The organism is Burkholderia humptydooensis (genome assembly GCF_001513745.1).
GTDB classification, from domain to species: domain Bacteria; phylum Pseudomonadota; class Gammaproteobacteria; order Burkholderiales; family Burkholderiaceae; genus Burkholderia; species Burkholderia humptydooensis.
Genome location: NZ_CP013380.1, coordinates 1485463 through 1713960, shown reverse-complemented (window position 1 = coordinate 1713960; position 228498 = coordinate 1485463). Strand labels below are relative to the sequence as shown.

Here is a 228498-nt window from a genome sequence, read left to right as displayed (position 1 = left end):
CGTCTGCGTGACGCCGTCGAAATCGCGCCGGCGCAACGCAAGCGGCGGCCACGCGGCTTCGTCGAGCACGATCGCCGCCGGCACGTCGCGCAGCGCATCGATGTCCTGCCGGAATCCCGCCCTGCTCGCCACCACTGACCGCTCCCTTGCCCGCTCGCAGCCGGCCTTGCGCGCTTCGATCGCTTCGCTGAGCGCTTGATTATAGCCGCCGGCTTTTTTGAAAACCGCCCGTGCGCGAACGCGCGAATGTCCCATCCATTTGAACGGTGTCGGCGCGCTGCCGCACCGCGTCATCGACGCCGTCGCGCCGCAGCCGCCCGCGCGCGCCGCGGCATGACGGCATTCAGGATGCCTGGAGGGTTTCCCGCACCGTTCATCTGAACGGCTTTGCAGCGACTTTGCCGCTACCGACACTGCGCACGCCCCCTCAAGAAAAACGATCACCCGGTTTGGAGAAACGAAGCGATGAAGACGTTCAGGTTCAGGAATACACGCCGACGACGCGCGCTCGCCGCAACCGCGACGCTCGCCGCGCTGTCCGGCCCGACGCACGCGCAGTCGACGCTCACGCTCTACGGCGTGGCCGACGCGGGCGTGCAGTATCTGTCGAACGCAGACGGCCGGCATGCCGCCTGGCAGTTGCAAAACTACGGAATCCTGCCTTCCCAGGTCGGCATCAAGGGCGAAGAGGATCTCGGCGGCGGCTGGCGGGCGCTCTTCAAGCTCGAGCAAGGCATCAACCTGAACGACGGCACGGCGACCGTGCCCGGCCATGCGTTCTTTCGCGGCGCGTACGTCGGCATCGGCGGCCCCGCCGGCACCGTCACGCTCGGCCGCCAGTTCAGCACGCTGTTCGACAAGACGCTCTTCTACGACCCGCTCTGGTACGCGTCGTACAGCGGCCAGGGCGTGCTCGTGCCGCTGTCCGCGAACTTCATCGACCACTCGATCAAGTTCCAGTCAGCGACGTTCGCGGGCTTCGACGTCGAGGCGCTCGCCGCGACGGCGGGCATCGCGGGCAATACGCGCGCCGGCCGCGTGCTCGAGCTGGGCGGCCAGTTCACGAGCAACGGCCTGTCGGCGAGCGCCGTGCTGCATCGGTCGCACGGCACGGTCGACGGCGGCGTCGACCGCTCCGCGCAGCGGCGCGACATCGGCACGTTCGCCGCGCGCTATGCGTTCGCATCGCTGCCGCTCACCGTCCATGCCGGCGTCGAGCGCCTGACGGGCGATCTCGATCCCGCGCGCACGATCGTCTGGGGCGGCGCGCGCTACCAGACGAGCGGCCGCTTCGGCTTCGCGGGCGGCGTCTATCACACCGATTCGCCGACGCCGCGGATCGGCCATCCGACGCTCTTCATCGCGAGCGCGACCTGTTCGCTGTCGAAGCGCACCGTCGCATACCTGAACCTCGGCTACGCGAAAAACAGCGACCGCAGCTCGCAGACCGTCTACGAATACGACCCGACGCCGCTCGCCGGCGCATCGCAGTTCGGCGCGATGCTCGGCATGTACCACGTCTTCTGAATCGAGCCCGCGAGATCACGACCATGACCATCAAGACATTGCTGCAAGAGCCCGCGCTGCCGGGCGCGGCGCCGTCCGCCGACGCGCCCGATTTCACGAGCGGCACGCTCGCCGCGCTCGTCGCGTTCGCGGCGATCACGCCGCTCCTGCTGCTCGTCGCGCCGGCCGTGGCCGGCCAGCTCGGCGCGCAGCTCGGGTTGTCGGCGTCGCAGATCGGCACGTACTTCTTCGTCGAGCTGGGCGCGTTCAGCGCGGCGACGCTGCCGTCGTATCTATGGCTCGGCCGCATCGACGCGCGGCGCATCGCGTGGTGCGCGACCGCCGTGTTCTGCGCCGGCAATCTCGCGACCGCCGTGTGGATGCCGGGCTTCGCGCCGCTTCTCGCGCTGCGCGCGGCGACGGCGCTCGGCGGCGGCACGCTGATGGTGCTCTGCATGACGAGCGCCGCGGCGAGCGGCAACAGCGATCGCGTCTACGGGCTCTGGGTCGTCGGCCAGTTGGTCGCGGGCGCGGCCGGCCTGTTCCTGCTGCCGCACCTGTTCGGCGCGCTCGGATTGCGCGCGCTGTACGTCGTGCTCGCCACGCTCGCACTGTGCGCGGCGCCGCTCGCGAGCCGCTTTCCGGCCGTGCCGCGCGCGCGGGCGCGGCACGCGTCGCACGCGCATCCGGCCGCGGCGCGCACGGCGGCCGCGCTCGCGGTCGGTGGGGTGCTGACGTTCTACCTCGCGATCGGCGGTGTATGGACCTTCGCCAGCAAAGCGGCGGCGGCCGTCGGCTTCGACGCGCAGGCGAGCGGCAACGTGCTCGCGATCGCGAGCCTGATGGGCATCGCGGGCGCGGCGCTCGCGTCGTATCTGGGCGGCCGCGCCGCGCGGCGCGCGATGCTGCTCGCCGGTTACGGAATCCTCGCCGCGTCGCTCGTCGCGCTCGCCGCGGCGCCGAACGCAACCGGCTACACGATCGCGATCTTCGGCTTCAAGTTCGCGTGGACCTTCGTCCTGCCGTTCATCCTCGCGAGCGTCGCGGCCGTCGATGCGACCGGGCGCCTGATCGCGACGCTCAATCTCGTGATCGGCTCGGGGCTCGCCGCCGGGCCGCTCGCCGCCGGACTGCTGCTCGACGGCGGCGGCACGCTGCGCGCGCTGTTCTCGATCGCGGCCGCGGTCTCGGCCGCATCGCTCGCGACGATGCTGCGCGTCGAGCGCGACGCGCATTGACGCCTGATGCCGTTCCTTCCCCCTCCTTCATCGCTTCGGCTCATCGCCATGACAAAAACCGCTTTCTTCACCGACGAACGCACTTTCTGGCACACGGGTGGCGCGCATGCGCTGTTCTTTCCGGTCGGCGGATGGGTGCAGCCGCCGTCGAGCGCGGGCTATGCGGAATCGCCCGACTCGAAACGGCGCCTGCTGTCGCTCGTGCACGCGTCGGGGCTCGCCGCGAGGCTCGACATGTCGAGCGCGCCCGCCGCAACCGATGACGATCTGCTGCGCATTCATCCCGCGCATTACCTCGACGCGTTCAAGCGCGCGAGCGATGCGGGCGGCGGCGACCTCGGCGAGCTCGCGCCGTTCGGGCGGGGCAGCTACGAGATCGCGGCGCTGTCGGCGGGGCTCGCGCTCGCCGCCGTCGACGCGGTGCTCGCCGAGCGCGCGGCGAACGCGTTCTCGCTGTCGCGCCCGCCCGGCCATCACTGCCTGCGCGACAAGCCGATGGGTTTCTGCCTGCTCGCGAACATTCCGATCGCAATCGAGGCCGCGCGCGCGAAGCATCGCGTCGAGCGCGTCGCGGTGATCGACTGGGACGTGCATCACGGCAACGGCACGCAGGCGATCTACTACGACGATCCCAACACGCTGACGCTCTCGCTGCATCAGGACCGCTGCTTTCCGCCCGGCTACAGCGGCGCCGACGAGCGCGGCGCGGGCGCGGGTGCGGGCGCGAACGTCAACGTTCCGCTGCTCGCTGGAGCGGGCGACGATGCGTATCGCTACGCATTCGAGCGGATCGTGCTGCCCGCGCTCGACGCGTTCAGGCCCGATCTCGTCGTCGTCGCGAGCGGGCTCGACGCGAACGCGGTCGACCCGCTCGCGCGAATGCAGTTGCACAGCGACAGCTACCGGTTCATGACGCACGCGCTGAAGCAGGCCGCGCAGCGGCATTGCGCGGGGCGGCTCGTCGTCGTGCACGAAGGCGGTTATTCGGAGGCCTATGTACCGTTTTGCGGACAGGCGATCGTCGAGGCGCTGTCGGGCATGCGCACCGACGTCGCCGATCCGATGCTCGAACTTGCGATCGCGCAGCAGCCCGGCGAGCGCTTCAACGCGTTCCAGCGGCAACTGATCGACGAGATGGCGGCGCGCTTCGGTTATTGATCGAGCGGCCGAGGATCGGGCGGCGCGAAGCATGCCGATACGGCGTCGCGCGGCGCCGTTCGTCGATGGCGTGGATAGGCGTGGATGGGCGTCGACGATGCGCCGGTGCGCGTCGACAGAAACTTTCCGGCGCGTCGACGAAAACCGCGCCGATGCCGTTACACTCTCGTCCTCGTCAGTTTCGAACGCCCGACCCTCTCATGCAGTTGCCGAAGCGGCTCGCCGCCGCGTGTCTCGCCGCCGTTTTCCTGTCCGCCGCACCGCCCGCCGTCAGCAAGACGGCTTCCGAATCACTGATCGAGCGCCTCGTCGCGCTGATCGCCGACGCGCTGCCGTCGTCCGCGAAGGAAGCGCCGGCGGGACAGGTCGTCGAGGCCGCGTTCTCGCCGGACGGCGGCGCGGAAACGCTCGTGTTGAAGGTGATCGGCACCTCGCGCGCGTCGATCCGCCTCGCCGGCTATTCGTTCACGTCGCCGAAGGTCGTGCGCGCGCTCCTCGACGCGCGCCGCCGCGGTGTCGACGTCGCGATCGTCGTCGACAACGACGGCAATCGCTCAAGGGCGTCGAAGCAGGCGCTCAACCTGCTCGTCAACGCGAAAGTGCCGACGCGCACGATCGGCCGCTACGCGATCCATCACGACAAGTACATCGTCGTCGACGGCCGCCATGTCGAGACGGGGTCGTTCAATTTCAGCGCCGCCGCGGCCGCGCGCAACTCGGAAAACGTGCTCGTCGTCTGGAACAATCCGGCGCTCGCCGCGCAGTACCTGAAGCACTGGCAGAACCGGTACGATCAGGGGACCGATTATCGGTCGACTTATTGATCGGCTATCGGTCGGCGAAGGCTTGATGCTCGACCGCCGGCTCGCTCGCACGCGCCGTTCGCGCATCGGCCGGCCACCGCGACTCACGCGTCCGTCCACCGGCGATAGGTCGCGGCCTGCCCCCGATACGTGCCGTCGCGATCGATCAGATTCCAGACGGTGACGTCCTCAATCCAGAAACGCCGCCCCGATTTCGCCACCCGCAGGCCGCGATAGCCGGTCGCGAAGCCGCGCGTTCGCACCGATTCGAGCAGCCGCGCGCGCTCGTCGCGATTCGGCTCCTCGGCGGAGTACCGCGAATGCAACGCGGTCATCTCGTCCCAGTCGTACTCGAAGCAGCGCTGCACGGTCCTGTTCGCATAGACGTAGCGCGGGTCCTCGGCGGCGTCGTGGGCGAGCACGCAAAACGGCGCGTCCTCGTAGAGCCAGCGCGGGCCGTCGGCGCGCGGCACCGCAGGGTCGACGAGCGGCGTGCCGATCAGCCGCAGGTGGCTGACCGCAAGGAGATCGAAGAAATCCGGATCCAGCGCAAGCGAATGGGACATGGCTTCGTTCTGTTTCTGAAAATGAGTGGAGGAAATCGCGCGAGCACGGCGAAACGCGCCGCCGCACGCGTCAAGGTGAATCGACTGCAGATTGTGCGCCTGGTTCAACGCGTGCGGAGAAGCGTTCGACGAATCGAGGAATCATCGGCCGCTGACGAATGCCGTGCCCGAACGCCGCGCCTGGGTGCCGCGATTCGGATGCCGCGCCGCACGGCCTCGATCGCGCATCGACAACGCGCCACACGAACTGTCGCGCGGCGAAACCCGAAAATGACGGAATAACGGAAGATTTTTGCCTCCGGCCACGATACGCGCGACGGACGTTCGGCGCTGGCTAACGGAGAAGCGGAAGAATGACGGGAGCGCTTTCCGAAACGACGGATCGAAATGATTCAGACGATGCGTCGATCGAACCGATCTCGGCTTCGAGCCTGATCGAAGCGGAAAAGCGTGGATGGTGCGTGAGGCCGGACTCGAACCGGCACACCCTTGCGGGCGTCAGGACCTAAACCTGGTGCGTCTACCAATTTCGCCACTCACGCACGCGAGAAAATGCTGCAGCCAACGGGCTGCACGCCGGGGTCGCATACCGCTTTCGCGACCGCCCGGAAAGCGCGAGCGCGAGATTCTAACCGATCTCCCTACGCTTGTCTCTAGCGTCCGGCCTCTCTTTTGCCGCGATGCTAGAATTCGCCGTTGTCCCCGCAATGCGGCCGCGATGCCGTGCGGTCGAACGCCCGCCCCCGTCCGAGCCGATCTCGCCTCACTCGTTCCTGCCCCCGTGAATTTCGACGAATACTGCCAGCAGAAAGCCGCGCCGCCCGGCTCCAGCTTCTACTATGCGCTGCGCCAGGCGCCGCTCGCGCGCCAGCCGCTCGTCGCCGCGCTGTTCGCGCTGCGTCGCGAAATCGAGCAGACGGTGAAGGAGGTCAGCGATCCGACTGTCGGCCACGCGAAGCTCGCGTGGTGGCAAAAGGAACTCGCCGCGCTCGCGGCCGGCAATCCGTCGCATCCGGTGTCACAGGCGCTCGCCGCGCATCATCCGGACATCGCGCGCGAAGCCGGCGCGCTGCGCACGCTCGTGAGCGGATACGGCATGGATCTCGAGCAGGCGCGCTATCTGGACTTCGCGAATCTGCGCCGCTATGTCGACCATACGGGCGGCACGTTCGCCGCGCTCGTCGCGCGCGCGAGCGCGAGCCGGCCCGCCGCGGGCGACGCGCGCTGGGCGCAGCCGCTCGGCGAGGCGCTCACGCTCGCGCAATTCGTGCAGGATCTCGGGCAGGATGCGCGGCAGGGGCGCATCTACGTGCCGATCGACGAACTGCAACGCTATGGCGTGACGGCCGCCGATCTCCTCAATCGCCGCTACACCCCCGCGTATACCGAGCTGATGCGCTTCCAGACGTCGCGCGCGCGCGACGCGCTCAACGCGTCGCTATCCGGCATCCCCGCCGACGAGCGCCGCGCGCAGCGCACGCTGCGCGCGCTCGGCGCGCTCGCGCTCGCGGTGCTCGACGAGATCGAGCGCGACGGCTTCCAGGTGCTGCACCAGCGAATCGCGCTCACACCGATCCGCAAGCTGTGGATCGCGTGGCGCGCCGCGCGGCGCCGCTGACACGCGCCGGCCGACACACGCCGACACACGCCGACACATGCCGCCGCACGTCCCGCACATCAGGCGCGCAGCAGCGGCAGCGGCTCGAAGCGCTGCTTGAGCACGCTCGTCGCGTCGAGCCCCCACCACGGGCCGAGCACGGTCGCATAGAGCTGACGGAAATCGACCGCGACGGGCAGGTTGCCGTTGCCGTCGAGCGCAGCAAGCGCGGGCGGCGCGCCATACAGCCCGCCGCGCACACGCCCGCCCATCACGAAATGCGGCGCGGCCGTGCCGTGATCCGTCCCGTTGCTCTGGTTCTCTCGCGCGCGCCGGCCGAATTCCGCATACGTCATCACGAGCGTATCGTTCCAGCGCCCGAGCTCGATCAACGCCGAGCGCATCGCGACAAGCCCCTGCGCCAGTTGCCTGAGCAATCCCGCCTGCTGGCCGGGCTGGTTCTGGTGCGTGTCGAAGCCGTTCAGCGTGAGGCGCAGCACCGCAACGCCCTGCCCCGGCGCCGGCGTGCGCTGCGGCGTATCGCACGCGGCGAGCACCTGCATCGCGGTCTTCACCGACGCGCCGAACGGTCCGCCCGGAAACGCGGTCGCGAGCGCGGGCGTGCCCGCGTGCGGACGCAGCCGGTCGGCGGCCTTGACGATGTCGTTTTCGATGTCGATCACGTGCGCGAGCGCGGGATTCTGCTCGCGCAGCGACACGGGCTGCACGAGCCGCGCCGCGCGCGCGAACTGCGCGGGATTGACGAGTGCGATCGCGCGCGCGCCGTTCGCGAGCGGCCCCATTTCCGCGCTGCCGAGCACGATGCCGTCCGCGGCGAAGCCGGGCGGCACGCTGGCCTGCGCGAAGGCGCGCGTGAGCCACCCTTCGCGCAGATACTCGTCCGCGCGCGACGCGGTATCCCAGATCTCGATCGAGCGAAAGTGCGACAGATTCGGCTGCGGATAGCCGACGCCGTCGACGATCGCGAGCCGCCCCTCGCGCCAGAGAGGCACGATCGGCTCGAGCGCCGGATGCAGCGCGGCGCGCTCGTCGAGCTGCACGACCTGCTCGCGCTTGACGCCGATCGTCGGGCGCAGCGTGCGGTACAGCGGGTCCGCATAGGGAATCACCGTGTTGAGCCCGTCGTTGCCGCCCTTCAGCTCGACGAGGATCAGCAGGTTAGAGTAGCGCGCGGCGCCCGCCGCGCCGATCGCGCCGATCGCGCCGAATGCCCCCTTCTCGCCCGAAGCGGCCGGTGCCGCCGCGAACGCGCGCGGCAGCGACAGCGATACGCCCGCCGCGCCGGCAAGACTCGCCAAGGCCAGAAAATCGCGTCGTTTCATGCTGCTTTCCTCGTTTAGCATTCGACGCGGCCCGCGCGTTGCCGCATCGCGCGATATTCCGTCGTCGTCATGTTCATGTTCTTCACTTCAGTTGATACGCCGGATCCATCAACAGGGTCTGCAAATACGCGCTGCTCGTCGCGCCCGCCTCGATCGCCGCGACGGGCGAAATCGGCAGCACCGCGTGCTGCAGTTGCAGCTCCGTCGACAGATCCGGCTGCGCCTGCGGCTTCGTCCGGTACGCGGCGAGCCACGCGTCGAGATCGAAGCGCATCGCCGCGCGCCGCATCGACGCCGGCCGGCCGGCCATGTCATGGGAGACGGGCGCCGCGCGCATGCCGGGCGCCTCCGTCGCTCGCATCATCTGCTCGACGAACTGCTTGCGCGCAAGCAGCGTCGAGCTGTTGATCCAGGCCGCGCCGCCCGGCCAGCCCTTCACGTTCGGCGGATAGAACAGGTTCTGGCCGAGCGCGCGCAACGTGTTCGCGAACGGCGCGGTATCGCCGTAGTCGACGTCGAAAAGCCGCACCGTGCCGACCACGAACTCCGCCGGCGATTTGACGAGCACGCCGCGATTGCGGTCGGCCCAGAACGCATCGGACGAGAACAGCTCCGCGAGCGCCGCCTTGATGTCGTAGCCGCTCTGCCGGAATCGCGCGGCGATGCGCTCGAGCTCGCCGGCATCCGGCGCATCGGAGACGAACTCGCGCCACAGCTTCGCGACGACGAAGCGCGCGGTCTCGGGGCGGGCGAGCAGGATATCGAGCACCGCGTCGCCGTCGAAGCGGCCGGTTTCGCCGAGCACGGTCTTCACGCCGTCGTCGTGAACGTTCGGCCGGAACACATGCGCGAGCGTATCGGGATCGAGCCCCCAGCCGGTATAGGCGCGCGCGGCTTCGGACACGTCGCGCTGCGTATAGTGGCCCTCGCCGAGCGTGAAAAGTTCCATCGCCTCGCGCGCGAAGTTCTCGTTCGGGCGGCCCCGGCGATTGCTCGCGCCGTCGAGATACTGCAGCATCGCCGGGTCCTTCGCGACGCCGTGCAGCATCGCGCCGAAGTTGCCGAGCGCATCGGCGCGCAGCAGCGCATGTTGCGCCGCAATCGTTTGCGGAAACGGTACCTTGTCCTGGCCGGACGTGAAGTGGTTGTGCCAGAAGAGCGTCATCCGCTCGGTGAGCGGCGAAGGCGTCACGAGCATCTCGCGCACCCACCACGCGCGCAGCGCGTCGTAGCGGCGATTGCGCAGTTGCTGTTCCGCGCGTCGCTCGTCGGGCGAGAACGCGGCGCGCGCCGCGCGCGACGGCGGCGCCTCGCGCACCCAGTCGGGAGGCGGCGTCACGCTTTGCGTGCGCGCACCGTCGAGCAGTTCGGCGAGCGCCTGCGCGCGCGTCATGCCGACGAGGCGCACAACGTCGCGCGGCGGCGGCGAAAAGCCGGTGCGCGTCAGCAGGAAGCGCGCGTCGTCCGCGTCAAGCAGCGTCTGCATGGCAGCCGGAATCCGGTCCGGCTTCGCCGGGGGCCGCCCGGACGTTCTCGAATCGCTCATCGTCGACCGTTCTCCGAAAGAGACAAGCCACGTCGGCTCGCGAAGCGCGCGAGCCGTCCGTGATGGCGATTCAACGGTTCGCGGCGACGCGCAGTTGACGTTCGAATTGCTACGGAATTTTTCTGACGAAGGACGAAGGACAACGTCCGAGGGACGGCGCGCGGCGATACGCCGGATTTAACGATTCAACGTTTGTAAAGCTCGCGCACTGCGTCTTCGATGTGCTGGCGCAAGAGATGCCGCTCTTCCGGCGTCATGTGGCCGTCGCGGCGGCGCTGCTCGAGATCGGGCGGGACGGCGGCCGCGCGCGCGGGCGGCTCGCCGGGCGGCGCGGAACGCCCTGCCGCGCCGTTGCCGCGCGGCATCTTGTGCGACGTCGCGGCGCCGCGGTCCGGGCGCTGCGCGCGAGCGAAGTCCGAAGCGAGGAAACCGACGCATGCGAGCGCCAGCACGAGCGCCATCTTCGTCGGCCGCATCACTGGCCTCGCCTCTTTCGTCGTTTTGTTCCCTTCGTCACGCGGCAACCGGCTACCTTTGGCACACGAACAAACCCTGCGAGAATCGGGCGTGCAAACCATGTAAATGTTAAGTGGATGGAGTATCCACCGAATGTCGTCTTCGAGTAAAGGAGTCTGTCGTGACTGTCTTTACTCCGCACAATAGCGCGGGTAAATTTTGTAACTGACTGTAACCCGTCGAAAGCCGCTACCGCGCGTTTTTTCCTAATCGCGATAAGATGCCGCTCATGGAAACGAAAAACCCCTCCAAGATTCTCGTCGTCGACGACGACCCGCGCCTGCGCGACCTGCTGCGCCGCTACCTCGGCGAGCAGGGCTTCAACGTGTATGTCGCGGAGAACGCGACGGCAATGAACAAGCTCTGGGTGCGCGAGCGTTTCGATCTGCTCGTGCTCGACCTGATGCTGCCGGGCGAGGACGGCCTGTCGATCTGCCGCCGCCTGCGCGGCAGCAACGACCGCACGCCGATCATCATGCTCACCGCGAAGGGCGAGGACGTCGATCGCATCGTCGGCCTCGAGATGGGCGCCGACGACTACCTGCCGAAGCCGTTCAACCCGCGCGAGCTCGTCGCGCGCATCCACGCGGTGCTGCGCCGCCAGGCGCCCGCCGAGCTGCCGGGCGCGCCCTCCGAGACCACCGAGGTGTTCGAGTTCGGCGAGTTCTCGCTGAACCTCGCCACGCGCACGCTCACGAAATCCGGCCAGGAGATTCCGCTCACGACGGGCGAATTCTCGGTGCTGAAGGTGTTCGCGCGCCATCCGCGCCAGCCGCTGTCGCGCGAAAAGCTGATGGAGCTCGCGCGCGGCCGCGAATACGAAGTGTTCGACCGCAGCCTCGACGTGCAGATCTCGCGCCTGCGCAAGCTGATCGAACCCGATCCGGGCAGCCCGCGCTTCATCCAGACGGTGTGGGGTCTCGGCTATGTGTTCATCCCCGACGGCGCCGCCTGATTCCGCTTCGACGCAATACGTGGCGTCGACGCCATCTTCGACGCCACGCCTTTGACGCCAGTTAGACAGCCAGTCCCTATGCGTATCGACCGGCGCCTCTTGACGCTCGTGTTCGGCGGGCTGTTCTGGCGCACCTTCCTGCTGATTGCGCTGTTGATCGCCGTCAGCCTCGCCGCGTGGTTCCAGAGCTTCCGGGTGATCGAGCGCGAGCCGCGCGCGCAGCGCGTCGCGCTCCAGCTCGTCGCCATCGTGAAGCTCACGCGCACCGCGCTGCTCTATTCCGATCCCGACCTGCGCCGCGCGCTGCTGCAGGATCTCGAGAGCAACGAAGGCGTGCGCGTCTATCCGCGCGAGAAAACCGACAAGTTCAAGCTGCAGCCCGACGAGTCGCTGAACCGGCTGATCGAGCACGACATCCGCAGCCGCCTGGGCGACGACACGGTGATCGCGCAATCGGTCAACGACATTCCCGGCGTGTGGATCAGCTTCAAGATCGACGACGACGACTACTGGGTCGCGCTCGACCGCGATCAGCTCGACACCGTCACCGGCCTGCAATGGGCGGGATGGGGCCTCTTCGCGCTCGCGCTGTCGCTCTTCGGCTCGGCGTTCATCACGAGCCTCGTGAACCAGCCGTTCTCGCGGCTCGCGCTCGCCGCGCGCAAGGTCGGCTCCGGCCAAACGCCGGAACCGCTGCCCGAGCGCGGAATGGGCGTCGCCGCCGAGACGAACCGCAGCTTCAACCAGATGGTTCGCGATCTCGAGCAGCTCGAGGCCGATCGCGCGCTGATGCTCGCGGGCATCTCGCACGACCTGCGCACGCCCCTCGCGCGGCTGCGCCTCGAGACCGAGATGAGCCCGTCCGATCAGGCGACGAAGGACGCGATGGTCGACGACATCGAGCAGATGGACCGCATCATCGCCGCGTTCATCGATTACGCGCGCCCCGCGCAGCGCACACCGGAGCCCGTCGATCTGTCGCAGGTCGCACGCGAGGTCGCCGCGCGGATCGTCAGCGAAGACGGCGTGCAGCTCGACATCCGCCTCGCGCCCGCGGCCGTCATCGAAGCAGACGAAACGGACATGCGCCGCGTGATCGGCAACCTCGTCGAGAACGCGCGCAAGTACGGGCAGAGCAAGAAGGACGGCATCGCGCGCATCCTGCTCGAAACGCGGGTGACGCACGCGCGCGTCGAGCTCGTCGTCGCCGACGAGGGCCCCGGCATCCCCGATGATCAGTTGCCCCTCGTGATGCGCCCGTTCTATCGCGTCGACACCGCGCGCAGCAAGGCCGACGGCACCGGGCTCGGCATGGCGATCGTGCTGCGCCTCGTCAACCGCTACCGCGGCACGCTGCGGCTGCGCAACCGCACGCCCGACGCGGGTCTCGAAGTCACGCTGGAGTTTCCGAGCGCAAGAGCGCGTGCGGCCGCGTAACGCACGGCGCCTCCCTTCCCCCGATGGTCGACCCTATCGACGTCTTTGAAAATTTCTATGAGGATCGTTAGTTAAAATCTATTGATAGAAAAATATAATAGCGTTATGATGTTGCCTATGCTGTCACGGAAACGTTGCAGCGCATCGGTAGCTTGACCTAGGTAGCCGTTTTTTCCAACTCATACAGGAGCATCCGCATGAAGACCGTGGGCGATAAACTCGAAGCTTTCACCGTTGTGGCCGCGAAGCCGGGCTTCAACAATCACGAAGAAAACGGCCAGTCGGCATTCGAGACCGTCACCGAAGCGTCGTTCCCGGGCAAGTGGAAGGTCGTCTACTTCTACCCGAAGGACTTCACGTTCGTGTGCCCGACGGAAATCGTCGAATTCGCCAAGCTCGCGAAGCAGTTCGAAGAGCGCGACGCCGTGCTGCTCGGCGGCAGCTCGGACAACGAATTCGTCAAGCTCGCGTGGCGCCGTGAGCACAAGGATCTCGACAAGCTGAACCACTACTCGTTCGGCGACGTCAAGGGCGAGCTGATCGACCAGCTCGGCGTGCGCGACAAGGAAGCGGGCGTGGCCCTGCGCGCGACCTTCATCGTCGACCCGGACAACACGATCCAGCACGTGTCGGTGAACAACCTGAACGTCGGCCGCAGCCCGGAAGAAATCCTGCGCATTCTCGACGGCCTGCAAACGGACGAACTCTGCCCGTGCAACCGCGCGATCGGCGGCGCGACGCTGTAAGCGTCCGATGCACGAAAGCCCGCGGCGCTGCGTGTTGCCCGCGGGCTTTTTTAACGGCCCAATCATAGGAGATATCAATGGAATTCATCGATTCGATTAAGGCGCTAATTCCCGACTACGCGAAGGACATCCGCCTGAACCTCGACGGCACGATCTCGCGCTCGTCACTCGACGGCACGGACGCGGTCGGCGCGGCGCTCGCCGCGGCCTTCGCGGCGAAGAGCCCGGCGCTCGTGAAGGCGATTCGCGAAGCGGGCGTGCTGTCGCCCGAGGAATCCCAGGCGGCGCTGACGGCGGCCGCGCTGATGGGGATGAACAACGTCTGGTATCCGTATGTCGAGATGGCCGACGACGCCGACCTGAAGACCCAGCGCGCCGAGCTGCGGATGGGCGCGTACGCTTCGCACGGCGGCGTCGACAAGCGCAAGTTCGAGATGTACGCGCTCGCCGCGTCGATCGTCGGCAAGTGCCACTTCTGCGTGAAGTCGCACTACGCGCTGCTCAAGAACGAACAAGGGATGACGGTCACGCAGTTGCGCGACGTCGGCCGGATCGCGGCGGTGATCAACGCCGCCGCGCAAGTGATCGCGGCGGAAGGCAAGTAAGCGCGGCGGCCGCCGCCGCAGCCGCGCACGTTCGCGGCGCGGCCGTCGTTTCAACGAAAAACGCCACGCGGCGATTGCGCGTGGCGTTTTTCGTTTGTGCGCGGGCGGCGAGATGGCCGGCACGGCGGGCCGACGCGACGCCAGCATTCGAGCTCGCCGCAACGGCGATCGATCATGGCGAAAGCCGCCGCTCACGCGGCCGCTTCGCGCACGACGAGCGCCGCCGCCTGCGCCTCGATCCCCTCGCCGCGGCCAAGATAGCCGAGCTTCTCGTTCGTCTTCGCCTTCACGTTCACGCGCTCGAGCGGCAAGCCGAGATCGGCCGCGATGTTCGCGCGCATCGCGTCGATGTGCGGCGCGAGCTTCGGCGCCTGCGCGACGATCGTGCTGTCGACGTTGCGGATCGAAAAGCCCGCCTGCGCGACGCGCGCGGCGCATTCGCGCAGCAGCGCGCGGCTGTCGGCGCCCTTGAAGCGCGGATCGGTGTCGGAGAAATGGCGGCCGATGTCGCCAAGCGCCGCCGCGCCGAACAGCGCGTCGGTGATCGCGTGCAGCAGCACGTCCGCGTCCGAGTGGCCGAGGAGCCCCCGCTCGTAAGGGATCGTCACGCCGCCGATAATGAGCGGGCGTCCGGGAACGAGCTGGTGCACGTCGTAGCCTTGTCCGATTCTGAAATCCATGTGATTCGATCCGAGTGTGATGCGATGGTGAAGATGCGGTTCAGGAAGCGCGCGCCGGATGCGCGAGGATCGCCTCCGCGAGGTCGAAATCCTCCGGGTACGTGACCTTGAAGTTGCGCAGGCTGCCCTGCACGACGCGCGGCGTGCGGCCCACCCATTCGATCGCGCTCGCTTCGTCGGTCAGATCGTGGCCCTCGAACTGCGCGCGCTGGATCGCGTCGCGCAGCATCCCGATACGGAACATCTGCGGCGTCTGCGCCTGCCAGAGGCCGTTGCGCGACTCGGTGCGCTCGATCGCGTCGCTGCCCGCCGGCACGCGCTTGAGCGTATCGGCGACCGGCAGCGCGACGATGCCGCCGACGGGGTCGTCCTTCAGCGCGCCGATCAGCGTGCGGATCAGCGCGGGCGTGATGCCGGGGCGCGCGGCGTCGTGCACGAGCACCCAGTCGGCGTCCGTCGCGCCGAATTCGGCGAGCTGGATCAGCCCGTTCATCACCGACGCCTGCCGCGACGCGCCGCCGCAGCGCCGCACCGCGAAGCGCAGGCCGGAAAAGCGGCGCGCGTCGAAGTGGGCGTCGTCGGGCGAGATCACGACGAGCGTCTGCGCGAACTCGCTGCACGCGTCGAACGCGGCGAGCGTGTAGTGCAGGAGCGCGCGTCCGGCGAGCGTGCGGTATTGCTTCGGCAATGCCGAGCCGGAACGGCTGCCGGTGCCGGCGCACGGAATCAGGGCAAAAAGTCGGGAGGTCACGGAAAGGGAGCGCCGGGAAAGATGAAATCGAAAGACGGATTTTATAATACGTCTTTCGCCGCGATGAGCCGCGCCGAGCTCGTCCGCCATCCGGCGTCCGCCAACCAGCCGCTCGCTATGTCAGACAACGCCTCCCCTTCGCAGTCCCCCATCGCGCTCGTCAAGGCGGGCCAACGCTTCGCATTCGACGGTGCGCACGGCTCCGCCGACGCGCTCGTCATCGCCCGCTATCTCGCTGCGCACCGCGCGCAGGTGCCGCTTCTCGCCGTGATCTGCGCGAACGCGGTCGACGCGCAGCGGCTCGCGCAGGAACTGCGCTACTTCGCGCCCGACGCGCGCGTGCGCGTGCTGCCCGACTGGGAGACGCTGCCGTACGACACATTCTCGCCGCACCAGGATCTCGTGTCCGAGCGGCTCGCGACGCTGCACGACCTGGGCGAAGGCCGCTGCGACATCCTGCTCGTGCCAGCGACGACGGCGCTCTACCGAATGCCGCCCGCGTCGTTCCTCGCCGCGTACACATTCTCGTTCACACAGGGCGAGCGGCTCGACGAAGCGAAGCTGAAGGCGCAACTGACGCTCGCCGGCTACGAGCACGTGAGCCAGGTCGTGCGGCCCGGCGAATACTGCGTGCGCGGCTCGCTGATCGACCTGTTCCCGATGGGCTCTCCGCTGCCGTACCGGATCGATCTGTTCGACGACCAGGTCGACTCGATCCGCGCGTTCGATCCGGACACGCAGCGCAGCCTCTACCCGGTGCGCGACGTGCGCCTCCTGCCCGGCCGCGAGTTCCCGTTCGACGAGGCCGCGCGCACCGCGTTCAGAAGCCGCTGGCGCGAGACCTTCGAAGGCGACCCGAGCCGCTCGCCGATCTATAAGGACATCGGCAACGGCGTGCCGTCGGCCGGCATCGAATACTACCTGCCGCTCTTCTTCGACGAGACGGCGACGCTCTTCCACTATCTGCCCGAGCGCGCGCAGCTCGTGTTCGCGGGCGATCTCGACGCGGCGATCAAGCGCTTCACGGCCGACACGAAGCAGCGCTACGCGTTCCTGTCGCACGACCGCGAGCGGCCGATCCTCGAGCCGCAGCGCCTGTTCCTGTCCGACGACGACTTCTATCTGCTCGCGAAGCCGTTCGCGCGGCTCGTGCTGCCCGCGCAGCCGGCGGGCGGCTGGGCCGCGCCGCTGCCGAACCTCGCGCTCGACCGCCACGCGGACGCGCCGCTCGCCGCATTCGTCGCGTATCTGGAAACGACGAAGAACCGCGTGCTCTTCACCGTCGAATCCGCGGGCCGCCGCGAGACGATCGCGCAATTGTTCGCCGAGCACCATCTGCGCCCCGCGGGCAGCGACAGCTTCGCCGCGTGGCTCGAGAGCGACGAGCGCTTCGCGCTCGGCGTCGCGCCCCTCGCGAGCGGCTTCGCGGTGCCGGGCGAAGGTTACGCGATCGTCACCGAGACCGAGCTGTACGGCGCGCTCGGCCGCCGCGCGGGACGCCGCCGCCAGGAGCAGGCGAGCAACGTCGACGCGATGGTGCGTGACCTGTCCGAGCTGAAGGTGGGCGACCCGGTCGTTCACGCGCAGCACGGCATCGGCCGCTACATGGGGCTCGTGTCGATGGATCTCGGCGAAGGCGAGACCGAGTTCCTGCATCTCGAATACGCGAGCGACAGCAAGCTGTACGTGCCCGTCGCGCAACTGCACGTGATCTCGCGCTACAGCGGCGCGGACCCGGACAGCGCGCCGCTGCACGCGCTCGGCTCCGGCCAGTGGGAGCGCGCGAAGCGCCGCGCCGCGCAGCAGATCCGCGACACCGCGGCCGAGCTGCTGAACCTCTATGCGCGCCGCGCGGCGCGCGAGGGCCACGCGTTCGCGCTCGATCCGCGCGACTACGTGAAGTTCGCCGACAGCTTCGGCTTCGAGGAAACGCCCGACCAGGCCGCCGCGATCGCGGCCGTGATCGGCGACATGACGAGCGGCAAGCCGATGGACCGCCTCGTGTGCGGCGACGTCGGCTTCGGCAAGACCGAGGTCGCGCTGCGCGCGGCGTTCATCGCGGTGCTGGGCGGCAAGCAGGTCGCGCTGCTGTCGCCGACCACGCTGCTCGCCGAGCAGCACACGCAGACCTTCATCGACCGCTTCGCCGATTGGCCCGTGAAGATCGTCGAGCTGTCGCGCTTCAAGTCGACGAAGGAAGTGAACACGGCGATCCAGCAGATCAACGAAGGCAGCGTCGACATCGTGATCGGCACGCACAAGCTGCTGTCGTCGGACGTGCAGTTCAAGCGGCTCGGCCTCGTGATCATCGACGAGGAACACCGCTTCGGCGTGCGCCAGAAGGAAGCGCTGAAGGCGCTGCGCGCGGAAGTGGACGTGCTCACGCTGACCGCGACGCCGATCCCGCGCACGCTCGGCATGGCGCTCGAGGGCCTGCGCGACTTCTCGGTGATCGCGACCGCGCCGCAGAAGCGGCTCGCGATCAAGACCTTCGTGCGCAGCGAGGACGAGAGCGTGATCCGCGAGGCGATGCTGCGCGAGTTGAAGCGCGGCGGCCAGGTGTACTTCCTGCACAACGAGGTCGAGACGATCGAGAACCGCCGCGCGATGCTCGAGGCGCTGGTGCCCGAGGCGCGCATCGCGATCGCGCACGGCCAGATGCACGAGCGCGAGCTCGAGCGCGTGATGCGCGATTTCGTCGCGCAGCGCGCGAACGTGCTGCTGTGCACGACGATCATCGAGACCGGCATCGACGTGCCGAGCGCGAACACCATCATCATGCACCGCGCGGACAAGTTCGGCCTCGCGCAGTTGCACCAGTTGCGCGGGCGCGTCGGCCGCTCGCACCACCAGGCGTACGCATACCTGCTCGTGCACGATCCGCAGGCGCTCACGAAGCAGGCGCAGCGGCGGCTCGAGGCGATCCAGCAGATGGAGGAGCTCGGCTCGGGCTTCTACCTCGCGATGCACGACCTCGAGATCCGCGGCACGGGCGAGGTGCTCGGCGACAAGCAGTCGGGCGAGATCCACGAGATCGGCTTCCAGCTCTACACCGAGATGCTGAACGACGCGGTGAAGGCGCTGAAGAACGGCAAGGAGCCGGACCTCACCGCGCCGCTCGCCGCGACGACCGAGATCAACCTGCACGCGCCCGCGATCCTGCCCGCCGACTATTGCGGCGACGTGCAGGAGCGGCTGTCGCTGTACAAGCGGCTCGCGAACTGCGAGCACGGCGATTCGATCGACGGCATCCAGGAAGAGCTGATCGACCGCTTCGGCAAGCTGCCGCCGCAGGCGCACGCGCTCGTCGAGACGCACCGGCTGCGGCTCGCCGCGAAGCCGCTCGGCATCGTGAAGATCGACGCGAGCGAAGCGGCGATCGGGCTGCAGTTCGTGCCGAATCCGCCGATCGATCCGATGCGCATCATCGACATGGTGCAGAAGCACCGGCACATCAAGCTCGCGGGCCAGGACAAGCTGCGGATCGAGACGCGCACGCCGGACCTCGCGGTGCGCGTGTCGACGGTGAAGGAGACGCTGCGCGCGCTCGGCCAGCCTCAGCAGTCGCGCGCGCAGGCGGCGGCACGATAGTTGGCGGGGCATGGGGCGCGGGGCGCGGCTGGCGGCTTCGTCGCCGAGCGACGCAGCGCATCCTTCGCGCGCGAGTCGCCGGCACGCACGGACAGCCGTCGGACGACCGGCTGCCGGAAGCCCCCCGCCCTAACGCGAGAAATCGACGGCCACGCCGTCGATCCACGTGCCCAGTTCGTCGACGCCGATCTCCGCGCCGCGTTTGATGCCGCCGAGCAGGCGCTTCAGCTCACGCATCATCGCCATCGTGAGAAAGTTGACCGGCGGATTGTCGAAACTCACGGTCAGCACGCGCGCGCTGCGTTCGATGTGCAGATGCGTCATCGTCGTCTCCTTGTTCGGCTGTTCGGCGCTGCGGCCGCCAAAACAATTACATCGACAAATGCAATTGTCTCGATATTAAGTTCCCAAATAAAACTTAGTCGCGCGTCGACGAGCGCGTCGCACCGACGGTATCCGGCCACAGGCCCGCCGGGAGCGTCGTCACGGATTCGCAGGACAATGCGGATCGCTCCGCCGACACATGCCAGCACACACACCGCGCGAACGCGCCGGATGCTGCGCCGCAAAGCGTCGCGCGAAGACGGGCCGTATCGTTTTTGAGTATGATCTTTGCATTCATCTGCCCATCTGCCGGAGCCCCGCCATGTCCGTTCCCGACGCAACGGCACCGTCCGCGTCCTCGCCCACCTCGCTAGCCGAACCGATCAGCCTGTCGTGGGTCGAGCGGCTCGTATCGATCGACACGACGAGCCGCGTGCCGAATCTCGGCCTCATCGAAATGGTCCGCGACACGCTCGCCGCGGCGGGCGTCGAATCGACGCTCACGCACGACGCCCGCGACGGCTGGGCGAACCTGTTCGCGACGATCCCCGCGCACGACGGCGCGACGAACGGCGGCATCGTGCTGTCGGGCCACACCGACGTCGTGCCCGTCGACGGGCAGCAATGGGACAGCGATCCGTTCAGGCCCGAAGTGCGCGACGGCAAGCTCTACGGGCGCGGCACCTGCGACATGAAAGGCTTCATCGGCGCGGCGCTCGCGCTGCTGCCCGAGATGCAGGCGGCAAGGCTCGCGCAGCCGATCCACTTCGCGCTGTCGTTCGACGAGGAGATCGGCTGCGCCGGCGCACCGCTGATGCTCGCCGATCTGAAGGCGCGCGGCGTCGCGCCCGCCGGCTGCATCGTCGGCGAGCCGACCGGCATGCGCCCCGTGATCGCGCACAAGGGCATCAACGTCTACCGCTGCTGCGTGCGCGGCCACGCCGCGCATTCGTCGCTCACGCCGAAGGGCCTGAACGCGATCGAATACGCGGCGCGGCTCATCTGCCACATCCGCGATCTCGCCGACGAATTCCGCGCGCAAGGCCCGTTCGACGAACTGTACGACGTGCCGTTCACGACCGCGCAGACGAGCATCATCCAGGGCGGCAACGCGGTCAACACGGTGCCCGCCGAATGCCAGTTCTCGTTCGAGTTCCGCAATTTGCCGACGCTCGACCCCGATGCGATCTTCGCGCGCATCGACGCCTACGCGCGCGACACGCTGCTGCCGCGGATGCGCCGCGAGCATCCGAACGCGGCGATCGAGTTCACGAAGGTTGCCGCCGCGCCCGGCCTCGACGCAGTCGAACAGGCGGCGGTCACGGAACTCGTGCGCACGCTCACCGCCGATCGGGAAAAGCGCAAGGTCGCGTACGGCACCGAGGCGGGCCTGTTCCAGCGCGCGGGCATTCCGAGCGTCATCTGCGGGCCCGGCTACATCGAGCAGGCGCACAAGCCGAACGAGTTCGTCGAGCTCGACCAGCTCGCGTCGTGCGAACGCTTCCTGCGCAAGCTCGTGCAGGGCCTGACGCTCGCGTGAGTCCGCGCGCCGCGGCGAGCTTCGTCTTGGCCGGCCGATCGGCCACCTCATCGATACGCGCACGCACATGTCGACTTCACCCAACCGCCCCGCTCATTTGACGATCAACGGCGAGCCGATTCCGACGCTCGACGAAATTGCCGCGCAACACTTCGCGCTCACGCCGTGGGTCATGCGCACGCCGGTGTTCGAGCGCGCGGACCTGCCGTCGCTCGACAACACGCACGTGAACTTCAAGTTCGAGCTGCTGCAGGCGAGCGGCAGCTTCAAGGCGCGCGGCGCGTTCACGAACCTGCTCGCGCTCGGCGCGGACAGGAAGAGCGCGGGCGTCACCTGCGTGTCGGCGGGCAATCACGCGGCGGCCGTCGCCTATGCGGCGATGCGGCTCGGCATGAGCGCGAAGGTCGTGATGTTCGACACCGCGAGCCCGGCGCGCATCGCGCTCTGCCGCCAGTACCGCGCGGAGGTCGTGATGGCGTCGAGCCCCGCCGAGGCGTTCGAGATCGTCCGGCGAATCGAGGCCGAGGAAGGCCGTTTCTTCGTGCATCCGTTCAACGGCTATCACACGATTCTCGGCACCGCGACGCTCGGCTACGAATGGGCGACACAGACGCCCGACCTCGATGCGGTGATCGTGCCGATCGGCGGCGGCGGTCTCGCCGCGGGCACGTCGACCGCGCTGCGGCTCGCGAATCCGCGCGTGCACGTGTACGGCGTCGAGCCGGAGGGCGCGGATGCGATGAGCCGCAGCTTCGCCGCGAATCACCCGATCCGGATGGGTGCGATGCACACGATCGCCGATTCGCTGATGGCGCCGCACACCGAGGAGTACAGCTACGAGCTGTGCCGCCGCCATGTCGACCGGATCGTCACCGTCTCGGACGACGCGCTGCGCGCGGCGATGCTCTATCTGTTCGCGCATCTGAAAGTCGCGGTCGAGCCCGCCTGCGCGGCCGCGACAGCCGCCTTGCTCGGGCCGCTGCGCGAGCCGCTGCAGGGCAGGCGCGTCGGCGTGCTGCTGTCGGGCACCAATATCGATTCGACGGCGCTCGCCACGCATCTCGAGCACGCGCGGCTGCACCGGGCAGCGCGGCCGTGACGCCGGTTATCCCCAGTTCATGTTGAAGAGCATGTTGAAAAGCCGCGGACAAGCGCGCTAACGCGTTGATCGCGCGACGTTTTCGGGGAGCGCCGCGAAATGCGTCGATAGTGCGCGCAGCGGGCGTGCAAAGCGATGCGGTTATCCCCAGTTTTTGTTGAAAGGGCTGTTGATAAGCATGGGGCAGCGGCGCTAACTGCTTGATCCGATTCGATTCGCCTGCGCCGGCGCGGAGCGTTGCACGATCGAATCGCGTCGGCCGCGCGCCGGGCCGGGCGGCGCGTTTTCCACAGATTATGTTGACAGGCTTGTTGATAAGCGGCCGGACAACTGCGTAAGTGCCTGAGCGCGCAGCGCTTTGCAGTCGCGCTCCCGGATGCGGCGGCGCGCATTTGCACGGTCGCGTGGTCGCGTGGTCGCGTGGTCGCGTGGTCGATCAAACACGACATTCGACGAGGATCAACGATGCGAGTGACTCATTCGACATGGATCGGCGGCATCGCGCTGATCGCCGCCGTCGCCGCGCTGCCGGGCTGCGCGACGTCGCCGCAGCCGGCGTCAAGCGATGCGCGCTGCGCGCAAGCCGGCGGCACGCGCGAACTGCAGGCGGACCTGCTGTTCGGCCGCGACATCGCCGGCCGCGGCCCCGTCACCGACGCCGAGCGCGCGCGCTTCGTCGCCGACGCGGTCACGCCGCGCTTTCCCGACGGGATCACGACGTGGGACACGCGCGGCCAATGGCGCGATCGCGAAACGGGCGGCGTCGTGCACGAGAAAAGCTTCGTGATCCGTATCGTCGCGCCCGACTCGCCCGCGACGCTCGACAGCCTCGCCGCCATCCGCCGCGCGTACATCGAGCGGTTTCATCAGCAATCGGTCGGGCTCGTGCTGGCGCGCGTTTGCGCGTCGTTCTGATCGGCCCGTTCCGGAATGCATTGCATGGCGGCCGGTCATTCGCCCTCCAAGTCGAAGCAGACCGAATATTGCCGGCGAGCGCGTCGCCCGCCGGCGCAACGGCACCGCGCCGCCATCGGCAATCGCCGCCGCCAAATCCGCGCCGGCAAAAAAACGGGCGCCGCCAGCGCCCGTTTCTTCGCGATGCGATCAACGCATCGACATTCGATCAAGGCTTGTTGCCCTCGAACATGTCGATGATCTGCCGCTTCTCCTCCGGCGTCACAGGCGGCGGCGTCAGGCCCGCGGCGCCCGCCGAGCCGAGCGCGTCGTTCGCGCTCACGGTGGGGCTCGCGGCAGGGTTGAAGTCGACGTTCGCGACAAAGCCCGCGCCCGGCGTGCGATCCGCGTAATACAGCTCGCCGTCGATCGTCGTCAGCCCGTCCGGCATCGCCATCTGCTGCTCGGGCACGCCGGAAAGCGCGGTGCGCATGTAGTTCACCCAGATCGGCAGCGCGAGCTGCGCGCCGAATTCGCGGCTGCCGAGGCTCTTCGGCTGGTCGAAGCCCATCCACGCAACGGCGACGAGCGATTGCTGGTAGCCGGCGAACCAGCCGTCCTTCGCGTCGTTCGTCGTACCCGTCTTGCCCTGCAGGTCGCCGCGGCCGAGCGCGTTCGTGCCGGCGCCCGTGCCCGCCGTCGCGACGGTGTGCAGCAGGCTGTTCATCACGTATGCGTTGCGCGCGTCGATCGTGCGCGTCGCGCCCGTGCCCGCGACCACCGGCTGCGCCTTTTGCAGCGCCTGGCCGCGCGCGTCGTCGACTTCGGCGATCAGATACGGATCGACCTTGTAGCCGCCGTTCGCGAACACCGCATAGCCCGCCGCGAGCTGCAGCGGCGTGACGAGGCCCGCGCCGAGCGCCATCGGCAGATACGGCGGCGTCTTCGCGGGATCGAAGCCGAAGCGCTGCGTTACGTAGTCCTGCGCGTACGACGTGCCGATCGACGCGAGAATCCGGATCGACACGAGGTTCTTCGAGCGCTGCAGCGCGGTGCGCATCGGCATCGGGCCGTCCGGCTGATCGTCGTCCTTCGGCTCCCACGGCTGGCCGCCCGGCACGCTCGGCGGGAAATAGAGCGGCGCGTCGTTGATGATCGTCGCGGGCCCGAGGCCCTTTTCGAGCGACGCCGAATAGATGAACGGCTTGAACGACGAGCCCGGCTGCCGCCACGCCTGCGTCACGTGGTTGAACTTGCTCTTGTTGAAGTCGAAGCCGCCCACGAGCGAGCGGATCGCGCCGTCCTGCGGCGCGACCGCGACGAGCGCGCCTTCGACCTGCGGCAACTGCGCGATCTGCCATGCGCTCTTCGCGTCCTTCATCACGCGCACGATCGAGCCCGGCTTGATCTTCAGCGCGGCCGACGCGCGCGCGCTCAACGCGCCCGCCACGAAGCGCAGCCCGGCGCCGTTGATCGTCGCGGTCGCGCCGCCGACGAACTGCACGTCGACCGCCGCGGGCGACGCAGCGAGCACGACGGCCGACTGCAGATCGCCGTTGTCCGGATGATCGGCGAGCGCATCGTCGATCGCCTCGTCGCGCTCGTCGCCCGCGGGCGGCAGCGCGACGAAGCCTTCCGGCCCGCGGTAGCCGTGGCGGCGCTCGTAGTCCATGATCCCGCGGCGCACCGCCTGGTACGCGGCCTCCTGGTCGGCCGCGTTGATCGTCGTGGTGACGGTGAAGCCGCGCGTATAGGTCTCGTCCTTGTACTGCGCGTACATCATCTGCCGCACCATTTCGGCTACGTATTCGCCGTGCACCGCGTACTGGTTGCCCGGCGTGCGCACATGGATTTCCTCCTTCACCGCCTGGTCGTACTGCTGCTGCGTGATGTAGCCGATCTCGAGCATGCGCTTCAGGATGTACTCCTGGCGCACCTTCGCGCGCTTCGGATTGACGACCGGGTTATACGCGGACGGCGCCTTCGGCAGCCCCGCGAGCATCGCCGCCTCGGCGAGCGTGATGTCCTTCAGGTCCTTGCCGAAGTACACGCGCGCGGCGGCCGCGAAGCCGTAAGCACGCTGGCCCAGATAGATCTGGTTCATGTACAGCTCGAGGATCTGATCCTTCGTGAGCGCTCGCTCGATCTTGTATGCGAGCAGCATCTCGTAGATCTTGCGCGTGTACGTCTTCTCGCTCGACAGGAAGAAATTGCGCGCGACCTGCATCGTGATCGTGCTCGCGCCCTGCCGCGCGCCGCCGTGCAGCAGATCGGCCACGCCCGCGCGGAGAATGCCGACGAAGTCGACGCCGCCGTGCTCGTAGAAGCGGTAATCCTCGATCGCGAGCACCGCCTTCTTCATCACGTCCGGGATGTCCGCGAAGCGCACGAGGCTGCGGCGCTCCTCGCCGAATTCGCCGAGCAGCACGTGGTCCGCGCTGTACACGCGCAGCGGCACCTTCGGCTGGTAGTGCGTGAGCGCGTCGAGCGAAGGCAGTTGCGGCCCCATCACGACGAGCGCGTAGCCCACGATCAGCGCGCCGACGACGAGCAGCGTCGCGAAGAGCCCGACGAACCACAACGCGACGCGCGAGCCGAACGTGCGCGAGCCGCTGTCGCGGCTCGTGCGGCGCGACGCGCGGTCGCCGTCATCGTCGTCATCGGTGTAATAGGCGCCGGCAGGCGAGCGTCGTAGCGAATAATGGTGCTCGTTCGTGGCGCGGGAGGAAGGCGGTCGTTTGATAATAGGCATGTCGGATGGGCGGCGCACGAGGCGCGCCTCGTGCACGCGCTGAGCGCGTGCGTGGAATCGATGGACGTAGCGTCGTGGAGCGTATCACGTCGACGGATCCCGGCGCGCGTCGGTCCATACGGCTGTCCGGTCCGCAGCGTGACAGCGCATTTTAATGAAATCGATCGCCCCCCTTCAGGATTTTTTGTAAAAAATCCCCCAGTTCGTTGCGCCGCGCACCGTCGTGCGCCGCGAACGCTCCTATGATGAAGGCGAAACGCGGCGCGACGCCTCCTTTCGTTCTGAAAGGCGCGCACGCGCAAAAAAATGGCGCGCGGCGCACTGGAAATTGCCGTCGCCGGCCATATGTTCGGTCGCGGCGGCCGGCATGCGCGCCGCCCGCCCGGGCCTGCGTTTAAGCGGCGTTTAAGCGAACCGGTGGTGTAATATCCGCCGACGCGAGCCGCCTCGCACCGCGGCGAGGCATCGCCCGCGATGCGCGATGCGCGCATCGTTCATCACTTACGGAGGAATCCATGTCGCTTTTCGACTCTATTTCGCGCACGATCAAAGGTCTGCTGAACGACGCGGCGGACTCGGTGCAGGACCCGTCGCGCGACGCGCGGCAGATCGTGCGGGAGCTCGACGACAGCATCGGCCGCGCGGAAAACTCGCTGATCGAGATCGAGGCGCAGGTCGCGACGCAACGCAGCAAGCGCGACGCCGCCGACGAGCGCGCGAAGAAGTACGAGGACGGCGCGAAGCGCGCGCTGCAATCGGGCGACGAAGCCCTCGCGCGCGAAGCGCTCGCCGCGCAGGCGAACGCCGAGGCCGAGCGCGACGCGCTCGCCCGCGAGCTCGAGACGCTCGAGCCGTCGGTCGACAAGCTCAAAGGCCAGATCGCCGACATGCGCGCGCGCCGCAACGATCTGAACGCGCGCTCGAACATCCTGCAGGCGAAGCAGGAAATCGCGCAGGCGAAGGACGTCGCGGCCACCGCGCTCGGCGGGATCGGCGGCAAGAACCTGTCCGAGGACTTCCAGAAGCTCGAGGACAAGGTCGCGCTGTCGAACGCGCGTTCGGACGCGCGCCTGAACTCGGCCGATACGAACAGCGGCCGCGCGCTCGACGACAAGCTCGCGGCGCTGAACAAGGGGCCGTCCGTCGAGGACCGCCTCGAAGCGCTGAAAAAGCAACTGAACACGCCGGCGCAGTAACGGCGGCTCCGCCAGCCGGCGCTTCGCAGCCGCGGCGGCGGGCGCGTTCGCTTCGCTCCGCCGCCGCGCCGCGAACATCCGCAAGGAGACGGGCCGAGCGCCCGAACCGATCATGAAAAAGCTTCTCGCAGCCGTCGGATTGTCGCTACTCCTCGTGTCGGCCGCCGCGAACGCGGCAGTGCCGTCGCTGCAACAAATCCAGCAGTCGATCGCGCAAGGCAACTGGCAGCGCGCCGACGCGCAGCTCTCGCAGGTGATCGACGCATATCCGGACAACGCGCGCGCCCGCTATCTGTACGGCCAGGTGCTCGACCGCGAGGGCCGCCCTGCCGACGCGCTCGCGCAGATCGAGCGCGCGAAGTCGCTCGATCCGCAACTGCGCTTCACCGATCCGTCACGCTTCGCGCAGACGGAAGCGCGCGTGCGCGCCGATGCGCGCCGCGTGGCGGCCGCGCAGACGTCGCGCTCGGCGACCTCGGGCGGCATGCTCACCGCGCCGCAGGCCCAGGCCCAGGCCCAGGCCCAATCCCAATCGCAATCGCAATTCGCCGCGGCACCCGCCGCGCCCGTGCACCGCGGTCCGTCGGCGGGCATGTGGATCGGCCTCGCGGTGCTGATCGGCGCGATCGTGCTCGTGCTGCGCAGAACGCTGCGCCGCGCGCGCTCGGCCGACGATCAGCGCGCCGATGACGAACGTCGCGCGCAACTGAAGCGCGCAACCGACATCCTCAACGACGTGCGCCCGCTCAAGCTCGACGCGCGGCTGTCGACGGCGCCCGGCGCCGCCGCGCTCAACGGCGAGATCGAGGCGCTCGAAGCGCAGGCGCGCGAGCTCGTCGAAACGCTGTCGAACGGCAAGAACCCGGTGCCGCCGTACCGGCTCGACGAGCTGGAGAAGCAGTTCGCGAGCCTGAAGGCGCGCGTCGAGGGCCGCCCCGATCCGAACGCGGCCGCGGCCGCAGCAGGCGCCCCCGGCCAAACGGGCTCGGTATTTGCTCAGGAGGCCGATCGGTTGACGGGCGCGCAAGGCCAGCCGCCCTGCTCGCCGTATCCGCCGCAGCCGCAACAGCAGCCGCCCGTCGTGATCCAGCAAGGCGGCGGCTTCGGCGGCGGCATGGGCGGTTTGCTCACGGGCGTGCTGCTCGGTCAGGCGATGTCGCATGGCCGCGACCGCGTGATCGAGCGCGAAGTGATCGTCGACGACGAAGCGCGGCGCCGCGCAGGCGCCGATCCGGGCATCGACTTCGGCCAGGGCGACAGTTGGGACAGCGGCGGCTCGGACGGCGGCGGAAGCGTCGATCTCGGCAGCAGTGGCGACGATTGGAGCAGCAACGGTTGACGATGCGCCGCGGAAACGACGGAATGGGCCGGAAACGGCCCATTTTTTTTTGCGCGCCCCTTTGTCAAGATTTTTCAGATGAACTATCGATAAAGGATCGGGTTCGTTATGATGACGGCCATCAATGTGCCGTAACGAATCGTTGCGCCACGCGCCAATTCACTTTCGACAGGAGCAAGCCGCCCATGAGCATCATCAAGGAATTCAAGGAATTTGCCGTCAAGGGCAACGTCATGGATCTCGCCATCGGCGTGATCATCGGCGGAGCGTTTTCGAAGATCGTCGATTCGGTGGTGAAGGATCTCATCATGCCCGTCATCGGCGTGCTGACGGGGGGCCTGGATTTCTCGAACAAATTCGTGCTGCTCGGCCAGATTCCCGCGTCGTTCAAGGGCAATCCGGAATCGTTCAAGGATCTGCAGGCGGCGGGCGTCGCCACGTTCGGCTACGGCTCGTTCATCACCGTGCTGATCAACTTCATCATCCTCGCGTTCATCATCTTCCTGATGGTCAAGTTCATCAACAAGCTGCGCAAGCCGGAAGAAGCCGCGCCCGCCGCGACGCCCGAAGACGTGCTGCTGCTGCGCGAGATTCGCGATTCGCTGAAGCAGCGCTGAACGCACGCGCCGCACGATCGCCACGAAGCCCGCCGCGCGCGGGCTTTTTTTCGTCGTCCGGACGGTTTCCGGCGGTGCGGCGCGCGCAAGGCAGAGAATACCCGCATCATTTTTTGCGACGTTCTGACGCACGCGCGGCGCTACCGGGTCTATGATGGAGACTCAACGACAGTGCAGGCGCAGAAGCGCTGGCTTTGGCGATCGTAGGCTCTCCCCGGTTCGGTCGACGCACGGCAAAACGCATCGGCGAACTTCGTGAAGCCGGCATTTTCGTATGCTATAAAAGATCGACATGCGGCGCGCATAGCCGGGAGTGGGTCGCATGAGGATGCCGCATTTCTTGCAATTGTTTTTGAGGCGAGTGTTTATGTCCTTCCCGAAAAAACGCCGACGCGCGCAACCGGACGGCCAGGAATCGTTCCTCGCAGTGCTGCGCCATGCGAAGCCGTTCGCCCAGCTCGACACGAAGATCGCGCGCGCGCGCGCGCAGGACGAGCCCGTGCTCTACGCGCACGTGCTGCCCGGCCTCGACGTCCTGCTCTGCAGTGTTCGCGGCGCGCAGCCGCCGTATCCCGCGATCGCCGAGCTGCGCAAGCGTTGCATCGAATCGATTGCCAATGCGCTCGAGCAGCCGCTCGACGGGCTCGAAAACGGCGGCTACTGGTACGAGGCGAACGGATTCGGCTTCCTCGTGTTCGCGAGCCGCGCCCGCGCGCGCATCCTGCCCGAATTTGGTGCGGGCGTGAAAGCCGGGCTGCGCAGCGGAATCGGACAGCCGAACGCCGGCGATACCACGCCTCGCTCGCTGTAATTCTCGCCATCATGAAACGGGCCGTTTGAAACGGCCCGTTCTTCATTCACGCCGCCGTCGCGCGGCGGCATGCGCGTTTTTCGGCGTATCTTTCGGCGCGTTGCCGGAGAGATCTGCACGCGCCGCCGCGACGCCAGCGCATAAACATCCACCCGTCACTCGCCTCGCTTCGCCTGCGGCCGCACGATGTCGATGAACGCCGCGAAATCGGCTTGCGCAAGCCCCATCGCCGCGCCGAGCCGCAGCACCTGCTGCACGGCCGCCGCAACAGGCATCACCGCGCCCGTATCGCGCGCCGCATCGGCGATTGCGTCGACATCCTTCTGAAACGTCCTCAGCGCGCCGATCGACGGATGGCCCGTGCCCGTCATCCGCGGCACGAACGTCTGCAGCAGCACCGAATCCGCCCAGCCGCCCGCGAGCGCTTCGGCCAGGCGCGCCGCGTCGATGCCGCTCGCCTGCGCGAGCCCCACCGCTTCGGCGATCGCCGTGACGGTCGCCGTCACGATCGCCTGATTGCACAGCTTCGCCGTCTGCCCCGCTCCCGCATCGCCGAGATGCGTGACGCGCGATGCGTAAGCGCCGATCAGCGCGCGCACCGCATCGACATCCGCTTGCGGGCCGCCCGCCATCACCGCGAGCGTGCCCGCCTCCGCGCCCGGCACGCCGCCCGACACCGGCGCGTCGACCCAGCTCGCGCCGAGCGCCGCCGCGCGCGCCGCATACGCGCGCGTCGCCGCGGGCGGAATGCTCGAATGATCGACGATGCGCCGCGCGCGACGCGCGGCGGCATCGCCCGCGAGCACGCCGGATGCGCCGAACACGACGTCGCCGACCGCTTGCGCATCGAGCACGCACAGCATCACCGTCTCCGCGCGCGCGGCGAGTTCGGCCGGCGTGTCGACGACCTGCGCGCCGTGCACGGCGAGCGCGTCGGCTTTCGCGCGCGTGCGGTTCCATACGTGCACCCGATGGCCCGCCGACAGCAGATGCCGGATCATCGGCGCGCCCATCAACCCCGGCCCACAGAATCCTACGTCCACATCTTCCCCTTTCCTCTCGTTCGAATACCGATTGAAGTTGCCGCCCATCATACCTATCACTCAAGAAGGCATGCGCGGGAACGCCTGATGCGCGCGTCTTGCCCGCTGAACCGAACGTCGAACGACTCACCGGAGAACATCATGAACGACCACGTCTACAAGCTGCTCGAACTCACCGGCTCGTCGCGCCAGTCGAGCGACGACGCGATTCGCAACGCGATCGCCAAGGCGGCGAAGACCGTGCGCAATCTGCACTGGTTCGAAGTCACCGACACGCGCGGACACATCGAAGGCGATCAAGTGATTCACTGGCAAGTGACGCTGAAGGTCGGATTGCGGATCGAGGACTGAACGGGCCCGGCGGGACCGATCGGCTGCGCCGCGCGCGACGCGCGGGCATCAAACGAACGTTTGGAACGCTCGTTCGCGCGGGACGCGACGATCGCCCCGCGACGCGCGCGGAACGTGCGTCGGGCGGCGTATCGTCCGGTCCGCCTCTCAGGCGCGCGATGATACCTGACGCATCGCGCGACATCGGCTCGGCGCTACCGATGGGGCCGACCTGCCGTTACCGTTTCGGTCTCCTTTGCACGTCGACATGTCGTTCCTTTTTTCGTCACTCGCCCCGCCGCTCGTTTCACCGTCTTTCTTGCCGTCCCCTTTACCTCCTTTTCAGCCGCCTTCGCACGGTTGCACCGCAAGCTCGCCGCCGGCGTCCGCATCGCCCGCCCGTCGCGGATCATCCCCCGCCGCGCGCGGCGATTCGAATGCGTCACGCTTGACGCTCCTTTATGTCCATATTAAAAACCATATACCCCCAGCCCCCATCGATCAGCCCGGACATATAAACGGAGAGAGCATGAGCCAGCAACGCGAGGCGATCGACACGTATCTATTGCGCGTCCTGCACACTTTGCTGATGGAGCGCAGCGTGACGCGCGCGGCCGTCAAGCTGAACCAGTCGCAACCGGCGATCAGCGCCGCGCTGCGCCGCCTGCGCGACATCACGGGCGATCCGCTCCTCGTGCGCGGCAAGTCCGGGATGGTGCCGACCGAGTACGGCCTGCGCCTGCTCGAGCCCGTGCAGAACGCGCTGCGCGAAATCGAACGGATCAAGTTCCAGCAGCACAACTTCGATCCGGCGACGTCGATCCGCTGCTACCGGATCGGCTGCCCGGACTATCTGAACGTGCTGTTCGTGCCGACCGTCGTCGAGCGCTTCCGCCAGGCCGCGCCGAACGCGACGCTCGAGTTCCATTCGCTCGGCCCCGCGTTCGACTACGAGCTCGCGCTCGAGGACGGCAAGCTCGACATCGTCGTCGGCAACTGGCCGGAGCCGCCCGAGCAATTGCACCTGTCGAACCTGTTCGTCGACGAGATCGTCTGCCTGATGAGTAACACGCATCCGTTCGCCAAGCGCGGCGGCCTCACGCTCGACCAATACCTGAACGCGCCGCATCTCGCGCCGACGCCGTACTCGGTCGGGCAGCGCGGCGCGATCGACGTCCATCTCGCGCGCGAGCGCCTGAAGCGCCACGTCGTCGTCACGCTGCCGTACTTCAATCTCGCGCCTTACGTGCTCGTGAAGTCGGATCTGATCTTCACGACGACGCGGCTCTTCGCCGATCACTACGCGAAGTTCCTGCCGCTGTCGGTCGTGCCCGCGCCGCTCGATTTCCCGCCGATGCAGTATTACCAGCTCTGGCATGAGCGCTGCCACTACTCGGACGAGGTGCGCTGGCTGCGCGGTCTCGTCGCCGAGGCGACCCGCACGCTGATCGAGGTGTAAGAACGCGCGGCGCGGGTCACGGCGCTTGATGCGCGTCACGCCGTCGGCGGCGATGTCGGCGACGCGATCGGCCGACGCGCAAGCCGTGCCGCTCAGCGCGCCGCCTCGCCAAGCGCCCGCGCAAGCGCGTTGTGTCGCTCGACGAGCGGCTCGATCTCGAGCGTCGACAGCCGCCCTTCCCGCACGACGACGCGTCCGTTGACGACGCTGTACGCCGCCTGCGACGGCGCGCAGAACACGAGCGCCGCGACGGGATCGTGCAACGCGCCCGCGAACTGCGGTGTGCGCAAGTCGAACGCGACGAAATCCGCCGCCATGCCGGGCGCGAGCGCGCCGATGTCGTCGCGGTTCAGCACGCGCGCGCCGCCGAGCGTCGCGATCTCGAGCGCATCGCGCGCGGTCATCGCGTCGGGGCCGAATCCGACGCGCTGCAGCAGCAGCGCCTGCCGCATCTCGGCGACCATCTGCGCGCCGTCGTTCGACGCGGAGCCGTCGACGCCGAGTCCGACCGGCACGCCCGCAAGCCGCATCCGCCGCACGGGCGCGATCCCGGACGCGAGCCGCATGTTCGAGCACGGACAATGCGCAACGCCCGTGCCGGTGCGCGCGAAGCGCGCGATGCCCGGCTCGTCGAGCTGCACGCAGTGCGCATGCCACACGTCGCGCCCGAGCCAGCCGAGATCCTCCGCATATTCGGCGGGCGTCATCCCGAACTTCTCGCGGCTGTACACGACATCGTTCACATTCTCCGCAAGGTGCGTGTGCAGCGACACGCGGTACGCGCGCGCGAGCGCCGCCGCGTCGCGCATCAGGCCCCGGCTCACCGAGAACGGCGAGCACGGCGCGACGACGACCCGCAGCATCGCGTAGCGGCCTTCGTCATGGTAGGTCTCGATCACGCGCTGCGTATCGCGCAGGATGTCCGGCTCGCGCTCGACGACCGAGTCGGGCGGCAGCCCGCCGTCGCGCTGCCCGACGCTCATGCTGCCGCGGCTCGCGTGAAAGCGCATGCCGATGCGCTGCGCGGCCGCGATGCTGTCGTCGAGCCGGCTGCCGTTCGGATAGATGTACAGATGATCGCTCGACGTCGTGCAGCCGGACAGCAGCAGCTCGGCCATCGCGGTCAGCGCCGATACCTCGATCATCTCCGGCGTCAGATGCGCCCAGACCCGGTACAGGCTCGTGAGCCAGCCGAACAGCTCGGCGTTCTGCGCGGCGGGAATCGCGCGCGTGAGGCTCTGATACATATGATGATGCGTGTTGACGAGCCCCGGGATCACGAGATGGCCGCGCAGATCAAGCACTTCGTCCGCGTGCGCGGGCAGCTCGGCGCTCGGGCCGACCGCGACGATCCGGTTGTCCTCGACATAGAGGCCCGCATCGCGCAGCTCGCGGCGCGCGCCGTCCATCGTCACGAGCACGTCGGCGTGCCTGACGGCGAGCGTCCTCGGCCGATTTTGGGAAAGGGACTGCGCGCCGGCGCGCGCGCTCGGGTGTCGTTCCATCGTCGTTCGATCTCCGTGTCGTTGCGCCACCGAAGCGGCCTCGCTGCTCGAATGTCCGAACGCTCGAACGCGACGCTCGGCACGCACCGCGCCGCCGCGTCCGTTCGAACGCCCTGGCCCGGTTACCCGGCGTGCCCGCCGTCTTCGGGGTGCGCGAGCGCGATTCCGACGGATCGGCACGCTCGCCCGCACGGGCCAAGCATCGTCGAACGCGCGGCGCGGCGCAAGCTTCGTCGCGCGCATGATCGTCTTCACGCCGGCGATATGTTCGGCTACCGCTGGCGACGGCGGCGACGCGCATGGACGCGCGCTCATGCGGCGCGCATTATCTTCGTTATCGCTCACGGTTTGCCCTCCGAACCTTTTTACAATGGCTGCACGGCGCTCGCTTCGATCCGCCGACGGGTATGTAGCCACTGACGTGGAGCCTCGATCCGCCGCAGCATCAACGGATCGAGCCGCCGCCGATCCTCGCGACTACACAAGGACTCATGCGAATGGGAAAGCTCACTACCCACGTACTCGACACCGCGTACGGCCGCCCCGGCGCCGCGATCAAGATCGAGCTCCATGCGATCTCGGGCGACGGCAGCCGGCTGCTGAAGACCGCGCTCACCAATGACGACGGCCGCTGCGACGCGCCGCTCCTCGAAGGCGACGCGCTCGCGGCCGGCACCTACGAACTCGTGTTCCACGCGGGCGACTACTTCGCCGCGCAAGGCGTCGCGCTGCCGGAGCCGCGCTTCGTCGATCTCGTCGTGCTGCGCTTCGGCGTGGCCGATCCCGCCGCGCACTATCACGTGCCGCTTCTCGTGTCGCCGTGGTCGTACAGCACCTATCGCGGCAGTTGACCGCGCATCGCTGCCCGCACACGACAACGATCGACTCAGGAGGAGTTTCATGGAAGGCTTCATCACCGACTGGCTGAATCTCGCGATCCGCTGGCTGCACGTCGTCGCCGCGATCGCGTGGATCGGCGAGTCGTTCTATTTCGTCGCGCTCGACAACAGCCTGAAGCCGCCGAAGGACGCGCAGTTGAAATCGCGCGGCGTGTTCGGCGAGCTGTGGCACGTGCACGGCGGCGGCTTCTATAACATGCAGAAGTACCTCGTCGCGCCGCCCGAGATGCCCGAGGATCTGCACTGGTCGAAGTGGCCGTCGTACACGACGTGGATGTCCGGCTTCGGCCTCTTCTTCGTGCTGTACCTGCTCGCGCCGAACACGTACCTGATCGACCGGAACATGCTCGACATGGGGCCCATCGTCGCGGTCTCGTCCGCGCTCGGCTTTTTGCTCGCAGGCTGGATCGTCTACGACTGCGCGTGCCGCCTGCTCGGCAGCCGCGACAGGCTGCTCGGCGCGTTCGTCGGCCTGTATGTGATCGCGGCGGCGTACATCGCGTGCCACGTGTTCTCCGGCCGCGCCGCGTACCTGATCGTCGGCGCAATGCTCGCGACGATCATGACGGCCAACGTGTTCTTCGTGATCATCCCCGGCCAGCGCAAGATGGTCGACACGCTGCTCAAGGGCGAGACGCCCGACCCGATCTACGGCAAGCGCGGCAAGCAGCGCTCGGTGCACAACACGTACTTCACGCTGCCCGTCGTGTTCGCGATGCTGTCGAACCACTACGCGATGACGTATGCGAACCAGTACAACTGGATCGTGCTCGTCGTCATCATGCTCGCCGGCGCGCTGATCCGTCAGTTCTTCGTGATGCGGCATCGCGGCCAGCAGCTCTGGTATCTGCCGCTCGGCGGCGTCGCGCTGATGGTGCTCGCGCTCGTGACGACGATGCCCAAGCCGATCGCGCCCGAAGTGCAGGCGGCGAACGCCCCGAATGCGCCGAAGCCCGCAATCAGGGACATCGCGCCGATCCTGCAGCAGCGCTGCGTCGCGTGCCACTCGGCAAAACCGACGCTGATGGGCAGCGCGCCCGCCGGCGTGATGTTCGACACGCCCGACGAGATCGCGCGGAACGCGCCGCGGATCTATCAGCAGGCGGTGCAACTGAAAGCGATGCCGATCGGCAACGTCACGCACATGACGGATGACGAGCGAACGAAGATCGCCGCGTGGTTCGAGAGCGGTGCGGCGAAGTAAGCTGCCGCGTGCCGGTGCGCCGGCGCCATCCTCTCCGTTCGCGGGCCCGGAAACGGGCCCGTTTTTTTTGCGTGCGGCGGATGCGTGCGTCAGTCGCGCAAAGCGTCGCGCTGCAGCGCGACCAGTACGTCGAGCGCCCGCGCGCCGTCGACGAATGCAACGAAGATGTGGTCGTGAATGCGTACGCGCCCGGGTTCAGCTCGGGCTGCATCGTGCGCAACAGGATTGCGAGATCGCTTTCGGGCTGGCTCATCGGAAAGCGGGCGTCCGGGTCGGGCGCGAAGTGATGACGATCGACGCACGATACCACCCGCGATGAGCGCGGCTGCGGAACGCGGGCGATCTGCGACCGCGGCGAAGGTCTCGCCGCGGCCGGGTCAACCCGGGCGCTCAACCCGCCGAATAGCGCGGTGCGTAGCTCGCCTTGCGCGCGGCGAGCTGCGCTGCCCGCTCCGCCGGCGTGACGTAGCGCGTCGCCGCGGGCAGCACCGAGCGCAGCTCGGCCAGCTTCACGAGCGTCGCCCGCGCGGCCGGCGCAGCACCGCCCGACGTCGCTGGCAGCCGCTGCCAGCGCAGATTCAGGAAACCTTCGTGAATACCGACCGTATCGACCCAGTTATAGACGCCCGGATCGGTCGGCGACACGACGAACGTGAACGTGCCGTCCGGATTCGCGACCGCCTGGCTGTTGTTCAGCGACTGCGTGTGATTCACATAGTCGGTCGTGATCAGCCAGCGCCCGTATGCCGGTGCGATGAAGTATTTCGCGCCGCCGAGGTCGACCGTCACGACCAGCGCTTCGTCGTCGGCGATCCGGAATGCGCTGTACGTGGCCGCCTGCGTCGCCAGTCGTCCGGCCGTGCCGCCCAGCGACACGGCCGGAATCGTATTGACCGGCTGCGCATTCGCGAGTGCGTTGTAACTGGCGAACACGCTACCGCCGCTGGTCAGTTGCGCGGCCAGCGCGGCTACCATCGCGTCTCGGGTCGGCGCCGCCGCCGGCGATACGCCGGACACGCGCTCGACCGACAGGTCGTCGAATTGCTGCTCGCCCCATGCGGCGACGGTATCGCGAATGAAGAACGATGCGGCGGCCGGCTGCAACGAAACGTGATTGCCGGCGCCGTCTCCGGCGCCGCCATCGGCGGTGATCGCGAAGCGGCCGTCCGCGCTCACCTGCAGTTGATCGCCGGTCAGGTTCGCCAGCGTCGCGTGGCGGCTGTCCCACAGGCTGACGTTGGTATCGACCGGACCGTCGCGATGCACGGTGCCATGGATCACGTAACGCGCCGCCGGGTCGACGGGGAAGCTGCGATAGATCGTGTCCGGATTGTCGAACGTCGTGCGCGAGCCCGGCACGTCCATACCGAACCATGAGTGCGGCGCCGCGAGCCAGGAAATCACCTTCGGCGCGTTCAGATCCTGATTCGTGAGCGAGAGCGCGGTCGACATTGCCGATTCATCGACGGCGGTCTGCAGATACGCGAGCGATTCGTCCGGCACGCCGCCGACCGCCTGCGCCGCGGCCAGCCATTGCGCCTTCAGCGCGGCCTTCGCTTGCACGACCGCGGGTGCGGCCACCAGTTCGATCGCAAGCTTCTCCGCCGCGATCTGATCGGGCGTGGCGAGCGGGTTCGCGCCGCGCACCGCGCTCGTGCCGGTGTCGTTGCTGGCGACGATGCCGCCGTCGCCGCAGGCGGCGAGCACCAGCACGGCTGACGCCGCGGCTGCCGCGATCGTGATTCTTCGGTTCATGTTGGGATGTTCGTGGGACAGGATCGCGGGAAATTGACCTGCATCGATCGATAGATTGACGCGGCGGTCACGATACCGGATCCGTTCGTCGCGACGAACCAACAATACGGAATATGCAAAGTCCTTACGCAGTCGCCACGCCCCGATACGAAAAAAGCCCGCACATCGTTGCGCGGGCTTCCCGGGTCAAGCGGGGGGGTTTGCCGGATCAGGCCGTCAGCGCGTGCAGCGCCTCTTCGGTGAGCCACAGCGATTCCTGCAGATCCTGTTCATTGAGGTTCAACCCGTCGCCGCCGCGATCGACGACGATGAAGTCGCTCACCTCGCCGAACGCGATCAGCGGGTGGTGCCAGACGCCCTTCGCGTAGTTCACGCCCTGCCATCCGCTCGTCACGAACGCGCGAATCTTCGACGGATCGAGATCGCCCGCCGGCGCGACGACAACGATATAAGGCCGGTCCGTCAGCGGAATGAACGCCTGGCTGCCGAGCGGATGCCGCTCGAGCATCGTCACCTCGAACGGCAGCGCGCGCGGCTGTCCGCGAAACAGGTTCACGAGCGGCCGCCCGCCTTCGTCGGCGACGTCGATCTTCGCGAGATCGTGAAAGCGCATCGTCGTGCCGAGGTTGATCGGGATCTGCTTCGCGCCCGCCGTTTCGATGACGTCGCCGAACGGCGCGAACGCGGCGCGCGTCAACGGTTCGATCGCGAGCGTCTTCATTTGTCGAGCGTGCCCCATACGCGCAGACGCGACACGCCGCCGTCCGGAATGATGTTCAGCCGCACGTGCGTGACGGGCCCGAGCGCGGCGAGCTCGGCTTCGAAAGCGTGCTGCTTGTCCATCTGCAGCTTCTGCTCGCCGAGCAGCACCGGCCAGAACATCGCCTGCGTGACGAGCGAGCTGTCGGTGCCGCCCGTCACGCAGGCGGCCTGGACCGAGCAGCGGTCCGGATAGTTGCCCTTGAAATGCGCGGTATCGACTTCGATCCTGCGGATCACGCCCGGCCGCGCGAGCGCGATGATCGCCCAGTCGTTGCCCGGCTCGCGGCGGCGGCGCGTCTCCCAGCCGTCGCCCATGTTCACGCCGCGGCCCGGCAGCAGCACGTTCGACGCGAGGCCGAAGTGCTGGTTGTTCGCCGCGACGACGTAGCCGCCGTTCTCCATCGCCGCGAGATCGAACAGCTCGGATCGGCTCGCGCCCGCCCAATCGAGCTGCGGCTGGCCGTACACGCGCAGCCGCGCGATGCCGCCGTCCGGGTAGATGTTCACGCGCAGATGCGTGTACGCGTTCGCGTCATGCGCTTCGATGTAGTGATGGCTATTGCCCTGCAGCGTCGTCGACGGCACGATCTCGGCCCACTCCGTCACCTCGTTCAGCGCGCCTTCGGGCACGTGCGCGGCCTCGATCGACGCGGCCGGCGGGAAGTTGCCCGTGAAGTGGCTCGTATCGATGTCGAAGCCCTTGATCACGCCGGGCCGCGCGAGCTTCACGATGCACCAGTCGTAGCCCGTCGTGCGCTTGCGGCGCGTCTCCCAGCCGTCCATCCATTTGCCGTGATCGTCGTACTTGCCCGGGATGAACACGGCGGGCTCCGGATTCAGCATGCGCTCCTTCGGTGCGAAGAAATCGTCGCTCGCCTCAAGCGCCTGCGCGCCGAGACGCGGGTCGGCGAGATTCACGTAACGCCGCGTGAATTCGGGAGCATTCGGATCGAAAAGCGGAAGAGTCATCGTCTTGTCCTTGTCGTGGTGCGTGATACCTGATGCCTGATGAGTGGAAAACCGCCGCCGCGCGTCGTCGCGCGCGGACCTGGCGGGGGCCGCGCCGAACCGGACGAAGCGTTCAGCCGGCGCTCACGCGTCGATCAGATCGTCGAGCCGGAAACGCGCGATCCGATAGATCTGCCCGAGGCTCGCGCGCAGTTCCTCGTCGCGCGTATGGCCGACGCGCGCCTCGAAGTTCGCGATGATTCCGTGCCGGTCGTAGCCGCGCACCGCGAGGATGAACGGGAAGCCGAATTTCTCGCGATACGCGCGATTAAGCCGCTGCAGCTTGTCGAACTCCTCCTGCGTGCAGCGGTCGAGACCCGCGCCGCTCTGCTCGCGCGTCGATTCTGCGGTCAGCTCGCCGCGCACCGCCGCCTTGCCGGCAAGCTCCGGGTGCGCATTGACGAGCGCGAGCTGCCGCGCGTCGCCCGCGCCCTCGACCGCGTCCTTCATCGTCCTGTGCAATGCGCCGATGCTGGCGAAGGGCCGCGCGGCCGCCGCCGCCTCGGCGACCCACGGCGAATGCTCGAAGATCCCGGACAGCGCCGCGACGAACGCATCCGTCGACATCGCGTTCAACTGCGCGAGCGTGTAGTGCATCGCCTGCATCATGCGTTCCCCTCGCGCCGAGGTTGCGGCCGATACGGATGATGCTCGCGCCAGTGGCGCGCGATGTCGACGCGGCGCGCAACCCATACGCGATCGTGCCGCTCGACGTGATCGAGGAAGCGCTGCAGCGCGCGAAAGCGCCCCGGCCTGCCGAGCAGCCGGCAGTGCATGCCGATCGACATCATCTTCGGCGCCTCGTCGCCCTCCTCGTACAGCACGTCGAACGCGTCGCGCAGGTAGTGGAAGAAATGATCGGCTGTGTTGAAGCCCTGCGGCGTCGCGAAACGCATGTCGTTCGCATCGAGCGTGTACGGGACGATCAGTTGCGGCGCGCTCGCGCCGCCCGACACCTCGACGTCCATCCAGAACGGCAGGTCGTCGCCGTAATGATCGGAGTCGTACAAAAAGCCGCCGTACTCGGCGACGAGCCGATGCGTGTTCGGACTGTCGCGGCCCGTATACCAGCCGAGCGGGCGCACGCCCGTCACGCGCTCGATCGCTTCCATCCCGAGCTTCATGTGCTCGGCCTCGCGCTCGGGCGTCATGTCCTGATAGTGAATCCAGCGCCAGCCGTGACACGCGATCTCGTGGCCGAGCTCGACGAACGCGCGCGCGAGCTCCGGATGCCGCTCGATCGCCATGCCGACGCCGAACACCGTGAGCGGCAGCCCGCGCGTCTCGAACTCGCGCAGGATGCGCCACGCGCCCGCGCGCGAGCCGTATTCGTAGATCGATTCCATGCTCATGTGGCGCGCCGGATACGCGGCTGCGCCGACGATCTCGGACAGGAACTGCTCGGACGCGGGATCGCCGTGCAGCACGCAGTTTTCGCCGCCTTCCTCGTAATTGAGCACGAACTGCACCGCGACGCGCGCGCGGCCCGGCCAGTTCGCCTGCACCGGATATCGGCCGTAGCCGATCAGATCGCGTGGATAGTTGGGATCGAATGCCATGGTTGGGTGCGAAGTGATGCTCCGTCAGCGGGTTCGCCTCGGCCGCGCGATGCCCGGAAACCGGGGCTGCGCGGCCGATGCGACGGACGACCCAGTGTAGCGAAAACACCCCGGAGCGCCCATACGGGCACACGGATAATGCATGTCAGACGGAATGTATGTGCGGTTGCGGAAAAACGTCGGGAGACGGCGTGTCTTGCGTCGCCGCGACGGGCGCGAGCGCCCCGTCCGGGCTGAAGCGCGCGAACTCGCCGTCGTAGCGCTTCGCGAGCGGCCGCGCGAAATCGCCGCGCTTCGCGGTTGCGAGCTTCAGCGCGATCAGCGCCTCCGCCCATTTGACGGCGGCCGTCACGCCCTCGACGACGGGCGCGCCGATCGCCGCCTCGATCTCGTGCGCGAACTCGGCCATCCCCGCGCAGCCGAGCACGATCGCGTCCGCGCCATCCTCGTCGAGCGCGCGCCGGCATTCGTCGACGATCACGCGGCGCGCGGCCGAGCCGGGCCGGTCGAGATCGAGCACCGCGACATCGGTCGCGCGCACGTTGCGGCAGAACCGCTTCATCCCGTAACGCTCGGCGAGATGCCACGCCATCCCGCAAGTGCGCGCAAGCGTCGTCACGACCGAGAAGCCCGGCGCGAGCACGCTCGCCGCGTGCATCGCCGCCTCCGCGATGCCGATCACGGGCCCGCGCGCGAGCTCGCGCGCCGCGTACAGCCCCGGATCGCCGAAGCACGCGATCACGTAGCCGTCGAAGCCGTCGCGCTCGCCCGCCGCGACTTCGGCCAGAAGGCCGGGCGTCGCGAGCGCCTCGTCGTAATGGCCTTCGATCGAAGGCGGCCCCATCGCCGGGCTCACGGCGACGATCGCCGTGCCCGCCGACGCGACCTCGCGCGCGCAGCGGCCCATCGCGTCGGTCATCCGCTGCGTCGTGTTCGGATTGATCAGTTTTATTTTCATATGGACTCCGTCATGCTTTCGCAAGCGCGCGGTAGAACACACCGCCGAGCGCCGCGCCGATGAACCAAGAGAAGTTCGCGAGCCCGGACAGCGCGGGCGCCATCACGCACGCGACGGCGATCGCGGCCGCGGGCAGCAGCGCGGCGACCGCGCGCCGGTTCACGCCGTCGCGATACCAGTACGCGCCGTCGGTCGACGTCGTGTACAGATCGTCGCGCCGCAACGCGCCGCGCTTCACGAGATGGAAATCGACGATCAGCACGCCGTACAGCGGCCCGATGAAGCTGCCGAGCACGTCGAGCGTGTAATGGATCACCGCGGGATTGTTGAAGAGATTCCACGGCGTGATGAACACCGACGCGACCGCCGCGAGCATCCCGCCCGCGCGCCAGCTAATCAGGCGCGGCGCGACATTCGAGAAGTCGAACGCGGGCGACACGAAGTTCGCGACGATGTTGATGCCGATCGTCGCGATCGTGAAGGTCAGCGCGCCGAGAATCACCGCGGTCGGATGATCGATGCGGCCGACCGTCTCGACGGGATCGGTGATCAGTTGTCCGAACACCGGCAGCGTCGCGGCCGTCGTGATCACGGTGACGAGCGAGAACGCGAGGAAGTTGACGGGCAGCCCCCAGAAATTGCCGCGCTTCACGCTGCGATAGCTCCCGCAGTAGCGCGAAAAGTCGCCGAAGTTGAGCATCGGCCCGGAAAAATACGACACGACGAGCGAGATCGCCGTCACCATCACCGGGATCGCTGCGGCGCCGTGATACCTGACGCCGCCGAGATTGAGGCCGATATTGCGCCAGCCCGCGCGCCACACCATGTAGCCCGCGAGGACGAACATCACCACGTAGACCGCGGGACCGGCGAAATCGATGAACTTCTTGATCGTCTCCATGCCGTTCCAGAACACGAGCGCCTGCAGCACCCACAGCAGCATGAAGCCCGTCCAGCCGAGCGCCGACAGCCCGAGAAAGCCATAGCGATGCACGTCCGCATACGGCATCCATTGCGGAAAGAACTTGAGCACGACGATCACGAGCGCGCTCGACGCGAGATAAGTCTGGATGCCATACCATGCGATCGCGATGAGGCCGCGGATCACCGCGGGCACGTTCGCGCCGAGCACGCCGAACGTCGCGCGGCACGCAACCGGATACGGCACGCCGAGCTGCTGGCTCGGCTTCGCGATCAGGTTGCAGAGCACGTTGACGATCGAAATGCCGACGAGCAGCGCGACGAGCACCTGCCAGCTCGTCAGGCCGAGCGCGAACAGGCTGCCCGCGAACACGTAGCCGCCGACGCTGTGCACGTCGGACATCCAGAACGCGAAGATGTTGTATGCGCCCCAGCTCTGGTTCGCGAGCGGCGCGAGATCTTCGTTGTACAGACGTTTGCTGTAGCCGGCGGGCATCGCCGCGCCGTCGTCCGGATCGCCCGGGCGATCCTCGTTCGGCCGATACGACGCGCTTTGCTGCGCCACACTGAACTGAACCATGACATCTCCTTGCCTGCCGCGGACGAGCCGCGCGATCGTCATTGAAATCGCGGCTCGAACGTGGTCGCCCGATGCCGCCCTGGCGAGGCGTCCGCGTGCGCGGCCGCCCGGCATTTCGTCAGTTCAGTGAGCGCGTTCGGCGTGCGGCCGGGCCGTCAGCCCGGATGGCCGAACACCTCGCGCAGATCGACCGCGCCCTGCGCCGGCCGATCGAGCATCTTCAGTTCGACGTGCTGCAGGTGGCGCGCCATCAACTGCGCCGCGCGCTTCGCGTCGCCGGCTTCGAGCGCCGCGAGGATCTGCGCATGGTCGTCGAACGAGCACGGGCTGCGCCCGTGCGATTCATACAGCGCCGACATCAGCGTCGAGCGCGCGACGAGCCCGCCCAGGCAATCGCGCAGCACCGTGTTGCCGGTGAGCGCCGCAAGCTCGGTATGGAACTCGCCCGACAGCCGAATCCATGCCGGATAATCGCGCCGCTCGAATGCGTGGCGCTCCTTGTCGATCATCGCCGCGACGCCCTTCAGGCGCTTCGCGCCCGGTCCCGTCGCGAGCCGCTCCATCACCGCGAGCTCGACGATGCGCCGCATCTCGAACACTTCGTGCACGTCCTGCAGCGTCGGACTCGCGACAAACGCGCCGCGATTCGGCTCCAGATCGACGAGCCGATCGGTGGCGAGGAGCGCGAGCGCCTGCCGGATCGCGCCGCGCTTCACGCCGAACACTTCGCATAACTGCGCTTCCGTCAGCTTCGTGCCGGGCGCGAGCCGATGCTCGAGGATCGCGGTGCGGATCCGCTCGGCGATCGACTCGGGGCTCGCGCCCGTCAGCGCGGAATCTTTCTTCGTCATGTTTCGCATCTCGTTATGGACAGCATCGTAGGTTGGACATAAATATTGTCAACAATTTTGTTTTGCCATTTTGCACAATTCGAGTGATGCCGAGTGCTTCGCATCGGTGCCATCGCCCTGAATTGGTACATTCGACCAAGCTTCTGGCGCATTCGACCGCAGCCCTCGCCATCAAGCCTGTACTATTTTGTCGACAATTTTGCCTTTGTTTGGTGCCGCGCGACAGTTCGAGTGCTCGATGAGGGTTGATCGTTAGTTGCGCATATCGATGCAAAAAAAGGCGGTCTCCCGCCTTTTTCACTTCGCATCGGCTCGCGCTCCGCTCACGCCGCGAGATGTGGATAGTCGGACATCGTCAGCCTGAAGCCATGCTCGTTCGCGACGAGTTCCGTGCGCGCGCCGAACGGCAGCGTCAGCAGATCGGGCACATGGCCGAACTGCAACCCGGTGACGACAGGAATGCCGATCACGCCGCGCACCTGCTCGATCATCGTCTGCATGTCGTAGCCGTTGTCGTATTCGAACGGACGCGCGCCGGTGAACTGCCCGAGCACGAGCGCCTGCTGGCGCGCGAGAATGCCCGCGAAATGCAACTGATAGATCATCCGCTCGATCCGGAACGGCTGCTCGTTCACGTCCTCGACGAACAGGATTCCGCCTTCGATCTGCGGCATGTACGGCGTGCCGACGAGCGACGCGAGAATCGCGAGATTGCCGCCCCACAGCGTGCCCGACGCGTTGACGACCTGCGTCTGCGGCACGTCGGAGACGATCGTCGTCGTCGGCTGCGTGAGGGTCTGCCAGAAATGGGCGAGCGTGAACTCGCTCGGCGCCTGAGCGCCGAAATCGGCCGACAGCATCGGGCCGCCGAACGTCTGCACGCGCGCCTTCGCATAAAGCGCGAGCTGGATCGCGGTGAAATCGCTATGGCCGACCAGCGCGATCGGCTTGTCGCGCAGCCGCCTTTCGAGGCCCCGGTAGTCGAGCCCGTGCAGGATTCGCGCGGCGCCATAGCCGCCGCGCACCGCGAGGCCGATGTCGGGCAGCGGCAGCGACGGATCGGCGAGCCGGTTCAGGTCGCCTGCGCGCTCGCCGTCGGTGCCGGCGAAGCGCTGGTAGCGGCGTTGCGTCGCGTCGAGGTTCTCGATGCGATGCTGCTCGATGCTCAGGCGTTCGATCGCGCGATCGATCGCGGCCGGGTCGTGCGGATAACCGGAAGGGGCGAGCAGACGAATCGTGCGCGGCGTGCGGAACGTGGAAATCATGAATTCGCAGGAAGAGGATCGGACGTGTTTAGAGGCGTTCCGCGCCGCCCGGTTCATTCGTCGCGCGGCGGCGCGTCGGGCGTCTGTTGCGCGCGGCGGGCCTCGCGCATCGCCTGCCGCCGCTCCGCGAAGAACGACTTGAGCGCCGCGCCGCATTCGTCGGCGAGCACGCCGCCCTCGACCGTCGTGTGATGGTTCAGGCGCGCATCGGCGAACGCATCGACGACGCTGCCGCATGCGCCCGTCTTCGGGTCCGGCGCACCGAACACGACGCGCGCGATCCGCGCATGCATGATCGCGCCCGAGCACATCAGGCACGGCTCGAGCGTCACGTACAGCTCGCAGCCGGGCATCCGGTAATTGCGCAGCGCGCGCGCGGCGGCGCGCAGCGCGGCCATCTCGGCGTGGGCGGACGGATCGTGGCCGCCGATCGGATGGTTGAAGCCGCGTGCGATCACCTCGTCGCCGCGCACGATCACCGCGCCGACCGGCACTTCGCCCGCCGCGCGCGCCTCCTCGGCGGCGGCGAGCGCGATGCGCATGTAACGGCGGTCGCGCTCGGCGGCGGCGGACGGAAGCGGCGCTGGCGGTTCGTCGTCGAGTTCGTCGCCGGACGCGGGCGCGTCGGCGGGCCTCACATCACCCCCGCTTCGCCCTGCGCGTCGCCGAGCACGCGCTCGGACAGCCGCTCGGCGATGCGACGGCAGTATTCGCGCGGCACGACCATCGGGCCGCCGCGCAGCGATTCCAGTGCCATATCGAGCGCGAGCATCTTCGCTTGCAGACGGCAGCGGGTCGCGCGGTCGCTGACCGCGCGCAGCTCGTCCTGCAGATTGCGCAGCGCCCGCAGTTGCTCGACCGCGGGCGGCACGAAGCCCGCGTTCTTCAGGATCCGATTCGCGACGCGCACTTCTTCGGGGACGAGCAGATCGTCGTCCAGCTCCGTCGGCGCGCCGGCACCCGGCAAATCGTCGAACGCCCCCCGCGCGGCGGCGGCAGCGATACGTTGTTCGACTAGAGCGTCAAGCAGTTTCATCGGGGTTTCATGACAATGCGGCATGCGGATTTTAGCAGGCGGCGCGCCCAGGTCCAGCCCGCCCGAGTAAATGCTCGATATCCGGGCTCGGACGCGAGAAAAGGCGCTATTCTTGCTGCGATCCATCCAACCGCGCGGCGGCCTGCCGTTCCGCGCTCGCTCAGGGCAACGAAACAATGTCGGTCGTCACTCGGCGCAGTGTTCGCGCCCTCGTTTTTGCCGCTGCCCTCACCGTCGCCGGATTGGCGTCGGGCTGCGGCGTGATGTGCGGCGGCGCCGGCGGGACCGGCGGATTCGCGGGCGGATGCGCGACCGGGGTGAGATTTTAGATTCTAGCCGTAGCGGAAAGCCTCTCCGCGTGACGCGAGACGCAAGCGGAACCCGTCGGCAGACGTCGGCCGCGCGCGGCGGAATCGCGATCAATGGCGTCGGTCGACGGCGCTCCGCGCTATCTCCCCGTCGCCCTGTCGCGCCATCCCGGCATACGGCGCCGCGCCGCGCAGGCCTGCGATTGTTCTCGCGCCGCCTCCTTCGCCGGATTCCGGCTGCCGGCTCATCGACTCGCGCCGCATGGGCCGATCCGTCAAGTTCCCCCTTCCCGCATATGCACTCGTCGAAAATCCGCGTCGCTCCGCCCGTCTTTGTGTCGGCCGGCCACGTCGACTGCCGCGTTGGTCGTTGTCGTCCGAACGTGGCACGCTCGCGGACGCCGCCGGCAACGGCGGCGCGAGCCCCATTCACGTCAGCGCCCGCCGAGAAAGTCCATCTTGGCAAGCGGCACGCCCTTGTGCCGCAGGATGTCGTACGCGGTCGTCGTATGGAAATAGAAATTCGGCAACGCAAAGCCAAGCAGATACGACTTGCCGTCGAACGTCATCACGCCATCGCGCAACGGCAACTCGATCGTGCGCGTCTCGCTGCCGTCGAGTTGCGCGGGCTGGATCGTCTTCAGGAAATCGATCGTCTTGCCGATGCGCGCACGCAGCTCGGCGAACGTCGTCTCCGTATCGGCGAACGACGGCACCGCGATGCCCGCGAGCCGCGCGCCGCATCCCTTCGCGGTGTCGCTCGCCCGCTGGACCTGCGCGTCGAGCGCATGCATGTCGTCGCGAAGCCGCGCGCGAACGAGCTCGGCCGGATCGACGCCCTGCGCGCGTGCGTATGCGTCGCCCTTGTCGAGCACGGCCAACAGGTTGTTCAAGCCGCGAATGAGCACGGGAATGGAGACGTCGTACATCGAAAGTGCCATGGGTTCTCCTGACGGGTTCCTGGATCGTCTGCGGGATGGCCGGCTACGGTTGACGCCGGCTCCGTAGCATAGACCGGATCGGACGGCCACGCTCGCCGCCGACGATGCTCGGCGCGAAACGAGGCTTCCCCGCACTCGGCTTTTCATCGCACATCCGGCCGGATCGCGGCATCGAGGCTCGCCCAACGAGTTGCAATTTAAAACCGGCGCATTTATTCTTCTTTTGGTTTCAATTTGCAACCACAAAGAGAGATGTCGTCATGCCAGCTCCACAAGCGGCGCCCGCCGCCCCTTCGATTCACACGACCGGTTCGTCCACGGCATCGGCAGCGTTGCCGCGCGGCACGGTCGCGCTGTTCGCCTGTGCGAGCGGCCTGAGCGTCGCCAACGTCTACTATGCGCAGCCGCTTCTCGATGCGCTTGCCGCTGATTTCGCAATCGGGCGCGCGGCGATCGGCGGCGTCATGACCGCCACGCAGATCGGCTGCGCGCTCGCGCTGCTCTTGCTCGTGCCGCTCGGCGATCTCGTCGACCGGCGGCGGCTGATGCTCGTGCAATCGCTCGCGCTCGCGGCGACGTTGATCGTTGTCGGCTTCGCGACGACGACCGCCGTGCTGCTTGCCGGCATGCTCGGCGCAGGGCTGCTCGGCACGGCGATGACTCAGGGGCTCGTTTCGTACGCGGCGAGCGCCGCAGCCTCGCACGAGCGCGGACGCGTGGTCGGCGCCGCGCAAGGCGGCGTCGTCATCGGGCTGCTGCTCGCGCGCGTGCTGGCGGGCGCCGTCAGCGACATCGCGGGATGGCGCGGCGTCTACTTCGTGTCGGCGGCGACGATGCTCGTGCTCGCGGCGCTGCTCTCGCGCAAGCTGCCCGTCCTCGCGCCGGCGTCGCCGCGCATCGGCTATCCGCGGCTGATCGCGTCGCTGTTCGTCCTGCTGCGCGACGAGCGCGTATTGCAGATTCGCGGCACGATCGCCATGCTGATGTTCGCCGCGTTCAACGTCTTCTGGAATGCACTCGTGCTGCCGCTGAGCGCGCCGCCCTACTCGTTTTCGCACACCGCGATCGGTGCGTTCGGGCTCGTCGGCGCATTGGGCGCACTCGCCGCCGCGCGCGCCGGACATTGGGCCGATCGCGGCTTCGGACAGCCGACGAGCGCCGCGGCGCTCACACTGCTGCTCGCAGCATGGCTGCCGCTCGCGTTCATGCCGGCATCGCTGTGGGCGCTCGTGCTCGGCATCGTGCTGCTCGACGTCGGCGGGCAGGCGATTCACGTGACGAATCAGAGCATGATCTTCCGCGCGCGGCCCGACGCGCACAGCCGGCTCGTCGCCGTCTACATGCTGTTCTACTCGGTTGGCAGCGGGCTTGGCGCGCTCGCGTCGACGGCCGTCTACGCGAGCGCCGGATGGCGCGGCGTCTGCATGCTGGGCGCGGCTGTCAGCGCGGCGGCGCTCGTGTTCTGGGCGGCCACGGCGAGGTTGACGCCGTGCGAATCCGCGTCGGGAAATACCGCAAACGGGCAACCCCGGTAGCGAATATCGCGATGGTAGGATCGTCCCTGTACAGGGACGATTCTGCCAACCATGCCACTCATCCGGATTTGGGCCGTCGAGCATTGCCTCGCATCGGGCGTCGCCGCGCCGATCGACATCCTGACGGCCGCCAATCGCCTCGCCACGCAAGCCGATGGCGAGCGGCACGCGCGCCCGTTCACGTGGCGCGTCGAGTCGATCGACGGCAAGCCGGTCCGCGCCGCGTCGGGCCAGATCATTCAGGTGGACGGTCGAATCGACGGCAGAAGCGTCGCCGATGCGGTCTGGCTGACCGGACCGTTCGTATCCGACATCGATCGCATCCTGAGCCGCCCCGCGCGGCTAGCGCCGCTCGTCGACGCGCTGCGGCGGCAGCACGCGCGCGGCACGCTGCTCGCGACGTATTGCACGGGCGCGTTCCTGCTCGCCGAAGCGGGCCTGCTCGACGCTCGCGTAGCCACCACGCATTGGTCGAAAGCGGCGAGCTTCCGCATGCGGTACCCGGAGGTCGAGTTGCGCGCGGCTGACGTGCTGACCGAACAGGACGGCATTCTCTGCGGCGGCGCGGTCACGTCGTATCAGAATCTCGCGCTACGTGTGGTCGACAAGCTCGGGACGCCGAAGCTTGCCGCGGCGACGGCAAAGATCATGCTGATCGACTTGAATCGCGTGTCGCAGGATTCGTTCATCGACCTGCACCGCGCCGACGGCCTGGAGCACGACGATCCCGTGGTCGCACGGGCGCAGCGCTGGATGGAGCGACATCTGCGCGAGCCGTTCGATCTGCCCCGCTTGAGCCGCCATCTTGCGCTCAGCGAGCGGACGGTCAACCGGCGTTTCAAGCAAGCCGTCGGCACGCCGCCGCTCAAGTATCTACAAACGCTCAGAATCGAAGTCGCGAAGCGGCTGCTCGAACAGAAGAAGCTGGGTATCGATGCGGTCTGCGAGCGCGTCGGATATACCGACGTCAGCGGCTTCCGGCAGTTGTTCAAGCGCGTGACGGGCATATCGCCCGGCGAATATCGACGCCGGTTCGCGCGGTGATCGCCGGTGATCCGCTTCGTCGATGGGTGTGTCTGAAATGCCCTTGTCGAATGGCAGTTCAGACACTGTCGTTGCAGCGTATGCGCTCCTAAAGTGGAACCCTGTCGCGCCGCACTCGGCGCGACTCGCCCAAACACCATTCGAGGATACATACGATGCCGATGATCGATGCATTCATACCGGAGCGCGCGCTCGCGCCGCAAGCAGAGGCGCAGTTGATGCGCGAGCTGACCGATATTCTGATCCGTCACGAGCAGCTCGATCCGGACGATCCACGCGTGCGTGACGTCACGTGGGTATTCGTGCATCGGCCCGCGGCGGTCTATCGGGCGGGTGCGCCCGCCGGCGCACCGATCTATCGGATCGTGCCGTCGGTGCCGGAAGGCCAGTACACGGATGCCGCGCGAGCCGGCCTCGTCAAGGAAGTCACTGCGGCCGTCGCGCGTGCGGAAGGCACGTCAGCGGACGAGATCGGGGCACGCGTGTGGATCTTTCCGACCGAGGTCGACGACGGCTGCTGGGGCAGCCGCGGCAGCGTGCGCCGCCTCCCCGACATCATGGAATACTTCGGCGGCGCGGCATTCAGGGCGCTCGGCGAAGCGCGCCTCGCGGTGAAGCGCCGCTCGGATGCGGCAGTCCTCGTCGAGACGATGCTACGGGTACTGAACGAGCATCCGGCCGGGCCGACGCGCGACGCCGGCTAGCGGCAGCGACGTCGCGTGTTGCCGCGCGGCCGTGGCAACACGAGTCCCGCGCCGCCGGAATTCCCGGTATCGACGACGCGCCTCGGGATTGCCTTCGAGATGAAGGGCCTGCCAGCAACCGTCGCCGTGACCGATCGGCGCGGTCCCGAAGGTTGCATGACGGATGAACAGGATCCTCACGACACCGCGCGCCAAGGCTGACTTCAAAGGACGAAAGCACGCATTTGCAGAGATCGCGTTCAATCGGATGCCAGTGCAGCAAACGCCGGCTGGTTCTTTACGCTGGGGCGTTCCAGCATTCTCGCGTACCAGCCTAGAAGGGCCCGGCACTCCGCAGGCACCGGCAATTCGACCATCGACGCGAAGAGCAAACCGCCGATCGCGGTGATGTCGGCCATCGAAAAAGCCTCTCCCGCGACATATGGCTGGCTCTTCAGAACGGCGTCGAAGTAGTGCATGCCTCTCAAGGCCTTGTCACGCTGACGGAACCCCCATTCGGGGTTCTGATACAGCTCGACCTCAGGCCCGAGCCCCGGCGTCCCGTGATGGAAATAGACGCTGACGGCGTCGAGCAGTTCCAGTTCGGCGCGCTTGCTCATCATGTGGATCACGCCCTTTTCACGCGGCGTCCTGCCGGTAAGCGTGGGCGCGCCGTCAAGCCCGTCGAGGTACTCGGTGATGGCCGTGCACTCGGCAATGCACGTCCCGTCGTCGAGTTCGAGCACCGGCAGCGTGCCCGAGTAGTTCTTGCTCGCGATGAATTCGGGCTTTTTGTGCTCCCCTTTACGCAGATCCACCATCACGAACTGCACGCGGGATTGCAGGTTCTTTTCTGCCAGGGCGATGCGCACGCGTGTCGGATAAGGCCCTCGGGGAAAGTCATAAATCTTCATCATCGGCAGTCGGGTCGGGTCAAAACTCGTCGCAGCGAAAGTCATTGCGTTTCCTCTCCACGGTTTGTACTGGAACAGATGGCACAAGGATCGTCACTTACCGCACATTCTACCTAACGATCGTTAGGGTAAACATAGAAGGTTATAATCCCTGTTGTCAAGAACCGATCCTTCGAAGCGGGGGCCGTAGCAGTGAGGAACGAAGCGAATTCAAGCTCCAGGGAGCGAATCCTGGCGGCGGCCACGAAGATGGAGCAGGCCCGCGGCTACAGCGGACTGAATTTTCGGGATCTTGCGGAGGACGTCGGCATCAGGGCCGCGAGCATCTACCATCATTTCACGAACAAGGCCGACCTCGGTGCGGCGGTGGCGCGGCGATATTGGGAGAACTCGGCGGCAGTTCTGGACGCGATGCTGGCGGAATCCGCAGATCCGGCGCGCTGCCTGCGCCGGTACCCCGAGACGTTTCGCAAGGCGCTCGTGGACGGCAATCGCATCTGCCTGTGCAGTTTCATGGCGGCCGAAAGCGACGGCCTGCCCGACGAGGTAATGAAAGAGGTTCGGACCTTTGCCGACGTGCATGTCGCGTGGCTCAGCAAGGTCTTGTCGGCCGCGAACGCGGTCAGGCCGGAGCAGAGTGAACAGCGGGCTCGCGCCATCTTCGCGGCGGTCGCCGGCGCCCAGCTCATCGCGCGGAGCCGGTCGGACATCTCCGTCTATGACGCATTGATCGAGGGCTACCGCGCTGCCGGTCTGTTGCCGGCATAGCGCTTCAAGGATTCCTGCCGGCACTTGACGGCCTTCGACCGACCGCCTCGGACGATCGATGCCGCTTTTTCTGCAGCATCGCCACAACGTGGCATGTCAATACGATCGTTGACACCTCCGACAGTATCAAGTGAGCCTCCTCTCGAACTGCCCCCGAATACCGTCTTCACTGTCTTGCAGTCGTGGCGAGCGCGGTTTCAACCCACTGAAAGCCGATACGCTCTTGCTCGAGCCGCAAATTTTTACGAATCCGGTTATCGCGCAGGTCGTTGAACAGCGCTTGCTCCCCATCGTCGAGCCGCGGCAAGTCGCGGAGCACCTGATCATGTTCCTTGCCCCATTGAGCTTCGTGGGCGATCAGCGTCGCCCGGTCCATCAGGAAAGACTTGACGTGGTCAAAGCGGCTGCGCAACTGGTCGAGGATGGCGAAGCCATGCGTGTCGATATCTCCCCAGTAGTGGATGCTGCAGCGGGAAAGCCATGCCGCTTTCGACAGCGCGTCCCATCCATAGCCTGCACCGAAGACAACGATCGCATCGGCTAGAGGCGGGAACGCGAGGAAGTTCGTCTCGTTCTCAGTGATGAAAACCCGGCGGATCGGCACGGCCAGCGCGGCAAAGCTGTCTGCATCGACTGTGATATCGGGAAGCGCAGGACCGGGCAACATGGGCAATTGCGCGTCGAGCACGCGAAACCGGATACGGTCAGGCTTTTCGAGGAAGCCGTAGCGGGCCGCGAAATGCGCACCGCCGTTTCTTTCTACCGCGACGGCCTCCAAGGGAAGTACGAGATCGAGCCATTCCGACAACACACCGCGCCACTTTTCGATGAACTTGCTGTGTACATCGGCAATGTCCACTTGTCTCAGGTAAATGCCGGGACGTGGATGCCGTACGATCCAACCGACCACTGCCAGTAAACGTTCACATTCGTCAGCCAGCTCAAGCGCCTGCAGCGGACGCCGGCGAAACCATACCAGCAGCGCCGGCTGCCGCGAGCCCACGAGGGTGAGCAAGCGGCCGAAGTGTGCCGCATCGCCACGCTTGCCGATCATCGCCAGCGCACTGTCAAGATCATCAATCCAGACTGCCTGCGGCACTCGCTGAACACCAAGGACGCGATGATTGAACTCGCGCCATTCGATCCGGATCTGCGCGACAGTGACAAGCTCAGCAATCCATTCACGCACAGCCTGGAAACGTTCGGTGAGTTCGGCCGAAGCCGGTCCCTTCAGGACGAGTCGCAGCGGAAACGCGCAGCCGGAGCGCAGGCCAGCCTTCAGTTCGCCGCGAGCGGCAAGCACGGTATTCGGCACCGCGTCGGCGTCGTCGCTAACCATGCTGCGCAACAGCTCACCTCGCTCCCACAAGCGGCGCACCTGCGCTTTCAGGTCACCGGCGGTTGTCCAGCTCACGTCGAGCCCTCCGCCTTGCGCGCGAGATGCTCCTCGATCGTCAGATTGCGCAGCTTCGAAGCACGCCCCTCATCGTTGTGCACGAAACCGACGCTGGAAACAAACGGCTCGATGATATGGATCTTCTGCAGCGGCGTAACGATCAGCAGTTGCAGATTGAGCTGCCTGAACAACTTGAGTCCGTATTGCGCGGATTCGTCCGAGCCGCGTCCGAACGCTTCGTCGATGACCACGAAGCGGAACGAGCGTGACCGTACCGCGCCCCATTCCAGACCAAATTGATACGCGAGGCTGGCCGCGAGAATCGTGTAGGCCAGCTTTTCCTTCTGCCCGCCCGACTTACCGCCCGAATCCGAATAGTGCTCGTACTCCGTATCATCTTCGCGCCAGCGCTCGCTAGCGGCAAACAGGAACCAGTTGCGCACGTCGGTGACCTTCGCCGTCCATCGGCGGTCCTGATCCGACAGGCCTTCGCGGCCGCGAAACCGGTCGATAATCGCCTTGACCTGCAGAAATTTGGCTTCGGAATACTGCGTGTCGTCCGAACCGGTCAGCGTCCCTTCCGTGCAAGCTCGCAGCTCCGCCTGGAAATCGCGGATGTCTGCGTCGGGGCTCGCCTGAGACTCCAGCACGATATAACGACCTGGGTCGTAGTCGATTTGAGCCAGCGATTCATTGATGCGGGCGATGCGCTCCTTGATCGTTTCGCGTTCCCGCGCGAGTTGCCCGTTGAAGTTGGCAATCTCGTTGATCGTGTTGATGTTCAATAGCTCCTTGAAGCGAGCCTCGAAGCGCGGAAGATCGTCGGTATTCAGGCGAGCCAGCAGCTCGCGATACTCGAACGTGGCTTCGAGGCTGGCGTCGAAGTCGGCCGTATCGAGCTTGTATGTTTCCTTGAACGTCGACATGCTCTTGATGATGCGCTCGGTGAGGCGATCCAGGCGCTTGGCCTCGGCGTCCATATGTGCCTGCAACGCGTCACGCAGCTCGCGTTCACGGTTGTCGCATGACTCGACCGAAAGCTGATGCTCGCCCAGAATCTGCGCGCGCAGCACGTCTAGCCGCTCGCGGGTATCGGGGGCGATCCCGGCCAGCCATGCCGCGGTTTGCTCCCGCAATGCTTCGGCCGCTTCGCGTCTCGCGTCGATCCCGCCTAACTCCCGGTTGACATCCGACAATGCCCTCTCGCTCTCCTTCAGCGCCGCCTGCACCGACTCGAGCTGCGCGGCCAGTTCCAGCAACGCATTGCAGGCCGCCTCCAGACGCGCTTTCTCATCCCGCAGGCGAGCGATCGTGGCCGAGCAGCTCTGCCAATCCAGTTCACGGAAATCGTTGAACTCATTGAGCGCCGCCAACACCTCCAGTTGCCGCCGCAGCGTCGTCTGATCGCCCTGCGCTTCGGCGATCTGGCTAGCGATGCCGCCAAGGCGCATCTCGAGCGCACGCAGTTGCCCTTCCAGCGCGGCGATCTTGGCGTCGTTACTCCAGCCGAGGACGTAACGGCTGCGGTCTTCGAGACGATGGCGGTCGTCTTTCTCGTGGCGTTCGCCGGGCGCCTTGACCTGACCTGTGCGAGTCAGCGCACGAGACTCGCGACGAAACTGCTCCTGCGTCGCGCAGCACGCGTAATCGAAGCGCTGTGCCAGCGCCCGCTCAAGCCAGCCGTAAAACGGCGAATCCGGTTTGATCGCGACGTTACGCACCAGCGAATCGCGATGCAGCTCGGCGATGTCCTGGTCGCGCGCGGCTCGCACGCGGAAATAGACGAGCCGTCCCGCGAGATGCGTGCGATCCACCCAGGCGGCGACATCGGAATAGTGCGCATCGGGCACGAGAAGCGAGAGGCCAAAGTTATGCAGCACCCGCTCGATCACGCCTTCCCATTCGCGCGCCTCTTCACGCACCTGGATCAGTTCGCCGGCGAACGGCATGCTGTCTTCGTCGAAACCGAGTGCCGCGCACAACGCCGCACGCATGGCGACCTGCTCCTTGGGAATATTGCTGCGCCGCGCCTTCAGGCTCGCGACTTCGTCGCCAAGCACGTCATGTTCGCGCTTGCCCTCGCGCAGCGACACGCCCCACTCGGTGATCTGGTTCTGCAGATCGGCTTCCCGCTGACTCACGCTCTCGCGCAGATCGGTCACCTGCTGCCGCTGCGCGATGAAATCAGGCTCGTTGGCAACAGCGGCCTCACCGATCGCAGCAAGCAATTGCGCGTGACGTTCGGCGCGCTGCTGGCGTCGATTGCGCTCGCGCTCCTCGTCGCGAATCGCGACAGCAAGCTGCTCCAGCCGGTCACCGCCCTGCTCGGCAATCGCACGCTTCAGGCGATCGGCCTGCGTTCGATCCTGGTCGCACTGCTCGATGCGCCGCTCCCTCTGCGTAGAAAGGCGTGCATGATCTTCCGCAAGCAACTGCAACCGTCGATCCAGCAGGCCCAGCTTCAATTCGGCGAAGTATGGCTTCAGCGCATCACGGCATACGCGCGAAGCCTCCAGTTCCACCGCCAGCGCGCCGTGCTGGTCGCAGTCCACCACCAGGGGCTTGAGCAGCTCCACCTGGCGCTTCGCCTTGAGCACTGCTTCGTGCGCGCGATTCAGATCGTCGAAGTGCGAGATCAGCGCGGCAATACGAGGCGCGACGTCGAACGGCTCGAGCATGTGGCTACGCACGAAGTCGGTCAGGTTACCGACCGACTTCATCGACACCGTCTGATGGAACAGCTCGAGCGCCTGCTCATTGTCGATGCCGAAGCGCCGGCGAAACCACGCGCCATATTTGGGAAAGGTGTCTTCGATTTGCGCACCCAGGCCGCGCAGCTTTTTGCGCAATTGCGCGATATCGGAGCCGAAGTGGACAAAGTCCGTCGCTATCGACAAATTCCGCTCGGTACCCACATAAAAACGCTCGGGTTGGCTCTGCGCCTCTTTCATCCAGAAGACCTGCGCCAGCGAGATCGTCTGGTCATACCCAGCGTTGTGGAACACGCCGAGGATCACCGAGTAGCTGTTGCGGTCCCGCAGGGAAACCGGCCTGGCTGCACCGGTCACCTCGTTGCGCTCGGACTTGTAATGCCCGAGTACGTACGAGCGCAGCGTCCGTTCCTTGCTGTCCGCGCCTGCCGCCTTGTTGTAGGCGATACGCTGGGAGGGAACCATTAGCGTCGTAATCGCGTCGACCAGCGTCGACTTGCCCGAACCGATGTCGCCCGTCAGCAGACCGTTCTTGCCGTCCAACTGCAGCGTCCATACGCGCCCGTCGAATGTGCCCCAGTTGAAAACTTCCAGGCGGGTCAGGCGAAAGCCTGAGAGCGTGTCGTCGGCGAGAAAATCCAGCTCCAGCAGTTGTGGAATCGCCTCGTTCGGCTCATTCATCGACATCACCTCCCGGCCCTGCCGTCGTGCCCGTCAGTTGCGCCTGGTACGCGGCGAGGCGGGTGTCGAAGTCCGACAGCCATTGCGCGTCGACGAACGCCTTCAGGATGCGCCGCACTTCGAAACTGGCGGCCGAGCCGCTCGCAACCTTCAACCGGCGCAGGAAGCCCAGCTCAACGATCTTGTTGATGTGTGTTTCGATCTGATCGATCAGCTTCGCTTCATTGCTGCTGTCCGGAAGGAAGACCCTGACGAGCTCGACGATGTCGTCGCGCGACAGCACCAGGCGCGTATCGCCGCCGCCGGCATCGAATTCGGCAAGCTTCTTGCGCAGCAATGCCAGCAGCAGGCTGACCGGAAACGAGACCGGCCGGCGTGCAATCAAACGCGGCAGCTTTGGCGCCGCGCCGTCTTCAGCCGGCTCGGGACGACTGCGCAGAAACGCGTAGCCTTCGGCCTCGTCCAGCACCAGTTCCAGGCCCAGTACCGACACGTAGTCCCGCACACGCGCCTGCAGGTCGAGCAACGCGCCCCACAGACGTTCATCACCCTCACGATAGATCACGCCTTTGAGCAGCGTGATCGCCAGTGTCGACAGATCGGCGTTCCCCGCCACCTCTTGTCGTTCGTCTTCCATCTTCACCTCACGAAGATCACGCGTGGCAGCCGGGCGCGTCGTGCCTTCGGCGTCTCGTCGCGACCGGTTGTTTGCCACGCGATGACTTCGTGCGTGTCTTCGTCCACGACCGTCTTGAACGCGGCGCTGCCCAGTTGCAGATACGCGACCAGTTCTGCAAGCCCCTGCTGCAGCGGGTACGATTCGATCAGCTCGCGCAGCGTCACTTGCGACCGATCCTGCAAGGCCTGGCGGATATGACCCGCGAGCTGCGCACGGTCAACCACCACTTGCGAATACAGCGCCGTATCGTCCAGATCGACGTCGCCCATTTCCAGCGCGACATCCGTGATAACCGGCTTCTGCACGGGCGTATGCAGCGGACGTTCCATCGGAAGCTCGACGTCGGATGACGACTCGGCAAGATTCATTATCTCGCCGACCGGTGGCGTGTCGCGTACCGCCAGCGCCCTGGCCTCGATGCCGCGCAGAATGTCCATGATGCGGCGGTTCTCCAGCCATGCCTGGTCATCGAGGAACCGGCGCAGTTGCTGCGACAACTGCGCGACCGTGCGCTGCGTGTGTTCGCCCGCTTCCAGCCAGTCGTAATGCACACGAGCGGTCCGGGCGTCGGGCTTCAGGTTGGCTACCACGGGCAATGCGAGCACTCGCGTGAGTCGTTCGGTAAGCTCTTCCTGGCGAGTGCTGGACATCAGGAAATCCCAGAATGCGCGGAAACTTTTGCCCTGGTCCGAGTCACCGATCGCGTCGCGCTCGCCCATGATCTCCTCCAGTAGCGCGCCCTTCGAACCCTCCCATAGCGCAATGCGCTCGCGCACGCGACGGTCGAGCATGCGGAAGTTCTGCTCCACCTCGCGAAAATCGGTCAGCAGGTCGCGCGCCAACTGCATGAATTGCTGGAAGCGATCTTTGAGGGCCGTGTCGTCCAATAGTGGAAGGTCCCCGGAATTCACTCGCGCGATCTCGGCATCGATCTCGTCTCGACGCCTATATAATTCGACCATGCGCTTTTGCGGATCGGATTCGCTGCCTTCGCTCATCTGCCGCAGCAACTCGAACAACGTCAACAGGCGCGATTCCGTGCCGACGAAGCTGCGTTCCGTTAGCGCGTCCAGCCATACGATCGCTTTTTCCGTCGCTGGCGTAAGGTCGAAGTGGGGTTCGTCCGAGCCTTGGCGGTAAAACTTGCGCAGCCAGCCTTTTTCCGGGCTTGCCCAGTCGTTGAGGTAGTCGAGCGCGCGTTTTGGATAGGCGTCCGTGCCCAGTCGATCACGCAATGCGTAAAGTTCGTCTTCGAGCACTTCGGCGAGGTCAGCGGCGGACATCACGCGCACGTTCGGAACCACGAAAACGCGATGCAGGAAGCTCGCCACCAGCGGGGCATGGTCGGAACGTAAGAGCCGCCATGCTGGATGGTGCGTGCGAAGGGTGTCGAGGGTTGAGTAGTCGAGGGGCAAGGCTCTGGTCTCGGGCCGGATCGTATCGTTTGACATGATCCGGCCGCGCGCTCATGTTGACTCGACGATTGTAACGATATGCGCATTGCACGCCCACTTCTGCATGCCTGGCGCAAGAGGAAACCCGTCGTCTCTCATCCTCAGCGGCTTCCGTCTTCGACACCGTTGCGCAGCAAAGCGTGTGAAATTTCCGACAGGGCATCTGCAAGCCGCCTTGCCGTATCCGGCGGTGGCAGGGGCAACTTAAGGCTGCGTACGCCTGTGGCAGGGTCTCGTTCGACCCATGGGTGGGCAGCATCCCCATCGTTCGACGCGCTCAGTGCGGATGCCAGTTCCACGCCGAACTGCAACAGCCCCGACCAGGGATCAGGGCGAGCGTCTTGTGGCACCGTTTCGGCAGCGATGGCTTTGGGTCGGGTCCAGGCACCGCAGGCGTGTGCTTCCGCAGTTGTCGCGTCTTCCTGCAATTCGCCGGATGCAGCGGCAGCATTCACGGCATCTTCCACCACGGCCATTGCCTCGCCCTCGCCCATGCGGCCCGTGACGTTTTCCACATCCTTCATGAAGCGGTTCAGACGTGAGCCACCGAGCGAAATTTCGCCCGTGCCGCCGTCGAGGATACCCGCTGACAGGGAGCGCTTGAAAGCCAGCACCGACAGCATGCCCTCCTCGATCGTTCCCTTGGCAACGTAGTTGATGATTCGTACAGGCTTGCGCTGCCCCATGCGATGTATACGCGCAATGCGCTGTTCAAGCACCGCCGGGTTCCATGGCAGATCCATGTTGACGAGCGTCGAAGCGTGTTGCAGGTTGAGCCCCGTGCTGCCCGCGTCCGTCGACAGGAAAACGCGGCAGTCCGGATCGTCCCGGAAACGCTCCAACAAAGCTGGCCGCCTCGCCGATGGCACGCCGCCGTGGAAGCTGACATAACCGATGCCGAGTTTCTTCAGCCGGCGAATGACGATCTCATGAGTGCGCGTCCATTGGCTGAACACCACCGCTTTCGCTTCCGGCTGGGCGAAGAGAGATTCGAACAGCGTCGCCAACTCGTCAGCCTTTACACCGTGGTCGGTTTCCTGATCCAGAAGATAGGTGCTGTTGCAGGACATGCGCATGTTTTGCAAGGCGCAGGTGAGCCGTCGCTGGTCCTGGTCCGACAGAAACTTCGTTTTGCGCCAGCGCTGGACAATTTTGGCCACGACATCCGCATTCTCCGCATGATGGGTCATCTGCATTTCGGTCATCGGCACCAGCAGGTTCTGATCGGTACGGTTCGGCAACTGACGCAACACCTCGGACTTGCGCCGGCGTATCATGATCGGCGCCAGGGTCCGGTTGATCTTTTCAAGCTTGGTGTAACCGGTCACACGTCCGGCTTCGTCCTTGACCTGATGCTCGTGCAGCAGCTTCCAGGTAGGTCCGAGGCGATGCTGATCGACGAACTGGACGATGGAAATGAGCTCTTCAACCTTATTTTCCAGTGGCGTGCCCGTCAGCACCACGGCATAGGGACTGCCGATACGCTTGAGCGCTTTCGCCGCGATGGTGTTCCAGTTCTTGATGCGCTGTGCTTCGTCCACGATCACAAGCTCCGGTTCCCATGCGGAGATCATGTCAAGGTCGGATTTCAGCTTCTCGTAGTTGGTGATCTTGCAAAAGTCTTCCTCGGCGTATTCGTTCTGCCTCTCGACGAGACTGCCTGCGACTACACGCGACGCCCGGCCGGAAAAGCGAAGAATCTCGCTCTGCCACTGATACTTGAGCGAAGTCGGGCAGACCACGAGTACCTTCGACACACCGAAATGCCGCGTCAGAATCTCCGCTGCCGCAATCGCCTGAACCGTCTTGCCCAAGCCCATTTCGTCGCAGATCAGGGCCCGCCCGGCGCGCACGGCAAACAACGCGCCTTCGGCCTGATAGGGGTAAAGCGGCACCTTGAGCAGCCTCTTCAGCAGCGGGTCGGCCGCCCCACGCGGGAACGCGGCAGTCAGCGCCGTGGCGCGACGCGACGCATCGTTGCGGCCTGCGACGAAATCGAGCGCGTCGTCGTAGGCGCGCAATTCGTGACCTGTCTTCGCCGCGTCGGCGAGAAACCGACCCAGATCGTCGAAACGAGCTTCCGGTAACCGCCACCCATCAGACACGTCGAACAACATCGCGGCAGCCTTCACCACCCTCGGCGGACAATCTGTGCCGGCGCGAAAACGGATCGTTCGCCCGCCATCGTTGCGCAGATACAGTTCCGAGAACGCCGGCTCGTAGCCGCGGGCAAACACCGCCTTGGCACCGCGTTTTCTTACCAGTCTGGACAGTGTGAATTCGATATGCTTGCAGGTACCCAATTCGTTGGTCGCATAGTCAGGACAGGCACAGAAGTTGTCGCCGGGCCGTGTCCCGCGGATTGCCACACGATAACTGGATTTCGACTCTGGATTACCGACACGAAACTCCGAGAAAAACGGCTCCGTTCCGAGATTCTCCAGGCTGAAAACCTGCTCGCGCCCGAACTGGCGACGCAAGGCGCGCTGCCAGTCAGCGGGGGGCATGTGATCCGGGGCGTGAGTACGAGAAAGCTTCAGGGCTTTAGCCGGCTTGGCAACAATGCGCTTGCTTTTCATAACTTCCGGGTGTTCATGGGTTGATAGACACCGGTCTTGACGCTTCATTCCGAACCCTGCGGCAATCCTGATTCCCTGCGATACCCGCAAGCCGACAAGCCAAGCGTCTGCTGTACCGCCCGGGTCGAAATACCGTCATCCGGCAATTTAGAATCGAGCGCCCGTAATTTATCAACCACCTCAACACATTGATTCAAAAGGGAACTTTTAAAATCCTCACTCCCACTCGATCGTCGCCGGCGGCTTGCCCGACACGTCATACACGACCCGGTTGATGCCGCGCACTTCGTTGATGATCCGGTTCGACGCGCGGCCGAGCAGCGCATACGGCAGATGCGCCCAGTGCGCGGTCATGAAGTCGGTCGTCTGCACGGCGCGCAGCGCGGCCACGTAGTCGTACGTGCGGCCGTCGCCCATCACGCCGACCGACTTCACCGGCAGGAACACCGCGAACGCCTGGCTCGTCAGGTCGTACCAGCTCCTGCCGACCTGCGAGGGCTCGCAAAGACCCGCCGCCGCATCCTGCTCGGTCGCCAACGTCCCGCGGAGCTCTTCGATGAAGATCGCGTCCGCGCGGCGCAGCAGGTCCGCGTAGTCGCGCTTCACTTCGCCGAGGATTCGCACGCCGAGGCCCGGGCCCGGGAACGGATGGCGATACACCATCTCTTCCGGCAGGCCAAGCGCAACGCCGAGTTCACGCACTTCGTCCTTGAACAGATCGCGCAGCGGCTCGAGCAGCTTCAGGCCGAGCGTTTCCGGCAGGCCGCCGACGTTGTGATGGCTCTTGATCGTCGTCGCCTTTTTCGTCTTCGCGCCGCCCGATTCGATCACGTCCGGATAGATCGTCCCTTGCGCAAGCCACTTCGCGTTCGTCAGCTTCTTCGCCTCGGCCTGGAACACTTCGACGAACTCGCGGCCGATGATCTTGCGCTTGCGCTCCGGATCGGTGACGCCCGCGAGATGGCCGAGGAATTGCTCGGACGCGTCGACGTGGACGACCTTCGCATGCAGCCGGCCCTCGAACATGTCGAGCACCATCTTGCCTTCGTTCAGGCGCAGCAGGCCATGGTCGACGAACACGCAAGTCAACTGATCGCCGATCGCACGGTGGATCAGCGCCGCCGCGACGCTCGAATCCACGCCGCCCGACAGACCGAGGATCACTTCCTCGTCGCCGACCTGCTCGCGAATTCGCGAGACCGCCTCTTCGATGTGGTCGCGCATGATCCAGTCGGGCGCAGCGCCCGCGATGTCGAGCACGAAGCGCTCGAGCAGCTTGCGGCCCTGCACCGTGTGCGTGACTTCCGGGTGGAACTGCACCGCGTAGTAACCGCGCGCCTCGTCGGCCATGCCGGCGATCGGGCAGTTCGGCGTCGACGCCATCAGCGCGAAGCCCGGCGGCATCTCGGCGACCTTGTCGCCGTGGCTCATCCACACCTTCAGCATTCCATGGCCTTCCGGCGTCGCGAAGTCCTGGATGCCGTCGAGCAGGCGCGTGTGGCCGTGCGCGCGCACTTCCGCATAGCCGAACTCGCGATGATCGCTCCACTCGACCTTGCCGCCCAGTTGCACGGCCATCGTCTGCATTCCGTAGCAAATGCCGAGCACGGGCACGCCGAGATCCCACACCGCCTGCGGCGCGCGCAGTTGATGGTCCTCATAGGTGCTCGCGTGGCTGCCGGACAGAATCACGCCCTTCGGTGCGAATTCGCGGACGAAGTCGTCGGAGACGTCGTTCGGATGGATCTCGCAGTAGACGTGCGCTTCGCGGACGCGCCGCGCGATCAGTTGGGTGACTTGCGAACCGAAGTCGAGAATCAGGATTTTGTCGTGCATGGCAGCGGACGGAGAAAAGAACAATGGAATAACAAAAGCAGCGCACGAGGCGCTGCATCGAACACGTATCCGGGCGATCGCGCCGCCGCGAAGCGCGGTGGCCTGACAGTCGGGAAAGCCGGGCCGGTCACGGTTGCGACGGCGGTCGCGCCGTGTCGCCGAACTCGCTCGCCGCGGCCGGCGCGGCGCTCGTTGCCGATGCGGCGCCCGACGATCCGGCCACTGCATCCGCGCGCGACACGTCCGGCTCGATCCGCGCGGCGGCGGGCGGCGTCACGGCCGGCTCCGAAGCGCGCTTCGACGCGACGCGCGCCTCGCCCGCCTGCGCCACCTGCGCCTTCTCGCGCCGCCGCACCGCGGCCGCGAGCCGCACGCCGCCGAGACCGACCACGAGCAGCACGGCCCCCGCGACGACCGACACGAATTGACCGAACGACGACAACTGCGGCGAGCGAATCGCGAGCAGCCACACGAACATCACGACGCCCGTGAGCCAGTTCACGTGCCCGACCGCGCGCGCGACGCCCGCAGTCAGATCGCCGTTGAAAGCCGCGTGCGCGGACAGCCATGCGAGCCCGAGGAGCGCGATGCCGAACGCCTGGCCGACCATCGCGGGATCGACGGTGACGAGTTGCAGCGCGTCATACAGCGCTTTCCACGGGGTCAGCACGAACAGCGCGCCGAAAGCGGCAAGCAGTACGGCATCGATCAGGAGAACGGCGCGCAGCAACGGTTTCATCGGCGATCAGTCCACGTGATAGTTGGGGGCTTCCTTCGTGATCTGCACGTCGTGCACGTGCGACTCGCGCATGCCGGCCGCGGTGATCTGGACGAACTCGGCCTTGTCGTGCAGCTCGGCGATCGTCTTGCAGCCGCAGTAGCCCATGCTCGCGCGCACGCCGCCGATCAACTGGAAGAGGATCGCGTTGACCGAGCCCTTGTACGCGACGCGGCCTTCGATGCCTTCCGGCACGAGCTTGTCGATGTTCGCGGAGTTGTCCTGGAAGTAGCGGTCCGCCGCGCCGTCCTTCATCGCGCCGACCGAGCCCATGCCGCGATACGACTTGTACTGGCGGCCCTGATACAGGAACACGTCGCCCGGCGCTTCTTCCGTGCCGGCGAACATGCTGCCCATCATCACCGCGTTCGCGCCGGCGGCAAGCGCCTTCGACACGTCGCCCGAGAAACGGATGCCGCCGTCGGCGATGCACGGCACGCCAGTGCCGCGCAGCGCGTCCGACACGTTCGCGATCGCGCTGATCTGCGGCACGCCGACGCCCGCGACGATCCGCGTCGTGCAGATCGAGCCCGGGCCGATGCCGACCTTCACCGCGTCCGCGCCGTATTCGACGAGCGCCTTCGCAGCGGCCGCGGTCGCGATGTTGCCGCCGATCACTTCGACCTTCGGGAAGTTCTGCTTGACCCAGCGCACGCGCTCGAGCACGCCCTTGCTGTGGCCGTGCGCGGTATCGACGACGATCACGTCGACGCCCGCCTGCACGAGCAGCTCGACACGCTCCTCGTTGTCCGGACCGACGCCGACCGCCGCGCCCGCGCGCAGCTTGCCGTGCTCGTCCTTGCACGCTTCCGGGTGCTCGGTCTGCTTCGTGATGTCCTTGACCGTCATCAGGCCGCGCAGCTCGAACGCCGCGTTGACGACGAGCACGCGTTCGAGGCGATGGCTGTGCATCAGCGCCTTCGCCTCGGCGAGCGGCGTGCCTTCGACAACCGTCACGAGACGCTCGCGCGGCGTCATGATCGACTTGACCGGCTCGTCGAGGCGGGTTTCGAAGCGCAGATCGCGGTTCGTCACGATGCCGACGAGCTTCGGACCTTCGACGACCGGGAAGCCCGAGATGCCGTGCTGGCGCGACAGCGCGATCACGTCGCGCACCTTCATGCTCGGCGGGACGGTGATCGGATCGCGCACGACGCCCGATTCGAAGCGCTTGACCTTCGCGACCTCGCGCGCCTGCTCGACGGGGGTGAGATTCTTGTGGACGATGCCGACGCCGCCTTGCTGCGCCATCGCGATCGCGAGACGGCCTTCGGTGACCGTGTCCATTGCGGCGGACACGAGCGGCATGTTCAGGGAGATGTGGCGAGTCAGTTGGGTCTTGAGGCTGGTGTCGCGCGGCAGAACGTCGGAGAACGCCGGGACGAGGAGCACGTCATCGAACGTGAGTGCTTTTTGGATCAGACGCATGGCAAATCCTATAGGCGCAAAAGCGAATTATACGCGATGCCCGGCTAATTTTCACAACACGAACAACGGCTTAGCCGTTTCTCCCGCTTGCTCGCCGTTTGCCCCCCGAATTGCTCGGATTCCAGTTCGAGTCGTTTTCGAGCCGGTTTCGTTTCGGCCGGCATCGCGCGGGTTCGCGCCGAATGGCAGAAATGTGCCGGATGCGTCGGACGCGCCGCGCCCATCGCACGCGACGTCAACCCAGGCCCGCCGCACGCGCGACCATGACCGCGCCCATCGCGGCGACGCCCCCGCCGATCATGCGCGCAGCGCGCTCGCCCGCCGGCGCGAGGCGCTCGACGGCGATCGCGGCGGTCACGGCGGCCATCGCGCGCCAATCCATGATCCCGGCGACGAGGAGGCTCGTGGTGAGGCCCGCGCTACAGCAACAGCAGCGAACGCCGAAGCGCACACCCTGTCGCCACGCCGCGCCAACGCTCGCCGGCGACGGACCGCCGCAACGCGCCGCATCGCGGCAGCACGCCAGATGGCGCGCCTTCCACGCGGTGAACTGAAGCGCGCCCGCGCCGAGCACGATCGCGCCGCCCGCGGCCGGAGCCGCGCGGGCGAGCGCCGGCATGCGCAACTCGAGCGCCGCCAGCGCCGCGCCGAGCGCATGGACAGCGAGGCCGGCCACGGCCCACACGAAACCGTACCCCGCGGCGACCGACGCGGCCCGCAGCCCGGCGCGCGCCCCGCCCGCGAGGCCCAGCCGCCGGACGGATCGCCCGCCGCGCCACAGCATCGGCGCGAACGACGGCAGCATCATCGCCGCCATCATCGTGATCCACATGCCGACGAACGACGCCGCCGAGCCGCCCCACGTCCGTCCGCACAGCCGCGTCCACATCGCCGACAACATCCAGCCGCCGGGCATCGGTGTCTCGCCCGTCGAGGGCGTCGGTGCAAGCCATCCGAGCGCCGCCTCCGCCGCAACCAACAGCGCAATCAACAGCGCCGCGGATACGCCCCGGCGCGCGCCGTCAGCGCCCGTCGTACTCGTCATGGCGACGCCACCACACGCCCGTTTCGTTGCGCCCCTTCGGCGCGCGGTCGAGCCACTGGTACATGCCCCAGAGTCCGTCCAGCCCGCGCGCGTACGTCGAATACGTGTGATAGACGGCGCCGTCCTCGAGCACGAACGCGCTCATCCCCGGCCGCTCGCGCGCGTACGTGCGCGCGTCGGTCCCGCAGGTGGCCGCGAATTCGGCAACGGGCGCAGGCGCGGGCGTCGCGTCCATCGCGTGGCCGCCGCGCCGGTAGTTGTATTCGACGCGCCCGTTGCGCTGCTGCGCGTCAGTAAACGACACGTTGAAGTCGTAGTTGAAGTCGCTGTCGCGCGACGACGCCCACGGAAACGTCCATCCCATGCGCTTCCGGTACGCCTGCAGCTTCGCGAGCGGCGCGCGCGACACCGCCGCGAGCGTGACGTCGTGATGCGCGAGGTGGACGACGAAGCCGTCGAAGCCGTCCGCGATCGCCGAGCACGACGGGCATCCCGCCGTGTAGTCGGGGCCGAACATGAAGTGGTAGACGAGCAGTTGCGAGCGGCCGCGGAAAAGCTCCGCGAGCGATGCGTCGCCCTCGTCGGTGTCGAATCGATACGCCTTGTCGACGCGCACCCACGGCAACGCCGCGCGCTGCCGCGCGAGCGCGTCGCCGCGCCGCGTGTGCGCCTTTTCCGCATCGAGCAGTTCGAGCCGCGCGGCGAGCCATTCGTCGCGCGTGCCGATCGTGTGTGTCGTCATCGTTCGTCCCTCCTTTTCGTCTGCGCCGCGCGCCGCTCGATCGGTCCGCGATCCGGCGCGCGGGTTGCTTGATCGCGTGGTGGTAGATTAGTCGCGTGCTTCGAACGGTGGGAGTGACAAGTGTGGCGGGATTCCGATGGACTCGCTGATCACGGCCGCGGCGCGCGCGCTCGCGGCGGGTGATCCGCTCGGCGCGCTGAACCGCGTCGCGCTGCGCGACGATGCGCCCGCGCTCGCGCTGCGCGGCGTCGCGATGGCGCAGCTCGGCGATTTCGTCCGGGCGAAGGCGCTCGTGCGGCGCGCGGCCCGCGCATTCGGCCCGAAGGAGGCGCTCGCCCGTGCGCGATGCGTCGTCGCCGAAGCCGAGATCGCGCTCGCATCGCGCGAGCTCGGCTGGCCCGAGAAGGCGCTCGACGCGGCGCGCGCGACGCTCGATGCGCATGGCGACCGCGTCAACGCCGCGCACGCGCGGTATCTCGCGGTCCGTCGCCTGTTGCTGATCGGCCGCGTCGGCGAGGCCGAGCGCATGCTCGCCACGCTCGATGCCGCCGCCTGCCCGCCCGCCTTGCAGGCCGCCCACGAGCTGATCGTCGCGGGCATCGCGCTGCGGCGCATCGAGACGAAACCCGCGCGCGCGGCGCTCGCCCGCGCCGAACGCGCGGCGCGCGTCGCCGGCATTCCCGCGCTCGCGGCCGAAGTCGAACATGCGTTTCGCGCCCTCGACACGCCCGCCGCGCGCCTCATCACGCGCGGCGAAACACGCGCGCTGCGGCTCGACGACGTCGAGGCATGGCGCACGTCGACGTCGCTCGTCGTCGACGCGTGCCGTCACGTCGTGCACGACGCGCGCACGACGGTCCCGCTCGCGAGACGCCCCGTCCTGTTCGCGCTCGCCCGCGCGCTCGGCGAAGCCTGGCCGGACGACGTGCCGCGCGAGGCGCTCGTCGCCCGCGCGTTCCGCGCGAAGCGCATCGACGAATCGCATCGCGCGCGCCTGCGCGTCGAGATCGGACGGCTGCGCGCGCTGCTCGGCGAACTGGCCGACATTCGCGCGACGAAGCGGGGATTCGCGCTGACGCCGTGCACGGCGCGCGACGTGGCCGTGCTCGCACGCCCGGTCGAAGACGCGCACGCGACGGTACTCGCCCTCCTCGCCGACGGCGAGTCGTGGTCGAGCTCCGCGCTTGCGCTCGCGCTCGGCGCGAGCCAGCGCACCGTGCAGCGCTCGCTCGACGCGCTCGCGACGGCCGGCAAGGCGCAGTCGTTCGGCCGCGGCCGCGCGCGCCGCTGGACGACTCCGCCCGTGCCGGGATTCGCGACGACCTTGTTACTCCCCGCGCCGCTGCCGGGCGATTAGGATGACGCCATCGAGCAACCGGGAGACGGACATGAAGCGATCGACCGCCGAAATCATTCGGGAATACGGCCCGTTTCCGGGCGTCGACGGCGTGCACGGCGTCACATACGACGGCCACCGGGTATGGTTCGCATCCGGCGACAGGCTGAACGCGCTCGACCCGGCGAGCGGAACGGCGCTGCACTCGATCGACGTCGCCGCGCACGCCGGCACCGCGTTCGACGGCCGGCATCTGTATCAGATCGCGGAGGACCGCATTCACAAGATCGACCCGGACACGGGCCGCGTGCTCGCGACGATTCCCGCGCCCGGCGGCGGCGACTCCGGGCTCGCGTGGGCCGAGGGCGCGCTCTGGGTCGGCCAGTATCGCGAACGCCGGATTCATCAGATCGATCCCGAAACGGGCGCGATTCTTCGGACGATCGAATCGAACCGCTTCGTCACCGGCGTCACGTGGGTCGACGGCGAGCTCTGGCATGGCACGTGGGAAAACGACGAGAGCGAGCTGCGCCGCGTCGATCCGCGAACGGGCGACGTGCTGGAGGCGCTCGGGATGCCGGCGGGCGTCGGCGTATCGGGGCTCGAATCCGACGGCGGCGACCGGTTCTACTGCGGCGGCGGAAACAGCGGAAAAGTGCGGGCCGTCCGCCGCCACGCGCGCGACGCCGCGACTCGCGGCGACACCGGGCGCGCCGCCGGCTCGGCCGACGCGTAGCCGCGGCAATGCGCGCCCCCGGCCGACGCGCCGCATCGGCCGAGTGCAGGAATGAACAAGACGAACACCGCCCCGCACCGCTATGATGCGCGCTCGTCAGTGGAATGGTCGGAGAATTCGATGCGGCGCGGTGTGGTATATGGCGTATTGGCAGGCGCCTTGTGGGGAATGGTGTTTCTCGTGCCGCGGCTCCTGACCGATTTCTCGCCGCTGTTGCTGAGCGTCGGCCGCTACGCGATGTACGGCCTCGTATCGCTCGCGGCCGCGCTGCCGGCCGCCCGCTCGCTCGCCGCGCGCCTCACGCGCGACGATCTCGTCGCGCTCGTGAAGCTCGCGCTCGTCGGCAACGTCGCGTACTACATGCTGCTGTCGAGCGCCGTGCACCTGATCGGCATCGCGCCCAGTTCGCTGATCGTCGGCGTGCTGCCCGTCACCGTCACGCTCGCGGGCCTGGGCGACTACGGCGCGGTGCCGCTCAAGCGGCTCGCGGGTCCGCTCGCGCTCGTCATCGCCGGCATCGTGTGCATCAACGTCGATCTGTTCACGTCCGAAGCCGCGCACGCGACGACGCTCGCGCAAAAGCTCGCCGGCATCGCATGCGCGGCGGGCGCGCTCGCGAGCTGGACGTGGTACGCGGTCGCGAACGCCCGCTATCTGCAACGCCATCACCATTTCGACGGCAACGAATGGTCGGTGCTGTGGGGCGTCGTCACGGGCCTGATCGGCGGGCTGTGCTGGATCGGCATCGCCGCGCTGCCGGCCGGCGCGCTGCAGCCCGCGCTGCCCGCATCGCGCTGGCAGTTGTTCTGGCTGCTGAATCTCGGCCTCGCGATCGGCGCATCGTGGCTCGGCAACGGGCTGTGGAACGCGGCGTCGAAGCGGCTGCCGCTCACGCTATCGGGCCAGTTGATCGTGTTCGAAACCGTTTTCGCGCTGCTGTACGGCTTCGTCTTCGATCACCGGTTGCCGCGCGCGCTCGAGATCGCGGCGCTCGTGCTGCTGCTCGCGGGCGTCTACGGGTCGGTGCGCCGGCACGGCGACAAGCGCGCGGCCGACGATCCGCTCAACGCGAACCTCGGCGCGCACTGAGCGCGGACGCCGCGCATTTCATCGGATGTTTGGCCGGACCGCTCGGCGAAACGCGTTGACGATAGCCTTGACGAATAGGCGGCGACGGATTTCGTCAGGCGAATCGCCCACGCTGCGCGCCGCTCAGCGCGAATCCTTCGGCAGCCACTTGCGGCCCTCGATTGATCCCTCGCGGCGGGTCTTGTCGACGCGGCGCTGCCGCGCAACCTTCGGATCGACGATGAGCGGCCGGTAGAGCTCGACGCGATCGCCGTCGGCGACGGGTGCGTCGAGCGGCGCGAGCTTGCCGAAAATGCCCGTCTTCAGCGTCGCGAGGTCGACGTCGGGATGCAGCGCGAGCACGCCGCTCGCGAGGATCGCGTCGCGCACGGTCGCGCCGGCCGGCACGTCGACGGCGACGAGCGTCTGCCGCTCGGGCAGCGCATAGCAGACCTGAACCTTCGGCATGTGCGTCACCCCTTGCCGTAGCGCTGATCGGCGCGCTTCACGAACGATTCGACGAACGTATTCGCGATGTGCGTGAACACGGGACCGATGATCTTCTCGAGGATGATGCTCGAGAACTCGTAGTGCAGCGCGAACTCGATCTTGCACGCGTCCGCGCGCAGCGGCGTGAAGCGCCAGTAGCCGGTGAACTTGCGAAACGGCCCGTCGGCGAACTCCATGTCGATCCGGGTCGGGCGCTGTTGCGTGTTGTGGGTCGCGAAATGCTGCTTGATGCCCTTGAAATTGATGTCGATCCGCGCCTCCATCCCGGTTTCGTCGCGGCGGCGAATCTCGACGCCGCCGCACCAGGGCAGGAAGTTCGGGTAATCGGCCACGTCGGTGACGAGGTCGAACATCTGTTCCGCCGAATGGCGGATCAATACGGTTTTCTGGACATCTGCCATAAATCGCGCGGCATCGCAAAGGTAAACGAGCAAGCCGGGCCAACGCCGCCCCGCTTTGCTAAAATCGTGATTTTAAACGAGTTGGCCATTTCCCTTCATGAGCATCATCGACAATAGAAAAGCGTTCTTCGATTACCACATCGAAGAACGCTATGAAGCGGGGCTCGTGCTCGAGGGGTGGGAGGTCAAGGCGCTGCGCGCCGGGCGCGGCCAGATCAAGGAAGGCTACGTCGTCGTGAAGAACGCGGAGATCTTCCTGATCGGCACGCACATCAGCCCGCTGCCCGAGGCCTCGACGCACATCAAGCCCGATCCCGTCCGCACCCGCAAGCTGCTGCTGCATCGCGACGAGATCAAAAAGCTGATCGGCAAGGTCGAGCAGCGCGGCTACACGCTCGTGCCGCTGAACTTCCACTACAAGGGCGGTCGCGTGAAATGCGAGATCGGCCTGGCGAAGGGCAAGAAGCTGCACGACAAGCGCGAAACCGAGAAGAAGCGCGATTGGGAACGCGAGAAGGCGCGAATCATGCGGTCGGCCACGTGACGCGCGACGTTTTGCCGCACGCGCCGCACGAACTGAACTGCACGAGCCGCGCCGAAATCGAAACGGCCTGCTTCGATCGATTCGAAGCGGGCCGTTTCTTCATTCGAGTCCTCACTCGATCCGCGCCGCGCTCAGCCCTTGCTCGCGCCCAGGCCGGCCGCGCCCGGCGCGCCGCGGTTCACGATCGTCAGCGCCGACGCGATCGCCGTGCTCAGATCCGACAGGTTCGACGGCACGATCAGCGTGTTGCCCGTCTTCGCGAGGTTGCCGAACGCGCCGACGTATTGCTCGGCGACCTTCAGGTTCACCGCGTCCATCCCGCCCTGCGACTGGATCGCCTGCGCAATCTTCTGAATCGCCTGCGCGTTCGCCTCGGCCACCGCGAGAATCGCGGCCGCCTCGCCCTGCGCCTGGTTGATCGCCGCCTGCCTCTCGCCTTCCGACTTCTGGATCGCCGCCTCGCGCGCGCCCGACGCGAGGTTGATCTGCTCCTGCTTGCGCCCTTCGGACGCGGCGATCAGCGCGCGCTTCTCGCGCTCCGCGGTGATCTGCGCCTGCATCGCGTGCAGGATCTCCTTGGGCGGCGTCAGATCCTTGATCTCGTAGCGCAGCACCTTCACGCCCCAGTTCGACGCCGCCTCGTCGAGCGCCGACACGATGCTGTGATTGATGAAATCGCGCTCCTCGAAGGTCTTGTCGAGCTCGAGCTTGCCGATCACCGAGCGCAGCGTGGTCTGCGCGAGCTGCGTGATCGCGAGCACGAAGTTGCTCGAACCGTACGACGCCTTCATCGGATCGGTGACCTGGAAGTACAGCACGCCGTCGACCTGCAACTGCGTGTTGTCGCGCGTGATGCAGATCTGGCTCGGCACGTCGAGCGGGATCTCCTTCAGCACGTGCCGGTACGCGATCCGGTCGACGAACGGCAGCACGATGTTCAGGCCCGGCGACAGCGTCGCGTGATAGCGGCCGAAGCGCTCGAGCACCCACGCGTGCTGCTGCGGCACGATCTTCACCGTCTGCGACACGATCACGAAAGCGATGACGAGCAGCACCGCCCAGACGATCAACGAATCCATGAAACAAGTCCTCCTGGTTGGAATGTGAAAGCCGAACGCGCGGATACGAGCGCAAATATAAGCGCAAAAACGCGCACGACAACGCGCACGGTTAAGCCGACGGCTTCGCGGCAACGATCAGGCAGTTGCCGCGCACCGCGCGCACCTCGTACAGATGCGCGTCCTCGCGCTCGCCGGCGGCGAGCTCGACGTCCCACTGCGCGCCCCGATACTGCGCACGCGCCCGGCGATCGTGCCAATGCCTGACCGCGATCGTCGCGCCGATATCGATGTTGACGTCGGGATTCGCGGAGGCGTCGCGCTTCTGCTTGCGGCCGAGCCCCGAGCGCCTCAACGCAATCACGGCGACGATCGCGACGAGCGCCGCTGCGGCGAACTGCCAGGCGGCGGGCGCGCCCGCGAGATGCACGAGGCCGCCCGCGAAAAAGCCGAGCGCGATCATCAGCAGGTAGAACGTTCCCGTCAGCAGTTCCGCGACGACGAACACACCGACGCCGATCCACCAGAAAAACTGCCCCGATACCATCGCGCCTCCCGTTGCGCAAAGAAAAACACCCCGGCGTTACCGGGGTGTTTATAGCATGAACCTTGCAAATTGCCTTCATCCGGACGGCAATTGGCCGATGGCCGCCCGGACCGGCGATTACCGCGAATTACTGCTTTGCGGCGAGCGCCTGCCACGTCTCGATGACCGTGTCCGGGTTCAGCGAGATCGACGCGATGCCTTCGTCGGCGAGCCACTTCGCGAAATCCGGGTGATCGGACGGGCCCTGACCGCAGATGCCGACGTACTTGTCGAGCTTGCGGCAGGTGTCGATCGCGCGCTTCAACATGAACTTCACGGCCGGATCGCGCTCGTCGAAGTCGACGGCGAGCAGTTCCATGCCCGAGTCGCGGTCGAGGCCGAGCGTGAGTTGCGTCAGGTCGTTCGAGCCGATCGAGAAGCCGTCGAAGTGTTGCAGGAACTCTTCGGCGAGAATCGCGTTCGACGGCACTTCGCACATCATGATGAGGCGCAGGCCGTTGTCGCCGCGCTTCAGGCCGAACTTCCCGAGCAGGCCGACGACGCGCTCCGCCTGCTTCACCGTGCGCACGAACGGCACCATGATCTCGACGTTGGTCAGGCCCATTTCGTCGCGAACGCGCTTGAGCGCGACGCACTCCATCTCGAACGCCTGCGCGAAGTCCTCCGCGATGTAGCGCGATGCGCCGCGGAAGCCCAGCATCGGGTTTTCCTCATCCGGCTCGTAGCGCGAGCCGCCGATCAGCTTCTTGTACTCGTTCGACTTGAAGTCGGACAGGCGCACGATCACGGGCTTCGGATAGAACGCCGCAGCGATCGTCGCGATGCCTTCCGTCAGCTTGTCCACGTAGAACGCGCGCGGCGACGCGTGGCCGCGCGCAACGCTCTCGACCGCCTTCTTCAGGTCCGCGTCGACGTTCGGGTACTCGAGGATCGCCTTCGGGTGCACGCCGATGTTGTTGTTGATGATGAACTCGAGGCGCGCGAGGCCGACGCCCGCGTTCGGCAATTGCGAGAAGTCGAACGCGAGCTGCGGATTGCCGACGTTCATCATGATCTTGACCGCAACGGGCGGCAGTTCGCCGCGCTGCACCTCGGACACCTCGGTCTCGAGCAGGCCGTCGTAGATCTTGCCTTCGTCGCCTTCCGCGCACGACACTGTAACGAGCGAGCCGTCCTTCAGCACGTTGGTCGCGTCGCCGCAGCCGACCACCGCCGGCACGCCCAGTTCGCGCGCGATGATCGCCGCGTGGCAGGTGCGGCCGCCGCGGTTCGTGACGATCGCGGACGCGCGCTTCATCACCGGCTCCCAGTTCGGGTCGGTCATGTCGGCGACGAGCACGTCGCCCGGCTGCACGCGCTCCATCTCCGACGGATCCTGGATCACGCGCACGGGACCCGCGCCGATCTTCTGGCCGATCGCGCGGCCCGTCGCGAGCACCTGCGACTGGCCCTTCAGCTTGAAGCGCTGCTCGATCTTGCCGTGCGCCTGGCTCTTCACCGTTTCAGGGCGCGCCTGCAGGATGAAGATCTTGCCGTCGCGGCCGTCCTTGCCCCACTCGATGTCCATCGGGCGCTGGTAGTGCTTCTCGATGATGACCGCGTACTTCGCGAGCTCGATCACGTCGTCGTCGGTGATCGAATAGCGGTTGCGCTGCTCGTGCGGCACGTCGACCGTCTTCACGCGGCCCGGCTCGCCCGGCTGCGTGAACTCCATCTTGATCAGCTTCGAGCCGATCGAGCGGCGGATGATCGGGTACTTGCCCTGCGCGAGCGTGGTCTTGAACACATAGAACTCGTCCGGGTTCACCGCGCCCTGCACGACGGTTTCGCCGAGGCCGTAGCTCGACGTGATGAACACGGCGTCCTTGAAGCCCGATTCGGTGTCGATCGTGAACATCACGCCGGCCGCGCCGACGTCCGAGCGCACCATCCGCTGCACGCCCGCCGACAGCGCAACCTCGGCATGCGTGAAGCCCTTGTGCACGCGATACGAGATCGCGCGGTCGTTGTACAGCGACGCGAACACGTGCTTCATCCGATCGAGCACGTCCTCGATGCCGACGACGTTCAGATACGACTCCTGCTGACCGGCGAACGATGCGTCGGGCAGGTCTTCCGCAGTGGCGGACGAGCGCACGGCAAACGACAGCTCGCCCGGCGAGCCGTTCTTCAGGATCTCGAACTGTGCGCGGATTTCCTGCTCGAGGCGCGGCTGCAGCGGCGCGTCGACGATCCACTTGCGGATCTCGGCGCCGGCTTCGGCGAGCGCCTTCACGTCGTCGATGTCGAGCGACTCGAGACGTTGCGCAATGCGTTCGGTGAGGTTGTTGTGCTGGAGAAAATTGCGGAACGCGAGCGCGGTCGTTGCGAAACCGGTGGGCACGCGCACGCCTGCCTCGGCCAGTTGGCTGATCATCTCGCCGAGCGACGCATTCTTGCCGCCGACGATTTCGACATCGGTCATTCGCAACTGCTCGAACGGAATTACATACGCCTGATCCTTTGCGACGTTTGCTGCGTTAGTCATACAAGCCCCTAAGTGTGAAAAAATGCTCGATCGTGCAATGGGCTCGGAGCGCGGCCGCCTGCAAAAAGCGGGACGCGCTTTGCACAACCTGTCGGATAAGCCTTCGCGGGGCGGGGACGATTCCGGCGCGCTTGCAAAAAATCCCGGCAGAAAGGCGAAAAAGCAGACAAATCGCCGAACTTGCCGGGAATCCGTAGCGCATCGCGACCCGAAACGCGGCCGCGCCGCGCATCAGCCGCAAGGGCTTATCCAACAGGTTGCCGCTATTCTACCGTGCCGGCCAACGGATGTGGCGCAACCCGCTCGCAATGGTGCTCTAGCGCGCGGTTTCGACGCGCGGCGCGCCGGCGCGCGTCGTCGGCGCGGGCGCGCTCGCCGAACCGCCGATTTCCGTGCTGCCTCAAGGAGGCCGGCGTTTGGCGGTGCGGTGAGGAGAGTGCTCGATGTGTCCGGTGTCAGCCGTCAGGTTCCGAGTTCCAGTCTGGCCCCGGATATCACCTCCCGCCTGCCGCCCCGTCGATCAGCACATAGCCGCGGCTGCGGCCGCCGCTGTCCGCATCGGGCGTGTTCATCGCCGCGTACAGGTCGGCCGTCGTCACCCAGACGGGCGGGTACTTGTAGCGGGACACGTCGAGGATCAGGAAGCGGTCGGCTGCGGCATCGTACGCGCCGAGCGGCGAGATGTGGCCGCCCGTCCGCTGGCCGAGGCGGCTTCTCAGGTAGTTGACGAGCACGTAGCGCCCCGGCCGGCCGAGATGCGCGACCGCGTCCGCGCGAAACGCGTCGACCGACACGTCGGATGCATGGCGCACGTCGCCGCTCGCGCCGAGCGCGTTCGCGAGCGCGCCGAGCTGATCGAGCGTCATGCCGTGCCGCTCGATCAGCTCGCGCGGACGAATCTTCTCGGTCGCATCGTTGAGCACGTTGTCCTGCGTGAAATAGTGGAACGGCGGATATTGCTCGGCGGCGGGCGCCGGCACGCGCAGCGCGTTCAGCACCATCACGAGCGACGCGACGCCGCAATAGCTCTGGGTCTTCTGCGTGACGAAGTGGCTGCCGAGCGACGCGTATGCGCTGCGTGCGCCGCTCTCGGCCAGCATCTGCTCGCCGGCGCGGCTGCCGAGGTCGATCAGGCCGCCGGGCAGCGGCAGGGTTTGCGCGGCCGCGCGGCCGGCCAGCGCGAGCGCGACGAGCACGGCGCCGACGAGTCTCTTGTTCACGGTCATGGCTCCTGGGTCGTTCGACGAGCGGAGCGCCGCTCGCGCGGCGCCGCACGAGCATAGCGCGAAGCCGGCGGCGATGCTGCGCGCCGCAAGCGAGGGCGCGCGGCGCAACGCGATGCGCCGCGCCAGGCCGCGCGCCCGCGCCTGCTAAAATGACCGCTTTCCGGCCGCGCGCGGCCGCCACGCACACGCTCGACGCATTCTTCGATTCATGCTTCCAACCGTATTCATCGTCTCCGACGGCACCGGGATCACCGCCGAAACCTTCGCGCATTCGATCCTGTCCCAGTTCGATCAGAAATTCCGGCTCGTGCGCGTGCCGTTCATCGATTCGATCGAGAAGGCGTACGGCACCATCCAGAAGATCAACGAGGCCGCGCAGCACGACGGCCGCCGGCCGATCGTGTTCACGACGCTCGTCGACGGCGAATCGAACGAGATCGTCAAGCGTTCGAACGCGCTCGTGCTCGACATGTTCCAGCGCTTCGTCGAACCGCTCGAGCAGGAACTGCAGTTGAAGTCGAGTCATGCGATGGGCCGCGTTCACCAGAACGCGGACACCGAGGAATACAAGACGAGGATCGAGGCGATCAACTTCTCGCTCGCGCACGACGACGGCCAGTCGAACCGCAACCTCGCCGACGCCGACGTGATCCTGATCGGCGTGTCGCGCAGCGGCAAGACGCCGACGAGCCTGTATCTCGCGATGCAGTATGGCGTGAAGGCGGCGAACTATCCGCTGATTCCGGAAGACTTCGAGCGCGGCAAGCTGCCCACGCCGCTCAATCCGCATCGCGACAAGCTGTTCGGGCTGTCGATCGATCCGATGCGCCTCTCGGAGATCCGCAACGAGCGCCGCCCCGGCAGCAAGTACGCGGCGCCCGAGAACTGCCGCTACGAAATCAACGAGGCGGAAGCGATGATGCGGCGCGAATGCGTCAAATGGCTGTCGTCGACGCACAAGTCGATCGAGGAAATCGCGACGACGATCCTGCAGGAAATCAAGCTCGAGCGGCAGTCGTATTGACGAAGGGCGTGCGTCACGCGCCGGGCGCGCGTTGCTGCCGGCACTGCTCGAAAAGACAAACCGCCGCCGCAGCCGCCACGTTCAGCGATTCCATCCCGCCCGGCTGCGGAATCGTCACGCGATGCGTCGCCGCGTCGCGCCACCGGGCGGACACGCCCGCCCCTTCGTTGCCGAACACCCACGCGAGCGGCCCGGCCAGATCGCAATCATAGATCGCGCGCGCGCCGTGCGAATCGGTCAGCGCGACCGGAATCGCGAGCCGCTCGATCAGCGTGCCGGCGTCGATGTCCTCGTGGATATCGAGCAGGAAATGCGCGCCCATCGCCGAGCGCAGCACCTTCGACGACCACGCGTACGCGGTGCCCGGCGCGCAGAACACTCGCTTCACGCCCGCCGCGGCCGCGCTGCGCAGGATCGAGCCGACGTTGCCCGCGTCCTGCACGCCGTCGAGCACGACCGATGTGTCCGCGACGCGCGCCGGCAACGCGGGCGCCGGACGCGCGACGAGCAGCAGCAACCCGACGCCGTTGACGACGTTCGACAACTGCCCGAACAATGCGTCGGGCAGCGTGACGACCCGCGCCGGCTCGATGCGCGCGACAATCTCGCGCGCCTCCGCGTGCGCGAGCGCGCCGTCGGTGACGACGCAGAGCTCCGGCTGCCCGGCCGCGTCGAGATAGGCGCTCGCGAGGTGCAGCCCCTCGAGGAGCGCCTGGCCGCCGCGGCGCTGCTGGTGGGTCGAGCCCGCGAGCGACTTCAGGCGCTTGTACAGCGGATTGTCGCGGGAAGTGATCGCTTTCATCGAATCAGATCGAATGCGGCGCGCACGGGCGCGAACGAGCGGCGGTGATGCTCGCACGGCCCATGCGCGCGCAAGGCGGCGAGATGCTGCGGCGTGCCGTAGCCCGCATGCGCATCGAATCCGTACATCGGGAATTGCTGATGCAGCTCGACGAGCATCCGGTCGCGCGTGACCTTCGCGAGAATCGACGCGGCCGAGATGCTCGGCACGAGCGCGTCGCCGCCGACGATCGCTTCGCTGCGGATCGCAAGCGCCGGGCAGCGGTTGCCGTCGATTTTCGCGAGCGTCGGCCGCACCGCGAGCCCTTCGACCGCGCGCTTCATCGCGAGCATCGTCGCGTGCAGGATGTTGAGGGTGTCGATTTCCTCGACGCTCGCCGATGCGATGCAGTACCCGAGCGCATGCGCGACGATTTCGTCGAAGAGCCGCTCGCGCTTCTTCGCGGACAGCGCCTTCGAATCGTCGAGGCCCACGATCGGCCGCGCCGGATCGAGCACGACGGCCGCCGCGACGACGGGCCCGGCGAGCGGGCCGCGTCCGGCTTCGTCGACGCCGCAGACGATCTCGCCCGGCGCGTCGAAATCGAGCGCGGGCTGGGCCGCGCCATCGGCGCCGCCGCGGAGTTTGCGAGTCGTCGCCATCAGCGCGGCTTCCTGCTGTCGATCACGCGCGCGACGGCCTCGGCCGCGCGCTGCGCGGTGTTCTGGCGCAACGCGAGATGCATGTCGGTGAAAATGTCGGTGAGGGTGCGGCGGTTCGCATCGTCGCGCAATTGCGTGAGCGTCGCGTCGGCGAGCGCGTCGGGCGTCGCGAAATGCTGCAGCAGCTCGGGCACGACGAAGCGGCCCGCGAGGATGTTCGGCAGTCCGACGTACGGCAGATAGCCCTGCCGGCGCATGATCTGCCCGGTAAGCCACGGCACCTTGTACGAGATCACCATCGGCTTCTTGAGGAGCGCCGCTTCGAGCGTCACGGTGCCGCTCTTCACGAGGATCGCGTCGGCCGCAGTCATCGCGACCTGCGCGCGGCCCTCGGTCAGCGTGACCGGCAGCAACGGGTGCGCGTCGACGAGCGGCCGCAGCAGCTCGCGCAGCGCGGGCGTCGCGGCCGGCACGACGAAGCGCACGCCGGGCTCGCGCTGCCGCATCAGTTCCATCGCGTCGAAGAACGTCGGGCCGATCAGCTCGATCTCCGAGCGGCGGCTGCCCGGCAGCACAGCGATCACGGGGCCGCTGTCCGGCAGACCGAGCGCGATCCGCGCGCCGTGCGTGTCGGGCTCGAGCGGGATCTCGTCGGCGAGCGGATGGCCGACGAACGTCGCCGCGACGCCTGCCTTCCCGAGCAGCTCGGGCTCGAACGGGAACAGGCACAGCATATGGTCGACGGCCTTGACGATCTTCTTGATCCGGCCGCCGCGCCACGCCCAGATCGACGGACAGACGAAGTGGATCGTCGGAATGCCGGCGCCGCGCAACGCCTGCTCGAGGCCGAAGTTGAAATCGGGCGCGTCGATGCCGACGAACGCGTCGGGCGGCTCGGCGAGCAACTGGCGCTTGAGTTCGCCGCGAATGCGCAGGATTTCGGGAATGTGCCTGAGCGCCTCGACGTAGCCGCGCACCGCGAGCTTTTCCATCGGCCAGTGCGCGTCGAAATCCACGGCGGTCATGCGCGGCCCGCCGATCCCGTAATAGCGGGACGATGCGGGCAACTGCGCGTGCAGCCCGCCGAGGAGCGACGCGCCGAGCAGGTCGCCCGACGGTTCGCCCGCGACGAGCGCGATGCGCAGCGGTGTGGGTTGGAACGCCATCGCGTCAGCGAATGATGCCGCGCTGCGACGACTCGACGAAGTCGACGAGCGCCTTCACCGCCGCGTCGCCGTCGCCGCCCGCCTGCGCGAGCTCGCTCAACTGGACCTTCGCCTCTTCGAGCGACAGGTTGTTCTTGTACAGGATCCGGTACGCGCTGCGCAGCGCGGAAATCGCATCCGGCGCGAAGCCGCGGCGGCGCAGCCCTTCGACGTTGATCCCGTGCGGCTCGGCCTTGTTGCCTGCCGCGATCACGAACGGCGGAATGTCCTGCACGAGCGCCGACGCGCCGCCCAGCATCGAATGTGCGCCGATCCGCACGAACTGGTGAACGCCCGACATCCCGCCGACGATCGCCCAGTCGCCGATCTCGACGTGCCCCGCCATCTGCGCGTTGCTCGACAGGACCACATGGCTGCCGACGCGGCAGTCGTGGCCGATGTGCACGTACGCCATGATCCAGTTGTCGTCGCCGAGCGTCGTGACGCCCTTGTCCTGCACGGTGCCCGTGTGGATCGTCGTGAATTCGCGGATCGTGTTGCGATCGCCGATCACGAGCCGCGTCGGCTCGTCCTTGTACTTCATGTCCTGCGGGCGGCCGCCCACCGACGCGTAATGGCCGATGCGATTGTCTTCGCCGATCGCCGTATGGCCTTCGATCACGCTGTGCGAGCCGACCGTCGTGCGCGCGCCGATCGTCACGTTCGGACCGACGATCGCGTACGGGCCGACCTCGACCGTCTCGTGGAGCTGCGCGCCCGGCTCGATGATCGCCGTGGGGTGAATCCTGCTCATGCGCCGTTGCCTCTCAATGTCTATGTCGCGTTGCGTAGCCGTTGCGTGCCGCGCGCACTCAGGGCGCCGCGTCGGCCGTCTTGACCGTGCACATCAGCTCGGCTTCCGCCGCGACCTTGCCGTCCACTTCCGCGACGGCCTTGAACTTCCAGATGCCGCGAATGTAGCGCTCGAACGTCACGTTCAGGATCAACTGGTCGCCCGGCTCGACGACGCGCTTGAAGCGCGCGTTGTCGATGCCGACGAAGTAGTACAGCGTGTTCTCCGGGTCCTTCGGCTCGGCCTCCGCGAACGTGAGGAGTGCGGCCGCCTGCGCGAGCGCCTCGATGATCAGCACGCCCGGCATCACCGGCCGCTTCGGGAAGTGGCCGGTGAAGAACGGCTCGTTGACCGTCACGTTCTTCAACGCTTTGATGGACTTGTGCGGTTCGAGTTCGAGCACGCGATCGACGAGCAGAATCGGATAGCGGTGCGGCAGCAGCGTGAGGATCTTGTGAATGTCGAAGTTGATTTTTTCAGTGCTCATGATGGTTCGTCTCACGCAATGGCTGCGCGGTGATGACTGCAAGTGCTGATGCGGGCCGCGTCGGGGAAGGCGGCGCGCGGGGTTCGGTCGACCGGCGCGGCGGGCAGCCTGCGAGTGCTGCGCCGCGCGTTTCCGGCCGACGTGGGTTCATGCGTCGCCGGCGTCGCCTTCCCGCGCGGCCAGCGCGGTTTCGAGCGCCTTGATCCGATCGCGCAGCTTGTCCAGGTTGCGCACGAGCGCCGCGCTCTTGTTCCAGTCGCCGTGCTCGACGGCCGGAAACGCGCTCGTATAGATGCCCGCCTTCGGCAGCGATTTTGACACGCCCGACTTCGCGGTGACGATCACGTAGTCGCCGAGCGTCACGTGCCCGGCGATGCCGACCGCGCCGCCGATCATGCAGTGCCTGCCGATCGTCGTGCTGCCCGCGATGCCCGCGCAGCCGGCGATCACGGTGTACGCGCCGATCCGGCAGTTGTGGCCGATCTGCACGAGGTTGTCGATCTTCACGCATTCGTCGATGACGGTGTCCGCCATCGCGCCGCGGTCGATCGTCGTGTTCGCGCCGATCTCGACGTCGGGGCCGACCTTCACGCCGCCGACCTGCGGAATCTTGACCCACGCGCCCGTGCGCGCGTCGCCTTCGCCGACGAAATCCGGCGCGAAGCCGAAGCCGTCGGAGCCGATCACGGCGCCCGAATGGACGATCGCGCGGGCTCCAAGCGTGCAGCCGTGATAGATCGTGACGTTCGGGTAAAGGTGCGAGTCGTCGCCGATCCGCGTGCCGCGGCCGACGAACACATTCGCGTCGAGCTGCACGCGCTCGCCGATCACGGCGCCCGCCTCGACGCTCACGTGCGGGCCGATCACGGCGCTCGCGGCGACCTGCGCGGCCGGGTCGATCGTCGCGCTCGGATGCACGCCCGCGGCGCGCTGCGGCGCGGCGAGATCGATGAACATCTGCGCGACGCGCGCGAAATACGCGTAGGGATTCGGCGTGACGATGAAATTGCGGCCGGTCGCGGCCGCGCCGAGCTTCTCCAGATCGCGCGGCGCGATCAGCACCGCGCCGGCGCCCGTCGTCTCGACCTGCGCCAGATACTTCGGATTCGCGAGGAACGCGAGCTGCCGCGGGCCCGCCTGATCGAGCGGCGCGAGAGCACCGACCTCGCACCGGCCGTCGCCGACGATCTCGCCGCCGAACCGCGCGACGAGCGCCTCAAGCGTCAATGCCATTCGACGTTCGCTCCGTTCAGTTCGACAGGCTCGAAGGCGATGCGAGCGCCTTCAGCACCTTGTCGGTGATGTCGATGCGCGGACTCACGTACACCGCTTCCTGCACGATCAGATCGTAGTTCTGCTGCTCGGCGATCTGCTTGATCACCTTGTTCGCCTTGTCGAGCACCGCCGCGAGCTCCTCGTTGCGGCGCTGGTTCAGATCCTCGCGGAACTCGCGCTGCTTGCGCTGGAAATCGGTGTCGAGCTGCGCGAGGTCGCGCTGCTTCTGCGCGCGGTCGTTGGCCGACATCGTCGGCCCGTTCCGGTCGAGCGCATCGGACATCGACTTCAGGCGCGCGGCCATGTCCTGCAGATCCTTGTCGCGCTTCGCGAACTCGGCTTCGAGCTTCGTCTGCGCGGCCTTCGCGGGCGCGGACTCGCGCAGGATCCGATCCGAATTGACGGCCGCGATGCGCGCGACGTCCTGCGCGTGCGCGGCCGTCGCGCCGAGCGCGGCCGCAAGCGCCAGCGCGCACATCACTCGTTTCGAAAACTTACCGGTTAGCAAGATTACCCTCTCGATGCTGTAGTCAGTGCCTGATCGATCAGAACGCCGTCCCGATCTGGAACTGGAATTTCTGATACTGATCGCCTTCGTGCTTCTGCAGCGGGAAGCCCAAGCTCAGCTTGAGCGGCCCGATCGGCGAGATCCACGCGAGACCGACACCGTAGCCGTAGCGCAGGCCGTTCGCGCCCGTGCTCGTGCCGCCCGGCGCGTTGCCCCACACGTTGCCGCCGTCGAGGAACGTGAACACGCGCAGCGTGCGGTCGTAGCCCGTGCCCGGCAGCGGGAACGTCAGCTCGATATTGCCGACGACCATCTTCGAGCCGCCGATCGGATCGTTCGTCTTCGTGTCGCGCGGGCCGAGCGAGCTCGGCTCGTAGCCGCGCACGGAGCCGATACCGCCCGCGTAGTAGTTCTTGAAGATCGGGTACGGGTTGCCGATGCCGTTGCCGTAGCCCGCCTGGAGGTTCAGGCCGAGGATGAAGCCGCGCGCGAACGAGTAGTAGTACTGGCCCTGCACGTCCATCTTGTAGTACTGGATCTTGCCGACCGGCACGCCGTATTCGGCGTTCGCCTGCGTGAAGTAGCCGCGGCTCGGAATCAGCGCGCTGTCGCGCGCGTCGCGCGACCAGCCGATCGTGAGCGGCACCGTGTTCGACACGCGGCCGAACTCGTTCACGTAATCCTGGTACGACTGCGGCGTGTTCGTATCGACGTCGAGGCGGTTCTGCTCGAAGCCCGCGCCGAAATAGACCGTGTCGGTTTCCGAGAACGGAATGCCGAACTTCAGGTTGCCGCCCGCCGTGATGATCCGGAAGCTCGAGTTCGTCGAGTAATAGAGCGGCTGGTACGTGCGGTAGAACACGTCGGTGATCCGCTTGATGCCGTCGACGGTGAAGTACGGGTCGACCTGCGTGACGGTCAGCGTGCGGTAGCTCTTCGCGGTGTTCACGTTCACCGCGAGGCTCGTGCCGGAGCCGAACACGTTGTCCTGCGAGATGCCGGCCGACAGCACGACCTTGTCCGTCGACGAGAAGCCCGCGCCGAGCGTGATCGCGCCCGTCGGCTTTTCGGCGACCTTCACGTTCACGTCGACCTGGTCGTTCGTGCCTTCGACGGGCACCGTCGTCACGTCGACGTCGGTGAAGTAGCCGAGACGGTTGACGCGGTCCTTCGACAGCGCGAGGCGGCTCGAATCGAACCACGAGCTCTCGAGCTGGCGCATCTCGCGCCGCACGACCTCGTCGCGCGTGCGCGTATTGCCGACGATGTTGATCCGCCGCACGTACACGCGGCGGCTCGGATCGACGACGAGCGTGAGGCCCACCTTGTGCGACGCCTGGTCGATCTCCGGCTGCGCGTTCACCGTCGCGAACGCATAGCCGTACTGGCCGAGCTTGTCGACGATCGCCTTCGTCGTCTGCTGCAGCTTCTCGGCCGAGAAGCGGTCGCCCGGCTTGATCTTGACGAGCTTCTCGAGCTCCGCCTGGCGATCCAGCAGATTGCCCGCGAGCTTCACGCTCGATACCGTGTACGGCTCGCCTTCGTGCAGCGCCACCGTCAGGTACATGTCCTTCTTGTCCGGCGAGATCGACACCTGCGTCGACTCGATGTTGAACTCCAGATACCCGCGGTTCAGGTAGTACGAGCGCACGTTCTCGAGGTCGCCCGTCAGCTTTTCCTTCGAGTACAGGTCGTTCTTCGTGTACCACGAGAACCAGTTCGGCGTCGACAACTGCATCTCGTCGCGCAGCGTGCTCGTCTTGAAAGCCTTGTTGCCGATGAAGTTGATCTGGCGGATCTTCGCGCTCGGGCCTTCGGCGACCGCGAACAGGATCGACACGCGGTTCGCGTCGACCGGCGTGACCGTCGTCGACACTTCCGCCGCGTAGAAGCCGCGCGTCAGGTACTGGCGCTTCAGCTCCTGCTCCGCCTTGTCGACGAGCGCCTTGTCGTAATAACGGCCCTGCGACAGGCCCACGGCCTTCAGCGCCTTGTTCAGGTTGTCCTTGTCGAATTCCTTGATGCCGGTGAAGTCGATCGACGCGATCGCCGGACGCTCCTGCACCTGGACGATCACGACGCTGCCCTGCGTCGCGATCCGCACGTCGTTGAAGAAGCCCGTCGCGTACAGCGCGCGAATCGCTTCGGATGCCTTGTCGTCGGTGAACGTGTCGCCCTGCTTGATCGGCAGGTAGGCGAACACGGAACCCGCTTCGACGCGCTGCAAGCCTTCGATCTTGATGTCCTGCACCACGAAGGGCGCCGTTGCGTGTGCCGCGAGGCCATGCGCGGCGAGCGCCGCGGCAGCAACCGTCTTAGGTACGAAGCGATGAGGTTTGAACAACATGCATCCCCAGTGTTTAAGCTTGCATCAGATCAGGCGGCCACCGTTGCGGCTGCCGCCCGACGCGTCAAAAATGGATTAACCGAGCCAGATCGTTGAACAGCGCGATCGCCGACAACGCGACGATGCAGATCAACCCCGCTCTTTGCAGAATCAGTTGCCAGCGCTCCGATACGGCCTTGCCGGTCGCGGCTTCAACCAGATAATATAACAGATGCCCCCCGTCCAAAACGGGAATCGGCAGCAAGTTCAGCACGCCGAGGCTAATGCTGACAAGGGCGAGAAACGATAGGAACGCCGACAAACCGAGCCTCGCGCTCTTGCCCGCATAGTCGGCGATCGTCACCGGGCCGGACAGGTTCTTCAGCGACGCCTCGCCCGTCACCATCCTGCCGAACATCTTCAGCGAATACACCGAGATGTCCCACGTGCGCCGCACGCCGAGCTCGACGCTCTCGAACGCGCCGTAGCGCACGTCGACGGTCGGCGTCTGCAGCGCGAGCGCCGCGCCGATGCGGCCCACCTGCTTGCCCGTCTCGTCGTCGCGCTGCGCCTGCGGCACGATCGACACCGTGCGCGCGACGCCCGCACGCTCGATCCGCAATGCGAGCGCGCGGCCCGCGTGGGCCTTCACGTCGTCGATGAAACGCGTCGAGCCACCGATGCGCGCGCCGTCGAGCGACACGAGCTTGTCGCCCGCCTGAAGCCCCGCCTGCTGCGCGGCGCCGCTCGGCAGCACCGACGTCACCGTCAGCGACCCGCCGCCCGGCTCGAAGCCGAGGCGCGACATGAAATCGTCGTCGATGTCGCGATTCGAGAGGCCGTGCAGATCGACGCGGAAATCGTAGGTGGCGCCGTCCGCGCGATTGCGCGCGCCGAGCACGACGTCCTTGCGGTCGAACGCCGCACCGAGCAGTTTCCAGCGCAGATCGGACCACGAGCGCACCGGCTCGGCGTCGCCGCCTTGTGCGTCGCCGGCGCCCGAGGCGCAGATCGACACGATCGTCTCGCCGCCGTCGAAACCCGCGACCGCGGCGGGCGTGCCGGCCGCGGGCGGCGCGACGATCGCCGCGGGCTCCGTCACGCCGGTCGCGAACACGGCCGAAAAGAGCGCGATCGCAAGCAGGAAATTCGCGATCGGGCCGGCCGCGACGATCGCGATCCGCTTGCCGACCGGTTGCCGGTTGAACGCGTGCGGCAGTTCGTTCGCGCGAATGCCGTCGCCGGGATCGCGCTCGTCGAGCATCTTCACGTAGCCGCCGAGCGGCAGCGCGGACAGCGTCCATTCGGTGCCCGTCCGCTTGCTGACCCAGCGCGCGACGGGCGCGCCGAAGCCGATCGAGAAGCGCAGCACCTTGACGCCGCACCAGCGCGCGACGCGGTAATGCCCGTACTCATGCACGACGACCAGCACGCCGATCGCCACCGCAAACGCGACCAGTTCGACCAGCACGTTCATGAGCGTATCGACTCCATTCAGGCGGCTCGCTCGACGCCGGGCGCGGGCAGCTTGTCGATGAACGTCGCCGCCGCGCGGCGCGCGGCGGCGTCGGCGTCGATCACGTCGTCGAGGCCGCCCGGCGTGCGATTGGACAGCCCGTTGAGCACCGCGTCGACCGTCTGCGCGATCGCGGTGAAGCGGATGCGGCGCGACAGGAACGCGTCGACCGCGATCTCGTTCGCCGCATTGAGCGCCGCGCTCGCGACGCCGCCCGCCTCGAGCGCCTCGATGGCAAGCGCGAGGCACGGGAAGCGCGCGTAATCGGGCTTCTCGAACGTGAGCGCCGCGATCTGCGCGAGATCGAGCTGCGCGACACCCGCGTCGACGCGCTCGGGGAACGCGAGCGCGTGCGCGATCGGCGTGCGCATGTCCGGATTGCCGAGCTGCGCGAGCACCGAGCCGTCGCGATACGACACGAGCGAGTGGATCACGCTCTGCGGATGGATCAGCACGTCGATGTGCTCGCTCGGCAGGCCGAACAGCCAGTGCGCCTCGATCACCTCGAGACCCTTGTTCATCATCGTCGCGGAATCGACGGAGATCTTGCGGCCCATCACCCAGTTCGGATGCTTGCACGCCTCGTCGGGCGTCACGCTCGCGAGCGTCGCGGGCTCGCGCGTGCGGAACGGGCCGCCCGACGCGGTCACGATGATCTTCGCGATGCCGCCGTGCTCGGCCGCGTCGCGCGGCATGCACTGGAAGATCGCGTTGTGCTCGCTGTCGACGGGCAGCAGGATCGCGCCATGGTCGCGCACCGCGTCCATGAAGATCGCGCCCGACATCACGAGCGCCTCCTTGTTCGCGAGCAGGATGCGCTTGCCCGCGCGCGCGGCGGCAAGGCTCGGCGCGAGCCCCGCCGCGCCGACGATCGCCGCGACGACGGTGTCGCAGCCGTCGCTCGTCGATACGTCGACGAGCGCCTGCCGGCCGTGCGCAACCTGGGTCTTGCAGCCCGCGGCGCGCAATTGCGCTTCGACCCGCGCGGCGGTTTCGGCGTCGCCGACCACCGCGACGTCGGGCGCGAAGCGCAGGCACTGGGCGACGAGCTTGTCGCCGTTGCGGTGGGCCGTGAGCGCGTGAACCGCGAAGCGCTCCGGATGACGCGCGACGACGTCGAGCGTGCTGTCTCCGATCGAGCCCGTCGAACCGAGCAATGTCAGACGTTTTTGCATAATAGGGTCTAGTTTTAACCGAGCAGCAGCATCGCGAGCGGCAGCACGGGCAGCAGCGCGTCGACGCGGTCGAGCACGCCGCCGTGGCCGGGCAGGAGGCCGCTCGAGTCTTTCACGCCGGCCTGGCGCTTGAGCAGCGACTCGAACAGGTCGCCGACCACGCTGAACGCGACGAGCGCCGTGAGCGCCGCGAATGCGCCCGCCGCGCCGTAATGCGCGACGAACGCCGAATAAAGGGTCGGTTCGAAAGCGTGCGCCGCGACGACCGCGCCGGCGACGATCGTCACGGCGAGCCAGCCGCCCGCCGCGCCCTCCCAGGTTTTGCCGGGGCTCACGGACGGCGCGAGCTTGTGCTTGCCGAACACCTTTCCGGCAAAGTATGCGCCGATATCGGCGAGCCATACCACCAGCAGCAGCGACAACACGAAGGGTACGCCTTGCGCGCGCGCGGCGACGAGCGCGTGCCAGCACGCGGAAAAGACGATGAGGCCCGCGACGAGCAGGAACGGCTTCCATGCGCGCTCGGCGAGCGCCGGCTTGCGCCAGAGCGCATACGGGCCCGCCAGTAGCCAGAACACGCCCGCCGCCGCGAAAAGCGGCCGCGCGGCGTCCGCGCTGATGCCGAGCCGCGTGCTTGCGCCGAGCGCGAGCGCCGCGACCACCGCGTACGCGACGGGACCGATCCCGCCCAGCTTCAGGAGCCGCCCCCACTCCCACGCGGCGAACACGAGCGCGAGCGCGATCAGCGCGCCGAACGCGGCAAGCGGCGCGAACAGCGTCACGGGCAGCAGCACTGCCAGCAGCACGACCGCCGTGATGACACGGGTCTTCAGCATGAAAGGGAATCGGCGTCCTGGGCCTGGGGTTCGAGTTGCGCGCTCGTGCGGCCGAAGCGGCGTTCGCGGTGCGTGTACGACGCGAGCGCCTCGGCGAGCGCGCCGGCGTCGAAGTCCGGCCAGAATGTATCGGTGAAGTAGAACTCGGTATACGCGAGCTGCCAGAGCAGGAAATTGCTGATCCGCTGCTCGCCGCCCGTGCGGATGAAGAGATCCGGCTCGGGCGCATAGGCCATCGCCAGATGGCGGGCGAACGCGTCCTCGTCGACCTCGGCCGCGCGCCCTTCGCGCGCCGCCTCGTCGATGAGCTTCTGCGTCGCCTGCAGGATATCCCAACGACCGCCGTAGTTCGCGGCGATCGTCAGCGTCAGGCGCGTGTTGCGCGCGGTCTTCGTCTCCGCGCGGCGGATCAGCGCCTGGATGCGCGGCTCGAACTTCGTCAGATCGCCGATGACGCGCAGCCGGATGCCGTTCGCATGCAGCTTGCCGACTTCGCGCTCGAGCGCGGTGATGAACAGGCGCATCAGGAACGACACTTCGTCGTTCGGCCGGCGCCAGTTCTCGGAGCTGAACGCGAAGAGCGTCAGATATTCGACGCCCGCGCGCGCGCATCCCTCGACGACCGAGCGCACCGCGTCGACGCCGCGCGTGTGTCCCGCGACGCGCGGCAGGCGGCGCTCGGTCGCCCAACGGCCGTTGCCGTCCATGATGATCGCGATGTGACGCGGCACGGCGGCGACGTCAGGCACGCGAACGGTAGAGCTGGTATAGGTCATGGCCGCTGAGACTGTAGCTGCAGGAAAAAGTGCGACGCAAGGCGGCTTCAGACCGTCATGATCTCCGCGTCCTTGGCCTGGACGAGCTTGTCGATCTCCGCGACGTGCTTGTCCGTCAGCTTCTGCACGTCGTCGCCCGCGCGGCGCTCGTCATCCTCGGAGATTTCCTTGTCCTTGACGAGCTTCTTGAGCTGCTCGTTCGCGTCGCGGCGCAGGTTGCGCACGGCGACCTTCGCCGTTTCGCCTTCGCCCTTGACGACCTTCGTCAGCTCGCGGCGGCGCTCTTCCGTGAGCGGCGGCATCGGCACGCGGATCAGATCGCCCGACGTCGCCGGATTCAGGCCCAGATCGGCCTCGCGGATCGCCTTCTCGACCTTCGCGACCATGTTCTTTTCCCACGGCTGCACGCCGATCGTGCGCGCGTCGACGAGCGTCAGGTTCGCGACCTGCGAGATCGGCACCATCGAACCGTAGTAGTCGACCTGCACGTGATCGAGCAGACCGGTATGCGCACGGCCCGTACGGATCTTCGCCAGATCGTTCTTGAACGCTTCGATCGAGCGCTGCATCTTCTGCTCGACGCCCTTCTTGATATCAGCGACACTCATTTCAACCTCCGAACCTTCCGAACTTCAAAACGATGCGGGCAATGGCCAAAGGCGGCGCTTCGCGCCGCCCGTGCGCATCGGCGAGAGTTTACACGTGGACGAGCGTGCCCTCGTCCTCACCTTGAACGATACGTTTGAGCGCACCCGGCTTGTTGATCGAAAACACGCGAATCGGCAGCTTCTGGTCGCGGCACAGCGCGAACGCCGTCGCGTCCATCACCTGCAGGTTGCGGCCGATCGCCTCGTCGAAGCTGATCGACGAATAGCGCGTCGCGGACGGGTCCTTCTTCGGATCGGCCGAATAGACGCCGTCGACCTTCGTCGCCTTCAGCACCACCTCGGCGCCGACTTCCGAGCCGCGCAGCGCGGCCGCCGTGTCCGTCGTGAAGAACGGGTTGCCCGTGCCCGCCGCGAAGATCACGACCTTGCCCTCCTCGAGCTGGCGGATCGCGCGCGGGCGGATGTACGGCTCGACCACCTGGTCCATGCGCAGCGCCGATTGCACGCGCGCCTCGATGCCCGCGTGGCGCATTGCGTCCTGCAGCGCGAGCGCGTTCATCATCGTCGCGAGCATCCCCATGTAGTCGGCCGTCGCGCGGTCCATGCCGGCCGCGCCGCCCGCGACGCCGCGGAAGATGTTGCCGCCGCCGATCACGACCGCGAGCTGCGTGCCGAGACGCACGACTTCCGCGATGTCGGCGACCATCCGCTCGATCGTCGCGCGATTGATGCCGAAGGCATCGTCGCCCATCAGCGCTTCGCCGGAAAGTTTGAGGAGGACGCGTTTATAGGCATTGGGCATAGGGACTTCCGAGCGACGAGAGGATGACAAGCACGAACTGTAGGGGCGAAATGCTGATTCGAGCAAGCGCCGCCGGGCCGGGCTGGCTGTAAGCCCCGTCAGGCGGCGCTGCCGGCCGCGGCGGAACGGTCGCCCGCCGCGGGTCAAGCGTACTGCTGGTTACTGCTTTTACGACTGGTTACTGCTGCTTGGCGGCGGCGACCTGCGCGGCCACTTCCGCCGCGAAGTCGTCCTGGCGCTTCTCGATGCCTTCGCCGACCACGAAGAGGGCAAACTTCTGCACCGCCGCATTCGCGGCCTTCAGCATCTGCTCGATCGTCTGCTTGTCGTTCTTCACGAACGGCTGGTTCAGCAGCGACACTTCCTTCAGGAACTTCTGGACGCTGCCGTCGACCATCTTCGCGACGATCTCGGCCGGCTTGCCCGATTCCGCCGCCTTCTGCTCGGCGACGCGGCGCTCCTTCTCGATCAGCTCGGCCGGCACGTCGCTCGACGACAGCGAGACCGGCTTCATCGCCGCGACGTGCATCGCGACGTCCTTGCCGACCTGCTCTTGCTCGCCCGTGTACTCGACGATCACGCCGATGCGGCTGCCGTGCAGGTACGTCGCGAGCTTGTTCGACGTTTCGAAGCGGACGAAGCGGCGGATCGAGATGTTCTCGCCGATCTTGCCGACGAGCGCGAGGCGCACTTCGTCGACCGTCTTGCCGTCGAGCGGCAGCGCCGACAGCGCGGCGACGTCGGCCGGGTTCTGCGTCGCGACGAGTTCCGCGACCGTCTTCGCGAACGCGTTGAAATCGTCGTTCTTCGCGACGAAGTCGGTTTCGCAGTTCAGCTCGACGAGCGCGCCGGCATTCGCGCCGACGAACGATGCGACGACGCCTTCGGCCGTCACGCGCGACGCGGCCTTGCTCGCCTTGTTGCCGAGCTTCACGCGCAGCAGCTCTTCGGCCTTGCCCATGTCGCCGTCGGCTTCCGTCAGCGCCTTCTTGCACTCCATCATCGGTGCGTCGGTCTTCGCGCGCAGTTCTGCCACCATGCTTGCGGTAATTGCCGCCATCATTCGCTCCTTGAGTCTGTATTCACAACGCCGCCCGCACTTCGACGCAGGCGGCAGGCATTCGTTTCCGGACATCCGCGCAATTTTTGCGCCGCGTCAGCCCGGATCGGCCGCACAAAAAAGCGGCTTAAAAAAAGGGGGCTTGTTGAGAGCCCCCTTTTTGCGCCGGCTCGGGGCCGGTTACGCGTTTTCCTCGACGTATTCGTCGTCGCCGCCGCGCACCGCCTGGACCACTTCGTTGACCGCGTTCGTGCGGCCTTCGAGGATCGCGTCGGCGACGCCTTCGGCGTACAGCGCAACGGCCTTGCTCGAGTCGTCATTACCCGGGATCACGTAATCCACGCCCTCCGGCGAGTGGTTCGTATCGACCACGGCGATGACGGGCACGCCCAGCTTGTTCGCTTCGGTGACGGCGATCTTGTGGTAGCCGACGTCGACGACGAAGATCGCGTCCGGAATGCCGCCCATGTCCTTCACGCCGCCGATCGACTTCTGCAGCTTCGCGATTTCACGTTCGAACAGGAGCGCTTCCTTCTTGCTCATCTTCTCGAGCTCGCCCGCCTCGACCGCCGCTTCCATGTCCTTCAGGCGCTTGATCGACACCTTCAGCGTCTTGAAGTTGGTCATCATGCCGCCGAGCCAGCGTGCGTTCACATACGGCATGCCCGCGCGCTGCGCTTCCTGGGCGATCGTGTCGCGCGACTGGCGCTTCGTGCCGACGAAAAGGATCGTGCCCCGATTCGCCGCGAGCTGACGCACGTACTTCTGTGCGTCGTTGAACATCGGCAGCGTCTTTTCGAGGTTGATGATGTGAATCTTGTTGCGGTGACCGAAGATGAAGGGAGCCATCTTCGGGTTCCAGAAACGCGTCTGGTGGCCGAAGTGAACACCGGCTTCCAGCATTTGGCGCATCGTGACTGCCATTTGTATTTCTCCACGAGGGTTTGGGTCTTAAGCCGGCTGCCGTATCATGGCGCGACGGCGGGCACTCGCCTCTTCCGTTCGCGCCGCGACACCCTGGGTGCGCCGGCTCGCGATTCGGCGCGCGCTCCGAAACCATCCGAAAGCTTCGCGCCGCCAGCCTTCGCCGCGACCGCCGCGCCCCGAGCGAAAACTCCAACGGCTCCCGCGCAAGACAAAAATAGCGATTTCAGCGTCGACTTAGCCAATAAGTATAGCACGCAGGCGTGACGCCCCTCAAGTCGCCCGCTGCTTTCGCCGGGCCGGGCGCGCGCCCTGCCGCCGCAGGACGGCTTACCCTCGGCCATCCGACTGCGCCGGAATTCACGCCAAAATTCGCGCTGCGCCGGTCCGCGAAGGGCTGCGACGGCAGGAATAAGGTGCGATAATTGCACAATTCACCGCATTTCAGGCATCGACTCATGGCTATTACGCTCAAAAACGAACACGACATCGCGCAGATGCGCATCGCCTGCCGTCTCGCGAGCGAAGTGCTCGACTACATCACGCCGTTCGTCGTCGCCGGCGTGACGACGGGCGAACTCGATCGCCTCTGCCACGAGTACATGGTCAACGTGCAGGGCACGGTGCCCGCGCCGCTCAACTACCAGCCGCCCGGCTACCCGCCGTTCCCGAAGGCGACCTGCACGTCGGTCAACGACGTGATCTGCCACGGCATTCCGGGCGACAAGACGCTCAAGAACGGCGACGCGCTGAACATCGACATCACCGTCATCAAGAACGGCTATTTCGGCGACACGAGCCGGATGTTCATCGTCGGCGAGGGCTCGATCCTCGCGAAGCGCCTCGTGCAAACCACCTACGAATGCATGTGGCTCGGCATCGACCAGGTGAAGCCCGGCGCGCATCTCGGCGACATCGGCCACGCGATCCAGAAGCACGCGGAGGCGCAAGGCTACAGCGTCGTGCGCGAATACTGCGGCCATGGCATCGGCACGGTGTTCCATGAGGACCCGCAGGTCGTCCACTACGGACGCCCGGGCACGGGCATCGAGCTCAAGCCCGGCATGATCTTCACGATCGAGCCGATGATCAACGCCGGCAAGCGCGACATCCGCACGATGCCCGACCAGTGGACCGTCAAGACCCGCGACCGCAGCCTGTCCGCGCAGTGGGAACACACGATCCTCGTCACGGAGACGGGCCACGAGGTGCTGACGGTGTCGGCCGGCACGCCGGCGCGCCCGACGTTCGCCTCGCCGGCGACGGCGGCTTGAGCGGCTTGAGCGGCTTGCCGCGCGCTTTGTGCGCGCCGCCGTCCGCTTCGCCCGCTTGACGCTTGTTCAGCTTGATTTAGCCAGGTAGCCGCCCGCGTCATCGCGCGCGGCCGTTCAACCGCCCAATTCGATCGCCGCCCATGAGCGCATCCGTCGCCGCGCCGCCTCACGCGCTGTCGCGCAAAGCCGAATTCAAGGCCGCGAAGGCCGGGTTGCTCGCGCGCTTCAAGACCGCGACCAACGTCACGCCGCTGATGCACGCGCTGTCGCGCGCGACCGACGACGCGCTGCGCCGTCTGTGGCAGGAATGCGGGCTGCCCGCGACGCTCGCGCTCGTCGCGGTCGGCGGCTTCGGGCGCGGCGAGCTGTCGCCGCATTCGGACGTCGACATCCTCGTGCTGCTGCCCGATGCGCACGCGAGCGAGCTCGACGAACGGATCGAGCGCTTCATCGGCATGGCGTGGGATCTCGGGCTCGAGATCGGCAGCAGCGTGCGCACAGTCGACCAGTGCATCGAGGAGGCGTCGCAGGACGTCACCGTGCAGACGTCGCTGCTCGAGGCGCGCCGCATCGTCGGCAGCACGACGCTCTTCGAGCGCTTCATGCTGCGCTACCGCGAGGCGCTCGACGCGCGCGCCTTCTTCCAGGCGAAGGTGCTCGAGATGCGCCAGCGCCATGCGAAGTTCCAGGACACGCCATACAGCCTCGAGCCGAACGTGAAGGAAAGCCCGGGCGGCCTGCGCGATCTGCAGACGATTCTCTGGATCGCGCGCGCGGCGGGCTTCGGCAGTAGCTGGCGCGAGCTCGACACGCGCGGGCTCATCACCGATCGCGAGGCGCGCGAGCTGCGCCGCAACGAAGGCTTCCTGAAGACGCTGCGGGCGCGGCTGCACGTGATCGCCGGGCGGCGCCAGGACATCCTCGTGTTCGACCTGCAGACTCAGGCGGCCGAGAGCTTCGGCTATCAGCCGACGCCCGCGAAGCGCGCGAGCGAGCAACTGATGCGACGCTACTACTGGGCCGCGAAGGCGGTCACGCAGCTCGCGACGATCCTGATCCAGAACATCGAGGCGCAACTCTTCCCGGCGACGAGCGGCGTCACGCGCGTGCTGTCGCCCGGGCGCTTCGTCGAGAAGCAGGGCATGCTCGAGATCGCCGCGGACGACGTGTTCGAGCGCCACCCGGACGCGATCCTCGAAGCGTTCCTGCTGTACGAGGCGACGCGCGGCGTGAAGGGCCTGTCCGCGCGCACGCTGCGCGCGCTCTACAACTCGCGCGACGTGATGAACAACGCGTGGCGGCGCGATCCGCGCAACCGCCGCACGTTCATGCAGATCCTGCAGCAGCCGGAAGGCATCACGCACGCATTCCGCCTGATGAACCAGACGAGCGTGCTCGGCCGCTATCTGCTGAACTTCCGGCGGATCGTCGGCCAGATGCAGCACGACCTGTACCACGTGTACACGGTCGATCAGCACATCCTGATGGTGCTGCGCAACATCCGGCGCTTCGCGGTGGCCGAGCACGCGCACGAATATCCGTTCTGCAGCCAGTTGATCGTGAACTTCGAGCGGCCGTGGGTGTTGTACGTCGCAGCCCTCTTCCACGACATCGCGAAAGGCCGCGGCGGCGACCACTCGGCGCTCGGGATGGCCGACGCGCGGCGTTTCTGCCGCGAGCACGGGATCGAGGGCGACGACGCGGCGCTCGTCGTCTGGCTCGTCCAGCATCACCTGACGATGAGCCAGGTCGCGCAAAAGCAGGACACGAGCGACCCGGAAGTGATCAAGCGCTTCGCGGACCTCGTCGGCAGCGAACGGCGGCTGACCGCGCTCTATCTGCTGACCGTCGCCGACATCCGCGGCACCAGCCCGAAGGTGTGGAACACCTGGAAGGGCAAGCTGCTCGAGGATCTGTATCGCGCGACGCTCGCCGTGCTGGGCGGCGCGCAGCCCGACGCGCATTCGGAGCTGAAGACGCGGCAGGAGGAGGCGCTCGCGCTGCTGCGCCTCGAAACCGTGCCGCCCGACGCGCACCGCGCGCTGTGGGACCAGCTCGACGTCGGCTACTTCCTGCGCCACGACGCGGCCGACATCGCGTGGCAGACCCGCGTGCTGTACCGGCACGTCGAGGCCGACACCGCGATCGTCCGCGCGCGGCCGTCGCCCGTCGGCGACGCGCTGCAGGTGCTCGTCTACGTGAAGGACCGCTCGGACCTGTTCGCGGGCATCTGCGCGTACTTCGACCGCAACGGGCTGTCGGTGCTCGACGCGCGCGTGAACACGACGCGCCACGGCTACGCGCTCGACAACTTCATCGTCACGCAGACCGAGCGCGACGTGCAATACCGCGACATCGCGAACCTCGTCGAGCAGCAGCTCGCCGCGCGCCTCGCCGAATCGGCGCCGCTGCCCGAGCCGTCGAAGGGGCGGCTCTCGCGGCTGTCGCGCACGTTCCCGATCACGCCGCGCGTCGACCTGCGGGCCGACGAGCGTGGCCAGTACTACATTCTGTCCGTGTCCGCGAACGACCGGCCAGGCCTTCTTTATTCGATCGCGCGCGTGCTGGCCGAGCACCGGGTCGGCGTCCATGCGGCGCGGATCAATACGCTCGGCGAACGCGTCGAGGACGTCTTCATGCTCGACGGCACCGGCTTGTCCGACAACCGTCTGCAGATCCAAGTCGAAACCGAGTTGCTGCGCGCGATCGCAGTGTGAGTGTTCCAGCGTTTATGCGCACAAAATTGACCGTCAAGAATCCGCGCCCGGCGACGCCCGGCCGCGCCCCCGTCCGTTCCGGCAGCCTTACCGCGCGCAAGGTCGCGCGGCCCGACCCGAAAGCGGCTGGCGCGAAGCCGGCCGCGGCGAAGCCTGGGGCGAAGTCCGCTGCATCAGCGTCCGCGGCAAAGCCATCGGCGCCGCGCGGCGCGGCGGCCGCCGCGCAAAAACGCGCGGGCGTGCCGGCTCGTCCGGCGGCATCCGAAGGCAAGCGCGTCGCGAAGCCGCGCGCCGCGCATGACGCCGGCCGCGCGGGCGACGAACGCGCGGGCGACGAACGCGCGGCGGCCAAGCGTGCCGGCGCGCCCGGCGCAGCGGCCGGCGAGCGCGTGCGCCGCACCGATGCGAAGCCGGAGCGTCGCACGGCCGACCGCGCAGCCGCGCGCGACGAGCGGCCGTCGCGCAGCCCGGGCATGCGCTCGTCCGATCCAGGCGCGCGCGGCAAGGCGCGCGCGGAGCGCGAAGGCGCAAGACCTGCCGGCGCACGCGGCGCGACGGGCGCGAAATTCGGCGGTGCGCCGCGCACCGAGGCGCGTCGCACGGACGGCCCGTCACCCCGCGCGGACGGCCGCGGCGCGCGCGGCGCGTCGTCGTCGTTCGCGGGCAAGAGCGCGACGACCGGCAAGCGTGCGCCGCAGCGCGCCGACGATCGCCACGGCGCATCCGCGAAGCGCGCGTCGCCGCGCACCGAGCGTACCGAACGCACGGCGCGCTTCGACAACCGCTCGGCAACCCGCGCGAGCGCGTCCGACGATCGCCGCCCCGCCGCCCGCGCGACGACAGGCGCGCGCCTGAAAGCCGCGCAACCGGTCAAGCGCCGCATCGGCGGGCCGGACGAAACCGCCGCCCAGGGCGACCGAGTCGACCGGGGCGATGAAACGGGCCTCGTGCGCCTGTCGAAGCGGATGTCCGAACTCGGCCTCTGCTCGCGCCGCGAAGCGGACGAATGGATCGAGAAAGGCTGGGTGCTCGTCGACGGCGAGCGCATCGACACGCTCGGCACGAAGGTGCGCGCCGACCAGCGCATCGAGATCGATTCGAACGCGCGCGCCGCGCAGGCCGCGCAAGTGACGATCCTGCTGCACAAGCCGGTCGGCTACGTGTCGGGCCAGGCGGAGGACGGCTACGCGCCCGCCGCGACGCTCGTCACGCGCGAGAACCACTGGAGCGGCGACCGCTCGCCGCTGCGCTTCTCGCCGCAGCACCTGCGCGCGCTCGCGCCCGCGGGCCGGCTCGACATCGATTCGACGGGCCTTCTCGTGCTGACGCAGAACGGCCGCGTCGCGAAACAACTGATCGGCGAGCAATCCGACATCGACAAGGAATATCTGGTGCGCGTGCGCTTCGGCGAGCGCACGGCCGACATCGAGCGACACTTCCCCGCCGAGTCGCTCGCGAAGCTGCGCCACGGCCTGGAGCTCGACGGCGCGCCGCTCAAGCCCGCGATGGTCAGTTGGCAGAACGGCGAGCAGTTGCGCTTCGTGCTGCGCGAAGGCAAGAAGCGCCAGATTCGCCGGATGTGCGAGCTCGTCGGTCTCGAGGTGATCGGCCTGAAGCGCGTGCGGATGGGCCGCGTGATGCTGGGCGCGCTGCCGCAAGGCCAGTGGCGCTATCTCGGGCTGGACGAGTCGTTCTGAGCGCGACGGCCGTGCGCCCGGGGGCCGCGCAATAGCGGCCGCGAGCGGCGCCGTCGCGCGCCGCTTCGCCGGTCAGTCGGCTTGCGCGTCGAGCCCCGGGAACAGCACGTCGGTGTAGCCGAACTTCGAGAAATCGGTGATCCGCATCGGATAGAGCTTGCCGATCAGATGATCGTACTCGTGCTGGACGACCCGCGCGTGGAACCCCTCCGCGATCCGCTCGAGCTTCGCGCCGTACTGGTCGAAGCCGCTGTAGCGCACGCGCCGGTAGCGGCTCACGACGCCGCGCAGCCCCGGCACCGACAGGCAGCCCTCCCAGCCCTCCTCCATGTCGGGCGGCAGATACTCGACGCCTGGATTGACGAGCACGGTCTCCGGCACGGGCGGCGCCTCCGGGTAGCGCTCGCTATTGCCGAAGCCGAAGATGATCACCTGCAGCCCGACGCCGATCTGCGGCGCGGCGAGCCCCGCGCCGTTCGCGTGATGCATCGTCTCGAACATGTCCGCGACGAGCGCGTGCAGCTCCGGCGTGTTGAACGTCTCGACCGGCCGGGCAACTTCCAGCAGACGCGGATCGCCCATCTTCAGAATCTCGCGAATCATCGCGCGTGGCCCTCCAGGAGTTTGTGCATGCCTGCTTCGTCCAGCACCGGAATGCCGAGTTCCTCGGCTTTCGCGAGCTTGCTGCCCGCGTCGGCGCCCGCGACGACGTAATCGGTTTTCTTCGACACCGAGCCCGCCACCTTCGCGCCCGCCGCCTCGAGCATCTCCTTCGCGGCGTCGCGCGTGAGCGTCGGCAGCGTGCCCGTGAGCACGACGGTCTTGCCCGCGAGCACGCCTTGCGGCGCGCGCGGCGCGGGCGGCCCTTCGGGCCACGTGACCTTGCCCTTCGCGCGCAGTTGCTCGATCACCGTGCGATTGTGCTCCTCGGCGAAGAACTGATGGATCGATTCGGCGACGATCGGCCCGACGTCGTTGACTTCGAGCAACTCGTCGATCGACGCGTCCATGACCGGATCGAGCGAGCCGAAGTGCTTCGCGAGATCCTTCGCCGTCGATTCGCCGACGTGCCGGATGCCGAGCGCGTAAATGAAGCGCGCGAGCGTCGTGTGCTTCGCCTTTTCGAGCGAGTCGATCAGGTTCTGCGCGGATTTCTCCGCGAAGCGATCGAGCTCGACGAGCGTCGAGAAGCCGAGATTGAACAGATCGGCCGGCGTGCGCACGAGATTCTGCTCGACGAGCTGATCGATGATCTTCTCGCCGAGCCCGTCGATATCGAGCGCGCGGCGCTGCGCGAAGTGCCAGAGCGCCTGCTTGCGCTGCGCGGGGCAGAACAGCCCGCCCGTGCAGCGCGCGATCGCCTCGTCGGGCAATCGCTCGATCCGCGATCCGCATTCCGGGCACTCGGTCGGCATCACGAACTCGCGCGCATCGGCGGGACGCCGGTCGAGCACGGCCGACACCACTTCGGGAATCACATCGCCCGCGCGGCGCACGATGACCGTGTCGCCGATCCGGATGTCCTTGCGGCGCACCTCGTCCTCGTTGTGCAGCGTCGCGTTCGTGACGGTCGCGCCGCCGACGAACACGGGCTCGAGCCTCGCGACCGGCGTGATCGCGCCCGTGCGGCCGACCTGCACGTCGATCGCGACGAGCTTCGTGAGCGCCTCCTGCGCAGGGAACTTGTGCGCGAGCGCAAAGCGCGGCGCACGCGACACGAAGCCGAGCCGATCCTGCTCGTCGCGGCGGTTCACCTTGTAGACGACGCCGTCGATGTCGTACGGCAGCGATTCGCGCCGCTCGCCCACCGAATGGAAGAATCCGAGCAGGCCCGCCGCGCCGCGCACGACCGCGCGCTCGCGGTTCACCGGCAGGCCGAGCGTCTCGTACCAGTCGAGCAGGCCGCTGTGCGTGCCGGGCATCTCGACGCCGTCGAGCACGCCGATCCCGTATGCGAAAAACGACAGCGGCCGAGACGCGGTGATCTTCGAATCGAGCTGCCGCAGGCTGCCCGCCGCCGCGTTGCGCGGATTCGCGAACTCGCGCTGGCCCGCCGCGCGCTGGCGCTCGTTCAGGCGCGCGAAATCGCGCTTGAACATCAGCACTTCGCCGCGCACGTCGAGCATGCGCGGCACGTGCCTGCCCTTGAGCGTCAGCGGAATCGAGCGGACCGTGCGGATGTTCTCGGTGACGTCTTCACCCGTCGTGCCGTCGCCGCGCGTCGATGCTTGCACGAAGCGGCCGCCCTCGTAGCGCAGCGAGATCGCCAGGCCGTCGAACTTCAGCTCGCACGCGTATTCGACGGGCTCGGTCACGGTGCCGGCGAGGTCGGTCGCCTTGTCGAGGCCGTCGGCGACGCGCTTGTCGAATGCGACGACGTCGTCGTCGGAAAAGCCATTGTTGAGCGACAGCATCGGCGTGTCGTGGACGACCGGCGTGAAGCCGCCCGCGACTTCGCCGCCGACGCGCTGCGTCGGCGAATCGGGCGTGACGAGATCGGGGTGCTCGGCCTCGATCTGCTGGAGTTCGACGAAGAGGCGATCGTACTCGGCGTCGGGCAGGTCCGGCTGATCGAGCACGTAATACGCGTAGTTCGCCCGCTCGAGCTCGGCGCGCAGCCACGCGGCGCGCTTCGCCGGCTGGCTGGCGGGCGGTTCAACAGGGGATCGGGCCATGCTGGCGGCACTTTCTCGTGAGGATAATCAGGCGACGATTATCTCAGTTCCGAGCCCGTTTCGGCATCGGTTGGATGGCCGAACGAGTGCGGAAATCGCCTGCGTCCGACGGTTCGGATGATGCGGTGCGGCAACGCAATCACCAGCCACGATCACCAAGCCACCATCGGCAGCCGCGACCGCCATCGCCCGCGCGAGGCGCGCCGGCCGCGCTGCGCCGCAGCGAAAACCGCAGCGCCGGCTTGTTCCTACTGACTGAACAGCCGCCGCGTGACGGGCGAGCCGGCCGGAATCCCCGCCTCCTCGAGCCGCGCGTACAGCTTCATCAGTTGCTGCTCGATCGCGAGCAGCGTCGATTCGGGCAGCGGCCGGCGCTGGTCGTCGACGACGCGCGCGCCGATCCGCTCGGACAGCGATTTCGCGTAGTCGCACATCAGCCGGAACGGCAGAATGTCCTCGTCGGCGACGGGCACGTCGAGCACGAGCGTGATCAGATTGCCGCCCTTGTACGTGAGATCGTCGCGCAGGAAATTCGTGTCGCCGAACTGCAGCATGAACACGGGATTCTGCTTCGCGTCGAGCTTCACGAAACGCGTGCCGTCGCGCGACAGCAAGAGCCCGTCCTGCGACGCAACCGCCTGCACGTAGTTCGCCGACCACGGCGCGCCGTCCGACATCACGTTGATCGACAGTTGCGCGTCGCATTGCGCGGCGAAACCGTCGAGTTCGCGCGCCATCGACACCGTTTCCATCATGTCCGGGAATTCCGGCGCGCCGTCGATCGCGTCCGCGAACTGCTGGACGCCCGTCACGAATTCGGAGAACTCGAGCTCGTTGAGCGGGCCGCTGCGGTTCGCGAGCTGCGCGGCCGCGCGCAGCTCTTCGTAGCGCACGCCGTTTTGCAGCAGCTCCCATGCGTCGCCGCCATCCGGCTTGCCCTCGATGTGCACCGGCTTGCTGCCCGCGCGGCGCAGCCGCTGCGCGGCGGGCAGGATCTTGTCGCCCGCAAGCGGGCTCGCGAGGCGGATCGGCACGATGCAGTCGATCCGGCGGTCGACGATCGCGGGCGGCGCCGCGGAAATCGTCGTCGCGGCGGGCAGCACCGGCTCGACCGGCTCGTCGCGCGCCGAATCGGGCGCGGCGGCCGCTTCGTCGCCATGCGCTGTTTCGACGGCGGGCTCGACCGCGCCGTTCGCGGCGGTCGCCTCGGCCTGCAGGTCGGCCGGCGTATCGGCGGGGGCCACGCCGCCGCCGAACGTCGGCTCGACGCGCGCTGCGTCGTCGCTTCGCGCGCCCGACGCGCTGCCCGCCGCGCCGCCCGCCACGGCCTCGCGACGCGCCGGCTGCCGCACCGGCTCGATGAAGGGCGCGTCGTCGTCGCGCTCGTGCCGCGCGGCGGCCTCGGCCGCCTCCGTCGGCATCGGGCGCGGCATCCTCCGGCGCACCTTCGCGCCCTGCCACGCGTTGTAGACCACGACGCCGCCCACCACGACGGCGCCCGCGCCGATCAACCCGAGTGTCAACTCGTCCATGCAAGCTCCATCCAATTCTTTTTCATCGGACTCGCGGGCGGGCGCCGATGCGCCGCGCGCCCGCGGGGCCATTCGTCAAACGTCAATTCTGGGCAAAACCCGCGGCCGTTTCCATGTCGACCGCGACGATCCGCGACACGCCCTGCTCCTGCATCGTCACGCCGATCAGTTGCTGCGCCATCTCCATCGCGATCTTGTTGTGCGAGATGAAGAGGAACTGCGTCTTGTCCGACATCGCGCGCACGAGATTCGCGAAGCGCTCGGTGTTCGCGTCGTCGAGCGGTGCGTCGACCTCGTCGAGCAGACAGAACGGCGCCGGATTCAACTGGAACATCGCGAACACGAGCGCGGTCGCCGTCAGCGCCTTCTCGCCGCCCGACAGCAGGTGGATCGTCGCGTTCTTCTTGCCGGGCGGCTGCGCCATCACCTGCACGCCGGCGTCGAGAATCTCGTCTCCCGTCATGATGAGCTTCGCCTGGCCGCCGCCGAACAGGCGCGGGAACAGATCGCTGAAATGGCGGTTCACTTCGTCGAAGGTCGCCTGCAAGAGCGCGCGCGTTTCCTGGTCGATCTTGCGTATCGCGTCCTCGAGCGTCTCGATCGCGTTCGTCAGGTCGGCCGATTGCGCGTCGAGGAACACCTTGCGCTCGCTCGCGGCCGCGAGCTCCTCCAGCGCCGCCATGTTGACGGGGCCGAGCGCGTTGATCGCATTATTGATCCGCGTGACCTCGCCCTGCAGGTACGACGGCTTCATGTCCGGCGCGAGCTTTTCCCTGAGCGCCGCCTCGTCGACCTCGGCCGCCGCGAGCTGCTCGGCGAACTGCTCGCCTGTCATGCGCGCCGCCTGCTCCTTCAGTTGCAGCTCGGTGATGCGCTCGCGCAGCGGCTGCAGCGAGCGCTCGGCCGCGAGCCGCGTCTCGTCGGCCGCGCGCAGCTTCGCGGTGAGATCGTCGAGCTCCGCGCGCGCGGCGCCGAGCGCCCGCTCCTTCTCCGCGCGCACTTCGAGCGCGCCCTGCAGGCCGGTGTGCGCGGTCTGCTCGTTGATCGTCTCGAGCTCCGCGCGCGCGTCCTCGAGCGACGCCGCGACGCGCTCCGCCTGCTCGTGCGCGACCTGGATCGAGCGCTTCAGCTCGTCGATCCGGTTCGCGGACTGACGCGCGGCGAAGCGCGCGTCGGTGGCCGCACGCTCGCGCTCGCGCGCTTCCTGGCGCGCGTTCGTCAGCGTCTCGTCGAGCGACTCGAACGCGAGCTGGTTGTCCTCGAAGCGCGCCTGCAGCTCGGCGAGCTCGGCGTCGTGGCGCTCGAAGTTCGCCTCCGATTCCGCGCGCAGCGCGCGCTGCTCCTCGATCTGCGCGCCGATCTCCTCGAGTTCCTCGCGGATCTGCGTGCTGCGCTGCGTGTAGCGCTCGTGCGCCTGCGCGAGCTTGAGCACGTCCATTTGCAGCGCGTGCACGCGCTGCGTCGCGCGCTCGGCCTGCGCGCGCACTTCGGTCAGCGCCTGCGACGCCTGCGTGTGCGCCGCTTCCGCTCGGACCGCCGCCGCCTTCGCTTCGTCGGACAGCAGCGCCTGCGCGCGCACCTGGCGCGCCAGGTTCTCGATTTCCTGCGCGCGCGCGAGCATCCCCGCCTGCTCGGAATCGGCCGCGTAGAGCTGCACGCCCGAGCGCGTGACGACGTGGCCCGCCTTCACGACGAACGCGCCGCCCTGCGGCAGTTGCGTGCGCGCGGCGAGCGCCTGCGCGAGGTCGTCGGCGACGAACACCGTGCCGAGCCAATCGTTGAGCACCGCGCGCAGGCCCGCGTCGTCGATCCGCACGAGCGGCAGCAGCGGGCGCAGCGCGCCCGGCGCGGCGAGCGGCTCGCCTGCGGCGGGCGGCGCGTAGAACGCGAGCTTCGCGGGCGGCGCGTCGGTCGCGAACGCCTTCACCCAGTCGAGATTCGACACTTCGAGCGCCGCGAGCCGCTCGCGCAGCACCGCTTCGAGCGCGGTTTCCCAGCCGGCCTCGACGTGCAGCTTCTTCCACAGACGCGGCAGCGCGCCGAGCTCGTGCTTGTCGAGCCACGGCTGGATCTTGCCTTCCGTCTGCACGTTTTCCTGCAGTTGCCTGAGCGCGGCGAGGCGCGCTTCGAGCTGATGAATCTGCGCGCTCTCGGCCTGCACGCGCTCGTGCGCCGCGCGACGCTCCGCGTCGAGGCGCGGCAGCGTCTCCTGCGCGTCGGCGAGGCGCGCCTGCGCTTCGGCCAGAATCTCCTCGTGCTCGGCGAGCTGCATCCGCAGCTCCTCGAGCTGCGCCTCGTCCGGCGCGTCGAGGCCGCCCGCCTCGGCCTTCAGGCGCTCGTGGCGCTGCTGAAGCTGTTGCAGTTGCTGATCGGCGTTGCGCTGGTGCGCGGCTTCGAGCTTGAGCGCCTGCTCGGTCTGCGCGATCCGGCCGCGCTCGTCGTTCAGGCCCGCCTGCGCATCGCGCCAGCGCGCCTCGAGCGCGGGCAGCGCGTCGTGCTTCGCGGCCGCGTCGTCCTCGGCGGTCGCCGCCTTTTCGTCGGCGACCGCGCGCGCCTCTTCGGCCTCTTCGAGGTCGCCCTGCGCCTTGTCCGCCTGCGCGCGCCACTGCTCCTGCTGCGCGACGAGCGCGGCGATCTGCGACTGCACGCGGTTGCGCGATTCGACGATGAACTTGATCTCCGCCTCGAGCCGGCTCACCTCGGCGTTCGCCTCGTAGAGCGCGCCCTGCGCGCCCTGCATCGCGTCGCTCGCCGAATAGTGCGCGACGCGCAGCGTCTCGAGCTGCGCCTCGACTTCGCGCAGCTTCGCGGTCTGCGCGTCGAGTTCGAGCTGCGCTTCGCCGATCGCGCGGCGCTGCCTGTCCTGCTCGGCGGCCGCCTCGTTCTTGCGCAGCAGCCACAGCAGGCGCTGCTTCTCGTCGCCGTCGGCGACGAGTTCCTTGTACTTCGTCGCGACGACGGCCTGCGCCTCGAGCTTCTCGAGATTCGAGCCGAGCTCGCGGACGATGTCCTCGACGCGCGTCAGGTTCTCGCGCGTGTCGTGCAGCCGGTTCTCGGTCTCGCGGCGGCGCTCCTTGTACTTCGACACGCCCGCCGCCTCTTCGAGGAACACGCGCAGCTCCTCGGGCTTCGCCTCGATGATCCGCGCGATCATCCCCTGCCCGATGATCGCGTACGCGCGCGGCCCGAGGCCCGTGCCGAGGAAGATGTCCTGGATGTCGCGGCGGCGCGCGGGCAGGTTGTTGATGTAGTAGCTCGACGTGCCGTCGCGCGTGAGCACGCGCTTCACGGCGATCTCGCCGTACTGGCCCCACTGGCCGGCCGCGCGGCCGTCGGAGTTGTCGAAGATCAGCTCGACGCTCGCCCGGCTGCCGGGCTTGCGGGCAGTCGAGCCGTTGAAGATCACGTCCTGCATCGACTCGCCGCGCAGCTCGGACGCGCGCGACTCGCCGAGCACCCAGCGCACGGCGTCGATGATGTTGGACTTGCCGCACCCGTTCGGGCCCACCACGCCGACCAGTTGACCTGGAACCTGGAAGTGCGTGGGATCGACGAAAGATTTGAAGCCAGCGAGTTTGATCGAGCTCAGACGCACGGCGGTATCGGTGGTAAAGAGTGTGAAACGGTTCGGAGCCTGCGTTGCGCGCCGCGATTCGGCCGAAAGGCCCGCGCGCGCGCCGCACGCCCAAGATTCGAAAAACGGGGCCGTGCTGTCAAGCAGCCGGCCCCGCGGATGGGGCCAATCATACCATCGCGCGCGCGCCGTCCCGCGGCTCGCACGGCTCGTCGCCCGCCGGGCGGGCCCGATGCACGCGGCTCGACAGCAGGGTCGCCACAACGATGCACAGGCCGCCCGCCCATTCGCGCGCGCTCGGCACTTCGTTGGCAAAAAGCCACGCCGACAACGCGGTGATAACGATCTCGAACAGCATAATGATCGACGCGCGGTTCGCCGGCACGCGCGCGAGGCCGTGCTGGACGAGCATGTTGTTCGCCGCGACCGTCACGCCGATCCCGACGACGAGAAGCGCTGCACGGCCGAGCTCGCCGCCCGCGGGCAACGGCGGCAGCCCCTCGACGAACGACGCGGCGACGCCCATCGCAGCCGCGCCGGCGAACAGCGTCGCCGTGCGCATCTCGGGCTTCATCTGCGGCAGCTCGCGGCTCGCCTTGACGACGAGCACGTTGCTCATCGCGAAGCTCATCCCGGCCGCGAGCCCCGCCCATTCGGCCGGGTTCGACGGCAGCGGCACGCCGAGCCGCGGCGACCACAGCATCAGCACCGCGCCGCCGAGCGACAGCGCGGCGAGCGCCGCGCCCGCCGCGGTCAGCCGCTCGCGCAGGATGACGTGCGCGTAGATCGCGGTCCACGCGGGCGTCAGATAGAAAAGCAGCATCACGCGCAGCACTTCGCCGTGAATCGTGCCCCAGACGAAGCCGAGATTCGTCACGCCCGCGGCGACGCCCAACGCGGGCAGCAGCCAATGCCGGCGCACGGTCGCGATCGACTTGCGCCGCACGATCAGCACGAACGCACACGCGACGACGCTCGTCGCCGCGCTCGCCGCCGTGCCCGTCACGCCGAGCGCCGCGAGCAGGCGCAACGGATACCAGATCAGGCCCCATACCGACGCCCCGACCAGAATCGCGAGCGTCGGCCAGCCGGCGCTCCGTCGTTCATTCGCTTGCAAACCGAACCTCTATTTTTTCCTTCTCCGGACGGCGTCGCGGCGCGCGCGCCGCGCGTTCCGCCGTCCGATGTCACGCTATAATCGAGCGCCGTCGCCGCGCCCACCAGGCCGGCACGCGCCGGCCCGCCGGCATCCCGCGCCGCGATCCGCCGCGCCCGTCTTCGCCCGCGCCCGGCGGCGCCAGCCGCGCCGCCGCTTCGCGCCCGTTTCGCTTAAACCGGCCCATCCGATCGGCCATCTACCGGCTCCGTGAGCCACACGCCCGTGAATCCTCGTCTCGACACGCTGCAGCCCTACCCGTTCGAAAAGCTCCGCGCGCTCCTTGCCGGCGTGACGCCGAGCGCGCATCTGTCGCCGATCAGCTTCGGCATCGGCGAGCCGAAGCACGCGACGCCCGCGCTGATCCGCGACGCCGCGGCCGCCGCGCTCGACGGCCTCGCGTCGTATCCGGCGACGGCGGGCACCGACGCGCTGCGCGAGGCGCTCGCGCGCTGGCTCGAGCGGCGCTACGGGCTGCCGGCGATCGACGCGGCGACGCAGGTGCTCGCCGCGTCGGGCTCGCGCGAGGCGCTCTTCTCGCTCGCGCAGGCAGTGATCGATTCGAGCCCGCGCGGGAACGGTGAAAGGCCAAGCGGTGAAAGCCAAAGCGGCGAAAGGCCGATCGTACTCTGTCCGAATCCTTTCTATCAAATCTACGAAGGCGCGGCGCTCCTCGCGGGCGCCGAGCCGTACTTCGTCAACAGCGACCCGGCGCGCAACTTCGCGCCCGACTATTCGGTCGTGCCGGCCGGCGTGTGGGCGCGCACGCAGCTCGTCTACGTGTGCTCGCCGGGCAACCCGACGGGCGCCGTGCTGACGCTCGACGACTGGCGCGAGCTCTTCGCGCTGTCGGACGAGCACGGCTTCGTGATCGCGTCGGACGAATGCTATTCAGAGATCTACTTCGACGAGGCGAAGCCGCCGTTGGGCGGCCTCGAGGCGGCGCACAAGCTGGGCCGCGGGTTCGAGCGCCTCGTGATGCTGTCGAGCCTGTCGAAGCGCTCGAACGTGCCGGGCATGCGCTCGGGCTTCGTCGCAGGCGACGCGGCGCTCCTCAAGCGCTTCCTGCTGTACCGCACCTATCACGGCGCGGCGCTGTCGCCCGTCTGGCAAAAGGCGAGCATCGCCGCGTGGGGCGACGAGGCGCACGTGCGCGAGAACCGCGCGCTCTACGCGCAGAAATTCGCCACCGTCACGCCGATGCTCGCCGGCGTCGTCGACGTGCGCCTGCCCGACGCCGCGTTCTACCTGTGGGCGAACGTCGCGCGAACCGGCCTGTCGGACACCGAGTTCGCCCGGCGCCTCTACGCCGACTATAATGTGACGGTCCTGCCCGGCTCGTATCTCGCCCGCGACGCGCACGGCGCGAATCCCGGCCGCGACTTCGTCCGGATCGCGCTCGTCGCCGGCACGGCCGAATGCGTCGAAGGCGCGCAGCGCATCGTCGACTTCTGCCGCGGCCTCGCCCGCTGAACGCGCGCCGCGTGCCAAAGCGCCCCCGATTCATCCATCATCCACGTCCAGCATAGCCACGAACATGTCGCAACAACTTCAGCAAATCATCGATAACGCCTGGGAAAACCGCGCCGAGCTGTCGCCGAAGGCCGCGTCCGCGGAAATCCGCGAAGCCGTCGCGCACGCGATCGAGCAGCTCGACCGCGGCGCGCTGCGCGTCGCCGAGAAGATCGACGGCGCATGGACCGTGCACCAGTGGCTGAAGAAGGCCGTGCTGCTGTCGTTCCGCCTGGAGGACAACGCGCCGATGCCGGCGGGAGGCTACACGCAGTTCTATGACAAGGTGCCGTCGAAGTTCGCGAACTACACCGCCGAAGATTTCGCCGCGGGCGGCTTTCGCGTCGTGCCGCCCGCGATCGCGCGCCGCGGCTCGTTCATCGCGAAGAACGTCGTGCTGATGCCGTCGTACACGAACATCGGCGCATACGTCGACGAAGGCACGATGGTCGACACCTGGGCGACGGTCGGCTCGTGCGCGCAGATCGGCAAGAACGTGCACCTGTCGGGCGGCGTCGGCATCGGCGGCGTGCTCGAGCCGCTGCAGGCGAACCCCGTCATCATCGAGGACAACTGCTTCATCGGCGCGCGCTCGGAAGTCGTCGAAGGCGTGATCGTCGAGGAGAACTCGGTGATCTCGATGGGCGTGTACCTCGGCCAGAGCACGAAGATCTACGATCGCGAGACGGGCGAAGTGACGTACGGCCGCATTCCGGCCGGCTCGGTCGTCGTCGCGGGCAACCTGCCGTCGAAGGACGGCGCGTACAGCCTGTACTGCGCGGTGATCGTGAAGAAGGTCGATGCGAAGACGCGCGCGAAGGTCGGCCTGAACGAACTGCTGCGGGGCGACTGATGGCGGGCGCGAAAGCCGCGGCCGGCACCGTCGTCTACGGGATACCGAACTGCGACACCGTGAAGAAGGCCCGCACATGGCTCGAATCGCACGGCGTCGAGTTCGCGTTCCACGATTTCAAGAAAGCGGGCGTGAGCGCGCCGCTCGTCGAGGGCTGGCTCGCGGACGTGCCGCTCGCGGCGCTCGTCAACCGGCGCGGCACCACGTGGCGCGCGCTCACCGACGAGCAGAAGGCCGCAGCCGAATCCGAGGCGGGCGCGATCGCGCTGATGATCGACAAGCCCTCGGTGATCAAGCGGCCCGTCGTCGTCGTCGACGGCCGCGTGAAGGCCCTCGGCTTCTCGGCCGACGAGTACGCGGGGCTTTTCGCCTGAGCCCCGGGCACCGCCGCCCCCAACATGCTGCCGGCCGTCGCGCCGGCATTTTTTATCGAAAGTGGTCCGAAACATGTCCGCCACCCTTGCCCTCACCGAACAGTTGATCGCGCGCGCGTCCGTCACGCCCGACGATCAGCACTGCCAGCAGTTGATGATCGAGCGCCTCGCCGCGCTCGGCTTCGAGTGCGAAACGATCGCGTCGCACGGCGTGACGAACTTCTGGGCCGTCAAGCGCGGCGCGGCCGGCCGCGAAGGCAAGCTGCTCGCGTTCGCGGGCCATACCGACGTCGTGCCGACCGGCCCGCTCGAGCAGTGGAGCTCGCCGCCCTTCGTGCCGACGCACCGCGACGGCAAGCTGTACGGACGCGGCGCGGCCGACATGAAGAGCTCGCTCGCGGGCTTCGTCGTCGCGGCCGAGGAGTTCGTCGCCGCGCATCCGCAGCATCGCGGCTCGATCGGCTTTCTGATCACGAGCGACGAGGAAGGCCCGGCGACCGACGGCACCGTGAAGGTCGTCGAAGCGCTCGCCGCGCGCGGCGAGCGGCTCGACTACTGCATCGTCGGCGAGCCGACGTCGACGGCGACGCTCGGCGACGTCGTGAAGAACGGCCGGCGCGGCTCGATGTCGGGCGAGCTCATCGTCAAGGGCGTGCAGGGCCACATCGCGTATCCGCATCTCGCGAAGAATCCGATCCACCTGCTCGCGCCGGCACTCGCCGAGCTCGCGGCCGAGCAATGGGACGAGGGCAACGAATACTTCCCGCCGACCACCTGGCAGGTGTCGAACCTGCGCGCGGGCACCGGCGCGACGAACGTGATTCCGGGCCACGCTGATCTGATGTTCAACTTCCGTTTCTCGACGGCGAGCACGGTCGAGAGCCTGCAGGCGCGCGTGCACGCGATCCTCGACAAGCACGGGCTCGACTACGAGCTGAACTGGTCGGTGAGCGGCCTGCCGTTCCTCACGCCGCGCGGCGAGCTGTCGAACGCGCTCGACGCGGCGATCCGCGCGGAAACCGGCCTCTCGCCCGAGCTGTCGACGACGGGCGGCACGTCGGACGGCCGCTTCATCGCGCGCATCTGCCCGCAGGTGATCGAGTTCGGCCCGCCGAACGCGAGCATCCACAAGATCGACGAGCACATCGAAGTGCGCTTCGTCGATCCGCTGAAGAACGTGTACCGCCGCGTGCTCGAACAACTGATCGCTTGACGAAGGCCGCCCGATGACGACATCCCCCTCCCCGTTCAAGACCGTCCGCGACCTCGTGCGCTACGCGGTGTCGCGCTTCTCGCAGGCGAAGCTCGCGTTCGGCCACGGCTCGGACAACGCGTTCGACGAAGCGGTCTATCTCGTGCTGCACACGCTGCATCTGCCGCTCGACACGCTCGAGCCGTTCCTCGACGCGCGCCTCGCGCCCGACGAGATCGACGCGGTGCTCGCCGTGATCGAGCGCCGCGCGACCGAGCGCGTGCCCGCCGCATATCTCACGCGCGAAGCGTGGATGCACGGCCATCGCTTTTACGTCGACGAGCGCGTGATCGTCCCGCGCTCGTTCATCGGCGAGCTGCTCGACGACGGCCTGCAGCCGTATGTCGAGGACCCCGAACTGGTCGGCTCGGTGCTCGAGCTGTGCACGGGCTCCGGCTGCCTCGCGATCCTCGCCGCGCTCGCATTCCCGAACGCGAGCGTCGACGCAGTCGACCTGTCGGCCGACGCGCTCGAAGTCGCGAAGATCAATCGCGACGACTACGGGCTCGACGAGCGGATCGCGCTGTACCGCGGCGACCTGTACGCGCCGCTGCCGCAGTTCAAGTGGATCGATCCCGCGCAGCGCTACGACGCGATCATCACGAACCCGCCGTACGTGAACTCGGATTCGATGGCCGAGCTGCCCGCCGAGTACCGGCACGAGCCGGAAATGGCGCTGGCGGGCGGCGCGGACGGAATGGACATCGTGCGCCGCATCATCGGCGAAGCGCGCCGCTGGCTGAAGGACGACGGCGTGCTCGTCGTCGAGATCGGCAACGAGCGCGCGAACGTCGAGGCGGCGTTCGGCGGCCTCGATCTCGTCTGGCTGCCGACGAGCGCGGGCGACGACAGCGTGTTCCTGATCCACGCGAGCGACCTGCCCGCCGTCGCCGGCTGAAGCGGACCGGCACGTCCGGCTCATACGGAGTGACCGCTTGCGCGCACGCTTCGGTAAGATGCGCGTAAGCGGCGCCCGGTCGGCACGCGCCGCGTGGCCTCCTTCTGGAATCCGACGCGCTCATGACCCTCGACTGGCTCCATCTCGGCACCCTCATCGGCCTCGCGCACATGCTCGGCGTGATCGCCGCCTGCCATGCGATCCTGAACACGCGCACGTCGCAAGGCGCGATCGCCTGGGCGGTGTCGTTGACGGCGATGCCCTACCTGACGCTGATCCCGTATCTGTTCCTCGGCCGCAGCAAGTTCTCCGGCTATGTCGACGCGCGCCGCCACGAGACCGCGGCGCTGCGCACCCGCACGCATCCCGCGCCGTGGGGCGCCGAAGGCTCGACGCTCGGCGCGCCGAAGGACGCGCTCGGCATCGCGCGCGTGCGCGCGCTCACGCGCCTGGTCGGCATGCCCTTCGTCGCGGGCAACGCGGTGCGCACGCTCGTCAACGGCGACGCGACGTTCTCCGCGATCCTCGCCGCGATCGACGCCGCGCGCAGCTACGTGATCGTCCAGTTCTTCATCGTCCGCGACGACGCGCTCGGCGCGATGCTGCGCGACACGCTGATCGCGCGCGCGAAGGCAGGCGTGCGCTGCTATCTGCTGTACGACAGCATCGGCAGCTTCGATCTGCCGTCGAGCTACGTGCACGCGCTGCGCGAAGGCGGCGTCGAAGTGCATCCGTTCGCGACCAACAAACAGTTCGTCAACCGCTTCCAGCTCAACTTCCGCAACCACCGGAAGATCGTCGTCGTCGACGGCGAGCGTGCGTTCGTCGGCGGCCACAATGTCGGCGTCGAATATCTCGGCGGCAACCCGCGCCTGTCGCCGTGGCGCGACACGCACATCGAAGTGCGCGGCCCCGCCGTCGCGAACATCCAGTACGTGTTCGCCGAGGACTGGCACTGGGCGACCCAGTCGCTGCCGCCGCAGGCGCCGCCGCCCGCGCCCGCGCCCGACGCCGACATGCACTGCCTCGTCGTGCCGATGGGCCCCGCCGACAAGCAGGAGACGGGCTCGCTCTTCTTCGCGGAGGCGATCAACGCCGCGCGCGAGCGTGTGTGGATCACGACGCCCTACCTCGTGCCCGACGAGGCGGTGATTTCCGCGCTGAAGCTCGCGGTGATGCGCGGCGTCGACGTGCGGGTGCTGATCCCGAGCCGGCGCGATCACTATGTCGTATTCGAAGCGTCGAAGCTCTATGCGCGCGATCTCGTCGACGCGGGCGTGCGGATCTTCCGCTACCGCCCCGGCTTCCTGCACCAGAAGGTCGTGCTGATCGACCGCGCTGCCGCCGCCATCGGCAGCGCGAACCTGGACAACCGGTCGTTCCGGCTGAATTTCGAGATCATGGTGCTGACCGTCGACGAAGGCTTCGCAACCGAAGTCGAGACAATGCTCGCGCGCGACTTCGGCGACGCGTTCGAGGTCGATCTGAGCGAATACCGGCGCTCGCCCGCGTGGCGGCGCGTCGCGATGCACGTCGCGCGGCTGTTCGCGCCGATTCTCTGACGGCGCGCGGCGCACCGCGCGCCGCCTGGCTTAGAGCAGCTTGTCGACGTCCGCAGCGATATCCTCGGGCTTCGTCGACGGCGCGTAGCGCTTCACGATCTCGCCTTCCCGGTTCACGAGGAACTTCGTGAAATTCCACTTGATCGCCTTGAGGCCGAGAATGCCGGGCGCCTCTTCGGTCAGATACCGGTACAGAGGGTGCGCGTTCGCGCCGTTCACGTCGATCTTCGCGAACATCGGAAACGTGACGCCGTAGTTCTTCTCGCAGAACGCGCCGATCTGCGACGCGTCGCCTGGCTCCTGCTTGCCGAACTGATTGCACGGAAAGCCGAGCACGACGAGCCCGCGTTCGCGAAAGCGGTCGTACAACTGCTGCAGCCCCGCGTACTGCGGCGTGAATCCGCATTCGCTCGCTGTGTTGACGATGAGGAGCACCTTGCCCCGGTACTGCTCGAGCGGCACCTCGCCGCCCGAAAGCGCCTGCGCGTTGAATGAATACAGTTTCGACATCGGCTCGTTCCTCCCTGTTTCGATAGGGGTGCGCCGTCCGCGAAAGTCTAGGCGAATTCGGCGCGGTGCGCACACTCCGCCGTCCGGACGATCCCCCGAAGGCGGCGCGCAGTCTAGAATAGCGGTTTTCCTCAGCATTTCCCGCCGTGATCCGTTTCAATCAGTTCAGTCTCGCCCGCGGCACGAAGCCGCTCTTCGACGCGGCCTCGTTCACGCTGAATCCCGGCGAGAAGGCGGGGCTCGTCGGCGCGAACGGCGCCGGCAAATCGACGCTCTTCGCGGTGCTGCGCGGCGAGCTGCACGCGGACGCGGGCGACTTCTCGATGCCGCCGGCGTGGCGCATCGCGCACGTGTCGCAGGAGACGCCCGCCGTCGAGCGCAGCGCGCTCGACTACACGCTCGACGGCGACGCCGCATTGCGCGCGATCGAGGCGCGCATCGCGCGGGCGTCCGCCGCGCACGACGGTGCGGCCGAGGCCGAAGCGCACGCGGCGTTCGCGGATGCCGACGGCTACACCGCGCCCGCGCGCGCCGAGGCGCTGCTGCTCGGGCTCGGCTTCACGCTCGCGCAGACGCGCGAGCCCGTCGCGAGCTTCTCGGGCGGCTGGCGGATGCGCCTCAATCTCGCGCAGGCGCTGATGTGCCGCTCGGATCTGCTGCTGCTCGACGAGCCGACGAACCACCTGGATCTCGACGCGATCGTCTGGCTCGAAGACTGGCTGCATCGCTATCCGGGCACGCTCGTCATCATCTCGCACGACCGCGAATTCCTCGACGCCGTCTGCAACGTGACGCTGCATCTCGAGAATCGCCAGGTGAAGCGCTACGGCGGCAACTACTCGCAATTCGAAGTGCTGCGCGCGCAGCAGCTCGAATTGCAGCAAAACGCGTACGAAAAGCAGCAAAAGACGATCGCGCATCTGCAGAGCTTCGTCGATCGCTTCAAGGCGAAGGCGTCGAAGGCGAAGCAGGCGCAGAGCCGGGTGAAGGCGCTCGAGAAGATGGAACTGATCGCGCCCGCACACGTCGCGTCGGCGTTCACGTTCGAATTCCGCACGCCCGATTCCGCGCCGAACCCGATGCTCGTGATGGAAGACGTGCGCTGCGGCTATCGCGCGGACGACGGCGACGAGATTCCGATCGTCGAGCGCGTCGCGCTGTCGATCCAGAACGGCCAGCGCATCGGCCTCCTCGGCGCGAACGGCCAGGGCAAGTCGACGCTCATCAAGACGCTCGCGGGCACGCTCGCGCCGCTTTCGGGCGACGTGCGCACCGGCCGCGGCCTGACGATCGGCTATTTCGCGCAGCATCAGCTCGAGACGCTGCGCGAGGACGATTCGGCGCTCGCGCATCTCGCGCGCCTCGCCCCCGACACGCGCGAGCAGGAACTGCGCGACTTCCTCGGCGGCTTCAACTTCTCGGGCGACATGGCGACCGCGCCGATCGCGCCGTTCTCGGGCGGCGAGAAAGCGCGGCTCGCGCTCGCGCTGATCATCTGGCAGAAGCCGAACCTGCTGCTGCTCGACGAGCCGACGAACCACCTCGATCTCGAAACGCGCCACGCGCTCACGATGGCGCTCGCGCAATTCGAGGGCACGCTGATCCTCGTGTCGCACGATCGACATCTGCTGCGCGCGACGACCGACCAGTTCATGCTTGTCGCAAAGCGCCGGCTGCAGCCGTTCGACGGCGATCTCGACGACTATCGCGACTGGCTGCTGCAGCACGCGGCGCAACAGCGCGCGGCGGCGAAGGCGGCATCCGGTTCGACGGGCGACGCCGACGGCGGCGTGCCTGCGGTGAACCGCAAGGATCAGAAACGGCAGGAAGCCGAAGCGCGCCAGCGGCTATCGCAGTTGAAGAAGCCGCTGCAGGCCCGCATCACGAAGATCGAGAAGGAAATGGAGCGACTCCACGCGGAGAAGGCGGAGCTCGACACGTTCGTCGCCGATCCGGCGAGCTACGCGGCCGACCTGAAGGCGCGGCTCACCGACGCGATCCGCAAGCTCGGCGACGTGAACGGCCGGCTCGAAACGCTCGAGGCGGACTGGCTCGGCGCGCAGGACGAACTGGAGAAAATCGGGTAACGCAAACGCGGCGAGCCGGCATCGGCTTGCCGCCGCGCGCCGCGCCCGGCAGTCAGCGCCGCGGCAGCGTGTCGCGCGGCATCTGCTCGTCGTCGCCCATCAGATAGCGACGACCTTCGACCGGCCGGCGGATCATCGCGTAGACCTCCGCCTCGGTCACGTTGATGGCGGCGACGCGGCGGGCGATCCGCCCGTCTCCGCCGATCCATTCGACGATCCGGCAACCGCCGCCCCACGGCTCGCCGATCGGCTCGGACACGCGGCAACCGCGCACGTTGTACGTGCGCGGTTGCGCACTGGCTTGATGAGATCGTTTCAACACGCTTCCCTTTTCCGCGTCATGCGGCAGACAACCTGGGCAAGCATAGAAAAAAACAGGCTGCAAAAGGGTTACATCAACGTACCAAAACGTTACATGGTTTTACGTCCCCGATCCGCGCATGACAGGCGGCGGACCGGGACGCGCCCGCTGGCCGCCGCGCTCATTCGAGCACGCGGATCTGGTCGATCGCCTGCTCGATCCGCTCGACCGCATGCACGCGAAGCCCGTCGATCGGCTGTTTCGGCGCATTCGCCTTCGGAATCAGCGCGGTCGTGAAGCCAAGCTTCGCCGCCTCGCGCAGGCGCTCCTGCCCGCGCGGCGACGGCCGGATCTCGCCCGCGAGCCCGACTTCGCCGAATACGATCAGACCCTTTGGCAACGGTTTGTTACGCATCGACGAGTGGATCGCGAGCAGCACCGCAAGATCGGCAGCCGGCTCGGTGATCTTTACGCCGCCGACGGCATTCAGGAACACGTCCTGATCGAAGCACGCGATGCCCGCGTGCCGGTGCAGCACGGCGAGCAGCATCGCGAGCCGGTTCTGTTCGAGGCCGACCGCGAGCCGGCGCGGGTTCGGCACGTTCGCGGTATCGACGAGCGCCTGCACCTCGACGAGCAGCGGCCGCGTGCCCTCCTGCGTGACGAGCACGCACGAGCCGGGCACGACCTCCGTGTGCTGCGACAGGAACAGCGCGGACGGATTCGCGACGCCGCGCAGGCCGCGCTCGGTCATCGCGAACACGCCGAGCTCGTTGACCGCGCCGAAGCGGTTCTTGAACGCGCGCACGAGCCGGAACGACGAATGCGTGTCGCCTTCGAAGTACAGCACGGTGTCGACGATGTGCTCGAGCACGCGCGGCCCCGCGAGGTTGCCCTCTTTCGTCACGTGGCCGACCATGATGATCGCCGTGCCCGATTGCTTCGCGATGCGCGTCAATTGCGCCGCGCATTCACGCACTTGCGCGACCGAGCCCGGCGCCGACGTCAACGCTTCCGAGTAGATCGTCTGGATCGAGTCGATGACCGCGATGTCGGGCCGCTCGGCGTCGAGCGTCGCCTGGATCTTCTCGAGCTGGATCTCGGCGAGGAGCTTCAGGTCGGCCGCGCTCGCGCCGCCTTCGAGGAGCGCGAGCCGCTGCGCGCGCAGCGCGATCTGCGCGCCCGATTCCTCGCCGCTGATATAGAGCGCCGGCCGCTCGCTCGCGATCTGCGCGAGCGACTGCAGCAGCAGCGTCGACTTGCCGATCCCCGGATCGCCGCCGATCAGCACGACGCCGCCCGCGACGAGCCCGCCTCCCAGCACCCGGTCGAACTCGCCGATCCCGGTCGAGAAGCGCGGCACGTCGGCCGCCTCGATGTCGGCGAGGCGCTGCACGGGCGCGCGCTTCGCGAGCGACTGGAAACGGTGCGCGGACGGCGCGCTCTCGACCGATTCGACGAGGGTGTTCCACGCGTGGCACGACGGGCATTGCCCCTGCCACTTCGGCGTCTGCCCGCCGCACTCGGTGCAGACGAATACCGTCTTCTGCTTCGCCATGCGCGCGCCCTTACTCGGCACGCACGGGCACGCGCGGCGCGACCGCGCACATCAGCTCGTAGCCGACCGTCATGCAGCACGCGGCGACGTCGTCTATCGGCAGCGTCTCGCCCCACAGCTCGACGCGCGCGCCAACGCCCGCCTGCGGCACGGGCGTGAGATCGACGGTCAGCATGTCCATCGACACGCGGCCGACGATCCGCGTGCGCACGCCGTCGACGACGACGGGCGTGCCCTCGGGCGCGATCCGCGGATAGCCGTCCGCATAGCCGCACGCGACCACGCCGATGCGCATCGTCTCCTCGGCGACGAACACGGAGCCGTAGCCCACCGCCTGCCCTTTCGCGAGCGTCTGCACGGCGATCAGCTCGGACGCGAGCGTCATCGCGGGCTTCAGGCCCTTGTCGGCGATGTCCGCCGAGTGCCCGGACGGCGACGCGCCATACAGCACGATGCCAGGCCGCACCCAGTCGAAGTGCGCCGACGGGTGCCAGAGCACGGCGGCCGAGTTCGCGAGGCTGCGCGCGCCGGCGATACCTTGCGCGCCGCGCTCGAACGTCGCCATCTGCTCGGCCACGCCGCGGCCGCCGTCGGCGTCCGAAAAATGGGTCATCAACGTGATCTGGCCGATGCCCGGGCACGCGCGCGCGCGCTCCCACGCGGCGCGGAACTTCTCCGGCGCATAGCCGAGCCGGTTCATTCCGCTGTTCATCTTCAGTTGGACGTTGACGGGCTTCGACAGCCGCGCGGTCTCGAGCATGCGCATCTGCTCGTCGTTGTGCACCGCGGTCGTCAGGCTGTAGCGGTCGATCACGTCGAGGTCGGTCGACCGGAAGAAGCCTTCGAGCAGCAGGATCGGCCCCGCCCAGCCGAGCTCGCGCAGCTTCACCGCCTCGTCGAGATCGAGCAGGCCGAAGCCGTCGGTGCCGCGCAGCCCGGGAAAGACCCGTGCGAGACCATGCCCGTACGCGTTCGCCTTGACGATCGCCCAGACTTTCGACTGGGCGGCGTGGCGGCGCACGACGGTGAGGTTGTTCGCGAGGGCAGCGGTGTGGATCGTGGCGGAAATCGGGCGCGGCATAGGAAATTTCAGTAAAGACGCTTGCGAATCATCAGCTTATCGCGCCTTTTGGGCGCGACGCGGGAAACGCGCGGAACGATCGGGGGATCATGCTAGTCCGAATTGACGTATTTTCATGATATAAAGCCGTGCGCACAACCCATTTCGAACGGAATAAGTCCGATTGCACGGCCCGCGCGGCCGAGCCGCGAGGAACGCATCGCTTCAGATGAAAAAAGGTTTTTACTCCATCATGGCCGCGCAGTTTTTCTCGTCGTTGGCCGACAGCGCTCTTCTCATCGCCGCGATCGCCCTGCTCAAAGACCTCCACGCGCCGAACTGGATGATACCGCTCCTGAAGCTGTTCTTCGTCCTGTCGTACGTGGTGCTCGCCGCCTTCGTCGGCGCATTCGCCGATTCGCGCCCGAAAGGGCACGTGATGTTCATCACCAACTCGATCAAGGTGGTCGGCTGCCTCATCATGCTGGTCGGCGCACATCCGCTCGTCGCTTACGGGATCGTCGGCTTCGGCGCGGCCGCATATTCGCCCGCGAAGTACGGCATCCTGACCGAACTGCTGCCTCCCGAGCGGCTCGTCGCCGCGAACGGCTGGATCGAGGGCACGACGGTGGGCTCGATCATCCTCGGCACAGTGCTCGGCGGCGCGCTCATCAGCCCGAAGATCGCGTCGCACGTGATCGCGTACACGCCGCCGTCGATCAACACGCCCGCCGAGGCCGCGATGCTCGTCATCATGGCGATCTACGTCACGGCCGCGCTCTTCAACCTGCGCATTCCCGACACGGGCGCGCGCTACCCGAAGCAGCAGCACGGCCCGCTCAAGCTCGTCACCGATTTCGCCAACTGTTTCGTGGCGCTCTGGCGCGACAAGCTCGGCCAGATCTCGCTCGCCGTCACGACGCTCTTCTGGGGCGCGGGCGCGACGCTGCAGTTCATCGTGCTCAAGTGGGCGGAAGTGTCGCTCGGCATGTCGCTGTCCGAAGGCGCGATCCTGCAGGCGGTGGTCGCGCTCGGCGTCGCGGCGGGCGCGATGATCGCCGCGAGCCGGATTCCGCTGCGCAAGTCGCTCACCGTGCTGCCCGTCGGCATCGTGATGGGCATCGCGGTGATGCTGATGGCGTTCTACTCGCGCGAGCTGTTCCCTGCGCACTGGGCGCTGCACATCGGGCGCCTGCACCTGCCCCTCTATCTGCTCGTCGCGTACGTGTTCCTGATGTTCGTCGGCGCGCTGTCCGGCTTCTTCGTCGTCCCGATGAATGCGCTGCTCCAGCATCGCGGCCACGTGCTGCTGTCGGCCGGTCATTCGATCGCCGTGCAGAACTTCAACGAAAACCTGTCGGTGCTCGTGATGCTCTGCGTGTACGCGGCGCTCGTGTGGCTCGACGTGCCGGTCGGCGTCGTGATCGTGCTGTTCGGCACGTTCGTGTGCCTGACGATGTGGCTCGTGATGCGGCTGCATGTCGCGAATCAGCGCCGCTTCGATTCGGTCGCGCTGATCGGCGAATCGAAGCACTGAGCCGCAGCGCGCGCCACCGTCGGCCAAGCGGCACATCGCCCCCTGCGCACCCTTGCCCTTGAGCCGCAACCTTTCCCGCCTCGCCGCCATGACCCGACCGATTCCCAACGCGCTGACGATCGCCGGCTCCGACTCCGGCGGCGGCGCCGGCATCCAGGCCGACCTGAAGACGTTCTCCGCGCTCGGCGCATACGGCGCGAGCGTGATCACCGCGCTCACCGCGCAGAACACGCGCGGCGTGACGGGCGTGCATGCGCCCGATGCGGGCTTCGTGACCGCGCAGCTCGATGCGGTGTTCGACGACATCCGCATCGACGCGGTGAAGATCGGCATGCTCGCGAACGCGTCGATCGTGCGCGCGGTCGGGGCGGCGCTCGCGCGCTACGCACCGCGCCACGTCGTGCTCGACACGGTGATGATCTCGAAAAGCACGCACGCGCTGCTCGCGCCCGACGCGGTCGACGCGCTGCGCAACGAATTGCTGCCGCTCGCCGATCTCGTCACGCCGAATCTGCCGGAGGCGGCCGAGTTGCTCGGCGTCGCGGCCGCGACGACCGAGGAGGACATGGTGCGCCAGGGCGAAGCGCTCGTCGCGCGCGGCGCGAAGGCGGTGCTGATGAAAGGCGGCCATCTCGGCGCCGAGCGCGAAAGCCCGGACTGGCTGATCGATGCGCGCGGCGCGCAGCGCTTCGCGGGCGCGCGGCTGCCGGTCGCGAACACGCACGGCACCGGGTGCACGCTGTCGTCGGCGATCGCCGCGCTGCTGCCGCAGCGGGCGACGCTCGCGGACGCGATCGCCGATGCGAAGATCTATCTGACGGGCGCGATCGGCGCGAGCGGGCGGCTCGACGTCGGACACGGCGTCGGGCCCGTGCATCACTTCTATCGATGGTGGTGAGCCGGCGGGCAGGCGCCGGCGCGGGTCGCCCGGCTTCGGCTTCTGTTTCTGCTTCGCCTTGACGTTCGCGTTCGCCGCCCGGACTCCTGGCGCCGTTTGACGCGCTTCGTGTCTCGCCGGCATCGTCACACGCTGCCGTCGGCGACAGCGTGCGCCGACGCCGCGGATATCGCGCGTGAATCGCTCGCTCGCGTAATGCGTCGACACGTCGCGCCACACGAGCCGCATCCGACTGCGCGAGCCGCGCATCGAACGCGGCGGCATCCGCGTCGAACAGGCGGCAAGCCCCGTCGGCCTCCAAGACACGTTTCTGGCGCGATATGTCGCGGCGCCCGCTTAGCAAGCAAACGAGGCGTACGCGAATGGAAGCCGCGCGAGTGCGCGCATCGGCGCGAACCGATGCGCATCGACACCGATCAGCGCGCGGCAAACGCGATCGCCCGCTGCGGCCAATCGTCGGGCACGATGAAGCCGCGCGCGGTTTCGCGCCACACCGCGTCGGCGTCGCGCGCGAGCGCGGCGACGAGCGACGGCCCCGGCAGTCGCGCGACCTCGTCGAGCACGGCCTGCGGCGCGAGCAGCGTGCAGCGCCCGCAGGCCACGTCCGCATCGCCGATCGCGCGCGGCGCGAGCCACGCGAGGCGCGGCAGCACGATCCACGCGGCGTCCTGCCGCGCGGCGGGCGCGAACGCCGGCCACGCTTCGCGCGTGATCCAGAAGCCGCGCGGATGATCGGCGTCGACTTCCGGCGGATCGGCGATCGCGCCGCCCGCATTCGCGTCGTCGCCCGCGCGATGAAACAGCCATCCCTTCACGAGCATCTGCGCGCGCCACGGCCCCGCGTGGCCGAGCGACGCGAACTCGTCGCGGGCCGTGAGCAGCAGTTGATGATCGACGAGCTTCGCGCGCTTGAGATCGAAGCGGTCGGCGAGATTCGGGCCGACGAAATCGGCGAGCGACGCGGCGCCCGACGTCGCGACGCACAGATAGCACTTGACCGCGAGTTCCCAGTGCAGGCGCTCGCCGCGCGCGGTTTCGATCAGGAAATCGCATTCGCCGAGCGTGCGACCGTTGAGCCTCAGCGGCAGATTCGCAGCGACGAGCCGCAGCGACGGCGCATGTTCGGCGAAAAACCCGAGCAAGCACTCGGCGTAGCGGCCGAGCCGAACCGGCCGCGCGTGCGCGAGCGCGTCGTGCAGCGGCGCGGGCTGCGCGTCGAGTGCGGCGAGCCAGGCGGCCGTTCGCGCCGCGTCGGCAACGCTCGCCCAGGGCTGAGCGAGCGGCGCGCCCGCCGACGGCGCGAGCAGGCTCGCGCTCGACAGCAGCCACGCGAGGTCGCGCACGGCCGCGTCGCGCAGCGCGCGAAGCGGCACGGGCGACGCCGCGGCACTCATTGCGGATCGGCGGCGGGCGCGGCGTTCCGGTAGGTATCGTTCGCGAGGCACAGATCGGACCAGGCCTTCGCCTTGTCCTGCAGGCTGCGCAACAGATACGCCGGATGGTACGTGACGATCACGGGCACGCCTTCGTACCGGTGCACGCGCCCGCGCATCGAAGCAATGCTCGCATCGGTCTTCAGGAGCGTCTGCGCGGCGAAGCGGCCGAGCGCGACGATCAGCTTCGGCTTCACGAGCGCGACCTGGCGCTGCAGATACGGCTCGCAACGCGCGACCTCGTCGGGTTCGGGATTGCGATTGCCGGGCGGCCGGCACTTGATCACGTTCGCGATGTAGACGTTCTCGCCGCGCTTGAGCGCGAGCGCGCGCAGCATGTTGTCGAGCAGCTTGCCCGCCTGGCCGACGAACGGCTCGCCCTGCTTGTCCTCGTTCTCGCCGGGCGCCTCGCCGACGAGCATCCAGTCGGCGCTCTCGTCGCCGACGCCGAACACCGTGTTCGTGCGCTTCTCGCAGAGGCGGCAGCGCTCGCAGTCGGCAACGCGCGCGCGCAGCGCGTCCCAGCCGAGTTCGGCGACGGACGGCTCGGCGCCGGCGGCGACGGCGGCGGGCTTCGCGGCGACATCCGGCAGCGCGGGCTCGCGCACCGGCTCGAGATCGAACCACGACATGTCTTCGTCGGGTTCCGCCGCGCCGGCGTCGCCGCCGGTTCGCGCGGCCGGCGCGGGCGCCGTCGACGCGCGCGCCGGGTCCGCCGCGTCGCGCGCGAATGCCGCGGAATCCGCGACGCCGCCACGCGCCCCGTCCTGCCCGCCGTCGCGCGAGCTTCGATGCGCCGGCTCGCGCGACGCATCCGACGCCACGGGCTGAGCCCCTTGCGCAACCGCCGCGGCGGCGGTTTCCCGCGCCGCGCCCGTTGCATCCTCGTTCACGTCCCCGGCGCGCGCGATGCCGCGCCGCACCCACACGGGCGCGAGCCCCAGCTCTTCGAGCGCCGCTTCAGCCAATGCCATGCGCGCCTCCCTCCTTCGTCAATGCGAGACGCATCACGATTGCGTCCTCCCGGCTCCGGTGCTTCGCCGGATAGTAGTTCCTGCGCCGCCCGACCGACACGAAGCCGAAGCGCTCGTACAGCCGGATCGCACGCGGATTCGACGGCCGCACTTCGAGCAGCACGCCGTCGAGCCGCTCGGCGCGCGCGATCCGCACCGCCTCTCGCAGCAGCGCGAGCCCGACGCCCGCGCGCTGCGCGGCGGGCGCGACGCACAGATTCAGCAGATGCATCTCGTCGACGACGGGCATCAGCACGCAATAGCCGACGAGCACGCCCGTCACGTGCCGCATGCAGACGCCGAAATAGCCGTTGCGCAGCGAATCCTCGAAATTGCCGCGCGACCACGGGAATTCGTACGCGGCGCGCTCGATCTCGACGACCTCGTCGAGATCGGCATCCGTCATCGGCGCCAGATAGCGGTCGGTCATCAGCACGCCGCTCATCGCCCGTCCCCGCCCGCGCGCGCAGCGAGCCGCTCGGCGGTGGTCTGCGCGACCTTGTCGCGCACGTACTCGGGCGCCGCGCGATCGGCCGGCACGACACGCCCCGCGCGATATGCGCGCAGCGCGACGTGCGCGACCGGCAGCGCGTGCGGCAGCGCGCCCGCATCGATCGCCTGCGCGCGCGCGCAGGCGGGCAAGCGAGCGCCGAACGCGGCAGCCGCGTTGCCGGCGAGCACGAACGGCGTATCGGGCACCTGCACGTCGGCGGGCGCCGCGAGCGACGCCGGCGCAAGCTCGCGCCAATCGCCCGCCGCGTCGTCCCACGCGTAATCGGCCCAGTAGACCTCGTCCATCCGCGCATCGAGCGCGGCGAGCACGCGCATTGCGCGGCCCGCGGCGGCGCCCGCGTTCAGGCGCGCGGCCTCCGCGCACGCGACGAGCGTGCCGACCGGCACGACGGGCAGCGCGCGGCCGAACGCGAGCCCTTGCGCGACGCCCGTCGCGGTGCGCAGCCCGGTGAACGAGCCGGGGCCCGCGCCGAACGCGACCGCGTCGCAGTCGGCGAACGCGAGGCCCGCTTCGTCGAGCACCTCGCGCACGGCGGGCAGCACGCGCGTGCTCGACACGGCGCCCGTGCGCTCGTGGCGGACCCAGGTTCGAATGGAAGCGGCGTCGGCGGTCGGGCCGGCCGCGACGAGAAGCGCGACCGAGCAGAACTCGGTCGACGTATCGATGGCGAGGAGCACTGTTTGCGTCATGGCCGACATTGTAATGCGGCGCCCCGCCCGCACGGGCGATCGGGCCCGATTCGCGCGCGCTTGTCATGCGCGAATCGGTTTGGAAGGAACGCTCGACCCGCCGTCCGCCCCCGCTTGCTAAGATCGTCGGCCTGGAAAAGCCAGCCTGGAAACCCTTACGGAGACACCCATGAGCGACATCACCGCCCAATTCGAGCAAGCGCAGGTCGACGTGAAACAGTTGACCGAGCGCCCCGGCAACCTGACGCTGCTGCGCCTCTACGCGCTCTTCAAGCAGGCGACCGACGGCGACGCGCACGGCGACAAGCCGGGCTTCACCGACATCGTCGGCAAGTACAAGTACGACGCGTGGGAAGCGCTGAAGGGCACGTCGCAGGACGATGCGAAGAAGCAATACGTCGAGCTCGTCGAATCGCTGAAGAACGGCACCGCGTCCTGAAGGCGCGCGCGTCGGCCGGCCTATCGCCCGCAACGCGCCCGCGGCGTGCGAAATCGACGGTGGCGCGGCGCAGCAAAAAACGGTATGATGCGGGCTGCGCATCGCGACGGGCGGCTCTGCCTGCCAAGGTCGGCAGCCCTCTTCGCCAGCGTTCCATAGCGTTTCGCTCCAATCCAGTTTAGAACCTGTCCCTTCCTGCGTGGCCCCTTGCGGGCTGTCAAGTCTCAGGCTGGCGGCATGCGCACCCGATGCGCGCCGCACCCAAAAACAGCTTCTAACGAAATTGTTGTCCGCACGTCGTCGACATGCGGACAATCGCCACGTTTCCCGATTTGCTCGATGAATCCGTCGACTTGGGTATGCGCGATTGGCGCGGCGTTCGACCCACTGTGTTTCAAGGATTGACATGACTTCGAGCAATTCCCTCAGCCCGCTCAACGCAATCGCCGACGAGGCGCTCGGCCTGCCCGCCGCCGCGCAGCCTGCCACGAGCGACCTCGGCGACGCCGCGCCGGACGAACCGACGTTCGCGTCGCTCGGCCTGTCGCCGGAGATCGTCTCCGCGCTGCAGGCGGCCGGCTACGTGAAGCCGACGCCCGTCCAGCAGCGCGCGATCCCGGCCGGCATCGCAGGCCGCGACCTGCTCGTGTCGAGCCCGACGGGCTCGGGCAAGACGGCCGCGTTCATGCTGCCCGCGATCGAGCGCTTCGCGCAGTTGCAAAAGACGCAGGCGCTGCAGCCGCGCGCGCCGCGCGAAGGACAGCCTGGCGAGCGCCGCGGCCGCCGCCCGCAACCCGTCGCGCGCCCGGGCCTGCTCGTCCTCACGCCGACGCGCGAGCTCGCGATGCAGGTGACGACGGCCGCGTCGACGTACGGCAAGCACCTGCGCCGTCTGCGCACGGTCAGCATCCTCGGCGGCGTCGCGTACGGCCAGCAACTGATGCTGCTCGCGAAGAACCCCGAGATCCTCGTCGCGACGCCGGGGCGCCTGCTCGACCACCTCGAGCGCGGCCGCATCGATTTGTCCGAACTGAAGATGCTCGTGCTCGACGAAGCCGACCGCATGCTCGACATGGGCTTCATCGACGACATCGACACGATCGTCGCCGCGACGCCCGCGTCGCGCCAGACGATGCTGTTCTCGGCGACGCTCGACGGCAAGATCGGCTCGCTCACGAACCGCCTGCTGAAGGATCCGGAGCGCATCGAGATCACGCAGAAGATCGAATCGCGCTCGAACATCGCGCAGACCGTGCACTACGTCGACGACCGCGATCACAAGGATCGCCTGCTCGACCACCTGCTGCGCGACGTCGCGCTCGACCAGGCGATCATCTTCACCGCGACGAAGATCGACGCCGACCAGCTCGCCGGCCGCCTCGCCGATGCCGGCTTCCAGTCGGCCGCGCTGCACGGCGATCTGCCGCAGGGCGCCCGCAACCGCACGATCCGCGCGCTGCGCGAGCGCCGCGTGCGCGTGCTCGTCGCGACCGACGTCGCCGCGCGCGGGATCGACATCCCCGGCATCACGCACGTGTTCAACTACGACCTGCCGAAGTTCGCCGAGGACTACGTGCACCGGATCGGCCGTACGGGCCGCGCGGGCCGCTCGGGCACCGCGGTGAGCCTCGTGCATCACGCGGAGCAAGGCGCGCTCAAGCGCATCGAGCGCTTCGTGCGCGCACCGCTGCCCGTGAACGTCGTCGAAGGCTTCGAGCCGCGCAAGGCGCCGCCGCCGCGCAACGATCGCGGCAACGGCCGCGGCCGTCCGGGCGGCAACGGCAATGGCGGCCGCCGGTTCGGCGGCAAGCCGGGCGGCGGCCGCTCGGGCGGCTGGAGCGGCAAGCCGAACGGCGGCAACCGCGAAGGCTACGGCGCGCGCCGCGGCGACGGCCAGCGCGGCGGCCCGCGACGCGGCAACTCGGCCGCGTAAGCGGCCATCGGCGGACACGTTCGCGGCGCGGACGTGTCCGCCTTCCCCCCTCGAAAACCGGCGCATTCGCGCCGGTTTTTGTTTGCGCCCGAGATTTCACGATACGAAAAAATCTTTTGCGTCGTAAAAAGTCATGCTGCGTGGCACAACCAAGACCGTTGCAGCATGGGAAACCACATTCCGCAATAAGAAATTAACGAAGCAAGCATTTGATTTTTATGGAATAATTTTTTTATATCTTTGTGAAAAAGCCCCTGTCTCGACGCAGTCGGTTTGCCTAGACTCTTATACAAGACTTAACGAAGGGAACCGCTTGATCCAAATCGCGCCGCCCGCTTCGCAAAGTCAAGGATTTCTTCTCTTCAGGCAACGACCACTCAAGGAGTACGCATCATGTCGCGTCAGCAACAGGTTCAGGAACTGCAAAAGCAATGGGAAACCAATCCGCGCTGGAAGGGCATCAAGCGCGCGTTCACGGCTGAAGACGTCGTGCGCCTGCGCGGCTCGGTCCAGCAAGAGCACACGCTCGCGAAGCGCGGCGCGGAAAAGCTCTGGACGCTCGTCAACAACGAGCCGTTCGTCAACGCGCTCGGCGCGCTGACGGGCAACCAGGCGATGCAGCAGGTGAAGGCCGGCCTCAAGGCGATCTATCTGTCGGGCTGGCAAGTCGCGGGCGACGCGAACGTCGCAGGCGAAATGTACCCGGATCAGTCGCTGTATCCGGCGAACTCGGTGCCGCTCGTCGTCAAGCGCATCAACAACACGCTGACGCGCGCCGACCAGATCCAGTGGTCGGAAGGCAAGAACCCGGGCGACGAAGGCTATGTCGACTTCTTCGCGCCGATCGTCGCTGACGCGGAAGCCGGCTTCGGCGGCGTGCTGAACGCATTCGAGCTGATGAAGGCGATGATCGAGGCGGGCGCGTCGGGCGTTCACTTCGAAGATCAGCTCGCATCGGTCAAGAAGTGCGGCCACATGGGCGGCAAGGTGCTCGTGCCGACCCGCGAGGCGGTCGCGAAGCTGACGGCCGCGCGTCTCGCGGCCGACGTAATGAGCACGCCGACCGTGCTCGTCGCCCGTACCGACGCCGAAGCGGCCGACCTGATCACGTCCGACATCGACGACAACGACAAGCCGTTCCTGACGGGCGAGCGCACGGTCGAAGGCTTCTTCCGCACGAAGCCGGGCCTCGAGCAGGCGATCTCGCGCGGCCTCGCCTATGCGCCGTACGCCGACCTGATCTGGTGCGAAACGGGCAAGCCGGATCTCGAGTACGCGAAGAATTTCGCGGAAGCGATCCACAAGCGGTTCCCGGGCAAGCTGCTGTCGTACAACTGCTCGCCGTCGTTCAACTGGAAGAAGAACCTCGACGACGCGACGATCGCGAAGTTCCAGAAGGAACTCGGCGCGATGGGCTACAAGTTCCAGTTCATCACGCTCGCCGGCTTCCACGCGCTGAACTACTCGATGTTCAACCTCGCGCACGGCTACGCCCGCACGCAGATGAGCGCGTTCGTCGAACTGCAGCAGGCCGAGTTCGCGGCGGCCGACAAGGGCTTCACCGCGGTCAAGCACCAGCGCGAAGTCGGCACGGGCTACTTCGACGCGGTGACGCAGACGGTCGAGCGCGAAGCGTCGACGACCGCGCTGCACGGCTCGACCGAAGACGAACAATTCTTCGACGGCCAGAAAGTCGCCTGAGCGCCGACAGGCGCAGGCACAGGCGCGCCGCGCGCGGCCACGAGCCGTCGCGGCGCGCGCCCCGGCAAAAGACAAGACCCTCTATCAGGGAGAACCCGCCCGCCGCGCGCATGGTTGCGCCATGCCTGCCCAGGGCGCGCAGCGTCTTTCGACGCCGCGGACATTCGAGCGCGCCGGCCCCTGCCCGGCGCGCCTATTTTTTTGCGCGACGCATTGCCGCCGATCGTCCGGCTGCGTGCGGCCCGCTATCGATAGACGATCACAGGAATCTTCGTATGGGTCAGCACGCGTTGCGTCTCGCTGCCGATCAACAGGCTGCCGAGCCCGCGCCTGCCGTGCGACGCCATGAAGATCACATCGCAGCCGCCCCGCTCCGCGGCCTCGATGATGCCGAGATACGGCGACGGGTGCACGCTCGTCGCCGACTCGCACGCCACGCCCGCGCGCCGCGCGGCCGCCTCGACCTCGTCCAGATGCGCGCGCGCCTCGCGCTCGCTGCGCTCGCGAAAATCGGCGGGCGGCTCGATCACGACCTCGGAAAACGGCGAGTACGGATATTGCGGCAGGCACGCGTAGGCCGTCACGCGCGCGCCCACCGCCTGCGCGAGATCGATCGCGCCGTCGATCGCTTTCTTCGACAGTTCGGACCCGTCGGTCGGAACCAGGATGTGCTTGAACATGGCGACCTCCGTCGGCAACTGCGGCGCGTCCGGACGCGGGCGTACCCGCGGCGGGCAGCCGATGCCGGGCAGCCCGCGCGGACGCTGGGTGATTCGATTGTAGTGCGCGAATCCGCGCCGCCGAACCCGCTAGAGGGTTCGCCCTCATATCGGAAACGCGCGCAATCGGGTGCGAATTCGGGTACGTATTCGGCGCAAGCACCGCGCGCCGAAACGATGCGCAAGGACGGCGCGCGCGCGCCGAAGGCGAGCGCCGCCGCCGTGCGGGCGTCATCCCCAGTAGCCTGGACGCTCGTATGTGTGCTTCAGAAAATCGAGAAAGAGCCGGACCCTGAGCGGCAGGTGTCGGCGCTGCGGAAACACCGCGTGAATGCCGATCGGCGGCGCGGCGAACGCGTCGAGCACGCTGACGAGCCGGCCCGCCGCAATGTCCGCGCCGACTTCCCACCACGAGCGCCACGCCAGGCCGTGGCCTTCGAGGCACCATTCATGCAGCACCGCGCCATCGGAGCATTCCATCGTGCCGGACACGCGGATCGACGCCACCTCGCCGTCGTCGACGAACGTCCAGCCGCGCTGCTGGTTCGCGTTCGCCGCGAGCGCGAGGCAGTGGTGGCGCGCGAGATCGGCGAGCGTCTCGGGCGTGCCCGCGCGCGCGAGATACGCAGGCGAAGCGACGCACACGCGCCGGTTCTCGCCGAGCTTCAGCGACACGAGCGACGAATCGGGCAGCTCGCCCAGCCGCACCGCGCAATCGAACCCCTCGTTGACGAGATCGACCATCCGGTCGGACAGATCGAGCGTGACCGACACGTCCGGATGCGCGCCCGTGAACGCGGGCACGAGCGGCGCGACGTGACGCCGGCCGAAGCCCGCGGGCGCCGACACCCGCAAGTGCCCGCTCGCCTTCACGCCGCCCGCGGACACGCTCGCTTCGGCGTTCTGCATGTCGTGGATGATCCGATGGCAGTCCTCGAGGAACGCCGAGCCTTCGAACGTCAACGTGAGCTTGCGTGTCGTGCGCACAAGCAGCTTCACGCCGAGCCGCTCCTCGAGCGCATCGAGCCGGCGGCCGATGATCGCGGGCGCGACCCCTTCCGCGTGCGCGGCCGCCGACAGGCTGCCCTTCGCCACGACCGCGGCGAACGTTTCGATCTGTTTGAAGCGATCCATCCCGTATGCGGGCGGCGCGAACCGGCCGCCCCGTCAAACCCGAAGTCGCTCCAGATTAGATATCAAAAAGTAAAAGATCAAGTGATGATTACTGTCTTTTTTAGTTCATGCCATCACTAATAGAATCGATTTCGACCTCTGATCGTGGAGCGCGACGTCATGCCCGGCACCCCGCCCGCCTTCCCGAAGGCGATTCTTTTCGACGCGTACGGCACGCTGTTCGACGTGCACGCGGTCGTCGCCGCGGCCGAGCAGATGTTTCCGGGGCGCGGCGAGGCGCTGTCGCAGCTCTGGCGGCGCAAACAGATCGAATACTCGCAACTGCGCACGCTCGCCGATCCGGCAGGCGCGCGCTATCGGCCGTTCTGGGACCTGACGCTCGACGGGCTGCGCTTTGCCGCGCGTGCGCTCGGCCTCGCGCTGCCCGCCGCGGCCGAGAAGCGGCTGATGGACGAATACGCGTGCCTGTCGACGTATCCGGACACGGTGCCGACGCTGCGCGCATTACGCGCGCGCAGCGCGCCGCCGAAGCTCGCGATCCTGTCGAACGGCAATCCGCAGATGCTCGACATCGCGGTCAAGAGCGCCGGGATGAGCGGCCTCTTCGATCGCGTGCTGTCCGTCGACGCGGCTCGCGCGTACAAACCGTCGCCCGCCGCGTATGCGCTCGGCACGGCGGCGTTCGATGCGGCCGCGACCGACATCGCGTTCGTGTCGTCGAACGGCTGGGACGTCGCGGGCGCCGGCTGGTTCGGCTACCGGACCTTCTGGCTGAACCGCACGGGCGCGCCGCTCGAGGAGCTCGGCGCAGCGCCCTCGGGCATGGGCGCCGGGATGGCCGAGCTGCTCGCCTTTCTCGACGCGCCGCCCGCCGCCGCGAAAGCGGCCGGCCGCACGCGCCCGGCGCCCGCCTGACGCGGCGCGGACCAGATTCACGCATTTGCATCACTCAGTCACTGACCGACCAAGGAGAAAACCGATGACCACGACGCTGAAGCTGCCGCAAGGCATGGCGATCACGGGCGAGATCAAGCCCGGTTACGAAGCGATCCTCACACCCGAGGCGCTCGAACTCGTCGCGAAGCTGCATCGCCAGTTCGAGCCGCGCCGCCGCGAATTGCTCGCGGCGCGCGCCGAGCGCACGAAGCGCCTCGACGCCGGCGAGCGCCCCGACTTCCTCGCCGAGACGAAATCGATTCGCGAAGGCGACTGGAAGGTTGCTCCGCTGCCCGCGGACCTGCAGTGCCGCCGCGTCGAGATCACGGGCCCCGTCGAGCGCAAGATGATCATCAACGCGCTGAACTCGGGCGCGGATTCGTACATGACGGACTTCGAGGATTCGAACGCGCCGAGCTGGGCCAACCAGATCGACGGCCAGATCAACCTGAAGGACGCCGTGCGCCGCACGATCTCGCTCGAGCAGAACGGCAAGTCGTACAAGCTCAACGACAAGATCGCGACGCTGATCGTGCGCCCGCGCGGCTGGCACCTCGACGAGAAGCACGTGACGGTCGACGGCCAGCGCGTGTCGGGCGGCGTCTTCGACTTCGCCCTCTTCCTGTTCCACAACGCGAAGGAGCTGATCGCGCGCGGCTCCGGCCCGTACTTCTACCTGCCGAAGATGGAGAGCCATCTCGAGGCGCGCCTCTGGAACGACATTTTCGTCGTCGCGCAGGAAGCGGTAGGCATCCCCCGCGGCACGATCCGCGCGACCGTGCTGATCGAGACGATCCTCGCCGCGTTCGAGATGGACGAGATTCTCCACGAGCTGCGCGAGCACAGCTCGGGCCTGAACGCGGGCCGCTGGGACTACATCTTCTCGGCGATCAAGAAGTTCAAGAACGACCGCGACTTCTGCCTCGCCGATCGCGCGAAGATCACGATGACGGTGCCGTTCATGCGCGCCTACGCGCTCCTGCTGCTGAAGACCTGCCACAAGCGCAACGCGCCGGCGATCGGCGGGATGAGCGCGCTGATTCCGATCAAGAACGATCCGGAGGCGAACGACCGCGCGATGGCGGGCGTGCGCGCGGACAAGGCGCGCGACGCCGGCGACGGCTACGACGGCGGCTGGGTCGCGCACCCGGGGCTCGTGCCGCTCGCGATGGAGGAGTTCGTCAAGGTGCTCGGCGACAAGCCGAACCAGATCGGCAAACAGCGCGACGACGTGCAGATCGAAGGCAAGAACCTGCTCGACTTCCAGCCGGAAGCGCCGATCACCGAAACCGGCCTGCGCAATAACATCAACGTCGGCATCCACTACCTCGGCTCGTGGCTCGCGGGCAACGGTTGCGTGCCGATCCACAACCTGATGGAAGACGCGGCGACGGCCGAGATCTCGCGCTCGCAGGTGTGGCAGTGGATCCGCTCGCCGAAGGGCACGCTCGACGACGGCCGCAAGGTCACGGCCGAGCTCGTGCGCGAGTACGCGAAGGTCGAGCTCGAGAACGTGAAGCAGGTCGTCGGTGGCGACACGGCGCCGTACGTTCGCGCCGCGGCGATCTTCGAGCAGATGTCGACGTCGGAGAACTTCACCGAGTTCCTGACGCTGCCGCTCTACGAGGAGATCTGAACGACGCGGGCGGCAGGCGGGGTCGATGCGCCCGCCGCCTGCCGCTCGCGGATCGGCCGGCTGAACGACGCGCCCTTGCACGCGGGCTCGGCTTCAGGCCGCCGTAGGCGATGACGGTATGGCGTTCCGCGTTCCGCCTCGGACACGGGTTTCCATTTTTGTTCCGCAGCCTTTGGACGCCCGAGCGTCAGCCTCTTGGCACCGTTCGTCAGGCTTCGAGCGCCGCCGCGAGGCGTCACGCGACGCGCGCGCGGCGATACTGCACCCAGTCGCCCGACTCGATCCGCGGCTTGCCCGCAACCGAATGCGCGCCGACCGGGTAATACAGGCAATCGTACCGGCGCCCGCCGAGCTCGACCGATGCCTGCTGCTGCAAGAACAGCCCCTCGATGCCCGGATAGACCTCCTCGATCTCGTCGAGCACCGGCACGAGCCGCTCGTCGATCGCGTAGACGTCGCCCCAGACGAGATCGCAGCCGCCGTCGGCGACCATCCCCGGATAGTTGCCGAAGTCGTACAGCCGCCCCGTCACCGCCACGGCGCCGACGAGCATCGGCGCGGCGATGCCGTGCGTCGCCGCCGCACGGCCGATGTCGTTGATCTCGCCCGCTCTCAGGGTCCCGTAGCAGAATACGTAGCGCATCGCATCTTCCTTCCTTGTTTCAGTCGCGCCATCGAACCGGCACGCCGCCGTGTCACTCGAGCAGCGCGTCGTCGCTGACGAGGACGCCGTCGGCGTCCGCGTAGATCCAGTCGCCCGGCACGATGCGCGTGCCGCGCACGTCGACGGGCACGTCGCTCACGCCGGCGCCGCGCTTGTCGCTCTTGCGCGGATGCGCGGCGAGCGCGAGCACGCCCGCGCGACATTCGGCGAGCTCGTCCAAGTCGCGTACGCAGCCGTTCACGACGATGCCGGCCCAGCCGTTCTTCTCGGCGAGCTTGCCGAGGTTGCCGCCGACGAGCGCGCAGCGCAGGCTGCCGCCGCCGTCGACGACGAGCACGCGCCCCGCGCCGCCCTGCTCGAGCGCCGCGCGCACGAGCGTGTTGTCCTCGAACAGCTTGAGCGTCGCGGCCGGCCCCGCGAAGCGCCGCACACCGCCGAACGAGCGGAACACGGGCGCGAGCACGCGCAGCGTGCCGGCCGCGAGGCGGTCTTCGTTCGCGTCGCAAAGGTCGGTGGTGGCGAACATCATGTCGAAGTCTCCTGGATAGTCGTAGGGTGTCGATCCGGCATTATCGGCGAAGAAAATTCCCGCTGCGGCGTGTGGAAGGCTCGCCCTACAATAGCCGGACGCACCATCCGCCCCGTCTTCGATCATCGATGAGCCCGTCCGTTCCCCTTTTGGCGCCGCCGCCCGCCGCCACGATCGACGTTCCGTCGGAATTCGCGCCGACGCGCTCGCATCCGATGCGCGTGCGCGCCCGCGCGATCGCGGCCGGCGTGCGCGTGCCGCAGCACACGCACGCGTGGGCGCAGCTCGCGTACGCGTCGCGTGGCGTGCTGCGGCTCGCGACGGCCGGTTCGACGTGGATGGTGCCGCCGTCGCGCGCGATCTGGGTGCCGCCGCGAATTCCGCACGAAGTCGTGATTGTCGAGGACGCGTATCTGCGCACGCTGTACGTCGACGAATCGGCGGTACCGGACGGGCTCGACGCGTGCCGGGTCGTCGAGGTGTCAGGACTGCTGCGCGAGCTGATCGTCGCGCTCGAGGCGCGCTCGCTCAACCGCTCGCGCGAGCGGCTGCTGGCCGAGCTCGTGCTCGACGAACTCACGCGCGCCGAGCCGTTGCCGCTCGCGGTGCCGATGCCGACCGAAAAGCGGCTGCGCGCGCTGTGCGAAGCGGTGCTCGCGCATCCGGCGCAGGGCGAGTCGCTCGAGCACTGGGCGGCGCGCGTCGGCGCGAGCACGCGGACGATCGCGCGGCTGTTCAAGCAGGAGCTCGGCGTGAGCTTTTCGCAATGGCGCCAGCAGGCGCTGCTCGCGCGCGCGATTCCGCTCCTGAATCAGGGGCGGCCGCTGTCGCACATCGCGCGCGAACTCGGCTACCAGAGCCAGAGCGCGTTCTCCGCGATGTTCCGGCGCGCGTTCGGCGCGAGCCCGCGCGCGTTCATTCAGCGCGGCGATACGCATGCGGCGACGGAGCTTGCATCGTTCGATGATGGGGATGCGGAACCGCTGCTGTGAGCTCGGTTGCGCAAGTCGCTGAAGTCTTCAGGATAGGGCACTTGCGGCCAGGCACGGCAGAACCGGATGACAACGGAAGGATCGAACGATGCCGTCCGCCGTCCCCGAGGAATGCAGCCCGAACGAAGTCCGCACGATGCGATCTCGTTCGTCCGGCGGACCGAGGCGGTTCCGCGCGCTCGTTCGGGCCACGATCAGGACACGGGCCGCGCCATATGACGGATCGATCCGAACTGCGCGAGACGCGGCCCCGCGAGCCGATACCCCATTCGCAGGTACAGCCGCGCGGCCGGATTGTCGACGAACACGCGCAGTTGCGTCTCGCGCAGCCCGCGCGCCTTCGCGAAACGGTGCGAGGATTCGAGCAGATACGTGCCGGCGCCGCGCTGCCGGTGCCCCGGCGCGATCTGCACGTCGCGGATGTGCAGCGAATCGCCTTCCTCCGTAATCCTCAACAGGCCGATCGGCACACCGTCGAGCTCGAGGATGAAGTTTTCCGAATCGCGCCAGCTCGCAAAAAAGAGATCCGCGCGCCACCTGAGACCGTGGCGCTGGTAGTACGCGTTCATGTTGCCGTGCGTGAGCGCTTCCGCGAACTCGAAATCGCCCTGCTCGGCGGGACGCAGCAGGTAAACGAGAGGAACGGCGGCGGAATCGGACATGGCATATTGGCAAAACCTGCGTCACCGCCACGATAGCGCAGCCGGCGCACGTTGCAATGCCGATTTGCACGCATGCGGCAACGGCGCGCCACATCGTTCGCCTCGAAAACGTGCGGGGCAAAAACAAAACCCGTTCAGGCATGCCTGAACGGGCTTCGATTTGGCGGAGCGGACGGGACTCGAACCCGCGACCCCCGGCGTGACAGGCCGGTATTCTAACCGACTGAACTACCGCTCCAGTCTTGCTGCTTGCCTGGCAGGCGTCGGTCGCTTCCTGCCGGCGCATCGTCTCGACACTCGGCCGAACGACGCTTTGTCTTGGCGTCCCCTAGGGGATTCGAACCCCTGTACTCACCGTGAAAGGGTGATGTCCTAGGCCTCTAGACGAAGGGGACAACGTACTGCTTACACCTTTAACGAAAAAGCCCGTTCACATGCAGCCTGAACGGGCTCTCGATCTGGCGGAGCGGACGGGACTCGAACCCGCGACCCCCGGCGTGACAGGCCGGTATTCTAACCGACTGAACTACCGCTCCACTTCCTGCACCTGATCGACAAGCGTCGGTTACGCTCTTGCCGACCCGCTTCGCTTCTGTCGAAGCGACGCCATGTCTGGCGTCCCCTAGGGGATTCGAACCCCTGTACTCACCGTGAAAGGGTGATGTCCTAGGCCTCTAGACGAAGGGGACAAAATCTTTTCAGATCTGTCTTGCCACTTTGTTCTCGCTGTTAATTTTCACCAACAGCAGAGAATGAAATTCTAACTTCTTTCATTCCGTTTGTGAAGCTTTTTTCTGTCACTCAATGCTTCGCAAACTTCATTCACTCTGCGTTCAACTGGTGGAGGTAAGCGGGATCGAACCGCTGACCTCTTGCATGCCATGCAAGCGCTCTCCCAGCTGAGCTATACCCCCGTGTCTCGTTGACTGCTGAACAACAGAGAAGCGAGATTGTAGAGACCGTTTTGAGGTTTGTAAATACCCTATTTGCGCCTCGAGCAAAATTTTTTGCGAACCCGCGTATTCGAATGGCTCCGAATGGCTCGTCACCTCGAACGACGCGGCGTCGCACACTTGCCGCGCGCTTACGCGAGCGCCGCCTCGAGACGCGACACGACGACATCGCGGCCGAACAGCAGCAGCACCGCATCGATCGACGGCGTGTGCGTCGTGCCCGCAACGAGCAGGCGCACCGGCATCGCGAGCTGCGGCATCTTCAGCTTGTGCGCGCCGAGCACGGCCTTCAGCGCGGCCGCGATCGCCTCCTTCGTCCACTCGGCCGTCTTCAGCGCCGCCGCGAATTCGGCAAGCGCCGGACGCACCGCGTCGGTCACGTGCTGCGCGAGCGCGTCCGCGTCAGGCGCCGGCGCGCGGTAGAACATCGCCGAATTCTCCGCGATCTCCTTCACCGTTGACGCGCGATCCTTCATCAGCGCCATCACGCCCGCGAGGCCCGGGCCCTGCGCGATCGCGCCGGCGTCGATGCCGAGCGCCGCGAAGAACGGCTTCGACAGCTCGGCAAGACGCGCGTCGTCCGCTTCCTTGATGTAGTGGTTGTTCAGCCAGTTCAGCTTGTCGTGGTCGTACTGCGCAGGCGACTTGCCGAGATGTTCGAGGTCGAACCATTCGACGAACTGCTCGCGCGAGAAGATCTCCGCGTCGCCGTGCGACCAGCCGAGGCGCGCGAGATAGTTGAGCACCGCCTCCGGCAGATAGCCGGCATCTCGGTAGCCCATCACGCTCATCGCGCCGTGGCGCTTGCTCATCTTCTCGCCCTGCTCGTTCAGCACGGTCGGCAGGTGGGCGTACACCGGCACTTCGCCGCCGAGCGCGCGCAGGATGTTGATCTGGCGCGGCGTATTGTTCACGTGGTCGTCGCCGCGGATCACGTGCGTGATGCCCATGTCGAGATCGTCGACGACGACGCAGAAGTTGTACATCGGCGTGCCGTCGGGACGCGCGACGACGAGATCGTCGAGCTCCTCGTTCGAGATCTCGACGTGGCCCTTCACCGCGTCGTCCCAGGCCACCGTGCCCGTCAGCGGATTGCGGAAGCGCAGCACGGGCTTCACGCCGGCGGGCGGCTCGGGCAGCACCTTGCCCGGCTCGGGGCGCCACGTGCCGTCGTAGCGCGGCTTCTCGCCCGCCGCGCGCTGGCGCTCACGCAACGCGTCGAGCTCTTCGGTCGACATGTAGCATGGATAGACGAGGCCCTTCTCGAGCATCTGCGCGAGCACTGCGCGATAGCGGTCCATTCGCTGCATCTGGTAGTACGGACCTTCGTCGTAATCGAGGCCGAGCCACGCCATCCCTTCGAGGATCGCATCGACCGCCTCCTGGCTCGAACGCTCGACGTCGGTGTCCTCGATCCGCAGCACGAACGTGCCCTTCATCTTGCGGGCGAACGCCCACGGATAAAGCGCGGATCGGATGTTGCCGAGGTGGATGAAGCCGGTGGGGCTCGGCGCAAAACGGGTGCGTACAGAACGGGTCATAAACGATAGCTCGAACGCCTCAAGCGGCGCATCAATTGAAACGACGCGGCCGCGCGCGCCGCACGGCATTGCCGGGTGCGCACGCGACCGGAACGGAAAGAGCACGAATTATACTCGGCGCGCCGCGGTTCCTCATCGCGCCGAGCAGGGCCGCGCCGGCGCCGAGGCAGCCCGCGAGCCGTTCGCGAACCCGGCACGCCACCATCTTCGCCGATGTCCGCCCGAATCGCCCGTCGTCCTTTCGGCCGACGATCGCGCCGCCGCGCGCGGCTTTCGTGCGCGCGCCGCCAGTTGCTTTATGATGTGCGCGCCGCGGCCGCCATACCGGCGCCGCGCACGGCCGCCCGACTCCGTCGGCGCGACCGCCGGAATTTCGCCGCGCGCGGCGCGTCCATCGAGGCCGCGCGCGGCTCGTCGCTGGAGATCGAGCCGATGTCGTCCCCCCGTTTGTCCCGCCGCGCGTTCACGCTCGCCTGCGCGTCGGCCGCCCTCGCCGCCTGCACGTCGACCGGCACGAAGCCGACGACGGGCGCCGCCGCGCCCACCAACCCGCCGCCGCGCGAGAAGCCGATCAGGATCGGCATCGCGCTCGGCGGCGGCGCGGCGCGCGGCTTCGCGCACGTCGGCGTGCTGAAGGCGCTCGAGGCGCGCGGAATTCCGGTCGAGCTCGTCGCCGGCACGAGCGCGGGCTCGGTCGTCGGCGCGCTGTACGCGTCGGGGATGAACGCGCTGCAAATCAACAAGCTCGCGCTCACGATGGACGAAGCGTCGATCAGCGACTGGGCGACGCCGTTCCGCTCGCGCGGCCTGCTGCAAGGTATCGCGCTGCAGAACTTCATCAACAAGACGCTGAACAACCGGCCGATCGAGAAGATGGCGAAGCCGCTCGGCATCGTCGCGACCGATCTGAAGAGCGGCCAGCCGATCCTGTTTCAGCGCGGCAACACGGGGCTCGCGGTGCGCGCGTCGTGCAGCGTGCCCTCGGTGTTCGAGCCGGTGCGCATCGGCGATCGCGAGTATGTCGACGGCGGGCTCGTGAGCCCCGTGCCCGCGTCGTTCGCGCGCAGGATGGGCGCGGACTTCGTGATCGCGGTCGACATCTCCTCGCGCCCCGACGGCGCGGCGACCGGCAATCCGATCGAGATGCTGCTGCAGACGTTCACGATCATGGGCCAGACGATCAAGACCTACGAGCTCGACAAGTACGCCGACGTCGTGATCCGCCCGAACCTCGCCGCGATGGGCGGCAGCGACTTCAATCAGCGCAACGCGGCGATCCTCGCGGGCGAGGAAGCGGTCGCGCGAATCATGCCGGAGCTGCAGCGCAAGCTCGCGGCCGCGCACTCGGCGACCGCGGCCGCCTGACGGCTGACGCCCGACGCCTGCCCGCGCCGAGCCACATCAACGTCACGCCGCATCGAAAACGCGATCCACAAAAGCAAAGCCCCGCTTCCATCGAGGAGCGGGGCTTCGGCGCGCGACATCGGCCGGCGCAAACCGGTGCGCGATTCAGTTGCCGCCGTTCGCGCTCGCGTTGACGCCGCCGTCGCCGATCGTCGCCTTCACGCGCTGGCGCAGATCGTCGGGTTTCGTCGAGAACTGCGTCTCGATCCGGCGCGCGCCGGTGAAACGCTTTTCCCAGTAGCCGCTATCGAGATCGTCGACGCGAATCGTGCTGCCCGTCGACGGCGAGTGCACGAACTTGTTGTCGCCGATATAGATGCCGACATGCGAGAACGTGCGGCGCATCGTGTTGAAGAACACGAGATCGCCCGGCTTCAGCTCGCTCATGCGCACCTTCTCGCCTACGCGGCTCATCTCCTCCGCGCGGCGCGGCAGCGACATGCCGAGCGTGTCCTGGAACACGTAACGGACGAAGCCGCTGCAATCGAGGCCCGAATCCGGCGTATTGCCGCCCCAGCGGTAGCGCACGCCGATCATGTTCAGCGCGCCGACGACGACGTCGCCCGCCTTGCCGGCCATGCCCGACAGGAACGCCTTTGCACCACCCTGGCTCTTCGCGGGCGTGGCGGCACTGACCTGCTGGGGATTCTGGGAAGAGGAAGCCGGCTCGGATTGAGCCGAACTGATCGCATTCTGACTGGAACTGCTGACTTCGTCGGCGAACGCGCCGGGAGCTGCAGCGATCAGGACGCCGATGAACATCCCGGCGACGACGCGCGTACAAGCCTGGGTCAGATATCGGTGCTGCATTGGTCGATGGATTTGCGCTGGAAAATCAGCTCGATTGGCGGAAAAATTTCGCTCGATACTAGCCACGAAGTATTTGTTTGTCAAAAGGAATTGATAATTTCAATCAAACTTCTTGCACCATTCGGGTTCATCAGACTTAACGAACGGCTTTCAGCAGTTTTTGCGTGTAAGGATGCACCGGATCAGTGAAGATCCGCTCGACGTCGCCCGTCTCGACGATCACCCCGCCCTGCATCACCGCCACCCGGTGCGCCATCGCGCCGATCACCTCCAGATCGTGGCTGATGAACACGTAGCCGAGGTTGTACTTTCGTTGCAAATTCGACAGCAGCTTCAACACTTGCTGCTGGATCGACACGTCGAGCGCACTCGTCGGCTCGTCGAGCACGAGCACGCGCGGCGCCAGCACGAGTGCGCGCGCGATCGCGATCCGCTGGCGCTGGCCGCCCGAGAATTCGTGCGGATAGCGATGCAGCACCGTGCGGTCGAGGCCGACTTCGCGCAGCACCGCGACCACCTTGTCGCGGCGCGCATCGCCCGCGAGCTGCGGGCGATGCAGCGCCAGCCCTTCGGACACGATCCGCTCGATCGTCTGCCGCGGCGAAAGCGAACTGAAGGGGTCCTGAAATACCACCTGCATGTTCGCGCGCAGCGCGGTACGCTCGCGCCCGCGAAAGCTCGCGAGCGAGCGGCCCTCGAATTCGATGTCGCCGTGCGCGACCTGTTGCAGCCCGAGGAGCGCCATCGCGAGCGTCGACTTGCCGGAACCCGATTCGCCGACGATCCCGAGCGTCTCGCCCTGCCGCACCGACACGCTCGCGTCCGACACCGCGGTGAAGCGCCCCGAGCGAAACCAGCCCGCGAAGCCCGGCAGCTTCTGCTTGAACTTCACGGTGACGCCGTGCGCGTCGAGCACGACGGGCGCGATCGGCAGCACGGGCGACACCGTGCGCTGCGGCCGGCTGTGCAACAGACGCTGCGTATACGGATGCTCGGGCGCATCAAAGATCCGCTCGACCGGCCCGCACTCGACGAGCTTGCCCTTCTCCATCACCGCGACCCGCTCGGCGAAGCGCCGCACGAGATTCAGATCGTGCGTGATGAGGAGCACCGCCATCCCGCGCTCGGCGGCCGCGTCGCGCTGCAGCTCGAGCAGCAGCTCGACGATCTGCGCGCGGACCGTCACGTCGAGCGCGGTCGTCGGCTCGTCGGCAAGCAACAGGCGCGGCCGGCACGCTAGCGCCATCGCGATCATCGCGCGCTGCCGCTGGCCGCCCGACAACTGGTGCGGGTAGCTGTCGACGCGCTCGCGCGGCCGGTCGATCCCGGTGCGCGCGAGGAGCGCGATCGCCCGCTCGCGCGCGTCGCGCTTCGACACGCCGTCGTGCAGCTCGATCGTCTCGCCGATCTGCTCGCCGACCGTGAAGAGCGGATTGAGCGCCGTCATCGGCTCCTGGAAGATCATCGCAATGTCCGCGCCGCGCAGCCCGCGCATCTCGCGCTCGCTCTTGTCGGCGAGGTTCTCGCCCGCGAAGCGGATCGCGCCGCTCACGTCGGCGTCGCGCAGCAGGCGCAAGATCGACAGCGCGGTCACGCTCTTGCCGGAACCCGATTCGCCGACGAGCGCGACGCGTTCGCCGCGGCCGATCGCGAACGACACGTCGTCGACGGCTAGCGCGTCGCGAAAGCGCACCTGCAGCCGCTCGATCGACAGCAGCGGCTCGGGCGGCGACGGCGCCGCGCCGCCGCCCGCGATTTGCGCGGCGCTCATCGGAGGCCTCCCGCGGCGCGCGTCGTGTCCGCGATCCGCGTGTCGAGCGCGTTGCGCAGCGCGTCGCCCATGAACGTCAGCAGCAGGAGCGTCGCGACGAGCACGCAGAACGTCGCGAGCGAGATCCACCACGCGTCGAGGTTCGCCTTGCCCTGCGCGAGCAGCTCGCCGAGGCTCGGCGTCGGCGGCGGCACGCCAAGCCCGAGGAAGTCGAGGCTCGTGAGCGCGAGGATCGCGCCGCTCATTCTGAACGGCAGGAACGTGATGACGGGCGTGAGGCTGTTCGGCAGCACGTGGCGCCAGATGATCTGCCAGTTCGTGAGGCCCATCGCGCGCGCGGCGCGCACGTAGTCCTGCGTGCGGTTGCGCAGGAACTCCGCGCGCACGTAATCGGACAGCCCGATCCAGCCGAACAGCGACAGCAGCACGATCAGCAGCACGAAGCTCGGCTCGAACACCGACGCGAAGATGATCAGCAGATACAGCTCCGGCATCGAGCTCCAGATTTCGATGAGCCGCTGGCCGACGATGTCGATGCGCCCGCCGAAGAAGCCCTGCACCGCGCCCGCCGCGATCCCGAGCAGCGTGCCGATGAACGTCAGGATCAGCGCGAACTCCACCGACACGCGAAAGCCGTAGACGAGCCGCGCGAGCAGGTCGCGTCCTTGCGCGTCGGTGCCGAGCCAGTTCTCGCGCGACGGCGGCGCCGGGTTCGGGCGCTTCGAGAAGTAATTGAGCGTGTCGTAGTAATAGCGGTTCGGCGGATACAGCGCGAAGTTGCCCGGCGCGTCGAGCTTGCCGCGCACGTACGGATCGAGATAGTCGGCGGGCGTCGGGAAATCCCCGCCGAACGTCGTTTCCGGATAGCTCTTGAAGAGCGGGAAATAGAACTGGCCGTCGTAGCGCACGACGATCGGCTTGTCGTTCGACCACAGCGGCGCGGCGAGGCTCGCCGCGAACGCGATCACGAAGATCACGAGGCTCCAGTAGCCGAGGCGCTGCCCCTTGAAGCGCTGCCACACGCGCCGCGCGGGCGACGGCGACACCCGCGCGCGCGCGGCGTCGATCCGGGGAGAGACGGCGAGTCGGCTCAAATCAGCGCTCCAGTTGCTCGAATTGAACGCGCGGGTCGACCCACACGTAGCAGAGATCGGATACGAGCTTCGTCGCGAGCCCGATCAGCGTGAAGACGTACAGCGTGCCGAGCACGACCGGATAGTCGCGCCGGATCACCGATTCGTATGACAGAAGGCCGAGCCCGTCGAGCGAGAAGAGCGTCTCGATCAGCAGGCTGCCCGTGAAGAACGCGCCGATGAACGCGGCAGGAAAGCCGACGACGAGCGGCAGCAGTGCATTGCGGAACACGTGCTTGCCCAGCACTGTGCGCTCGGCGAGCCCCTTCGCGCGCGCGGTCAGCACGTACTGCTTGCGGATCTCGTCGAGGAACGCGTTCTTCGTGAGCATCGTGATCACCGCGAAGCTGCCGACGACCGACGCGATGATGGGCAGCGCGATGTGCCACAGGTAATCGGCGATCTTGCCGGCTAGCGTGAGCTGCGCGAAGTTGTCCGACGTGAGGCCGCGCAGCGGGAAGATCTGCCAGAACGAGCCGCCGCCGAACAGCACGAGCAGCAGCACGCCGAGCACGAAGCCCGGAATCGCATAGCCGACGAGCACGACGAGGCTCGTCGCGAAATCGAACGGCGAGCCGTTGCGCACCGCCTTCGCGATGCCGAGCGGCACCGATATCAGATACGTGAGCAGGAACGTCCACACGCCGATGCTGATCGACACCGGCAGCTTCGATACGACGAGCGACCACACGCTCTGATGGTGAAAGTAGCTGTCGCCGAGATCGAAGCGCGCGAAGCGCTCGAGCATCAGCCAGTAGCGCTCGAGGGGCGGCTTGTCGAAGCCGTACAGCGCCTTGAGCTGCGCGAGCTGCTGCGCGTCGACGCCCGTGTACGAGCGCATCCCGAACGGCGTGCTGCCCCGCTCGGCGCCCTTGCGCAGCTCCTGCACCGCCTGCTCGACGGGGCCGCCCGGCACGAACTGGATCACCGCGAACGTGATGGTCAAAACGCCGACGAGCGTCGGGATCATCAGCAGCAGACGTTTGAGGATGTAGCTCCACATAGGCGCATTCGGGCGTGTTCGAACGGTTTCGTCAATCGGCGCGGCGGCGGAGGGCCGCTCGTTGCATCGCGCTTCACATCGTACTTCGCGCCGCGCGCCAAGCCGCGCGCGGCACGCGGGTCAGCCGGGCCGCCGCCGCCCGACCGGGCTCGGCCGGCGCGCGACCCGCACGGCCGGGCTAGCGCGCGGGCGCGCCATGCTCGGGCTTCGCCCACCACGTCGATGCGACCCAGCCTTCCGCCGAATAGTACAGCGGCAGCGTCGACGGATAGGCGAGCGTGCGCTTGAACGCGATCCGGTGGGTCGCGCTGTACCACTGCGGCACCGCATAGTAGCCGTGCATCAGCACGCGGTCGAGCGCGTGCGTCGCGTCGAGCAGTTCCTGCCGCGTCTCGGCCTGCGTGAGCGCCCTCAGGATCGCGTCGACCGCGGGCGACTTGAGCCCCGTCAGGTTGTCCGAGCCCGGCTCGTCCGCGTAGCGGCTCGCGAAGCGCGCGACCTGCTCGGCGCCCGGCACCTGGACGCCCGGGTAGCGCACCGTCGTCATGTCGTAGTCGAATGCGTCGAGGCGCTTTTGCAGCAGCGCGTAATCGGCTGTCCGGTACTTCGCGACGATCCCGAGCTTCGCGAGATTGCGGATGTACGCGGCGACCACCGGCTCGAACGCCGAGCCCGAATCGTCGAGGATCTCGAACACGAACGGCTCGCCCTTCGCGTTGCGCAGCGCGCCGTCGCGGTAGGTCCAGCCGGCCTCGGCGAGCAGCGCGCGCGCCTTCAGCAGGTTCGCGCGCAGCGACGCGGGCGGATCGGTGGCGGGCTGCACGGTCATCGGCCCGAACACGGCCGCATCGAGCTGCGCGCGCAACGGATTCAGCAGCGCGAGCTCGCCCGCGCTCGGCAGGCCCGTCGCCTGCAGGTCGGTATCGGCGAAGTAGCTGTTCTGACGCGTGTAGGCGCCGTAGAAGAGCTGCCGGTTCAGCCATTCGAAATCGAACGCGAGATCGAGCGCGTGGCGCACCCGCACGTCCTGGAACAGCGGCCGCCGCAGGTTCATGAAGAAGCCCTGCATCCCCGCGCCGTTGTGCTGGCGGAACTCGCGCTTGACGAGCTCGCCGCTGTCGAAGCGCTTGCCGACGTCGCGCCGCGCCCAGTTGCGCGCGATGTATTCGACGAGCACGTCGTATTCGCCCGCCTTGAACGCCTCGAGCCGCGCGACGCCATCGCCGTACAGCTTGTAGACGATGCGCTCGAAGTTGTTCGTGCCGATCCGCACGGCAAGCGCCGCGCCCCAGTAAGCGGGATTGCGCCGGTACGTGATCGTGCGCCCGCTGTCGTAGCGCTCGATCAGGTACGGGCCGCTGCCGATCGGCTGCTCGAACGCGAGCTGGTCGAACGCAATGCGCGAGCCGTCCGCGCGCAAGCCCCATTTGCGCGAGAACACCGGGATGCCGCCCGCGATCAGCGGCAGCTCGCGGTTCTTCCTGCGAAACTCGAAGCGCACGGTCGCCGGATCGACGATCACCGCGCGCGTGATGTCCGCGTAGTAGGCCGGGTACTGCGGCGCCGCCTTCGGGCTCTTCAGCGTGTCGAACGAATGCTTGACGTCCGCTGCGGTGACGGGTTCTCCGTTCGAGAAGCGCGCGCGCGGATTCAGATGAAACGTGACCGACAGCCCGTCCGGCGCGACGGCGATGTCGTCCGCGAGCAGGCCGTACGCGGAAGCGGGCTCGTCGGCGCTGCCCGTCGTCAGGCTCTCGAACAGCAGGTCGATCCCGGGCGCCGGGTTGCCGCGCATCGTGAACGGATTGAACTTGTCGAACGTCGTGAGCCGGTTCGGATTCGCGAGCACGAGCGTGCCGCCTTTCGGCGCGTCGGGATTCACGTAGTCGAAATGCCTGAAGCCGGGCGGGTACTTCGGCTCGCCGTACTGCGCGATCGCGTAGGCGGCGTGCGCCGCCGGCGCCGCGGCAAGCGCGAGCGCGACGCCTGCCGCCGCGCGGCGTGCGACACGCGCGAGCGCGGCGCGCACGCGGGCCGCCCGTTGCGGCGCGGCGGCTTGCGCGGCCTGTTCTGATGCCGCCGCGCGTCGCGGCGGTCGCGGCCGGCGAGCCCGGAGCGAACCGATCGTCATGGGGGTGTTGGCAGTCGTTCGAGGATGGCGATGTGAGAGAATTCTACCCATTCGCAACCGGTTGCAGCCAACCGCCGCCTGCCGACCGTGCGGGCGCGGGCGCCACACATAGGAGAATTCATGGGCTTTCTCGACGGTAAACGTATTCTGCTGACGGGCCTCTTGTCGAACCGTTCGATCGCTTACGGCATCGCCAAGGCGTGCAAGCGCGAAGGCGCCGAGCTGGCGTTCACCTACGTCGGCGATCGCTTCAAGGATCGCATCACCGAGTTCGCGGCCGAGTTCGGCAGCGAGCTCGTGTTCCCGTGCGACGTCGCCGACGACGCGCAGATCGACGCGCTCTTCGCATCGCTGAAGACGCACTGGGACACGCTCGACGGCCTCGTCCACTCGATCGGCTTCGCGCCGCGCGAGGCGATCGCGGGCGACTTCCTCGACGGCCTCACGCGCGAGAACTTCCGCATCGCGCACGACATCTCCGCATACAGCTTCCCCGCGCTCGCGAAGGCCGCGCTGCCGATGCTGTCGGAAGACGCGTCGCTGCTCACGCTCTCGTATCTCGGCGCGGAACGGGCGATTCCGAACTACAACACGATGGGCCTCGCGAAGGCGGCGCTCGAAGCGAGCGTCCGTTATCTCGCGGTGTCGCTCGGCGCGAAGGGCGTGCGCGTGAACGCGATCTCGGCGGGCCCGATCAAGACGCTCGCGGCGAGCGGCATCAAGAGCTTCGGCAAGATTCTCGACTTCGTCGAAAGCAACTCGCCGCTCAAGCGCAACGTGACGATCGAGCAGGTCGGCAACGCGGGCGCGTTCCTGCTGTCGGACCTCGCGAGCGGGGTCACGGCCGAAGTCATGCACGTCGACTCGGGCTTCAACGCGGTGGTGGGCGGGATGGCTGGCCTCGAAGAGTAAAGGAGTCAGCGCGCCAGCGCTGCGGCCGTCGCGCCGCATGCCGGCCGGCAGCCGTCGCGTGGCCGGCCGCGGACACGCGACGGAATCAGTGACGCCAGCCGTTGTGGCGGCCGTTGTCCCAGTGGCCGCCGCGGTCCCAATCGCGGCCGCGATGGCGATACCACTCGTCACGCCCCCAGTAGCGGCGGCCGTCCCAGTAACGGTCGCCGTGCCAGCCGATCACGATCGACGGCGCGGGCACGTAGACGGGCGCCGGCGCATAGACGGGGGCCGGCTGGTACACGACGGGGGGCGGCGGCGGCGCATAAACGGGCGCCGGAGCGACGTAGACGGGTGCGGGCACGCCGACGTTGATGCCGACGCTGACGCCCGCCAACGCGGCGCCAGATGCGAGCAGCGCGGCGAGACCGGCCGCGAGCGAGGCAGCACGCAAGGTTTTCATGGACTCCCCTTCTGGTTGATTCGTTGGATTCGACTATAGCGGGAACCGTCTGCACCGCATATTTCAACTTTGTAAGAACTGATGCGCGGCATCGCAGCCGCATCGGCGGGCTAACTTTTGGTTACATTCGGGCCCGCGGCGGCTGCGAAGAGGCGGCAACACGAGCACCACGGAGGAAGAGGCAGGCGGGAGAGACGGAAGGGAAAGACCGGGAGCCGGACGGCAGCCCGGCCCGCACGCGCGAACGGGGCGGCAGACCACCGAGCGGAGAAATCGGAAGCGAACGAAATCCACCTCGCGCGGCGGCGCGCGCAATCAAGCCGGCTCGGCTTCGACGGTCGCGGGCGCGGCAACCGGCATATCGACGGCGCGCAAATGCACGGGCACGTATTTGTGATAAGGCGTGCGCGACAGCGGATCGCAATGCGCGCCCGACGTCAGACGATTGAGCTCGGGCCCGATCGGCGGCCCGCCTTTGTAGCGCATGCCATAGCCGTGCGGCAACGTGACCATCCCGCGCCGCACGCTGTCGTCGAACTCGGCGACGACTTCGATGCTGCCCGTCGCCGACGCGCACACGAGCCTGCCGCCGTCCGCGACGCCGAGCGCCGCCGCGTCGTCCGGATGAATCCGCAGCGAGCCGTGCGGATCGACCTTGCGCCACGTCGGGTCGCGATAGATCTGGTTCGCGTTGTACGCGCGCCGCTCGCCCGCCATCAGCACGAACGGATAGTCGGCGCCGGGCGGCGTCTCCGTCTCGAGTGCGCGCAACTCGTCGATCATCTCCGGAATGTGCAGATGCACGCGGCCGTCCGGATGGCGAATGAAACGCCACATTTCGTCGAACTCGTGAACGCTGATCAACGTCCCCGAGCGCCGTTCGAGAATCCCGCGAAAGAGCGCCGTGCCGAGCGTCGCGCGGCTGCCGCGAAATCCCGCGCGGCGCACGGCCGCGTCATGCCGCTGCGCATACAACATCGTGAGCGGCAGCAGCGGCGCGATCCCCGCCGCGTCGTTCGGCAGCGCGCGGCCGAGCGTTCGATAGACGATCGACGCCGCGTGACGCTGCCACTTCTTGTTCGCCGCGAGCGCGATCCCGAGCGCACCCATGTAGGCGAGATGCTTCGACGCACGGGGCTCGAGCCGCGCGATGCGCTCGAGCAGCGGGAAGCGGCGCGGCAGCTCGCCCATCTTCTCGAGCAGCCGCGTGTAGATCTCCGGCTCCGGCAGCGATTCACCGAGCGGCGGCAGCAGCGGATGACGCAGATGGAACGCGTTCGCGGGAAACTCGAGGTTGAAGCCCGTCGCCTCCCATTTCTCGAACTGCGACGCGGCGGGCAGCACATAGTGCGCGAGGCGCGCGGTCTCGGTCATCGCGACGTCGATCACGACGAGCAGCTCCAGCTTGCCGAACGCGCGCTCGTACGCGTTCGAATCGGCATACGTGACGACCGGGTTCGCGCTGTCGACGAACGCCGCACGCACGCGCTTCTCGCCCGCGAGCTCGATCTCGTCGGGCAGGATGTTCGGCGGATAGATGCCCGCGATCGGAAACATCCGGTGATGCGCGGTCCGCTTGAGCGGCTTGCCGTTCCTGCTCGCGCGCTCGTCGGTATGGCCGATGACGGGCAGCAGGAACGAATGCAGGTTGTTGCCGCCGCGCTTGCCGAAATTGCCGGTCACGAGAAACAGCAGCTTCTCGAGGTAGCCGTTGAGCGTCGTGTGCAGCGTTTGCTGGATGCCGAGATCGATGCGCAGGCAAGCCGCGCGCGCGGTCGCGAATCCGCGCGCGACGCGCTCGATGTCCTCGAGCGGCACGTCCGCGCGGCGCGCGTATTCGGCGATCGGCACGTCGCGCAGCACGCGCTCGACGAACTCGAAGCCCGTGCAGCGCCGCGCGATGAACTCGCGGTCGATCAGATCGTCGCGCAGCATGATCGCGAGCATCGCGCTCATCAGATACGCGTCCGCGCCCGGCCGCACCTGCAGATGCAGATCGGCGAGCTTCGCCGTCTCCGAGCGGCGCGGATCGACGACGACGAGCGTGCGGTCCGGGTCCTTCTTCAGCTCGCGCAGCGTGTCGCGCGCGTTCGGGATGCCGTGCGCCTGATAGGGATTCGCGCCGATGACGAGCACGTAGTCCGCATGCTCGATGTCCTCGGTCGTGTGGCAATCCTGACGGCCGAACAGTCGGCCGTTGAGCCAGAAATCGCCGGTCTTCTCCTGGCCGAGCGCGTTGTACGCAAAGCGGCTTCGCATCGCCGCGAGCAATTGCCGGCTGTACGCGCCGCCGACGTGATTGCCCTGCCCGCCGCCGCCGATGAACGCGAACGCGTCGCCGCCGTGCCGCTCGCGCAGCGCGACGAGGCGCTGCGCGATGTCGTCGAGCGCCTCGTCCCACGTGACGCGCACGAAGCTGCCGTCGGGCTCGCGGCGCAGCGGGTGCGTGAGGCGGTCGTCGTGATGCTGGTAGTACGCGAGACGCGCGGCCTTCTGGCACAGATAGCCTTTCGAAACCGGATGATCGTCGTCGCCGCGGATTTTCGCGAACTTGCCGCCCACGACGTCGACGACGAGGCCGCAATTGCGCGAACACAAAATACAGGCGGTTTTTTCGACTGCCATCGCACGCTCCATCTGCCGGCGCATCCGCCGGGATCGGGGAAGGGTGAATATTGAATAACGGTCGTTATCGTAACGGACGTTATTCTATACTTCCATCGACGTCAATCGAACAAAGCCTCGAAAACGGAACGGACATGCGTTATTCACCGAAACACAAGGAGGCAAGCCGGGCGCGCCTCGTCGAGGCGGGCGCCGCGCTTGCAAAGCAGAACGGCTTCGCGAACACCGGCATGGATGCGCTCACCGCGGCGGCCGGCGTGACGACGGGTGCGTTCTATTCGCAATTCCGCTCGAAGCCGGAATTCCTGCACGCGATCGTCGAGCACGAGATGTCGAAGGTGCTCGCGACGGTCGAGAACCGCTCGAAGGACGACCTCGTCGCCGCATTGCGAAGCTATCTGAGCACCGCGCACGCGGATCATCCGGAGCTCGGCTGCCCCGTGCCCGCGCTCGGCGCGGAGATCGCGCGCGCCGACGTCGCGACCCGCAAGATGTTCGAAGACCTGATCAAGCGCTTCCAGGCGTCGCTCGCGAGCGCGCTCGACGACGACGAAGCCGCGTGGACGCTCGGCTGCGCGGCGATCGGCGCGGTGCTCGTCGCGCGCGCGATGGCGACGCCCGAGCGCCGCGGCGAAGTGCTGCGCGCGGTGCTCGCGTACACGATACGATCATTCGACGGCGACACGCAGCAGAAGAAGTGAAGGACGCATCGCACGCGCCGGATTCGGCGTGCATGCGTGCATCGTAAACGCCGGCGTGCCGGACACGCGCGAGAACGACGTGTCACGCGGCGCACGCATCGCGGCCCGACGCGCGCGGGCGAACCATCGCCCGCGCCGTCTATTCAGCCCCGCTCGACCGCGCCGCCGGCCTCCACCGCGACCGGCGACTGCTCGGACTCGCCATCCGGCCAGGGCGTCAGGATGTCGAAGCCGTCTTCCGTCACGACGACCATATGCTCCCACTGCGCGGACCACGAGCGGTCCTGCGTCACGACCGTCCAGCCGTCGGCGAGCTGCCGCGTTTCGGCGCGCCCCGCGTTGAGCATCGGCTCGATCGTGAAGATCATCCCGGGCGCGAGACGCAGCCCCGTGCCCGGCCGTCCGTAGTGGAGCACTTGCGGCTCGTCGTGATAGATGCGGCCGATGCCGTGGCCGCAATACTCGCGCACGACGCTGAAGCCCTCGCGATGCGCGACGCGCTGGATCGCATGGCCGACGTCGCCGAGCGTCGCGCCCGGGCGCACCGCCGCGATGCCCGCCAGCATCGCCTCGCAGGTCGCGTCGACGAGACGCCGCGCCGGCTCGGCCGGCTCGCCGACGAAGTACATGCGGCTCGTGTCGCCATACCAGCCGTCCATCTCGAGCGCGACGTCGATATTGACGATGTCGCCGTCCTTCAAGGCGTGATCGGACGGAATGCCGTGGCAGACCACGTGGTTCACGGACGCGCAGATCGTCTTCGGATACCCGTGATAGCCGATGTTCGCGGGCCGCGCGCGCAGCACGTCGACGATGTACTCGCGGCATAGCCGGTCGAGCTCGTTGGTCGTCACGCCGGCCCGCACGTGCGGCGCGATCATGCTCAACACCTTCGCCGCCATCGTGCCGGCGCGGCGCGCCATCGCGATCTCGGCTTGCGTGCGGATCGGGACCTGTCGAGAACGCACCATCATGCACTCCTCGCGGCGTCGACGGGCGGCGTCGCTTCGTCGCCCTGGATTTCAGTCTCGATCAACAGGCGGCAAATCTCCGCGTAGGTCAGTGTCGGATGCAATTCCGCGAGCATCCCGATGCGCAGCCAGTGCTCCGCCTGCGCGTTGATCGACCGGCTCAGAGCGGCGCTCGCGTGACGCAGCGATTCATGCATCGCGTCGGATATCTTGACTATTCCCATCGCACGATTTTATACAGTTTATATACGAAGCGTATATTACCGACAGGCACTGAAACGATCAAGCCATCGCTGAGGCCTGGCGGCGACCGCAGCCGTCACGCGCCGGGCCGATCGGTCGCCCGCCAATTGCTGCGCCGCAAGCCGCCGCATTTGCTCCGCTTCCCGCCACACGTCCTGCTTGCGGCGAAACGCGGCTTCGTCGGCGGCGACCGCACGGCACGCACGCGCGACGCCATGATTCAGATCGGCCGCGCCCGGGCCGCCGCCGAAACCGATGGCTGCGCGCCCAATCCAGCGGCGCGCGCGACACGAAGTCGGGATCCGCGTCATGGCTCGCGCGCCCCTGCGCGACGCTTTCCCGCACCGCTTGCGCGACCTGTGTGTGGGCCGAGCGAAAATCGAGCGACCGGCGAGCGATGGGCCGGCCGGCAGCCGCACGTCGGGCAGCGCATCCGGCGTGCACTGTGCCGCGCCGTCGATCCATACCCGCGGCGGATGCAGGCGGCTCCGCCCGGCGATGGCCGCCGCGACTTGCCGACGATGCGCGAGCATCCGCAGCCGCCGCGGCGCCTCGACGCCCAGTTGCGCTGGCATACGTCGCGGCCAGCGTCGCGACGTTGCCGATGCTGCACGCCACGTCGTGGCCGAGCCGCGCGAGGACTTCGTTCGATGCGTCCGGATAGCATGCGTTGACGAGCCGGCTCGACTGCGCGCGCTCGCCGATCGCGCGCGCGACGCGCAGCGCCAGCGCGAGCCGCAGCGGCAGCGTCGCGCCATAGGCCGTCGAAACTGGCGTTCTCTGCTGCATCGCAGAAGTTGGGCACGCTAACCGTGCGTTGCTCGGCGGACGCATTTCGCCGACCCACTGCGGTCCTTGGGACCGAAGCGAAGTCGGTGTCCGGTGTAGAACGTCTTTCGGTCGTTAAGTGCATCTAGCCCCCGGGACGTCGTTCAACATCGGGGAGCATGTGTCACTCCCCGATCGAGGGCAGCGGAGGCGGAAGCTGATGCCAGACCGGGACCATCCAGCCAAAAGCGCATCACTGAAACGTGACGGACCTGACGGGACGGTGGTCTGGAGGCCGGACGATATTTTCAAGAGCAACGATAGCCATTCCCCAACCTAACCGCTGGTGTGATCCGCCCCAGCTACCTCCTTGATGAAGGCGAGCAAGAGTTCGCTGAGCCGAACCGGCTGCTCCTGTTGGATCCAGTGACCGGCGCCGTCGATCAGCTCGATGCCCCCCATTCTCGTCGTCGCCTTGGTCCTCATAAGATCGAGCGCGCCCGGCGCCGAATAGGTGCCCCAATCGCTCTTCCCGCCAATGAAGAGCGACGGGACATCGATCGTCTTGCCCGAAAACAGGCGCAACTCAGCGTTCAGGTCAGGATCGGCAAAGACGCGATAAGCCTGCAGAGCGCCTTGAAATCCCGTGCGGCCATACTCCTCCGTGTACACCCCAAGTTCCGGCTCGGTGAGCCATTTGCTGGCCAGGACCTCGGCGGAGGAAGGTTGGAATGGAGCGACGGTCTCGGGCATCGTCTTGCCGAGATCCATGACGTAATAGGTGGGCATTTGTGCAAGTTCTGCGGCGGTTAGCGCCTTTAACGGATGCGGCTTATTTCCCGGCCAGTCGGCGCTCTTGACGTAGAAAAATGCACGAAGAAACGCGTGTAGGCCTTGAGGGGGGTGCCACATGTCATGGTTCGCCTCCCGTGTGCTCAGGTATTGCTGGTAATACTCTCTCGGCGGGTCGAGCGCCGCCAACGCGGCCGCTAACTTTTGATTGCCAGTATTCGGTTGAACCGACGATGCCTCGCTTTCCGCGGTGTTGAACGGAAGCACGGGCGGACCGGGGAACGGTGCGCTCATCAGCACCACTGAGGGAAAGACGTCCGGTCGGGCTAGCGCACAATAGGCCGCCACGGGCGAGCCGAGGTCGTGCCCGACGAGCATTGCGGTGCGCCGATACCCCAACGCCAAAACCAATCCGAGGGCGTCACGCGTCATGTTCAGGAGGCTGAAGGGCGCTAGCGGAGCGTCGTAGTCGTTCACCCAACCGGTGGTGCGGCCAAAACCCCGCTGGTCAGGCGCCACGACATGGTAGCCGGCGTCAGCCAGAATCGGGATCAGGTGTCGCCAGCCGTAAGCCAGATCCGGAAAGCCGTGCAGAAGCAGCACGAGCGGCAGGCCGGGGCTTTCGTAACCGGCCTCGAGAATATGGACATCGAGGCCGTTGACCCCATGGATCATGCGCGAGCGAACCCTATTCGGAAGCGTTCCCTCGCCATATGTTGATGTGGACAAATCAATTTCTCCTATGGGGGTTGCACGGGCGGGTCGAAGTACAGCCGCAACCAGGCTGGCCGCGCCCATCGCTAAGACGGCTCGTCGGGACGCCGATGGCTTGAAGCTAAGTGGATGACTCATGACGGAGCGCACCGTCCACGTGCAAGCGCTATCTTCAGCTTCTGCGGCAGCGCACGCGACGAACAATTCGCACGGCGGCCGGGCAATCGAGGACGATTAGCTCCGAAACGAAGACGCTCGGCAGAGGGTGAGCGAGGAAGCCCGCGTGCTTCGTCTTGAAGTATTCCTGCCGCAATCTGGGCAGGTTGCGCATCACTGAACGAACCTTCCTGGCTTGCGATTGGGTCGGGGAGCATCGCCGGACTCCTAGTATGGTGATCGCCATAATATGGCAATCACCATAGAACCATCAAGCAAAACGTGCTATGTTCTCGGCATGCCACGTAAGACTGACGCCCGTGCTCGCGCGATTGCCACGGCCGAACGACTGTTTCGCATCCAAGGCTACACTGCGACGGGATTGATCCAGATCCTTGAAGAAAGCGGTGCGCCTAAAGGATCGTTCTACTTTCACTTTCCACGCGGTAAGGCGCAACTCGCAGAAGAAGCAATCGATAATTACGTTGCGAATCGAATTGCCGTATTACGGGACATCTCGGCGAATACGACGGGTGATGCTCTGAATTTTGTTCATCAGATTTTCAGGACATTCGCGGCCGAAATGGTCGCCGCTGATTTCCAGTATGGATGTCTAATGCAAAATCTGGCGAATGAGTTGCCCGCGCTCGACGCTGAGCTGACCAAACGGGTAGCGCGCGGATTTGTTGAGTCGACCGGGATTATTGCGGAGCATTTTAGGGGGTGCGGTTTCGCTCCCGCGCGCGCGTCCTCTACCGCAGCCGCATTGGTAGCCGCCCTCGAAGGCGCGCGGACGATCGCCCGCCTGGAACGCACGCCGGCTATATTCGAGGCGCTGGCAGAGGTCAGTGTCCAAAGGTGGGCTGCCCCCGAGGGGTGATCCGGTCCAATGTTCTCGGCCGGACGAAATTGGCACCGGTCATCCGAAGAGCGTCAGTCTTTCGCGAATGTCCGTTCGCAGACGCCCAGCCACCGGATGAATGTCTTAGCATTGTCCATTGCCGGACCGCCGCAATCAGTTTGGCTTCGGCTCACGCAGGAATATGTCACGCTAATTCTCTCGACTGCGTTCGCTTGGGTCGCACTGAGGCAGCCGGGCAACTTGAACGCATGGAGAATGAGCATGCAGGCGAATTCGAAGAAAACCGAACAGGTCGGCCCGCCGGCGACCTCACGGCTGAGCCGCTCGTACGGCAAGGCTGATTTTGTTGACGCATTTGCGGTGGACTTGCCAGCGACTGCCTGCAACGACGCAGAGTCTCTCGCTCGATACATCTTTGCAGGGCAACCCAAGTGGATCGCGATGCTGCTGGGAGTTCGCGACATTGCGGTATGGCCATTCGGCCTTAAAAGAACGATTGATCTGAAAATCGCGAAGGACGACCGGCTAAGTATTTTTCGCGTGTTCGAACGGCATAAAGACGAGATCATTCTGGGCGAGGACGACACGCATCTTGATTTCCGCGTGTCGGTTCTCGTGCTGCCTGCATCTGAGGACCGGCCCCAGCGACTGACAGTCACTACGCTTGTTTTCTACAATCGTCTGCTGGGTCGGGTCTATCTTGGCCTTATCGCTCCTTTCCATCGCCTCGTCGTGCGAGCCTCGCTCGACCGGGCACAGAAGCTCGGATGGCCCGGCCGGTAGCGGCGATTCCGATCAACGCTCCTTCCAGCGGGCCGTAGATGGCCAGACGCTCAAAGTCGCGGGTTCCTGAGAGCGGCCAGGACCAGGCGTAGCTATCCTGATCAGTCACGCGCTCGTCCCCTTCATTAGCAGGCACTCATCGCTGGCTGACGGTTTTCCTTATCAACACCGTCTTCGGATTGGTAAAGAGTTGACGACCTTCAGCACCATGTTCCGTACCGAGGCCTGATTGCTTGTGTCCGCCAAACGGAATGTCAACGCCTTGGGTATGGATCTCGTTCACCCAGACCATTCCCGTTTCCAGGCGGTTCGCTACCGCAACTGCGGCTTGGGTATCGCGGCCCCAGACCGAGCCGCCGAGGCCAAACGGGCTGTTATTGGCGCGATCGATTACATCGTCTACATCGTCGTAGGCGATGATCGGTACGATCGGGCCGAACTGCTCCTCCTGGACGATTTTCGCGTTCTCCGGTGGGTTGTCGACAATCGTAACCGGAATAAAATAGCCGGGGCGGCTTTCGTCGACGTTCCCACCAAGAACAATCTTCTGGCCGTTAGCCTTGATGTCGTCGAGAAAATCTTTCACCTTTTCATACTGCATTCTGTTCTGCACCGGTCCGATCGTAACCTCAGGATCGAGCCCGTTGCCAAGCTTTTGTTGCCGTGCATAGTCGACGAAGGTCTTCACGAAATCGGGATAGAGCGACCGGTGAACGTAGAGACGCTTGATACCGACACACCACTGGCCTGAGTTACCGATAGCCCCCCAAAAGAGTTGAGGGATGATCGATCTGTAGTCTGCGTCGGGAAGCACAATCGCTGCGTCGTTACCACCCATTTCAAGCGTCACGCGTTTGACCGTTCCAGCGGCAGCGCGCAACACGTGCTTTCCCGTCTCTGTAGAACCTGTGAAACTGATCTTGGCGATGTCGGGATGATTGGTCAGCAGCGGGCCAAGTTCACTGCCCCCCGAAACTACCGACAGCACGCCTGGCGGCAGGACGGATTGCGCAATCTGCCCAAAGCGCAGTGCTGATAAGGGAGTAAAGGGCGAAGGCTTGATCACCATGGTGTTGCCAGTAATCAGCGCAGGCGCCACCTTCCAAAGTGCAAGCAGCACCGGAAAATTCCACGGTGTGATGGCGCCGATCACGCCGAGCGGCGTATGGTGCAACTCGACAATATGTTCTTCGGTCTCCTCGACGATCTCGACCGGAATTCGACGGGCGGCAATCTGACGAATCCACGAGATGGACTGATCGACCTCCGGCTCCGCCATGGTCTTCAGCGGCTTCCCCTGTTCAAGGGTCAGCAGGCGTGACAGCTCATCCCGATGTACTTCGAGTGCATCGGCGTACGCGTTGAGGTACTTCTGGCGCCCATCGTAGCCAAGCGCAGACCAGGCTTTGAACGCATGCCTGGCCGCTGCGACGGCTTCTTCAAGCTGCTCGGCTGAGGCTGCCGGAGCCTTGGCGAATACTTCACCAGTAGCCGGGTTGATTACATCAAAGCTATCTTGCGACTTCACAAGATTACCAGCAATGCTGAGGTAATACGGGCCGTGGAAAATGCCAACAGACTGAACTGCTTGAGGTAATGCGGACATGAATTATTCTCCAAAGTATGGACGCTGAGGTGCCGCTGCCGCGAATCCCCGCAACAAATAGGCGGATCTTTCGGCGATTGGTAGGAATACTGACTTTGAAAGAATGAAATTTTTTCAGTCGGCCGCCAGTACGGAAAACGCCGGCTGGGTACTTACGCTGGGCCGCTCCTGCATTCTTTCGTACCACGCCAGCAGCGCGGTGCACTCGGCTGGCACTGGCAGCTTGACGATAGAAGCGAAGACCAGGCCGCCGATTACGGTGATGTCGGCCATCGAAAATTCGTTGCCCGCAACGTACGGCTGGTTTCGTAGAACAGCATCGAAGTAATGCATCCCGCGCAGGGCCTTGTCGCGCTGCCTGAATCCCCATTCGGGGTTCTGGTACAGCTCGACCTGCGGCCCCAGGCCCGGCGTCCCGTGATGGAAATACACGCTTATCGCGTCGAGCAGTTCCAATTCGGCACGCTTGCTCATCATGTGGATCACGCCTTTTTCGAGCGGCGCCATGCCAGTCAGTGTCGGCACGCCATCGAGTCCATCAAGGTACTCCGTGATGGCCGTGCACTCGGCGATGCAGGTCCCGTCATCGAGTTCGAGCACCGGCAGCGTGCCCGAGTAATTCTTGCTCGCCATGAATTCGGGCTTCTTGTGCTCGCCCGCGTACAGATCGACCAGCACGAAACGCACTCGCGATTGCAGATTCTTTTCCGCCAACGCAATGCGAACACGCGTCGGATACGGCCCTTGCGGGAAGTCATAAATCGTCATCGTCGACAATTGATGGTCATTGATGCTCGTTGCAGTAGCACTCATTTGGCTTTCCTTCCGCGGTTGTGTTGTGGCGAACGACATTGTCTACCTAACGTTCGTTAGATTTACCATATGCGTTACAATCCGGGTTGTCAACACTGAGTCGTCGATGCGGAGAACCGTACAAGTGAAGAACGAATCGAACACAGGCTCCAGGGAGCGGATCCTGGCGGCGGCCACGAAGATTGCTCAGGCCCACGGCTACAGTGGGTTGAATTTTCGGGATCTCGCGGAAGACGTCGGTATCAGACCCGCTAGCATCTATCACCACTTCGCAAACAAGGCCAACCTCGGTGCAGCGGTGGCACGACGCTATTGGGAGGACTCGGCAGCGGTTCTTGAAGCCCTCCAGGCCGAATCCCCGGACCCGTTGCACTGCCTGCACCGCTATCCCGAAACGTTCCGCAAGGCGCTGGAAAACGCAAATCGGATCTGCTTGTGCAGTTTCATGGCTGCCGAAAGCGATGACCTTCCCGATGAAGTGATGAAAGAAGTCCGAACCTTCGCTGAGGTGCACATTGCTTGGCTGAGCAAGGCTCTCTCATCGGCGGAGGTTGTTGACTCAAAAAGGAGTGATCAACGGGCCCGCGCCATCTTCGCTGCTGTAGCTGGCGCACAGCTCATTGCGAGGAGCCGTTCGGACGTCTCCCTTTACGACACATTGATCGACGGCTATCGTGCGGCCGGTCTACTTCCTGCCTAGCACGCTCGTGAATCGCGTGATACACCCACGCCCCCATTGTTGCCGCAACTGGGGCGGCTCTTGCGTGAAGATACAGCGGTGCATCGCGAACTGATTTCGTTGGCTGAACCAGGGGTGGTGACGGTGTCAGAATTGGAGCATTGGATCTAGAGTGATCCACGAGTACGAATACTCGTTAAGTCATCCTCACTACGTTTATTGCAGGTGAACGTCTTGTACAGGCCAAGCGAAATGCATGGCATCTCGACATCCATTCGCGCGCATTTTGCCGTCTTCCGTCATCGTTCTTTGAACTCGCTCACAGTGCACGCGACATCGGCGAATTAGATAGAATGATCCACTCTGGAAACACTTCCTTCATTCCGTGTCGGCATCGCGCAACACCTAGGGTTCGATGAGCGTCATAGCGTTCAACTTCCCGCTCCGTCCCGGTGGGGTAGTCGATCTCGATGATGCGGTGGCCGTTGGTGGCGTACGCAAACTTGAGGCCGAGGATTTCCGCGTACTCACGCGCCTGCTGCCCCCCCGGTTTCAGCGGGCATGCCTATTTCCTTGGCCTCCACCACTGCCAGCGGAAAGTCGCGTCGAAAAAGAGCAGGTAATCGGCCCGTTTTTGCTTGCCACGCCACACCTTGCCCCCGCTGACCATGATGCGGCCATCAGTGAAAGTGCGCTGTTCGCCAATGGCATGACCCTCTGTTGCCCAGCCGGCCTCGATCAATCGCGGCGTGACGAATTCACGGCAAGTGTCTGCCTCCGTCATCACGCCTTCTCGCATTGCCCCCGCCATCGCGCCTCCTTGGTTATTGCCCCAAACCTAGCGTACTCATTTGCACAAAGTCGCCCGCATCAACGGCAGGGGCTCATTCGATGTTCCAGCGTTCTAGGCTGGCTCTATTACAATGCTCACGACCTTCGTGCGGACGACGACAGTCGCCATTCTATATATACGGAAGGCGTCGGACGGTCTCAGTGCGCGCAAGGCGATCTGCGCCACACGCCGTTCTAGCACCGGACACCTTGTGTCATGGCGCGGCCGGAGCCCTAGCCGCCGCTCATCTCGCCACGGAACGATCGAAATCCATTGTCTAGGGTATCCTTGCGCTCAGGAACCGATGGAGGTTGACTGAATTTTCGGCTGGGACGGGCTGTTGAAGCGCCGAGTGTTTTGCTAGTCGCTTTGATAGTGACCGCCAAACAAAAACCCCGCAGAGCCTAGACTCTGCGGGGTTTCGCCGCCATTAACTGGCGGAGACGGAGGGATTCGAACCCTCGATCCAGGTTTTGGCCCAGATGCTCCCTTAGCAGGGGAGTGCCTTCGACCTCTCGGCCACGTCTCCCAAACCTTCGCTCGCGCCAGGGAGGCAGCGCGACGAAACCAAGATTCTATAGGGTTACGGGGCCAAGGTCAATTTCCGCGACGCATTTTGTTCAGCGCGTCACGGAAATTTCGTCACGCCTGGTCGAGTTCGAATGCCTTGTGCAGCGCGCGCACCGCCAATTCCATGTATTTCTCGTCGATCAGTACCGAAATCTTGATTTCGGACGTCGAGATCATCTGGATGTTGATGCCCTCCTCAGACAGCGTGCGGAACATCGTGCTCGCCACGCCGACGTGCGAACGCATCCCGACGCCGACCACCGATACCTTCGACACCTTCGGGTCGCCCAGCACCTGCTCGGCGTTCACGTGGCCCTTCACCTGGTTCGTCAGGATGTCCATCGCCTTCTGGTAGTCGCCGCGGCCGACCGTGAACGTGAAGTCGGTTTTCCCTTCGACGCTCTGGTTCTGGATGATCATGTCGACGTCGATGTTCGCGTCCGCGACGGGGCCGAGGATCTGATATGCGATGCCCGGCTTGTCGGGCACGCCCATCACCGCAATGCGCGCTTCGTCGCGCTGGAACGCAATGCCGGAAATGACTGCCTTTTCCATGGTCTCGTCTTCTTCAAAAGTAATCAGGGTGCCCGAGCGCATCTCTTCGTCGAGCGGAATCTGCGGATCGGTGAGGCTCGACAGCACGCGCGTCTTCACGCGGTACTTGCCCGCGAACTCGACCGAGCGGATCTGCAGCACTTTCGAGCCGAGGCTCGCCATTTCCAGCATTTCCTCGAAGGTCACGCTATCGAGCCGGCGCGCCTCTTCGACGACGCGCGGATCGGTCGTGTACACCCCGTCGACGTCCGTATAGATCAGGCATTCGTCCGCCTCGAGCGCCGCCGCGACCGCGACCGCCGACGTGTCCGAGCCGCCGCGGCCGAGCGTCGTGATGTGGCCGCTCGGATCGACGCCCTGAAAACCCGTGATGATGACGACCTTGCCCGCTTCGAGATCGCGGCGCACGCGCTCGTCGTCGATCGAATGAATGCGCGCCTTCGTGTACGCGCTGTCGGTCTTGATGGGCACCTGCCAGCCGGCGTAGCTCACCGCCTCGACGCCGATTTCCTGCATCGCGATCGACAAGAGGCCGACGCTGACCTGCTCGCCCGTCGACGCGATCACGTCGAGCTCGCGCGGGCTCGGCTGGCTCGAGATCTCTTTCGCGAGACCGAGCAGGCGGTTCGTTTCGCCGGACATCGCGGACGGCACGACCACCATCTGGTGCCCGGCCTGATGCCATTTTGCGACGCGTTTCGCGACGTTCTTGATGCGCTCGACCGAGCCCATCGAAGTGCCGCCGTATTTATGTACGATGAGTGCCATTGTCGTTCAGAACTGGAGAAGGGCCGCACGGGCGTACTGGACAGACCGCGGTGCCGTTCGGTCACGCGGCTTGTGGCTGTGGACGGACGACGGGAAGAACGGCTGGGGCGCAGCACGCGGGCGTGGCGATTTGCCCGGAGAAGGCGGATCAGGCCGCGCAAACCGGGTACGTCACGCGGGAAACCTGCACAAAACGCTCGAAAGTCGAGCCGAGCAAACGCTTGAGCGTACCCGATCGACGGCTGCTTGACAAGCCGAGCGGACGTCGGCAGGCCGGATCGCAACCTTTTTCCGCCAATACGGGATGCGCATCCGCCGCGATGCGCGCCGGATGCGCCGCTCAAGCGATCAGCATGTCCGGCCGCCATTCGATGCGCCGCCAGCCACCCGGCGTATCGGCGCCGTCGTGCACCGCGCGGTTCACGCCGATGCGCGGCACGAACAGCAGCCGCTCGCCCACGTACAACAGCGGCACGTCGCGCTGCCACGCGGGCACGCCGCGCTCCTGGAACAGATTCTTCAGCGTGCGCCCGGGGCCGCCCTGCCACGTGCGCATCCGCTCGCCGCCCGCGCGCGCGCAGGCGCGCAGGTCGGCGGCCGCGAGCAGCGCCTCCGGCACCGCATCGTGCTCGTGCGCCGCCGCCGGGCTGAACACGAAGGTGCCGCGCCATTCAGGCAGGCGCCACACCGCCTGCCCCCGCCACGCGAGCACGCATTCCAGCCGCCGCGCGGCGCCCGCGGCATCGGCCGCGTCGTCGCGGGCGTCATCGTCAGCCGCAGCGGCGCGCGCGGTTCGCGCCGCTGGCGATGCGCCGCCGTCACCCGCTTCCCATTGAACATCGTCGCGATAGAGACGCAGACGCCATCCCGCATGATCGACGCGCAGCGCATGCGCGTCGCGCGCCGCGCGCAACTGCTTCATCATCTCGGCAAGGCGCGCGGCCGACGCGCCCGGCAGCCCGAGCGAGCGCATCCAGTAGCGCAGCAGATTCGCGCCGCGCTCGTCGTCGAGCGCGACGAGCGCATCACGCGACAACACGCGAGCGTCGTCGCGCGCGACCGCGCGCAGATCGATCGCGGCGAGATCGTCGAGCAGACGCTGGGCCGCCGCCGCATGCTGCGCCGTGCGGCCGAGCGCATCGCGAAAGCCGGGAAAGTGCGGCGCAAGCGCGGGCAGCACGTCGACGCGCAGCGCATTGCGCGCATAGCGCGTATCTGCATTCGATTCGTCGTCAATCCAGCGCAGCGCATGCTGCTGCGCGTAGCGCTCGAGCTGCGCACGCAGCAGGTGCAGCAGCGGCCGCACGCGCACGACGTCGGCGGGCGCCGGCCGGTACTGCGGCGCCATCGCCGCCAGCCCCGCGATGCCCGCGCCGCGCAGCAGTTGCAGCAGCACCGTCTCCGCCTGATCGTCCGCATGCTGCGCGAGCCACAGCGTGCGCGCGCCGTGCCGCGCGCACATCGTCTCGAGCGCGCGATAGCGCGCCTCGCGCGCGCTCGCTTCGACGCCCTGCCCGCTCGCGCACGGCACGTCGACGCGCGCCGCGTCGAACCGCACGCCGAGCGCTTCCGCCGTTTCCGCGCAATGCGCGAGCCACGCGTCGGCGTTCGCGCTCAGGCCGTGGTGAACATGCAGCGCGATGCAGCGCCCGGCGCCCGCGATGCGCGCGGCCGCGTGCAGCAGCACGGTCGAATCGAGGCCGCCGCTATACGCGATCGCGATCGGCGCATCGTCGGGCAGCGTGGACAATGCGACGCCGATCGCGTCGAGCACGACGCGATCGGCGGAAAATTCATGCGGGGGAATCACGGCGGGAAGGCGCGGCGCGCCTAGTGAGTCGACGGCCCGGCGCTCACGCGCGCGGCGTCGTTTCCTTGAACTTGCCGTAGGCCATCAGACGTCCGAAGCGGCGCTCGCGCAGCGCGTCGACACTCATGCCCTGGAACTGGCGCAGCGAATCGCCGAGCGCGCGGCGCAGCAGCGCGGCCATTCCCTTCGGATCGCGATGCGCGCCGCCGAGCGGCTCGTTGACGATCTTGTCGACGAGGCCGAGCGCCTTCAGCCGATGCGCGGTCAGGCCGAGCGCCTCGGCCGCTTCCGGCGCCTTCGCGGCGCTCTTCCACAGAATCGACGCGCACCCTTCCGGCGAGATCACCGAGTACGTCGAGAACTGCAGCATCGTCACCGTATCGGCAACCGCGATCGCGAGCGCGCCGCCCGAGCCGCCCTCGCCGATCACCGTCGCGATGATCGGCGTCTTCAGCTCGGCCATCACGTACAGACTGTGGCCGATCGCCTCCGACTGGCCGCGCTCTTCCGCGCCGACGCCCGGATACGCACCCGGCGTGTCGACGAACGTGAAGATCGGCAGCCCGAACTTTTCGGCGACGCGCATCAGGCGCTCCGCCTTCCGATAGCCCTCCGGGCGCGGCATCCCGAAATTGCGTGCGGCGCGCTCCTTCGTGTCGCGGCCTTTCTGGTGGCCGATCACCATGCACGCATGGCCGTTGAAGCGGGCGAGGCCGCCGACGATCGACTGGTCGTCCGCGAACGCGCGGTCGCCGTGCAGTTCATGGAAATCGGTGAAGAGCTCGCTCACGTAATCGAGCGTATACGGCCGCTGCGGATGGCGCGCGATCTGCGACACCTGCCAAGGCGTCAGGTTCGCGTACAGATCCTTCGTGAGCTGCTGGCTCTTTTTCGACAGCCGCTCGATCTCTTCCGAAATGTCGACAGCCGAATCGTCCTGCACGAAGCGCAGTTCCTCGATTTTCGCCTCGAGCTCGGCGATCGGCTGTTCGAAATCCAGAAAGGTGGTCTTCATGTGTCTGAAATCCTTGAATCTTGCGGCAGCGCGTATTCTAACCGCGCCCGCCGGACGCAAGACCGGGCCGCAACTATCGATTGACGAAAAGCAATAGCTTTGATCAGTTAACGGCGGTCAGCGGATCGAGACTGCGCCACATGTACCAGGTGGCGACCGTCCGCCACGGCTCCCAGTTCGCCGCCACCTCGCGCGCCTCGCTGCGCGTGACGGGCTCGCCGCTGAAATAATTGACGCTGATCGCGCGAATGAGCCCCAGATCGTCGAGCGGCAGCACGTCCGGCCGCGACAGGTTGAAGATCAGGAACATCTCGGCCGTCCAGCGGCCGATCCCGCGAATCTGCGTGAGTTCGGCGATCACGCCCTCGTCGTCCATCGTCGCCCATTTGTCGACGTGAAGCGCGCCCGACACGAAGTGCCGGGCGAGATCGAGAATATATTCGGACTTGCGCTTCGACAGGCCGCACGCGATCAGCTTTTCCTGGCCGAGCTTGATGATCTGCGGCGGCGCGAGCTTCGGGCACGCGGTCTCGATCTTGACCCAAACCGATTGCGCGGCGGCGACCGAGATCTGCTGGCCGACCACCGAGCGCGCGAGCGTGACGAACGAATCGCCGCGCTTGACGAGATGCGCGGGACCGAACTTCGGGATCAGCTTCTTGAGAATCCGGTCGCGCTTGACGAGATCGGCGCACGCCTTGTCCCAGTATGGCGGACGCGCGACCGTCTCGGCGTCGGAGAGCTGCACGGGCACGGCTGCCTCCGATACGCGCGCCTTGCGCGCGGCGGGCTCCGCCGCGGTTACGGCGGCCTCGCGCGGCAATGCGTCGGCGACGCGCTCGCCATCGACCTTCGCGCGCGCCGACTTCGCAGCCGCCGTGCGCAAGCTCGGCTTGTGCGCGGCGCCATTGGCCGCGCCGTTCGGCGCCGCGCGCTTCGCGCCCGCCTTGTGCACCGCCGGCGCACGCGCGCCGGCCCGCTTGGCCGCAATCGGCGGCTGCGTCGCCGCGCGCTTAGCCGGCGCTTTTCTGGCCGTTGCCATCTAGCCTCCTACCTGGCGAATCGATCAGCGGGACAGACCATGCGCGCTCATACGCGACGCCACTCGGTCGATCCGCCCGGTTTGTCTTCAAGTGCGATCCCGGCTTCGAGCAGTTCCGCGCGGATCCGGTCCGCTTCGGCATAGTTCTTCGCCTGCTTCGCCGCGACGCGCGCGGCGATCTTCGCTTCGATCTCTTCCGGCTCGAGCGCGCCCGCGCGCGCGGCGCCCGCCGCTTGCTGCAGGAACTCGCGCGGCTCGCGGCCGAGCAGGCCGAGCACGCCCGCGAGCCGCTTGAGCTGGCGCGCGAGCGCCGGCTCGCGCGTGCGGTTCACCTCGGTCGCGAGCTCGAACAGCACGGCCACCGCGACCGCCGTGTTGAAGTCGTCGTTCATCGCGGCCGCAAAACGCCGCGCGTGCGCCTCGCTCCAGTCGAGCGGCGCCACATCCGGCGTCGCGTCCTTCAGCGCCGTGTAAAGACGCGTGAGCGACGCGCGCGCGTCGTCGAGATGAACGTCGCTGTAATTGAGCGGCGAACGATAGTGGGTGCGAACGATGAAGAAGCGCACGACTTCGGCATCGAACTTCTCCAGCACTTCGCGGATCGTGAAGAAGTTGCCGAGCGACTTCGACATCTTCTCACTATCGACCTGCACGAAACCGTTGTGCATCCAATAATTGACAAAAGTTTGTCCGGTCGCGCCCTCGCTTTGCGCGATCTCGTTCTCGTGGTGCGGGAACTGCAGGTCCTGGCCGCCGCCGTGGATGTCGAAGTGCTCGCCGAGCAGCGTGCAGCCCATCGCCGAGCATTCGATGTGCCAGCCCGGACGGCCCGCGCCGTACTTCGATTCCCACGACGCGCCGGCCGGATCCTGCGGCTTCGCGCGCTTCCACAGCACGAAATCGAGCGGATCTTCCTTCGCGTCGTTCGCGGCGACGCGCTCGCCCGCGCGCAAGTCCTCGAGCGACTTGCCGGACAGCTTGCCGTAGTTCGCGAACTTGCGGACCGAGTAATTGACGTCGCCGTCCTTCGCCTGGTACGCGTAGCCGTTCGCCTCGAGCTTCTCGATCATCCCGAGCATCTGCGGGATGAAATCGGTCGCGCGCGGCTCGATGTCCGGCCGCTCGACGCCGAGCGCGTCAAAATCCACGTTCATCGCGCGGGTGAAGCGGCTCGTGAGCGACTGGATCGTCTCGCCGTTCTCGACCGCGCGGCGGATGATCTTGTCGTCGATGTCGGTGATGTTGCGCACGTACGTCACGCGATAGCCGGCCGCGCGCAACCAGCGCTGGACGACGTCGAACACGACCACCATCCGCGCATGGCCGATATGGCAATAGTCATAGACGGTGATCCCGCAGACGTACATCCGCACTTCGCCGGGCTGCCGCGGCACGAAGACTTGCTTGTCACGCGCGAGCGTGTTGTAGATGCGCAGTGATTCCATAGAGACGAAAGTGAGCCGAGGGAAACCGCCTGGCGATGCCCGCCGTGCATGCGGCACCCGGCCGGACTTCTGGCTGGGCCGCGTGCCGTGCGCTTCCTCGGATGACATGCGGCGATCGATCCGCAAGCGAAGCGGTGACGGCCACGAGAGGCAAAGACTGTCCGCGGCTCGCCGGAACGCGCGGACGTTTTGTTAGAATGGGTCGGAGTATAACATTCCGATTTGAGCCTATGAAACCTTCCCGCGGCCGCGCGCCGAGCGCTGCGACCCTTGTTGCGACCGCCGCCGTGAGCGCCGCGCTCGCGCTCTTTCCGGGCGCGGCGGCCCTTGCGCAGAAAGCGCCCGCCCCCACCGACGGCACGCCGGAAATCGACGCGTCGATCGCGAATCGCAACTGGGCGCAGGCGCTCGCGCAACTCGACGCGCGCATCGCGTCGAACCCGCGCGACGTGCAGGCGCAGTTCAAGCGCGGCACCGTGCTCGCGCGGCTGAACCGCGACGACGACGCGATCAAGCAGTTCGTCGAGCTGACGCAGGCCTATCCGGAACTGCCGGAACCCTACAACAACCTGGCGGCGCTCTACGCGAAGCACGGCCGCTACGACGACGCGCGCAGCGCGCTCGTCACGGCGACGCATGCGAACCCGAACTACGGTCTCGCGTACGAGAACCTCGGCGATCTCTACCTGCGCCTCGCGGCCGAGTCGTACAAACGCGCGCAGTCGCTCGGCCGCACGACGGGCGCGACCGCGCAGCGCCTGTCGGATCTGCAGAAGATCATCACGCCGCCGAAAACGAAATCGGCGGCCGCGCAGGCGCCGGCCGCGCGCGACTATTCGGCCCGGGCGGCCGCGAACGTGACGACGACCACGCTGCCGCTCTCTCCGACGTTCCAGTTCGGCGGGCCGAGCGGCACGCTCGCGATGCCGCCTTACGTCGCGCCGTCCCAATGACGCAATGACGCGCGGCGGCCGCCGCGTCTTTCCTTCACCCACCCAGAGGACCGTTATGAAACGTCTGTTGCTGGCGCTCGGCAGCGCCGCCCTCCTCGCGACCGCCCCCGCGTTCGCGCAATCGGCCGCGACGCACCCCGTCGTGCAGATGAAGACCACGCAGGGCGACATCCGCATCGAGCTGTATCCGGAGAAGGCGCCGAAGACCGTCGCCAACTTCCTCGATTACGTGAAGGCGGGCCAGTACAACGGCACGATCTTCCATCGCGTGATCAAGGGCTTCATGATCCAGGGCGGCGGCTACAAGACGAACTTCGACGAAAAGCCGACCCGCGCGCCGATCCCGCTCGAGAGCAAGAACGGCCTGAAGAACGCGACGGGCACGATCGCGATGGCGCGCACGAGCGATCCGAACTCGGCGACCGCGCAGTTCTTCATCAACACCGTCGACAACGCGAGCCTCGACTATCCGAATCCGGACGGCAACGGCTACGCGGTGTTCGGCAAGGTCGTGTCGGGCATGGACGTCGTGAAGAAGATCGAGGCCACGACGACGACGGTGCGCGGCCCGATGCGCGACGTGCCGGAAAAGCCGATCGTGATCGAATCGGCGACGATCGTCTCGAAATAAGCCAGCCAGACTCTTTCGCGCGGCCGCGTCGTCCCGAGCGGCCGCGCGCCGTTTAAACCCCATCCATCGAAGGAATTCATCATGATCGAACTGCATACGAACCACGGCGTCATCAAGCTCGAACTCGACGAGGCGAAAGCGCCGAAGACGGTCGAGAACTTCCTGAACTACGTGAAGAAGGGCCACTACGACGGCACGATCTTCCACCGCGTGATCAACGGCTTCATGATCCAGGGCGGCGGCTTCGAGCCGGGCCTGAAGCAAAAGCCGACCGACGCGCCGATCACAAACGAAGCGAACAACGGCCTGAAGAACGACACGTACACGATCGCGATGGCGCGCACGAACGATCCGCACTCGGCGACCGCGCAGTTCTTCATCAACGTGAACGACAACGACTTCCTGAACCACTCGTCGCCGACGCCGCAGGGCTGGGGCTACGCCGTGTTCGGCAAGGTCGTCGAGGGCCAGGATATCGTCGACAAGATCAAGGCCGTCAAGACGGGCAGCAAGGGCTTCCATCAGGACGTGCCGAACGACGACGTCGTGATCGAGAAGGCTGTCGTGGTCTGAAGACGGCGCGACGAGGCATCGGGATGTTGCAGGAAACACCGCCGCGAAGCGTGTTTGCGGGCGTGCCGGGCGAGCGCGGGCTCGCGCACGCGGCGCGCCCGTTCCTGTTCGTCTCCGATCTGCATCTGAGCGACGCGATTCCGCACACGGTCGCCGCGTTCGAGCACTTCGTGCGCGTGACGGCCGACAGTGCGGATTCGGTGTTCATCCTCGGCGATCTGTTCGAATACTGGATCGGCGACGACATCCTCGATCACGATCCGTTCGCCGCACGGATGGCGGAATTGCTGCACACGTTCTCCGAACGCGGCATCGCGCTCTACGTGATGCGCGGCAATCGCGACTTCCTGCTCGGCAAGCGCTTCATGAAGGCGGCGGGCGCGCTCCTGATTCCGGATCCGTCCGTCGTCGTCGCGTTCGGCAACCGCATCGCGCTCGCGCACGGCGATGCGCAGTGCACGGCCGATCGCGGCTACCAGTGGTTTCGCCGCTTCGCGCGCAACGGCATGGCGCAGCGGCTCTTTCTCGCATGCCCGTTCGCGTGGCGCCGCGCGCTCGCCGAACGGATGCGCGCATCGAGCGAATCCGGCCGGATGCGCCCCGCATCGCCGCGCTACGACGTGACGCGCAAGGGCATCGCCGCGCTCTTCAGGCGCAGCGGCGCGCGCACGATCATCCACGGGCACACGCACAAGCCGGCGCGGCATGTCGAGGCGGGCGGCGTGCGCTGGGTACTGCCGGATTGGGAACTGGACCACGGGCCGCGACGCGGCGGCTATCTGTGCATCGACGCAGAAGGGATACGCGCACGGCCGCTCGATTGAGCGTCGCGCGCCTTCAAGAGGCCGGGCTTTCAAAAGCCCACCAGGCGGCCGCAGCCGGGTGTGCCGGCCGGGCGAACGCGACCCGCGCGCTCCCGCTCAGCGCTCGGCAGCCTTCCCGTCCAGCGCTCGGCCCTCGAACGCGGCGGACAGGCGACGCAAATCGAGTCGCGCGCCGTCCGAGCCTTGCAGCGCATCCAGGTGCGCGCCCAGACGCTCAAGCGCGACAACGATTTCGTCGACGCGCTGCGCCTCCTTTGCCGCATGATCGATGAGGCCGTGAATCGCGAGCGACATCGGATCGTCGGCGTTCGGCGTGATTCCGTACGCGCAGAACGCCGCGCGCTCGGGCGTGCGTTTCGCATCGGCGGGCACGACGACCCGCGCCGGATTGCCGACCGCGGTACCGCCCGCCGGCACCGGCTTCACGACGACCGCATTCGAGCCGATCTTCGCGCCCGCGCCGACCGTAAAGCCGCCCAGCACCTTCGCGCCCGCACCGACGATCACGCCGCGCTCGAGCGTCGGGTGACGCTTCGCGCCGCGCGTGAGCAACGTGCCGCCGAGCGTCACGCCCTGGTAGATCGTGCAGTCATCGCCGACAACGGCCGTCTCGCCGATCACGACGCCCATCCCGTGATCGATGAACACGCGCCGGCCGAGCGTCGCCCCCGGGTGGATTTCGATGCCGGTCAGGAAGCGGCCGACCTGCGACACGAACCGGCCTAGCCAGCGCCAGCCGGAACGCCAGCACGCGTGCGCGATCCGGTGAAACACGAGCGCGTGCAGCCCCGGATAGCACGTGAGCACTTCCCAGGCGCTGCGGGCGGCGGGATCGCGCTCACGGATCGTAACGACGTCTTCGCGAAGTCTCGTGAACATGGTGGTGACGATGGAAGAAGGAAACCCGGTGCGCGGCCGCCGGGCGGAGCCGTTATCGCGCTGTCGTTGCGTTATCGTTTTGACAGCTTTGCTTATGACACGAGGACGATTGTAGAGCCGCCGCCGCGAACGCGCAGCAGGCGCCGCGTTCTCCCTGCTGCGGCCGCGGGTATGGCCGGCCGCGGGGCCGCGCCGCGTCAGTCGTCCCGCCCGGCGTCGCGGCCGGAATAGTCCGCATCGCCCGGGCCGCTTTCGCCGTCGCCCGAAACGCCCGCGCGCGCGTCCGCACCGCCCGCCTTCAGCAGGATGTGCTTCGCGATCCCGCGAACGATGTTCACTTCCTCGCGTTCGATCCCCGTTCGCGCAAAGAGCCGCCGCAACCGCGACATCAGCTTCTTTGGATTGCGCGGATCGAGGAAATCGAGCGCGATCAGCGCATTTTCGAGATGAACGAACATCCGCTCGATCTCGTCGCTTTGCGCGAGCGTGCCGAGCGCGGCGTCCGGCGGCGCGGCGGACTCGTCGTCTTCGAGCAGCGCGACGCGCAGCTCGTACGCGAGCACCTGCACCGCCTGCGCGAGATTGAGCGAGCTGTATGCGGGGTTTGCCGGAATGTGCGCAATCGCGCTGCAGCGCTCGACGTGCTCGTTCGACAGGCCAGTGCGCTCGTTGCCGAACACGAGCGCGATGTCGCCCGTGCGCACCTGCTGGAGCGCGCTTGCGGCCGCCGCGCGGGGCGCGAGCCGCGGCGGCCCGTACTCGCGCGAACGCGCAGTGAGCCCGAGCGACCATTGCACGCCGTTCAGCGCGTCGGCGAGCGTCGGCACGACGTGCGCGGACGCGAGCACGTCGTCGGCGCCGCTCGCCATCGCGAGCGCCTCCGGATCGCTCTGCACGCGCGGCACGCGCGGCGCGACGAGCACGAGGCGCGAAAAGCCCATCGTCTTCAGCGCGCGCGCCGCCGCGCCGACGTTGCCGGGGTGGCTCGGCTCGATGAGCACGAAGCGCGTCGACGTGAATCCGCCGCGCGCGGCCCGCGCCGGACGGGATGTGGCCGCGCCGCCGGACGGCGCGGACGGTTTCTGCTGAGATTCCAAAGCGTTCATTCGACTGATCAGGATGCCGGTATGGTATCGCCAACTCGCCGGCAAACCCACTCGTCCGAACGGACGATCGAACGGTATGCGCGACCGTTTCGCAAAAAACTGCCGCGAGTCGGGTAAAATCGCGTTTTTGCATGCGGCGCTCGCGCTGTTCGGCCCGCACCCGCTGCACCCGCTCTTTGCCAATTCGTCTTCCGTCGGCGAAACGCCCGCCTGCCGCCCTCCCGTGCGCGCGGCGCCGCTTCGCTGGTTCGATCACCCTCGTGGCGGCCTCGCGTCGCCGGCTTCAGGATTCAGGCTCATGCATCCCATGCTCAACATCGCTGTCAAGGCGGCTCGTCGCGCCGGACAGATCATCAATCGCGCCTCGCTCGATCTCGATCTGATCGAGATTCGCAAGAAGCAGCAGAACGATTTCGTGACGGAAGTCGACAAGGCGGCTGAAGACGCGATCATCGAAACGCTGAAGACCGCCTATCCCGATCACGCGATCCTCGCCGAAGAGTCCGGCGAGTCGGGCGACGAATCCGAATTCCAGTGGATCATCGATCCGCTCGACGGCACGACGAACTTCATTCATGGTTTTCCGTACTACTGCGTGTCGATCGCGCTCGCGCACAAGGGCGTCGTCACGCAGGCGGTGGTCTACGACCCGAACCACAACGACCTCTTCACCGCGACGCGCGGCCGCGGCGCGTACCTGAACGATCGGCGCATCCGCGTCGGACGGCGCGACCGCCTCGCGGACGCGCTGGTCGGCACGGGCTTTCCGTTCCGCGAAAAAGACGGCCTCGACGCCTACTCGCGCCTCTTCACCGAGATGACGCAGGCGTGCACCGGGTTGCGCCGTCCGGGCGCGGCCGCGCTCGATCTTGCGAACGTCGCGGCGGGCCGCCTCGACGGCTTCTTCGAGCAAGGCATCAACGTGTGGGATGTCGCGGCGGGCAGCCTGCTCATCACCGAGGCGGGCGGCCTCGTCGGCAATTACACGGGCGACTCCGATTTCCTGCACCGGCGCGAGATCGTCGCTGCGAATCCGAAGATCTATGCGCAAATGATTCCGATCCTGAACCGCTATACGCATACGCGGCCGGCGGACGAATGAGCGGCTCGACTCCCCCGCCCGCGTGACGCCGATCGCAGCGGCGGGCAAGCTCCGGCGGCCCGCGGCGCTTGAAGCGCCGCGGGCCGTTTCATTTCCGGCCTGCGCGAACGCGCCGGCGTGCGCCGTCCCGCCGATTTCGAGAAGAAACGCGCAAGCGCGCGCTTCTTCATCGCGAAAGCGCGAACCATCAGGCGACTTCACGACTCGAACGAAGAACGTCGCGCGCTCCTCGCCCGCGTATGCGGCCCGCGTTACCGCACGGCGAAGCTCCCCATCGTCGAATCCGGCTGGCAATTGGGCGCGTAGATATATAACTGCTTGTTCGCGACGAACGCCGACGTGATGATCGAATAGGTATCCTTGTTTCCGTTCCGATACGCGAGGTTGCCGACGGTCACCTCCATGACGCCGGTATTGTCGACGAAGAGCTTCGTGATCGTACCGGACGTGCACAACGTGTCGGCGTGCGCGTAGGACGAGGCCAGAAGTACGGCGGAAACGGCTGCGGCAAAAGTCTTTTTCATTTCATTCTCCTAAACAGGAAGGATTGGCGATTGAAAAGCATGGCTGCATGCACCCTTTCACAACGTCTGCTCAACTCCAACAACATTCGGACATCCGAATATGCGCCGCCGGCCGATTCTCACGCGCCACATTCGAAACAAGCGGACACGGCGCCTGACGCCCCGGCTTCGTGGAGCGCAACGCGCATGCAATGGATTCGAACGGGGAGATTCGCGTCAGCGGCCGCATCGACGGCGGGCACAACGCGCATCGATCATCAAAAAATCATGAATCGCTCAGCGTGGCGTGACGGCGCACAAAGCAAACCGACGCATACACACGCATCGAGCCCAACCCCGGCCAAGCCGACAAGATTTGACGAGACATCACGAGTCCCCTTTTTCACGGGATGTTGCTGATCTCCGCGACGGCATCGCATCGTTCGATGCCGTCCTCTTTTTCCCGCTACTTCCCCGACTTCCGCGACTGCCGCGACTGCCGCGACTGCCGCGTCGTGTCGGCCATTCAAGCTGATCGGCGGACATCGCTACTCGAAACGATTATCTTCTTCAGGAAGAGATTCCAACAACGTCACATTCCGGGTTCTTCTCGGCCGACGCCGTACAACCCCTCTTTATTCAATGCGTCGATCGGCCATTTTCATCGCCTCGACACATGCACCGAAACCGATCATGGATTTTCAAATTCATTCGAATTTGGCACTCGACGGAGACTATTACCTCCCTGCCATCAAAACAAATGGTATTAATTTATCCAACCCGCCACTCGATAGGATTCGACATCATCGATTACAAAACAAGCAATATGCACTTCATCATGCAAAGATTTTATTCCCACAAGAAAATAAATCATTGAATAGTGCGATAGTGAATTTTGTTTGCATGGCGCCATGACGTCTTTTAATTCGCGCCCCACGACCGGCGTCGCCGATCCGCGTGTGCAATGCGTCGTTTGAAGACTTTGCCATGCGCAGATGCGCGACAAGCGCCCGATGCATCGATTCGATATGCGCGGGCGAATGCCCGGGCGAACCGTATCGCGCCGATCGAGCGCGAGATGGGTTCGATACCGAATTTCGATATCGCTTGCCGCGACGGCCGGCCTTCTGCGAAACACGTCGCCGAGCCGTCAAACCGCGCGCGCGACACGTGCGGATCGCCACCGAGACGATACATTGGCCGTCCGGCCAGCTTCGCGCGCCGGCGCGACAAGGTAAACTCTCACCCAATTCCGTATACGCAGACAGATATCCGCAAGATGGCCACCCAAATCGACGCCTCCTCCGACGCAGCGGCAACGGCCGCCGCGCAGCACACGCCGATGATGCAGCAATATTTACGCATCAAGGCGGAGCACCCCGACACGCTCGTGTTCTACCGGATGGGCGACTTCTACGAGCTCTTCTTCGAAGACGCGGAGAAAGCCGCTCGCCTGCTCGACCTGACGCTCACGCAACGCGGCGCGTCCGCCGGCAACCCGATCAAGATGGCGGGCGTGCCGCACCACGCGGTCGAGCAGTACCTCGCGAAGCTCGTGAAATTCGGCGAATCGGCGGCGATCTGCGAACAGATCGGCGATCCCGCGACGTCGAAGGGCCCCGTCGAACGCAAGGTCGTGCGCGTCGTGACGCCGGGCACGCTGACCGACGCCGCGCTGCTGTCCGACAAGAGCGACGTGTTCCTGCTCGCGCTTTGTGTCGGGCACAACAAACGCGGCGTCGCGTCGAACATCGGCCTTGCATGGCTCAATCTCGCGAGCGGCGCGCTGCGGCTCGCCGAGATCGCGCCGGACCAGCTCGGCGCGGCGCTCGAGCGCATCCGCCCCGCCGAGATTCTCGCGGCCGACGGCGCGATCGAAGCGGTGCCGGCCGGCATGGGCGCGATCACGCGCGTGCCCGCGTGGCACTTCGATATCGCATCGGGCACGCAACGCCTCTGCGATCAACTCGAAGTCGCGAGCCTCGACGGCTTCGGCGCGCAAGCGCTCACGAGCGCGAGCGGAGCGGCGGGCGCGCTGCTGATCTACGCGGCCGCGACGCAAGGCCAGCAGCTTCGCCACGTGCGCAGCCTCAAGGTCGAAAACGAATCCGAGTACATCGGGCTCGACCCGTCGACGCGACGCAATCTCGAACTCACCGAAACGCTGCGCGGCACCGAATCGCCGACGCTCTATTCGCTGCTCGACACCTGCTGCACCGCGATGGGCAGCCGCCTGCTGCGCCATTGGCTGCATCATCCGCCGCGCGCATCGGTCGCCGCGCAGGCGCGCCACCAGGCAATCGGCGCGTTGCTCGACGCGCCCGCGCATGTCGGCCTCGACAGCCTGCGCTCGGCGCTGCGGCAGATCGCCGACGTCGAGCGGATCACCGGCCGCCTCGCGCTGCTGTCCGCGCGGCCGCGCGATCTGTCCAGCCTGCGCGACACGTTCGCCGCCCTTCCCGCGCTGCGCGAACGCGTCGCCGAGATCGCACCGAACGCGGCCGCGCTAGGACGCCTCGACGCCGCGCTCGAGCCGCCGCCCGGCTGCCTCGATCTGCTCACGCGCGCGATCGCGGCCGAGCCGGCGGCGATGGTCCGCGACGGCGGCGTGATCGCCCGCGGCTACGACGCCGAGCTCGACGAGCTGCGCGATATCTCGGAGAACTGTGGCCAGTTCCTGATCGATCTCGAAACGCGCGAGCGCGCACGCACGGGCATTCCGAACCTGCGCGTCGAGTACAACAAGGTTCACGGCTTCTATATCGAAGTCACGCGCGGCCAGACCGACAAGGTGCCCGACGACTATCGCCGCCGCCAGACGCTCAAGAACGCGGAGCGCTACATCACGCCCGAGCTGAAGACGTTCGAGGACAAGGCACTGTCCGCGCAGGAGCGCGCGCTCGCCCGCGAACGCGCGCTTTACGACGGCGTATTGCAGGCGCTCCTGCCTCACATCGAGGGTTGCCAGCGCGTCGCAAGCGGCCTTGCGGAGCTCGATCTGCTCGCGGCATTCGCCGAACGCGCCCGCACGCTCGACTGGGTGGCGCCGGAATTCACCGACGAGATCGGCATCGAGATCGATCAGGGCCGCCATCCGGTCGTCGAAGCGCAGGTCGAGCAATTCATCGCGAACGATTGCGCGCTGAACCCCGATCGGAAGCTGCTCCTCATCACCGGCCCGAACATGGGCGGTAAGTCGACGTTCATGCGACAGACGGCGCTCATCGCGCTGATGGCGTACGTCGGCAGCTACGTGCCAGCGAAGGCGGCGCGCTTCGGCCCGATCGATCGCATCTTCACGCGCATCGGCGCGGCGGACGATCTCGCGGGCGGCCGCTCGACGTTCATGGTCGAGATGACGGAGGCCGCCGCGATCCTGAACGACGCGACGCCGCACAGCCTCGTGCTGATGGACGAAATCGGCCGCGGCACGTCGACGTTCGACGGCCTCGCGCTCGCATGGGCGATCGCGCGCCATCTGTTGTCGCACAATCGCTGCTACACGCTGTTCGCGACGCACTACTTCGAGCTCACGCAATTGCCGGCGGAATTCCCGCAAGCGGCGAACGTGCACCTGTCGGCGGTCGAGCACGGCCACGGCATCGTGTTCCTCCACGCGGTCGAGGAAGGTCCGGCGAACCAGAGCTACGGCCTGCAGGTCGCGCAACTCGCAGGCGTTCCGGCGCCGGTGATTCGCGCCGCCCGCAAGCATCTCGCGCACCTCGAGCAGCAGTCCGCGGCCCAGGCAACGCCGCAGCTCGATCTCTTCGCCGCGCAACCGATCGTCGACGAACCGGAATGCAACGAGCCGCCGGCTGCGACGCCGCACCCGGCGCTCGAGCGCCTGCTCAGGCTCGATCCGGACGACTTGAAACCGCGCGACGCGCTCGACCTGCTCTACGAACTGCACGCGCTCGCCCGCTCAGGCGCAACGGATGCGCAACGCTGACCGTACCGCGCCGCGCGCGACGCTTCGCGCGCGCGTCGCCGCATCCGCGGCGCTCGCCGGCGCGCTCGCATGGACGCTCGCCGGCAGCGCACCGGCCGCGCACGCATCGTCGCGAGCGGGCAGCGAGCCGTACACGTTCGCGGTCTTGTCCGGCGTGATCGCGTCGGCCGACGACGAACCGCAGGCCCGGCGCCTGCTCGATGCGATCGCGCGCGACCGTTCGGTGTCGTTCATCGTCTACGAAGGCAACCTGAAGGGGCCGAAGGAAGCCTGTCGCGATCAGTTGTACGAGCAGCGCAACGTGCTGTTCGCAGCGTCCCGCGTCCCGCTCGTGCTGCTGCCCGGCCAATACGACTGGGCAGCCTGCGGCACGCGCGATGCCGGTGCGTACGATCCCGTCGAGCGGCTAGACTTCCTGCGTCAGAACATCTTTGCCGAGCCGGCATCGCCCGGCGCGAATCCGATGCCACTCACGCGCGAAAGCGAAGTGGCGCGCTTTCACCCGTATCGCGAAAACGTTCGCTGGGTCCGCGACGATACGGTGTTCATCGGCCTGAACGCGCCGGGGCCGAACAATCGCTACCTGACAGCAGGCGGGCGCAACGGCGAGTTCGAAGATCGTGTCATCGCAAATGCGTTCTGGATCGATCACGCGGCCGAGTATGCGAAGCGCCGCAAGGCGCGCGCGCTCGTGATCTTTCTCGAGGGCGACCCGCAATTCGATCGCTACGAACGTTCGGAGCGCTTCGGGTGGCTGCGCTTCAACCGCCCGCGCGTGCGCGACGGCTTTCGCGAATTCAAGCGAGCGTTGGTGAAAGCCGCGGCCGTCTTTCGCGGCTCGATCATCGTCGTGCATCCGAGCGGCGAGCCGCTTGCGGACGGATTCAGGATCGACCGCCCGTTACGCGACGACAAGGGGAATCTGGTCGGCAATCTGACGCGCGTCGCGATCGCGCCGCATGCGCGCCTGACGCAATGGGTGCGAATCGGCGTGGATTCGGCGAAGCAGCCGATGTTCAACGTGAGCATGCAGACCGTACCGAAGCATCTGCCTCAACCGCCCGCGCTGCCCATCGTGCCGCATGAGAACACGCCGCTGCCCGACATGCCGGAAATCCCGGCGCCGCCGGTGCTGCCCGATTCGGGCGCGAGCGGCGCGACGCCGCCCGGCTATGGTGAATGGCATGGCGCGCGCGAAGGTTCATTCGATCACCACGCGCCATCGAGCGCGACACCCGGCGAAGCGCCGGGCATCGCCGCACCGGGCTCAATGCAGGGTGCGCGCTGAACCGTTGCCTTCGTTGTCGTCATCCTCGTCTTCGTCGACGATTTCGAGCCCTTCCGCGCCGTGCGCATGCTCGTGCTCGATTTCGTCTTCCGTCGCTTCGCGCACGTCCTTGACGGTCAGCGCGAAACGCAGCGCCATCCCGGCGAGCGGGTGATTGCCATCGAGGACGACCTTGTCTTCCGCGATATCGGTCACCGTGTAGATCAGCGAATCGATTTCCTCGTCACCGTCCTCCGGCGTGCCTTCGAATTGCATGCCCACTTCGAGCGGCTCGGGGAAACGGTCGCGCGGCTCGATTTTCACGAGTTCAGGATCGTAATCGCCGAACGCATCCTGCGGCTCAAGCTGGATTTGCGTCTGATAGCCGGGCTCCTGGCCGTCGAGTTGTTCCTCGATCTTGGGGAACGTGCCATCATAGCCGCCGTGCAGATAGACCATCGGCTCATCGCTCTCCTCGATCAGATTGCCTTGCGCATCCGACAGCTTGTAAGCGACCGATACGACAGTGTTTTTTGCGATTTTCATCCAATTCTCCCAAGTACAACAACCATTATACGATGCCCAAACGGCCCCTACCCGAACCGTCCGGCCGTGTGCTCGAACGCACCCGCGCGCCGTTGCCCGAGGCGCCGACCCCGCTTCTCGGCAATCTCAGTCCCGCGCAATTCATGCGCCGATATTGGCAGAAAAGGCCGCTTCTGATTCGGCAGGCCATTGCCGACATCGCGCCGCCGCTGTCGCGCGATGCGCTGTTCGAGCTTGCAGCCGACTTTGACGTCGAATCGCGTCTCGTCACCCATTTTCGTAACAGATGGCAACTGGAGCACGGGCCATTCGAGCCCGAGAATCTGCCGTCCGTGAAGCGCCGCGAGTGGACGCTGCTCGTGCAGGGGCTCGACCTGCACGACGAGCGCGCCCGCTCGCTGCTCGAGCGCTTCCGGTTCGTTCCGGATGCGCGCCTCGACGACCTGATGATCTCGTACGCGACGGACGGCGGCGGCGTCGGCCCGCATTTCGACTCGTACGACGTGTTCCTGCTGCAGGTGCACGGCAAGCGCCGCTGGCGGATCGGCGCGCAGCAGGATCTGTCGCTGCAGGAAGGTTTGCCGCTCAAGGTCCTCGCGAATTTCGAGCCGACAGACGAATGGGTGCTCGAACCCGGCGACATGCTGTACCTGCCGCCGCACGTCGCGCACGACGGCATCGCGCTCGGCGAGTGCATGACGTGCTCGATCGGCTTCCGGGCCCCGTCCGCAGGCGAGTTGCGCGCGCAGTTCCTCTATCACCTCGCGGAGCGCGGCGGCCTGCGCACAGGCACGTGCGACGACACGCGATACCGCGACCCGGCGCAGCCCGCGGTCGACACGCCCGCGATGCTGCCTGCCGCGATGGTCGAGCGCGCTGCCGCGATGCTCGCTGGAATCAAATGGGACGAACGCGATATTGGCGATTTTCTTGGCTGTTATTTGAGCGAGCCCAAATCAAACGTCGTTTTCGAGCCGCCGCCGCGACGACTTGGCGAAGCCGCGTTCGTCGCCCAGGCGTCTCGCCGGGGCATCCGGCTCGACAGGAAAGCGGCGTTGTTGTATAACGCGCGCTCGTACTTCATCAACGGCGACGCGCATCCGCTCGCAACCGCGGCGAAATGGCTGCCGGAACTGGCCGATACGCGCCGGATGGAGGCGAAACGGTTTGTAACACTCTCCCGGGACCCCGCCATGACAGGCCTGCTGCACGAGTGGTATCGTGCGGGCTGGATACGGGTGGGCGACATGGGGTAGAGTTGCCCGGCCGTATACCCATACGAACGCATGTTTTTGTATGGGAAAGACAACGTATTGACCCCGCATTTGTCGACGGTCGATAGGAAAGTGCATATAATTTCCGCCCAAGCCGTAGGGAAGATTCACGCTCTAGAAGTGCATCTCCACCAGCGGCCCAGGTCGGTGTTGGAGCACATTACCGGTATTGTTTCGCGCTGTTGCTTACCTTTAACCATAAAAGGACGTGATCATGAAGAAATCCCTCCTCGTAGCTTCCCTGTTGGCTGCCGTTGCACTGGCTGCGTGCAACAAGAGCTCCGAGCAAGCTGCTTCGTCGGCTGCTAGCGAAGCAACCGCCGCTGCCGCTTCGGCTGCTTCGGGCGTTGCCGCTGCTGCTTCGGACGCTGCTTCGAGCGTTGCCGCTGCTGCGAGCGATGCGGCTGCTGCTGTGGCGTCGGCTGCTTCGGCAGCGACGGCTGCTCCGGCTTCGGGCGCAAGCCAGTAAGTCCGCGTCAGCATCAGCTAAAAAAAACCGGCCTACGGGCCGGTTTTTTTACGTCCTTTTTATGTCCCTTGCATGACCTGCGGGTCCATGAGGCGCCGCAGGGCGCGCTTCAGCGCAGGCTGAGCCAGCCGAATCCCTCGTCTTGCGACGCAACGAGCACGTCGTCCGCCTGCCCTCCCAAAGCCGCCGCGAGCACCGCCTGCGCGAGCGCCGGCGCGTTGTTCTGCTTGCTCAGATGCGCGGCCACCAGGTGTCGCAGCCGGCTGCGATCGAGCTCGGCGAGGATGGCGGCCGCCGCGTCGTTGCTCAGATGGCCGTGCGAGCCGCCGATGCGCGCCTTCAGCGATGCCGGATAGCGACTGGCCGCGAGCATCGCGACGTCGTGATTCGCCTCCAGCACGAGGCCGTCGCAGCCGCTCAGCACGGCGCTGATGCGCGGCGTCGACATGCCGACGTCGGTCAGCACGCCGAGACGCGTCGCGCCGTCGCTGAAGACGAACTGGAGCGGCTCGCGCGCGTCGTGCGGAACGGTATAGGGGAGCACGCACAGATCGCCTACCGCGGCCGTCTCGTCGCCCCAGAGCACGCGGAGGTCGACGTCGGCCTCGTCCGCGCCGACCGCGCGCGCGGTGCCCCAGCTCGTGTACAGCGGCAGCGACGCACGGCGGGCGAGCGTCAGCGCGCAGCCGACATGGTCGCCGTGTTCGTGAGTGACAAGAATCGCGTCGAGATCGTCGACGCGCAAATCGACGCGTGCGAGCCGGCGTTCGAGTTCCTTCGCCGAGAAGCCGCAGTCGAGCAGGACGCGCGTCGTCGTCGCGCCATTCGACGCTTCGACGACGAGCGCATTGCCTTCGCTGCCGCTTCCGAGGCTCGCGAATCGCACGTGCGCTTAATTTAGCTGCGCGTGCAGCAGCGAGATGAGCCGCTGCGCGTCGGACGAGGTGTCGATCTGACCGTTTGCATCGACGACGGCCACTTGCGTCTTCGAGTCGCCTTGCGCGCGCACGTTGACGAGGAATTCCTTGCCCGGCTTCGCGGCCGTCGGGCCGCCGTAGAACAGCTTGCCGAACAGGCCGTCGCGCTTGAGCTCTTCCATCGAATTCGCATAGCGGACGTAGTAGACGCCCTTCGAGCGATCGCGGTTGTCGACCGTGAAGTTCGTGCGGTCGAGCGCGAGACCGACGCGCAGCCACGCGCGGTCGAACGACTCGGCCAGATCGAGCGTCGATGCGCCGCCGGCGCCGGCGCCGACGACGGTCGCGGGCGCGGTGGCGGGGCGCGCGTCGGCGAGCAGTTGCTTCGCCTGCGCGTCGGTCAGGCCGAACTTCTCCATCAGCTTCGCGAGGAACACGGCTTCGAGCACCGGATTGCGCGGACGCTCCTCCCAGCGCGACGACGTGCCGCCCTGCGCGCCCGTCAGCTTCTCTTCCATTGCGCTATGCGTGATCGAGATGTCCGTATTGCCGTCCGGCGTACGCGTGACGAGCGTGCGGAAGCGATCGCGCGTGCCCGACGAATAGGCGAAATCGATCACGCGGCCGATCGTGCGGCGGAACCAGTCGTCGGGAATGTTCGCGCGGTTTTCCGCCCAGTCGGTGGCCATGATGCCCGTCGACGGCGCGTCCGTCTTCAGCGCGAAGCCGTTGTCCTGCCAGAACTCCTTCAGTTGCGGCCAGAGCTGCTCGGGCGTGCGGCCGTCGACGACGAGCCAGCGGCGGTCGCCGTCGCGCTCGACGTGCATCCCGAACGGGTCCTGCGCGCTCGGCTGCCCTTCCGTCGAGTTGCCCGCGGCCGTCACCGCGCGCGTCGGTGCGGAGCCCAGGCCCGAATTCGTCGGCGGCGCGACGTACGACGGACTGAGCGGCATCGCCGTCAGATCCTGCGGCACCTGCAGCGGCGGCGCCGAGCCGGTCGACTTGTAGTTGACCCGGTCGGGCGCGAGGTAGTCGTTCAGCGTGTCGCAGCCGGCGAGCGCGCCCAGCGCGAGCGCCAGCACCGAAACCTGGATCGCGCGGGAGGAAAAGGCAGAATGTCTCATGAAGTCCTTCGTCTTGCTAGAACGCGTGTCACGCACGGCGCCGGGAGCGGCCGGGTCAGTGTCGGATCGATCGGGGTGCGGTGCGGCCGCCCGAGCGGCCGCGTCCGGCCTCACAGGAGGCCGGCCTCGCGAAGCGCGCCGCGCACGGTGTCGTGGCAACGCTCGTCGAGCGGTGTGAGCGGCAGGCGAATGCCGCCCGCGATCTTGCCCATCTGTTGCAGCGCCCACTTCACCGGGATCGGATTCGCCTCGATGAACAGATGCTTGTGCAGCGACAGGAGCTTCATATGGATCTCTCGCGCCGTCTTCACGTCGGCGGCGAGCGCCGCGCGGCAGAGCTCGCTCATCGCGCGCGGCGCGACGTTCGCCGTCACCGAGATGTTGCCGTGGCCGCCGAGGAGCATCAGCGCGATCGCGGTCGGATCGTCGCCGCTGTAGATCGCGAAGTGCGCGGGCGCCGCCTTGATCAACTGCGCGGCGCGGTCGATGTTGCCCGTCGCGTCCTTCACGCCGGCGATGCCCGGCACCTGAGAAAGACGCAGGATCGTGTCGTTCGACATGTCCGCGACCGTGCGGCCCGGCACGTTGTACAGGATCACCGGCAGGTCGACCGCCTCGGCGATCGCCTTGAAGTGGCGGTATATTCCTTCCTGCGTCGGCTTGTTGTAATACGGCACCACTTGCAGCGTCGCGTCGGCGCCCACCGCCTTCGCATGCTTCGACAACTCGATCGCCTCGGTCGTCGAATTGCCGCCCGCGCCCGCGACGATCGGAATCCGCTTCGCCGCATGCTTGACGGCGGTTTCGATCATGAGGATATGTTCGTCGACGGAAAGCGTCGCCGATTCGCCGCTCGTGCCGACCACGACGAGGGCATCCGTCCCCTCTTCGATGTGCCAGTCGATCAGCTTGCGGAAGGCCGCCAGATCGAGGCCGCCGTCCTCGAGCATCGGGGTGACGATCGCGGGGACGCTGCCGCGGATTTGAATGCCGTCTTGAGTGCCGTTAGCCATGAAACAAACGCGATGAAAAATCGGTAAGGGTCGATTGTAGCGGATTAGCCCGCCAGTCCGTAACGCGGAAATCCCGCCCCTTCTTCCGCCACGGCACGCTCGCGCACCGCGCAGATTCGTTGGACGAATGCGTCGCGCGGCGCGGCGGCGAACCCGTCCTCGAACGCGACGACGCGCAACTGCCCGCGCACCGCGTCGAGCAGCTCGCCCGGCGCGAGCAGGAATGCCGGATTGGACGGCTTGCCGACCGTTTGGTTGCCTTGCGCGAAGGTCTCGTACAGCAGCACGCCGCCCGGCGCGACCGCGGCGACGAGACGCGGCAGCAGCGGGCGATGCAGATAGTTCGTGACGACGACGGCGGAAAAGCGCGCGTCGCCGGCGAGCGGCCACGGCGCGTCTTCGAGATCGGCCGCCTGCGCGACGACACCCGGCAGCGCGCCGAGCGACGCGAGCGCGGCCGGCTCGCGCTCGAGCGCGCGGACCGGATGGCCGCGCTCGGCGAACCAGCGCGCGTGGCGGCCGTGGCCCGCGGCGACGTCGAGCACCGCGCCGCCCGCCGGCACGAGATGCGACCATTCGCGCACCCACGCCGACGGCTCGGCCGCCACGCCGTGCGCCCCCGCGGCGGGCGCGTCGTGAACCGCGATCGTCAGCGTTTTCAACTGTACGACAGCCCCATCGCCTCGCGCACGTCGCGCATCGTCTCGGTCGCGTGCTTGCGCGCCTTGTCGCAGCCGTCCGCGACGATCGCGCGCAGCAGCGACGGATCGTCCATGTACTTCTGCGCGCGCTCGAGCATCGGCTGCTGCTCGCGCAGGATGCCGTCGACGACCGGCTGCTTGCAGTCCAGGCAGCCGATGCCCGCCGAGCGGCAGCCCTTCTGAACCCAGTCGTGCGTCGCGTCGTCGGTGTAGACCTGGTGCAGTTGCCAGACCGGGCATTTATCGGGATCGCCCGGATCGCTGCGGCGCACGCGCGCGGGATCGGTCGGCATCGTGCGGACCTTCTTCGTGATCGTCTCGGCGTCCTCGCGCAGGCCGATCGTGTTGCCGTACGACTTCGACATCTTCTGGCCGTCGAGGCCCGGCATCCGCGACGCTGCGGTCAGAAGCGCCTGCGGCTCGACGAGGATGATCTTGCGCGCGCCTTCGAGATAGCCGAACAGGCGCTCGCGGTCGCTCATCGACAGGCTCTGCGATTCCTGCAGCATCGCGCGCGCCTGTTCGAGCGCCTCGTCGTCGCCCTCCTGCTGATACGCGTTGCGCAGCTCGTGATAGAGCTTCGCGCGCTTGCCGCCCAGCTTCTTCGCCGCCTCGAGCGCCTTCTCCTCGAAGCCCGGCTCGCGGCCGTACAGATAATTGAAGCGGCGCGCGATCTCGCGCGTCATCTCCACGTGCGGCACCTGGTCCTCGCCGACCGGCACGAGCGAGCCGCGGTACAGCAGGATGTCGGCCGCCATCAGCACCGGGTAGCCGAGGAAGCCGTACGTCGACAGATCCTTGTCCTTCAGCTTCTCGATCTGCTCCTTGTAGGTCGGCACGCGCTCGAGCCAGCCGAGCGGCGTGCTCATGCCGAGCAGCAGCGCGAGCTCGGCATGCTCGGGCACCTTGCTCTGGATGAAGAGCGTCGCCTGCGCCGGGTCGATGCCCGAGGCGAGCCAGTCGATCAGCACATCCCAGACGTTCTTCTCGATCACCTCGGGCGTTTCGTAGTGCGTCGTCAGCGCGTGCCAGTCGACCACGCAGAAGAAGCACGGATACTCGGACTGCAGCTTGACCCAGTTCTTCAGCACGCCGTGATAGTGGCCGAGATGGAGCGACCCCGTGGGTCGCATGCCGGAAAAGATACGGTCTGGGAACATGATTGTCGTTAGAAAAGCGAGGCGAAAGGAGTCAGGATGGCCGTCACGACGGCGTAGCCCGCGCCCACCAGCGGCCGCAGCCAGAGCTTCGTCAGAAGGCCCGTCGCGACGAGCGCGAGCACGATGAAGAAGCCGTACGGCTCGAGCCGCGACAGCGCGATCGATGGCTTCGGCGGCAGCAGCGCCGCGAGCACGCGCCCGCCGTCGAGCGGCGGCAGCGGAAAGAGGTTCAGCACCGCGAGCACGAGATTCACGCCGACGCCCGCTCCCGCCATGCGCGTGAAGAATGGCTCGTCGACCGCGAACGCGGCGAGGCCGATGCTCACGAAGCCCCAGATCAGCGCCTGGACGAAGTTGCAGCCCGGCCCCGCGAGCGCGACCCACAGGCTCCCCCAGCGCGGGTTGCGCAGATTGCGGAACGTGACGGGCACGGGCTTCGCGTAGCCGAACAGGAACGCGCCACTCGTCAGGAAGTACAGCACGAGCGGAATCACGATCGTGCCGAACGGATCGATGTGGCGCATCGGGTTGAACGACACGCGGCCCATCATGTACGCGGTGTTGTCGCCGAGCAGGCGAGCGACGTAGCCGTGGGCAGCCTCGTGCAGCGTGATCGCGAAGACCACGGGCAGTGCGTAGACGGCAATTGTCTGTATCAGGGAAGAAGCATCCATAGCGCACTATTGTAACAAGCGGCAAACGCGCGAACGGCGCGTGTGCATGCGGACCGAAACGGCGGCCGCTCCGGTGCGCCGGGACGGCGCGGCGGCGCTCACGCGGCGAGGCCGAACGGCTCGAGCGGGCCGCGCCCCGCCCGCACGAGCTGCGGCTCGTCGCCCGTCAGGTCGATGACCGTCGACGGCTCGCGCGGGCACGCGCCGCCGTCGATCACGAGGTCGATCTGCTTTTCGAGGCGCGCGCGGATTTCCTCCGGATCGTTGAGCGGCTCATCGTCGGGCGACAGGATCAGCGTCGTGCCGAGAAGCGGCTGGCCGAGCGCCTCGAGCAGCGCGAGCGTGATCGCGTGCGCGGGCACGCGCAGGCCGATCGTCTTGCGCGACGGGTGCGACAGCCGCCGCGGCACTTCCTTCGTCGCCTGCAGGATGAACACGTACGGCCCCGGCGTCACCGATTTGATCAGCCGGTATTGCCGGTTGTCGACCATCGCGAACGTCGCGAGCTCGGACAGATCGCGCACGAGCAGCGACAGGTGCTGCTTTTCGTCGAGCCCGCGGATGCGGCGCACGCGCTCGACCGCGTCCTTGTCGTCCAGATGGCATGCGAGCGCATAGCTCGAATCGGTCGGCAGCGCGATCACGCCGCCGCCGCGCACGATTTCGGCCGCCTGCTTGACGAGACGCGTCTGCGGATTATCCGGGTGAATCCTGAAGAATTGGGACATGGGGACAAAGGTATGGATCGGCGCGCGCGTGCCGCGGCCGGATGTGCTGCCGGCAAACGCCGCTACAGCCAGCGCTCCCAGACGGGTTTGAGATCGGACGGCAGCGGCGGCAGGCTGCCGAGCTCGGTGCGCCCTTCTCCCGGCGCGTGAAAATCGGAGCCGCGCGACGCCTCGAAGCCGAAGCGCCGCGCGACGTCCGCGTATTCGCGGTACTGGTCGGGCGTGTGGCTGCCCGTCACGACCTCGATCGCGACGCCGCCCAGATCGATGAACTCGCCGAAGAACGCGTCGAACTCGACGCTCGTGTACGCATAGCGGCCCGGATGCGCGATGACCGCTTCGCCGCCCGCCTGCCGGATCCACGTGACGGCGTCCGACAGCTTCGCCCAGCGGTGCGCGACGTAGCCCGGCTTGCCTTCGCCGAGATAGCGGTCGAACACGTCGGATATCGACGCCGCGTAGCCCTTGTCGACGAGAAAGCGCGCGAAGTGGGTGCGCGAGATCAGATCGGGATTCGACACAAAGCCGAGCGCGCCTTCGTAGGCCCCCTCGATGCCGAGCGCGGCGAGCGCGTCGCCGATCGCGACCGCGCGCGCCGCGCGGCCGTTGCGGGTGCGGCGGAGCCCGTCGACGAGCGCGGGGTTCTGCGGATCGATGTTCAGGCCGACGATGTGCACGGTGCGCGACGCCCACGTCACGGAAATCTCGACGCCGTGCAGATAGCGCATGCCGAGCGCCTCGGCGGCTTCACGCGCGGCGCGCTGGCCGCCGACCTCGTCGTGATCGGTCAGCGCCCACAGCGTGACGCCGCCCGCGTGCGCGCGGCGCGCGACGTCGGCGGGCGCGAGCTGACCGTCGGAAACGTTCGAATGGCAGTGGAGATCGGCGTTCATCGTGGGCGTCGGAGGCTAAGCGTTCATTCTACTGCAACGCGCAAATTCGCCGCAGACGCTCAGCCGGCGGGACCGCGAACGGCGGCGGGCCGGGCGAGCCGGCGCGCCGCCGCCCTTCCTTCGCCCTTCGCTCGTCGCCTTCGGTCTTTCGCCTTCAGATTTTCGCCGCCCACCGATTCGCCGATTCGCCGCCCCGCCCGGATCGACGCCCCTCGAAATCGGCTCAGGCGCAGAACGCCTCGATCAGCGCCGCGATCTGCTCCGGCTGGTCGTGATGGACCATGTGTCCCGCGTCTTCGACGAGCTTCTCGCGCCAGTCGGCGAACGCCGCAAAGCGCGCCTTGAACTCGGAAATCGGAATCTCGCCCGCCAGAAACGCGAACGTCGGCGAATCGACGGCCTCGACGTGCAGCACCTTCGCGCGCACCTTCGACCAGATCGCCATCACCTCGTCGAGCCTGTACAGCAGCGGGCCGCGCAGCTTGTGCGCGGGATCGGCGAGCAGCCGGTACTGGCCATCCGCATCGCGCGTCGACCAGTGCGCGGCGAGAAACGCCGCGCGGCGCGGCTCGAGGCGCGGATTCGTCTTCACGAGGCGCGCGGCGACGTCTTCGAGCGACGCGTAACGCTTGAGCGTCGGCGGCGTGCGCAGTTCGTCGAGCCATTGCTCGAGGCGCCGCGGCGCCTGCTCGGCGCGCGCGGGCGCGAGCCCGAAGCCCTCCAGATCGACGACTCGCCGCACCCGCCGCGGCCGCGCGCCCGCATACAGGCACACGACGTTCGCGCCCATGCTGTGGCCGACGAGGTTTACCTCGCCTTCCGGCGTGTAGTGATCGAGCAGCGCATCAAGGTCCGCCAGGTACTCGTGGAACCAGTAATGGCCGCCGCCTTGCGCGGCGACCGGCCAATCGGACAGGCCGAAGCCGCGCGCGTCGGGCGCGATCACCTGCCAGTCGCCCGCGAGCGCGTCGACGACGAACTGGAACGACGCGGCGACGTCCATCCAGCCATGCAGCATGTAGAGCGTCGGCGCATCGGGCCGCCCCCAGCGGCGCACATGCAGCTTCACGCCGCGAACCGTGACGAAATCGGAGACAGATTGAGTGGAGTGCATCGCAACCGCCAAAAAAGAATGACCGTTCGATTATATCGATCCGGCCCGTCCGGCGTATGGCGAGTCGCAAGGCCGGGCGCGTGTCGAGGCACTTCTCCAGGGTCTGTTCACGCTCATGACGGGCGTGAACAGACCCTCGGCCACGCCGATGCGTGGCGTCGGGCGTGGCGCAACCCGCCCCGCCGTGCCGAACGAGCCAAACTGAGCCGGCACCCGCGTCATCCCTTCGGATCGACGTCCTGCGCCACGAGCGCATTCAATTCGTCGTCGGTAAAGCCCGCGGCGCGCCGTGCATCGACATTGAACGGGCCGCGCAGCCGCGGCGCCCGATACTGCTCGGCGAGCCGTTCGTAGGTCGCTTGCGGATCGAACCCGGCGTCGTCGCACAGATGGCGAAACCAGCGATTGCCGATCCCTACGTGGCCGATCTCGTCGCGCAGGATCACGTCGAGAATCGCCGCCGACGCATGATCGCCCGCCTGCTGAAGCCGCGCACGGATCGGCGGCGACGCGTCGAGCCCGCGCGCCTCGAGCGTGCGCGGCACGAGCGCCATCCGCGCGAGCACGTCGCCCGCGGTCCGCTCGCACATCTCCCAGAGGCCGTCGTGCGCCGGAAAATCGCCGTACGCGTGCCCGAACTCGGCAAGACGCGCGGCGAGCAGCGAGAAGTGGTGCGCCTCCTCCGCGGCGACTTTCAGCCAGTCCGCATAGAACGCCGCGGGCATCCGCGCAAAGCGCCATACCGCGTCGAGCGCGAGATTGATTGCGTTACATTCGATGTGCGCGAGCGCATGCAGCAGCACGACCCGCCCTTGCGGCGAGCGCATGCTGCGCCGCTCGAGCCGGCGCGGCTCGACGAGCTCCGGGCGAACCGGTCGCCCGGGCAGGCCGTGCTCGGGCGCGCTCAGCTCGCGCTCGGGGAACGCCGCCGCGCGGCCGTCGATGAGCGCCGAGCGCAGCTCGACGACGAGCGCGGCCTTGCGCGCGGGATCGGGTTCGCAAAGCGCGGCAAGTGCGTCGCTGCGCACGCAGCGCAACGGTTCGGGCGACGAAATCGAGACGGATGACATGAGAAGACGACATGCTCGCACGCTGCGCGCGCGAACGACCGGGACAACCGTTTACAATAAAAAATTCGATTGCGCCGCATCCAGGCGCGACGCAACCGCGCGCCATTGTACCGGCCGCCCAGACAAGGCCCAAGGGAGACATCGTGACCATCTACAAGCTCGGCGACAACGCCCCGTCCATCCACGAAAGCGTGTTCGTCGCGGACAGCGCGACGATCGTCGGCAAGGTCGTGCTGGAAGAGAACGCGAGCGTCTGGTTCGGCGCGACGATCCGCGGCGATAACGAGCCGATCACGGTCGGCGCCGGCAGCAACGTGCAGGAAGGCGCGGTGCTGCACACCGATCCGGGCTGCCCGCTCACGATCGCGCCGAACGTGACGGTCGGCCATCAGGCGATGCTGCACGGCTGCACGATCGGCGAGGGCTCGCTGATCGGCATTCAGGCCGTGATCTTGAATCGCGCGGTGATCGGCCGCAACTGTCTGGTCGGCGCGGGCGCGGTGATCACCGAGGGCAAGGCGTTTCCCGACAATTCGCTGATTCTCGGCGCGCCGGCGAAGGTCGTGCGTACGCTGTCCGACGAGGACGTCGCGCGGATGCACATGAACACGAAGAGCTACGCGATGCGGCGCGCGTATTTCAAGGAGCAGCTCGTGCGGATCGGCTGAACCGCCGCGCACGAGCCGTTTGATCGTCGAGGGAAAAAGTGAGCGACCAGTTACAGAAATTCATGTTCAACGCGGCCCCGGTGCGCGGCGAGATCGTCTCGCTGCGCAACACGTGGCAAGAGGTGCTCACGCGCCGCGACTACCCGACGCCCGTGCGCAACGTGCTCGGCGAGATGATGGCGGCGTGCGCGCTGCTGTCGGCAAATCTGAAGTTCGACGGCACGCTCATCATGCAGATCTTCGGCGACGGCCCGTTGAAGATGCTCGTCGTCCAGTGCAGCTCGGACCTCGCGATGCGCGCGACCGCGAAGTTCTCGGGCGACGCCGCGCGGGCCGTCGGCGACGACACTTCGTTCGCGGACCTGATCAACGCGAGCGGCCACGGCCGCTGCGTGATCACGCTCGATCCCGCCGACAAGCGGCCCGGCCAGCAGCCGTATCAGGGCATCGTGCCGCTGAACGGCGAGGACGGCCAGCTCGCGTCGATCGCCGACGTGTTCGAGCATTACATGCGGCACTCCGAGCAGCTCGACACGCGCCTCTGGCTCGCCGCCGATCACGATCGCGCGGTCGGCGTGCTGCTGCAGAAGCTGCCTGGCGACGGCGGGATCGTGCCGCGCGTCGAGGAGACCGATACGGATACGTGGGAGCGCGTCTGCACGCTCGGCGGCACGCTGTCGCCGAAAGAGCTGCTCGAAGTGGAACCCGAGACCGTGTTCCGGCGTCTGTTCTGGCAGGAGAACGTGCAGCACTTCGAACCGACGGCCACGCGCTTCCAGTGCACGTGCTCGCGCGAGAAGGTCGGCGGGATGCTGCGCATGCTCGGGCGCGTCGAGATCGACGGCGTGATCGAAGAGCGCGGCCACGTCGAGATCCACTGCGAATTCTGCAATCAGCGCTACGAATTCGATCCGGTCGACGTCGTCCAGCTATTCTCGACGCCCGAGCTCGGCGCCGGCGTCGCGCCCGCCGCCGCGCAACGGCACTGATTCGCCCGCGAGCAAACGGACAAACGAGCAAGCGGGCAATGCGCCGCGCCGCCGTCCGGCGAGCGCGGCGCCGGCACAAGCCAGGAGGCAGCAGCATGAAACCGATTCTCGTTCGCGCCGCGCCGCTCGCGGCGCTCGTTGCGGCCGCGTCGCTGAGCGGATGCGTCGCGCCGCCGTCGACGACGGTCCTGAGTCGTCTGCCCGAGCAGGCGGGCACCCCGGCGCACACGCTCACGCCCGACGAGCGCAAGCGCTACGACGAGATCGACCGGCAGGTGCTGCGCGAGCAGAATGCGGCGATCGCGGCCGAGGACGCGGCGCGCGCCTGGTCGTACTACTATCCGCCGCCCGTCACCTATTACGGCGGCTACTATGGCGGCGGCTGGGGACATGGCTGGGGGTCGGGCTTCAGCTACGGCTACCCGGGCTGGTGGTGGTGAAATCGCCGAATTCCGGCGAATTGAAAACCCACGGGAAACAAAAAATCTTCACCGTGCAACGCCCGGCGGCGCGCCCGTCAGCCGTGCGCCGGCTTGTGCGCCTTGTCGCCGCCGTGCCGCTTCTCGGGCTTTGCGCGCGACACCGGATTCGGCACGACGCGCATCGGCGCGGCCGACACCTCGCCGCGCGTCGACGTCGACGGCTGCGCGTTGCTCTGCGCCGCGGGCGCCGGCGAATTCGGCGACACGAACTGCACGAACACTTCGCCGTCCTTCACCATGCCCATTTCGTAGCGCGCGCGCTCCTCGATCGCCGACGTGCCGCTCTGCAGATCCTGCACCTCGCCCGCAATCCGCTCGTTGCGCAGCTTCGCATCGGCGTTCTTCTGCAACTGGTCGTTCAACTGCTGCCGCAACTCGTGCACCCGCAGCCAGCCGCCGTGCCCCCACCACAACGGGTACTGAATCACGACCAGCAAAGCGATCAGAACGACGGTAACGAGCCGCATGAATAAGCCGCAGATATAAGAAGCGCCGCTTCACGGGATCGCGAAGCGGCGTCATCAGTGAACAAGACCGATAGTAACGCGTTAGCGCGCGTCAGCGCAGGTTGTAGAACGCCGATTTGCCCGGGTAGCTCGCGATGTCGCCCAGGTCCTCTTCGATGCGAAGCAGTTGGTTGTACTTCGAAATGCGATCGCTGCGCGAGAGCGAGCCCGTCTTGATCTGGCCGGCGTTCAGGCCGACTGCGATGTCGGCGATCGTCGAATCCTCGGTTTCGCCCGAACGGTGCGAAATCACGGCCGTGTAGCCCGCGCGCTTGGCCATCTCGATCGCCGCGAACGTTTCGGTCAACGTACCGATCTGGTTGATCTTGATGAGGATCGAGTTCGCGATGCCCTTCTCGATGCCTTCCTTCAGGATGCGCGTGTTCGTGACGAACAGGTCGTCGCCGACCAACTGCACCTTCTTGCCGAGGCGCTCGGTCAGGAGCTTCCAGCCGTCCCAGTCGCTTTCGTGCATGCCGTCCTCGATCGACACGATCGGGAACTTGTCGGCGAGCGTCGCGAGGTAATCGGTGAATTCGGCCGACGACAGTTGCAGGCCCTCGCCCGCGAGCTGGTACTTGCCGTCGTGGTAGAACTCGGACGCCGCGCAGTCGAGCGCGAGCAGCACGTCCTCGCCCGCGCGATAGCCGGCCTTCTCGATCGCCTGCAGGATCGTCGACAGGCATTCGTCGTTGCTGCCGAAGTTCGGCGCGAAGCCGCCTTCGTCGCCGACCGCCGTGCTCATGCCGCGGTCGCCGAGGATCTTCTTCAGCGCATGGAACACTTCCGCGCCGCAACGCAGCGCTTCGCGGAACGTCGGCTGGCTGACCGGAACGATCATGAATTCCTGGATGTCGAGGCTGTTGTTCGCGTGCGCGCCGCCGTTGACGATGTTCATCATCGGCACCGGCAGTTGCATCGCGCCCGAGCCGCCGAAATAGCGGTACAGCGGCAGGCCGGCTTCTTCAGCCGCGGCCTTCGCGACCGCCATCGACACGGCGAGCATCGCGTTCGCGCCGAGGCGCGACTTGTTGTCGGTGCCGTCGAGCTCGAGCAGCGTCTTGTCGAGGAACGCCTGCTCGGACGCGTCGAGGCCCATGATCGCTTCGGAGATCTCGGTGTTGATGTGCTCGACCGCCTTCAGCACGCCCTTGCCGTTGTAGCGGCCGGCTTCGCCGTCGCGCAGCTCGATCGCCTCGCGCGAGCCGGTCGACGCGCCCGACGGCACCGCCGCGCGGCCCATCGTGCCCGATTCGAGCAGCACGTCGCATTCGACGGTGGGATTGCCGCGCGAATCCAGAATTTCGCGGCCGATGATGTCTACGATTGCACTCATGGTTTCCTCTGAAAATGACGATGGTTCCTGTCTTCAGCGACGGCGGCCGATCCGGCGCGGCAGCCGCTCCTGCTACTGACGCGCGCAACGGCCGCCGAGTTCATCAATTGAAATCGTTTTCCAGGAACGGCGCGCGCTTCACCGCCTGATCGAGCGTGACGAGCGTCTCCAGCAGCGCGGCCATCCTGCCGAGCGGCACCGCGTTCGGGCCATCGGACTTGGCCTCGGCCGGATTCGGGTGCGTCTCCATGAAAAGCCCCGCGACGCCCGTGGCGACCGCCGCGCGCGCGAGCACCGGCACGAACTCGCGCTGGCCGCCCGAGCTCGTGCCCTGCCCACCTGGCAGTTGCACCGAGTGGGTCGCGTCGAACACGACGGGCGCGAGCGTCTCGCGCATGATCGCGAGCGACCGCATGTCCGACACGAGATTGTTGTAGCCGAACGACACGCCGCGCTCGCACGCCATGAAGCGGTCTTCCGACAACCCCGCTTCGCGCGCGGCGTCGCGCGCCTTGTCGATCACGTTCTTCATGTCGTGCGGCGCAAGGAACTGGCCCTTCTTGATATTGACGGGCTTGCCCGATTGCGCGCACGCGCGGATGAAATCGGTCTGGCGGCACAGGAACGCGGGCGTCTGCAGCACGTCGACGACGGCCGCCACGGGCGCGATCTCGTCAATCTCGTGCACGTCGGTGAGCACCGGCACGTTCAGTTGGCGCTTCACCTCGGCGAGAATCCGCAGCCCCGCGTCCATCCCGAGCCCGCGAAACGACTTGCCCGAACTGCGATTGGCCTTGTCGTACGAAGACTTGTAGATGAACGGCACGCCGAGCTTCGCGCAGATCTCCTTCAGCCGGCCCGCGGTATCGATCGTCATCTGCTCCGATTCGACGACGCAGGTGCCGGCGATCAGGAAGAACGGCTTGTCGAGGCCGACTTCGAATCCGGCGAGATTCATGCCTTCGCTCCGGCGCGCGCCTGCTGACACGCGAGCGCGGCTTGAACGAACGACTTGAAGAGCGGATGGCCGTCACGCGGCGTCGACGTGAATTCCGGGTGGAACTGGACGCCGACGAACCACGGGTGCATCCCGCGCGACAGCTCCATCATTTCCGGCAGATCCTCGCTCGGCGTGCGCGCGCTGATCACGAGGCCGCCCGCTTCGAGCTGCGGCACGAAGCGGTTGTTGACTTCATAGCGGTGACGGTGGCGCTCGTTCACGTCCTTGCCGTAGATCTCCTCGGCGAGCGTGCCCGGCTTGATCGGGCAGCGCTGCGAGCCGAGCCGCATCGTGCCGCCGAGGTCGGATTCCTCGGTGCGCTTCTCGACCTTGCCCTCGCGGTCGTACCACTCGGTGATCAGCGCGACGACGCGCTCCGGCGTGTTCGAATCGAACTCGGTGCTGTTCGCCTGCTTGAGGCCGACGACATCGCGCGCGAATTCGATGACGGCGAGCTGCATGCCGAGGCAGATGCCGAGATACGGCACCTTCGCCTCGCGCGCGTAGCGCACGGCCGCGATCTTGCCTTCGGTGCCGCGCCGGCCGAAGCCGCCCGGCACGAGCACGGCGTCGAGATGCGCAAGGCTCGCGGTGCCGTTCGCCTCAAGCTCTTCCGAATCGATGTACTCGATGTTGACCTTCGTCGACGTGTGGATCGACGCATGACGCAGCGCTTCGATCAGCGACTTGTACGACTCCGTCAGGTCGACGTACTTGCCGACCATCCCGATCGTCACCTCGTGCTTCGGATTCTGAAGCTTCTCGACGAGCCCCGCCCACATGCGCAGGTCGGCCGGCTGCGGATCGAGGCGCAGTTCCTCGCAGATGATGCGGTCGAGCCCCTGGTCGTGCAGCATCTGCGGAATCTTGTAGATGCTGTCGACGTCCCACACCGAGATCACCGCGTCTTCCGGCACGTTCGAGAAGAGCGAGATCTTCTTCGATTCGTCGTCGGGGATCGGGCGATCGGCGCGGCAGAGCAGCACGTGCGGCAAAATGCCGATCTCGCGCAGCTTCTGCACGCTGTGCTGGGTCGGCTTCGTCTTCAGCTCGCCCGCCGTCGCGATGAACGGCACGAGCGTCAGGTGAACGAAGCATGCGCTGTTGCGGCCGAGGCGCAGACTCATCTGGCGCGCCGCCTCGAGGAACGGCAGCGACTCGATGTCGCCCACCGTGCCGCCGATCTCGACGATCGCCACGTCCGGCTCGCCGCAGGTGGCCGATGCCGCGCCGCGCTCGATGAACGCCTGGATCTCGTTCGTGATGTGCGGGATCACCTGGACGGTCTTGCCGAGGTAATCGCCGCGGCGCTCCTTGCGGATCACCGATTCGTAGATCTGGCCGGTCGTGAAGTTGTTGGCCTTGCGCATCTTCGTGCTGATGAAGCGCTCATAGTGGCCGAGGTCGAGATCCGTCTCCGCGCCGTCTTCCGTCACGAACACTTCGCCGTGCTGAAACGGGCTCATCGTGCCGGGATCGACGTTGATGTAAGGATCGAGTTTGAGGAGGGTGACTCTGAGACCGCGCGATTCAAGGATCGCGGCGAGAGAGGCGGCGGCAATGCCCTTGCCGAGGGAGGAAACTACGCCGCCGGTGACGAAAACATATTTGGTCATCGCTGGATGCTCGCGGGAAAAACGGATTATACCGTAAAGGCCGCGCGTCACTCGGCAATCGACGCTCGATCGCCCCGTTACTATCTTCATGCCCCGATAATCGGGGCTTTGGCCAGCCAGGCCCGGCATGATTCCCGCCCCCGTTACTATCTTCATGCCCCGATAATCGGGGCTTTGGCCAGCCAGGCCCGGCATGATTCCCGCCCCCAGTCGCAGTCATGATCCGGGGGGTGTTGTCACCGGGCCCGGTGGGTGGCTGGTGATCGCTGATAGGGGTTTGGCCGGGCTTTCCCGACGCCGTCCGTAACGTGGATGCCGAGACTTGCCACCGTTGTTGCAGGCCAATCCGTTCACTCTGCACAAACCGCGATGCAAGAAACCAAACAACATGACGCCGTCGATGTCTTCGTCGGCGTCGACGTCGGTAAAGGCCAGCATCACGCCGTCGCACTCGATCGAAACGGCAAGCGTCTTTACAACAAGGCACTACCCAACGACGAGGTCAAGCTGCGCGCCCTCATCGCCGAACTCAAGACTCACGGTCGACTGCTGTTCGTCGTCGATCAGCCTTCCACCATCGGTGCGCTTCCTGTAGCCGTCGCCCGCGCTGAAGGCGTACTCGTCGCCTATCTGCCCGGACTGGCCATGCGCCGCATCGCTGATTTGCATGCCGGCGAAGCCAAGACCGATGCCCGCGACGCCGCGATCATTGCTGAAGCCGCCCGCTCGATGCCACATACGCTGCGCTCGCTTCGACTGGCCGACGAGCAGCTCGCCGAACTCACCATGCTCTGCGGCTTCGATGACGACCTCGCCGCTCAGGTCACGCAAACCAGCAACCGCATTCGCGGCCTGCTTACTCAAATCCATCCGGCGCTCGAACGCGTTCTCGGACCGCGCCTCGACCATCCGGCGGTGCTCGATCTGCTTGAGCGCTACCCGTCCCCGAGCGCACTTGCTGCTGCCAATGAAAAGACGCTCGCCAACCGCCTGACCAAGCTCGCACCGCGCATGGGCAAGAACTTGGCGGCCGAAATCGTTCAAGCGCTGAACGAGCAAGCCGTAATCGTGCCCGGCACGCAGGCCGCCACCATCGTCATGCCTCGTTTGGCCCAGCAACTTGCCGCCTTGCGCAAGCAGCGTGACGAAATCGCTGCCGAAGTTGAGCGGCTGGTGCTTGCTCACCCTCTTTGGCCAGTCCTGACCAGCATGCCGGGAGTCGGCGTCAGGACCGCTGCCAGACTCCTGACCGAAGTCGCCCAAAAAGCCTTCGCCACGGCTGCTCATCTGGCGGCCTACGCTGGTCTCGCGCCGGTCACCCGGCGCTCAGGCTCGTCGATCCGGGGCGAACACCCGTCCAGACGTGGCAACAAGGTGCTCAAACGCGCCTTGTTCCTCTCCGCCTTCGCTGCCTTACGAGACCCAGTCTCACGGGCCTATTACTTGCGCAAGATCCAGCAGGGCAAGCGCCACAACCAGGCACTCATCGCGCTCGCACGGCGACGCTGCGACGTCCTGTTTGCCATGCTGCGCGACGGCACCATTTACCAACCCAAGTCAGCCCCTGACGCTTGACGAAACACATAGGGGCACCCCCCTTCCCCGTCCGGTTCGAGCGCGCCCGCGCCGCCCGGCCATCCCGCTCCTTCCCGCACTTCGCGGCACGCAAGCCGCGCGCGCCGCCTCGATCATCCGCGCCGCGCGTCGCCGCCGCCTTCCGCCGCGCGTAGCGTATTGATCATGCGCTGCAGCGCGCGCGCGGTCTCGAGCGGCCGCTCCATCGGAAAGAGATGGCTGCCCTCGAGCCATTCGATCCGGCCGAGCACGGCCCGGCGCGTCGCCGCGAGCCCGATCTGGCGGATCTCGCGCGAGCGCGTGCCGGCGAGAAAGCCGACTGGCACGGGCGCGCCGTGCGCGAGGCGCGGGCCAAGCGTGTGCGGCAGCGTCCGGTAGATCATGTATTCGATCTGCCGGTCGAATGCGAGCGCGCGCTCGCCCATCGCACTCGTCTGCGGAATGCCGTAATCGATGTAGTCGGACAGCATCCGCTCGTCCCAGCGCGCGAACGCGGACTTCGCGCGGAAATGCCGCCACGCGTCGTCGCGGCTCGCCCAATGGACGCGGCGGGTGCGCGTCGCGGCGGCGGGAGACAGGCGCTCGTCGAGCCCCGTCCATTGGCTCACGCGCAGCGCACTGCTGCGCCAGCCGGCGATCACGGGCGAATCGAGCATCACCACGCCGCGCACCCATTGCGGGCGCTTGAGCGCCGCCATCAGCGACAGATAGCCGCCGAGCGAATGGCCGACGAGCCACACGGGCCGCTCGTACGCGCGGCCGATGTCGTCGAGCAGTTGCTCGACGAGGTGCGGCCAATCGCGCGTCACCGGAAAGCGGCGGTCATGGCCGATCCGCTCGATGAAGCGCAATTCGTAATCGTCCGCGAGCTCGGCGAAGATCGTCCGGTAGACGGACGCCGGAAAGCCGTTCGCATGCGAGAAATGGATGATGTCCTTCAAACGACGCTGTCTCCCTGTCGTAGCCGCCGCACCGCGTCAACGGTCCATCCAGTAGCGCCGGTGCGCGTCCCGGTATCGTACCGGCGCGGGAAGCGCGCCGCTCGGCATCATGTCGATGCGCACCGCGCCGTCGCGGTCGGTGCGCGGCAACTCGATGCCGCGTCCCGCATAGCGCGCCCAGACGGTCGGATGCGGATGGTGAAACCTGTTGGCGTAGCCTACCTGAAATATGGCAATGCGCGGTTCGACCGAATCGAGGAAGGGCTCGGTCGACGACGTGCGGCTGCCGTGGTGCGGAACGACGAGCACCTGCGCGGCGAGCGCGCCGCCCGATCCGGCAACGAGCGCGCGCTCGGAGCGCGCGTCGACGTCGCCCGTCAGGAGCGCCGCACGCTCGCCCGCCGACACGCGCAGCACGCACGACTGCGCGTTCGTCGCGCCGCCCGCGCGCGGGCCGCCGGCGGGCCAGAGCGTCGCGAACTCGACGCCGTCCCAACGCCAGCGCTGCCCCGCCGCGCACGGCAGCGCGTCGGCCACGCCGGCCGCGCGCGCGACGCGCCACAGGCGGTTCGGCGGCGGCAGCCCGCCCGTCACCTGCGCGACCGCGACCGATTCGAGGACGGCGGGCGCGCCGCCCGCGTGATCCGAATCCGCATGGCTCACGACGAGCGCGTCGAGCAGGCGCACGCCCCGTGCGCGCAAAAACGGCACGACGATCCGTTCGCCCGCGTTCGACGCCTCAGGCCCCGGGCCCGCGTCGAACAACAGCGTATGCCGCGCGGTCTCGATCAGCACAGCGGAACCCTGGCCGACGTCGAGCGCCGTCAGCCGGAACGCGCCGTCGGGCGGGGCGAGCGGCGCCGGCACGACAAGCGGCAGCCACGCGAGCGGCGCCGCACCGCGCAGCGGCCAGCCGCGCGGCGTCAGCGCCCACACGACGCCCACCGCTGCCGTGGCGAGCGCGAAGCCGCCCGGCGTCGGCAGCATCCAGACCGTGCGCCCCGCGCCGGCAACCGCATCGAGGAGCCGCATCAGCGTTGCGACGAGCGCATGCGCGAGCGCGTATGCCGAAGCGTCGAGCGGCGCGGGCAGCACGACGCCCGCGAGCACGATCGGCGTGACGAGCGAGCCGACCCACGGAATCGCGAACGCGTTCGCGAGCGGGCCGGCGAGCGGGATCTGCGCGAACCACAGCACGGTAAGCGGCGCGAGCGCGATCGTCACCGCGAACTGCGCCCGCGCGGCATCGCGCAAGCGCTGAACGAGCCGCCCTGCCGCCCGCCTCGCTCCCGTCCACGCCGCGATCCACGCCCGCCCGCGCGCGGCACGCCACCGCTCGCGATGCGACGACGGCGACATGCGTTCGCCCCCTGCGCCTTCGATCAGGCGGCGCAGGTCGTGCGCACCGACGATGTCGCGGGCGTCGCATGCGTCGCGTGCAGCGCTTCGCTCCGACGACACGAACAGGATCGCCGCGACCGCGCAGAACGACAGCCAGAACCCCGCCGACGTCACCGCCCACGGATCGACGAGCAGCACGCAGCCGAGCGCCGCCGCCAGCACCGACGAAGGCGCGAGCGACCGCCCGCTGAGATGCGCGACGCCCACGGCGGCGAGCATCCACCACGCGCGCTGCGCGGGCACGTTGAAGCCCGCGAGCGCCGCATAGCCGGCGCCGCCGGCGATCGCGCCGAGCGTCGCGACTTTCTGCGCGGACACGACGAGCGGCCAGTTGCGCCCGACATAGCCCGAGCGGCGCCAGAACCCGCCCGCGAGCCACGCGCACAGGCCGCCGACCATCCCGACGTGCAGCCCGGAAATCGCGACGAGATGGCTCGTGCCGGTATCGCGCAGGATGCGCCGGTCGTCGTCGGCGATGTCGTCCTGCGCGCCGATCGCGAGCGCGACGACGATCCCGCGATGCGCGGCATCGCCGAGCGCATCGGCGATGCGCCCGCGCAGGCGCGCGCGCAACCGGTCGATCACGGCCGCGATGCCGGGCACGCGCCCCGCGAGCCGCCGCGCATCGTGCGGCGCCGACACGTAGCCGAGCGCCCGGATGCCGCGCGCGAGCCACGCCGCCTCCGCGTCGCGCACGCCGAAATTCGCCTCGCCGTGCGGGCGCTTCAGACGCACGCGCAGCCGCCATCGGTCGCCCGGCACGAACTCGGGCGGCGACGCGGCCGCGCGGCCGAACGCGTACCACGCAAGCGATAGCGTCGCCGGAAACCGCGCGATGCCTGCATCGTTTTCGTCGACGTCGAACAGGAAACGCGTGCCGTTCGCATCGCGCGACGGCAGTCCGCGCACGGCGCCCGTCACGACGATGTCGCGCCCTTCCCACGGCGCGGGCAGCGCATCGGCGAGCCGCCACTGAGCGCGCGCCGCCGCGTAGCCGAAGCCCGCGAGCGCCGCCGCGCAGCAGCATGCGCAGAACCCGGCCAGTCGCATGCGCGCACGCGCGCCGCCGCGCCACGCGAGCGCGAGCCACACGCACAAGCCGAACGCGAGCACACCGCCCGCCCATGCCGCCGCGCCCGGCAACGCCGCCTGCTGCTGCAGCGCGACGACGCCGAGCGCGAACGCGCCGCACCTCGCCCGCATCGAGCCTCCGTCTTTTCGCGCCGCCCGAGCGACGCCTGTCCGTCACGAATCGATTATGCGGACGAAAGCGCGAGTCGCGGCAGCGCGGCGAGCGCGTTAGCCGAAGTGGATAGGGAAAGCGCGTCGACGCCGATGCCGCGCAGCTCGGCGATCACGGCGCCGATGCGCGGCACCTGGTCGGGCGTGTTGCGCTGCCTGTAGCGCCATTCGGGAGGAATGTCGGGCGCGTCGGTCTCGACGACGAGCGCGTCGAGCGGCAGTTGCCCGGCGAGCCGCCTGATCTGCCGCGCACGGCCGAACGTCACGTTGCCGCCGAAACCAAGCTTGAGCCCTTGCGCGAGATACGCGTCGGCCTGCTGGAAACTGCCGTTGAACGCATGCGCGATGCCGCGCCGCACGCCCGCGCGCCGCAGCCCGGCCAGCACGCGATCCTGCGACTTGCGCACGTGGCACACGACGGGCAGATCGAAGTCGCGCGCGAGCCGCAACTGCGCGTCGTAAAAGAAGTGCTGCCGGCTCTCGTCGAGCCCCGGCACGAAGTAGTCGAGACCGATCTCGCCGATGCCGACGAAGCGCGGATCGCCGATGCTCGCTTCGATTTCCATCCGCAGCCGGTCGAGATCCTCGTCGCGCGCATTCGGCGTGTACATCGGATGAATGCCGAGCGCGTAGACCGCGCCCCGCGTCGCATGTGCGAGCTCGCGCACCGTCGGGAAATTCATCCGCCCGACGCTCGGAATCACGATGCGCGACACGCCCGCCGCCTGCGCCGCGGCGGCGACGACCTCGCGGTCGGCGTCGAACTCCGGCGCATCGAGATGGCAATGCGTGTCGATCCACATCGCGTCACACCGGCACGGCCGGCTCCTCGTGCAGCACGCCGTCGCGCAGCCGCAGGATGCGGTCGCAGCGCGCGGCGAGATCCGGATCGTGCGTGACGATCACGAAGCTCGTGTCGAGCGTTCTCGACAGCTCGAGCATCAGATGGAACACGTGATCGGCGGTCGAGCCGTCGAGGTTGCCCGTCGGCTCGTCGGCGAGCACGCACGCGGGCTTCGTGACGAGCGCGCGCGCGATCGCGACGCGCTGCCGCTCGCCGCCCGACAGCTCGCCCGGCCGGTGCTTCGCGCGCGCGCCGAGCCCCACCTGCTCGAGCATCTCGCGCGCATGGTGACGCGCCTCCTCGGTCGACATCCGGCGGATCCTGAGCGGCATCGCCACGTTGTCGAGCGCGGTGAACTCCGGCAGCAGATGGTGAAACTGATAGACGAAGCCGAGCGCGCGGTTGCGCAGATCGTTGCGCTCGCGCTCGGCAAGCTGCGTGAACGGCTTGCCGAGCAGCGACACCTGCCCCGCGCTCGGCTCGTCGAGCCCGCCCAGCACGTGCAGCAGCGTGCTCTTGCCCGAGCCCGACGCGCCGACGATCGCGAGCTTCTCGCCGCGCCGCACCGATACCTGCGCGTTGTCGAGCACCTGCACGTTGAAGCCGCCCTGCACGAACGTCTTCGTGATTCCGTGCGCCTCGAGCACGCATTCGCGCTCGGCGCCGCCCTGATGGTTCTGATTCATCGTCTGTTCGAAAACCCGGTCATTCATAGCGCAGCGCCTCCGCGGGGCGCACCTTCGCGCCGCGCCAGCTCGGATAGAGCGTCGCGAGCGCGGACAGCGCGAAAGCGATCACGCCGATCTTGATCACGTCGCCCGCGACGAGCTCGGACGGCAGCTCGCTGATGAAGTACACCGACGGCGGCAGGAACTGCACGCCGAACGCATGCTCGATCATCGGGACGAGCCACGGAATGCTCCACGCGATCAGGCAGCCAAGCGCGACGCCCGTCGCGGTGCCGACGAAGCCGATCGTCACGCCCTGCACGACGAAGATCTTCATGATCGAGCCCGGCTGCGCGCCGAGCGTGCGCAGGATCGCGATGTCCGCCTGCTTGTTCGTCACCGTCATCACGAGCGACGACACGAGATTGAACGCCGCGACCGCGATGATGAGCGTCAGGATGATGAACATCATCCGCTTCTCGATCTGCACCGCGGAGAACCACGTCTTGTTCTGCTGCGTCCAGTCGCGGATGTACAGGTCGCCCGACAGCGTGTGCGCGAGCTCGCGCGCGACCTGCGGCGCCCGCTGCATGTCCGCGAGGCGCAGCCGCACGCCCGTCGGCGCGGGCAGCCTGAAGAGCGCCTGCGCGTCCTGGAGGTCGATCATCGCAAGCGAGCTGTCGTATTCGTAATGGCCGGACTCGAAGATGCCGACCACCGTGAACTGCTTCAGGCGCGGCATCATCCCGGCCGGCGTGATCGTGCCCTCCGGCGCGACGAGCGTGACCTTGTCGCCGACGCCCACGCCGAGATTGCCCGCGAGCGCGTTGCCGAGCACGATCCCGAACTGGCCGGGCGCGAGCGCCGTGAGCGCGCCCGCCTTCATGTCCTTGCCGATGTCGGACACCTGCGGCTCGAGCGACGGCTCGACGCCGCGCAGCATCACGCCGCTCACCGCGTCCTGGCGCGTGAGGAGCGCCTGCGCGTCGACGTACGGCGCCGCGCCGATGACCGCCTTGTTCAGGCGCGCTTCCTTCGCGGTCAGTTGCCAGTCGGGCATCGAGCCCGTCGGCGAGAAGATCTCGACGTGCGCGAGCACCGACAGCATCCGGTCGCGCACCTCTTTCTGGAAGCCGTTCATCACCGACAGCACGACGATGAGCGCCGCGACGCCGAGCGCGATCCCGAGCATCGACACGAGCGCGATGAAGGAAATGAAGCCGTTGCCGGTCGTGCGTTTGCCGGCGCGCGTGTAGCGCCAGCCGATCTGCCATTCGTACGGAAGTTTCAAGCGTATCCTTTCTGCTGGTTGAGACGCCGCGCGCCGCGCGAATCCGCGCGCAGGAACCGGGCGGACCCGATTACGCGCGCAGTGTGCCACACAATGCTTAATCGACCCTGAAAACGTTCCGGATCGGCGAAACGCGTTCGGGCTGCACACGCAACAGCGCATGCAGCGGCGATCCGCGATCGGTCGCCCCCGCGCCCGGGCACGATCGATGCATCGTCGGCCGGCCGGCGGATGGGCTGCGCCACGGGCTCGCCGGCGAGCGGCACGCACGATGTCCACGCTCACGACGCGCACGGCGCCGGTCGACAATTTTACCCACCCGCCCCCTCGCGTCGCGCATCCGGCTCGCAACGCGCCATCGGCGACCGGCCTTGCCGTTTGGCCTACAATGCGCACCATCATGCGTGCCCAACGTCTTCATTTCCTCGTGCCCTTCGCGCTGCCGTCGGCCGCCGACGCCGCGTCTTCCCTCCATACGCTCGACAGCCCCGCGCTCGCGAAGCTCGTCGCCCGCGCGCGGCTCGTCGAGCACACGGTCGGCGAAGACTTCCAGCGCACGCTGCCGCACGAGCGCTGGCTCGCGCGCCGGTTCGGCGCGATTGCCGACGACGCCGACGACGCGCCGCTCGCGCCGTACATGCTCATGGCCGACGGCGGCGCGCCCGGCGGCGACACGTGGGCGTGCGTCGAGCCCGTGCACGTGCGGATCGCGACCGACCATCTCGTGCTGATCGATCCCGTATCGCTCGAGATCGGCGACGACGAAGCCGCCGCACTCCTCGACAGCGCGCGTCCGCTGATCGAGGAGCTCGGCGTGAAGGTGCAGGCGCCGCGCGCGTCGCGCTGGTATCTGTCGAGCCCGCAGCTCGCCGGCCTCGCGGGCGCCGCGCCGCTGCGCGCGAGCGGCCGCAACATCGAGATCTGGCTGCCGCACGAGACGCAGACGGGCGAACGCTCACGCGCGTGGATGAAGCTGCAGAACGAAGTGCAGATGGCCTGGTTCCGGCATCCCGTCAACGAGGCGCGCGAGGCGCGCGGCTACCCGGCCGTCAATTCGATCTGGTTCCATGCGCAAGGCGCGATGAAGCCCGTGACACGTCCGTTCGCGCGCGTGCTGTCGCGCTCGCCGGCCGCCCGCGGGCTCGCCCTCGCCGCGGGCGCGGCCGCAGGCGAGCCGCCCGCCGCGCTCGACGCGCTCACAGCCGGCGCCGCGTCGCAGCCGGACGGCGCGACGCTCGTCGAGCTCGACGCGCTGACGACGCCGTTCATCGAGCAGGACTGGGCGCGCTGGCACGACGCGCTCGCCGCGCTCGAGCGCGACTGGTTCGCGCCCGCTCTCGACGCGCTCGCGCGAGGCCGCATCGGCGAGCTCGCGCTCACGCTGTGCGGCGACACGAGCGCCGCGACGCTCGCCGCGACGCGCGGCGACCTGCGCAAGTTCTGGCGCCGCCGCGCGCTCGCCTCCCTGTTCGAATAACGACAACCGTTTCGCATGACCCGCATCGTCACCCGCCTAGCCGTCCCCGCCGCGCTCGACGCGCTCGCCCGCCACGGGCTGCACCCCGTGCTCGCCCGCCTGTACGCGGCGCGCGGAATCGCGTCGCCCGCCGACGTCGAGACCGCGCTGTCGCGCCTCGCGCCCCCCGCGCAGTTGAAGGGCTGCGCGGATGCCGCCGCGCTCCTCGCCGATGCGCTCGAAGCCGGCCGCAAGATGCTCGTCGTCGCCGATTACGACTGCGACGGCGCGACCGCCTGCGCGGTCGCCGTGCGCGGCCTGCGGATGTTCGGCGCGAAGATCGACTACCTCGTGCCGAACCGCTTCGAATACGGCTACGGGCTCACGCCCGAGATCGTCGAGCTCGCGGCCACGAGAAAGCCCGATCTGCTGATCACCGTCGACAACGGAATCGCGAGCGTCGACGGCGTCGCGGCCGCGAACGCGCGCGGCATCGACGTGCTCGTCACCGATCACCACCTGCCCGGCGACACGCTGCCCGCCGCGCGCGCGATCGTCAATCCGAACCAGCCCGGCTGCGCATTCCCGAGCAAGCACATCGCGGGCGTCGGCGTGATGTTCTACGTGCTGCTCGCGCTGCGCGCCGAGCTGCGCGCGCGCGGCGCGTTCGGCGAGCGCCGCCCCGAGCCTCGGCTCGACGGCCTCCTCGACCTCGTCGCGCTCGGCACGGTGGCCGACGTCGTGCGCCTCGACGGCAACAATCGCGTGCTCGTCGCGCAGGGCCTGCAGCGGATCCGCAACGGACGGATGCAGCCCGGCGTCGCGGCGCTCTTTCGAGCGGCCGCGCGCGACGCGCGCAGCGCATCGGGCTTCGATCTCGGCTTCGGCCTCGGCCCGCGCCTGAACGCGGCGGGCCGCCTGTCGGACATGTCGCTCGGCATCGAATGCCTGACGACCGACGACATCGGCCGCGCGTGGGAGCTCGCGCAGCAGCTCGACGCGATGAACCGCGAGCGGCGCGAGATCGAGGCCGGCATGCAGCAGCAGGCGCTCGCCGATCTCGCATCGGTCGATCCCGCCGAAGCGGCGACGATCACGCTCTTCAATCCCGAATGGCACCAGGGCGTGATCGGGATCGTCGCGGGGCGGCTGAAGGAGCGCTTCCACCGGCCGGCGTTCACGTTCGCGCACGCGGACGACGGCGGCGCGCGCGTGAAGGGCTCCGGCCGCTCGATCCCCGGCTTCCATCTGCGCGACGCGATCGACCTGATCTCGAAGCGCGAGCCCGATCTGATCGTCACGTTCGGCGGCCACGCGATGGCGGCAGGCGTCACGCTCGACACCGGAAACGTGCCGCGCTTCGCCGCCGCGTTCGAGGCGGTCGCGCGCGAATGGCTGACCGACGACGCGCTCGCGCGCGTGATCGAGACGGACGGCGATCTCGAGGACGCGTACTTCACGCCGCAGGTCGTCGAGCTGCTCGATGCCGCCGTCTGGGGCCAGGGCTTCCCGGCGCCGCTCTTCTCCGGCGAATTCGACGTCGCGTCGCAGGCGCTCGTCAAGGACAAGCACCTGAAGCTGCAATTGATGCGCGGCCGCCAGCGCTTCAACGCGATCTGGTTCAACCATGCGGAGCCGCTGCCCGCGCGCGCGACGGTCGCGTTCCGGCTTGCGAGCGACACGTGGAACGGGATGACGCGCGTGCAGTTGATCGTCGAGCACGCGGCGTAACGCGAGCGGCCGCTCGATGCCCTTCGATGCCGCGCGCCGATCCGTCGCGGATTCCTGACGCCCCGAATCCGCGCGTCCCGCCCCCGCGCCGCGCGCGGCCGCCCGCCCGGCGCCGTACCGGCCGCCTCCCCCGATCGGCTATAATTTCCCCTTTTCACGAAGCATCAAAAGCGAACAAGATCATGGAAGCGGAACGTCTGAACGCGATCGAAAGCTCCCTCGCGGACCTGCGCCGGCGCGCAGGCGAGCTACGGGGGTATCTTTGACTACGACGTCAAGTCCGAACGTCTAGTCGAAGTCAACAAGCAACTCGAAGATCCGAACGTCTGGAACGACTCGAAGAACGCCCAGGCGCTCGGCCGCGAGAAGAAGTCGCTCGAGAGCGTCGTCACGACGCTGACCGAGCTCGATAACGACCTGCGCGACGCGCAGGATCTGTTCGATCTCGCGCACGAGGAAGGCGACGAGGACACGCTCGTCGCGACGGAATCCGACGCGGCGAAGCTCGAGGCGCGCGTCGCCGACATCGAATTCCGCCGGATGTTCTCGAACCCGGCCGATCCGAACAACTGCTTCATCGACATCCAGGCGGGCGCGGGCGGCACCGAGGCGTGCGACTGGGCGTCGATGCTGCTGCGCCAGTACCTGCGCTACTGCGAGCGCAAGGGCTTCAAGGCCGAGGTGCTCGAAGAGTCCGACGGCGACGTCGCCGGCATCAAGAACGCGACGATCAAGGTCTCGGGCGAATACGCGTACGGCTACCTGCGCACCGAAACGGGCATCCACCGCCTCGTGCGCAAGTCGCCGTTCGATTCGTCGGGCGGCCGCCACACGTCGTTCTCGTCGGTGTTCGTGTACCCGGAGATCGACGACTCGATCGAAGTCGAGGTCAACCCGGCCGACCTGCGCATCGACACCTACCGCGCGTCGGGCGCGGGCGGTCAGCACATCAACAAGACCGACTCGGCCGTGCGGATCACGCACATGCCGACGGGCATCGTCGTCCAGTGCCAGAACGACCGCTCGCAGCACCGCAACCGCGCGGAAGCGATGGCGATGCTGAAGTCGCGCCTCTTCGAAGCCGAGCTGCGCAAGCGCCAGGCCGAGCAGGACAAGCTCGAATCGAGCAAGACCGACGTGGGCTGGGGCCACCAGATCCGCTCGTACGTGCTCGACCAGAGCCGCGTGAAGGATCTGCGCACGAACGTCGAAATGAGCAACACGAAAGCCGTCCTCGACGGCGACCTCGACGACTTCATCAGCGCGAGCCTCAAACAGGGCGTGTAAGCGCCCCTCGCGCGGGCGCGGCGCGAAGCCGGCCCGCGCGCCGGTTGCGCGCCGCACCGCGCCCCGCTGCCGCATCACCATCGAACCCGACCATCATGACCGAACCGACCCAACCGCAGGCCGCTGTCGCAGCGGACGAAAACCAGATCGTCGCGGAACGCCGCGACAAGCTGCGCGCGCTGCGCGACCAAGGCATCGCCTATCCGAACGACTTCCAGCCGACGCACCGCGCGGCCGATCTGCAGACCGAATACGCGGATGCCGACAAGGAAGCGCTCGAGGCGAAGCCGCTCGAAGTCGCGATCGCCGGCCGGATGATGCTCAAGCGCGTGATGGGCAAGGCGAGCTTCGCGACGGTGCAGGACGGCTCGGGTCAGATCCAGTTCTTCGTGACGCCCGCCGACGTCGGCGCCGAGACCTACGACGCGTTCAAGAAGTGGGACCTGGGTGACATCGTCGCCGCGCGCGGCGTGCTGTTCCGCACGAACAAGGGCGAGCTGTCGGTGAAGTGCACGGAGCTGCGGCTGCTCACGAAGGCGCTGCGCCCGCTGCCCGACAAGTTCCACGGCCTCGCCGACCAGGAAACGCGCTATCGCCAGCGCTACGTCGACCTGATCGTCACGCCCGAGACGCGCGCGACGTTCCGCGCGCGCACGAAGGCGATTGCGTCGATCCGCAAGTTCATGAGCGACGCCGAGTTCATGGAAGTCGAAACGCCGATGCTGCACCCGATCCCGGGCGGCGCGGCCGCGAAGCCGTTCGTCACGCATCACAACGCGCTCGACATGCAAATGTTCCTGCGCATCGCGCCCGAGCTTTACCTGAAGCGCCTCATCGTCGGCGGCTTCGAGCGCGTGTTCGAGATCAACCGGAATTTCCGCAATGAAGGCGTGTCGCCGCGCCACAATCCGGAATTCACGATGATGGAGTTCTACGCCGCGTACACCGACTACCGCTGGCTGATGGATTTCACCGAGCGCCTGATCCGCCAGGCGGCCGTCGACGCGCTCGGCACCGCGACGATCCAGTACCAGGGCCGCGAGCTCGATCTGGCGAAGCCGTTCCATCGCCTGACGATCACGCAGGCGATCCGGAAGTACGCGCCGAACTACACGGACGGCCAGTTGTCGGACGACGCGTTCCTGCGCAGCGAACTGAAGCGCCTCGGCGTCGACGTCACGCAGCCGGCGTTCCTGAACGCCGGCATCGGCGCGCTGCAGCTCGCGCTCTTCGAGGAAACCGCGGAAGCGCAACTGTGGGAGCCGACCTTCATCATCGACTACCCGATCGAAGTGTCGCCGCTCGCGCGCGAATCGGACACGGTGACGGGCATCACCGAGCGTTTCGAGCTCTTCATCACCGGCCGCGAAATCGCGAACGGCTTCTCGGAGCTGAACGATCCCGAAGACCAGGCCGCGCGCTTCAAGAAGCAGGTCGAGCAGAAGGACGCGGGTGACGAGGAAGCGATGTTCTTCGACGCCGATTACATCCGCGCGCTCGAATACGGGATGCCGCCGACAGGCGGCTGCGGGATCGGCATCGACCGTCTCGTGATGCTGCTGACCGACAGCCCGACGATCCGCGACGTGCTGCTGTTCCCGCACCTGCGCCGCGAGGACTGAGTTCGCGCGAAGCGTCCGCCTTTCTTTCTGCTTTCGTCCGCCTTTCGCCTGCTTCAGCCTGCTTTCGCGGGCGACGGCGGGCGGGGCGGCGAACGGCGGCAAGCCTCGCCTGCTTTGTAACCGCCCGTAAATCCCGGCCGCCGCGCCGCCTCTCTCTTCCGTCCCCTTCTTCACGCAGCCTTTGCGCCGCTTGCGCGAGCAGGCATTTGACCGTGTTTGACACGCAAGTTAGCGCAGCGAATCGTTACAACTTGAAACGGCGCGCCGAGGGCGTTTGATCGACACTAGCTCCAGAAAATAACGCACCACCGTGTGCGCCAGGAGAGTCGAAAATGGACAACCAGAATACCACCACGCAACAACGGCAGCGCCTCCATCCGCTCGTCGCGACGGCCGCGGGCGCCGTCATCATCGCGAGCCTCGCCGCGACGGCGGCCATCACGGGCGTGTTCCCGAAGGCGAGCAGCGTCGACGCGCAGAACCCGCAGACGCAGGCCGCGCTGATCGCGTCGCAGCCGGCCGTCGACACGGCCGCCGCGGCAAGCGCCGCGCTCGCCGCGCAAACCGCGCAGCAACAGGCGGCCCAGCAGCAGCAGGCGGTCGCGCAGGCCGCGCCGAAGCCGGCCTCGCATCAGACGACGCGCCATCATCACAAGACGTCCTCGGCGCCGCAGCCGCCGCAATATGCGCAGCAGCCGTATCCGCAACAACAGCAGCAATCGCAGTACTGCGCGAGCTGCGGCACCGTCGCCGCGATCGTGCCGGTGCGCACGGCGGGCACGAGCTCCGGGATCGGCGCGATCGGCGGCGCGGCCGCGGGCGGCCTCGTCGGCAACCAGTTCGGCCGCGGCAACGGCCGCACCGCGATGACGATCCTGGGCGCGCTGGGCGGCGGTCTCGCCGGCAACGCGGTCGAGAAGCAGGTCCGCAGCGAAACCGACTATCAGGTTCAGGTGCAGATGCAGGACGGCTCGACGCGCACGTTCACGTACCACAACCCGCCGCCGTTCGGCCAAGGCCAGCGCGTGCGCATCGAGAACGGCACGCTCGTCGGCGCGTGACGCGAGCGGCCTCCGTGCCCCGCCGCCTGCCGGACACAAAAAAACGGCTCGTGATTGCTTCACGAGCCGTTTTTCCCTGAATTTCCTTCGAACGCTTGCAGGAGGCTTCGCGTCGCCGCATCGTCACCCCGCCGCGACATTGCCGCGCCGGCGCGGCCGGATGCGCCGCGTCAATCCTCGTCGTCGAAGTCCGATTCGTCGAGCCAGTGCGCCTGGATCGCCTCGAGAATCTTCTCGCCCGAATGGCCCGGATCGTCGTCGAAGCCATCCAGTTCCAGCACCCACTGCCGCAAATCGACGAAATTGATCCGCTTCGGGTCGACATCCGGATGCTTGTCCGCGAGCGCGAGCGCGATCTCGCGGGAATCGGTCCATTTCATCGTCGAACCTCCTCGTCGTCAGTGATTTTCCTTCGCGTGGTTGATCGAGTACTTCGGAATCTCGACGACCAGATCCACGCCCTCCTTCACGATCGCCTGGCACGACAGGCGCGACGTCGGCTCGAGGCCCCACGCCTTGTCGAGCAGATCGTCCTCGTCCTCCTCGGACGGCTCGAGCTCGTTGAAGCCTTCGCGAATGATCACGTGGCACGTCGTGCACGCGCACGACTTCTCGCACGCATGCTCGATCTCCACACCGTTGTCGAGCAGGTTGTCGCAGATGCTCTTGCCGGGCACGGCGTCGATCACCGCGCCGTCCGGGCACAATTCGACGTGCGGCAGTACTACGAGTTGAGGCATGTTCGTTCCGTTCGTTCAACCAGTGCGCGGCCCGCTGCCGCGCCGTCCATCGCCGCGCTGGCGGCCGGTCGGCCGCACGGCGCGGTTCGCATTCAGATCTCGTCGAGCTTGCGGCCGGCGAGCGCCCGCTTGATGCTCTTGTCCATCCGGCGCGCGGCGAATTCGTCGGTACCCTCGGCGAGCGCCTTCGTCGCCGCGTCGATCACATTCGCATCGTCGCCCGGCGCGGCCGCGCGCAGCGACGCGACGAGTCCGTCGACCATCGCACGCTCGCTCACGTCGAGCAGATCCCCGTCGGCGGCGAGCGCCGCCTCCGTCGCCTCGACGAGGCGCTGCGCCTCGACCTGCGCCTCGCGCAGCGCGCGCGCGCGCATGTCGACTTCGGCCGTCTTGAAGCTGTCTTCGAGCATGCGCGCAATGTCGTCGTCGCCGAGGCCGTACGACGGCTTCACGACGACCGACGCCTCGACGCCCGAGTGCTGCTCGCGCGCGAACACCGACAGCAGACCGTCCGCGTCGACCTGATAGGTCACGCGAATCCGCGCGGCGCCCGCCGCCATCGGCGGAATGCCGCGCAGCTCGAAGCGCGCGAGCGACCGGCAATCGGCGACGAGCTCGCGCTCGCCCTGCACGACGTGGATCGCCATTGCGGTCTGGCCGTCCTTGAACGTCGTGAATTCCTGCGCGCGCGCGACGGGAATCGTCGAGTTGCGCGGAATGATCTTCTCGACAAGGCCGCCCATCGTCTCGACGCCGAGCGACAGCGGAATCACGTCGAGCAGCAGCCAGTCGTCGCCGCCGCTGCGGTTGCCCGCGAGCAGATCCGCCTGGATCGCCGCGCCGAGCGCCACGACCTGGTCCGGATCGAGATTGACGAGCGGCGGCTGGCCGAAATGCTTCGCGACCGCGTCCCGGATCACCGGCATGCGCGTCGCGCCGCCGACGAGCACGACGCCCTTGATGTCGGCCGCGCTCACCTGCGCGTCGCGCAGCGCCTTGCGGGTGGGCGCAAGCGTGCGCTGCACGAGCGGCTCGACGAGCGCGGCGAACGCGTCGCGCGTGATCGTCTGCGCGAGCTTTTCGCCCGTCGACAGCTTCACGTCGAGGCGCGCCTGCTGCGCGGCCGACAGCGCCTCCTTCGCGCCGCGCACGCGATCGAGCAGCAGGCGCACGTCCTCGGGCGCGAGCGCGGCCGCGTCGAGGCCGGCCTGCGCGAGCACGTGCGCGAACAGCAGGTGATCGAAATCGTCGCCGCCGAGCGCGGAATCGCCGCCCGCCGCCAGCACCTCGAACACGCCCTTCGTGAGCTTCAGGATCGACAGATCGAACGTGCCGCCGCCGAGGTCGTAGACCGCGTAGAGGCCCTCAGCGCCGTTGTCGAGCCCATACGCGATCGCGGCCGCGGTCGGCTCGTTCAACAGGCGCAGCACGTTCAGGCCCGCGAGCCGCGCGGCGTCCTTCGTCGCCTGGCGCTGCGCATCGTCGAAATACGCGGGCACCGTGATCACTGCGCCGACTAGGTCGTCGCCGAGCGAATCCTCGGCGCGTTGCCGCAGCGTCGCGAGAATTTCCGCCGATACCTCGACCGGGCTCTTCACGCCGTCGACCGTGCGGATCTGCACCATGCCGGGCGCGTCGACGAATTCGTACGGCGCGTTCGCCGCGCCCTCGACTTCCGCCTTGCCGCGCCCCATGAAGCGCTTGACCGACACGATCGTGTTGCGCGGGTCGATCGCCGCCTCTTCCTTCGCGGCATGACCGATCCGGCGGCCACCCTTCTCCAGATAGCGGACGACGGACGGCAGCAGCACGCGGCCCGCGTCGTCGGGCAGCGCTTCCGGAATGCTGTTGCGCACCGCTGCGACGAGCGAATTCGTCGTGCCGAGGTCGATGCCGACGGCGAGGCGCCGCTGATGCGGCGCAGGCGCCATGCCGGGTTCGGAAATTTGCAGTAAAGCCATCTCTGTGTGTTCGATAAGGGCCGAAGCCCCGCTTGCATCGCGTGCGTCACGCGCGCGGTTAGTGTTCGAGGCGCTCGATCTGAGCGCCGATCTCGGCCGACACGCGCTCGACGAACATCAGTTGCCGCACGGCCTCGGCCGCGCCCTGGTCCGAGCCGCTGTCGAGCAGCGCGCCCAGCTTCGCGAGGCGCGCGCGCCGATCGTCGCGCAATTCGGCGAGGAGCGCGTCGAGCTCGCCGACGTTCTTCGCGGCCGCCGCATCCTCGATGCGCTCGCGCCACTCCATCTGCTGCATCAGGAACGCCGGCTCCATCGCCGTGTTGTCCTCCGCGCCGACGTCGACGCCGCGCAGATGCAGCAGGTACGTCGCCCGCTTGAGCGGATCGCGCAGCGTCTGGTACGCCTCGTTCGCGCGCGTCGCCCATTGCATCGCGATGCGCTTTTGCGCGTCGCCCGCCGCGGCGAAGCGATCCGGGTGCACCTGCGATTGCACGGCGCGGTACGCGGCGTCGAGCGTGGGCTCGTCGAGCGCGAATTGCGCCGGCAAATGAAAGAGATCGAAGTGGCTGTCCTTCAGCGAAACCATCGCGTAGTCGCTCTCGCGCTCAACTCGTTGTCGACTGCGGCACGACGTCGACCGAAGTGCCGCCCATTAAAAAGGCGGCCCGCGCCGCCTCTTGCCCGCCTCGCGCGGAGCGCCGTCACACGCGGAACGATTCGCCGCAGCCGCACTCGTCCTTCACGTTTGGGTTGTTGAACCTGAACCCCTCGTTCAACCCTTCGCGCGCGAAGTCGAGCTCCGTGCCGTCGATGTACGCAAGACTTTTCGGATCGACGAAGACCTTCACGCCGTGGCTTTCGAACATCTGATCCTCGGGGGCGAGCTCGTCGACGTACTCGAGCTTGTACGCAAGGCCCGAGCAGCCGGTCGTGCGCACGCCGAGCCGCAGGCCCAGCCCCTTGCCGCGCCGCGTCAGATACTTCTGCACATGTTGCGCAGCCTTTTCGGTCAGTGTGATAGCCATAAATGTCCTTCTTCGCACGAAGCCGGCTTCGTGCGTCATGCGTCCAAACCCCAATCCGCCGTCCGTCGAACCCGCGGCCGCTTACGCGGCGGCCTTGCCGTCTTCGGCCATTTCGTGGCGCTTCTTGTAGTCGGCCACGGCCGCCTTGATCGCGTCTTCCGCGAGGATCGAGCAGTGGATCTTCACGGGCGGCAGCGCGAGTTCCTCGGCGATCTGCGTGTTCTTGATCGCGAGCGCCTCGTCGAGCGTCTTGCCCTTCACCCACTCGGTGACGAGCGAACTCGACGCGATCGCCGACCCGCAACCGTAGGTCTTGAACTTCGCGTCTTCGATCACGCCGTTCTCGCCGACGCGGATCTGCAGCTTCATCACGTCGCCGCAAGCGGGCGCGCCGACCATGCCGGTGCCCACCGCTTCGTCGTCCTTCGCGAACGAGCCGACGTTACGCGGATTTTCGTAGTGATCCAGAACCTTGTTGCTGTAAGACATGACTCATGCTCCTTGCTTCGTTTCGTCTGCGCGGCGCGCCGTCGCCCGCGAAAAAGTCGCTGCGCTCAGTGCGCCGCCCATTCGATCGTCGACAGATCGATGCCTTCCTGATGCATCTCCCAAAGCGGCGACAGGTCGCGCAGCTTCGCGATCTTGCTCTTCAGCAGGTCGATCACGTAGTCGACTTCCTGCTCCGTCGTGAAGCGGCCGACCGTGAAGCGGATCGAGCTGTGCGCGAGCTCGTCGTTGCGGCCGAGCGCGCGCAGCACGTAGGACGGCTCGAGCGACGCCGACGTGCACGCGGAGCCCGACGACACCGCGACGTCCTTGATCGCCATGATCAGCGATTCGCCTTCGACGAAATTGAAGCTGATGTTCAGGTTGTGCGGAATCCGTTGCTCGAGATCGCCGTTCACGTAGGTTTCGTCAATTTCCGACAGGCCGCGCAGCAGCTTGTCGCGCAGCATCCGGATACGCTCGTTCTCGGTCGCCATTTCTTCGCGCGCGATCCGGAACGCCTCGCCCATGCCGACGATCTGGTGCGTCGGCAGCGTGCCCGAGCGCATTCCGCGCTCGTGGCCGCCGCCGTGCATCTGCGCCTCGATGCGCACGCGCGGCTTGCGGCGCACGTACAGCGCACCGATGCCCTTCGGGCCGTAGGTCTTGTGCGCGGAGAACGACATCAGGTCGACCTTCAGCTTCGCGAGGTCGATCTCGACCTTGCCCGTCGCCTGCGCGGCGTCGACGTGGAAAATGATGCCCTTCTCGCGGCAGATCTCGCCGATCGTCCCGATGTCCTGGATCACGCCGATCTCGTTGTTCACGTGCATCACCGACACGAGGATCGTGTCCGGGCGCAGCGCGGCCTTGAGCACGTCGAGATCGACGAGACCGTCGTCCTTCACGTCGAGATAGGTCACTTCGAAGCCTTCGCGCTCGAGCTCGCGGCAGGTGTCGAGCACCGCCTTGTGCTCGGTCTTCACGGTGACGATGTGCTTGCCCTTGCCCTGATAGAAGTGCGCGGCGCCCTTGATCGCGAGGTTGTCGGATTCGGTCGCGCCGGACGTCCAGATGATCTCGCGCGGATCGGCGTTCACGAGCGCCGCCACCTGCTCGCGCGCCTCTTCGACCGCGCGCTCCGCATCCCAGCCGTATGCGTGGCTGCGGGACGCCGGGTTGCCGAACTGCTCGCGCAGATACGGCACCATCTTGTCGACGACGCGCGGATCGACGGGCGTCGTCGCGCTGTAGTCCATGTAGATGGGCAGGTGGGGGATCTCGTTGTTCATCTATCGCTCCGGGTATGCGTTCAGTGCGGGGACTATTCGTTGTGCGGGCCGCGTTCAGTGCGCGGCGCTCATGAGCTCGCGATGTTGAAGACCGAATTCGGACCGAGCGGAATCGAGCGGACCGGCTCGACGCTCGCCGCGACGGGCTCCGGCTTGCGCTTGTCGCGCAGCACGGCGGGGGGCGTGCCTTCGCGGGCGCGCTGCTGATCGACGAGATCCTGCAGCGACACCGAATCGAGGTATTCGACCATCTTCTGGTTCAGCGTCGACCAGAGCTCGTGCGTCATGCAATGGCCGTCGTGCTGCTTCGAGCCCTCGCACGTGCCCTTGCCGCCGCATTGGGTCGCATCGAGCGGCTCGTCGACCGCGATGATGATGTCGGCGACCGTCACGTCCTGCGCACGGCGCGCGAGGTTGTAGCCGCCGCCCGGCCCGCGGACCGATTCGACGATTTCATGCCGGCGCAGCTTGCCGAACAATTGCTCGAGGTAGGAGAGCGAAATCCGCTGGCGCTGGCTGATGCCTGCAAGCGTCACCGGGCCTTGCTCCTGGCGTAGCGCCAAGTCGATCATCGCCGTGACGGCGAAACGGCCTTTGGTGGTGAGTCTCATGGTATTGAATGGGCAGCAATCTTGACGATTTTGGTCAAGTATAAATATTTGACCAATTTAGTCAAGTATCCATGCCGCTAAAAGGGGTTGTATGCGGCGCTTCAGCGCGCCGTTTCACGCAGGCTTTCGAGGAGGCCGCGGCACGCGTCCTCGCACTGATCGAGCACCCGCTCGAAGCCACGCGCGCCGCCGAAATAAGGATCGGTGATTTCGCCCGCCGATCCGTCGCCCGCGTAAGCCATCAGGAGCCGGATCTTGCCCCGATATTGCGGCGGGCAGCGCTTGCGCAACTCCGCGAGATTGGCGCAATCCATCGCGAGCACGAGATCGAAGCGCTCGAAATCGGCATCGCCGATCTGCCGCGCCCGCAGCGCCGACAGATCGTAGCCCCGCGCGCGCGCCGCCTGCTGCGCGCGTGCGTCGGGCGCCTCGCCGACGTGCCAGTCGCCCGTGCCGGCCGAATCGATCTGGATCGCCGCGTCGAGCCCCGCTGCCGCCACCTGATGGCGCATCACCCCTTCCGCGGTGGGCGAGCGGCAGATGTTGCCGAGGCAGACAAAGCAGATCGCGACGCTTTTCATCGTGCAGCCAGACAGTCGCGGAGAACCGCTCGGATGAGTAACATACCATTATACAAAGGCGCGCCGATTCTCGCTTGCGCCAGATCCCGCCTCACAGCGCCTTCGGGCCGGCGAGCGGCGCAACGTTCGGCGCGGCGGGCAGCGGCTGCGACGCGTCGTCGACGAGCCCGTATGACACGGCGCGCGCGAGCTCTGCCGACGTGTCGCGTGCGATCGCGGGCGCGCTCCGCGGCGTGGCTTCGGACAGATACAGGTAGGCGGCGGCGAGCGGCACGACGATCGCAAGCGGCCAGTACATCGATATTGTCTTTCTCATGATGCGACCTCTCTCGGCTGGTGCACAGGGCATTCCTCCCATGCTGATGTCGAGATTCTATAGACCGCACCTATCGAGATAAATCCACGAATAGCGAACGCAGTGTTGTCGCTCGATGAACAGTCGCGGCGCGACTTGTGCCCCGCCCGCTCGAGCGGGGCTTCGCGACGCGCTTGCCCGCCGTCGGATCAGCGCGTCGAGGACGGATCGAGATGCGTGCGCGACGCTGCGTACAGCTCGCGGAACGTCCGGCCGGCGGGCGCCGGGATGTCGCGCGTATCGGTCCAGCCTCGAGTCCAGGCGCGCGCGAACGGCAAGCGTCCGAACGCGCCCGCCACGCCACCCGGCGCGCCGCCCGCCCGCTCGAGCACGCGAACCGCGAGCTTCGTCGCGAGCGCGTACAGCGCCGGCCGCCGCGCGAAGAAGCCCCACGCGGCGAGCGCCGCGCGCTCGCGCCACGGCCGCAGGCGCCGCTCGACCTGCTTCTCGCGCAGCTTGCGCAGCAAGCCCGAAATCGGGATGCCGACCGGGCAGACGCTGTCGCACTCGCCGCAGAGCGTCGCCGCCTGCGGCAAATCGAGCGCGTTGCCGAGCCCGACGTAGCTCGGCGTCAGCACCGAGCCCATCGGCCCCGGATACACCCAGCCGTACGCGTGCCCGCCGACCTTCTGGTAGACCGGGCAATGGTTCATGCACGCACCGCAGCGGATGCAGCGCAGCATCTCCTGGAATTCGCCGCCGATGAGCCCGCTGCGGCCGCCGTCGACGAGCACGACGTACGCGTGCTCGGGCCCGTCCTCGTCGCCGTCGCCGCGCGCGCCGGTCAGCAGCGAGAAATAGTTCGACGTCTTCTGCCCGGTCGCCGAGCGCGGCAACAGGCGCATCGCGGTCGCGAGATCCTCGAGCGTCGGCAGCACCTTCTCGATCCCCGTCACCGCGACGTGCACACGCGGCAGCACCGTGCACATCCCTTCGTTGCCCTCGTTCGTCACGAGCACGACGGAGCCCGTCTCGGCGATCACGAAGTTGCCGCCCGTCACGCCCATGTCCGCCGACAGGAAATGCGGGCGCAGAACCTCGCGCGCCTCGCGGGTCATCTCGGCAATCTCGGTGAGGCGCGGCCGCCCGTGCGTCTTCGCGAACAGCGTGGCAACCTCCTCCTTGTCCCGGTGCAGCACGGGCGCGATGATGTGGCTCGGCGGCTCGTTGTCGTTGATCTGCAGGATGTATTCGCCGAGGTCCGTCTCGATCGACTGCACGCCGAGCCGGCCGAGCACCGCGTTGAGATTCGCTTCCTCGGTCACCATCGATTTCGTCTTGACGACCTTCTTCACGCCGTGCCGGCGCGCGATGTCGGCGATGAGCGTCGCCGCGTCGCCTGTCGTCTCCGCGTACAGCACGGTCGTACCGCGTCGCGTCGCCTCGCGCTCGAACATCTCGAGCCACACGTCGAGCCGTTCCAGCGCACGGTTGCGGCGCGCCTTCAGCTCCGCGCGCGTCGCGACGAAATCGATCTGCGTGATCGCCTCGGCGCGGCCCGACACGAATTTCGTCGACAGCCTTCCGAGGTTTTCCTGCAGGCGCGCATCGGCGAGCTTTTCGCCGGCGCGCGCCTTGAAGTGCATCGATTGGACCTGCATGGCGGCTCGTGAAGTTCGTGGATCTCGTCGCGGGTTCGTATCGGTGATCGGCGGCGAACGGCGGCGCGGCGCGCGTGGCGCGGCCGATCCGTCCGGGGCGAGACGCTCAGACGTCGCCCGCGAGCACCTGCGCGACGTGCAGCACGCGCGTGTCGCGGTCGCCCGTGCGGCGCAGCCGCCCTTCGATGTTCAGCATGCAGCCGAGATCGCCGAGCACGACCGCGCCCGCGCCCGTCGCGCGCACGTTCGCGCACTTCTCGTCGACGATCGCGGTCGAGATGTCGCCGTACTTCACCGCGAACGTGCCGCCAAAGCCGCAACAGTGCTCGCAGTCCTTCATTTCGTCGACGGCGACGCCACGCTGCGCGAGCAGCGCGCGCGGCTGCGCCTTCACGCCGAGCTCGCGCAGGCCGGAGCACGAATCGTGGTACGTGACGGGCCCCTTGAACTCGCCCGGCTTGAGCGCCACCTGCGCGACGTTGACGAAGAAGTCGGTCAGTTCGTAGACCTTCGCGCGCAGACGCCCGTAGCGCGCCATCAGCTCGGGATCGTCGCGAAAGAGGTCGCCGTAATGGACCCGGATCATCCCGCCGCACGAGCCCGACGGCACGACGACATAGTCGAGCGCTTCGAATTCGCCGAGCGTCTTTTCGGCGAGATCGCGCGCGAGCGCGCGCTCGCCCGAGTTGTACGCGGGCTGGCCGCAGCAGGTCTGCGTGGGCGGCACGACGACGTCGCAGCCCGCCTGCTTCAGCAGCTTGAGTGCCGAAAAGCCGATCTCGGGCCGCATCAGGTCGACGAGGCATGTGACGAACAATCCGACTCGCATAGGCGCCCCTTCGAGAAAACGCCGCTCATTATCCGCCGTTCGCGCGGCGCGACCAACGCCCCCGCGCAAAGAAACGCCGCGTCCGGCGCCAAGCGAGGACTTCCTCGAACACCGTTCGCTTTTTTCACGATACGAGATACAATCGACGCATTGGTATTTGATGCGGCAATCGATTTCCCACGATGAGCAACCCGAACCCGGATTCCAAAACGTCGATCCAGGTGATCGAACGGATGATGCGGCTCCTCGATGCGCTCGCCGCGCACAGCGATCCGGTCAGCCTGAAGGAACTCGCGCAGCGCACCGAACTGCATCCCTCCACCGCGCACCGTATCCTGAACGACATGGTGACCTGCCGTCTCGTCGACCGGTCCGATCCCGGCACGTACCGGCTCGGCATGCGCCTGCTCGAACTCGGCAACCTCGTGAAGGCCCGCCTGTCAGTGCGCGACGCCGCGCTGATGCCGATGCGCGAGCTGCACCGGATGACGGGGCAGACCGTGAACCTGTCGGTGCGCCAGGGCGACGAGATCGTCTACATCGAACGCGCGTACTCGGAGCGCTCGGGGATGCAGGTCGTCCGCGCGATCGGCGGCCGCGCGCCGCTGCACCTGACGTCGGTCGGCAAGCTGTTCCTCGCGGCCGACGAGACGTCGCGGGTGCGCGCATACGCGACGCGCACGGGCCTCGCCGGCCATACGCAGAACAGTATCACCGAGCTGCCGAAGCTCGAGCGCGAATTGACGCTCGTGCGCCAGCAAGCGTGCGCGCGCGACAACGAGGAACTGGAGCTTGGCGTGCGCTGCATCGCGGCCGGCATCTACGACGATTCCGGCAAGCTGGTCGCGGGGCTGTCGCTGTCCGCGCCCGCCGACCGGCTGCAGGACGCATGGCTCGGCCAGTTGAGCCGCACGGCGCTCACGATCTCCGAATCGCTCGGCTATCGGCCGGAAACCGCGAAGGACGTGGACGCGCCGGCGCAAAAGCAGGCGTAGGCGCGTACTACGCTTGCGCGCTTTCGTCGGCCGGTCGCCCGCGGGCCACGCACACGAAAAAGCCCCGCGAATGCGGGGCTTTTTGCTGAGCAACGCCACAATCGGACGGCCGCGCGATCAGGTTCCGCCCGTCGACGTGTTCGCCGCCGTCAGACGCTCGCCGCCGCCGTTGTCGAGCCAGTTGCGCACGCGCGACGCATCGGCGAAACGCGAATACTTGCCAAACGAATCGAGCAGCACCATCACGATCGGACGGCTGTGAATCGTCGTCTGCATCACGAGGCACTCGCCCGCTTCGTTGATGAAGCCCGTCTTCTGCAGGCCGATGTCCCACGACGGATTGCGCACGAGCGCGTTCGTGCTGTTGTACGCGAGCATCCGCTTGCCGGTGTTGACCTCGTAGCTGCGATCGGTCGAGAACTTGCGGATGAGCGGGTACTGGTACGCCGCGTTCACCATCTTCACGAGATCGCGCGCGCTCGACACGTTCTGGCTCGACAGGCCCGTCGAATTCTCGAAGTGCGTGTCGCTCATGCCGAGCGACTTCGCCTTCGCGTTCATCGCCGCGATGAACGCCGGGCGGCCGCCCGTGTAGTAGCGCGACAGCGCGGCCGCCGCGCGGTTCTCCGACGCCATCAGCGCGATGTGCAGCATGTCCTCGCGCGACAGCACCGAGCCAACCGACAGGCGCGAACCCGTGCCCTTCTCGTAATCGCGGTCTTCGTCGGTCACGTCGATCTGGTCGGTGAGCGGCGCCTTCGAGTCGAGGACGACCATCGCGGTCATCAGCTTCGTGATCGACGCGATCGGCACGACCGCATGCGAATTCTTGTCGAAGAGCGGCTCGGACGTGTTCTGGTCGACGACGTACGCGACGCTCGAGCGCAGCGCGAGCGAATCGGGCGTCTCGTGCAGGCCGAACGCCTGGCCCACCGACGGCGGGCGCGGCTCGAACGCGACGCGGCGCACGCCGCTGCGATGCCGGCCGTTCGACACGTAGGTCACGCGCTTGCGCGCGCCTTTCGCGCGCGGCCCGGCACTCGACGACGCGGCGCGCAGCGACTTCTTCGCCGCGCTCTTCTTGCCTTTCGCGCTCTGCGCGGTCTTGGCGGTGGCGGCAAACGCGTCCGCGGGCGCGACGGCGGCCGTCGCCACCATCAGCGAGACGGCGACCGAGACAGCGGTGCCGAGCGCCACGCTCTGCATCATCCTGAGCGGTGCAAACAATTGGGCTTTCATTGGGGTCCGAACAAAACGGCGGGAAGTTTCCGCAAGTGTAGTAAAAGCTGAAAAAATAAGCAATATTAGGCACTTACCGATCTTCGTTAAACCGGAATGTAAGAATCGGTCATACCAGGCCAATCGGCCCCGCCTTTCCCATCGAAAAATACGATGAAGAAAACGAGACGCCCGACGCGCGCGACACACGAATCACCCATCGGTTGACCAGAATATCGGCGTCGCAACGGACAAGCTGAAGCAGGGGAAACCACGAATACGGCAGCGAAGCGGGCCGAACGGCCCGCCGACGGGCTCGCAGCGGACGTTCGCGCATGGGTTCGCGCCCGCCGCCGAGCCGAAAACGGCGGTCGGTTCGACAAGCCAGAATGTTAAACGTTCCGTCGCTCCAATCGGTTTACCGCGTCGCTATAGTGCGCCTGCGTCAATGCGACACGCGGCCGAACCGGCTTCGCACAGGCGCTGAAACCGATACCAACGAGATAACGCAAACTATTGTTTTACTTAAGGATTGTCAGGATTGTGCAATGCACCAAAAGCACTTGACATTCAATCCTGACGCCCTAAAATAGAAACCATTGTTGCGTTGCACAAAGCAGTTTCAGGCATCTGTTCCCCAAAGTTGTGCCCTTTTCCTTCACGATCATCGATCGAACCTCAGGAGCATGAACATGTCCTTGCTGACCCCCGAGCAAATCGCCGCCGCCCAGAAAGCCAACATCGAAAGCCTCTTCGGTCTCACGACGAA

Annotated in this window: 205 protein-coding genes, 7 tRNA genes and 5 pseudogenes (2 of these 217 cut by a window edge); 77 read left to right on the top strand and 140 right to left on the bottom strand. The window is 67.2% G+C overall.

Annotated elements, in window-relative coordinates; translation table 11 throughout:
- Positions 1-132, bottom strand: partial view of a helix-turn-helix transcriptional regulator gene (locus AQ610_RS07860; RefSeq protein WP_043282433.1) — the beginning only. Its footprint begins 1014 nt before the window's first position; the window shows 132 of its 1146 coding nt (coding positions 1-132); it begins with the start codon at positions 130-132; its stop codon lies off the left edge, out of view.
- A 333-nt stretch (positions 133-465) separates the two neighbouring features.
- On the opposite strand from AQ610_RS07860, the gene AQ610_RS07855 reads away from it, so the two are divergent.
- The 4 genes from AQ610_RS07855 to AQ610_RS07840 all read left to right on the top strand — a co-directional run bounded on the left by AQ610_RS07855 (position 466) and on the right by AQ610_RS07840 (position 4726).
- Positions 466-1527: a porin gene (locus AQ610_RS07855; RefSeq protein WP_006026143.1), complete on the top strand. Its 1062-nt coding sequence runs from the start codon at positions 466-468 to the stop codon at positions 1525-1527.
- Positions 1528-1550: 23 nt separating this feature from the next.
- On the top strand, positions 1551-2744 hold the full coding sequence (locus tag AQ610_RS07850; RefSeq protein ID WP_006026142.1) for an MFS transporter: 1194 nt from the start codon (positions 1551-1553) through the stop codon (positions 2742-2744).
- A gap of 48 nt (positions 2745-2792) precedes the next feature.
- The gene (locus tag AQ610_RS07845; protein WP_006026141.1) at positions 2793-3902 is read left to right on the top strand and encodes a histone deacetylase-like amidohydrolase; all 1110 of its coding nucleotides are present in this window, start codon (positions 2793-2795) and stop codon (positions 3900-3902) included.
- A gap of 200 nt (positions 3903-4102) precedes the next feature.
- Complete coding sequence (locus AQ610_RS07840) at positions 4103-4726, top strand: phospholipase D family nuclease (protein ID WP_006026140.1); 624 nt, start codon at positions 4103-4105, stop codon at positions 4724-4726.
- 83 nt (positions 4727-4809) lie between these two features.
- Here AQ610_RS07840 and AQ610_RS07835 read toward each other — a convergent pair whose 3' ends face one another.
- Both AQ610_RS07835 and AQ610_RS07830 read right to left on the bottom strand, forming a co-directional pair.
- Positions 4810-5271 (bottom strand): MEKHLA domain-containing protein, encoded by a 462-nt coding sequence (locus AQ610_RS07835; protein WP_009911954.1) that lies wholly within the window; start codon positions 5269-5271, stop codon positions 4810-4812.
- A gap of 455 nt (positions 5272-5726) precedes the next feature.
- Positions 5727-5813 (bottom strand) — tRNA-Leu (locus AQ610_RS07830).
- A 239-nt stretch (positions 5814-6052) separates the two neighbouring features.
- Here AQ610_RS07830 and hpnD point away from each other — a divergent pair.
- Positions 6053-6889: a presqualene diphosphate synthase HpnD gene (gene hpnD / locus AQ610_RS07825; RefSeq protein WP_006026138.1), complete on the top strand. Its 837-nt coding sequence runs from the start codon at positions 6053-6055 to the stop codon at positions 6887-6889.
- 59 nt (positions 6890-6948) lie between these two features.
- Here hpnD and AQ610_RS07820 read toward each other — a convergent pair whose 3' ends face one another.
- The 4 genes from AQ610_RS07820 to AQ610_RS32985 form a co-directional block, all read right to left on the bottom strand.
- Positions 6949-8211, bottom strand: coding sequence for a DUF1501 domain-containing protein (locus tag AQ610_RS07820; protein WP_006026137.1), 1263 nt, complete (start codon positions 8209-8211; stop codon positions 6949-6951).
- Between the two features lie 82 nt (positions 8212-8293).
- Complete coding sequence (locus AQ610_RS07815) at positions 8294-9757, bottom strand: DUF1800 domain-containing protein (protein WP_045554837.1); 1464 nt, start codon at positions 9755-9757, stop codon at positions 8294-8296.
- 185 nt (positions 9758-9942) lie between these two features.
- The gene (locus AQ610_RS07810) at positions 9943-10233 is read right to left on the bottom strand and encodes a hypothetical protein (RefSeq protein ID WP_006026135.1); all 291 of its coding nucleotides are present in this window, start codon (positions 10231-10233) and stop codon (positions 9943-9945) included.
- Positions 10233-10415 (bottom strand): hypothetical protein, encoded by a 183-nt coding sequence (locus AQ610_RS32985; protein ID WP_009904927.1) that lies wholly within the window; start codon positions 10413-10415, stop codon positions 10233-10235. Before AQ610_RS32985 ends, AQ610_RS07810 begins: the two co-directional genes overlap by 1 nt.
- 78 nt (positions 10416-10493) lie before the next feature.
- Here AQ610_RS32985 and ompR point away from each other — a divergent pair, with 78 nt between their 5' ends.
- From ompR to AQ610_RS07790, 4 genes are all read left to right on the top strand, one after another.
- The gene (ompR, locus tag AQ610_RS07805) at positions 10494-11228 is read left to right on the top strand and encodes a two-component system response regulator GluR (RefSeq protein ID WP_004192636.1); all 735 of its coding nucleotides are present in this window, start codon (positions 10494-10496) and stop codon (positions 11226-11228) included.
- Positions 11229-11306: 78 nt separating this feature from the next.
- Positions 11307-12665 (top strand): two-component system sensor histidine kinase GluS, encoded by a 1359-nt coding sequence (locus AQ610_RS07800; protein WP_015600436.1) that lies wholly within the window; start codon positions 11307-11309, stop codon positions 12663-12665.
- 197 nt (positions 12666-12862) lie between these two features.
- Complete coding sequence (locus tag AQ610_RS07795) at positions 12863-13411, top strand: peroxiredoxin (RefSeq protein WP_009912787.1); 549 nt, start codon at positions 12863-12865, stop codon at positions 13409-13411.
- 77 nt (positions 13412-13488) lie between these two features.
- On the top strand, positions 13489-14016 hold the full coding sequence (locus tag AQ610_RS07790; protein WP_006026132.1) for a carboxymuconolactone decarboxylase family protein: 528 nt from the start codon (positions 13489-13491) through the stop codon (positions 14014-14016).
- Positions 14017-14207: 191 nt separating this feature from the next.
- Here AQ610_RS07790 and ispF read toward each other — a convergent pair whose 3' ends face one another.
- Positions 14208-14696 (bottom strand): 2-C-methyl-D-erythritol 2,4-cyclodiphosphate synthase, encoded by a 489-nt coding sequence (gene ispF / locus AQ610_RS07785; protein ID WP_006026131.1) that lies wholly within the window; start codon positions 14694-14696, stop codon positions 14208-14210.
- A 40-nt stretch (positions 14697-14736) separates the two neighbouring features.
- On the bottom strand, positions 14737-15447 hold the full coding sequence (ispD, locus tag AQ610_RS07780; protein WP_009912788.1) for a 2-C-methyl-D-erythritol 4-phosphate cytidylyltransferase: 711 nt from the start codon (positions 15445-15447) through the stop codon (positions 14737-14739).
- A 21-nt stretch (positions 15448-15468) separates the two neighbouring features.
- Here ispD and mfd point away from each other — a divergent pair, with 21 nt between their 5' ends.
- Positions 15469-19038, top strand: a complete 3570-nt coding sequence (mfd, locus tag AQ610_RS07775; protein WP_006026129.1) for a transcription-repair coupling factor — start codon at positions 15469-15471, stop codon at positions 19036-19038.
- A 129-nt stretch (positions 19039-19167) separates the two neighbouring features.
- Here mfd and AQ610_RS07770 read toward each other — a convergent pair whose 3' ends face one another.
- Positions 19168-19362 (bottom strand): hypothetical protein, encoded by a 195-nt coding sequence (locus AQ610_RS07770; protein WP_006026128.1) that lies wholly within the window; start codon positions 19360-19362, stop codon positions 19168-19170.
- A gap of 322 nt (positions 19363-19684) precedes the next feature.
- Here AQ610_RS07770 and argE point away from each other — a divergent pair, with 322 nt between their 5' ends.
- The 3 genes from argE to AQ610_RS07755 all read left to right on the top strand — a co-directional run bounded on the left by argE (position 19685) and on the right by AQ610_RS07755 (position 22916).
- Positions 19685-20902, top strand: coding sequence for an acetylornithine deacetylase (argE, locus tag AQ610_RS07765; protein ID WP_006026127.1), 1218 nt, complete (start codon positions 19685-19687; stop codon positions 20900-20902).
- 67 nt (positions 20903-20969) lie between these two features.
- On the top strand, positions 20970-22001 hold the full coding sequence (locus AQ610_RS07760) for a threonine/serine dehydratase family protein (protein ID WP_009912791.1): 1032 nt from the start codon (positions 20970-20972) through the stop codon (positions 21999-22001).
- A gap of 465 nt (positions 22002-22466) precedes the next feature.
- Positions 22467-22916, top strand: a complete 450-nt coding sequence (locus AQ610_RS07755; protein ID WP_015601734.1) for a DUF3574 domain-containing protein — start codon at positions 22467-22469, stop codon at positions 22914-22916.
- Between the two features lie 208 nt (positions 22917-23124).
- Here the strand turns inward: AQ610_RS07755 and AQ610_RS07750 are convergent, their stop codons facing one another.
- Entirely contained in the window at positions 23125-25647 is a 2523-nt protein-coding gene (locus tag AQ610_RS07750) for a penicillin-binding protein 1A (protein WP_043282505.1), read from the bottom strand.
- Positions 25648-26162: 515 nt separating this feature from the next.
- Between AQ610_RS07750 and AQ610_RS07745 the strand changes: the two genes are divergently transcribed.
- From AQ610_RS07745 to AQ610_RS07730, 4 genes are all read left to right on the top strand, one after another.
- Entirely contained in the window at positions 26163-26843 is a 681-nt protein-coding gene (locus AQ610_RS07745; RefSeq protein WP_006026123.1) for a PspA/IM30 family protein, read from the top strand.
- Positions 26844-26955: 112 nt separating this feature from the next.
- A complete protein-coding gene (locus AQ610_RS07740) occupies positions 26956-28182 on the top strand; it encodes a tetratricopeptide repeat protein (protein WP_006026122.1) in 1227 nt (408 codons plus the stop codon).
- A gap of 185 nt (positions 28183-28367) precedes the next feature.
- The gene (gene mscL / locus AQ610_RS07735; protein ID WP_004192898.1) at positions 28368-28799 is read left to right on the top strand and encodes a large conductance mechanosensitive channel protein MscL; all 432 of its coding nucleotides are present in this window, start codon (positions 28368-28370) and stop codon (positions 28797-28799) included.
- Positions 28800-29166: 367 nt separating this feature from the next.
- A complete protein-coding gene (locus AQ610_RS07730) occupies positions 29167-29610 on the top strand; it encodes a hypothetical protein (protein ID WP_004191671.1) in 444 nt (147 codons plus the stop codon).
- Between the two features lie 155 nt (positions 29611-29765).
- On the opposite strand, the gene AQ610_RS07725 is transcribed toward AQ610_RS07730, so the two are convergent.
- Positions 29766-30704, bottom strand: a complete 939-nt coding sequence (locus tag AQ610_RS07725; protein ID WP_043282428.1) for an NAD(P)-dependent oxidoreductase — start codon at positions 30702-30704, stop codon at positions 29766-29768.
- 90 nt (positions 30705-30794) lie between these two features.
- Here AQ610_RS07725 and AQ610_RS07720 point away from each other — a divergent pair, with 90 nt between their 5' ends.
- Together AQ610_RS07720 and AQ610_RS07715 are read left to right on the top strand one after the other, a co-directional pair.
- The gene (locus AQ610_RS07720; RefSeq protein ID WP_009912804.1) at positions 30795-31004 is read left to right on the top strand and encodes a dodecin; all 210 of its coding nucleotides are present in this window, start codon (positions 30795-30797) and stop codon (positions 31002-31004) included.
- 508 nt (positions 31005-31512) lie between these two features.
- Positions 31513-32442 (top strand): LysR substrate-binding domain-containing protein, encoded by a 930-nt coding sequence (locus tag AQ610_RS07715; RefSeq protein WP_006026119.1) that lies wholly within the window; start codon positions 31513-31515, stop codon positions 32440-32442.
- A gap of 92 nt (positions 32443-32534) precedes the next feature.
- Here AQ610_RS07715 and AQ610_RS07710 read toward each other — a convergent pair whose 3' ends face one another.
- Positions 32535-33947: an 8-oxoguanine deaminase gene (locus AQ610_RS07710; RefSeq protein ID WP_006026118.1), complete on the bottom strand. Its 1413-nt coding sequence runs from the start codon at positions 33945-33947 to the stop codon at positions 32535-32537.
- 497 nt (positions 33948-34444) lie between these two features.
- Here AQ610_RS07710 and uraH point away from each other — a divergent pair, with 497 nt between their 5' ends.
- Both uraH and AQ610_RS07700 read left to right on the top strand, forming a co-directional pair.
- On the top strand, positions 34445-34798 hold the full coding sequence (gene uraH, locus AQ610_RS07705; protein WP_009912807.1) for a hydroxyisourate hydrolase: 354 nt from the start codon (positions 34445-34447) through the stop codon (positions 34796-34798).
- 49 nt (positions 34799-34847) lie between these two features.
- Entirely contained in the window at positions 34848-36050 is a 1203-nt protein-coding gene (locus AQ610_RS07700) for a urate hydroxylase PuuD (protein ID WP_006026116.1), read from the top strand.
- A gap of 160 nt (positions 36051-36210) precedes the next feature.
- Here the strand turns inward: AQ610_RS07700 and AQ610_RS38345 are convergent.
- The 13 genes and pseudogenes from AQ610_RS38345 to AQ610_RS07635 all read right to left on the bottom strand — a co-directional run.
- A pseudogene (locus tag AQ610_RS38345) lies at positions 36211-36303 on the bottom strand (ACT domain-containing protein); the annotation flags it as partial.
- A 137-nt stretch (positions 36304-36440) separates the two neighbouring features.
- The gene (locus AQ610_RS07690; RefSeq protein WP_006026115.1) at positions 36441-37805 is read right to left on the bottom strand and encodes a hypothetical protein; all 1365 of its coding nucleotides are present in this window, start codon (positions 37803-37805) and stop codon (positions 36441-36443) included.
- Between the two features lie 208 nt (positions 37806-38013).
- Positions 38014-38526, bottom strand: coding sequence for an ureidoglycolate lyase (locus AQ610_RS07685; protein WP_006026114.1), 513 nt, complete (start codon positions 38524-38526; stop codon positions 38014-38016).
- Entirely contained in the window at positions 38523-39536 is a 1014-nt protein-coding gene (alc, locus tag AQ610_RS07680; protein ID WP_006026113.1) for an allantoicase, read from the bottom strand. The genes AQ610_RS07685 and alc overlap by 4 nt, the downstream gene beginning before the upstream one ends.
- Positions 39537-39659: 123 nt before the next feature.
- Positions 39660-40181 carry a 2-oxo-4-hydroxy-4-carboxy-5-ureidoimidazoline decarboxylase gene (gene uraD / locus AQ610_RS07675; RefSeq protein ID WP_043282504.1) on the bottom strand — a complete coding sequence of 174 codons (522 nt, stop codon included), beginning with the start codon at positions 40179-40181 and terminating at the stop codon, positions 39660-39662.
- A complete protein-coding gene (gene puuE, locus AQ610_RS07670; RefSeq protein WP_009912811.1) occupies positions 40181-41134 on the bottom strand; it encodes an allantoinase PuuE in 954 nt (317 codons plus the stop codon). The genes uraD and puuE overlap by 1 nt, the downstream gene beginning before the upstream one ends.
- Positions 41135-41279: 145 nt before the next feature.
- Positions 41280-42092 (bottom strand): aspartate/glutamate racemase family protein, encoded by an 813-nt coding sequence (locus AQ610_RS07665; RefSeq protein ID WP_006026110.1) that lies wholly within the window; start codon positions 42090-42092, stop codon positions 41280-41282.
- Positions 42093-42102: 10 nt separating this feature from the next.
- The gene (locus AQ610_RS07660) at positions 42103-43593 is read right to left on the bottom strand and encodes an NCS1 family nucleobase:cation symporter-1 (RefSeq protein WP_043282503.1); all 1491 of its coding nucleotides are present in this window, start codon (positions 43591-43593) and stop codon (positions 42103-42105) included.
- 155 nt (positions 43594-43748) lie between these two features.
- Entirely contained in the window at positions 43749-44444 is a 696-nt protein-coding gene (locus AQ610_RS07655; protein ID WP_006026108.1) for a GntR family transcriptional regulator, read from the bottom strand.
- A 323-nt stretch (positions 44445-44767) separates the two neighbouring features.
- Positions 44768-45709 (bottom strand): muramoyltetrapeptide carboxypeptidase, encoded by a 942-nt coding sequence (ldcA, locus tag AQ610_RS07650; RefSeq protein ID WP_006026107.1) that lies wholly within the window; start codon positions 45707-45709, stop codon positions 44768-44770.
- 53 nt (positions 45710-45762) lie between these two features.
- Complete coding sequence (tadA, locus tag AQ610_RS07645) at positions 45763-46347, bottom strand: tRNA adenosine(34) deaminase TadA (RefSeq protein WP_006026106.1); 585 nt, start codon at positions 46345-46347, stop codon at positions 45763-45765.
- A complete protein-coding gene (locus tag AQ610_RS07640) occupies positions 46344-46745 on the bottom strand; it encodes a DnaJ family domain-containing protein (RefSeq protein WP_006026105.1) in 402 nt (133 codons plus the stop codon). Before AQ610_RS07640 ends, tadA begins: the two co-directional genes overlap by 4 nt.
- A 742-nt stretch (positions 46746-47487) precedes the next feature.
- On the bottom strand, positions 47488-47994 hold the full coding sequence (locus tag AQ610_RS07635) for a DUF1993 domain-containing protein (RefSeq protein ID WP_009912812.1): 507 nt from the start codon (positions 47992-47994) through the stop codon (positions 47488-47490).
- A 260-nt stretch (positions 47995-48254) separates the two neighbouring features.
- On the opposite strand from AQ610_RS07635, the gene AQ610_RS07630 reads away from it, so the two are divergent.
- From AQ610_RS07630 to AQ610_RS07620, 3 genes are all read left to right on the top strand, one after another.
- Positions 48255-49529 carry an MFS transporter gene (locus tag AQ610_RS07630; RefSeq protein ID WP_231748956.1) on the top strand — a complete coding sequence of 425 codons (1275 nt, stop codon included), beginning with the start codon at positions 48255-48257 and terminating at the stop codon, positions 49527-49529.
- Between the two features lie 51 nt (positions 49530-49580).
- The gene (locus tag AQ610_RS07625; RefSeq protein WP_006026102.1) at positions 49581-50573 is read left to right on the top strand and encodes a GlxA family transcriptional regulator; all 993 of its coding nucleotides are present in this window, start codon (positions 49581-49583) and stop codon (positions 50571-50573) included.
- A gap of 155 nt (positions 50574-50728) precedes the next feature.
- Positions 50729-51277: a tautomerase family protein gene (locus AQ610_RS07620; protein ID WP_006026101.1), complete on the top strand. Its 549-nt coding sequence runs from the start codon at positions 50729-50731 to the stop codon at positions 51275-51277.
- 239 nt (positions 51278-51516) lie between these two features.
- On the opposite strand, the gene AQ610_RS07615 is transcribed toward AQ610_RS07620, so the two are convergent.
- Positions 51517-52215, bottom strand: coding sequence for a glutathione S-transferase (locus tag AQ610_RS07615; RefSeq protein ID WP_006026099.1), 699 nt, complete (start codon positions 52213-52215; stop codon positions 51517-51519).
- 147 nt (positions 52216-52362) lie between these two features.
- Here AQ610_RS07615 and AQ610_RS07610 point away from each other — a divergent pair, with 147 nt between their 5' ends.
- Entirely contained in the window at positions 52363-52938 is a 576-nt protein-coding gene (locus AQ610_RS07610; protein ID WP_043282425.1) for a TetR/AcrR family transcriptional regulator, read from the top strand.
- Between the two features lie 166 nt (positions 52939-53104).
- Here AQ610_RS07610 and AQ610_RS07605 read toward each other — a convergent pair whose 3' ends face one another.
- From AQ610_RS07605 to AQ610_RS07560, 10 genes are all read right to left on the bottom strand, one after another.
- Positions 53105-54352, bottom strand: coding sequence for a Wadjet anti-phage system protein JetD domain-containing protein (locus tag AQ610_RS07605; protein WP_009912816.1), 1248 nt, complete (start codon positions 54350-54352; stop codon positions 53105-53107).
- Positions 54349-57732 carry an ATP-binding protein gene (locus tag AQ610_RS07600; RefSeq protein ID WP_006026096.1) on the bottom strand — a complete coding sequence of 1128 codons (3384 nt, stop codon included), beginning with the start codon at positions 57730-57732 and terminating at the stop codon, positions 54349-54351. Before AQ610_RS07600 ends, AQ610_RS07605 begins: the two co-directional genes overlap by 4 nt.
- Entirely contained in the window at positions 57719-58363 is a 645-nt protein-coding gene (locus AQ610_RS07595) for a DUF4194 domain-containing protein (protein ID WP_006026095.1), read from the bottom strand. The genes AQ610_RS07600 and AQ610_RS07595 overlap by 14 nt, the downstream gene beginning before the upstream one ends.
- A 2-nt stretch (positions 58364-58365) precedes the next feature.
- Positions 58366-59820, bottom strand: a complete 1455-nt coding sequence (locus AQ610_RS07590) for a DUF3375 domain-containing protein (protein ID WP_009912819.1) — start codon at positions 59818-59820, stop codon at positions 58366-58368.
- 140 nt (positions 59821-59960) lie between these two features.
- A complete protein-coding gene (locus AQ610_RS07585; RefSeq protein ID WP_006026093.1) occupies positions 59961-62486 on the bottom strand; it encodes a DEAD/DEAH box helicase in 2526 nt (841 codons plus the stop codon).
- Positions 62487-62654: 168 nt separating this feature from the next.
- The gene (gene guaA / locus AQ610_RS07580; RefSeq protein WP_006026092.1) at positions 62655-64274 is read right to left on the bottom strand and encodes a glutamine-hydrolyzing GMP synthase; all 1620 of its coding nucleotides are present in this window, start codon (positions 64272-64274) and stop codon (positions 62655-62657) included.
- A 127-nt stretch (positions 64275-64401) separates the two neighbouring features.
- On the bottom strand, positions 64402-65013 hold the full coding sequence (locus tag AQ610_RS07575; RefSeq protein WP_043282422.1) for a hypothetical protein: 612 nt from the start codon (positions 65011-65013) through the stop codon (positions 64402-64404).
- Positions 65014-65019: 6 nt separating this feature from the next.
- Positions 65020-66480, bottom strand: coding sequence for an IMP dehydrogenase (guaB, locus tag AQ610_RS07570; RefSeq protein ID WP_006026090.1), 1461 nt, complete (start codon positions 66478-66480; stop codon positions 65020-65022).
- 235 nt (positions 66481-66715) lie between these two features.
- Entirely contained in the window at positions 66716-67525 is an 810-nt protein-coding gene (locus AQ610_RS07565; protein ID WP_045554836.1) for a DUF2182 domain-containing protein, read from the bottom strand.
- On the bottom strand, positions 67503-68267 hold the full coding sequence (locus AQ610_RS07560) for a DUF899 domain-containing protein (RefSeq protein WP_006026088.1): 765 nt from the start codon (positions 68265-68267) through the stop codon (positions 67503-67505). The genes AQ610_RS07565 and AQ610_RS07560 overlap by 23 nt, the downstream gene beginning before the upstream one ends.
- Positions 68268-68403: 136 nt before the next feature.
- On the opposite strand from AQ610_RS07560, the gene AQ610_RS07555 reads away from it, so the two are divergent.
- The 3 genes from AQ610_RS07555 (at position 68404) to AQ610_RS07545 (ending at position 71428) form a co-directional block, all read left to right on the top strand.
- The gene (locus tag AQ610_RS07555) at positions 68404-69624 is read left to right on the top strand and encodes a hypothetical protein (protein ID WP_006026087.1); all 1221 of its coding nucleotides are present in this window, start codon (positions 68404-68406) and stop codon (positions 69622-69624) included.
- A 31-nt stretch (positions 69625-69655) separates the two neighbouring features.
- Complete coding sequence (locus tag AQ610_RS07550) at positions 69656-70339, top strand: Vgb family protein (protein ID WP_043282421.1); 684 nt, start codon at positions 69656-69658, stop codon at positions 70337-70339.
- Positions 70340-70459: 120 nt separating this feature from the next.
- Positions 70460-71428 (top strand): DMT family transporter, encoded by a 969-nt coding sequence (locus tag AQ610_RS07545; protein WP_043282496.1) that lies wholly within the window; start codon positions 70460-70462, stop codon positions 71426-71428.
- 123 nt (positions 71429-71551) lie between these two features.
- Here the strand turns inward: AQ610_RS07545 and AQ610_RS07540 are convergent, their stop codons facing one another.
- Positions 71552-71875: an RnfH family protein gene (locus AQ610_RS07540; protein WP_009912827.1), complete on the bottom strand. Its 324-nt coding sequence runs from the start codon at positions 71873-71875 to the stop codon at positions 71552-71554.
- Positions 71876-71880: 5 nt separating this feature from the next.
- Positions 71881-72318 (bottom strand): type II toxin-antitoxin system RatA family toxin, encoded by a 438-nt coding sequence (locus AQ610_RS07535; RefSeq protein ID WP_006026083.1) that lies wholly within the window; start codon positions 72316-72318, stop codon positions 71881-71883.
- Positions 72319-72415: 97 nt separating this feature from the next.
- Here AQ610_RS07535 and smpB point away from each other — a divergent pair, with 97 nt between their 5' ends.
- Positions 72416-72862, top strand: a complete 447-nt coding sequence (smpB, locus tag AQ610_RS07530; protein WP_006026082.1) for an SsrA-binding protein SmpB — start codon at positions 72416-72418, stop codon at positions 72860-72862.
- Positions 72863-72993: 131 nt separating this feature from the next.
- Here smpB and AQ610_RS07525 read toward each other — a convergent pair whose 3' ends face one another.
- The 4 genes and pseudogenes from AQ610_RS07525 to AQ610_RS07510 form a co-directional block, all read right to left on the bottom strand.
- Positions 72994-73941 (bottom strand): SPFH domain-containing protein, encoded by a 948-nt coding sequence (locus AQ610_RS07525; RefSeq protein WP_006026081.1) that lies wholly within the window; start codon positions 73939-73941, stop codon positions 72994-72996.
- A 91-nt stretch (positions 73942-74032) separates the two neighbouring features.
- Complete coding sequence (locus tag AQ610_RS07520; RefSeq protein WP_006026080.1) at positions 74033-74467, bottom strand: NfeD family protein; 435 nt, start codon at positions 74465-74467, stop codon at positions 74033-74035.
- A 127-nt stretch (positions 74468-74594) separates the two neighbouring features.
- Positions 74595-76994, bottom strand: coding sequence for a phosphoenolpyruvate synthase (gene ppsA / locus AQ610_RS07515; RefSeq protein WP_006026079.1), 2400 nt, complete (start codon positions 76992-76994; stop codon positions 74595-74597).
- A 494-nt stretch (positions 76995-77488) separates the two neighbouring features.
- Positions 77489-78315, bottom strand: a pseudogene (locus AQ610_RS07510) (phytochelatin synthase family protein); the annotation flags it as partial.
- Positions 78316-78428: 113 nt separating this feature from the next.
- Between AQ610_RS07510 and ppsR the strand changes: the two are divergent.
- Entirely contained in the window at positions 78429-79244 is an 816-nt protein-coding gene (gene ppsR / locus AQ610_RS07505) for a posphoenolpyruvate synthetase regulatory kinase/phosphorylase PpsR (RefSeq protein WP_006026077.1), read from the top strand.
- A 13-nt stretch (positions 79245-79257) separates the two neighbouring features.
- Here the strand turns inward: ppsR and AQ610_RS07500 are convergent, their stop codons facing one another.
- From AQ610_RS07500 to rpsB, 16 genes are all read right to left on the bottom strand, one after another.
- Entirely contained in the window at positions 79258-80046 is a 789-nt protein-coding gene (locus AQ610_RS07500) for a TrmH family RNA methyltransferase (RefSeq protein WP_006026076.1), read from the bottom strand.
- Entirely contained in the window at positions 80043-80687 is a 645-nt protein-coding gene (gene rnhB, locus AQ610_RS07495) for a ribonuclease HII (RefSeq protein ID WP_006026075.1), read from the bottom strand. The genes AQ610_RS07500 and rnhB overlap by 4 nt, the downstream gene beginning before the upstream one ends.
- Positions 80687-81853, bottom strand: coding sequence for a lipid-A-disaccharide synthase (gene lpxB, locus AQ610_RS07490; protein ID WP_006026074.1), 1167 nt, complete (start codon positions 81851-81853; stop codon positions 80687-80689). The genes rnhB and lpxB overlap by 1 nt, the downstream gene beginning before the upstream one ends.
- Before the next feature lie 4 nt (positions 81854-81857).
- Positions 81858-82646 carry an acyl-ACP--UDP-N-acetylglucosamine O-acyltransferase gene (lpxA, locus tag AQ610_RS07485; protein WP_006026073.1) on the bottom strand — a complete coding sequence of 263 codons (789 nt, stop codon included), beginning with the start codon at positions 82644-82646 and terminating at the stop codon, positions 81858-81860.
- A gap of 58 nt (positions 82647-82704) precedes the next feature.
- A complete protein-coding gene (gene fabZ / locus AQ610_RS07480) occupies positions 82705-83172 on the bottom strand; it encodes a 3-hydroxyacyl-ACP dehydratase FabZ (RefSeq protein WP_006026072.1) in 468 nt (155 codons plus the stop codon).
- A 147-nt stretch (positions 83173-83319) separates the two neighbouring features.
- A complete protein-coding gene (lpxD, locus tag AQ610_RS07475) occupies positions 83320-84405 on the bottom strand; it encodes a UDP-3-O-(3-hydroxymyristoyl)glucosamine N-acyltransferase (RefSeq protein WP_009912834.1) in 1086 nt (361 codons plus the stop codon).
- A gap of 16 nt (positions 84406-84421) precedes the next feature.
- Positions 84422-84925, bottom strand: a complete 504-nt coding sequence (locus AQ610_RS07470; RefSeq protein ID WP_006026070.1) for an OmpH/Skp family outer membrane protein — start codon at positions 84923-84925, stop codon at positions 84422-84424.
- 67 nt (positions 84926-84992) lie between these two features.
- The gene (gene bamA / locus AQ610_RS07465) at positions 84993-87302 is read right to left on the bottom strand and encodes an outer membrane protein assembly factor BamA (RefSeq protein WP_045554835.1); all 2310 of its coding nucleotides are present in this window, start codon (positions 87300-87302) and stop codon (positions 84993-84995) included.
- A 64-nt stretch (positions 87303-87366) separates the two neighbouring features.
- Positions 87367-88758, bottom strand: a complete 1392-nt coding sequence (gene rseP / locus AQ610_RS07460) for an RIP metalloprotease RseP (RefSeq protein ID WP_006026068.1) — start codon at positions 88756-88758, stop codon at positions 87367-87369.
- A 17-nt stretch (positions 88759-88775) separates the two neighbouring features.
- Positions 88776-89972: a 1-deoxy-D-xylulose-5-phosphate reductoisomerase gene (locus AQ610_RS07455; RefSeq protein ID WP_009912836.1), complete on the bottom strand. Its 1197-nt coding sequence runs from the start codon at positions 89970-89972 to the stop codon at positions 88776-88778.
- A gap of 14 nt (positions 89973-89986) precedes the next feature.
- On the bottom strand, positions 89987-90808 hold the full coding sequence (locus tag AQ610_RS07450) for a phosphatidate cytidylyltransferase (protein ID WP_006026066.1): 822 nt from the start codon (positions 90806-90808) through the stop codon (positions 89987-89989).
- Positions 90802-91584, bottom strand: a complete 783-nt coding sequence (uppS, locus tag AQ610_RS07445; RefSeq protein WP_009912837.1) for a polyprenyl diphosphate synthase — start codon at positions 91582-91584, stop codon at positions 90802-90804. Before uppS ends, AQ610_RS07450 begins: the two co-directional genes overlap by 7 nt.
- A gap of 47 nt (positions 91585-91631) precedes the next feature.
- A complete protein-coding gene (frr, locus tag AQ610_RS07440) occupies positions 91632-92192 on the bottom strand; it encodes a ribosome recycling factor (protein WP_006026064.1) in 561 nt (186 codons plus the stop codon).
- A gap of 88 nt (positions 92193-92280) precedes the next feature.
- On the bottom strand, positions 92281-92994 hold the full coding sequence (gene pyrH / locus AQ610_RS07435) for a UMP kinase (RefSeq protein WP_004193606.1): 714 nt from the start codon (positions 92992-92994) through the stop codon (positions 92281-92283).
- A gap of 178 nt (positions 92995-93172) precedes the next feature.
- Positions 93173-94054, bottom strand: a complete 882-nt coding sequence (tsf, locus tag AQ610_RS07430; RefSeq protein WP_006026063.1) for a translation elongation factor Ts — start codon at positions 94052-94054, stop codon at positions 93173-93175.
- A gap of 180 nt (positions 94055-94234) precedes the next feature.
- Positions 94235-94978: a 30S ribosomal protein S2 gene (gene rpsB, locus AQ610_RS07425; protein WP_009912840.1), complete on the bottom strand. Its 744-nt coding sequence runs from the start codon at positions 94976-94978 to the stop codon at positions 94235-94237.
- A gap of 458 nt (positions 94979-95436) precedes the next feature.
- On the opposite strand from rpsB, the gene map (AQ610_RS07420) reads away from it, so the two are divergent.
- The 3 genes from map (AQ610_RS07420) (at position 95437) to AQ610_RS36790 (ending at position 100666) form a co-directional block, all read left to right on the top strand.
- Complete coding sequence (map, locus tag AQ610_RS07420; RefSeq protein ID WP_006026060.1) at positions 95437-96252, top strand: type I methionyl aminopeptidase; 816 nt, start codon at positions 95437-95439, stop codon at positions 96250-96252.
- Positions 96253-96392: 140 nt separating this feature from the next.
- Positions 96393-98969 carry a [protein-PII] uridylyltransferase gene (locus AQ610_RS07415; protein WP_006026059.1) on the top strand — a complete coding sequence of 859 codons (2577 nt, stop codon included), beginning with the start codon at positions 96393-96395 and terminating at the stop codon, positions 98967-98969.
- A 14-nt stretch (positions 98970-98983) separates the two neighbouring features.
- The gene (locus AQ610_RS36790; RefSeq protein ID WP_006026058.1) at positions 98984-100666 is read left to right on the top strand and encodes a pseudouridine synthase; all 1683 of its coding nucleotides are present in this window, start codon (positions 98984-98986) and stop codon (positions 100664-100666) included.
- A gap of 72 nt (positions 100667-100738) precedes the next feature.
- Here the strand turns inward: AQ610_RS36790 and def are convergent, their stop codons facing one another.
- The 5 genes from def to AQ610_RS07385 all read right to left on the bottom strand — a co-directional run bounded on the left by def (position 100739) and on the right by AQ610_RS07385 (position 109564).
- Positions 100739-101269, bottom strand: a complete 531-nt coding sequence (gene def / locus AQ610_RS07405; protein ID WP_006026057.1) for a peptide deformylase — start codon at positions 101267-101269, stop codon at positions 100739-100741.
- A complete protein-coding gene (ligA, locus tag AQ610_RS07400) occupies positions 101266-103341 on the bottom strand; it encodes an NAD-dependent DNA ligase LigA (protein WP_006026056.1) in 2076 nt (691 codons plus the stop codon). The genes def and ligA overlap by 4 nt, the downstream gene beginning before the upstream one ends.
- A gap of 248 nt (positions 103342-103589) precedes the next feature.
- Complete coding sequence (locus AQ610_RS07395; RefSeq protein WP_043282420.1) at positions 103590-104873, bottom strand: cell division protein ZipA C-terminal FtsZ-binding domain-containing protein; 1284 nt, start codon at positions 104871-104873, stop codon at positions 103590-103592.
- A gap of 82 nt (positions 104874-104955) precedes the next feature.
- Positions 104956-108468 (bottom strand): chromosome segregation protein SMC, encoded by a 3513-nt coding sequence (smc, locus tag AQ610_RS07390; protein WP_009912848.1) that lies wholly within the window; start codon positions 108466-108468, stop codon positions 104956-104958.
- Positions 108469-108616: 148 nt separating this feature from the next.
- Positions 108617-109564 (bottom strand): DMT family transporter, encoded by a 948-nt coding sequence (locus tag AQ610_RS07385; protein WP_006026053.1) that lies wholly within the window; start codon positions 109562-109564, stop codon positions 108617-108619.
- 264 nt (positions 109565-109828) lie between these two features.
- On the opposite strand from AQ610_RS07385, the gene dapC reads away from it, so the two are divergent.
- From dapC to cls, 6 genes are all read left to right on the top strand, one after another.
- Entirely contained in the window at positions 109829-111076 is a 1248-nt protein-coding gene (dapC, locus tag AQ610_RS07380; RefSeq protein ID WP_144411932.1) for a succinyldiaminopimelate transaminase, read from the top strand.
- Positions 111077-111140: 64 nt separating this feature from the next.
- The gene (gene dapD, locus AQ610_RS07375; protein WP_006026051.1) at positions 111141-111968 is read left to right on the top strand and encodes a 2,3,4,5-tetrahydropyridine-2,6-dicarboxylate N-succinyltransferase; all 828 of its coding nucleotides are present in this window, start codon (positions 111141-111143) and stop codon (positions 111966-111968) included.
- A complete protein-coding gene (locus AQ610_RS07370) occupies positions 111968-112342 on the top strand; it encodes an ArsC family reductase (protein ID WP_006026050.1) in 375 nt (124 codons plus the stop codon). The genes dapD and AQ610_RS07370 overlap by 1 nt, the downstream gene beginning before the upstream one ends.
- A gap of 73 nt (positions 112343-112415) precedes the next feature.
- Entirely contained in the window at positions 112416-113555 is a 1140-nt protein-coding gene (gene dapE / locus AQ610_RS07365) for a succinyl-diaminopimelate desuccinylase (RefSeq protein WP_009912852.1), read from the top strand.
- 13 nt (positions 113556-113568) lie between these two features.
- Entirely contained in the window at positions 113569-114492 is a 924-nt protein-coding gene (gene prmB, locus AQ610_RS07360; RefSeq protein ID WP_009912853.1) for a 50S ribosomal protein L3 N(5)-glutamine methyltransferase, read from the top strand.
- Between the two features lie 122 nt (positions 114493-114614).
- Positions 114615-116054, top strand: coding sequence for a cardiolipin synthase (gene cls, locus AQ610_RS07355; protein ID WP_006026047.1), 1440 nt, complete (start codon positions 114615-114617; stop codon positions 116052-116054).
- 30 nt (positions 116055-116084) lie between these two features.
- Here the strand turns inward: cls and AQ610_RS07350 are convergent, their stop codons facing one another.
- Positions 116085-116564: a glutathione peroxidase gene (locus tag AQ610_RS07350; protein WP_006026046.1), complete on the bottom strand. Its 480-nt coding sequence runs from the start codon at positions 116562-116564 to the stop codon at positions 116085-116087.
- Between the two features lie 146 nt (positions 116565-116710).
- Here AQ610_RS07350 and AQ610_RS07345 point away from each other — a divergent pair, with 146 nt between their 5' ends.
- Complete coding sequence (locus AQ610_RS07345) at positions 116711-118651, top strand: ATP-binding cassette domain-containing protein (RefSeq protein WP_006026045.1); 1941 nt, start codon at positions 116711-116713, stop codon at positions 118649-118651.
- A 52-nt stretch (positions 118652-118703) separates the two neighbouring features.
- Here the strand turns inward: AQ610_RS07345 and AQ610_RS07340 are convergent, their stop codons facing one another.
- The 3 genes from AQ610_RS07340 to alr all read right to left on the bottom strand — a co-directional run bounded on the left by AQ610_RS07340 (position 118704) and on the right by alr (position 121591).
- The gene (locus AQ610_RS07340; protein WP_009912854.1) at positions 118704-118970 is read right to left on the bottom strand and encodes a DUF2866 domain-containing protein; all 267 of its coding nucleotides are present in this window, start codon (positions 118968-118970) and stop codon (positions 118704-118706) included.
- 163 nt (positions 118971-119133) lie between these two features.
- Positions 119134-120510 carry a DNA repair protein RadA gene (radA, locus tag AQ610_RS07335; RefSeq protein ID WP_006026043.1) on the bottom strand — a complete coding sequence of 459 codons (1377 nt, stop codon included), beginning with the start codon at positions 120508-120510 and terminating at the stop codon, positions 119134-119136.
- A gap of 10 nt (positions 120511-120520) precedes the next feature.
- Positions 120521-121591 (bottom strand): alanine racemase, encoded by a 1071-nt coding sequence (gene alr, locus AQ610_RS07330; RefSeq protein WP_006026042.1) that lies wholly within the window; start codon positions 121589-121591, stop codon positions 120521-120523.
- A gap of 208 nt (positions 121592-121799) precedes the next feature.
- On the opposite strand from alr, the gene lplT reads away from it, so the two are divergent.
- Positions 121800-123107, top strand: a complete 1308-nt coding sequence (gene lplT, locus AQ610_RS07325) for a lysophospholipid transporter LplT (RefSeq protein WP_006026041.1) — start codon at positions 121800-121802, stop codon at positions 123105-123107.
- Positions 123108-123195: 88 nt separating this feature from the next.
- Complete coding sequence (thiD, locus tag AQ610_RS07320) at positions 123196-124005, top strand: bifunctional hydroxymethylpyrimidine kinase/phosphomethylpyrimidine kinase (RefSeq protein WP_006026040.1); 810 nt, start codon at positions 123196-123198, stop codon at positions 124003-124005.
- A gap of 416 nt (positions 124006-124421) precedes the next feature.
- Here the strand turns inward: thiD and AQ610_RS07315 are convergent, their stop codons facing one another.
- The 4 genes from AQ610_RS07315 to tsaB are packed head-to-tail and all read right to left on the bottom strand — an operon-like array spanning position 124422 to position 127654.
- On the bottom strand, positions 124422-125399 hold the full coding sequence (locus AQ610_RS07315; protein ID WP_043282419.1) for a DUF1853 family protein: 978 nt from the start codon (positions 125397-125399) through the stop codon (positions 124422-124424).
- Positions 125396-126412 carry a uracil-DNA glycosylase gene (locus AQ610_RS07310; protein WP_043282417.1) on the bottom strand — a complete coding sequence of 339 codons (1017 nt, stop codon included), beginning with the start codon at positions 126410-126412 and terminating at the stop codon, positions 125396-125398. Before AQ610_RS07310 ends, AQ610_RS07315 begins: the two co-directional genes overlap by 4 nt.
- Entirely contained in the window at positions 126399-126896 is a 498-nt protein-coding gene (gene rimI, locus AQ610_RS07305; RefSeq protein WP_006026037.1) for a ribosomal protein S18-alanine N-acetyltransferase, read from the bottom strand. Before rimI ends, AQ610_RS07310 begins: the two co-directional genes overlap by 14 nt.
- The gene (gene tsaB, locus AQ610_RS07300; protein WP_197417873.1) at positions 126893-127654 is read right to left on the bottom strand and encodes a tRNA (adenosine(37)-N6)-threonylcarbamoyltransferase complex dimerization subunit type 1 TsaB; all 762 of its coding nucleotides are present in this window, start codon (positions 127652-127654) and stop codon (positions 126893-126895) included. Before tsaB ends, rimI begins: the two co-directional genes overlap by 4 nt.
- A gap of 169 nt (positions 127655-127823) precedes the next feature.
- On the opposite strand from tsaB, the gene AQ610_RS07295 reads away from it, so the two are divergent.
- From AQ610_RS07295 to aceA, 3 genes are all read left to right on the top strand, one after another.
- Positions 127824-128093 (top strand): acyl-CoA-binding protein, encoded by a 270-nt coding sequence (locus tag AQ610_RS07295; protein WP_006026035.1) that lies wholly within the window; start codon positions 127824-127826, stop codon positions 128091-128093.
- Positions 128094-128499: 406 nt separating this feature from the next.
- Positions 128500-130026: a DEAD/DEAH box helicase gene (locus AQ610_RS07290; protein WP_006026034.1), complete on the top strand. Its 1527-nt coding sequence runs from the start codon at positions 128500-128502 to the stop codon at positions 130024-130026.
- Positions 130027-130419: 393 nt separating this feature from the next.
- The gene (gene aceA, locus AQ610_RS07285; protein WP_006026033.1) at positions 130420-131727 is read left to right on the top strand and encodes an isocitrate lyase; all 1308 of its coding nucleotides are present in this window, start codon (positions 130420-130422) and stop codon (positions 131725-131727) included.
- 245 nt (positions 131728-131972) lie between these two features.
- Here the strand turns inward: aceA and AQ610_RS07280 are convergent, their stop codons facing one another.
- Both AQ610_RS07280 and AQ610_RS07275 read right to left on the bottom strand, forming a co-directional pair.
- A complete protein-coding gene (locus tag AQ610_RS07280; RefSeq protein ID WP_006026032.1) occupies positions 131973-132407 on the bottom strand; it encodes a universal stress protein in 435 nt (144 codons plus the stop codon).
- A 270-nt stretch (positions 132408-132677) separates the two neighbouring features.
- Positions 132678-133580, bottom strand: a complete 903-nt coding sequence (locus tag AQ610_RS07275; RefSeq protein ID WP_006026031.1) for a LysR family transcriptional regulator — start codon at positions 133578-133580, stop codon at positions 132678-132680.
- Between the two features lie 138 nt (positions 133581-133718).
- Between AQ610_RS07275 and AQ610_RS07270 the strand changes: the two genes are divergently transcribed.
- Positions 133719-134495, top strand: coding sequence for a haloacid dehalogenase type II (locus AQ610_RS07270; RefSeq protein ID WP_197417875.1), 777 nt, complete (start codon positions 133719-133721; stop codon positions 134493-134495).
- Positions 134496-134559: 64 nt separating this feature from the next.
- Positions 134560-136152, top strand: coding sequence for a malate synthase A (gene aceB, locus AQ610_RS07265; RefSeq protein ID WP_006026029.1), 1593 nt, complete (start codon positions 134560-134562; stop codon positions 136150-136152).
- Between the two features lie 235 nt (positions 136153-136387).
- Here aceB and AQ610_RS07260 read toward each other — a convergent pair whose 3' ends face one another.
- Positions 136388-136795: a gamma-glutamylcyclotransferase family protein gene (locus tag AQ610_RS07260; protein WP_006026028.1), complete on the bottom strand. Its 408-nt coding sequence runs from the start codon at positions 136793-136795 to the stop codon at positions 136388-136390.
- A 52-nt stretch (positions 136796-136847) separates the two neighbouring features.
- Positions 136848-137345 carry a ribonuclease E activity regulator RraA gene (gene rraA, locus AQ610_RS07255; RefSeq protein ID WP_009912878.1) on the bottom strand — a complete coding sequence of 166 codons (498 nt, stop codon included), beginning with the start codon at positions 137343-137345 and terminating at the stop codon, positions 136848-136850.
- 128 nt (positions 137346-137473) lie between these two features.
- Between rraA and AQ610_RS07250 the strand changes: the two genes are divergently transcribed.
- On the top strand, positions 137474-138337 hold the full coding sequence (locus AQ610_RS07250) for an AraC family transcriptional regulator (RefSeq protein ID WP_006026026.1): 864 nt from the start codon (positions 137474-137476) through the stop codon (positions 138335-138337).
- Between the two features lie 194 nt (positions 138338-138531).
- On the opposite strand, the gene AQ610_RS07245 is transcribed toward AQ610_RS07250, so the two are convergent.
- The 7 genes from AQ610_RS07245 to gltX form a co-directional block, all read right to left on the bottom strand.
- The gene (locus AQ610_RS07245) at positions 138532-138999 is read right to left on the bottom strand and encodes a GNAT family N-acetyltransferase (RefSeq protein WP_006026025.1); all 468 of its coding nucleotides are present in this window, start codon (positions 138997-138999) and stop codon (positions 138532-138534) included.
- Positions 139000-139160: 161 nt separating this feature from the next.
- Positions 139161-139237: transfer RNA gene (locus tag AQ610_RS07240), tRNA-Asp, on the bottom strand.
- A gap of 81 nt (positions 139238-139318) precedes the next feature.
- Positions 139319-139394: transfer RNA gene (locus AQ610_RS07235), tRNA-Glu, on the bottom strand.
- A 64-nt stretch (positions 139395-139458) separates the two neighbouring features.
- Positions 139459-139535 (bottom strand) — tRNA-Asp (locus tag AQ610_RS07230).
- Between the two features lie 77 nt (positions 139536-139612).
- A tRNA-Glu gene (locus AQ610_RS07225) sits at positions 139613-139688 on the bottom strand.
- Between the two features lie 149 nt (positions 139689-139837).
- Positions 139838-139913, bottom strand: a tRNA-Ala gene (locus AQ610_RS07220).
- A 170-nt stretch (positions 139914-140083) separates the two neighbouring features.
- The gene (gene gltX, locus AQ610_RS07215) at positions 140084-141493 is read right to left on the bottom strand and encodes a glutamate--tRNA ligase (protein ID WP_006026024.1); all 1410 of its coding nucleotides are present in this window, start codon (positions 141491-141493) and stop codon (positions 140084-140086) included.
- 321 nt (positions 141494-141814) lie between these two features.
- Here gltX and AQ610_RS07210 point away from each other — a divergent pair, with 321 nt between their 5' ends.
- Positions 141815-142858 (top strand): patatin-like phospholipase family protein, encoded by a 1044-nt coding sequence (locus tag AQ610_RS07210; RefSeq protein ID WP_043282493.1) that lies wholly within the window; start codon positions 141815-141817, stop codon positions 142856-142858.
- A 144-nt stretch (positions 142859-143002) separates the two neighbouring features.
- Here AQ610_RS07210 and AQ610_RS07205 read toward each other — a convergent pair whose 3' ends face one another.
- The 5 genes from AQ610_RS07205 to AQ610_RS07185 form a co-directional block, all read right to left on the bottom strand.
- Complete coding sequence (locus tag AQ610_RS07205) at positions 143003-143707, bottom strand: C40 family peptidase (RefSeq protein WP_006026021.1); 705 nt, start codon at positions 143705-143707, stop codon at positions 143003-143005.
- 136 nt (positions 143708-143843) lie between these two features.
- A complete protein-coding gene (locus AQ610_RS07200; protein WP_006026020.1) occupies positions 143844-145478 on the bottom strand; it encodes an ABC transporter ATP-binding protein in 1635 nt (544 codons plus the stop codon).
- Positions 145475-146572: an ABC transporter permease gene (locus AQ610_RS07195; RefSeq protein WP_006026019.1), complete on the bottom strand. Its 1098-nt coding sequence runs from the start codon at positions 146570-146572 to the stop codon at positions 145475-145477. Before AQ610_RS07195 ends, AQ610_RS07200 begins: the two co-directional genes overlap by 4 nt.
- Position 146573: 1 nt before the next feature.
- Positions 146574-147614 (bottom strand): microcin C ABC transporter permease YejB, encoded by a 1041-nt coding sequence (locus AQ610_RS07190; RefSeq protein ID WP_006026018.1) that lies wholly within the window; start codon positions 147612-147614, stop codon positions 146574-146576.
- A gap of 178 nt (positions 147615-147792) precedes the next feature.
- On the bottom strand, positions 147793-149745 hold the full coding sequence (locus tag AQ610_RS07185; protein WP_006026017.1) for an extracellular solute-binding protein: 1953 nt from the start codon (positions 149743-149745) through the stop codon (positions 147793-147795).
- Positions 149746-149865: 120 nt separating this feature from the next.
- Between AQ610_RS07185 and fabI the strand changes: the two genes are divergently transcribed.
- Positions 149866-150657 carry an enoyl-ACP reductase FabI gene (gene fabI, locus AQ610_RS07180; RefSeq protein ID WP_006026016.1) on the top strand — a complete coding sequence of 264 codons (792 nt, stop codon included), beginning with the start codon at positions 149866-149868 and terminating at the stop codon, positions 150655-150657.
- Between the two features lie 85 nt (positions 150658-150742).
- Here fabI and AQ610_RS07175 read toward each other — a convergent pair whose 3' ends face one another.
- Positions 150743-151099 carry a hypothetical protein gene (locus AQ610_RS07175; protein WP_006026015.1) on the bottom strand — a complete coding sequence of 119 codons (357 nt, stop codon included), beginning with the start codon at positions 151097-151099 and terminating at the stop codon, positions 150743-150745.
- Between the two features lie 315 nt (positions 151100-151414).
- Complete coding sequence (locus AQ610_RS07170) at positions 151415-153748, bottom strand: molybdopterin oxidoreductase family protein (RefSeq protein ID WP_006026014.1); 2334 nt, start codon at positions 153746-153748, stop codon at positions 151415-151417.
- Positions 153749-153858: 110 nt separating this feature from the next.
- Here AQ610_RS07170 and AQ610_RS07165 point away from each other — a divergent pair, with 110 nt between their 5' ends.
- Positions 153859-154425, top strand: a complete 567-nt coding sequence (locus AQ610_RS07165) for a TetR/AcrR family transcriptional regulator (protein WP_006026013.1) — start codon at positions 153859-153861, stop codon at positions 154423-154425.
- A gap of 143 nt (positions 154426-154568) precedes the next feature.
- Here the strand turns inward: AQ610_RS07165 and map (AQ610_RS07160) are convergent, their stop codons facing one another.
- The 5 genes and pseudogenes from map (AQ610_RS07160) to AQ610_RS07145 form a co-directional block, all read right to left on the bottom strand.
- Complete coding sequence (gene map, locus AQ610_RS07160) at positions 154569-155396, bottom strand: type I methionyl aminopeptidase (RefSeq protein ID WP_009912896.1); 828 nt, start codon at positions 155394-155396, stop codon at positions 154569-154571.
- Positions 155396-155620 (bottom strand): ParD-like family protein, encoded by a 225-nt coding sequence (locus AQ610_RS07155; protein WP_006026011.1) that lies wholly within the window; start codon positions 155618-155620, stop codon positions 155396-155398. Before AQ610_RS07155 ends, map (AQ610_RS07160) begins: the two co-directional genes overlap by 1 nt.
- A gap of 114 nt (positions 155621-155734) precedes the next feature.
- Positions 155735-156035: pseudogene (locus AQ610_RS32925) on the bottom strand (lyase family protein); the annotation flags it as partial.
- Positions 156032-156407 (bottom strand): annotated as a pseudogene (locus tag AQ610_RS32920) (hypothetical protein); the annotation flags it as partial. The pseudogenes AQ610_RS32920 and AQ610_RS32925, both read right to left, overlap by 4 nt.
- Positions 156408-156743: 336 nt before the next feature.
- On the bottom strand, positions 156744-157874 hold the full coding sequence (locus AQ610_RS07145; protein WP_009912899.1) for an alpha/beta fold hydrolase: 1131 nt from the start codon (positions 157872-157874) through the stop codon (positions 156744-156746).
- A 445-nt stretch (positions 157875-158319) separates the two neighbouring features.
- Here AQ610_RS07145 and AQ610_RS07140 point away from each other — a divergent pair, with 445 nt between their 5' ends.
- Together AQ610_RS07140 and AQ610_RS07135 are read left to right on the top strand one after the other, a co-directional pair.
- Positions 158320-158949, top strand: a complete 630-nt coding sequence (locus AQ610_RS07140; RefSeq protein ID WP_043282416.1) for a TetR/AcrR family transcriptional regulator — start codon at positions 158320-158322, stop codon at positions 158947-158949.
- Between the two features lie 243 nt (positions 158950-159192).
- Entirely contained in the window at positions 159193-159714 is a 522-nt protein-coding gene (locus AQ610_RS07135) for a DUF2867 domain-containing protein (RefSeq protein WP_043282492.1), read from the top strand.
- Positions 159715-159850: 136 nt separating this feature from the next.
- Here AQ610_RS07135 and AQ610_RS07130 read toward each other — a convergent pair whose 3' ends face one another.
- Both AQ610_RS07130 and AQ610_RS07125 read right to left on the bottom strand, forming a co-directional pair.
- A complete protein-coding gene (locus tag AQ610_RS07130; RefSeq protein ID WP_006026007.1) occupies positions 159851-161320 on the bottom strand; it encodes an aldehyde dehydrogenase family protein in 1470 nt (489 codons plus the stop codon).
- A gap of 114 nt (positions 161321-161434) precedes the next feature.
- Entirely contained in the window at positions 161435-162133 is a 699-nt protein-coding gene (locus AQ610_RS07125; RefSeq protein ID WP_041861624.1) for a glutathione S-transferase, read from the bottom strand.
- A 124-nt stretch (positions 162134-162257) separates the two neighbouring features.
- Between AQ610_RS07125 and AQ610_RS07120 the strand changes: the two genes are divergently transcribed.
- On the top strand, positions 162258-162833 hold the full coding sequence (locus AQ610_RS07120; protein ID WP_043282491.1) for a TetR/AcrR family transcriptional regulator: 576 nt from the start codon (positions 162258-162260) through the stop codon (positions 162831-162833).
- 403 nt (positions 162834-163236) lie between these two features.
- On the opposite strand, the pseudogene AQ610_RS38340 reads toward AQ610_RS07120, so the two are convergent.
- From AQ610_RS38340 to AQ610_RS07105, 3 genes and pseudogenes are all read right to left on the bottom strand, one after another.
- Positions 163237-163611 (bottom strand): annotated as a pseudogene (locus AQ610_RS38340) (type I restriction endonuclease subunit R); the annotation flags it as partial.
- Between the two features lie 468 nt (positions 163612-164079).
- Positions 164080-164173: transfer RNA gene (locus AQ610_RS07110), tRNA-Ser, on the bottom strand.
- Between the two features lie 113 nt (positions 164174-164286).
- The gene (locus tag AQ610_RS07105) at positions 164287-165537 is read right to left on the bottom strand and encodes an aspartate kinase (RefSeq protein WP_006026005.1); all 1251 of its coding nucleotides are present in this window, start codon (positions 165535-165537) and stop codon (positions 164287-164289) included.
- Here AQ610_RS07105 and AQ610_RS32910 point away from each other — a divergent pair.
- Positions 165520-165762, top strand: a complete 243-nt coding sequence (locus AQ610_RS32910; protein WP_075644981.1) for a hypothetical protein — start codon at positions 165520-165522, stop codon at positions 165760-165762. The two genes, AQ610_RS07105 and AQ610_RS32910, sit on opposite strands and share 18 nt — an antisense overlap.
- Before the next feature lie 115 nt (positions 165763-165877).
- Here AQ610_RS32910 and tilS read toward each other — a convergent pair whose 3' ends face one another.
- From tilS to cysS, 4 genes are all read right to left on the bottom strand, one after another.
- The gene (tilS, locus tag AQ610_RS07100) at positions 165878-167347 is read right to left on the bottom strand and encodes a tRNA lysidine(34) synthetase TilS (RefSeq protein ID WP_006026004.1); all 1470 of its coding nucleotides are present in this window, start codon (positions 167345-167347) and stop codon (positions 165878-165880) included.
- Between the two features lie 43 nt (positions 167348-167390).
- Complete coding sequence (locus AQ610_RS07095) at positions 167391-168362, bottom strand: acetyl-CoA carboxylase carboxyltransferase subunit alpha (protein WP_006026003.1); 972 nt, start codon at positions 168360-168362, stop codon at positions 167391-167393.
- A 103-nt stretch (positions 168363-168465) separates the two neighbouring features.
- Positions 168466-169404, bottom strand: coding sequence for a DNA-3-methyladenine glycosylase family protein (locus tag AQ610_RS07090; RefSeq protein ID WP_015600103.1), 939 nt, complete (start codon positions 169402-169404; stop codon positions 168466-168468).
- 47 nt (positions 169405-169451) lie between these two features.
- Positions 169452-170849, bottom strand: coding sequence for a cysteine--tRNA ligase (gene cysS, locus AQ610_RS07085; RefSeq protein ID WP_006026001.1), 1398 nt, complete (start codon positions 170847-170849; stop codon positions 169452-169454).
- Positions 170850-171079: 230 nt separating this feature from the next.
- On the opposite strand from cysS, the gene AQ610_RS07080 reads away from it, so the two are divergent.
- The 4 genes from AQ610_RS07080 (at position 171080) to AQ610_RS07065 (ending at position 173830) form a co-directional block, all read left to right on the top strand.
- On the top strand, positions 171080-171802 hold the full coding sequence (locus AQ610_RS07080; protein WP_009912916.1) for a tetratricopeptide repeat protein: 723 nt from the start codon (positions 171080-171082) through the stop codon (positions 171800-171802).
- Positions 171803-171857: 55 nt separating this feature from the next.
- Positions 171858-172433 (top strand): peptidylprolyl isomerase, encoded by a 576-nt coding sequence (locus AQ610_RS07075; protein WP_009912917.1) that lies wholly within the window; start codon positions 171858-171860, stop codon positions 172431-172433.
- 81 nt (positions 172434-172514) lie between these two features.
- Entirely contained in the window at positions 172515-173006 is a 492-nt protein-coding gene (locus AQ610_RS07070) for a peptidylprolyl isomerase (protein ID WP_006025998.1), read from the top strand.
- Positions 173007-173029: 23 nt separating this feature from the next.
- Positions 173030-173830: a UDP-2,3-diacylglucosamine diphosphatase gene (locus AQ610_RS07065; RefSeq protein WP_006025997.1), complete on the top strand. Its 801-nt coding sequence runs from the start codon at positions 173030-173032 to the stop codon at positions 173828-173830.
- Positions 173831-173926: 96 nt separating this feature from the next.
- Here AQ610_RS07065 and cysE read toward each other — a convergent pair whose 3' ends face one another.
- Together cysE and AQ610_RS07055 are read right to left on the bottom strand one after the other, a co-directional pair.
- Positions 173927-174709 (bottom strand): serine O-acetyltransferase, encoded by a 783-nt coding sequence (gene cysE, locus AQ610_RS07060; RefSeq protein WP_006025996.1) that lies wholly within the window; start codon positions 174707-174709, stop codon positions 173927-173929.
- 197 nt (positions 174710-174906) lie between these two features.
- On the bottom strand, positions 174907-175806 hold the full coding sequence (locus tag AQ610_RS07055) for an RNA methyltransferase (RefSeq protein ID WP_009912920.1): 900 nt from the start codon (positions 175804-175806) through the stop codon (positions 174907-174909).
- Positions 175807-176113: 307 nt separating this feature from the next.
- Between AQ610_RS07055 and AQ610_RS07050 the strand changes: the two genes are divergently transcribed.
- Positions 176114-176917 carry an inositol monophosphatase family protein gene (locus AQ610_RS07050; protein WP_009912921.1) on the top strand — a complete coding sequence of 268 codons (804 nt, stop codon included), beginning with the start codon at positions 176114-176116 and terminating at the stop codon, positions 176915-176917.
- A 251-nt stretch (positions 176918-177168) separates the two neighbouring features.
- On the opposite strand, the gene AQ610_RS07045 is transcribed toward AQ610_RS07050, so the two are convergent.
- Complete coding sequence (locus tag AQ610_RS07045) at positions 177169-177441, bottom strand: hypothetical protein (protein WP_009912922.1); 273 nt, start codon at positions 177439-177441, stop codon at positions 177169-177171.
- A 672-nt stretch (positions 177442-178113) separates the two neighbouring features.
- Between AQ610_RS07045 and AQ610_RS35845 the strand changes: the two genes are divergently transcribed.
- The 3 genes from AQ610_RS35845 to AQ610_RS07035 all read left to right on the top strand — a co-directional run bounded on the left by AQ610_RS35845 (position 178114) and on the right by AQ610_RS07035 (position 182657).
- Positions 178114-178335, top strand: a complete 222-nt coding sequence (locus AQ610_RS35845) for a hypothetical protein (RefSeq protein ID WP_156436717.1) — start codon at positions 178114-178116, stop codon at positions 178333-178335.
- A gap of 364 nt (positions 178336-178699) precedes the next feature.
- Positions 178700-181369 (top strand): DNA mismatch repair protein MutS, encoded by a 2670-nt coding sequence (gene mutS, locus AQ610_RS07040; protein WP_006025992.1) that lies wholly within the window; start codon positions 178700-178702, stop codon positions 181367-181369.
- A complete protein-coding gene (locus AQ610_RS07035; RefSeq protein ID WP_006025991.1) occupies positions 181356-182657 on the top strand; it encodes a hypothetical protein in 1302 nt (433 codons plus the stop codon). The genes mutS and AQ610_RS07035 overlap by 14 nt, the downstream gene beginning before the upstream one ends.
- On the opposite strand, the gene AQ610_RS07030 is transcribed toward AQ610_RS07035, so the two are convergent.
- Entirely contained in the window at positions 182637-183182 is a 546-nt protein-coding gene (locus AQ610_RS07030) for an FKBP-type peptidyl-prolyl cis-trans isomerase (RefSeq protein ID WP_006025990.1), read from the bottom strand. The genes AQ610_RS07035 and AQ610_RS07030 overlap by 21 nt on opposite strands.
- Before the next feature lie 68 nt (positions 183183-183250).
- On the opposite strand from AQ610_RS07030, the gene AQ610_RS07025 reads away from it, so the two are divergent.
- Genes AQ610_RS07025 through AQ610_RS32900 form a run of 3 tightly spaced genes read left to right on the top strand, consistent with a single transcriptional unit; the run spans position 183251 to position 184925 of the window.
- Positions 183251-184438: a cupin domain-containing protein gene (locus AQ610_RS07025; RefSeq protein ID WP_009912925.1), complete on the top strand. Its 1188-nt coding sequence runs from the start codon at positions 183251-183253 to the stop codon at positions 184436-184438.
- 57 nt (positions 184439-184495) lie between these two features.
- Positions 184496-184765: a hypothetical protein gene (locus AQ610_RS38080; protein ID WP_009904701.1), complete on the top strand. Its 270-nt coding sequence runs from the start codon at positions 184496-184498 to the stop codon at positions 184763-184765.
- On the top strand, positions 184671-184925 hold the full coding sequence (locus AQ610_RS32900) for a hypothetical protein (protein WP_075644792.1): 255 nt from the start codon (positions 184671-184673) through the stop codon (positions 184923-184925). Before AQ610_RS38080 ends, AQ610_RS32900 begins: the two co-directional genes overlap by 95 nt.
- Before the next feature lie 109 nt (positions 184926-185034).
- On the opposite strand, the gene AQ610_RS07020 is transcribed toward AQ610_RS32900, so the two are convergent.
- The 10 genes from AQ610_RS07020 to AQ610_RS06975 form a co-directional block, all read right to left on the bottom strand.
- The gene (locus AQ610_RS07020; RefSeq protein ID WP_006025987.1) at positions 185035-185811 is read right to left on the bottom strand and encodes an MBL fold metallo-hydrolase; all 777 of its coding nucleotides are present in this window, start codon (positions 185809-185811) and stop codon (positions 185035-185037) included.
- A gap of 6 nt (positions 185812-185817) precedes the next feature.
- Positions 185818-186966: an NlpB/DapX family lipoprotein gene (bamC, locus tag AQ610_RS07015; protein WP_006025986.1), complete on the bottom strand. Its 1149-nt coding sequence runs from the start codon at positions 186964-186966 to the stop codon at positions 185818-185820.
- 110 nt (positions 186967-187076) lie between these two features.
- Positions 187077-187979, bottom strand: a complete 903-nt coding sequence (dapA, locus tag AQ610_RS07010) for a 4-hydroxy-tetrahydrodipicolinate synthase (protein WP_009912927.1) — start codon at positions 187977-187979, stop codon at positions 187077-187079.
- Between the two features lie 44 nt (positions 187980-188023).
- The gene (locus tag AQ610_RS07005) at positions 188024-188641 is read right to left on the bottom strand and encodes a class I SAM-dependent methyltransferase (RefSeq protein WP_006025984.1); all 618 of its coding nucleotides are present in this window, start codon (positions 188639-188641) and stop codon (positions 188024-188026) included.
- Complete coding sequence (locus AQ610_RS07000; protein WP_006025983.1) at positions 188638-189840, bottom strand: tryptophan--tRNA ligase; 1203 nt, start codon at positions 189838-189840, stop codon at positions 188638-188640. The genes AQ610_RS07005 and AQ610_RS07000 overlap by 4 nt, the downstream gene beginning before the upstream one ends.
- 8 nt (positions 189841-189848) lie before the next feature.
- Entirely contained in the window at positions 189849-190514 is a 666-nt protein-coding gene (locus tag AQ610_RS06995; protein ID WP_009912931.1) for a site-2 protease family protein, read from the bottom strand.
- Positions 190515-190612: 98 nt separating this feature from the next.
- Positions 190613-191242, bottom strand: a complete 630-nt coding sequence (locus AQ610_RS06990) for an L-threonylcarbamoyladenylate synthase (RefSeq protein ID WP_006025981.1) — start codon at positions 191240-191242, stop codon at positions 190613-190615.
- 62 nt (positions 191243-191304) lie between these two features.
- Positions 191305-192135 (bottom strand): 3',5'-nucleoside bisphosphate phosphatase, encoded by an 831-nt coding sequence (locus tag AQ610_RS06985; RefSeq protein WP_006025980.1) that lies wholly within the window; start codon positions 192133-192135, stop codon positions 191305-191307.
- Positions 192136-192358: 223 nt separating this feature from the next.
- Positions 192359-193249 (bottom strand): alpha/beta fold hydrolase, encoded by an 891-nt coding sequence (locus AQ610_RS06980; RefSeq protein WP_009912935.1) that lies wholly within the window; start codon positions 193247-193249, stop codon positions 192359-192361.
- A gap of 218 nt (positions 193250-193467) precedes the next feature.
- A complete protein-coding gene (locus AQ610_RS06975; RefSeq protein WP_043282489.1) occupies positions 193468-194286 on the bottom strand; it encodes a ferritin-like domain-containing protein in 819 nt (272 codons plus the stop codon).
- Between the two features lie 176 nt (positions 194287-194462).
- Here AQ610_RS06975 and AQ610_RS06970 point away from each other — a divergent pair, with 176 nt between their 5' ends.
- The 3 genes from AQ610_RS06970 to AQ610_RS06960 all read left to right on the top strand — a co-directional run bounded on the left by AQ610_RS06970 (position 194463) and on the right by AQ610_RS06960 (position 196416).
- Positions 194463-194987, top strand: coding sequence for a gamma carbonic anhydrase family protein (locus AQ610_RS06970; RefSeq protein WP_006025977.1), 525 nt, complete (start codon positions 194463-194465; stop codon positions 194985-194987).
- A gap of 38 nt (positions 194988-195025) precedes the next feature.
- The gene (gene hslO / locus AQ610_RS06965; RefSeq protein WP_006025976.1) at positions 195026-195976 is read left to right on the top strand and encodes an Hsp33 family molecular chaperone HslO; all 951 of its coding nucleotides are present in this window, start codon (positions 195026-195028) and stop codon (positions 195974-195976) included.
- 95 nt (positions 195977-196071) lie between these two features.
- The gene (locus AQ610_RS06960) at positions 196072-196416 is read left to right on the top strand and encodes a hypothetical protein (RefSeq protein ID WP_006025975.1); all 345 of its coding nucleotides are present in this window, start codon (positions 196072-196074) and stop codon (positions 196414-196416) included.
- Positions 196417-196493: 77 nt separating this feature from the next.
- On the opposite strand, the gene ftsB is transcribed toward AQ610_RS06960, so the two are convergent.
- From ftsB to pyrG, 4 genes are all read right to left on the bottom strand, one after another.
- Positions 196494-196925, bottom strand: a complete 432-nt coding sequence (gene ftsB / locus AQ610_RS06955) for a cell division protein FtsB (RefSeq protein WP_009912938.1) — start codon at positions 196923-196925, stop codon at positions 196494-196496.
- A 91-nt stretch (positions 196926-197016) separates the two neighbouring features.
- Positions 197017-198300, bottom strand: a complete 1284-nt coding sequence (eno, locus tag AQ610_RS06950) for a phosphopyruvate hydratase (protein WP_006025973.1) — start codon at positions 198298-198300, stop codon at positions 197017-197019.
- A 103-nt stretch (positions 198301-198403) separates the two neighbouring features.
- Positions 198404-199258 (bottom strand): 3-deoxy-8-phosphooctulonate synthase, encoded by an 855-nt coding sequence (gene kdsA, locus AQ610_RS06945; protein ID WP_006025972.1) that lies wholly within the window; start codon positions 199256-199258, stop codon positions 198404-198406.
- Positions 199255-200916 carry a CTP synthase gene (gene pyrG, locus AQ610_RS06940; protein ID WP_006025971.1) on the bottom strand — a complete coding sequence of 554 codons (1662 nt, stop codon included), beginning with the start codon at positions 200914-200916 and terminating at the stop codon, positions 199255-199257. Before pyrG ends, kdsA begins: the two co-directional genes overlap by 4 nt.
- Before the next feature lie 369 nt (positions 200917-201285).
- Here pyrG and AQ610_RS06935 point away from each other — a divergent pair, with 369 nt between their 5' ends.
- Positions 201286-202491: an IS110 family RNA-guided transposase gene (locus AQ610_RS06935; RefSeq protein WP_006029866.1), complete on the top strand. Its 1206-nt coding sequence runs from the start codon at positions 201286-201288 to the stop codon at positions 202489-202491.
- 113 nt (positions 202492-202604) lie between these two features.
- Here AQ610_RS06935 and AQ610_RS06930 read toward each other — a convergent pair whose 3' ends face one another.
- Genes AQ610_RS06930 through AQ610_RS06910 form a run of 5 tightly spaced genes read right to left on the bottom strand, consistent with a single transcriptional unit; the run spans position 202605 to position 208878 of the window.
- Positions 202605-203432: an alpha/beta fold hydrolase gene (locus AQ610_RS06930; protein ID WP_006025970.1), complete on the bottom strand. Its 828-nt coding sequence runs from the start codon at positions 203430-203432 to the stop codon at positions 202605-202607.
- Between the two features lie 36 nt (positions 203433-203468).
- On the bottom strand, positions 203469-206036 hold the full coding sequence (locus AQ610_RS06925) for a DNA internalization-related competence protein ComEC/Rec2 (RefSeq protein WP_006025969.1): 2568 nt from the start codon (positions 206034-206036) through the stop codon (positions 203469-203471).
- A 53-nt stretch (positions 206037-206089) separates the two neighbouring features.
- Positions 206090-206878, bottom strand: a complete 789-nt coding sequence (locus AQ610_RS06920) for a TatD family hydrolase (RefSeq protein ID WP_006025968.1) — start codon at positions 206876-206878, stop codon at positions 206090-206092.
- Positions 206879-206882: 4 nt separating this feature from the next.
- Entirely contained in the window at positions 206883-207605 is a 723-nt protein-coding gene (gene lolD, locus AQ610_RS06915; protein ID WP_006025967.1) for a lipoprotein-releasing ABC transporter ATP-binding protein LolD, read from the bottom strand.
- A gap of 19 nt (positions 207606-207624) precedes the next feature.
- A complete protein-coding gene (locus AQ610_RS06910; protein WP_006025966.1) occupies positions 207625-208878 on the bottom strand; it encodes a lipoprotein-releasing ABC transporter permease subunit in 1254 nt (417 codons plus the stop codon).
- A gap of 400 nt (positions 208879-209278) precedes the next feature.
- Between AQ610_RS06910 and AQ610_RS06905 the strand changes: the two genes are divergently transcribed.
- From AQ610_RS06905 to AQ610_RS06885, 5 genes are all read left to right on the top strand, one after another.
- Entirely contained in the window at positions 209279-210355 is a 1077-nt protein-coding gene (locus AQ610_RS06905; RefSeq protein ID WP_006025965.1) for a hypothetical protein, read from the top strand.
- A gap of 15 nt (positions 210356-210370) precedes the next feature.
- Complete coding sequence (recJ, locus tag AQ610_RS06900) at positions 210371-212065, top strand: single-stranded-DNA-specific exonuclease RecJ (RefSeq protein ID WP_006025964.1); 1695 nt, start codon at positions 210371-210373, stop codon at positions 212063-212065.
- A 182-nt stretch (positions 212066-212247) separates the two neighbouring features.
- A protein-coding gene (prfB, locus tag AQ610_RS06895) for a peptide chain release factor 2 (RefSeq protein WP_096746695.1) occupies positions 212248-213352 on the top strand; the annotation gives its coding sequence in 2 pieces (ribosomal slippage) (positions 212248-212328 and positions 212330-213352; 1104 coding nt in all).
- 95 nt (positions 213353-213447) lie between these two features.
- The gene (lysS, locus tag AQ610_RS06890) at positions 213448-214974 is read left to right on the top strand and encodes a lysine--tRNA ligase (protein ID WP_006025961.1); all 1527 of its coding nucleotides are present in this window, start codon (positions 213448-213450) and stop codon (positions 214972-214974) included.
- Between the two features lie 332 nt (positions 214975-215306).
- Positions 215307-216035: a glycine zipper 2TM domain-containing protein gene (locus AQ610_RS06885; RefSeq protein WP_006025960.1), complete on the top strand. Its 729-nt coding sequence runs from the start codon at positions 215307-215309 to the stop codon at positions 216033-216035.
- Between the two features lie 170 nt (positions 216036-216205).
- Here the strand turns inward: AQ610_RS06885 and iscX are convergent, their stop codons facing one another.
- The 12 genes from iscX to AQ610_RS06825 form a co-directional block, all read right to left on the bottom strand.
- Positions 216206-216415, bottom strand: a complete 210-nt coding sequence (gene iscX / locus AQ610_RS06880; RefSeq protein ID WP_006025959.1) for a Fe-S cluster assembly protein IscX — start codon at positions 216413-216415, stop codon at positions 216206-216208.
- A gap of 18 nt (positions 216416-216433) precedes the next feature.
- A complete protein-coding gene (fdx, locus tag AQ610_RS06875) occupies positions 216434-216775 on the bottom strand; it encodes an ISC system 2Fe-2S type ferredoxin (protein WP_006025958.1) in 342 nt (113 codons plus the stop codon).
- A gap of 92 nt (positions 216776-216867) precedes the next feature.
- Positions 216868-218736: a Fe-S protein assembly chaperone HscA gene (gene hscA / locus AQ610_RS06870; protein WP_006025957.1), complete on the bottom strand. Its 1869-nt coding sequence runs from the start codon at positions 218734-218736 to the stop codon at positions 216868-216870.
- Positions 218737-218794: 58 nt separating this feature from the next.
- Complete coding sequence (hscB, locus tag AQ610_RS06865) at positions 218795-219322, bottom strand: Fe-S protein assembly co-chaperone HscB (RefSeq protein WP_006025956.1); 528 nt, start codon at positions 219320-219322, stop codon at positions 218795-218797.
- Positions 219323-219437: 115 nt separating this feature from the next.
- On the bottom strand, positions 219438-219761 hold the full coding sequence (gene iscA / locus AQ610_RS06860; RefSeq protein ID WP_006025955.1) for an iron-sulfur cluster assembly protein IscA: 324 nt from the start codon (positions 219759-219761) through the stop codon (positions 219438-219440).
- An 81-nt stretch (positions 219762-219842) separates the two neighbouring features.
- A complete protein-coding gene (iscU, locus tag AQ610_RS06855) occupies positions 219843-220250 on the bottom strand; it encodes a Fe-S cluster assembly scaffold IscU (RefSeq protein ID WP_006025954.1) in 408 nt (135 codons plus the stop codon).
- Positions 220251-220315: 65 nt separating this feature from the next.
- Positions 220316-221539: an IscS subfamily cysteine desulfurase gene (locus AQ610_RS06850; protein ID WP_006025953.1), complete on the bottom strand. Its 1224-nt coding sequence runs from the start codon at positions 221537-221539 to the stop codon at positions 220316-220318.
- A 68-nt stretch (positions 221540-221607) separates the two neighbouring features.
- Positions 221608-222150, bottom strand: coding sequence for a Fe-S cluster assembly transcriptional regulator IscR (iscR, locus tag AQ610_RS06845; protein WP_009912960.1), 543 nt, complete (start codon positions 222148-222150; stop codon positions 221608-221610).
- Positions 222151-222251: 101 nt separating this feature from the next.
- The gene (locus tag AQ610_RS06840; protein ID WP_006025951.1) at positions 222252-222731 is read right to left on the bottom strand and encodes a low molecular weight protein-tyrosine-phosphatase; all 480 of its coding nucleotides are present in this window, start codon (positions 222729-222731) and stop codon (positions 222252-222254) included.
- 91 nt (positions 222732-222822) lie between these two features.
- Entirely contained in the window at positions 222823-223029 is a 207-nt protein-coding gene (locus tag AQ610_RS06835; protein WP_009912962.1) for a hypothetical protein, read from the bottom strand.
- A 206-nt stretch (positions 223030-223235) separates the two neighbouring features.
- Positions 223236-224687: a lactate utilization protein B gene (locus tag AQ610_RS06830; protein WP_006025949.1), complete on the bottom strand. Its 1452-nt coding sequence runs from the start codon at positions 224685-224687 to the stop codon at positions 223236-223238.
- A gap of 106 nt (positions 224688-224793) precedes the next feature.
- Positions 224794-225516 (bottom strand): (Fe-S)-binding protein, encoded by a 723-nt coding sequence (locus AQ610_RS06825; protein ID WP_006025948.1) that lies wholly within the window; start codon positions 225514-225516, stop codon positions 224794-224796.
- A gap of 182 nt (positions 225517-225698) precedes the next feature.
- Here AQ610_RS06825 and AQ610_RS06820 point away from each other — a divergent pair, with 182 nt between their 5' ends.
- On the top strand, positions 225699-226511 hold the full coding sequence (locus AQ610_RS06820; RefSeq protein ID WP_006025947.1) for an IclR family transcriptional regulator: 813 nt from the start codon (positions 225699-225701) through the stop codon (positions 226509-226511).
- Positions 226512-226628: 117 nt separating this feature from the next.
- On the opposite strand, the gene pbpG is transcribed toward AQ610_RS06820, so the two are convergent.
- Positions 226629-227750, bottom strand: coding sequence for a D-alanyl-D-alanine endopeptidase (pbpG, locus tag AQ610_RS06815; RefSeq protein WP_015602039.1), 1122 nt, complete (start codon positions 227748-227750; stop codon positions 226629-226631).
- Between the two features lie 671 nt (positions 227751-228421).
- Between pbpG and AQ610_RS06810 the strand changes: the two genes are divergently transcribed.
- A protein-coding gene (locus AQ610_RS06810; RefSeq protein ID WP_015600339.1) for a phasin family protein crosses the window boundary here: on the top strand, positions 228422-228498 show its start. Its footprint extends 499 nt past the window's final position; 77 of the gene's 576 nt are visible here — the first part of the coding sequence; its start codon is at positions 228422-228424; its stop codon lies beyond the right edge, outside the window.

Excerpts from the sequence above, each read along its gene's own strand:
- AQ610_RS07855 (WP_006026143.1), top strand. The coding sequence starts at position 466 with ATGAAGACGTTCAGGTTCAGGAATACACGCCGACGACGCGCGCTCGCC.
- AQ610_RS07850 (WP_006026142.1), top strand. The coding sequence starts at position 1,551 with ATGACCATCAAGACATTGCTGCAAGAGCCCGCGCTGCCGGGCGCGGCG.
- AQ610_RS07845 (WP_006026141.1), top strand. The coding sequence starts at position 2,793 with ATGACAAAAACCGCTTTCTTCACCGACGAACGCACTTTCTGGCACACG.
- AQ610_RS07840 (WP_006026140.1), top strand. The coding sequence starts at position 4,103 with ATGCAGTTGCCGAAGCGGCTCGCCGCCGCGTGTCTCGCCGCCGTTTTC.
- AQ610_RS07835 (WP_009911954.1), bottom strand. The coding sequence starts at position 5,271 with ATGTCCCATTCGCTTGCGCTGGATCCGGATTTCTTCGATCTCCTTGCG.
- AQ610_RS07820 (WP_006026137.1), bottom strand. The coding sequence starts at position 8,211 with ATGAAACGACGCGATTTTCTGGCCTTGGCGAGTCTTGCCGGCGCGGCG.
- AQ610_RS07815 (WP_045554837.1), bottom strand. The coding sequence starts at position 9,757 with ATGAGCGATTCGAGAACGTCCGGGCGGCCCCCGGCGAAGCCGGACCGG.
- AQ610_RS07810 (WP_006026135.1), bottom strand. The coding sequence starts at position 10,233 with ATGCGGCCGACGAAGATGGCGCTCGTGCTGGCGCTCGCATGCGTCGGT.
- ompR (WP_004192636.1), top strand. The coding sequence starts at position 10,494 with ATGCCGCTCATGGAAACGAAAAACCCCTCCAAGATTCTCGTCGTCGAC.
- AQ610_RS07800 (WP_015600436.1), top strand. The coding sequence starts at position 11,307 with ATGCGTATCGACCGGCGCCTCTTGACGCTCGTGTTCGGCGGGCTGTTC.
- AQ610_RS07795 (WP_009912787.1), top strand. The coding sequence starts at position 12,863 with ATGAAGACCGTGGGCGATAAACTCGAAGCTTTCACCGTTGTGGCCGCG.
- AQ610_RS07790 (WP_006026132.1), top strand. The coding sequence starts at position 13,489 with ATGGAATTCATCGATTCGATTAAGGCGCTAATTCCCGACTACGCGAAG.
- ispF (WP_006026131.1), bottom strand. The coding sequence starts at position 14,696 with ATGGATTTCAGAATCGGACAAGGCTACGACGTGCACCAGCTCGTTCCC.
- mfd (WP_006026129.1), top strand. The coding sequence starts at position 15,469 with ATGAAATCGAAAGACGGATTTTATAATACGTCTTTCGCCGCGATGAGC.
- AQ610_RS07770 (WP_006026128.1), bottom strand. The coding sequence starts at position 19,362 with ATGACGCATCTGCACATCGAACGCAGCGCGCGCGTGCTGACCGTGAGT.
- argE (WP_006026127.1), top strand. The coding sequence starts at position 19,685 with ATGTCCGTTCCCGACGCAACGGCACCGTCCGCGTCCTCGCCCACCTCG.
- AQ610_RS07760 (WP_009912791.1), top strand. The coding sequence starts at position 20,970 with ATGTCGACTTCACCCAACCGCCCCGCTCATTTGACGATCAACGGCGAG.
- AQ610_RS07755 (WP_015601734.1), top strand. The coding sequence starts at position 22,467 with ATGCGAGTGACTCATTCGACATGGATCGGCGGCATCGCGCTGATCGCC.
- AQ610_RS07750 (WP_043282505.1), bottom strand. The coding sequence starts at position 25,647 with ATGCCTATTATCAAACGACCGCCTTCCTCCCGCGCCACGAACGAGCAC.
- AQ610_RS07745 (WP_006026123.1), top strand. The coding sequence starts at position 26,163 with ATGTCGCTTTTCGACTCTATTTCGCGCACGATCAAAGGTCTGCTGAAC.
- AQ610_RS07740 (WP_006026122.1), top strand. The coding sequence starts at position 26,956 with ATGAAAAAGCTTCTCGCAGCCGTCGGATTGTCGCTACTCCTCGTGTCG.
- mscL (WP_004192898.1), top strand. The coding sequence starts at position 28,368 with ATGAGCATCATCAAGGAATTCAAGGAATTTGCCGTCAAGGGCAACGTC.
- AQ610_RS07730 (WP_004191671.1), top strand. The coding sequence starts at position 29,167 with ATGTCCTTCCCGAAAAAACGCCGACGCGCGCAACCGGACGGCCAGGAA.
- AQ610_RS07725 (WP_043282428.1), bottom strand. The coding sequence starts at position 30,704 with ATGATGGGCGGCAACTTCAATCGGTATTCGAACGAGAGGAAAGGGGAA.
- AQ610_RS07720 (WP_009912804.1), top strand. The coding sequence starts at position 30,795 with ATGAACGACCACGTCTACAAGCTGCTCGAACTCACCGGCTCGTCGCGC.
- AQ610_RS07715 (WP_006026119.1), top strand. The coding sequence starts at position 31,513 with ATGAGCCAGCAACGCGAGGCGATCGACACGTATCTATTGCGCGTCCTG.
- AQ610_RS07710 (WP_006026118.1), bottom strand. The coding sequence starts at position 33,947 with ATGGAACGACACCCGAGCGCGCGCGCCGGCGCGCAGTCCCTTTCCCAA.
- uraH (WP_009912807.1), top strand. The coding sequence starts at position 34,445 with ATGGGAAAGCTCACTACCCACGTACTCGACACCGCGTACGGCCGCCCC.
- AQ610_RS07700 (WP_006026116.1), top strand. The coding sequence starts at position 34,848 with ATGGAAGGCTTCATCACCGACTGGCTGAATCTCGCGATCCGCTGGCTG.
- AQ610_RS07690 (WP_006026115.1), bottom strand. The coding sequence starts at position 37,805 with ATGAACCGAAGAATCACGATCGCGGCAGCCGCGGCGTCAGCCGTGCTG.
- AQ610_RS07685 (WP_006026114.1), bottom strand. The coding sequence starts at position 38,526 with ATGAAGACGCTCGCGATCGAACCGTTGACGCGCGCCGCGTTCGCGCCG.
- alc (WP_006026113.1), bottom strand. The coding sequence starts at position 39,536 with ATGACTCTTCCGCTTTTCGATCCGAATGCTCCCGAATTCACGCGGCGT.
- uraD (WP_043282504.1), bottom strand. The coding sequence starts at position 40,181 with ATGCAGGCGATGCACTACACGCTCGCGCAGTTGAACGCGATGTCGACG.
- puuE (WP_009912811.1), bottom strand. The coding sequence starts at position 41,134 with ATGGCATTCGATCCCAACTATCCACGCGATCTGATCGGCTACGGCCGA.
- AQ610_RS07665 (WP_006026110.1), bottom strand. The coding sequence starts at position 42,092 with ATGAAAATAAAACTGATCAATCCGAACACGACGCAGCGGATGACCGAC.
- AQ610_RS07660 (WP_043282503.1), bottom strand. The coding sequence starts at position 43,593 with ATGGTTCAGTTCAGTGTGGCGCAGCAAAGCGCGTCGTATCGGCCGAAC.
- AQ610_RS07655 (WP_006026108.1), bottom strand. The coding sequence starts at position 44,444 with ATGACGAAGAAAGATTCCGCGCTGACGGGCGCGAGCCCCGAGTCGATC.
- ldcA (WP_006026107.1), bottom strand. The coding sequence starts at position 45,709 with ATGATTTCCACGTTCCGCACGCCGCGCACGATTCGTCTGCTCGCCCCT.
- AQ610_RS07640 (WP_006026105.1), bottom strand. The coding sequence starts at position 46,745 with ATGAAACTGCTTGACGCTCTAGTCGAACAACGTATCGCTGCCGCCGCC.
- AQ610_RS07635 (WP_009912812.1), bottom strand. The coding sequence starts at position 47,994 with ATGGCACTTTCGATGTACGACGTCTCCATTCCCGTGCTCATTCGCGGC.
- AQ610_RS07630 (WP_231748956.1), top strand. The coding sequence starts at position 48,255 with ATGCCAGCTCCACAAGCGGCGCCCGCCGCCCCTTCGATTCACACGACC.
- AQ610_RS07625 (WP_006026102.1), top strand. The coding sequence starts at position 49,581 with ATGCCACTCATCCGGATTTGGGCCGTCGAGCATTGCCTCGCATCGGGC.
- AQ610_RS07620 (WP_006026101.1), top strand. The coding sequence starts at position 50,729 with ATGCCGATGATCGATGCATTCATACCGGAGCGCGCGCTCGCGCCGCAA.
- AQ610_RS07615 (WP_006026099.1), bottom strand. The coding sequence starts at position 52,215 with ATGACTTTCGCTGCGACGAGTTTTGACCCGACCCGACTGCCGATGATG.
- AQ610_RS07600 (WP_006026096.1), bottom strand. The coding sequence starts at position 57,732 with ATGTCGATGAATGAGCCGAACGAGGCGATTCCACAACTGCTGGAGCTG.
- AQ610_RS07595 (WP_006026095.1), bottom strand. The coding sequence starts at position 58,363 with ATGGAAGACGAACGACAAGAGGTGGCGGGGAACGCCGATCTGTCGACA.
- AQ610_RS07585 (WP_006026093.1), bottom strand. The coding sequence starts at position 62,486 with ATGAAGCGTCAAGACCGGTGTCTATCAACCCATGAACACCCGGAAGTT.
- guaA (WP_006026092.1), bottom strand. The coding sequence starts at position 64,274 with ATGCACGACAAAATCCTGATTCTCGACTTCGGTTCGCAAGTCACCCAA.
- AQ610_RS07575 (WP_043282422.1), bottom strand. The coding sequence starts at position 65,013 with ATGAAACCGTTGCTGCGCGCCGTTCTCCTGATCGATGCCGTACTGCTT.
- guaB (WP_006026090.1), bottom strand. The coding sequence starts at position 66,480 with ATGCGTCTGATCCAAAAAGCACTCACGTTCGATGACGTGCTCCTCGTC.
- AQ610_RS07565 (WP_045554836.1), bottom strand. The coding sequence starts at position 67,525 with ATGACGAGTACGACGGGCGCTGACGGCGCGCGCCGGGGCGTATCCGCG.
- AQ610_RS07560 (WP_006026088.1), bottom strand. The coding sequence starts at position 68,267 with ATGACGACACACACGATCGGCACGCGCGACGAATGGCTCGCCGCGCGG.
- AQ610_RS07555 (WP_006026087.1), top strand. The coding sequence starts at position 68,404 with ATGGACTCGCTGATCACGGCCGCGGCGCGCGCGCTCGCGGCGGGTGAT.
- AQ610_RS07550 (WP_043282421.1), top strand. The coding sequence starts at position 69,656 with ATGAAGCGATCGACCGCCGAAATCATTCGGGAATACGGCCCGTTTCCG.
- AQ610_RS07545 (WP_043282496.1), top strand. The coding sequence starts at position 70,460 with ATGCGGCGCGGTGTGGTATATGGCGTATTGGCAGGCGCCTTGTGGGGA.
- AQ610_RS07540 (WP_009912827.1), bottom strand. The coding sequence starts at position 71,875 with ATGCCGAAGGTTCAGGTCTGCTATGCGCTGCCCGAGCGGCAGACGCTC.
- AQ610_RS07535 (WP_006026083.1), bottom strand. The coding sequence starts at position 72,318 with ATGGCAGATGTCCAGAAAACCGTATTGATCCGCCATTCGGCGGAACAG.
- smpB (WP_006026082.1), top strand. The coding sequence starts at position 72,416 with ATGAGCATCATCGACAATAGAAAAGCGTTCTTCGATTACCACATCGAA.
- AQ610_RS07525 (WP_006026081.1), bottom strand. The coding sequence starts at position 73,941 with ATGGATTCGTTGATCGTCTGGGCGGTGCTGCTCGTCATCGCTTTCGTG.
- AQ610_RS07520 (WP_006026080.1), bottom strand. The coding sequence starts at position 74,467 with ATGGTATCGGGGCAGTTTTTCTGGTGGATCGGCGTCGGTGTGTTCGTC.
- ppsA (WP_006026079.1), bottom strand. The coding sequence starts at position 76,994 with ATGACTAACGCAGCAAACGTCGCAAAGGATCAGGCGTATGTAATTCCG.
- ppsR (WP_006026077.1), top strand. The coding sequence starts at position 78,429 with ATGCTTCCAACCGTATTCATCGTCTCCGACGGCACCGGGATCACCGCC.
- AQ610_RS07500 (WP_006026076.1), bottom strand. The coding sequence starts at position 80,046 with ATGAAAGCGATCACTTCCCGCGACAATCCGCTGTACAAGCGCCTGAAG.
- rnhB (WP_006026075.1), bottom strand. The coding sequence starts at position 80,687 with ATGGCGACGACTCGCAAACTCCGCGGCGGCGCCGATGGCGCGGCCCAG.
- lpxB (WP_006026074.1), bottom strand. The coding sequence starts at position 81,853 with ATGGCGTTCCAACCCACACCGCTGCGCATCGCGCTCGTCGCGGGCGAA.
- lpxA (WP_006026073.1), bottom strand. The coding sequence starts at position 82,646 with ATGAGCAGGATTCACCCCACGGCGATCATCGAGCCGGGCGCGCAGCTC.
- fabZ (WP_006026072.1), bottom strand. The coding sequence starts at position 83,172 with ATGAGCACTGAAAAAATCAACTTCGACATTCACAAGATCCTCACGCTG.
- lpxD (WP_009912834.1), bottom strand. The coding sequence starts at position 84,405 with ATGGCATTGACGCTTGAGGCGCTCGTCGCGCGGTTCGGCGGCGAGATC.
- AQ610_RS07470 (WP_006026070.1), bottom strand. The coding sequence starts at position 84,925 with ATGTGCGCGCTGGCGCTTGCGGCCGCGCTCGGCGCGACGGCCGCGCAC.
- bamA (WP_045554835.1), bottom strand. The coding sequence starts at position 87,302 with ATGTTGTTCAAACCTCATCGCTTCGTACCTAAGACGGTTGCTGCCGCG.
- rseP (WP_006026068.1), bottom strand. The coding sequence starts at position 88,758 with ATGAACGTGCTGGTCGAACTGGTCGCGTTTGCGGTGGCGATCGGCGTG.
- AQ610_RS07455 (WP_009912836.1), bottom strand. The coding sequence starts at position 89,972 with ATGCAAAAACGTCTGACATTGCTCGGTTCGACGGGCTCGATCGGAGAC.
- AQ610_RS07450 (WP_006026066.1), bottom strand. The coding sequence starts at position 90,808 with ATGCTGAAGACCCGTGTCATCACGGCGGTCGTGCTGCTGGCAGTGCTG.
- uppS (WP_009912837.1), bottom strand. The coding sequence starts at position 91,584 with ATGACCTATACCAGCTCTACCGTTCGCGTGCCTGACGTCGCCGCCGTG.
- frr (WP_006026064.1), bottom strand. The coding sequence starts at position 92,192 with ATGAGTGTCGCTGATATCAAGAAGGGCGTCGAGCAGAAGATGCAGCGC.
- pyrH (WP_004193606.1), bottom strand. The coding sequence starts at position 92,994 with ATGCCCAATGCCTATAAACGCGTCCTCCTCAAACTTTCCGGCGAAGCG.
- tsf (WP_006026063.1), bottom strand. The coding sequence starts at position 94,054 with ATGGCGGCAATTACCGCAAGCATGGTGGCAGAACTGCGCGCGAAGACC.
- rpsB (WP_009912840.1), bottom strand. The coding sequence starts at position 94,978 with ATGGCAGTCACGATGCGCCAAATGCTGGAAGCCGGTGTTCACTTCGGC.
- map (WP_006026060.1), top strand. The coding sequence starts at position 95,437 with ATGGCTATTACGCTCAAAAACGAACACGACATCGCGCAGATGCGCATC.
- AQ610_RS07415 (WP_006026059.1), top strand. The coding sequence starts at position 96,393 with ATGAGCGCATCCGTCGCCGCGCCGCCTCACGCGCTGTCGCGCAAAGCC.
- AQ610_RS36790 (WP_006026058.1), top strand. The coding sequence starts at position 98,984 with ATGCGCACAAAATTGACCGTCAAGAATCCGCGCCCGGCGACGCCCGGC.
- def (WP_006026057.1), bottom strand. The coding sequence starts at position 101,269 with ATGATTCGCGAGATTCTGAAGATGGGCGATCCGCGTCTGCTGGAAGTT.
- ligA (WP_006026056.1), bottom strand. The coding sequence starts at position 103,341 with ATGGCCCGATCCCCTGTTGAACCGCCCGCCAGCCAGCCGGCGAAGCGC.
- AQ610_RS07395 (WP_043282420.1), bottom strand. The coding sequence starts at position 104,873 with ATGGACGAGTTGACACTCGGGTTGATCGGCGCGGGCGCCGTCGTGGTG.
- dapD (WP_006026051.1), top strand. The coding sequence starts at position 111,141 with ATGTCGCAACAACTTCAGCAAATCATCGATAACGCCTGGGAAAACCGC.
- AQ610_RS07370 (WP_006026050.1), top strand. The coding sequence starts at position 111,968 with ATGGCGGGCGCGAAAGCCGCGGCCGGCACCGTCGTCTACGGGATACCG.
- dapE (WP_009912852.1), top strand. The coding sequence starts at position 112,416 with ATGTCCGCCACCCTTGCCCTCACCGAACAGTTGATCGCGCGCGCGTCC.
- prmB (WP_009912853.1), top strand. The coding sequence starts at position 113,569 with ATGACGACATCCCCCTCCCCGTTCAAGACCGTCCGCGACCTCGTGCGC.
- cls (WP_006026047.1), top strand. The coding sequence starts at position 114,615 with ATGACCCTCGACTGGCTCCATCTCGGCACCCTCATCGGCCTCGCGCAC.
- AQ610_RS07350 (WP_006026046.1), bottom strand. The coding sequence starts at position 116,564 with ATGTCGAAACTGTATTCATTCAACGCGCAGGCGCTTTCGGGCGGCGAG.
- radA (WP_006026043.1), bottom strand. The coding sequence starts at position 120,510 with ATGGCGAAGCAGAAGACGGTATTCGTCTGCACCGAGTGCGGCGGGCAG.
- alr (WP_006026042.1), bottom strand. The coding sequence starts at position 121,591 with ATGCCGCGCCCGATTTCCGCCACGATCCACACCGCTGCCCTCGCGAAC.
- lplT (WP_006026041.1), top strand. The coding sequence starts at position 121,800 with ATGAAAAAAGGTTTTTACTCCATCATGGCCGCGCAGTTTTTCTCGTCG.
- thiD (WP_006026040.1), top strand. The coding sequence starts at position 123,196 with ATGACCCGACCGATTCCCAACGCGCTGACGATCGCCGGCTCCGACTCC.
- AQ610_RS07315 (WP_043282419.1), bottom strand. The coding sequence starts at position 125,399 with ATGAGTGCCGCGGCGTCGCCCGTGCCGCTTCGCGCGCTGCGCGACGCG.
- AQ610_RS07310 (WP_043282417.1), bottom strand. The coding sequence starts at position 126,412 with ATGGCATTGGCTGAAGCGGCGCTCGAAGAGCTGGGGCTCGCGCCCGTG.
- rimI (WP_006026037.1), bottom strand. The coding sequence starts at position 126,896 with ATGAGCGGCGTGCTGATGACCGACCGCTATCTGGCGCCGATGACGGAT.
- tsaB (WP_197417873.1), bottom strand. The coding sequence starts at position 127,654 with ATGACGCAAACAGTGCTCCTCGCCATCGATACGTCGACCGAGTTCTGC.
- AQ610_RS07295 (WP_006026035.1), top strand. The coding sequence starts at position 127,824 with ATGAGCGACATCACCGCCCAATTCGAGCAAGCGCAGGTCGACGTGAAA.
- AQ610_RS07290 (WP_006026034.1), top strand. The coding sequence starts at position 128,500 with ATGACTTCGAGCAATTCCCTCAGCCCGCTCAACGCAATCGCCGACGAG.
- aceA (WP_006026033.1), top strand. The coding sequence starts at position 130,420 with ATGTCGCGTCAGCAACAGGTTCAGGAACTGCAAAAGCAATGGGAAACC.
- AQ610_RS07280 (WP_006026032.1), bottom strand. The coding sequence starts at position 132,407 with ATGTTCAAGCACATCCTGGTTCCGACCGACGGGTCCGAACTGTCGAAG.
- AQ610_RS07275 (WP_006026031.1), bottom strand. The coding sequence starts at position 133,580 with ATGGATCGCTTCAAACAGATCGAAACGTTCGCCGCGGTCGTGGCGAAG.
- aceB (WP_006026029.1), top strand. The coding sequence starts at position 134,560 with ATGACCACGACGCTGAAGCTGCCGCAAGGCATGGCGATCACGGGCGAG.
- AQ610_RS07260 (WP_006026028.1), bottom strand. The coding sequence starts at position 136,795 with ATGCGCTACGTATTCTGCTACGGGACCCTGAGAGCGGGCGAGATCAAC.
- rraA (WP_009912878.1), bottom strand. The coding sequence starts at position 137,345 with ATGATGTTCGCCACCACCGACCTTTGCGACGCGAACGAAGACCGCCTC.
- AQ610_RS07250 (WP_006026026.1), top strand. The coding sequence starts at position 137,474 with ATGAGCCCGTCCGTTCCCCTTTTGGCGCCGCCGCCCGCCGCCACGATC.
- AQ610_RS07245 (WP_006026025.1), bottom strand. The coding sequence starts at position 138,999 with ATGTCCGATTCCGCCGCCGTTCCTCTCGTTTACCTGCTGCGTCCCGCC.
- gltX (WP_006026024.1), bottom strand. The coding sequence starts at position 141,493 with ATGACCCGTTCTGTACGCACCCGTTTTGCGCCGAGCCCCACCGGCTTC.
- AQ610_RS07205 (WP_006026021.1), bottom strand. The coding sequence starts at position 143,707 with ATGCAGCACCGATATCTGACCCAGGCTTGTACGCGCGTCGTCGCCGGG.
- AQ610_RS07200 (WP_006026020.1), bottom strand. The coding sequence starts at position 145,478 with ATGAGCGCCGCGCAAATCGCGGGCGGCGGCGCGGCGCCGTCGCCGCCC.
- AQ610_RS07190 (WP_006026018.1), bottom strand. The coding sequence starts at position 147,614 with ATGTGGAGCTACATCCTCAAACGTCTGCTGCTGATGATCCCGACGCTC.
- AQ610_RS07185 (WP_006026017.1), bottom strand. The coding sequence starts at position 149,745 with ATGACGATCGGTTCGCTCCGGGCTCGCCGGCCGCGACCGCCGCGACGC.
- fabI (WP_006026016.1), top strand. The coding sequence starts at position 149,866 with ATGGGCTTTCTCGACGGTAAACGTATTCTGCTGACGGGCCTCTTGTCG.
- AQ610_RS07175 (WP_006026015.1), bottom strand. The coding sequence starts at position 151,099 with ATGAAAACCTTGCGTGCTGCCTCGCTCGCGGCCGGTCTCGCCGCGCTG.
- AQ610_RS07170 (WP_006026014.1), bottom strand. The coding sequence starts at position 153,748 with ATGCGCCGGCAGATGGAGCGTGCGATGGCAGTCGAAAAAACCGCCTGT.
- AQ610_RS07165 (WP_006026013.1), top strand. The coding sequence starts at position 153,859 with ATGCGTTATTCACCGAAACACAAGGAGGCAAGCCGGGCGCGCCTCGTC.
- map (WP_009912896.1), bottom strand. The coding sequence starts at position 155,396 with ATGGTGCGTTCTCGACAGGTCCCGATCCGCACGCAAGCCGAGATCGCG.
- AQ610_RS07155 (WP_006026011.1), bottom strand. The coding sequence starts at position 155,620 with ATGGGAATAGTCAAGATATCCGACGCGATGCATGAATCGCTGCGTCAC.
- AQ610_RS07145 (WP_009912899.1), bottom strand. The coding sequence starts at position 157,874 with ATGATCCATGGGGTCAACGGCCTCGATGTCCATATTCTCGAGGCCGGT.
- AQ610_RS07140 (WP_043282416.1), top strand. The coding sequence starts at position 158,320 with ATGGCAATCACCATAGAACCATCAAGCAAAACGTGCTATGTTCTCGGC.
- AQ610_RS07135 (WP_043282492.1), top strand. The coding sequence starts at position 159,193 with ATGCAGGCGAATTCGAAGAAAACCGAACAGGTCGGCCCGCCGGCGACC.
- AQ610_RS07130 (WP_006026007.1), bottom strand. The coding sequence starts at position 161,320 with ATGTCCGCATTACCTCAAGCAGTTCAGTCTGTTGGCATTTTCCACGGC.
- AQ610_RS07125 (WP_041861624.1), bottom strand. The coding sequence starts at position 162,133 with ATGAGTGCTACTGCAACGAGCATCAATGACCATCAATTGTCGACGATG.
- AQ610_RS32910 (WP_075644981.1), top strand. The coding sequence starts at position 165,520 with ATGTACGATGAGTGCCATTGTCGTTCAGAACTGGAGAAGGGCCGCACG.
- AQ610_RS07105 (WP_006026005.1), bottom strand. The coding sequence starts at position 165,537 with ATGGCACTCATCGTACATAAATACGGCGGCACTTCGATGGGCTCGGTC.
- AQ610_RS07095 (WP_006026003.1), bottom strand. The coding sequence starts at position 168,362 with ATGAAGACCACCTTTCTGGATTTCGAACAGCCGATCGCCGAGCTCGAG.
- AQ610_RS07090 (WP_015600103.1), bottom strand. The coding sequence starts at position 169,404 with ATGGCAACGGCCAGAAAAGCGCCGGCTAAGCGCGCGGCGACGCAGCCG.
- cysS (WP_006026001.1), bottom strand. The coding sequence starts at position 170,849 with ATGGAATCACTGCGCATCTACAACACGCTCGCGCGTGACAAGCAAGTC.
- AQ610_RS07080 (WP_009912916.1), top strand. The coding sequence starts at position 171,080 with ATGAAACCTTCCCGCGGCCGCGCGCCGAGCGCTGCGACCCTTGTTGCG.
- AQ610_RS07075 (WP_009912917.1), top strand. The coding sequence starts at position 171,858 with ATGAAACGTCTGTTGCTGGCGCTCGGCAGCGCCGCCCTCCTCGCGACC.
- AQ610_RS07070 (WP_006025998.1), top strand. The coding sequence starts at position 172,515 with ATGATCGAACTGCATACGAACCACGGCGTCATCAAGCTCGAACTCGAC.
- AQ610_RS07065 (WP_006025997.1), top strand. The coding sequence starts at position 173,030 with ATGTTGCAGGAAACACCGCCGCGAAGCGTGTTTGCGGGCGTGCCGGGC.
- cysE (WP_006025996.1), bottom strand. The coding sequence starts at position 174,709 with ATGTTCACGAGACTTCGCGAAGACGTCGTTACGATCCGTGAGCGCGAT.
- AQ610_RS07050 (WP_009912921.1), top strand. The coding sequence starts at position 176,114 with ATGCATCCCATGCTCAACATCGCTGTCAAGGCGGCTCGTCGCGCCGGA.
- AQ610_RS07045 (WP_009912922.1), bottom strand. The coding sequence starts at position 177,441 with ATGAAAAAGACTTTTGCCGCAGCCGTTTCCGCCGTACTTCTGGCCTCG.
- AQ610_RS35845 (WP_156436717.1), top strand. The coding sequence starts at position 178,114 with ATGGATTTTCAAATTCATTCGAATTTGGCACTCGACGGAGACTATTAC.
- mutS (WP_006025992.1), top strand. The coding sequence starts at position 178,700 with ATGGCCACCCAAATCGACGCCTCCTCCGACGCAGCGGCAACGGCCGCC.
- AQ610_RS07035 (WP_006025991.1), top strand. The coding sequence starts at position 181,356 with ATGCGCAACGCTGACCGTACCGCGCCGCGCGCGACGCTTCGCGCGCGC.
- AQ610_RS07030 (WP_006025990.1), bottom strand. The coding sequence starts at position 183,182 with ATGAAAATCGCAAAAAACACTGTCGTATCGGTCGCTTACAAGCTGTCG.
- AQ610_RS32900 (WP_075644792.1), top strand. The coding sequence starts at position 184,671 with ATGAAGAAATCCCTCCTCGTAGCTTCCCTGTTGGCTGCCGTTGCACTG.
- bamC (WP_006025986.1), bottom strand. The coding sequence starts at position 186,966 with ATGAGACATTCTGCCTTTTCCTCCCGCGCGATCCAGGTTTCGGTGCTG.
- dapA (WP_009912927.1), bottom strand. The coding sequence starts at position 187,979 with ATGGCTAACGGCACTCAAGACGGCATTCAAATCCGCGGCAGCGTCCCC.
- AQ610_RS07000 (WP_006025983.1), bottom strand. The coding sequence starts at position 189,840 with ATGTTCCCAGACCGTATCTTTTCCGGCATGCGACCCACGGGGTCGCTC.
- AQ610_RS06995 (WP_009912931.1), bottom strand. The coding sequence starts at position 190,514 with ATGGATGCTTCTTCCCTGATACAGACAATTGCCGTCTACGCACTGCCC.
- AQ610_RS06990 (WP_006025981.1), bottom strand. The coding sequence starts at position 191,242 with ATGTCCCAATTCTTCAGGATTCACCCGGATAATCCGCAGACGCGTCTC.
- AQ610_RS06985 (WP_006025980.1), bottom strand. The coding sequence starts at position 192,135 with ATGAACGCCGATCTCCACTGCCATTCGAACGTTTCCGACGGTCAGCTC.
- AQ610_RS06980 (WP_009912935.1), bottom strand. The coding sequence starts at position 193,249 with ATGCACTCCACTCAATCTGTCTCCGATTTCGTCACGGTTCGCGGCGTG.
- AQ610_RS06960 (WP_006025975.1), top strand. The coding sequence starts at position 196,072 with ATGAAACCGATTCTCGTTCGCGCCGCGCCGCTCGCGGCGCTCGTTGCG.
- ftsB (WP_009912938.1), bottom strand. The coding sequence starts at position 196,925 with ATGCGGCTCGTTACCGTCGTTCTGATCGCTTTGCTGGTCGTGATTCAG.
- eno (WP_006025973.1), bottom strand. The coding sequence starts at position 198,300 with ATGAGTGCAATCGTAGACATCATCGGCCGCGAAATTCTGGATTCGCGC.
- kdsA (WP_006025972.1), bottom strand. The coding sequence starts at position 199,258 with ATGAATCTCGCCGGATTCGAAGTCGGCCTCGACAAGCCGTTCTTCCTG.
- pyrG (WP_006025971.1), bottom strand. The coding sequence starts at position 200,916 with ATGACCAAATATGTTTTCGTCACCGGCGGCGTAGTTTCCTCCCTCGGC.
- AQ610_RS06935 (WP_006029866.1), top strand. The coding sequence starts at position 201,286 with ATGCAAGAAACCAAACAACATGACGCCGTCGATGTCTTCGTCGGCGTC.
- AQ610_RS06925 (WP_006025969.1), bottom strand. The coding sequence starts at position 206,036 with ATGCGGGCGAGGTGCGGCGCGTTCGCGCTCGGCGTCGTCGCGCTGCAG.
- AQ610_RS06920 (WP_006025968.1), bottom strand. The coding sequence starts at position 206,878 with ATGTGGATCGACACGCATTGCCATCTCGATGCGCCGGAGTTCGACGCC.
- lolD (WP_006025967.1), bottom strand. The coding sequence starts at position 207,605 with ATGAATCAGAACCATCAGGGCGGCGCCGAGCGCGAATGCGTGCTCGAG.
- AQ610_RS06905 (WP_006025965.1), top strand. The coding sequence starts at position 209,279 with ATGCGTGCCCAACGTCTTCATTTCCTCGTGCCCTTCGCGCTGCCGTCG.
- recJ (WP_006025964.1), top strand. The coding sequence starts at position 210,371 with ATGACCCGCATCGTCACCCGCCTAGCCGTCCCCGCCGCGCTCGACGCG.
- lysS (WP_006025961.1), top strand. The coding sequence starts at position 213,448 with ATGACCGAACCGACCCAACCGCAGGCCGCTGTCGCAGCGGACGAAAAC.
- AQ610_RS06885 (WP_006025960.1), top strand. The coding sequence starts at position 215,307 with ATGGACAACCAGAATACCACCACGCAACAACGGCAGCGCCTCCATCCG.
- iscX (WP_006025959.1), bottom strand. The coding sequence starts at position 216,415 with ATGAAATGGACCGATTCCCGCGAGATCGCGCTCGCGCTCGCGGACAAG.
- fdx (WP_006025958.1), bottom strand. The coding sequence starts at position 216,775 with ATGCCTCAACTCGTAGTACTGCCGCACGTCGAATTGTGCCCGGACGGC.
- hscA (WP_006025957.1), bottom strand. The coding sequence starts at position 218,736 with ATGGCTTTACTGCAAATTTCCGAACCCGGCATGGCGCCTGCGCCGCAT.
- hscB (WP_006025956.1), bottom strand. The coding sequence starts at position 219,322 with ATGGTTTCGCTGAAGGACAGCCACTTCGATCTCTTTCATTTGCCGGCG.
- iscA (WP_006025955.1), bottom strand. The coding sequence starts at position 219,761 with ATGGCTATCACACTGACCGAAAAGGCTGCGCAACATGTGCAGAAGTAT.
- iscU (WP_006025954.1), bottom strand. The coding sequence starts at position 220,250 with ATGTCTTACAGCAACAAGGTTCTGGATCACTACGAAAATCCGCGTAAC.
- AQ610_RS06850 (WP_006025953.1), bottom strand. The coding sequence starts at position 221,539 with ATGAACAACGAGATCCCCCACCTGCCCATCTACATGGACTACAGCGCG.
- iscR (WP_009912960.1), bottom strand. The coding sequence starts at position 222,150 with ATGAGACTCACCACCAAAGGCCGTTTCGCCGTCACGGCGATGATCGAC.
- AQ610_RS06840 (WP_006025951.1), bottom strand. The coding sequence starts at position 222,731 with ATGAAAAGCGTCGCGATCTGCTTTGTCTGCCTCGGCAACATCTGCCGC.
- AQ610_RS06835 (WP_009912962.1), bottom strand. The coding sequence starts at position 223,029 with ATGTACTGGCCGCTTGCGATCGTCGTGCCGCTCGCCGCCGCCTACCTG.
- AQ610_RS06830 (WP_006025949.1), bottom strand. The coding sequence starts at position 224,687 with ATGCAGGTCCAATCGATGCACTTCAAGGCGCGCGCCGGCGAAAAGCTC.
- AQ610_RS06825 (WP_006025948.1), bottom strand. The coding sequence starts at position 225,516 with ATGCGAGTCGGATTGTTCGTCACATGCCTCGTCGACCTGATGCGGCCC.
- AQ610_RS06820 (WP_006025947.1), top strand. The coding sequence starts at position 225,699 with ATGAGCAACCCGAACCCGGATTCCAAAACGTCGATCCAGGTGATCGAA.
- pbpG (WP_015602039.1), bottom strand. The coding sequence starts at position 227,750 with ATGAAAGCCCAATTGTTTGCACCGCTCAGGATGATGCAGAGCGTGGCG.